The sequence below is a fragment of the Williamsia deligens genome, from assembly GCF_024171765.1.
GTDB classification, from domain to species: domain Bacteria; phylum Actinomycetota; class Actinomycetes; order Mycobacteriales; family Mycobacteriaceae; genus Williamsia_A; species Williamsia_A deligens.
In genome coordinates this window covers 1-162,622 of sequence record NZ_JAMTCI010000004.1, presented here as the reverse complement: position 1 = coordinate 162,622, position 162,622 = coordinate 1, and the positions used below count along the sequence as shown (strand labels likewise).

149 protein-coding genes, 1 tRNA gene, 3 rRNA genes, 1 pseudogene and 2 riboswitches are annotated in these 162,622 nt (G+C 69.4%); of the genes and pseudogenes, 89 read left to right on the top strand and 65 right to left on the bottom strand.

Features of this window, described 5'->3' with window-relative positions:
- Nucleotides 1-161: 161 nt before the first annotated feature.
- From LX14_RS19585 to LX14_RS19570, 4 genes are all read left to right on the top strand, one after another.
- Nucleotides 162-1,673, top strand: a 16S ribosomal RNA gene (locus tag LX14_RS19585).
- Nucleotides 1,674-2,018: 345 nt separating this feature from the next.
- Nucleotides 2,019-5,151: ribosomal RNA gene (locus LX14_RS19580) — 23S ribosomal RNA — on the top strand.
- Nucleotides 5,152-5,273: 122 nt separating this feature from the next.
- Nucleotides 5,274-5,390 (top strand): 5S ribosomal RNA (gene rrf / locus LX14_RS19575).
- The 16S, 23S and 5S rRNA genes sit together here, the layout of an rRNA operon.
- 89 nt (nt 5,391-5,479) lie before the next feature.
- Nucleotides 5,480-5,830 carry a nitroreductase/quinone reductase family protein gene (locus LX14_RS19570; RefSeq protein WP_253649050.1) on the top strand — a complete coding sequence of 117 codons (351 nt, stop codon included), beginning with the start codon at nt 5,480-5,482 and terminating at the stop codon, nt 5,828-5,830.
- A 16-nt stretch (nt 5,831-5,846) separates the two neighbouring features.
- On the opposite strand, the gene LX14_RS19565 is transcribed toward LX14_RS19570, so the two are convergent.
- Nucleotides 5,847-7,700, bottom strand: coding sequence for a flavin-containing monooxygenase (locus tag LX14_RS19565; RefSeq protein ID WP_253649049.1), 1,854 nt, complete (start codon nt 7,698-7,700; stop codon nt 5,847-5,849).
- Nucleotides 7,701-7,831: 131 nt separating this feature from the next.
- On the opposite strand from LX14_RS19565, the gene LX14_RS19560 reads away from it, so the two are divergent.
- Entirely contained in the window at nt 7,832-9,118 is a 1,287-nt protein-coding gene (locus LX14_RS19560; RefSeq protein WP_253649048.1) for a GAF domain-containing protein, read from the top strand.
- A gap of 22 nt (nt 9,119-9,140) precedes the next feature.
- Here LX14_RS19560 and LX14_RS19555 read toward each other — a convergent pair whose 3' ends face one another.
- Together LX14_RS19555 and LX14_RS19550 are read right to left on the bottom strand one after the other, a co-directional pair.
- Nucleotides 9,141-9,572, bottom strand: a complete 432-nt coding sequence (locus LX14_RS19555) for a hypothetical protein (protein WP_253649047.1) — start codon at nt 9,570-9,572, stop codon at nt 9,141-9,143.
- A complete protein-coding gene (locus LX14_RS19550) occupies nt 9,569-10,696 on the bottom strand; it encodes a molybdopterin-dependent oxidoreductase (RefSeq protein WP_372505468.1) in 1,128 nt (375 codons plus the stop codon). Before LX14_RS19550 ends, LX14_RS19555 begins: the two co-directional genes overlap by 4 nt.
- Nucleotides 10,697-10,927: 231 nt before the next feature.
- Here LX14_RS19550 and LX14_RS19545 point away from each other — a divergent pair, with 231 nt between their 5' ends.
- The 17 genes from LX14_RS19545 to LX14_RS19465 all read left to right on the top strand — a co-directional run bounded on the left by LX14_RS19545 (nt 10,928) and on the right by LX14_RS19465 (nt 28,547).
- Entirely contained in the window at nt 10,928-13,066 is a 2,139-nt protein-coding gene (locus LX14_RS19545; RefSeq protein WP_253649045.1) for an HAD-IIA family hydrolase, read from the top strand.
- The gene (locus LX14_RS19540; protein WP_253649044.1) at nt 13,063-13,332 is read left to right on the top strand and encodes a hypothetical protein; all 270 of its coding nucleotides are present in this window, start codon (nt 13,063-13,065) and stop codon (nt 13,330-13,332) included. Before LX14_RS19545 ends, LX14_RS19540 begins: the two co-directional genes overlap by 4 nt.
- A gap of 23 nt (nt 13,333-13,355) precedes the next feature.
- Nucleotides 13,356-14,207, top strand: a complete 852-nt coding sequence (locus LX14_RS19535; RefSeq protein WP_253649043.1) for a TlyA family RNA methyltransferase — start codon at nt 13,356-13,358, stop codon at nt 14,205-14,207.
- Nucleotides 14,204-15,169: an NAD kinase gene (locus tag LX14_RS19530; RefSeq protein ID WP_308214142.1), complete on the top strand. Its 966-nt coding sequence runs from the start codon at nt 14,204-14,206 to the stop codon at nt 15,167-15,169. Before LX14_RS19535 ends, LX14_RS19530 begins: the two co-directional genes overlap by 4 nt.
- Nucleotide 15,170: 1 nt before the next feature.
- Nucleotides 15,171-16,937, top strand: a complete 1,767-nt coding sequence (recN, locus tag LX14_RS19525) for a DNA repair protein RecN (protein ID WP_253649042.1) — start codon at nt 15,171-15,173, stop codon at nt 16,935-16,937.
- A gap of 95 nt (nt 16,938-17,032) precedes the next feature.
- Nucleotides 17,033-18,220, top strand: a complete 1,188-nt coding sequence (steA, locus tag LX14_RS19520; RefSeq protein WP_253649041.1) for a putative cytokinetic ring protein SteA — start codon at nt 17,033-17,035, stop codon at nt 18,218-18,220.
- A 3-nt stretch (nt 18,221-18,223) separates the two neighbouring features.
- Nucleotides 18,224-19,135 (top strand): copper transporter, encoded by a 912-nt coding sequence (locus LX14_RS19515; RefSeq protein WP_253649040.1) that lies wholly within the window; start codon nt 18,224-18,226, stop codon nt 19,133-19,135.
- 126 nt (nt 19,136-19,261) lie between these two features.
- Nucleotides 19,262-21,025 (top strand): CTP synthase, encoded by a 1,764-nt coding sequence (pyrG, locus tag LX14_RS19510; RefSeq protein WP_253649039.1) that lies wholly within the window; start codon nt 19,262-19,264, stop codon nt 21,023-21,025.
- Nucleotides 21,022-21,648, top strand: a complete 627-nt coding sequence (locus LX14_RS19505) for an NUDIX domain-containing protein (protein WP_253649038.1) — start codon at nt 21,022-21,024, stop codon at nt 21,646-21,648. Before pyrG ends, LX14_RS19505 begins: the two co-directional genes overlap by 4 nt.
- 14 nt (nt 21,649-21,662) lie before the next feature.
- Nucleotides 21,663-22,610 carry a site-specific tyrosine recombinase XerD gene (gene xerD, locus LX14_RS19500; protein ID WP_253649064.1) on the top strand — a complete coding sequence of 316 codons (948 nt, stop codon included), beginning with the start codon at nt 21,663-21,665 and terminating at the stop codon, nt 22,608-22,610.
- Between the two features lie 183 nt (nt 22,611-22,793).
- Complete coding sequence (locus tag LX14_RS19495) at nt 22,794-23,696, top strand: ParA family protein (RefSeq protein WP_253649063.1); 903 nt, start codon at nt 22,794-22,796, stop codon at nt 23,694-23,696.
- Nucleotides 23,693-24,544, top strand: coding sequence for a segregation and condensation protein A (locus LX14_RS19490; RefSeq protein ID WP_372505466.1), 852 nt, complete (start codon nt 23,693-23,695; stop codon nt 24,542-24,544). Before LX14_RS19495 ends, LX14_RS19490 begins: the two co-directional genes overlap by 4 nt.
- The gene (scpB, locus tag LX14_RS19485) at nt 24,541-25,281 is read left to right on the top strand and encodes an SMC-Scp complex subunit ScpB (RefSeq protein ID WP_253649037.1); all 741 of its coding nucleotides are present in this window, start codon (nt 24,541-24,543) and stop codon (nt 25,279-25,281) included. Before LX14_RS19490 ends, scpB begins: the two co-directional genes overlap by 4 nt.
- A 24-nt stretch (nt 25,282-25,305) precedes the next feature.
- Nucleotides 25,306-26,271: a pseudouridine synthase gene (locus LX14_RS19480; RefSeq protein ID WP_253649036.1), complete on the top strand. Its 966-nt coding sequence runs from the start codon at nt 25,306-25,308 to the stop codon at nt 26,269-26,271.
- Nucleotides 26,268-26,975 carry a (d)CMP kinase gene (cmk, locus tag LX14_RS19475; protein ID WP_253649035.1) on the top strand — a complete coding sequence of 236 codons (708 nt, stop codon included), beginning with the start codon at nt 26,268-26,270 and terminating at the stop codon, nt 26,973-26,975. Before LX14_RS19480 ends, cmk begins: the two co-directional genes overlap by 4 nt.
- On the top strand, nt 26,972-28,402 hold the full coding sequence (gene der, locus LX14_RS19470; protein ID WP_253649034.1) for a ribosome biogenesis GTPase Der: 1,431 nt from the start codon (nt 26,972-26,974) through the stop codon (nt 28,400-28,402). The genes cmk and der overlap by 4 nt, the downstream gene beginning before the upstream one ends.
- A gap of 71 nt (nt 28,403-28,473) precedes the next feature.
- Nucleotides 28,474-28,547, top strand: a tRNA-Pro gene (locus tag LX14_RS19465).
- A gap of 6 nt (nt 28,548-28,553) precedes the next feature.
- Here LX14_RS19465 and LX14_RS19460 read toward each other — a convergent pair.
- Entirely contained in the window at nt 28,554-28,883 is a 330-nt protein-coding gene (locus LX14_RS19460) for a hypothetical protein (RefSeq protein ID WP_253649033.1), read from the bottom strand.
- Between the two features lie 601 nt (nt 28,884-29,484).
- Entirely contained in the window at nt 29,485-30,297 is an 813-nt protein-coding gene (locus LX14_RS19455; RefSeq protein WP_253649032.1) for a DUF1684 domain-containing protein, read from the bottom strand.
- 193 nt (nt 30,298-30,490) lie between these two features.
- Between LX14_RS19455 and LX14_RS19450 the strand changes: the two genes are divergently transcribed.
- From LX14_RS19450 to LX14_RS19425, 6 genes are all read left to right on the top strand, one after another.
- Nucleotides 30,491-31,771 carry a PQQ-dependent sugar dehydrogenase gene (locus LX14_RS19450; protein ID WP_253649031.1) on the top strand — a complete coding sequence of 427 codons (1,281 nt, stop codon included), beginning with the start codon at nt 30,491-30,493 and terminating at the stop codon, nt 31,769-31,771.
- 80 nt (nt 31,772-31,851) lie between these two features.
- On the top strand, nt 31,852-32,133 hold the full coding sequence (locus LX14_RS19445; protein ID WP_253649030.1) for a hypothetical protein: 282 nt from the start codon (nt 31,852-31,854) through the stop codon (nt 32,131-32,133).
- 67 nt (nt 32,134-32,200) lie between these two features.
- On the top strand, nt 32,201-33,004 hold the full coding sequence (locus tag LX14_RS19440; RefSeq protein WP_253649029.1) for a bestrophin-like domain: 804 nt from the start codon (nt 32,201-32,203) through the stop codon (nt 33,002-33,004).
- Nucleotides 33,001-33,885, top strand: coding sequence for an SDR family oxidoreductase (locus LX14_RS19435; protein ID WP_308214141.1), 885 nt, complete (start codon nt 33,001-33,003; stop codon nt 33,883-33,885). Before LX14_RS19440 ends, LX14_RS19435 begins: the two co-directional genes overlap by 4 nt.
- The gene (locus LX14_RS19430) at nt 33,882-34,778 is read left to right on the top strand and encodes a DMT family transporter (protein ID WP_253649028.1); all 897 of its coding nucleotides are present in this window, start codon (nt 33,882-33,884) and stop codon (nt 34,776-34,778) included. The genes LX14_RS19435 and LX14_RS19430 overlap by 4 nt, the downstream gene beginning before the upstream one ends.
- Before the next feature lie 86 nt (nt 34,779-34,864).
- Complete coding sequence (locus tag LX14_RS19425; RefSeq protein WP_253649027.1) at nt 34,865-36,370, top strand: flavin-containing monooxygenase; 1,506 nt, start codon at nt 34,865-34,867, stop codon at nt 36,368-36,370.
- On the opposite strand, the gene LX14_RS19420 is transcribed toward LX14_RS19425, so the two are convergent.
- Nucleotides 36,343-37,800, bottom strand: coding sequence for an amino acid permease (locus LX14_RS19420; protein ID WP_253649026.1), 1,458 nt, complete (start codon nt 37,798-37,800; stop codon nt 36,343-36,345). The two genes, LX14_RS19425 and LX14_RS19420, sit on opposite strands and share 28 nt — an antisense overlap.
- Before the next feature lie 126 nt (nt 37,801-37,926).
- Between LX14_RS19420 and LX14_RS19415 the strand changes: the two genes are divergently transcribed.
- The gene (locus LX14_RS19415) at nt 37,927-38,172 is read left to right on the top strand and encodes a hypothetical protein (RefSeq protein WP_253649025.1); all 246 of its coding nucleotides are present in this window, start codon (nt 37,927-37,929) and stop codon (nt 38,170-38,172) included.
- A 13-nt stretch (nt 38,173-38,185) separates the two neighbouring features.
- On the opposite strand, the gene LX14_RS19410 is transcribed toward LX14_RS19415, so the two are convergent.
- Nucleotides 38,186-39,004, bottom strand: a complete 819-nt coding sequence (locus LX14_RS19410; protein ID WP_253649024.1) for an Fpg/Nei family DNA glycosylase — start codon at nt 39,002-39,004, stop codon at nt 38,186-38,188.
- Nucleotides 39,005-39,166: 162 nt separating this feature from the next.
- Here LX14_RS19410 and LX14_RS19405 point away from each other — a divergent pair, with 162 nt between their 5' ends.
- The gene (locus tag LX14_RS19405) at nt 39,167-40,849 is read left to right on the top strand and encodes an alpha/beta hydrolase (protein WP_253649023.1); all 1,683 of its coding nucleotides are present in this window, start codon (nt 39,167-39,169) and stop codon (nt 40,847-40,849) included.
- Between the two features lie 70 nt (nt 40,850-40,919).
- Here the strand turns inward: LX14_RS19405 and LX14_RS19400 are convergent, their stop codons facing one another.
- Nucleotides 40,920-41,600 carry a DedA family protein gene (locus LX14_RS19400; protein ID WP_253649022.1) on the bottom strand — a complete coding sequence of 227 codons (681 nt, stop codon included), beginning with the start codon at nt 41,598-41,600 and terminating at the stop codon, nt 40,920-40,922.
- A gap of 71 nt (nt 41,601-41,671) precedes the next feature.
- Complete coding sequence (locus tag LX14_RS19395; protein ID WP_253649021.1) at nt 41,672-43,039, bottom strand: ABC1 kinase family protein; 1,368 nt, start codon at nt 43,037-43,039, stop codon at nt 41,672-41,674.
- 192 nt (nt 43,040-43,231) lie between these two features.
- On the opposite strand from LX14_RS19395, the gene LX14_RS19390 reads away from it, so the two are divergent.
- Entirely contained in the window at nt 43,232-43,537 is a 306-nt protein-coding gene (locus LX14_RS19390; RefSeq protein ID WP_253649020.1) for a hypothetical protein, read from the top strand.
- A gap of 26 nt (nt 43,538-43,563) precedes the next feature.
- Nucleotides 43,564-45,978, top strand: coding sequence for a Tex family protein (locus LX14_RS19385; RefSeq protein WP_372505464.1), 2,415 nt, complete (start codon nt 43,564-43,566; stop codon nt 45,976-45,978).
- 1 nt (nt 45,979) lies between these two features.
- Here the strand turns inward: LX14_RS19385 and LX14_RS19380 are convergent, their stop codons facing one another.
- Nucleotides 45,980-46,588, bottom strand: a complete 609-nt coding sequence (locus tag LX14_RS19380; RefSeq protein ID WP_253649019.1) for a TetR/AcrR family transcriptional regulator — start codon at nt 46,586-46,588, stop codon at nt 45,980-45,982.
- A gap of 74 nt (nt 46,589-46,662) precedes the next feature.
- On the opposite strand from LX14_RS19380, the gene LX14_RS19375 reads away from it, so the two are divergent.
- Both LX14_RS19375 and LX14_RS19370 read left to right on the top strand, forming a co-directional pair.
- Nucleotides 46,663-47,508 carry an alpha/beta fold hydrolase gene (locus LX14_RS19375; protein WP_253649018.1) on the top strand — a complete coding sequence of 282 codons (846 nt, stop codon included), beginning with the start codon at nt 46,663-46,665 and terminating at the stop codon, nt 47,506-47,508.
- Nucleotides 47,509-47,529: 21 nt separating this feature from the next.
- Nucleotides 47,530-48,555, top strand: a complete 1,026-nt coding sequence (locus LX14_RS19370) for an LLM class flavin-dependent oxidoreductase (protein ID WP_253649017.1) — start codon at nt 47,530-47,532, stop codon at nt 48,553-48,555.
- On the opposite strand, the gene LX14_RS19365 is transcribed toward LX14_RS19370, so the two are convergent.
- The 3 genes from LX14_RS19365 to LX14_RS19355 are packed head-to-tail and all read right to left on the bottom strand — an operon-like array spanning nt 48,556 to nt 51,379.
- Nucleotides 48,556-49,536 carry an ABC transporter substrate-binding protein gene (locus LX14_RS19365; protein ID WP_253649059.1) on the bottom strand — a complete coding sequence of 327 codons (981 nt, stop codon included), beginning with the start codon at nt 49,534-49,536 and terminating at the stop codon, nt 48,556-48,558. It abuts the gene before it with no gap.
- Between the two features lie 47 nt (nt 49,537-49,583).
- A complete protein-coding gene (locus tag LX14_RS19360; protein WP_253649016.1) occupies nt 49,584-50,363 on the bottom strand; it encodes an ABC transporter ATP-binding protein in 780 nt (259 codons plus the stop codon).
- Nucleotides 50,360-51,379 carry a FecCD family ABC transporter permease gene (locus tag LX14_RS19355; RefSeq protein WP_253649015.1) on the bottom strand — a complete coding sequence of 340 codons (1,020 nt, stop codon included), beginning with the start codon at nt 51,377-51,379 and terminating at the stop codon, nt 50,360-50,362. Before LX14_RS19355 ends, LX14_RS19360 begins: the two co-directional genes overlap by 4 nt.
- 147 nt (nt 51,380-51,526) lie before the next feature.
- Nucleotides 51,527-51,732: riboswitch (cobalamin riboswitch) on the bottom strand.
- 83 nt (nt 51,733-51,815) lie between these two features.
- On the opposite strand from LX14_RS19355, the gene LX14_RS19350 reads away from it, so the two are divergent.
- The 3 genes from LX14_RS19350 to LX14_RS21025 all read left to right on the top strand — a co-directional run bounded on the left by LX14_RS19350 (nt 51,816) and on the right by LX14_RS21025 (nt 55,706).
- Nucleotides 51,816-53,564 (top strand): DUF3556 domain-containing protein, encoded by a 1,749-nt coding sequence (locus tag LX14_RS19350; protein ID WP_253649014.1) that lies wholly within the window; start codon nt 51,816-51,818, stop codon nt 53,562-53,564.
- A 21-nt stretch (nt 53,565-53,585) separates the two neighbouring features.
- On the top strand, nt 53,586-55,130 hold the full coding sequence (locus tag LX14_RS19345; RefSeq protein ID WP_253649013.1) for a carboxylesterase/lipase family protein: 1,545 nt from the start codon (nt 53,586-53,588) through the stop codon (nt 55,128-55,130).
- A gap of 102 nt (nt 55,131-55,232) precedes the next feature.
- A complete protein-coding gene (locus LX14_RS21025) occupies nt 55,233-55,706 on the top strand; it encodes an OsmC family protein (RefSeq protein ID WP_253649012.1) in 474 nt (157 codons plus the stop codon).
- Between the two features lie 19 nt (nt 55,707-55,725).
- Here LX14_RS21025 and LX14_RS19335 read toward each other — a convergent pair whose 3' ends face one another.
- Both LX14_RS19335 and LX14_RS19330 read right to left on the bottom strand, forming a co-directional pair.
- Entirely contained in the window at nt 55,726-56,550 is an 825-nt protein-coding gene (locus LX14_RS19335; RefSeq protein ID WP_253649011.1) for an SDR family oxidoreductase, read from the bottom strand.
- 29 nt (nt 56,551-56,579) lie between these two features.
- Nucleotides 56,580-56,951: a PIN domain-containing protein gene (locus LX14_RS19330; RefSeq protein WP_253649058.1), complete on the bottom strand. Its 372-nt coding sequence runs from the start codon at nt 56,949-56,951 to the stop codon at nt 56,580-56,582.
- Nucleotides 56,952-57,091: 140 nt separating this feature from the next.
- On the opposite strand from LX14_RS19330, the gene LX14_RS19325 reads away from it, so the two are divergent.
- The 4 genes from LX14_RS19325 to LX14_RS19310 are packed head-to-tail and all read left to right on the top strand — an operon-like array spanning nt 57,092 to nt 60,598.
- Nucleotides 57,092-58,063, top strand: coding sequence for an aldo/keto reductase (locus LX14_RS19325; protein ID WP_253649010.1), 972 nt, complete (start codon nt 57,092-57,094; stop codon nt 58,061-58,063).
- Nucleotides 58,064-58,090: 27 nt separating this feature from the next.
- Nucleotides 58,091-59,098, top strand: a complete 1,008-nt coding sequence (locus tag LX14_RS19320) for an alcohol dehydrogenase catalytic domain-containing protein (RefSeq protein WP_253649009.1) — start codon at nt 58,091-58,093, stop codon at nt 59,096-59,098.
- A gap of 23 nt (nt 59,099-59,121) precedes the next feature.
- On the top strand, nt 59,122-59,427 hold the full coding sequence (locus tag LX14_RS19315) for an antibiotic biosynthesis monooxygenase family protein (protein WP_253649008.1): 306 nt from the start codon (nt 59,122-59,124) through the stop codon (nt 59,425-59,427).
- Between the two features lie 13 nt (nt 59,428-59,440).
- Nucleotides 59,441-60,598, top strand: a complete 1,158-nt coding sequence (locus LX14_RS19310) for an endonuclease/exonuclease/phosphatase family protein (protein WP_253649007.1) — start codon at nt 59,441-59,443, stop codon at nt 60,596-60,598.
- Nucleotides 60,599-60,606: 8 nt separating this feature from the next.
- Here the strand turns inward: LX14_RS19310 and LX14_RS19305 are convergent, their stop codons facing one another.
- Nucleotides 60,607-61,035: a VOC family protein gene (locus LX14_RS19305; RefSeq protein WP_253649057.1), complete on the bottom strand. Its 429-nt coding sequence runs from the start codon at nt 61,033-61,035 to the stop codon at nt 60,607-60,609.
- 44 nt (nt 61,036-61,079) lie between these two features.
- Here LX14_RS19305 and LX14_RS19300 point away from each other — a divergent pair, with 44 nt between their 5' ends.
- From LX14_RS19300 to gcvP, 11 genes are all read left to right on the top strand, one after another.
- Nucleotides 61,080-61,649 (top strand): mismatch-specific DNA-glycosylase, encoded by a 570-nt coding sequence (locus LX14_RS19300; protein WP_253649006.1) that lies wholly within the window; start codon nt 61,080-61,082, stop codon nt 61,647-61,649.
- Nucleotides 61,650-61,666: 17 nt separating this feature from the next.
- On the top strand, nt 61,667-62,221 hold the full coding sequence (locus tag LX14_RS19295) for a DUF1990 domain-containing protein (protein WP_253649005.1): 555 nt from the start codon (nt 61,667-61,669) through the stop codon (nt 62,219-62,221).
- A gap of 43 nt (nt 62,222-62,264) precedes the next feature.
- A complete protein-coding gene (locus LX14_RS19290) occupies nt 62,265-63,188 on the top strand; it encodes an alpha/beta hydrolase (protein WP_253649004.1) in 924 nt (307 codons plus the stop codon).
- A gap of 120 nt (nt 63,189-63,308) precedes the next feature.
- Nucleotides 63,309-65,738: an accessory Sec system translocase SecA2 gene (gene secA2, locus LX14_RS19285; RefSeq protein ID WP_253649056.1), complete on the top strand. Its 2,430-nt coding sequence runs from the start codon at nt 63,309-63,311 to the stop codon at nt 65,736-65,738.
- A gap of 63 nt (nt 65,739-65,801) precedes the next feature.
- The gene (locus LX14_RS19280) at nt 65,802-66,419 is read left to right on the top strand and encodes a CDP-alcohol phosphatidyltransferase family protein (protein WP_253649003.1); all 618 of its coding nucleotides are present in this window, start codon (nt 65,802-65,804) and stop codon (nt 66,417-66,419) included.
- A gap of 10 nt (nt 66,420-66,429) precedes the next feature.
- Nucleotides 66,430-66,834 (top strand): glycine cleavage system protein GcvH, encoded by a 405-nt coding sequence (gcvH, locus tag LX14_RS19275; RefSeq protein WP_253649002.1) that lies wholly within the window; start codon nt 66,430-66,432, stop codon nt 66,832-66,834.
- Between the two features lie 211 nt (nt 66,835-67,045).
- The gene (gene garA / locus LX14_RS19270; RefSeq protein ID WP_253649001.1) at nt 67,046-67,504 is read left to right on the top strand and encodes a glycogen accumulation regulator GarA; all 459 of its coding nucleotides are present in this window, start codon (nt 67,046-67,048) and stop codon (nt 67,502-67,504) included.
- Between the two features lie 81 nt (nt 67,505-67,585).
- Complete coding sequence (gene ftsR, locus LX14_RS19265) at nt 67,586-68,269, top strand: transcriptional regulator FtsR (protein ID WP_253649000.1); 684 nt, start codon at nt 67,586-67,588, stop codon at nt 68,267-68,269.
- A gap of 150 nt (nt 68,270-68,419) precedes the next feature.
- Complete coding sequence (locus LX14_RS19260; RefSeq protein WP_253648999.1) at nt 68,420-68,920, top strand: bifunctional nuclease family protein; 501 nt, start codon at nt 68,420-68,422, stop codon at nt 68,918-68,920.
- 241 nt (nt 68,921-69,161) lie between these two features.
- Nucleotides 69,162-69,800, top strand: a complete 639-nt coding sequence (locus tag LX14_RS19255; protein WP_372505461.1) for a MerR family transcriptional regulator — start codon at nt 69,162-69,164, stop codon at nt 69,798-69,800.
- A 14-nt stretch (nt 69,801-69,814) separates the two neighbouring features.
- Nucleotides 69,815-69,915: riboswitch (glycine riboswitch) on the top strand.
- 165 nt (nt 69,916-70,080) lie between these two features.
- On the top strand, nt 70,081-72,939 hold the full coding sequence (gcvP, locus tag LX14_RS19250; RefSeq protein WP_253648998.1) for an aminomethyl-transferring glycine dehydrogenase: 2,859 nt from the start codon (nt 70,081-70,083) through the stop codon (nt 72,937-72,939).
- 9 nt (nt 72,940-72,948) lie between these two features.
- Here the strand turns inward: gcvP and LX14_RS19245 are convergent, their stop codons facing one another.
- The 9 genes from LX14_RS19245 to LX14_RS19205 all read right to left on the bottom strand — a co-directional run bounded on the left by LX14_RS19245 (nt 72,949) and on the right by LX14_RS19205 (nt 84,201).
- The gene (locus tag LX14_RS19245) at nt 72,949-74,118 is read right to left on the bottom strand and encodes a type 2 periplasmic-binding domain-containing protein (protein ID WP_253648997.1); all 1,170 of its coding nucleotides are present in this window, start codon (nt 74,116-74,118) and stop codon (nt 72,949-72,951) included.
- Between the two features lie 10 nt (nt 74,119-74,128).
- Nucleotides 74,129-76,327, bottom strand: coding sequence for a malate synthase G (locus tag LX14_RS19240; RefSeq protein WP_253648996.1), 2,199 nt, complete (start codon nt 76,325-76,327; stop codon nt 74,129-74,131).
- Between the two features lie 37 nt (nt 76,328-76,364).
- Complete coding sequence (locus LX14_RS19235; protein WP_253648995.1) at nt 76,365-77,276, bottom strand: 3-methyladenine DNA glycosylase; 912 nt, start codon at nt 77,274-77,276, stop codon at nt 76,365-76,367.
- Complete coding sequence (locus LX14_RS19230) at nt 77,273-78,349, bottom strand: hemolysin family protein (protein WP_253648994.1); 1,077 nt, start codon at nt 78,347-78,349, stop codon at nt 77,273-77,275. The genes LX14_RS19235 and LX14_RS19230 overlap by 4 nt, the downstream gene beginning before the upstream one ends.
- Nucleotides 78,346-79,752, bottom strand: coding sequence for a hemolysin family protein (locus tag LX14_RS19225; RefSeq protein ID WP_253648993.1), 1,407 nt, complete (start codon nt 79,750-79,752; stop codon nt 78,346-78,348). The genes LX14_RS19230 and LX14_RS19225 overlap by 4 nt, the downstream gene beginning before the upstream one ends.
- A 2-nt stretch (nt 79,753-79,754) precedes the next feature.
- A complete protein-coding gene (gene guaB1, locus LX14_RS19220; protein ID WP_253648992.1) occupies nt 79,755-81,194 on the bottom strand; it encodes a GMP reductase in 1,440 nt (479 codons plus the stop codon).
- A gap of 9 nt (nt 81,195-81,203) precedes the next feature.
- A complete protein-coding gene (gene gnd / locus LX14_RS19215) occupies nt 81,204-82,667 on the bottom strand; it encodes an NADP-dependent phosphogluconate dehydrogenase (RefSeq protein WP_253648991.1) in 1,464 nt (487 codons plus the stop codon).
- Nucleotides 82,668-82,728: 61 nt separating this feature from the next.
- Nucleotides 82,729-83,676 carry a M56 family metallopeptidase gene (locus LX14_RS19210; protein WP_253648990.1) on the bottom strand — a complete coding sequence of 316 codons (948 nt, stop codon included), beginning with the start codon at nt 83,674-83,676 and terminating at the stop codon, nt 82,729-82,731.
- A gap of 135 nt (nt 83,677-83,811) precedes the next feature.
- Nucleotides 83,812-84,201, bottom strand: a complete 390-nt coding sequence (locus tag LX14_RS19205; protein WP_253648989.1) for a BlaI/MecI/CopY family transcriptional regulator — start codon at nt 84,199-84,201, stop codon at nt 83,812-83,814.
- Nucleotides 84,202-84,469: 268 nt separating this feature from the next.
- Between LX14_RS19205 and LX14_RS19200 the strand changes: the two genes are divergently transcribed.
- The 7 genes from LX14_RS19200 to LX14_RS19170 all read left to right on the top strand — a co-directional run bounded on the left by LX14_RS19200 (nt 84,470) and on the right by LX14_RS19170 (nt 89,404).
- Nucleotides 84,470-84,886: a PaaI family thioesterase gene (locus LX14_RS19200; protein ID WP_253648988.1), complete on the top strand. Its 417-nt coding sequence runs from the start codon at nt 84,470-84,472 to the stop codon at nt 84,884-84,886.
- 96 nt (nt 84,887-84,982) lie between these two features.
- Nucleotides 84,983-85,285, top strand: coding sequence for an urease subunit gamma (locus tag LX14_RS19195; protein ID WP_253648987.1), 303 nt, complete (start codon nt 84,983-84,985; stop codon nt 85,283-85,285).
- Nucleotides 85,282-85,593 (top strand): urease subunit beta, encoded by a 312-nt coding sequence (locus LX14_RS19190; protein ID WP_253648986.1) that lies wholly within the window; start codon nt 85,282-85,284, stop codon nt 85,591-85,593. The genes LX14_RS19195 and LX14_RS19190 overlap by 4 nt, the downstream gene beginning before the upstream one ends.
- A complete protein-coding gene (locus LX14_RS19185) occupies nt 85,590-87,311 on the top strand; it encodes an urease subunit alpha (RefSeq protein ID WP_253648985.1) in 1,722 nt (573 codons plus the stop codon). Before LX14_RS19190 ends, LX14_RS19185 begins: the two co-directional genes overlap by 4 nt.
- Nucleotides 87,312-87,357: 46 nt before the next feature.
- Entirely contained in the window at nt 87,358-87,978 is a 621-nt protein-coding gene (locus LX14_RS19180; RefSeq protein WP_253649054.1) for an urease accessory protein UreF, read from the top strand.
- A 61-nt stretch (nt 87,979-88,039) separates the two neighbouring features.
- Nucleotides 88,040-88,726, top strand: a complete 687-nt coding sequence (gene ureG, locus LX14_RS19175; RefSeq protein WP_253648984.1) for an urease accessory protein UreG — start codon at nt 88,040-88,042, stop codon at nt 88,724-88,726.
- Between the two features lie 3 nt (nt 88,727-88,729).
- Entirely contained in the window at nt 88,730-89,404 is a 675-nt protein-coding gene (locus tag LX14_RS19170; protein WP_301283950.1) for an urease accessory protein UreD, read from the top strand.
- Here the strand turns inward: LX14_RS19170 and LX14_RS19165 are convergent, their stop codons facing one another.
- The 3 genes from LX14_RS19165 to LX14_RS19155 form a co-directional block, all read right to left on the bottom strand.
- The gene (locus LX14_RS19165; RefSeq protein WP_253648982.1) at nt 89,405-90,904 is read right to left on the bottom strand and encodes an NAD(P)/FAD-dependent oxidoreductase; all 1,500 of its coding nucleotides are present in this window, start codon (nt 90,902-90,904) and stop codon (nt 89,405-89,407) included.
- A gap of 159 nt (nt 90,905-91,063) precedes the next feature.
- Nucleotides 91,064-91,654 carry a GNAT family N-acetyltransferase gene (locus LX14_RS19160; RefSeq protein WP_308214143.1) on the bottom strand — a complete coding sequence of 197 codons (591 nt, stop codon included), beginning with the start codon at nt 91,652-91,654 and terminating at the stop codon, nt 91,064-91,066.
- Between the two features lie 170 nt (nt 91,655-91,824).
- Nucleotides 91,825-93,168 (bottom strand): TIGR01777 family oxidoreductase, encoded by a 1,344-nt coding sequence (locus LX14_RS19155; protein WP_253648980.1) that lies wholly within the window; start codon nt 93,166-93,168, stop codon nt 91,825-91,827.
- Nucleotides 93,169-93,316: 148 nt separating this feature from the next.
- On the opposite strand from LX14_RS19155, the gene LX14_RS19150 reads away from it, so the two are divergent.
- The 7 genes from LX14_RS19150 to recD are packed head-to-tail and all read left to right on the top strand — an operon-like array spanning nt 93,317 to nt 105,642.
- Nucleotides 93,317-94,636, top strand: a complete 1,320-nt coding sequence (locus LX14_RS19150; protein WP_253649053.1) for an NAD(P)/FAD-dependent oxidoreductase — start codon at nt 93,317-93,319, stop codon at nt 94,634-94,636.
- Nucleotides 94,630-95,403: a DUF1365 domain-containing protein gene (locus LX14_RS19145; protein ID WP_253648979.1), complete on the top strand. Its 774-nt coding sequence runs from the start codon at nt 94,630-94,632 to the stop codon at nt 95,401-95,403. The genes LX14_RS19150 and LX14_RS19145 overlap by 7 nt, the downstream gene beginning before the upstream one ends.
- Entirely contained in the window at nt 95,400-96,644 is a 1,245-nt protein-coding gene (locus tag LX14_RS19140; RefSeq protein WP_253648978.1) for an SAM-dependent methyltransferase, read from the top strand. Before LX14_RS19145 ends, LX14_RS19140 begins: the two co-directional genes overlap by 4 nt.
- A 51-nt stretch (nt 96,645-96,695) precedes the next feature.
- Complete coding sequence (locus tag LX14_RS19135) at nt 96,696-97,160, top strand: acyl-CoA thioesterase (RefSeq protein ID WP_253648977.1); 465 nt, start codon at nt 96,696-96,698, stop codon at nt 97,158-97,160.
- Between the two features lie 3 nt (nt 97,161-97,163).
- Nucleotides 97,164-100,469, top strand: coding sequence for an exodeoxyribonuclease V subunit gamma (gene recC / locus LX14_RS19130; protein ID WP_253648976.1), 3,306 nt, complete (start codon nt 97,164-97,166; stop codon nt 100,467-100,469).
- Entirely contained in the window at nt 100,466-103,819 is a 3,354-nt protein-coding gene (locus LX14_RS19125) for a UvrD-helicase domain-containing protein (RefSeq protein WP_253648975.1), read from the top strand. Before recC ends, LX14_RS19125 begins: the two co-directional genes overlap by 4 nt.
- The gene (recD, locus tag LX14_RS19120) at nt 103,816-105,642 is read left to right on the top strand and encodes an exodeoxyribonuclease V subunit alpha (protein WP_253648974.1); all 1,827 of its coding nucleotides are present in this window, start codon (nt 103,816-103,818) and stop codon (nt 105,640-105,642) included. The genes LX14_RS19125 and recD overlap by 4 nt, the downstream gene beginning before the upstream one ends.
- A gap of 3 nt (nt 105,643-105,645) precedes the next feature.
- On the opposite strand, the gene LX14_RS19115 is transcribed toward recD, so the two are convergent.
- Together LX14_RS19115 and gad are read right to left on the bottom strand one after the other, a co-directional pair.
- Nucleotides 105,646-106,407, bottom strand: coding sequence for a PIG-L family deacetylase (locus tag LX14_RS19115; RefSeq protein ID WP_253648973.1), 762 nt, complete (start codon nt 106,405-106,407; stop codon nt 105,646-105,648).
- A 77-nt stretch (nt 106,408-106,484) separates the two neighbouring features.
- Nucleotides 106,485-107,828 (bottom strand): glutamate decarboxylase, encoded by a 1,344-nt coding sequence (gene gad, locus LX14_RS19110; protein ID WP_301283961.1) that lies wholly within the window; start codon nt 107,826-107,828, stop codon nt 106,485-106,487.
- Between the two features lie 349 nt (nt 107,829-108,177).
- Between gad and htpG the strand changes: the two genes are divergently transcribed.
- Together htpG and LX14_RS19100 are read left to right on the top strand one after the other, a co-directional pair.
- Nucleotides 108,178-110,097 (top strand): molecular chaperone HtpG, encoded by a 1,920-nt coding sequence (gene htpG, locus LX14_RS19105; protein ID WP_372505467.1) that lies wholly within the window; start codon nt 108,178-108,180, stop codon nt 110,095-110,097.
- 73 nt (nt 110,098-110,170) lie between these two features.
- On the top strand, nt 110,171-111,448 hold the full coding sequence (locus LX14_RS19100; RefSeq protein WP_253649051.1) for an ammonium transporter: 1,278 nt from the start codon (nt 110,171-110,173) through the stop codon (nt 111,446-111,448).
- A 132-nt stretch (nt 111,449-111,580) separates the two neighbouring features.
- On the opposite strand, the gene LX14_RS20790 is transcribed toward LX14_RS19100, so the two are convergent.
- On the bottom strand, nt 111,581-111,712 hold the full coding sequence (locus tag LX14_RS20790; RefSeq protein WP_301283949.1) for a hypothetical protein: 132 nt from the start codon (nt 111,710-111,712) through the stop codon (nt 111,581-111,583).
- A 54-nt stretch (nt 111,713-111,766) separates the two neighbouring features.
- Between LX14_RS20790 and LX14_RS19095 the strand changes: the two genes are divergently transcribed.
- Nucleotides 111,767-112,474, top strand: coding sequence for an MspA family porin (locus LX14_RS19095; RefSeq protein ID WP_253648971.1), 708 nt, complete (start codon nt 111,767-111,769; stop codon nt 112,472-112,474).
- A gap of 37 nt (nt 112,475-112,511) precedes the next feature.
- On the top strand, nt 112,512-113,186 hold the full coding sequence (locus LX14_RS19090) for an MspA family porin (RefSeq protein WP_253648970.1): 675 nt from the start codon (nt 112,512-112,514) through the stop codon (nt 113,184-113,186).
- A gap of 54 nt (nt 113,187-113,240) precedes the next feature.
- Here the strand turns inward: LX14_RS19090 and LX14_RS19085 are convergent, their stop codons facing one another.
- A complete protein-coding gene (locus LX14_RS19085) occupies nt 113,241-114,302 on the bottom strand; it encodes a YncE family protein (RefSeq protein WP_253648969.1) in 1,062 nt (353 codons plus the stop codon).
- Between the two features lie 59 nt (nt 114,303-114,361).
- On the opposite strand from LX14_RS19085, the gene LX14_RS19080 reads away from it, so the two are divergent.
- Entirely contained in the window at nt 114,362-114,781 is a 420-nt protein-coding gene (locus LX14_RS19080; protein WP_253648968.1) for a VOC family protein, read from the top strand.
- Nucleotides 114,782-114,832: 51 nt separating this feature from the next.
- Here the strand turns inward: LX14_RS19080 and LX14_RS19075 are convergent, their stop codons facing one another.
- Both LX14_RS19075 and LX14_RS19070 read right to left on the bottom strand, forming a co-directional pair.
- On the bottom strand, nt 114,833-115,942 hold the full coding sequence (locus LX14_RS19075) for an FAD-dependent oxidoreductase (RefSeq protein ID WP_253648967.1): 1,110 nt from the start codon (nt 115,940-115,942) through the stop codon (nt 114,833-114,835).
- Nucleotides 115,939-116,823 carry a DUF1295 domain-containing protein gene (locus LX14_RS19070; protein WP_253648966.1) on the bottom strand — a complete coding sequence of 295 codons (885 nt, stop codon included), beginning with the start codon at nt 116,821-116,823 and terminating at the stop codon, nt 115,939-115,941. The genes LX14_RS19075 and LX14_RS19070 overlap by 4 nt, the downstream gene beginning before the upstream one ends.
- 100 nt (nt 116,824-116,923) lie before the next feature.
- On the opposite strand from LX14_RS19070, the gene LX14_RS19065 reads away from it, so the two are divergent.
- Nucleotides 116,924-117,670: an acetoacetate decarboxylase family protein gene (locus LX14_RS19065; protein ID WP_253648965.1), complete on the top strand. Its 747-nt coding sequence runs from the start codon at nt 116,924-116,926 to the stop codon at nt 117,668-117,670.
- Between the two features lie 10 nt (nt 117,671-117,680).
- Nucleotides 117,681-120,047 (top strand): ATP-binding cassette domain-containing protein, encoded by a 2,367-nt coding sequence (locus LX14_RS19060; RefSeq protein WP_253648964.1) that lies wholly within the window; start codon nt 117,681-117,683, stop codon nt 120,045-120,047.
- Here LX14_RS19060 and LX14_RS19055 read toward each other — a convergent pair.
- On the bottom strand, nt 120,032-120,628 hold the full coding sequence (locus LX14_RS19055; protein WP_253648963.1) for a helix-turn-helix domain-containing protein: 597 nt from the start codon (nt 120,626-120,628) through the stop codon (nt 120,032-120,034). The two genes, LX14_RS19060 and LX14_RS19055, sit on opposite strands and share 16 nt — an antisense overlap.
- A 102-nt stretch (nt 120,629-120,730) precedes the next feature.
- Here LX14_RS19055 and LX14_RS19050 point away from each other — a divergent pair, with 102 nt between their 5' ends.
- Nucleotides 120,731-121,681 (top strand): NAD(P)/FAD-dependent oxidoreductase, encoded by a 951-nt coding sequence (locus LX14_RS19050; protein ID WP_253648962.1) that lies wholly within the window; start codon nt 120,731-120,733, stop codon nt 121,679-121,681.
- Here the strand turns inward: LX14_RS19050 and LX14_RS19045 are convergent.
- Genes LX14_RS19045 through LX14_RS19030 form a run of 4 tightly spaced genes read right to left on the bottom strand, consistent with a single transcriptional unit; the run spans nt 121,674 to nt 127,423 of the window.
- Nucleotides 121,674-123,998, bottom strand: a complete 2,325-nt coding sequence (locus tag LX14_RS19045; protein WP_253648961.1) for a thiamine pyrophosphate-binding protein — start codon at nt 123,996-123,998, stop codon at nt 121,674-121,676. The genes LX14_RS19050 and LX14_RS19045 overlap by 8 nt on opposite strands.
- Nucleotides 123,979-125,826 (bottom strand): FAD-dependent monooxygenase, encoded by a 1,848-nt coding sequence (locus LX14_RS19040; RefSeq protein ID WP_253648960.1) that lies wholly within the window; start codon nt 125,824-125,826, stop codon nt 123,979-123,981. Before LX14_RS19040 ends, LX14_RS19045 begins: the two co-directional genes overlap by 20 nt.
- On the bottom strand, nt 125,823-126,449 hold the full coding sequence (locus tag LX14_RS19035) for a VOC family protein (protein WP_253648959.1): 627 nt from the start codon (nt 126,447-126,449) through the stop codon (nt 125,823-125,825). Before LX14_RS19035 ends, LX14_RS19040 begins: the two co-directional genes overlap by 4 nt.
- Entirely contained in the window at nt 126,446-127,423 is a 978-nt protein-coding gene (locus LX14_RS19030) for a fumarylacetoacetate hydrolase family protein (protein ID WP_253648958.1), read from the bottom strand. The genes LX14_RS19035 and LX14_RS19030 overlap by 4 nt, the downstream gene beginning before the upstream one ends.
- Before the next feature lie 117 nt (nt 127,424-127,540).
- Between LX14_RS19030 and LX14_RS19025 the strand changes: the two genes are divergently transcribed.
- Complete coding sequence (locus LX14_RS19025) at nt 127,541-128,221, top strand: TetR/AcrR family transcriptional regulator (RefSeq protein WP_253648957.1); 681 nt, start codon at nt 127,541-127,543, stop codon at nt 128,219-128,221.
- Between the two features lie 30 nt (nt 128,222-128,251).
- On the opposite strand, the gene LX14_RS19020 is transcribed toward LX14_RS19025, so the two are convergent.
- Both LX14_RS19020 and LX14_RS19015 read right to left on the bottom strand, forming a co-directional pair.
- The gene (locus LX14_RS19020; RefSeq protein WP_253648956.1) at nt 128,252-128,716 is read right to left on the bottom strand and encodes a DUF3237 domain-containing protein; all 465 of its coding nucleotides are present in this window, start codon (nt 128,714-128,716) and stop codon (nt 128,252-128,254) included.
- Nucleotides 128,716-129,243, bottom strand: a complete 528-nt coding sequence (locus tag LX14_RS19015; protein WP_253648955.1) for a phenolic acid decarboxylase — start codon at nt 129,241-129,243, stop codon at nt 128,716-128,718. The genes LX14_RS19020 and LX14_RS19015 overlap by 1 nt, the downstream gene beginning before the upstream one ends.
- A 43-nt stretch (nt 129,244-129,286) precedes the next feature.
- On the opposite strand from LX14_RS19015, the gene LX14_RS19010 reads away from it, so the two are divergent.
- The 3 genes from LX14_RS19010 (at nt 129,287) to LX14_RS19000 (ending at nt 132,321) form a co-directional block, all read left to right on the top strand.
- Complete coding sequence (locus tag LX14_RS19010) at nt 129,287-129,763, top strand: MarR family winged helix-turn-helix transcriptional regulator (RefSeq protein WP_253648954.1); 477 nt, start codon at nt 129,287-129,289, stop codon at nt 129,761-129,763.
- 91 nt (nt 129,764-129,854) lie between these two features.
- Nucleotides 129,855-131,453: a carboxylesterase/lipase family protein gene (locus LX14_RS19005; RefSeq protein ID WP_253648953.1), complete on the top strand. Its 1,599-nt coding sequence runs from the start codon at nt 129,855-129,857 to the stop codon at nt 131,451-131,453.
- 73 nt (nt 131,454-131,526) lie between these two features.
- On the top strand, nt 131,527-132,321 hold the full coding sequence (locus LX14_RS19000; RefSeq protein WP_253648952.1) for an SDR family NAD(P)-dependent oxidoreductase: 795 nt from the start codon (nt 131,527-131,529) through the stop codon (nt 132,319-132,321).
- A gap of 2 nt (nt 132,322-132,323) precedes the next feature.
- On the opposite strand, the gene LX14_RS18995 is transcribed toward LX14_RS19000, so the two are convergent.
- The 5 genes from LX14_RS18995 to LX14_RS18975 are packed head-to-tail and all read right to left on the bottom strand — an operon-like array spanning nt 132,324 to nt 137,275.
- Nucleotides 132,324-133,103 (bottom strand): sulfite exporter TauE/SafE family protein, encoded by a 780-nt coding sequence (locus LX14_RS18995; protein WP_253648951.1) that lies wholly within the window; start codon nt 133,101-133,103, stop codon nt 132,324-132,326.
- A 10-nt stretch (nt 133,104-133,113) separates the two neighbouring features.
- Nucleotides 133,114-134,562, bottom strand: a complete 1,449-nt coding sequence (locus LX14_RS18990; protein ID WP_253648950.1) for an MFS transporter — start codon at nt 134,560-134,562, stop codon at nt 133,114-133,116.
- A gap of 33 nt (nt 134,563-134,595) precedes the next feature.
- Nucleotides 134,596-134,955 carry a UBP-type zinc finger domain-containing protein gene (locus LX14_RS18985; RefSeq protein WP_253648949.1) on the bottom strand — a complete coding sequence of 120 codons (360 nt, stop codon included), beginning with the start codon at nt 134,953-134,955 and terminating at the stop codon, nt 134,596-134,598.
- A gap of 53 nt (nt 134,956-135,008) precedes the next feature.
- A complete protein-coding gene (locus tag LX14_RS18980) occupies nt 135,009-136,382 on the bottom strand; it encodes an APC family permease (protein WP_253648948.1) in 1,374 nt (457 codons plus the stop codon).
- 59 nt (nt 136,383-136,441) lie between these two features.
- On the bottom strand, nt 136,442-137,275 hold the full coding sequence (locus tag LX14_RS18975) for a helix-turn-helix transcriptional regulator (RefSeq protein WP_253648947.1): 834 nt from the start codon (nt 137,273-137,275) through the stop codon (nt 136,442-136,444).
- Between the two features lie 173 nt (nt 137,276-137,448).
- On the opposite strand from LX14_RS18975, the gene LX14_RS18970 reads away from it, so the two are divergent.
- Together LX14_RS18970 and LX14_RS18965 are read left to right on the top strand one after the other, a co-directional pair.
- Complete coding sequence (locus LX14_RS18970) at nt 137,449-138,399, top strand: SDR family oxidoreductase (RefSeq protein WP_253648946.1); 951 nt, start codon at nt 137,449-137,451, stop codon at nt 138,397-138,399.
- Nucleotides 138,400-138,644: 245 nt separating this feature from the next.
- Nucleotides 138,645-138,932, top strand: coding sequence for a hypothetical protein (locus LX14_RS18965; RefSeq protein ID WP_253648945.1), 288 nt, complete (start codon nt 138,645-138,647; stop codon nt 138,930-138,932).
- 99 nt (nt 138,933-139,031) lie between these two features.
- Here the strand turns inward: LX14_RS18965 and LX14_RS18960 are convergent, their stop codons facing one another.
- Complete coding sequence (locus LX14_RS18960) at nt 139,032-139,601, bottom strand: hypothetical protein (RefSeq protein WP_253648944.1); 570 nt, start codon at nt 139,599-139,601, stop codon at nt 139,032-139,034.
- Nucleotides 139,602-139,725: 124 nt separating this feature from the next.
- On the opposite strand from LX14_RS18960, the gene LX14_RS18955 reads away from it, so the two are divergent.
- The 4 genes from LX14_RS18955 to LX14_RS18940 are packed head-to-tail and all read left to right on the top strand — an operon-like array spanning nt 139,726 to nt 142,986.
- The gene (locus LX14_RS18955) at nt 139,726-140,679 is read left to right on the top strand and encodes a tripartite tricarboxylate transporter substrate-binding protein (RefSeq protein WP_253648943.1); all 954 of its coding nucleotides are present in this window, start codon (nt 139,726-139,728) and stop codon (nt 140,677-140,679) included.
- Nucleotides 140,680-140,733: 54 nt separating this feature from the next.
- Nucleotides 140,734-141,249, top strand: a complete 516-nt coding sequence (locus LX14_RS18950) for a flavin reductase family protein (protein WP_253648942.1) — start codon at nt 140,734-140,736, stop codon at nt 141,247-141,249.
- Nucleotides 141,250-141,308: 59 nt separating this feature from the next.
- A complete protein-coding gene (locus LX14_RS18945) occupies nt 141,309-142,502 on the top strand; it encodes an acyl-CoA dehydrogenase family protein (RefSeq protein WP_253648941.1) in 1,194 nt (397 codons plus the stop codon).
- Between the two features lie 49 nt (nt 142,503-142,551).
- Nucleotides 142,552-142,986: a type II toxin-antitoxin system Rv0910 family toxin gene (locus LX14_RS18940; protein ID WP_253648940.1), complete on the top strand. Its 435-nt coding sequence runs from the start codon at nt 142,552-142,554 to the stop codon at nt 142,984-142,986.
- A gap of 18 nt (nt 142,987-143,004) precedes the next feature.
- Here the strand turns inward: LX14_RS18940 and LX14_RS18935 are convergent, their stop codons facing one another.
- From LX14_RS18935 to LX14_RS18920, 4 genes are all read right to left on the bottom strand, one after another.
- On the bottom strand, nt 143,005-143,652 hold the full coding sequence (locus LX14_RS18935; protein WP_253648939.1) for a TetR/AcrR family transcriptional regulator: 648 nt from the start codon (nt 143,650-143,652) through the stop codon (nt 143,005-143,007).
- Between the two features lie 58 nt (nt 143,653-143,710).
- A complete protein-coding gene (locus LX14_RS18930) occupies nt 143,711-144,469 on the bottom strand; it encodes a 1-acyl-sn-glycerol-3-phosphate acyltransferase (RefSeq protein WP_253648938.1) in 759 nt (252 codons plus the stop codon).
- A gap of 125 nt (nt 144,470-144,594) precedes the next feature.
- Entirely contained in the window at nt 144,595-145,560 is a 966-nt protein-coding gene (locus LX14_RS18925; RefSeq protein WP_253648937.1) for an arsenic resistance protein, read from the bottom strand.
- Between the two features lie 22 nt (nt 145,561-145,582).
- Nucleotides 145,583-145,981, bottom strand: coding sequence for a winged helix-turn-helix transcriptional regulator (locus LX14_RS18920; protein ID WP_253648936.1), 399 nt, complete (start codon nt 145,979-145,981; stop codon nt 145,583-145,585).
- Between the two features lie 179 nt (nt 145,982-146,160).
- Here LX14_RS18920 and LX14_RS18915 point away from each other — a divergent pair, with 179 nt between their 5' ends.
- Nucleotides 146,161-146,523, top strand: a complete 363-nt coding sequence (locus LX14_RS18915) for a hypothetical protein (RefSeq protein WP_253648935.1) — start codon at nt 146,161-146,163, stop codon at nt 146,521-146,523.
- 1 nt (nt 146,524) lies between these two features.
- Here the strand turns inward: LX14_RS18915 and abmR are convergent, their stop codons facing one another.
- From abmR to LX14_RS18895, 4 genes are all read right to left on the bottom strand, one after another.
- Entirely contained in the window at nt 146,525-147,079 is a 555-nt protein-coding gene (gene abmR, locus LX14_RS18910; protein ID WP_253648934.1) for an ATP-binding transcription factor AbmR, read from the bottom strand.
- A 129-nt stretch (nt 147,080-147,208) separates the two neighbouring features.
- Nucleotides 147,209-148,033 carry a DUF4436 family protein gene (locus LX14_RS18905; protein WP_253648933.1) on the bottom strand — a complete coding sequence of 275 codons (825 nt, stop codon included), beginning with the start codon at nt 148,031-148,033 and terminating at the stop codon, nt 147,209-147,211.
- 301 nt (nt 148,034-148,334) lie between these two features.
- On the bottom strand, nt 148,335-148,709 hold the full coding sequence (locus LX14_RS18900) for a hypothetical protein (RefSeq protein WP_253648932.1): 375 nt from the start codon (nt 148,707-148,709) through the stop codon (nt 148,335-148,337).
- 46 nt (nt 148,710-148,755) lie between these two features.
- The gene (locus tag LX14_RS18895) at nt 148,756-149,133 is read right to left on the bottom strand and encodes a DUF11 domain-containing protein (protein ID WP_253648931.1); all 378 of its coding nucleotides are present in this window, start codon (nt 149,131-149,133) and stop codon (nt 148,756-148,758) included.
- Nucleotides 149,134-149,331: 198 nt separating this feature from the next.
- Here LX14_RS18895 and LX14_RS18890 point away from each other — a divergent pair, with 198 nt between their 5' ends.
- The gene (locus LX14_RS18890; protein WP_253648930.1) at nt 149,332-149,823 is read left to right on the top strand and encodes a DinB family protein; all 492 of its coding nucleotides are present in this window, start codon (nt 149,332-149,334) and stop codon (nt 149,821-149,823) included.
- 186 nt (nt 149,824-150,009) lie between these two features.
- On the opposite strand, the gene LX14_RS18885 is transcribed toward LX14_RS18890, so the two are convergent.
- Entirely contained in the window at nt 150,010-150,768 is a 759-nt protein-coding gene (locus LX14_RS18885; protein WP_253648929.1) for a hypothetical protein, read from the bottom strand.
- Nucleotides 150,769-150,852: 84 nt separating this feature from the next.
- Nucleotides 150,853-151,230: a hypothetical protein gene (locus tag LX14_RS18880; RefSeq protein WP_253648928.1), complete on the bottom strand. Its 378-nt coding sequence runs from the start codon at nt 151,228-151,230 to the stop codon at nt 150,853-150,855.
- A gap of 7 nt (nt 151,231-151,237) precedes the next feature.
- On the opposite strand from LX14_RS18880, the gene LX14_RS18875 reads away from it, so the two are divergent.
- Nucleotides 151,238-151,729: a hypothetical protein gene (locus LX14_RS18875; protein WP_253648927.1), complete on the top strand. Its 492-nt coding sequence runs from the start codon at nt 151,238-151,240 to the stop codon at nt 151,727-151,729.
- Between the two features lie 164 nt (nt 151,730-151,893).
- On the opposite strand, the gene LX14_RS18870 is transcribed toward LX14_RS18875, so the two are convergent.
- Together LX14_RS18870 and LX14_RS18865 are read right to left on the bottom strand one after the other, a co-directional pair.
- Nucleotides 151,894-152,559: a LysE family translocator gene (locus LX14_RS18870; RefSeq protein WP_253648926.1), complete on the bottom strand. Its 666-nt coding sequence runs from the start codon at nt 152,557-152,559 to the stop codon at nt 151,894-151,896.
- Between the two features lie 155 nt (nt 152,560-152,714).
- Nucleotides 152,715-153,368, bottom strand: coding sequence for an HD domain-containing protein (locus LX14_RS18865; RefSeq protein ID WP_253648925.1), 654 nt, complete (start codon nt 153,366-153,368; stop codon nt 152,715-152,717).
- Between the two features lie 111 nt (nt 153,369-153,479).
- Here LX14_RS18865 and LX14_RS18860 point away from each other — a divergent pair.
- Nucleotides 153,480-154,471 (top strand): annotated as a pseudogene (locus tag LX14_RS18860) (GlxA family transcriptional regulator).
- A 109-nt stretch (nt 154,472-154,580) separates the two neighbouring features.
- Here the strand turns inward: LX14_RS18860 and LX14_RS18855 are convergent.
- The 3 genes from LX14_RS18855 to LX14_RS18845 form a co-directional block, all read right to left on the bottom strand.
- Nucleotides 154,581-155,033: a hypothetical protein gene (locus tag LX14_RS18855; protein WP_253648924.1), complete on the bottom strand. Its 453-nt coding sequence runs from the start codon at nt 155,031-155,033 to the stop codon at nt 154,581-154,583.
- 598 nt (nt 155,034-155,631) lie between these two features.
- Entirely contained in the window at nt 155,632-156,210 is a 579-nt protein-coding gene (locus tag LX14_RS18850) for a hypothetical protein (protein ID WP_253648923.1), read from the bottom strand.
- A 146-nt stretch (nt 156,211-156,356) separates the two neighbouring features.
- Nucleotides 156,357-156,956, bottom strand: a complete 600-nt coding sequence (locus LX14_RS18845; RefSeq protein ID WP_253648922.1) for a hypothetical protein — start codon at nt 156,954-156,956, stop codon at nt 156,357-156,359.
- Between the two features lie 930 nt (nt 156,957-157,886).
- Between LX14_RS18845 and LX14_RS18840 the strand changes: the two genes are divergently transcribed.
- Nucleotides 157,887-158,513, top strand: a complete 627-nt coding sequence (locus tag LX14_RS18840; protein WP_253648921.1) for a hypothetical protein — start codon at nt 157,887-157,889, stop codon at nt 158,511-158,513.
- Nucleotides 158,514-158,648: 135 nt separating this feature from the next.
- Here the strand turns inward: LX14_RS18840 and LX14_RS18835 are convergent, their stop codons facing one another.
- From LX14_RS18835 to LX14_RS18825, 3 genes are all read right to left on the bottom strand, one after another.
- Complete coding sequence (locus LX14_RS18835) at nt 158,649-159,686, bottom strand: DNA-3-methyladenine glycosylase family protein (protein WP_253648920.1); 1,038 nt, start codon at nt 159,684-159,686, stop codon at nt 158,649-158,651.
- Nucleotides 159,679-161,136, bottom strand: coding sequence for a class-II fumarase/aspartase family protein (locus LX14_RS18830; protein ID WP_253648919.1), 1,458 nt, complete (start codon nt 161,134-161,136; stop codon nt 159,679-159,681). The genes LX14_RS18835 and LX14_RS18830 overlap by 8 nt, the downstream gene beginning before the upstream one ends.
- 14 nt (nt 161,137-161,150) lie before the next feature.
- Nucleotides 161,151-162,622, bottom strand: a 1,472-nt coding sequence (locus LX14_RS18825; RefSeq protein ID WP_253648918.1) for an FAD/NAD(P)-binding protein, incomplete at its 5' end; no start/stop codon positions are given.

Below are 162,622 nucleotides of genomic sequence, written 5' to 3'. Positions count from 1 at the left end.
GGATGTGTGTTCTTTGAGAACTCGATAGTGTGTTGACATTTTTGTTGGTGAGTTTTGTTTGCCTGCATCATTCGTCAGTGGTGGTGTGGGTTTGTTTTTTGGATTGTTTGGTCAGGTTTTGCTTTCCTGATTGTGTTGAAACTGTTTGGTTTCAGTGTTTTTTCATGGAGAGTTTGATCCTGGCTCAGGACGAACGCTGGCGGCGTGCTTAACACATGCAAGTCGAACGGAAAGGCCCTTCGGGGTACTCGAGTGGCGAACGGGTGAGTAACACGTGGGTGATCTGCCTCGTACTCTGGGATAAGCCTGGGAAACTGGGTCTAATACTGGATATGACCTTCCCTCGCATGGGGGTTGGTGGAAAGTTTTTCGGTACGAGATGGGCCCGCGGCCTATCAGCTTGTTGGTGGGGTAATGGCCTACCAAGGCGACGACGGGTAGCCGGCCTGAGAGGGCGACCGGCCACACTGGGACTGAGACACGGCCCAGACTCCTACGGGAGGCAGCAGTGGGGAATATTGCACAATGGGCGGAAGCCTGATGCAGCGACGCCGCGTGAGGGATGACGGCCTTCGGGTTGTAAACCTCTTTCACCAGGGGCGAACTTAGGACGGTACCTGGAGAAGAAGCACCGGCCAACTACGTGCCAGCAGCCGCGGTAATACGTAGGGTGCGAGCGTTGTCCGGAATTACTGGGCGTAAAGAGCTCGTAGGCGGTTTGTCGCGTCGTTCGTGAAAACTTGATGCTTAACATCAAGCGTGCGGGCGATACGGGCAGACTTGAGTACTACAGGGGAGACTGGAATTCCTGGTGTAGCGGTGAAATGCGCAGATATCAGGAGGAACACCGGTGGCGAAGGCGGGTCTCTGGGTAGTAACTGACGCTGAGGAGCGAAAGCGTGGGGAGCGAACAGGATTAGATACCCTGGTAGTCCACGCCGTAAACGGTGGGTACTAGGTGTGGGTTCCTTTCACGGGATCCGTGCCGTAGCTAACGCATTAAGTACCCCGCCTGGGGAGTACGGCCGCAAGGCTAAAACTCAAAGGAATTGACGGGGGCCCGCACAAGCGGCGGAGCATGTGGATTAATTCGATGCAACGCGAAGAACCTTACCTGGGTTTGACATACACCAGAAAGCTGTAGAGATACAGCCCCCCTTGTGGTTGGTGTACAGGTGGTGCATGGCTGTCGTCAGCTCGTGTCGTGAGATGTTGGGTTAAGTCCCGCAACGAGCGCAACCCTTGTCCTGTATTGCCAGCGGGTTATGCCGGGGACTTGCAGGAGACTGCCGGGGTCAACTCGGAGGAAGGTGGGGATGACGTCAAGTCATCATGCCCCTTATGTCCAGGGCTTCACACATGCTACAATGGCCGGTACAGAGGGCTGCGATACCGTGAGGTGGAGCGAATCCCTTAAAGCCGGTCTCAGTTCGGATCGGGGTCTGCAACTCGACCCCGTGAAGTCGGAGTCGCTAGTAATCGCAGATCAGCAACGCTGCGGTGAATACGTTCCCGGGCCTTGTACACACCGCCCGTCACGTCATGAAAGTCGGTAACACCCGAAGCCGGTGGCCTAACCCTTGTGGAGGGAGCCGTCGAAGGTGGGATCGGCGATTGGGACGAAGTCGTAACAAGGTAGCCGTACCGGAAGGTGCGGCTGGATCACCTCCTTTCTAAGGAGAACACAACAGCTCAGGCTCACACCGTTCGTGTGTGGGGTGGGTGTGTTCATCTGTGAGCGCCAACAAGCCGTGTGCCGTGCCGGCCCCGTTGTGGGGTGGGTGTGGTGGTTCCGCATCATCGTGAGGTGGTGTGGGTGTCGATGCACTATCGGGTCCTGAGAGAACACACTGTGTGTGGTTTCTCGGTAGTCCATCATCGCGCAGCCCGGTAAGAACCTGGGGCGCGCTGGCTCGGTGAGAGTCGGTGGCCTGTGTGGGTTTGGGTGTGTGGGTGGTGGGTGTGTGTTGTTTGAGAATTGCACAGTGGATGCGAGCATCTTTATTTAGTGTTTGTTGTTGTAAGTGTGTAAGGGCGTTCGGTGGATGCCTTGGTACCAGGAGCCGATGAAGGACGTGGTAGGCCGCGATAGTCCTCGGGGAGTTGTCAAACGAGCTGTGATCCGAGGGTGTCCGAATGGGGAAACCCAGCACGAGTCATGTCGTGTTACCCACCTGTGAATGTATAGCGGGTGTGGAGGGAACGTGGGGAAGTGAAACATCTCAGTACCCACAGGAAGAGAAAACAATAGTGATTCCGTGAGTAGTGGCGAGCGAAAGCGGAGGAGGCCAAACCATGCGCATGTGATACCCGGCAGGGGTTGTGTGTGTGGGGTTGTGGGGTCTGGTTTTCCCAATACTGCCGTGTTGGGTGCGAGTGAGAAAACTGCATGCTAGGTGAACTGGCCTGGAATGGTCGACCGTAGACGGTGAGAGTCCGGTAGTCGAAAGTGTGTGGTCTCGTGTGCCAGGTGCCCAAGTAGCAGCGGGCCCGTGAAATCTGCTGTGAATCTGCCGGGACCACCCGGTAAGCCTGAATACTTCCTGGTGACCGATAGCGGACAAGTACCGTGAGGGAAAGGTGAAAAGTACCCCGGGAGGGGAGTGAAATAGTACCTGAAACCGAGCGCTTACAATCCGTCAGAGCCTGCGCCCGTGAGGGGTGGGTGATGGCGTGCCTTTTGAAGAATGAGCCTGCGAGTTAGTGGCACGTCGCGAGGTTAACCCGTGTGGGGTAGCCGTAGCGAAAGCGAGTCTGAACAGGGCGGTTCAGTGGCGTGTTCTAGACCCGAAGCGGAGTGATCTACCCATGGCCAGGGTGAAGCGTCGGTAAGACGACGTGGAGGCCCGAACCCACTTCAGTTGAAAATGGAGGGGATGAGTTGTGGGTAGGGGTGAAAGGCCAATCAAACTCCGTGATAGCTGGTTCTCCCCGAAATGCATTTAGGTGCAGCGTCGCATGTTTCTCACCGGAGGTAGAGCTACTGGATGGCCGATGGGCCCTACAAGGTTACTGACGTCAGCCAAACTCCGAATGCCGGTGAGTGAGAGTGCGGCAGTGAGACTGCGGGCGATAAGGTTCGTAGTCGAGAGGGAAACAGCCCAGATCGCCGGCTAAGGCCCCTAAGCGTGTACTAAGTGGAAAAGGATGTGGGGTCGCGAAGACAACCAGGAGGTTGGCTTAGAAGCAGCCACCCTTGAAAGAGTGCGTAATAGCTCACTGGTCAAGTGATCCTGCGCCGACAATGTAGCGGGGCTCAAGTACACCGCCGAAGCCGCGGCACTCACACAAGACATCCACGGTCTCCTGCGGGGGGTCGTGTAGTGGTGTGGGTGGGTAGGGGAGCGTCCTGCATCCGTGGAAGCGTCGGAGTGATCCAGGCGTGGAGGGTGTGGGAGTGAGAATGCAGGCATGAGTAGCGAAAGAAGAGTGAGAAACTCTTCCGCCGGATGACCAAGGGTTCCTGGGCCAGGCTAATCCGCCCAGGGTGAGTCGGGACCTAAGGCGAGGCCGACAGGCGTAGTCGATGGACAACGGGTTGATATTCCCGTACCCGTGTTCGTAGCGTCCATGCTGAATCACATGTACTAACCATCCAAAACCATCGAGAAGACCTTCGGGTCTCGAGTGTGGGGCTGCATGGGACCTTGTGTGGTAGTAGGCAAGCGATGGGGTGACGCAGGAAGGTAGTGGGGCCAGTCAGTGGTTGTACTGGTGTAAGCCTGTAGGGCGAGACATAGGCAAATCCGTGTCTCATTCAGCCTGAGAGGTGATGCGTAGCCGATTGAGGCGAATTCCATGATCCTATGCTGCCGAGAAAAGCCTCTAGCGAGTTGGAACACGGCCCGTACCCCAAACCAACACAGGTGGTCAGGTAGAGAATACTAAGGCGATCGAGATAACTGTGGTTAAGGAACTCGGCAAAATACCCCCGTAACTTCGGGAGAAGGGGGGCCTCTGCTGGTGACCCATGTACGTGGTGAGCTGGTGGGGGTCGCAGAGACCAGAGAGAAGCGACTGTTTACTAAAAACACAGGTCCGTGCGAAGTCGTAAGACGATGTATACGGACTGACGCCTGCCCGGTGCTGGAAGGTTAAGAGGACCGGTTAATCACTTCGGTGGTGAAGCTGAGAATTTAAGCCCCAGTAAACGGCGGTGGTAACTATAACCATCCTAAGGTAGCGAAATTCCTTGTCGGGTAAGTTCCGACCTGCACGAATGGCGTAACGACTTCTCTGCTGTCTCAACCACAGACTCGGCGAAATTGCAGTACGAGTAAAGATGCTCGTTACGCGCGGCAGGACGAAAAGACCCCGGGACCTTCACTATAGTTTGGTATTGGTGTTCGGTTCGGTTTGTGTAGGATAGGTGGGAGACTGTGAAGCTCGCACGCCAGTGTGGGTGGAGTCGTTGTTGAAATACCACTCTGATCGTATTGGATACCTCAACCTCGGACCATGATCTGGTTCAGGGACAGTGCCTGATGGGTAGTTTAACTGGGGCGGTTGCCTCCCAAAATGTAACGGAGGCGCCCAAAGGTTCCCTCAGCCTGGTTGGCAATCAGGTGTTGAGTGCAAGTGCACAAGGGAGCTTGACTGTGAGACGGACATGTCGAGCAGGGACGAAAGTCGGGACTAGTGATCCGGCACCGGCAAGTGGAAGCGGTGTCGCTCAACGGATAAAAGGTACCCCGGGGATAACAGGCTGATCTTCCCCAAGAGTCCATATCGACGGGATGGTTTGGCACCTCGATGTCGGCTCGTCGCATCCTGGGGCTGGAGTAGGTCCCAAGGGTTGGGCTGTTCGCCCATTAAAGCGGCACGCGAGCTGGGTTTAGAACGTCGTGAGACAGTTCGGTCTCTATCCGCCGCGCGCGTAAGAAACTTGAGGAAACCTGTCCCTAGTACGAGAGGACCGGGACGGACGAACCTCTGGTGTGCCAGTTGTTCCACCAGGAGCACCGCTGGTTAGCTACGTTCGGAAGGGATAACCGCTGAAAGCATCTAAGCGGGAAGCCTGTTCCAAGATGAGGTTTCTCACCACCATTGCGTGGTTAAGGCCCCCCACAGACCATGGGGTTGATAGGCCAGAACTGGAAGCCCAGTAATGGGTGCAGGTGACTGGTACTAATCGGCCGAGGACTTACACAACAGGTAACACTCGATAGAGCGTGTTTCGCATCCACTGTGCAATATCTGAAACAACACACAACCCTTGACAAAGGATTGTGACCAACCCGCTGGCATGGGGGTTGGTGATGGTTTCACAGAGTTACGGCGGCCATAGCGGAGGGGAAACGCCCGGCCCCATTCCGAACCCGGAAGCTAAGCCCTCCAGCGCCGATGGTACTGCACCTTAACAAGTGTGGGAGAGTAGGACACCGCCGAACACAACATCCCGACAAGGCCTCTGAACTCCGGTTCAGGGGCCTTGTCGCATGTCTGGGGTATGTGTTCGCCGGCGCGTACGATCCGCGGCATGACCCTGTTCCAGCGTGTGGCCAACGGCGCCAACAAGGCGGTCTTCCCGCTCCTGCGTGTCCCCGGACTCGCCGGCCTGCTCGGCAAGTCGATGGTCGTCCTCGAGTACACGGGCCGGAAGTCCGGTCGGACGATCCGGCTTCCCGTCAACTACCGCCAGAAGGGCGACACGGTCACCGTCACGGTGGCCGCGCCCGGTCAGAAGTCGTGGTGGAAGAACTTCTCCGGTGACGGCGCACCCATCACCGTCGAGTACCCGGGCGGTGGCCGTCGCGACGGGCACGCGACCACCCGCACCAACGACAAAGGATGGCGCCAGGTCGTCATCGACCTGGCGCCATCCGTCTGAGCTCTGGCCCGAGACCTCAGCTGAGGTGGTGGACCTCCTGTAGTCCGTACACCGGGGTGGGGATCCCCTCGTACCGTGCCTTCAACTGCAGGGCGAGATACAGGGAGTAGTGCCGCGACTGGTGCAGGTTGCCGCCGTGGAACCACAGGTTCTCCTGCTGCGTCGGCTTCCACATGTTGCGCTGCTCGCCTTCCCAGGGACCCGGGTCCTTGGTGGTGTCCGAACCGAGGCCCCACACCTTGCCGACCTTGTCGGCGACGTCCTGACCGATGAGGTCGGCGGCCCAGCCGTTCATGGAGCCGTACCCGGTCGCGTACACGACGAGGTCCGCAGGGAGCTCGGTCCCGTCGGACAGCACGACGGTGTCCTCGGTGAGACGGTCGACCTGACCGTGGGCGAGCTTGATGGTGCCGTCGGCGACGAGCTCCGCGGCGCCGACGTCGATGTAGTAGCCCGAGCCCCGTCGCAGGTACTTCATGAACAGCCCGGAGCCGTCGTCTCCCCAGTCGTGACGGAAGCCTGCGGCCTCGAGCCGGTCGTAGAAGTCCCGGTCCCGTTCCCGGATCGCGTCGTAGATGGGTATCTGGAACTCGTGCATGATCCGATAGGGCAGCGATGCGAAGGTGAGGTCGGCCTTCTCCGTCGTCATCCCGCCGGCGACGGCCCGCTCTGAGTACAGGTCACCCAGACCGAGATCCATCAGCGATTCCGACTTGACGATGTGCGTCGACGACCGCTGCACCATCGTCACGTCCGCGCCGTTCTCCACGAGCGCCTTGCAGATGTCGTGGGCGGAGTTGTTCGACCCGATCACCACGGCCTTCTTGCCGACGTAGGCGTCCGGCCCGGGGTGCGCGCTCGAATGGTGCTGGTCGCCGCGGAAGACGTCCATCCCCGGGAAGTCCGGGATCATCGGCTTCCCGGACATCCCCGTCGCCAGCACCAGATGCTCCGGGCGCAGGGTGATGCGTTCGCCGTCGCGGTCGATCTCGACCGTCCACCGCTTCTCGTCCTCGTCGAACTCGGCGGAGAGACAGGTGGTCGAGCCCCAGAAGGGGACCTCCATGACGCGCGTGTAGAACTCCAGCCAGTCACCGATCTTGTCCTTCGGCGCGAACACCGGCCAGTTCTCCGGGAACGGCAGATACGGCAGGTGGTCGTACCAGACGGGGTCGTGCAGACACAGCGACTTGTACCGTCCGCGCCACTGGTCGCCCGGCCGTTCGTGGCTGTCGACGACGATGGCGGGCACGCCGAGCTGTCGTAGCCGCGCGCCGAGCGCGATGCCACCCTGGCCACCGCCGATCACCAGCGTGTACGGCTGCACCGTGCGGCCCAGCTCGCGCTCCTCGGCCTCGCGACGCTCCGCCCACGACCGTGGGTCGTCGGACTGGCCGTGCACCGCGCCCATCACGCGACGTGTGCCCTGCGGCTCCTCGTGACCGGTCAGCTCACGCAACGACGTCAGCAGAGTCCACGCGCGGTCCTGACCGTCGTCGTCCCGGCGGATACGCAGGTGACCTTTCCCCGTCCCCACAGCGGTGCGGAACTCGATGAACGCCGAGACGACGCCGCCGTCCTCGGTCGCGGGCTCCAGGGTCGCGAAGCCGGACGGGTCGGTGTCGTCGAGGCGTGCGGTGAGCATGTCGCCGATCGCGTCCCGGCCCTCCGACGTCCGCAGGTTCCAGGTGAACGCGACGAGGTCCCGCCAGAAGCTGTCGACCGCGAACAGTTCGGTCGCGCAGGCGATGTCGCGGGCCGACAGCGCGGCCTCGAAACGGGCCAGCCAGGCGTCCATCCGTGCCTGCGGTGCGTCCGGGCTCTCCGTCCCTGATGTGTCGGCGAGTGCCGGGTCCAACGTCTGCGTCATCGTGCTCCTCCGTCATCGGCGTGTGATGCAGAGCACACGCCCTGCGGGCCACGACCGGCAACCGTTGCGACGCGTTGCAACGCTCCGGTTCGTTGCCTCGATCATGTGACCGGGAGCACACTGGTCGGACCATGTCGACCGCACCCGAACCCGCGATCCTCGCGGGCGACGACCCCCGCCACCATGCGGAGGTCCTGTCGGCGGTCTACGACGCCCGGATGTCCGGCACACGGGCTCCGGCGCGACCGCGCACGGTGATCGACGAGTCGTGGCGCCGCCTTCTCGCCGACGGCGCGGATCCCGACCGCATGGCACGGGCGACGCCTGAGCCCACCGTGATGGATCTCGACCATGCGCGGCGTGCCTCCGGTCTCGACGACGTCGTCGAGGAGGTCACCGCCGGGCTCGACGCCGTCACCACCGACGGCGACAACATCGTGGTGGTGGCCGACCGGACGGGCCGCGTGCTGTGGCGCAGCGGTGCGCCCACGGTGCTGTCGCGCGCGGACCGCCTCGGGTTCGTCGAGGGTGCGAGCTGGGCCGAGGACAGCGTCGGCACCAACGCGATCGGCACCGCGCTCGTCGCCGGTTCCGCCGTCCAGGTGTTCTCGGCCGAACACTTCACACGCACCCATCACACATGGACGTGCACCGGCGCCCCCATCCGCGATGCGCGGACCGGCGACGTGCTGGGGGTCGTCGACGTCAGCGGCCCGGCCGCGACGATCCACCCGACGACGCTCGCGCTCGTCGACGCCGTGGCACGCCTGGCCGAGTCACGCCTGCGCGAGCTCCACCGCCGCAGCCTCGATCGTCTGCGCACGGTCGCAGCGCCGATGCTGGCCCGGATGGCCGGGCGGGCGGTCGCCGTCGACAACCACGGGTGGGTGGCCGCGGTGGACGGCGTCGACTCCGGCACGCGGTTGTCGCTGCCGCAGGACGTCGGACCCGGGCGGGTGCTGCTCCCCGGACTCGGGTCGTGCGATCTGGACCCGCTCCCGGGTGGGTGGCTCGTGCGACCGGCCGAGGTCGACGCGACACCGGCGCAGGTCGCGACCCGCCTCGTGGTGGATCTGTGCGCCGAGCAGGCGCCGTCGGTACGGGTGGTGGGTCCGGTGGGCAGCTGGACCCAGACGGTCTCGCCGCGGCACGCCGAGATCCTCTACCTGCTGTCGCTGCACCATCCCGAGGGTCGCGCGGCGACCGACCTGGCCGCGGACCTCTTCGGCGATCCGTCCCGGCTCGTGACCGTGCGTGCGGAGATGTCGCGGCTGCGTCGGCAGCTCCCGGGCCTGATCGCGGGCAGCCCCTACCGCTTCATCGGCGGGCTCGACATCGAGGTGTCGGTGCCGCCCGACCCGACGCGCCTGCTGCCGCGGTCCACCGCGCCGGCCGTGCGCCGGGCCCGGATGGCCTGACCGGGTTCTCTGACCCGACAGGTCAGGCGTCGACCGGCCGAGTGCGAACGGAGCGGTGGTTGCGGACGGCGACCAGGCCGGCGAGGACCCAGATCACGACGAGTGCGAGGGCCAGTCCCAGCCCGTACGGCCTGTCGAGGATGGTGCCGTTCATCGGCCGCTCCCCGGACGGACGCGGGGCCAGCACGGGCAGCGAGATCAGCACCATCACCAGGGTCGCGGCCGTGGCCACCAGCACCGGGGCCCACACGGTCGACGGCAGCAGGCGTGATCCGGCGTGGCCGAGGATCGAGTAGACGGGCGCGAGGATCCCGTCGTGCACCAGCAGGCCGGCCGCGGCCCAGATCAGGATCGACAGCTGATCGCGGGTGGTCATGTCGGTGATGAGGGTGATCCCGTAGACGCCCATCGCCACCCCGACGAGGACGAGGACGACGCGGACCGCGGCTGTCACAGGACCTCGATCCGGGTGAGCCACTTGGTCTGCAGGACCCCGGGGCGGTTCGGGGCGATCAGACGGCAGGGGTAGCCGTGGTCAAGGTCGAGTTCGTCACCGTTGAGGCGCAAGGCGATCAGGGTGTCGTCGGCATCGACGAAGTTCGCCGGGAGCTGTGACACCCCGTACAGGCCGCGTTCCAGCGAGATCATGCGGGTGTCGGATCCGCCCCGGTGCCCGACGGTCGCGAGCAGGTCCCGCAGGCGCACCCCGGTCCACGTGGCCGACGCGCTCCACCCCTCGACGCAGGCGATGGGCAGGTCCCGCGTGGTCTGCGGCATGGCGCGGAGTGCGTCGAGGGTCACTGGGGTCTCGCGACCGGCGGCCGCCACCGTCAACCGGTAGTCCGCGGACCGCACGCCGTCGGTGATCCCGGCCTGCGAGGCCGTGCGGTTCACCGGAAGGCCCTGCGGTCCGTCGCCGGAGCGTGGTGCGAGGAAGGAGACCCACCGGGCGTACGGCAGCGACTGTCCGACGACGGCCACCGCGGCGAGGCCGGACAGCGCCCACGTGCTGCGCAGGACCGTCCGTCGGGTGAGGACACCCTTGTGCTCGGGTGTCGGGGTCGGATCGGGCGCATCGCCGCCGGCGGGGAGGGGGTCGGGTGCGTCGACGGGTTCGCCGAGGGCCGCGCGGATGATCGGCAGTTTCACCGCGATGTGCACCAGGACGGCGCCGATCACGATCCATGCCATCGCGTAGTGCGTGGTCGTGAAGAAGAACTTCCAGGGGTACCACTGCGCGGTGTTCATCAGGCCGGTGAACACCTGGAAGATCGCGGCGACGACGAGGACCGTGATCGACGCGCGCTCGATGAGGCGGACCGGGGAGCCGATCCTGGGCCGCGCGAACAGCTTCGGGTAGACCGTGCCCAGTTTGACCAGCAGCAGTGGGATCGCGGCGACGCCCGTCGTGACATGAAGGCCCTGGGTGAACCGATAGAGCCACACCGGCCGCGTGGGCCAGGCGAACCATCCCGGCGGGTGCTGGATCCAATGGCTCAGCAATCCGGTGACGAAGCAGATCGCGAAACACACGCCGAGAGCGACGCCCACCCGGGCGGTGACCCGCGCTCCGCGCACGGGTGTGTCGGTCCTGTCGTCGAGTCCGACCGACTCGAGGACACGGTCGACGCGGTCGGCGGCACTCACCCGGAAAGCGTACGTCCGGTGCATGGCCGGAGGTGACGCTCGGCGACGTTATGCTGTCGGCGCGAACTTCACAGGGGTGTGTCCGAGCAGGGTGCCGGACGAGTCCACGCGCGTGCGTGGGTGTCCGTGTGGTGTGACCGTCTCGCCAGGAAGAGGACAACCATGACCGATCGTGACGACCGCCGCGGCCCGCATCGCCGGCCCGAGCGCACCCGCTCCGACCGCCCCGGCACCGATCGGCCCCGCCCCGACAGGTCGCGGTCCGATCGCCCCGGGTTCGATTCCCGCTCGTCGGACCGGCGGGGGACCGTCCGCCGGGACGAGCCCGCCTTGCCCGACGACGTCACGCCCCAGGATCTCGACGGCGAGGTGCGTCGCGATCTCAAGACCCTCGACCGGCACAACGCCGACGCTGTCGCGCGGCACCTGGTGATGGTCTCGCGTCTGCTCGAGGAGGATCCGGCCGCCGCCCTGCTGCACGCCCGGGCCGCCCGGGGTCGCGCGGGACGCATCGCCGTGGTCCGCGAGACCGCGGGCATCGCCGCCTACAACGCGGGCGAATGGGCGGAGGCACTGTCGGAACTGCGTGCTGCGCGCCGGATGTCGGGGAGCACCGTGCTGCTGCCGCTGATGGCCGACTGCGAACGCGGTCTCGGCCATCCCGAGCGCGCCATCGACATCGCCCGCAGCGAGGAGGCGCGCGCCCTGACCGGCGACGAGGCCACGGAGATGAAGATCGTCGAGTCCGGAGCGCGGATCGACCTGGGGCAGGCGGACAAGGCGGTCGTGTCGCTGCAGTCGGCCGATCTCGATCCCGCGCAACGTGGCACCGGCCCGGCCCGGCTGTTCTACGCCTACGCGACCGCCCTGCACGCGGCCGGCCGCGACGACGACGCCGTCACCTGGTTCATGAACGCCGCTGCCGCGGACGACGAGGATGTCACCGACGCCGAACTGCGCCTGATGGAGATCACCGATCCCGAGCAGTTCGCCGAGATGTACGGCGAAGACGAGCCCGCCGACGAGCCCGCTGCGGTGGACTCGGTCGACGAGGTCGTCGCAGCGTCCGCGCCGGTCGCCGAGCCCGAACCGGCCGCCGAGCCTGCTGCCGCGCCGGCGCAGGTGGAGGCCGAGCCCTCCGCCCCCGCCGAGCCCAGCACCTCCCCCGAGCCGGAGACCACCGACGACGCAGCACCGATGGAGACGTCCGGGCCGATCGAGACGACCGAGACGTCGCAGCCCGTCGGTGACGCCGGAGCACCAGCGGTCGCGGAGAGCGCGCTGATCGCCGGATACGACGCGGTCTTCGCCGATCTCGACGGCACGCTGTTCGCCGGGAGCGCACCCGTCGACAACGCCCGGGAGACGCTCGAGGCGCTGTCGGTGCCGGTCTGGTACGTCACCAACAACGCCAGTCGGCGACCCGCCGAGGTCGCCGCGCACCTGGAGGATCTCGGTTTCGCGGCAGGTCCCGACCGCGTCGTCACCAGCGCGCAGACGGCGGCCCGCCTCCTCGCCGAGCGCGTCGAGCCGGGATCGCGAGCCCTCGTGGTCGGTACCGACGGTCTCGTGCAGGAGATCCGCGAGGCGGGCATCGCGACCACCCGCAGTGCGGACGACCGTCCCGTCGCCGTGGTGCAGGGCCACAATCCCGAGACCGGGTGGGCGCAGCTGTCCGAGGCGGCCCTGGCGATCCGGGCCGGCGCACTGTGGATCGCGTGCAACGTCGACGCGACGCTGCCCTCGGAGCGTGGCCTGCTCGTCGGGAACGGCTCGATGGTCGCCGCGGTCGCATCCGCGACGGGCGCCGAGCCGATCGTCGCGGGCAAGCCCGCGGCACCCCACATGCACGACGTCCTGTCGCGCAGCGGCGCGTCGCACCCGATCGTCGTGGGCGACCGCCTCGACACCGACATCGCCGGCGCGGTGGCCGTCGGACTCGACAGCCTCCTCGTCCTGACCGGTGTCAGCACCCTCGCCGACGCGATGTGCGCCGACGAGGACTCCCGGCCGACCCACGTCGCAGCGGATCTGAGCGGCCTGCTCCTCGACGCCGAGGTCGCCGCGGTCGGCGCCGACGACTCGTGGGACATCAGCATCGACGGCACCACCGTCCGCATCAGCGCGACCGACGGCGCCGATGCCGCCGCGTTGCCGGGCGCACTGCTCGCCGCCGCGTGGGCCGGCGATGTGCTGGCCGGGGTCGCGCCGGGTGACCTGACCGTGGTGGCGTCCGACGACGCGTCCGCCGCCGCGGCGCGGCGCCACGGGCTGGCGTTGGATACCGTGGCCGGGTCATGACCTCCCCGTCGCCCGCGCAGATGCCCGGCTCGCGTCCCGTGCCCGGTGCCGATGTGTCCGGGGCGGACGCGGTCGAGCCCGCCGAGGTCACCGCGCAGATCCGTGAGATCACCGACCAGATCGACGCGATCGTCGGCGACCGGTCGCAGGACCTCGACGACGACGCCGACGGCACCGACATCGCCGCCCTCGAGGCGACCGCGGACCTGGTCGACCGTGCCCACGGCGTCCTCACCTCGGCCCTGGATCGCCTCGACCGTGTCTGACCGGTGACCGTGGGACACCGCTGATGGCGCCGCGTGCACGGCTCGACGCCGAACTGGTCCGGCGTGGGCTGGCCCGGTCGCGCGAGCAGGCGCAGGCCCTCATCGCCGAGGGCGTCGTCAGCGTCAACGGCGCCGCCGCGACCAAGGCGGCCACCAACGTCGGGCGGGACACCCCGATCCTCGTGACCGTCGACGACGGTGACGACTGGGCGTCGCGGGGTGCCCACAAGCTGATCGGCGCCCTCGACGAGTTCGCGGGATCCGGTCTGACCGTCGAGGGTCGACGGTGTCTGGACGCGGGCGCATCGACGGGTGGCTTCACCGACGTGCTGCTGCGACGCGGCGCCCGACAGGTGGTGGCCGCCGATGTCGGCTACGGCCAACTGGTCTGGCGTCTGCGCACCGACGACCGGGTGGATGTGCGGGACCGTGTGAACGTCCGCCATCTCGACGCCGCGGCGATCGACGGGCCGGTGGACCTCGTCGTCGCCGATCTGTCGTTCATCTCGTTGCGGCTGGTGCTCCCGGCGTTCGCCGCGTGCGTCGCGCCGGGGGGCGACGTTGTCCCGATGGTCAAGCCGCAGTTCGAGGTGGGCAAGGACCGCGTCGGCTCCGGCGGGGTGGTGCGCGACCCCGAGTTGCGGGCGCAGGCGGTCACCGATGTCGCCACGGCCGCGGCGGGGGTGGGGCTGCGCACACTCGGGGTGGTGGCCAGCCCGCTGCCGGGGCCGTCGGGAAATGTTGAATACTTCTTGTGGCTCCGCCGTGACGGCGGATCCCCCCACGACGACGCCGGTCCCGTACGCGCCGTCGACTCTCTCTCCGACGCCACCCGGGCGGCGATCATCTCCGCGATCGAGAAGGGACCCCAGTGACCGAGGTTTCCGGCGCCCGCGAGTTCATGGTGGTCGCGCACACCGGTCGCGAGATCGTCACCGACACGATCGCCGCGATCACCCGCCACTGCGTCGCCGCCGGAATCGGACTGCGTGTGGTCGAACACGACATCAGCGGGGGGTACCACGGTGGTCGGTGGATCGGCCCTACCGCCCACCCCGTCGACCCCGCCGAACTGCGCAACATGGGCGCCGACGTCTCGGTGACCGTCGGGGACAGGGAGTCGGCGGCGGGCTGTGAGGTGGTGGTGGTCCTCGGCGGCGACGGCACCTTCCTGCGTGCGGCCGAACTCGCCTATCCCGCAGGGGTTCCCGTCCTGGGCATCAACCTCGGCCACATCGGCTTCCTGGCCGAGGCCGAGGCCAACCGCATCGACGAGGTGATGGCGCAGCTCGTGTCCGGCGACTATGTCGTCGAGGAGCGGATGACCCTCGACGTCACCATCGTCGACGACGGCACGGTCATCGGTCACAGCTGGGCGGTCAACGAGGCATCCATCCAGAACCCCACCAACCAGGGCGTGCTGGAGATGGTGACCGAGGTCGACGGCAGGCCGGTCGCGTCGTACGGCGCCGACGGCATCCTCGTCTCGACCCCCACCGGGTCGACCGCGTACGCGTTCTCCGCGGGCGGTCCGGTCATGTGGCCGGACCTCGAGGCGATCCTCGTGGTGCCGTCGAACGCGCACGCATTGTTCACCCGCCCCCTGGTGACAAGTCCCGAATCCGTCATCGCCATCGAGGTGGAACGGTCACGGCAGCATGCCATCGTGTCGTGTGACGGCCGCCGGACCCTCGAGGTCCCGGCCGGCGCCCGCGTCGAGGTGGTGCGGGGCGCGCAGCCGCTGCGGTGGGTCCGGATCGACTCCGACCCGTTCGCCGACCGGCTGGTCACCAAGTTCGATCTGCCCGTGACCGGGTGGCGGGGGAGGCAGGTGTGACGTGCTGGAGGAACTGACGATCACCGGTCTCGGCGTGATCGAGAGCGCCGCGGCCGAGTTCGGGGACGGGTTCACGGTCCTGACCGGTGAGACCGGTGCGGGCAAGACCATGGTCGTGACGAGCCTGCACCTGCTGTCCGGTGCCCGCGCCGACGGCGGCCGCGTGCGCGCGGGCGCCGACCGGGCGATCGTCGAGGGACGGTTCCGCGTCGACAACGCACCCGCCGACGTCGGAGAGGTGCTCGAGTCGACCGGAGCCCAACTCGACGACGACGACACGGTCATCGCGGCTCGGTCGGTGTCGTCGGAAGGGCGGTCGCGGGCGCACCTCGGCGGCCGGTCGGTGCCGGTGGGCACGCTCGGCGGGTTCACCACCGGACTGCTCACCATCCACGGCCAGAACGACCAGCTCCGACTGGTCCGCCCCGATCACCAGCGTGAAGCTCTCGACCGGTTCGGCGGCAAATCCGTCGCCAAGGCGCGCGCCGCCTACGACACCGCCCGCGCCCGCTGGGTGGCCGCCGTCGACCTGCTGGAGGAACGACGGGCGAACTCGCGGGAGCGCGCGCAGGAGGCCGACCGCCTCCGGTACGCCCTCGACGAGATCGACGCCGTCGGTCCCACCCCGGGCGAGGACACCGAGCTCGCCGCACTCGTGACGCGACTGGGCGACCTCGAGGCGGTGCGCTCGGCCGCCGCGGCGGCGCACGGATCCATCACCGGTGAGGCCGGTCCCGACGACGCCGGCGACCCCGACGCGCCCGCCGTCCTCGATCTGCTCGGCCACGTGCGATCACACCTGTCGTCGACCTCGGAGTCGACGCTGCAGGGACTGCTGCCCCGCGTCGAGGAGGCGCTGTCGGTGGTGGGGGACATCGCCGAGGAGCTCACTGGCTTCCTCCAGGGACTGCCCGCCGACGCCAGTGAACTCGAGAAGGTGCTGGCCCGGCAGGCGGAGCTGAAGAACCTGGTGCGCAAGTACGCACCCGACATCGACGGGGTCATCGCCTGGCGCGACGAGGCCCGCGCCCGGCTCGCGGCGATCGACGACTCGTCGGTCTCGATGGAGGCGCTGGAGACGGACGCCCGCGCGGCCACCGACGTCCTGCGTGCCGCCGCCGAGACGCTCACCGCGGCGCGCACGAAGGCCGCCGGGACGCTGGGGACGAAGGTCTCGGCCGAGCTGAAGGGTCTGGCGATGGCCGGCGCGACCCTGGCCGTCACGGTGTCGCCGGACGAGGCCGGCGAGAACGACACCCGCGCCCTCGACGTGGGCGGCCGTCGCTGCCACGCGGGGTCCTCGGGTGTGGACCGCGTCGAGTTCACCCTCGCCGCGCACTCGGCCGCGCCGGCGATGCCGATCGCGCGGTCGGCCTCCGGCGGCGAGCTGTCGCGCGTGATGCTGGCACTCGAGGTGGTGCTCGCAGGACCCGGTGGCGGCTCGACCATGGTCTTCGACGAGGTCGACGCCGGCGTCGGTGGTCGTGCCGCGGTCGAGATCGGCCGCCGGCTCGCCTCGCTCGCCCGCAACCACCAGGTCATCGTCGTCACGCACCTGCCGCAGGTCGCGGCCTTCGCCGATCACCACATCGTCATCGGCAAGACCACCGGCAAGTCGTCGGTCACCAGCTCGGTCACCACGCTGGACCGGGATGCCCGCGTCGCCGAGTTGGCGCGCATGCTCGCGGGTCTCGGTGACTCCGACACCGGCCGCGCGCACGCCGAGGAGCTGCTCGACACCGCGGAGCGGGAGAAGGCGACCGCCTGACCTGTCGGAGCCGTGTGTTACTCGTGTGACAAAAGTTTCTCGAGTTACGGCGTGGCGCCGATGTGACGCATGGTGACACCGTCACCATGGTCGTCATGAAGATGCCTGCCCTTCTCTCGCGCACCGCCGACACCCTTCCCGGCGTCATCGGGATCGCCCGGATCGACAAGAACACGTCCCGGCTGCTCGAGCGGGTCGGCCCGGGCGACATCGTCGTCCTCGACGAGCAGGATCTCGACCGCATCACCGCCGACGCGTTGGTCGCCGCGGACGTCACCGCCGTGGTGAACGCCTCGCCGTCGATCACCGGTCGGTACCCGAACCTCGGCCCGGAGGTGCTGGTCGCCTCCGGCATCACCCTCATCGACGACGTGGGCCCGGAGGTGTTCCGTCGCATCAAGGACGGCGCCAAGGTCCGGCTCGACGAGGGCGACGTCTACGTCGGCACCAACAAGCTCGCGCGCGGCACCGAGCTCGGCGAGCGTGAGGTCGCGCGGCTGATGATCGAGGCCAAGTCCGGTCTCGTCGATCACCTCGAGGCGTTCTCCGGCAACACGATCGAGTTCATCCGCAGCGAGTCGCCGCTGCTCATCGACGGCGTGGGTGTGCCCGACGTCGACGTCGAGATCTCCGGGCGTCACGTCGTCGTGGTGGGCGACGGGACCGATCACGAGATCGACCTCAAGCGCATCAAGCCGTTCATCAAGGAGTACGCGCCGATCCTCGTCGGCGTCGACGGCGGCGCGGACACGCTCATGCGTGCCGGCTACCGCCCCGACCTGATCGTCGGCGATCCCGAGCTCATGCGGTCGGCGACGCTGAAGTCCGGCGCGCAGGTCGTCCTCCCGGCCGACCCGGACGGTCACGCGATCGGCCTCGAGCGCATCCAGGATCTCGGTGTGGGGGCCATGACCTTCCCTGCCGTGGGTTCGCCCACCGACCTCGCGCTGCTCCTCGTCGACCACCACGGCGCGTCACTGGTGGTCACGGTCGGCGCCTCGGCGTCGCTGGAAGACTTCTTCGACCGCAGCCGTCGCGAGTCGAACCCCTCGACCTTCCTCACCCGGCTCAAGGTCGGGCACAAGCTCGTCGACGCGAAAGCCGTTGCGACGCTGTACCGCAGCCGCGTGTCCGGCGCTGCTGTGGCGCTGCTGGTGCTCGCCGCGCTGGCCGCGATCATCGTCGCGGTGGTCATGTCGAACACCGGCACCGAGATCGTCGACTGGGCCGTCGCCGAGTGGGACCGCGGGTACGCCTGGGCCCGGGAACTCTGGAACCGATAGCCGGTGATCTCCCTGCGACAGCACGCGATCTCGCTGGTCGCGGTGTTCCTGGCGCTCGCGGTTGGTGTGGCGTTGGGGTCGGGATTCGTCTCCGACCGCATCCACGACGGTGGTGACTCGGGCTCGTCGTCGTTGCGGTCGCAGAACGACGGGCTCAGCGCGCAGGTCAACGCCGCGGACTCGTTCAACTCCGCCATCGCGCCCCGACTGCTGCGTGGGCTGCTGGCCGACCGGAGCGTCGTGGTGGTGACGGTGCCCGGCACCGCCGACGCCGACGTCAGCGCGGTCAAGCAGATCCTCAACCAGGCCGGCGCCGGCTTCTCCGGGCAGATCGGTCTCACCGACGATCTCGTCGGCGACACCTCGGCGCAGAAGCTCACCACGATCGTCGACCAGGCGATCCCCGCCGGCGCCACGCTGCGTCCGGAGCTGACCGACTCCGGTGGACGTGTGGGTGACCTGCTCGGTGCACTGCTGCTCCGCAAGGTCGACGCGCCCGCGTCGGTGAACCCCGGGGACGTGACCGCCGGGCTGCAGGCGTTGCGCGAGGGCGGATACATCTCCTACGTCGACGGCTCGGTGCAACCGGGCCAGCTCGCCGTGGTCGTCACCGGCGGGGAACTGCCCGCCGACTCCGGTGCCCGGGGACAGCTCGTCGCGCGGTTCGCGGCGGCGTTCGGCGCTCGTGGGACCGGTGCGGTGCTGTCCGGGCGCACGGGATCGGCCGAAGGCGGATCCCCGGTCGCGGTCGTCCGCTCCGACGGATCGCTGTCGAAGACGGTCTCGACCGTCGACGACGTGGACACCTCGGCGGGCCGCATCGCGACCGCCCTGGCACTCGCCGAGGCGCAGCGTGGCCGGACCGGCGCCTACGGAGTCGGTCCCGGCGCGAGCGCGGTGGTCCCGGCCACCTGATCGCCGTCGCCGGTCGGCTCGACGCGCCCCGCGTCGTGACTGGAGCCCGACCGGCGCCCGGGGTGTTACGGTTGAGTCCCGTAGGCGAGTGGGTTTCCGTCCCGCTCCGGCCAATCGGGAGAAGCGTTGCGACCACTGCGTCATGCTCATTCGGGCACCAAGCACATCTTCGTCACCGGGGGTGTCGCGTCATCACTCGGCAAGGGCCTGACAGCGTCCAGCCTCGGGCAGTTGCTCACCGCGCGCGGACTGCGCGTGACGATGCAGAAGCTCGACCCCTATCTCAACGTCGACCCCGGGACGATGAACCCGTTCCAGCACGGTGAGGTGTTCGTCACCGAGGACGGTGCCGAGACCGATCTCGACGTGGGGCACTACGAGCGATTCCTCGACCGCGATCTGTCGCAGAGCGCGAATGTGACCACGGGACAGGTGTATTCGACCGTGATCGCCAAGGAGCGCCGCGGCGAGTACCTCGGCGACACCGTGCAGGTGATCCCGCACATCACCGACGAGATCAAGAACCGGGTGCTCGCGATGCGCAGCCCCGGCGCCGACGGGCACGATCCCGACGTCGTCATCACCGAGATCGGCGGCACCGTCGGCGACATCGAGTCGCAGCCCTTCATCGAGGCCGCCCGCCAGATCCGTCACGACGTCGGCCGCGACAACGTCCTGTTCCTGCACGTCTCGCTGGTCCCGTACCTCGCGCCGTCGGGGGAGCTGAAGACCAAGCCCACGCAGCACTCCGTGGCCGCGTTGCGCAACATCGGCATCCAGCCCGACGCGCTCATCCTGCGCTGCGACCGCGACGTCCCCGAGCCGCTCAAGGACAAGATCGCGTTGATGTGCGACGTCGAGATCGACGGCGTCATCTCGTGCCCCGACGCGCCGTCGATCTACGACATCCCCAAGGTGCTGCACCGCGAACAGCTCGACGCGTTCGTGGTCCGCAAGCTCAACCTGCCGTTCCGCGACGTCGACTGGACCGTGTGGGGTGACCTGTTGCACCGGGTGCACGAGCCCCGCGAGACCGTGACCGTGGCACTGGTCGGCAAGTACGTCGACCTCCCCGACGCCTATCTCTCGGTGACCGAGGCGATCCGCGCCGGCGGGTTCGCGCAGCGGGCCAAGACCGAGATCCGCTGGGTCCAGTCCGACGAGTGCGCCACCGAGTCCGGGGCCGCCGCACACCTCGGCGACGTGGACGCGATCCTCATCCCCGGCGGGTTCGGCATCCGCGGCATCGAGGGCAAGGTCGGCGCCATCCGCTACGCGCGCCACCGCGGGATCCCGCTGCTCGGGCTGTGCCTGGGGCTGCAGTGCATCGTCATCGAGGCCGCCCGCGAGGCAGGTCTGACCGACGCGAGTTCGTCGGAGTTCGACCCGGAGACCGAACACCCCGTCATCTCCACGATGGCCGATCAGGAGCAGGCCGTCGCCGGTGAGGCCGACCTCGGCGGGACCATGCGTCTCGGCGCCTATCCGGCTGTGCTGGAACGCGGGTCGATCGTCGCCAACGCCTACGGCACCACCGAGGTGTCCGAGCGCCACCGACACCGGTTCGAGGTCAACAACGCCTACCGCGACACCATCGCGAGCACCGGTCTGAAGTTCAGCGGCACCTCCCCGGACGGCCATCTCGTCGAGTTCGTCGAGTACCCCCGCGACATCCACCCGTTCCTCGTCGCCACGCAGGCGCACCCGGAACTCAAGAGCCGTCCCACGCGGCCGCATCCGCTGTTCGCTGCGTTCGTCCTCGCGGCGCTGAAGTACAAGGCCGCGGAACGGCTGCCGGTGAACATCCACGGCGACGCCGAGGACGAGGCCGACGACGCCACCGCGTCACCGGCAAGCGCCGTGGCCGGCGTCGCCGAAGCAGGCGCATGACCGACGGCCCGCACGACTACCGCGTCGTCGACTCCCGCACCGTCTACGACGGCGCGATCCTGGCGCTGCGGGTCGACGAGGTCACGATGCCCGGCGGCGGGACGGCGAAGCGGGAGATCGTCGAACACCACGGTGCCGTCGCCATCGTCGCCGTCGACAACTGGGGCCGCATCGCGACCGTGACGCAGTACCGCCACGCGGTGCAGCGTCCACTGCGCGAACTGCCGGCCGGGCTGATGGACTCCGGCGGCGACGAGACCCCGGTGCAGGCGGCGGCCCGCGAGCTCGTCGAGGAGGTCGGCGTCGAGGCCGAGTCGTGGCACTCGCTGGTCGACGTGGCCAGCTCGCCCGGTTTCACCGACGAGGCGCTGCGGGTGTTCCTCGCCCAGGACCTCACGTCCGTCGACCGGCCCGAGGCCCACGACGAGGAGGCCGACATGGAGATCGAGTGGGTCGCCCTCGACGACGCGGTCGCCATGGTGTTCAGCGGCGAGATCGTGAACGTGACCAGCGTCAGCGGGATCCTCGCCTACGCGCACGCGCTCTCCGCCGAGATCGAGCTGCGGCGCCCCGACGCGCCGTGGGCCGACCAACCCACCGCGCTCGACCGTCGTCACGGGTGACCGCTGACCCGCCGATGACGTCGGCGTCGGCCACCGCCGTGCTCGGGGATCAGATCCGTCGCTACCTCGACCACCTCGCCGTCGAGCGGGGTGCGGCGGCCAACACCCTGAGCTCCTACGGTCGCGACCTGGAGCGGTACAGCCGCTACCTCACCTCGCGGGGCATCATGAGCCTCGCCGAGGTCGCCGAGGAAGACGTCCGTGAGTACCTCGTCGCGTTGCGCACCGGCGATCCTGCGCGCGACGAACCGGCCCTGGCAGACAGCTCCGTCGCCCGGACCCTCGTCGCGGCCCGCGGGCTGCACAAGTTCGCCGCCGCCGAGGGCATCACCGCCACCGACGTCGCGCACGGTGTCCGCCCGCCGAAACCGGCGCGGCGGCTGCCGAAGTCGCTCCCTGTCGACCAGGTGATCGCCATCCTGGAGGCGGCAGGCGGCGGCGCGGCGTCCGACACCCCGCGCAGCCTGCGGGACCGTGCCCTCGTGGAACTGCTCTACAGCTGCGGCGCTCGGATCTCCGAGGCCGTCGCGCTCGACATCGACGACATCACCGCTGAATCGGGGGCGGTGCTGCTCCGCGGCAAGGGCGGACGCGAACGCATCGTCCCGGTCGGCGGGCCCGCTCTCGATGCCCTCGACGCCTACCTGGTGCGCGGACGCCCGTCACTGATCAGTCGGTACAACCCGGCGCTGTTCCTGAACGCCCGCGGCGGGCGGTTGTCCCGACAGAGCGCGTGGCAGGTACTCGCCGACGCCGCCGAACGAGCGGGGTTGCAGACGGCGGTGTCGCCGCACACGCTGCGCCACAGCTTCGCCACCCACCTGCTCGACGGCGGCGCGGACGTCCGCGTCGTGCAGGAACTCCTCGGCCACGCCTCGGTGACCACGACGCAGGTGTACACGCTGGTCACGGTGTCGGCGATGCGCGAGGTGTACGCGACCGCGCATCCACGCGCCCGGTGAGCGGGCCGTCACGGCGATGCGCCACGGCCTCGCACCGCCCACGCACTAGGCTGTGATGGCATCCGACCCGCCCTCGTCGACAGGAGCAGCCCCATCGTGACGACACCCCCGCCGCAGGCCCCGGGTGCGTCCGCAGCTGCTCAGCCGGGGGTCGAGTCCCACACCGGCCAGTACCACCTGACGATCACCGCGCCGTCGCGCGAGCCCGCCCAGGCCGACACCGGCCCGGCGGCGTCCACGGCGGAGCTCGGTCCGACCGGGAGGGTGAATCGCCCGGTACCGGAGCCGACCCCGCTCGATCGGCACGGCCCGGCCGTCGTCATCGCCGTGTGCAACCAGAAGGGTGGCGTCGGCAAGACGACGTCGACCATCAATCTCGGTGCCTCGCTGGCCGAGTGCGGTCGCCGCGTGCTCCTCGTCGACCTCGACCCGCAGGGCGCGCTCTCCGCGGGCCTCGGTGTGCCGCACCACGAACTCGACCTGACGGTCCACAACCTGTTGGTGCCGCCGCAGGTGTCGGTCGACGACGTGCTGATGAGCACCCGCGTCGACGGCCTCGACCTGTTGCCGTCGAACATCGACCTGTCGGCCGCCGAGATCCAGCTCGTCAACGAGGTGGGTCGCGAACACACGCTCGCCCGGGCGTTGCACCCGGTGCTGGACCGCTACGACTACGTCCTCATCGACTGCCAGCCGTCGCTGGGTCTGCTGACGGTCAACGCGCTCGCCTGCGCCGACACGGTCCTGATCCCGATGGAGTGCGAGTACTTCTCCCTGCGTGGGCTCGCGTTGCTCACCGACACCATCGACAAGGTGCGCGATCGCCTCAACCCCCGTCTCACGCTGGGCGGGATCCTCATGACCATGTTCGACGCGCGCACCCTGCACTCGCGCGAGGTCATGGCGCGGGTCGTCGAGGTGTTCGGGGACCGCGTGTACGACACCGTCATCAACCGCACGGTGCGGTTCCCGGAGACGAGCGTGGCGGGGGAGCCCATCACGTCCTGGGCGCCGAAGTCGGGCGGCGCCACCGCCTACCGGGCGCTCGCGCGAGAGGTGATCCACCGCACCGGCAAGTCCTCGTGACGGTCACCGACGACTCGGCGACCACAGCCGCCGCGGAGACCGCACCCGAGATCGATCCCTCGGTGTTCACCGTCTCCCTGACGAACTTCTCGGGACCGTTCGACCTCCTGCTCGACCTCATCAGCCAGCGGCGCCTCGACGTCACCGAGGTCGCGCTGCACGCCGTCACCGACGACTTCATCTCGTACACCAAGAACCTCGGCGCGGCCGCCGACCTCGATCAGATCACCCAGTTCCTCGTCGTCGCGGCCACGCTGCTGGACCTCAAGGCCGCACGGTTGCTGCCCCGGGGTGAGGTCGAGGACGACGACGACCTCGCGCTGCTGGAGGCGCGGGACCTGCTGTTCGCGCGGCTGCTGCAGTACCGGGCCTACAAGCAGGTCGCTGCGTTGTTCGCCGAGCTCGAAGCGTCCGCGCTGCAACGGTATCCCCGTGCCGTTGCACTGGAGCCGCGCTACGAGGAACTGCTGCCGGAGGTCGCCCTCGGCGTCGACGCCTGGCAGTTCGCCCACGTCGCCGCCGCCGCGCTCGCCCCGAAACCCGTTCCGCAGGTCGGGTTGTCGCACCTGCACGATGTCGACGCCGTCTCGGTCCCCGAGCAGGTGACGCGGGTCGGGGACATCCTCCGACAGGCCGGCACCGACCGCTGGGTCGACTTCGGGACGCTGGCGTCGGAGTGTGCGTCTGGACTCGAGGTGGTCGCGCGGTTCCTGGCGCTGCTGGAGCTGTTCCGACAGCGAGCGATCGACTTCGAGCAGAGCGAGGCGCTGGGCATCCTGCACATCCGGTGGTCGGGGGACCGGGACACCGGCGAGATCGACACCACCGACGCGGAGGACTACGGATGACCGACGAGCAGTCGCAGTCCGCGACGACCGACGACGTCGAGAAGGACCAGGGGCCCGACGGCCTGTTCGAGCAGCCGGTCGTCGACGCCGACGAGATCCACGACCCCCTCGCCGACGACGAACTGCGCTCGGCGTTGGAAGCGATCCTGCTGGTGGTCGACTCGCCGGTCAGCGTGGGGGCTCTCGCGTCGGCGATCGGGGAACCGCAGCAGCGGATCCACGACACCGTGACGGCCCTCGCCGCCGAGCTCGACGACCGCGCGAGCGGGATGGACCTGCGCTACGCCGGCGACGGGTGGCGCTTCTACACACGCCAGCAGTTCGCGCCCTACGTCGAGAAACTCCTGCTCGACGGCGCGCGGTCCAAGCTGACCCGCGCGGCCCTGGAGACGCTGGCCGTCATCGCCTACCGCCAGCCCGTCACCCGGGGTCGCGTCAGCGCGGTCCGCGGCGTCAACGTCGACGGGGTCATGCGCACCCTCCTCGCCCGCGGACTCATCACAGAAGCAGGGACCGATCCCGACGGCGGCGGTATCCGCTACGCCACGACGGAGCTGTTCCTCGAACGCCTGGGTCTGGCGTCTCTGGGTGATCTGCCCGACATCGCCCCGCTGTTGCCCGACGTCGACGTCATCGACGACATCGGCGACGAGCTCGCGGCCGATCCCAGATTCGCCAAGATCGGTGCTCAGCGGGCAGACTCGACCATTGACCTCGAGCGCTCTGACACCGACTGACGCTCCAGAATCGAGATTGGCACCATGACACCCGCTAGCCGAGATGGCAGACCGGACCGCTCCAAGAAGCCGCGCACCGACGCAGGCTCGCAGCAACGGTCGACGAAGAAGCCCCACCGCAAAGGTGGCGCACCCACGGGCGGCGGACGCCGCCGCAGCACACCGAACGCCGATCGCGGCGCGGTGCGTCTGAACAACGCGAAGCCCGCGGCCATCCAGAACGTCACCCCCGAGGGCGATGGCGCGCAGTACGTCGCCGACGGCGTCCGGCTGCAGAAGGTGCTCGCTCAGGCCGGCGTCGCCTCCCGCCGCGGTGCCGAGGAGCTGATCGCGGCCGGCCGCGTCGACGTCGACGGCGAGATCGTCACCGAGCAGGGCCTGCGCATCGACCCCGCGACCGCTGTGGTGCGCGTCGACGGCGCGCGCGTGGTCATGGACGAGACCATGCAGTACCTCGCGCTGAACAAGCCGAAGGGCTGGCAGTCGACCATGTCCGACGACCACGGTCGCCCCTGCGTCGGCGACGTCGTCGCCGAGCGGGTCATGGCCGGTCAGCGACTGTTCCATGTCGGCCGTCTCGACGCCGACACCGACGGTCTGCTGCTGCTCACCAACGACGGCGAGCTCGCGCACCGTCTGATGCACCCGTCGTTCGAGGTGCCCAAGACCTACCTCGCGACGGTCAAGGGTCTCCCGCCCCGCGGCCTCGGGCGCACCCTCAAGGCAGGCGTGGAACTCGACGACGGCCCCGTCTCCATCGACGGCTTCACGGTGATGGAGATCGGCGACGGGCAGACGCTGGTCCGCATCGTCCTGCACGAGGGTCGCAAGCGCATCGTTCGTCGACTGATGGACCACGTCGGCCACCCCGTGCTCGAGCTGTCGCGTACGTCGATCGGCGCGGTGCACCTGGGCAATCAGCGTCCTGGCAGCCTGCGGGTGCTCGGGCGCGACGAGATCGGCGCGCTGTACAAGGCGGTGGGGATGTGACCGGCCCGACCGCGTCCGGCGCTGATCAGGGCCGCATCGTCGCGATCGACGGCCCCGCCGGCACCGGCAAGTCGAGCGTGTCGCGTCGTCTCGCCGAGCGCGTCGGCGCCCGCTACCTCGACACCGGTGCGATGTATCGGGTCGCCACACTGGTCGCGCTGCGGTCAGGTGTGGACCTCGACGACCCCTCGGCGATCGCAGCTGCCGTCGACGGTATCGACCTGTCCCTGAGCGACGACCCGGCCTCGCACACGGTGTTTCTCGCCGGTGAGGACGTCTCGGCGGAGATCCGCACGGACCGCGTGAACGACGCCGTGTCCGCGGTCTCGGCTGTCGCCGCGGTCCGCACGATCATGGTGGACAAGCAGCGCGCCCTCGCCGACGGTGAGTTCGCCGTCGTGGAGGGCCGCGACATCGGCACCGTCGTGTTCCCGCGGGCCGGGTGCAAGATCTTCCTCACCGCGACCGCGGCGGCCCGCGCGGAACGGCGCCACGCGCAGAACCTGTCGCAGGGTCGCGAGAGCGATCTGACGTCGGTGCTCGCCGCCGTCGAGCGACGAGACCATCTGGACTCGACGCGGGCCGTCTCACCGCTGCGTGCGGCCGACGACGCGATCGAGGTGGACACCAGCGACATCGGCATCGACGACGTCATCGACCGTCTGGCCGAACTGGTGCACGAGCGGATCGGAGTGCAGGCATGAGCGATCAGGCAGATCTCGACATCGGCATCGTCGACGGCGTGTGGTCGGATGAATCCGATTGGCAGCTCGGCGATCCCGTCGACGGTGAGGGCGGTGAGGGCGGCGAACTCGCCATGCCCACCGTCGCCATCGTCGGACGCCCCAACGTCGGTAAGTCGACGTTGGTCAACCGCATCCTCGGTCGACGCGAAGCCGTCGTCGAGGACGTCCCCGGCGTCACCCGGGACCGTGTGTCCTATCCCGCGACGTGGAACGGCCGTCGATTCCTGGTGCAGGACACCGGCGGTTGGGAGCCCGACGCGAAGGGTATGGGACAGTCCATCGCCCGTCAGGCCGAGCATGCGATGAAGACCGCCGACGCGGTGGTCCTGGTGGTCGACGTGACCGTCGGTGCCACCGCGACCGACGAGGCCGTCGCGCGGGTGCTCCGTCGCTCGGAGGCGCCGGTCCTGTTGGCCGCCAACAAGACCGACTCCGAGCGGCTCGAGGCCGAGGCGGCGTCGCTGTGGTCGCTGGGTCTGGGTGAGCCGCGCACCGTCTCCGCCGCGCACGGCAGGGGAGCGGGCGATCTGCTCGACGCGATCCTCGACGTGCTGCCCGAGACATCGCGGGAGACCGACGCTGTCGGCGGACCGCGTCGTGTCGCGCTCGTCGGCAAGCCGAACGTGGGCAAGAGCTCGCTGCTGAACAAGGTCACCAACTCCGACCGCGCCGTCGTCGACAACGTCGCCGGCACCACCGTCGACCCCGTTGACGAGCTGGTGGAGCTCGGCGGCAAGGTGTGGAACTTCGTCGACACCGCCGGTCTGCGCAAGAAGGTGAACACGGCCAGCGGGCACGAGTACTACGCGTCGCTGCGCACCCGCGCTGCCATCGACGCCGCCGAGGTGGCCGTGCTGTTGATCGACGCGTCTCAGCCCATCACCGAGCAGGACCAGCGGGTGTTGAGCATGGTGATCGAGGCGGGCCGGGCGCTCGTCATCGCGTTCAACAAGTGGGATCTGGTCGACGAGGACCGCCGCTACACGCTCGACAAGGAGATCGACCGCGACCTGGCCCGCGTGCCATGGGCGCAGCGCCTGAACATCTCCGCGGCGACGGGCCGATCGGTGCAGAAGCTGGTGCCGCACCTCGAGACCGCCCTGGACTCGTGGGACCGGCGCATCTCCACCGGACAGCTCAACCAGTGGCTCAAGGAGGTCATCGCCGCGACGCCTCCGCCGGTGCGTGGTGGACGTCAGCCGAGGGTCATGTTCGCGACGCAGGCCGCGACCCGTCCTCCGACGTTCGTGCTGTTCACGACCGGTTTCCTCGAGGCCGGTTACCGCCGGTTCCTCGAGCGTCGGCTGCGTGAGCAGTTCGGCTTCGACGGCTCCCCGGTGCGCATCAACGTGCGTGTGCGGGAGAAGCGCCAGCAGCGTCGCTGAGGGCGTGAGGCGATTGGCTCGCGGACGTGACCGTCGGCTAGGCTTATCGTCGCTGCTCCGCGGAGCGGCAACGGGCTGTGGCGCAGTTTGGTAGCGCACTTGACTGGGGGTCAAGTGGTCGCAGGTTCAAATCCTGTCAGCCCGACACATCTCATCCGACGACATCCCGGATGTCGCGAATTCCCGCCAGCACTTCTTCTGGGGCGGACAGCGGGTGACCCCACCAGGCCAGTTGCCGCAGATACGCGGCCGCCGACTCGTTCTGGCCGTGTTCCCAACTGATGTTCGTCAGACGCCATTCGAAGGCGCACAGCACCATCGCCAGGGCTGCAGTCGATGCATCGCCCCCGAAGAAGTGCACGACCTCCCACCCGGCGAGCGTGGTGGCGTGCCCACCGTGGGGAATGGCGAACACCTCAGCGGTCAACGCGAGACTTGCTGGGCAGAGGCTGCGGTACAGGAGATGCATCGCGTTCGCCACGAACTCCTCCGCGCCGGGTAGGCGCGGGCCGCCCGGGACGAGACGGTGCCGCAACCACTCTCGCCGTCGCTGCGCTCCAGCCCGGTCAGCGGCACGGAGATCGCTCAGCTGTCTCCACGTCGGTACATCGGGAGCGCCGTGGCGAGTGAGGCGTCGGTCGAGCCGCCTGCTGTCGCGCGACCGAGATCGGTTCATGTCTGCCAATGCATGCGGTCGAGCGCCGGGGAGGTACGCGACGTACACGTCGATGCCGATCGGTGATGCCAGGGTCGACAGCGGCACAGCGACACGTGAGGGTGTGCAGATGGTGGTGGCGCCACCCACGTGGGTGCAATAGATGAGACCGAGGGTCTCGGTGGACGTCATCCTGCCGTTCATCAGACGCACAGCCCAACCGACATCGCCGGCGACACTCGCCACGAAGCTCGAGGCGACGTCGGTCAGAAGGTCGTCGATCGTAGCGCCGGGCGGGTAGTCCCAGAACTCCTCGTGGCTCTCGACGTCATCGCCCATCGCAACCGACTCACGGTCCATCCGAACCGTGATCACCTCTGGGCGATTGGACCGCATGGATCGAAGGGTAACCACGACCGGGCTGATGTCACCCGCGTCCGTATGGCGTCTTCTCGCCCGCCTCGACGGCGAAGGGCAGGTGGTTGCCGGCCGGGGGGAGCGGGCAGGTCGCGAAATCGATGAAGGCGCAGGGCAGATTGACCGCCCGGTTGAAGTCGAGGACCACCCCGCCACCGTTGCGGACAATGTCGTCGGATGCCTCGACCGCGAGAGTCCGGTTGGCGGCGTAGGTGGTCACGCCCGACGTCTCGTCGGTGAACAGGACGCTCAGACCGCCGTCCTTGCCGTTGAACGCAGTCAGGCGGTGTTCGGTGCCGTCACGCTCGATGACCAACACCCCTGGCGAGACGTACACGTGCGCAAGGCCTTCTGCGACCGCACCGACGGTGACGGACTCGGGCTCGGGGAACGGCTCGAATCGAGCGTCGATCACCCACGCCGGATCGGCGGGATAGGCGGGAACGCCACGGAAGTCACGAAAAGTGGGAGCGGAGTCATCGTGGACGCGGATCAGGTAGCCGTCGCCGCGACGTGCGATCTCGATGTGATGCCCGTCCACCTCGATGACCTCGCCCGGACCCGTGGGGTGCAGGTCGAAGTCGCGCGGCGAGAAGGTCTCGCCATCACCCGGCGCGAGGTGCGCAACCGAACCCTCGTACCACCAGGAGCCTGGCAGACCGCCGAACCGACCAGGCTCGGTGTCGAGCCACTCCAGACGGTTGATCGACAACCACCCGCCGGGTGCGCCGAGCGCCTGTTCGCGGGCGTCGTGCCACTTCTCCCACTCGGCAGCGAAGTCGTTGACCGCGGCGTTGCCGCCTGTCGTGATGGTCGTGCTCATGGCGATCTCCTCATCGTGTGTTCATCACGATGAACACCCGCCGAGCCCGGAAGATTGCGTTGGCGTCGTGGCGAACGAAAACGTTGACGAACGCCCCGGAGCACGGGGTGGCTCACCATCCTGGCCGTGGCCCGGATCCCGACCTACCGTCGAGGGAGTGATCCGTGGATGTCATGTCAGGTTCGCGTCGCTCATGGCGGCGGTGTGTGCCGGTCTCGTCGCCTGCTCGTCGGGTAGCGGGACGACGACGGCGCCGACAGCATCGACCCTGCCGGCCGGTCTCGGCGCTGATCAGCTGGTCAGGACCACGCTGACCGCCGCGACGGGAGTCGACGCAGGAGCGGCGTCGGGGAAGTCGTTGAACATCCCGAAGGGGTGGACCGCACAGGTGTGGGCGGACGTGCCCGATGCGCGGATGGCGGTGTGGACTCCGGACGGTCGGCTGATCGTCTCGACTGGCAAGGCCGGAACCCTGGCCATCGTCACCCCGGGACGTGGGGGCGAGGGCCCGCGGGTGGCGCAGCTGGCCGGGGGACTGCAGAGTCCGCAGGGCGTGGCCATGACCCGACAGGCCGGCCGCGACGTCCTCGTGGTCGGCGAGGACTCGCGCATCACCACGTGGACCTACGCCGACGGCGCCCTCTCGGATCGCCGCGTGGTCGTCGACGACCTCCCCACCGGCGGTCACGGCAGCAAGATGGTGGCCGTCGACGGCGACCGGATCGTCTACAACGTCGGATCGTCGGCGAACCGCAGCGTCGCCGACCGCACCGCGACCCCGGTACGGGCGACCATCGCGCAGACCGGGATCGACGGCTCCGGCACCACGACGCTCGCGGTCGGAGTGCGCAACGGCGAGGGTCTGTCGGTCGCACCCGACGGCACCGTGTTCACCGCGATCAACGAGGACGACAACCAGCCCTATCCGTTCCACGACGGCGGGCGATTCGGCACCACGGTCCGGTCGTACGTCAACGACCACCCGAACGACCAGGTCTCGCGCATCACCCCCGGCACCGACATGGGGTGGCCGTTGTGTGTGCCGGACTCCCGCGGCAAGCCGGACATGCTCGATCTGGGTTACGTGAACGACCCGGAGTTCAACGCCGACGGCAAAGCTCTGGACTGCTCGCGGATCGGCACCACGATGCTCGGCCTGCCGGCGCACAGCGCCCCCGTCGGGTTCGTCTTCACCCGCGGCTCACGGCTTCCCACCACACTGGCCGACGGTGCGCTCGTCACCGCGCACGGCTCCTGGAACCGGGAACCGCCGCGTGAGCCCTACGTCGCCTACACGCCGTGGACCGACGCGACGCGATCGCTCGGCCCGCTCCGACTGGTCGCGACCGGGTTCCAGGACGCCGACGGGTCCCGGTGGGGGAGAAGCGTGGACGCCGTCCCCGGCCCGGACGGATCGCTCTACGTCACCGACGACGTCGCGGGACTGGTCTACCGGCTCACGCCACCGTCCTGACGCTTGCGCTGTCGTCACCTGGGCATGATGATGGCGTACCCGACGAGACATCCGTACGGCGTTGCTGGAGGAGGCAGACCATGGTGACCGGGTTCGCGATCCTCGGCCTCGTGGCGATCGGTGTCGCGCTCGTGGCGAAGAACGATGACCGGATCAAGCCGGGGGAGAGGGCTCCTCGCACCGGACGAGCCGGGATCACACCCGTCTTCCGAAGGTCGTCGCACCCGGGCATCAACGGCAGTTCCATCGGCTTCCTCGGTGTCGGTGGATTCGACGGCCACAACTCGGGTGGGTTCGACAGTGGTTCGTGCGGCTCCGGCGACGGCGGATCCGGCGGTGGGGACGGCGGGGGAAGCTGCTGACGACGTACTGACGTCGATTCTGCGCGTTGGGCGTTCGGTGTCGGGGTCGCCCATCTAGAGTCCACACGTGCTGGTCTGGCTGATCCCGTTCATCATCCTCGCTGTCGTCATCACCGCGGTCACCGCGAAACTGATCGTCCGGACCCGAGCCCCGGAGGGTGGCTGGTTCACCGACCTCACCCGCAGCGCCGGCTCCCTGACCCTCATCGGGACGATGTTCGCGGTCATGCTCGCGTTCGTGATCCTGTTCGCGCTGCAGAGTTTCCAGCGGGCACGCGAGGGCTCCAGCATCGAGGGCGTGGCCGTGACCGAGATGAACTCGGTCGCGAAGATCCTTCCCGAACCCGCCGGCGACCGGTTGCGTGGTGACCTGATCTGTTACGGCCGATCCGTCGTGCACGACGAGTGGCCGGCGATGCGCGACGACCGCGTCAGCGGACGCACCGAGGCCTGGGTCGACCGCCTCAACAGCGACTTCGCATCGACGTCACCGACCGATGCGAAGCAGGAAGCCGCGTTCAGCCAGTGGCTCGACCAGGAGGCGCAACGCCGGGACGGCCGTCGCGAACGTCTCGCGGAGGCGTCACCCACGCTGCCCGCGCCACTGTGGATCGCCCTCGGGGTCGGTGCCGGCGTGACGCTGACATACATGGTGGTGCAGGCGGATCCGCGCGAACACAAGCTGATCCAGGCCCTGCCGATCGCCTGCGTCTCCGCGCTCGTCACCGCCGGCCTGCTGCTCGTCTTCTTCCTCGACAACCCGTACGCAGGAGACCACGGCAGCGTCTCGCCCGCCGAGATGTCCCGGACCCTCGAGCGGATCGACACCGGTGTGCAGGCCCCGTGCACCCCGGTCGGCCTGCCACTGTGACCTCCGCGCGCATCCGTCGGCAGCTCCGACTTGCCGGGATGCGCCCGTTGCCCCACATCCGATCCGGCCGGACGACGGTCGACCTCCGCGGGAAACGGATCCTGCTGACCGGGGCGTCCTCGGGGATCGGCGCTTCGGCCGCGGTCAGACTGGCAGGCGAGGGTGCGACCGTGATCGCCGTGGCGCGCGATGAGCGCCGACTCGGCGAGGTCGTCGGTCGCATCACCGCATCCGGGGGTGATGCCGTCGCGATGTCCGCCGACCTCGCCGACCTCGAGCAGATCGACGCGCTCGTCGAGCAGGTCGGCCGCGTGGACATCCTCATCAACAACGCGGCCCGATCCATCCGGCGGCCGCTGATCGACTCCCTCGACCGGTGGCACGACGTCGAGCGGATCACCGCCCTGAACTATCTGGCCCCGCTCCGGCTCATCCGCGGCGTGGCGCCCGGGATGCTCGACCGCGGCGACGGACACATCATCAACGTCGCGACGTGGCGCGTCCTGCCGGAGGCGTCGCCGAAGTTCGCCCCGTACAACGCGTCCAAGGCGGCGCTGAGTGCCGTCAGTCGCGTGATCGACACCGAGTGGGGAGCGTCAGGGGTGCATGCGACGACGATCTACTACCCGCTGGTGGCCACCCCGATGATCGCTCCGACCCGCGCCTACGACGGGCTGGCCGCGCTCACCGCCGACGAGGCGGCCGCGTGGATGGTGCGCGCCGCCCGCCACCGGCCGATCCGGATCGCACCCCGCAAGGCACTGGCGCTGCGCGCACTCGATCTCGTCGCTCCCGGCGTCGTGAACGGGATCCTCGAACGGGAGACGGCCCGGGTCGACGCCGGCGCCGCAACCGTTGCGACCCACGCCGTGGAGCCGTGACGGGTGCCGCGGCGGGCCGCCGCCCCGAGAACCTGCCGCTGGGAGCAGCTCTGACGACAGCAGCGTTCTTCTGCGTCGCGACCGTCGGCGCGCTGGCGAAGGTGTCCGGGCAGTACACCTCGACCGGGGTCCTGCTGCTGTGTCAGAACTTCGTCGGTCTGCTGGTCCTCGTGCCGATGGCCGTCCGCGGTGGCCTGCCGTTCGTGCGCACCCACCGGATCAGCCTGCACCTGCTGCGTGCCGCGACCGGCACCGCCTGCTGGTACGGGCTCTTCTACGCCATCACCCAGATCCCACTCGCGAACGCCACACTGCTCACCTACAGCGCACCGCTGTGGATGCCGTTCATCGCGTGGGCCTTGACGCGACAACGGGTCTCGCGCCCGACGTGGATCGGGGCGACCGTCGGCTTCGTCGGCGTACTCCTCGTCCTGCAGCCGCAGAGCGCGGGTTTCGGCGTCGGCGAACTGTCCGCGCTGATCGCCGCGCTCATGCTCGCTGTCGCGATGATGTCGGTGCGGTGGTTGGGCGCCACCGAGCCCATCGCCCGGGTGCTCTTCTACTACTTCCTGCTCTCGACGCTGCTGGCGATCCCGTTCGCGCTCGTCGACCTCGAGGCCCCACCCGCCCGAGCGTGGCCGTGGTTGATCGCGCTGGGCGTCGCCCAGATCGCGTCGCAGGCGCTGATCGTCGTCGCCTACCGGTACGCGCCGGCCGAGAAGGTCGGTCCCTGCATCTACTCGGTGATCGTGTTCGCGGCCCTGTTCGACTGGCTCGTCTGGGATCACCCGCCGTCGCTGATGACCTACGCGGGCATGGCGCTCGTCGTCTGCGGCGGGGTGATCGCGGTCCGTATGCGCGTCCGCCCGCCGCGGGCCGTGGTCGACGCCTGACGACGCGACGGGTCCCGAGGTTCGGAGGACGACAGCGCTCGTCGGGTTCAGGCCCGACGGCGGGCGTGATGTGCCACAGTTCGTCGATGGACGAGAGGGTCGCAGTCATCGGTGCGGGCCCGGGAGGCCTGGTCAGCGCCCGCTGGCTGCTGTCGCAGGGGTTCGACGTCACGATCTTCGAGTCGGGTCCGACCCTCGGCGGTCAATGGGCGGGCAGGTCCGGGACGAGCGGCGTCTGGCCGGCGATGCACACCAACACCAGCCGCATCCTGACGTCGTTCAGCGACCTCGATCACGAGAGCGACGTCGTCTTCCCGTCCAATCGCGACGTCCTCGCCTACCTGCACCGGTATGCGAAGGCGTTCGATCTGACCGACCGCATTCGGCTTCACACGCGGATCGACCTCGTCGACCGTGAGGACGGCGCGTGGCGGGTCGAGCACTCCGGCGGCGTGGAGATGTTCGACCGAGTCGTCATCGCGACCGGACGGTTCCGGGCGCCGGTCATCCCGCCGGTCCCCGGCCTCGCGTCGTTCACCGGCGACGGCGGTGCGTCGTCGACCTTCGAGTACCGCGGCGCGGGCGAGTACACGGGCAAGCGGGTGCTCGTCGCGGGATGTGCCGTCAGTGCCCTCGAGATCGCGGCCGAACTCGCCCACACCGGCGCATCCCGGGTGGTGCTGACCCAACGGCGCCAGCGGTACGTCCTGCCGAAGTTCGCCGCCGGCGTCCCGTCGGACCACCGGATCTTCACGCGCTTCGGTGCGCTCGCGAACGCAGTCCTCCCGCCCGCCGAGATCGACCGGCAACTCCGGGAGATCGTCGTGGAGGCCGGTGGCAGCCCCGAGCAGTACGGCGCACCCGCGGCCGACCCGTCCCTGTTCCGCGCCGGCGTCACCCTGAACCAGACCTACCTCCCGCTCGTGGCCGAGGGGCGGATCGCGGTGCGCCCGTGGATGCGGTCCGTGACCGGCGACGAGGTGACCTTCGACGACGGCAGCCGCGAACAGGTCGACGCGATCCTGTTCGGTACCGGGTTCGAGGTCAGCCTCCCGTGTCTGAGCGATGAGGTGCGTGCTGTGCTCGACATCGACGCCGCCCACATCGACGCCGACCGGCACACCTTCCATCCGGACCTCCCCGGGCTCGCGCTGGTCGGGATGTGGGATCAGTCCGGTGGCTATTTCGTGCCGCTGGAACTGCAGGCGCGATGGGTCGCCTACGCGTGGGGTGGGACGATCCCGATGCCCGCCGACACCGAACTCCGGGAGTCGGTGACCGCGTACCGATCCCGACGCGGGCAGTCGCAGAAGACCCGGATGAACCTCGCCGCGGTGACCTTCGCGCGCGCCGCCGGCGTCGAGCCGGACGTCGAGGACTGGCCGGAGCTGCGCCGCGCGCTGCTGTTCGGCCCGTTGGCGCCCAGCTGTTTCCGTCTCGACGGCCCCGATGCACTCCCCGACGCGGCCGCGCGGTTCGCGCGGGACGCCGCGGCGTTCGGCGCCGTCGCCGACCCCGACCTGACGCCGCGCGAGCAGGAGTACTGGTCGATGGTGCAGGCCGCTCAGGACCCTGTCGCCGCCGGCGGCTGAGCGGCGAGGGCGGAGCGGCGGAACACGAGCATCGAGGCCAGGTACAGGGCGCCGAGCGCGATCAACCCGACCACGATGACCGTGGAGGTCGTGGTTCCCGGCGCCACCAGGATGACGACGGCCGCGATCGTCCACACCAGGGCCAGCACAGCCACGGCCGTGTCGAAGCGACCGAGGCTGAACGCACCCTCGGTGTGGCTCAGGCGCTTTCGCACCGCGAGGTACAGCACCACGATGAAGCCGTAGGTGATCGCCGGGAACAGCGTTCCGGCCGTGATCAACTCGATCAGCGCGTCGCCCGGCAGGACGATCATGGTGATCACGCCGATGGTCAGGGGGAGCACCGTCGCCCCGATCGGCGTCTTCGTCGTCGCGTTCACCCGCCGCAGCACGCGATGCCCGGGGAAGCGGCCGTCGCGCGACATCGCGAACACCATGCGCGCACAGGACGTCATGGTCACCAGGCCGCCACCGAAGAAGGCGACCGCGACGCACACGAGCAGGATGCGTTCCATCGGTGACCCCAGTTGCGTGCGCAGGATGTCGGCGACAGGGGACCCCGATTTGCTCACCCGGTCGACGTCGTCGATCGCGACGGTCAACGCGATGAGGAACAGCATCCCCAGGATGCCCGCCGCCACAACGGAACCGACGATCGCCCGAGGCACCGTCCGGTGCGGTGTCCGCGCCTCCTCGGCCATGTTCGCGGCGGAGTCGAACCCGACCAGGGTGGCGAGGCCGACGATAATCGTCGCCATGATCCCGCCGCCGAACGCCCAGTAGTCACCGGACCCCGCGGTCACTCCGCGGGAGGTGAGGTTGCCGACCGACCCGTCCCCGGTGACCGCGACCGCGACGAGCAGCCCGACGACCAACACGACGACGATCGCGACCTCCACCCCGACCGCCACGGAGTTGACCATCCCGACGATCCGCGTCGAACCGATCGCGAGACCCGCCTGGACGAGCAGGATCACGACGGTGAGGACGCGGGCGGTCGTCTCGTCGGGCGCGATGCCGAGCAACGGCATCAGGCATTGACTGGCCATCGCGTTGTCGATGGCCATCAGCCCGGTGATGAGGTAGCAGAAGGTGAGCCAGCCGAAGATCCAGCCGATGCGCGGGTTCGCCAGGCGTGACGCCCACTGGTAGGACGAGCCACTCAGCGGGATCCGAGCCGCGAACTGGGCGACCACGAGTGCGACGAGAAGCTGTCCCGCGAACGCCACGGGCCACGTCCAGATGCCCACCGGGCCACCGCTGGTGAGCAGGTTGTCGTAGGTCGCGAAGATGCCGACAGCGACCGAGATGAAGGCGAACGAGACGGCGAACACCTGGAACGAGCCGAGGGTCCGACGGAGCTCGGGGGTGTATCCGTACGCGGCCGGGGAGTCGTTCACCCCGGTCGACGGCGGGCGCAGATCGTCCACAGTGGTCCCTTCGCCCGCGCGATCGATGGCTCATTGTTCATCGGCCGACCGTCGGTGGTCGCCGATTCGTCGTTCTGGGTCGGTTCCCCGCGTTTGCGGCGCGACATCGGCGGGTACACACCCGTCGTGGTGACCGCAGACGACATCCGGGCCCTGGTCGAGAGCGACCTCGCCGACCCGCAACTCATCCTCGAGCAGGGACGTGTCCAGGTGATCTCGGGCAAGAACCTCGACGACGATCCCTCGGCGATCGTGATCGGCACACGCGCGGAGATCTACGAGGCCCATCAGGTGGCCGACCCGCCGCACGACGATCAGCTCGAGACGATCGCGGCCCTCTTCGACACCCGCGCGAGCGAGCTCGGCGCCTGATTCTTCTCGGGAACTAGGACTGCTCCGCGGAGCACCACCAGGTGGTCCGCCCGCCGACGGTTCCGCGCTTCATCGGGGCTCCGCACCGGGGGCAGTGCGAATCCGCATTGCGGAACGGGATGATTTCTCCGGTGTGCACTCCGCCCTTTCGAATAGCGAATCTTGTGCACTTTCGTAAAACTCGACGAAGTTCATCGACATCGTCGACGGACAAAGAATTCGATCGTCGTGACGGCGACAGACTCGTCTGCCACAGAACCTCGTCGGCCAACAGATTGCCGATACCCGCTATCGCGTTCTGGTCGAGCAGTCGCGCCTTGAGTGGCGCCCTGCTCGCAGAAATCATGCTGCGGAACTCGTCGCGCGTGATCTCGGCCGCGTCCGGTCCGAGGGCGTCGATGTCGGGTTCGAGGCGCACCCGCCCGAGCCGTCGCTTGTCGAACAGTCGCAACTGACCGCCGTCGTCGAACGTCATCGAGAAGCGCGTCCACTCGGGTTTGTCCTTCGCGCGCACGCCGATTCGCGCGTTGCCTCCGCCGTAGTCCGACGAGTCCTCGCCCTCGGGAGCGGTCACGATGACCCGTCCGCCCATCCCGAGGTGGATGCCCAGTGTCGGTCCGGCGGAGCCGTCGGCGGTCTCGGTCTCGCACCACATCGCCTTGCCGCGACGATGGGCCTCGGTCAGCCGCCCGCCGACGAGGGCGTCCCTGATCTCGCCGGGACGATGGGGGCGGCATTCGTATTCGTCGCCGTCGTCGATGTCGACAATGGTGCGTGCCAGTGCTTTCTCGACGACCTGACGCGCGTTCTCGACCTCGGGTAGCTCGGGCATTCTTCCGGTGTACCGGCTCGATCAGCAGAGTGCGAGGTGCTTGATCGAGGCCCGTGTAGTCCGAACGGGCGTGTTTGTCGATCACTAGTCGACTCTTCGTCGTCGCTCGATGTATGTTCTCCGTGGGTCGGGTCACATTTTTTCTTGGGGGAAGGTTTTCCGGTGGGGAACAATCATGGGCGCCATCGCGCCGACATCACGACGGACGACAGCACGCAGGCGTCCACGACGAGTTCGTCGAAGCGGCGCGCGCGGATGCTGCTCGCCACGTCGGGCGTGACCGCGGCTGCTGTCGCGTTCGGCGTCGCCGGCCCCGCGCTCGCGGTGAACCCGACGCAGCTCCGCGACGGCTGCAAGTGGGCGAGCACCTCCGACGAGTCGCGGGCCATCCAGACCTGCACCTACTACTCCAACGCGCTCGGGCGCGACGTGAACATCCAGATCCGTGCCTCCGACCAGGAGGCGGGCGGCACCGAGCAGGGCGTCTACTTCCTCGACGGCATCGGCGCCACCAACGAGCGGAACACCTGGGCCAACCCGGATGTGGGCGAGGTGGAGGCGTTCAGCAAGGGAGTCAACCTCGTGCTCCCCGCCGGTGGCGCGGGTGAGTGGGGCACCGACTGGCAGGGCGACAAGGTCCAGAACGGTGTGACCACGAAGGGCCCTCAGTGGGACAAGTTCCTCGGTGAGGAGCTGCCGGACTACCTGAAGACGAACTTCGACGTCCAGAAGAACAACAACGCCATCGTCGGCGTGTCGATGACCGGTGGACCCGCGATCATCGCCGCACTGAACAACCCGACGGTGTTCGCGGTGGCCCGGTCGTTCTCGGGCTTCTACCAGACCGACAATGCCGGTGGCTACCAGGCGATCCCGTACATCCAGAGCACCTACACGGGCATCACCAACGGCGGCACCGGCATGTGGGGCACCCCCGGCCAGCCCGGGAACACCTGGGCCGCGAACGACGTCAGCAAGCGCATCGCCGAGGCCAAGGCCAACGGCCAGACCATCATCATCTCGGTCGGCAACGGTGTCCCGCCGCTGAAGACGGTCCTCGCTCTCGCCGCCTCGCAGGGCATCGCCGGCATCATCACGCTGCCGGTCACCATCGCGACCGGTGTGGCCATCGAGATGGGCTCCCTGGTCTCGACCATGATCCTCAACGCGCAGGCCGTCGCGCAGGGCATCCCGGTGCGCTTCCACTACAACTTCGGCAGCCACGACTTCTACTCGTGGTCGCAGACCGCCCCGCAGGACGCGGCCGAGATCGAGGCGGCGCTCAAGGCCGCGCAGGCCAAGACGAACGCCGCGGCAGCGGCGGGGATCTCGGGTCCGTCGTCCACCGCGAACGCGGCGAACACCACTCTCGCGACGCAGGTCTCGCTGGTCCAGGCCGCGGACGGCACGTCGTCGGTGACCGTGCCGTCGAAGGTCGCCATCGGGTCGGCGTCGGCAACGCAGCAGGAGACCGCTGCGTCGTCCACCGGCACGTCCGCGACGGGTTCGACGGCGACCGGCACGACATCGACGGGGACGACGCCGCCGGCGACCGAGACCTCGACGCCGCCGAGCACGTCGACCACCACCGGTGGTTCGATCACGTCGACCGCACCGTCGACGTCGAGCGCCCCGTCCACGACGACCCCGTCGTCGTCGACGGGATCCTCCGCGGGTTCGTCCACCCCGGAGTCGTCGTCGCCGAGCACGTCGACCGCAACCGAGCCGACGTCGACCGACACCACGTCGACCGGCACCCCGTCGACCGGCACCACGGCGAAGGACACGACGACGGGTGGCAGCGCCACCACCGCTCCGGTCACCAAGGCCGACGCGGCCGCGTAACACCCACCGCAGCACAGCAGACGGCCCCCGGCATCACGCCGGGGGCTGTCTGTCGTCGGTGCGCGGGTGCTCAGATGTCGGTCGATACCACCGCATCCGCTGCGGCGTCCTCACGCTGATGGCGTCGCCTGCGCACGATCAGCGTCGCGACCGCGGCGGCGATGACTGCGTACACGACGTAGTCGAAGTAGCCGAGATAGTCGTGGAAGCGCTCGTGTTGGGTCCCCAGAGCCGCACCGGCGCCGAGCAACAACCCGTTCCAGAGGAACGACCCGACGAGCGTCAGGGCGCTGAACACCAGCAGGTTCATCGCGGCGGCACCGGCGGGCAGCGAGATGATCGACCGCACACCGGGGATCATCCGGCCGAGGAACACCGACCAGGTGCCGAAGCGACGGAACCAGTCGGCGCCGCGCTCGGCGTCACGCCGACTCACCACCCGCGTCCACACCGCGGCGTCGACGGTGCGGTCCAGCCCGACGAAGCGTCCCAGGACGTACAGCACCACGGCGCCCACCCACGCGCCGACGGTGCTCCAGAGGACGAGGCCCGCGAGCGACAGCGCGCCGGTGTGGCTGAGGTACCCGGCGAACGGGAGGATCACCTCACTGGGGATGGGCGGGAACACGGTCTCCAGGAAGACGAGGAAGCCGATCCCCACGCTCCCGAAACGTTCCAACACGTCTGCGGCGAACCCGGTGATGCCGGTGAACCCATGGTCGTCGGTGGCTGCGATCGTCAGCGCGGTCACGCGGGCGACCTCCTGTGGTCGATGACGGCCGGGTTGCCGCCGCCTCCATCATCCAGATCCCGGCGAACCGGTCAGCGCGGTGTGGTGTCCTCGGTGAGCATCGCCGACATGAACGTGAACAGCTCACGATCGGTGAGCGCCCGCCAGTTCGGGGCCAGGAGCTTCATGTACTTCTCCACGTACAGCAGCTGCTTGCCCACGAGTACGAGCTCACGGGGGAGACGGAGATCATAGGCGCGGGCCAGGTCGGCCAGCTGTTTGCCGAGGTCGGTGTACGACATGCTGCCCAACCCCTTGCCGGCGGTGGGGGCGACGAAGCGGCGCATGTCCTTCGCCCCGTCGCGCGTACCGCCCGGCTTCTTCACCGCACCGAGGGTGAACAGCGCGCGGCCGGCCGACTCGTAGTCGTTGCGGAGGAACAAGTCGCCCACGAGGCGGCGCATGATGCGTCGGGTCCTCAGGTCGAAGCGACCGACGATGCCGAAGTCGAGGAGGACGAGACGGCCGTCTGCGTCGACGAGGACGTTGCCGGCGTGGAGGTCGCCGTGGAACACGCCACCGTGGAACGCGGACTCGAGGAACGACAGCAGGAGTGTGCGGACGAGGGCAGTGCCGTCGTGACCCGCCTTGCGGACGGCCTTGACGTCGTCGATCCGGACCGCGTCGACGTATTCCATCGTGAGGACGGCAGCGGTGGTGAACTCGCGGTGGACGCGGGGGACACGCACGCGATCGGCGAGATCGGTGCCGGCCAGACCGGCCACGAAGTCCTCCATCGCGGCGGCCTCGTTGCGGAAGTCGACCTCCGCGTCCAGTCCGGCGGCGAAGTCGTCGACGACGTCGCGCGCCGACAACATCCGGCCGTACTCGGACAGCTCCGCGAGGCGGGCGAGGTGTTCCAGGATCTGCACGTCGGCGGCCAGTCGGGGTGCGATGCCGGGGCGCTGTACCTTCACCACGACGCGCTCTCCGGAGTGCAGGGTCGCGGTGTGGACCTGGGCGATCGAGGCCGAAGCGATCGGCGTCGTGTCGAACTCGGCGAACACCTGCGACGGCGGGGCACCGAGTTCCCGGGTGAGCACGGCCTCGATCGCATCACCGGGGGCCGGTGCCACGCGGTCGAGCAGGGACTCGAACTCGCGGGAGAGCACCGGGGTGAACACACCCGGGCTCGACGCGATCAGCTGTCCGAGCTTGACGTAGGTGGGGCCGAGGCGCTCGAAGACATCGCGCACCTGGCGGGCGGCGAGCGGGGCGAGGGGCTTGCCCGGCCGGATGCCGACGGCGAACTCGGCGCCACCGCGGGCGACCTGGAACGCGGTGACGCCCATGCGCTTGGCCTCCGACAGCGGTGAGACATGCGGGAGCCGGGCGAAGACGCCGTCTGCGGCGTCGACATGTGCGGCGATGGGCGCGTTCTCGTCGTCAGCTGAGGTCATGGTCTCGGTTGTCTGCGTCGTCATGGCGTGAGGTCCAGGGTCGGGGACAGGGTCGGTACCGTGGATCATCGTGAGCCGCACCACACGATGCAGTACGGGGCACTGTGCGAGGGTGCCGTTCCGCGATGTCACAGTCAACGTGGGACAGGCGTTCTGTGACGAATTACCACTCGTCGGGGCCCGGTCGCCGCGATGACCGAACCCGAACGGACCGCCGACGGCCACCACATCGTCGTCAAGGGCCGCAAGTGGCGCGCCACCGATCCGGCGATCCCCGAGGACCGCAACGCGGAGCTCCGGTCGATCCTGATGGCGTGGCGGCGCGCGGTGCGTGACACCGACGGATCGCGTGCCGCGCGCGCCGGTGTCCAGGCGGCCAAGGTGGCGCTCGGGGAGCGCGGCACCCCGTGGTGGGAGCAGTCGCCGGACGAACGCCGGGAACGGTGGGAGACCCACGTCCCGCGGCCCGGGGACGCCGACGCGCCTGCCGGGGAGTGACCGAGCCCGTCGGTAGGGTCCCGCGGGTGACTGCGAGCCCCTCCACCAGAACCGTGACCGTGACCGACGCCGGCACCACCCTCCCGTCGGTGACCGCCCGCATCGCCGCCGAGCTGTCGGTCCGCGACAGCCAGGTCGCCGCCGCGGTGCGACTGCTCGACGAAGGCAACACGGTCCCGTTCGTGGCCCGCTACCGCAAGGAGGTCACGGGCAGCCTCGACGACGCAGAGCTGCGGGCGCTCGAGGAGCGGCTCGGCTACCTGCGTGAACTCGACGAACGCCGGGCGGCGGTCATCGCCTCGATCGACGACCAGGGCAAGCTGACCGACACGCTGCGGGCGGCGCTCCTCGCCGCGGACACCAAGTCCCGCGTCGAGGACATCTACCTGCCGTACAAGCCCAAGCGCCGGACGAAGGCGCAGATCGCCGGCGAGGCGGGCCTCGAGCCCCTCGCGCTCCGACTCCTCGCCGACCCCTCTCTGCGACCCGAGGTGGTCGCGGCCGAGTACGTCACCGACGGTGTCGCGGACGCGGCATCAGCACTCGAGGGCGCGCGCCACATCGTCGTCGGACGTGCCGCGGAGGATGCCGACCTCGTCGGGGCCGTCCGCGAACGGTTCTGGGCCGAGGGTCTCGTCCGGACCGCCACACGGTCCGAGCAGGTCGCCGCGACCCCGGCGGCACAGAAGTTCCGGGACTACTTCGACTTCTCCGAGCCGCTCGCGTCGATGCCGTCGCACCGGGTGCTCGCCGTGCTGCGCGGCGAGAAGGAGGACGTGCTCTCGCTGACGTTCGACGGCGGTGACGACGAGCCATATCTGGCGATGGTCGCGCGATCGCTCGGCGTCGACCTCTCCCACCCGGGACCCGCGACACCATGGCTCGCGGGTTCCGTGCGATGGGCGTGGAAGATCAAACTGACCATCGGCGCGGAGACCGACGCCCGGCTGCGTCTGCGCCGGCGCGCCGAGGAGGACGCCGTCGCCGTCTTCGCCACCAACCTGAAAGACCTGCTGCTCGCGGCGCCCGCGGGCAACCGCGCAACCCTCGGGCTCGACCCCGGCTTCCGCACCGGTGTGAAGGTGGCCGTCGTCGACGGGACCGGCAAGGTGCTCGACACCTGTGCCGTCTTCCCGCATCAGCCGCAGAAGCAGTGGGACACCGCCAAGGCGACGCTCGGCGCGCTCGTCGCCCGGCACGGCGTCGACCTCATCGCGATCGGGAACGGCACGGCCTCCCGGGAGACCGACGCGCTCGCTGCCGAACTCGTCTCCGACATCCGTGCGTCCGGCGCCACCGCGCCGGCGAAGGCCGTGGTGAGCGAGGCCGGGGCGTCGGTGTACTCGGCGTCGGAGTACGCGAGTCGCGAACTGCCCGACCTGGATGTGTCGCTGCGCGGGGCGGTGTCGATCGCCCGTCGGTTGCAGGACCCGCTCGCGGAGCTGGTGAAGATCGACCCCAAGTCCATCGGCGTCGGGCAGTACCAGCACGATGTGAACCCGATCACGTTGGCGCGCAGTCTCGATGCGGTGGTCGAGGATGCGGTGAACGCCGTCGGGGTCGACCTCAACACCGCCTCGGTCCCGCTGCTGTCGCGGGTCTCGGGCGTGACGCCGACGCTGGCCGAGGCCATCGTGGGCCACCGCGACGCCCGCGGTCGCTTCAGCAGTCGCTCCGACCTGCTCGACGTCCCGCGGTTGGGTCCCAAGGCGTTCGAGCAGTGCGCGGGCTTCCTGCGGATCAGCGACGGTGCGGACCCCCTCGACGCGTCGGGTGTGCATCCCGAGGCGTACCCGGTGGTCCGCCGGATCCTCGATCGCGCCGGCGGGACGCTGGCTGAGCTGATCGGTAACACCGGTGCACTGCGAGGTCTGCGTCCGGCCGATTTCGCCGACGAGCGTTTCGGCGTCCCGACGGTGACCGACATCCTGTCCGAGCTGGAGAAGCCCGGCCGGGACCCCCGACCGGCGTTCGAGACCGCCACCTTCGCCGCCGGGGTCGAGAAGGTCGGCGACCTCCGGCCCGGGATGGTGCTCGAGGGCGTCGTCACCAACGTCGCGGCGTTCGGCGCGTTCGTCGACGTCGGGGTCCATCAGGACGGGCTCGTCCACGTCTCGGCGATGTCCGATCGCTATGTGTCCGACCCCCATGAGGTGGTCCGCTCCGGACAGGTCGTGCGCGTCAAGATCCTCGAGGTCGACGTGGACCGGCAACGGATCGCGTTGACCCTGCGACTGAACGACGAGGTCGGCGCGACGAAGCCCACCGGTGGGGGGCGAGCGTCGTCGGGGCCTCGGCGGCCGGATGCCGCAGCCGGCAAGAAGGGGACCAAGCCCGGCACCCCGCGGGGACCCCGTCGGGGGGATCGGCCCCGTCAGGACTCGTCGTCGCAGAGCGGCTCGATGGCACAGGCGCTGCGCGACGCCGGGTTCGGACGCTGACCTAGTCGTCGGTGATCGCGTGCCCCGTCTGCACGGCGAACCACTCCTGCCAACGCGCGGAGGTCCATCCGCGCCCGTCGACGAGCATCAGGTAGGTGCGGCGCGACGCGAGAACCCACAGGGCGTCCACCAGCTCGTCGTCCGGTGTCGAGGACAGGATGAGCGAGACCGCGTGACGCACCTCCTCCCATCGATTCTGCTCACGCACTCGCAGCCGGGCTGCCGCCTCGGCGTCGGTGACCGCGGCCTGATCGAGCACGTTCTGGATGCGCGCCGAGCGCTCGTGCGCACCCCGCAGCCAAGACGACCCTGCGGTGATGCGTGCGTCAAGAGTCCCGTGGCCCATCGCGCGATAGTCGTCGAGAGCACGCACGGCGCCGCCCTGCCCTGCGGTCAGTGCGAGGTCGATGCACGCGTCGAGGAGATCGAGCTTGCCGGCGAACTGCTGATAGACCGTCTGCCGCGCGATCCCCGCGGCGGTGGCGACGTCGGCCATGGTCGTCGCTGACCAACCACGCGCACAGAACATCTCGGTCGCCGTCGTCACCAGCCGGCGCCTGGTCGCCTCCGCGCGCTCGGCGCGGACCGTCGACGTGTACTCGCGTGCCACGTCTCGAGTCTAGACAGAATTGGGTAGACTCTGTGTAATGTCAATATCGGCGAGACCCCCGCCGAGGAGATGCCATGTCCAGTTCGTTCGTCGACACCGAGCTCGGCCGTCTCCACATCGAGACGCGGGAGAGGAGCGGGGATTCGGGTGTGCCGGTCGTGCTCTGGCACAGCATGTTCGTCGATTCCGCCAGCTGGGGTCGCCTTGTCCCTCACCTGGTCGGGCGGGATCTGGTCCTCGTCGACGCGCCCTCGTCGGGTGACAGTGAGCCCCTGCGCGACGCGGCGGACATCGCGGCATGCGCCCGCGCGGCAGGGGCGGTCGTCGAGGCGGTCCGACAACGGTCGGGCGCCGACCGTGTCGACTGGGTGGGGACGGCCTGGGGTGGCCACGTCGGCATGGACCTCGCCGCGACCAGGCCGGATCTCCTCCGCAGCCTCGTCGCGATCAGTGCCCCGACCTTCCCGGTCCCGCCGGCACTGCGGGCCAGGGTGCGCCTGCTGCTCCCGCTCTACCGGCTGATCGGACCTCGGGGGCCCGTGCGCTCGGCGATCATCGAGACCTTGTTCACCGATCACACCCGGCGGAGCGACCCGGAAGCAGTCGCTCTGCTCGACGACTCGCTCAGGAGGTCCGGCCGCTCGATGATCACCGCGGTCCGCACCGCCATCCTGAACCGGACCGATCTGCTCCCCGCTGCGCGGCAGATCGCCTGTCCGACGTTGCTGGTCGCCACCGACGACCGAGGTGAGTGGACCGGCGTGCAGGCGCAGGGTGCCGCCGATGTGATGCACGACGCCCGGGTGGTCACTATCGGCGGCGCGCGCGTGATCCCCGCACTCGAACAGCCCGTCGCGACGGCCGGTGCGATCATGGCGTTCTGGGCCGAGGTGGCCGGGAGGGTGTCGCCGTCGACCTGACGGCGGGGAGGAGTGCCGACCATGCCGGTCGCAGGACAGCCACTACGGAAGCTGGGCTTCCTGACCATCGGACGGTTCGACGGCGACGATCCGCGGGAGGGGCACCTCGAGACCATCCGGACCATCGAGCGGGCCGAACAGCTCGGGTTCGACAGCGTCTGGCTGCGATGCCGGCACCTGCAGTACGGGATCTCGTCGCCGGTGGCGATCATGGCGGCGGCCGCGATGAGGACCAGCCGCATCGAACTGGGCACCGCGGTCATCCCCCTCGGGCTCGAGAACCCGATGCGCCTCGCCGAGGACCTCGCCACCGTCGACCTCCTGTCGGACGGTCGGGTCAATCCCGGTGTGTCCGTGGGCACCCCGATGCGCTACGACGACTACAAGCACACGCTGTACCCCGACACGCACGATGTCGAGGACTTCTCCAAGGAACGGGTACTGCGCCTGATGCGGTGCCTGCGCGGCGAGCCCGCCTCGGACTTCGAGGGCACCGTGGGCATCGAGAACTTCTCGCGCCGAGTGCAACCGCACGCCCCGGGGCTGGCCGACCGGGTCTGGTACGGCGGTGGGTTGTCGTCGGCGATCTGGGCGGGTGAGCAGGGGCTGAACTACCTGACCTCGTCGGTCGTCACCACCGAGGGCAGTGACTCCACGGACTTCGCGACCATCCAGGGCGAGCAGATCGCCGCCTATCGCGCCCACCACCCCGCCCCGCAGCGCGCGCGGGTGTCGCAGGGGCTGGTGGTGATCCCGACCGATTCGGCCACGCCCGACCAGGTGCGCAAGTACCGCGAGTACGCCGACACCCGCCTCCCACGGACACGCGAACCCCAGGGACCCCGCCGGATGCTGTTCGCCCCGGACCTCGTCGGCACGTCCGACGAGCTCGCCGAGACCTTGTGGTCACACGCCGGGTTCCAGGGCGCCGACGAGGTCGCCTTCGCGCTGCCGTTCTCGTTCGACGAGGCCGACTACGCGCAGATCATCGAGGACCTGGCCACGCGACTCGGTCCCGCTCTCGGTTGGAGCCCCCGACACCGGTGATCAGAACCCCTTGCCGCGCAGGTACGCGGCGAGTGCGGTGACCGTCGCCGGGTTGCGCGGACTCTCGACCAGGGCGGCGTAGGGATACACGACGTAGTTGCCCTCACGGACAGCGGTGGTGCCCGCCATGAGCGGCTGTGCGCGCAACGCGTCGATCTTGGCCTGCGCGGTGTTCCCGGCGCCCGCTCCGTAGTCGACGATGACGATCACCTGTGGATCTGCGCGTGCCGCGGCTTCCCACGACACCGTGGTCCACGAGTCGTCGAGTCCGTGGAAGATGTTGCTGCCGCCGGCCTTCTCGATGATGTCGTCGGGCCCTGCGGTTCCCCCGGCCGTGAACGGTGACGGGTCGGCGCTGTCGAAGACGAACACCCTCGCCCGGCGATCCGACGCGGGCGCCTGCGCCGATGCGCGGGCGACCTCGGCGCGGTAGCCGCGCACGAGCTCCGCGGCCCGGTCGCGTACACCGAACACCGAGCCGAGATTGGTCAGGTCGTCGTACAGCGCCTCGAGGGGACGCACGATGCCCCGTCGTGTCGAACCGGGTTGGCGACACGCCTCGGTGAGCTGATACGGCGTCGCGCCGATGCTCCGGATCCAGTCGGGCGTCACGCCCGTCGACTCCTTGAACCCGTAGTTCCACCCGGCGAAGACGAAGTCGGGGTCAGCGGCCTGGATCGTCTCGCGGGTGAACGCGGTGCCCAACGAACGGACCCGCGCGAAGTCGTCGCGCCACGGCGACGACGCGATGTCGCGCTCCTTGCCCTCGTAGGTCGTGTACCCGGCCATGCGGTCGGTGAGACCGAGGGCGAACAGCATCTCCGTGATGCCGGTGTCGTTGGTGACAGCTCGGGTGGGTGTGGTCGGGATCGTGAGCGGCGCACGGCAGTTGCTGACGGTGACCGGACTCGCGGACTCCGACGCGGCGGGGGCGTCCTGCACGCGGGCTCCGCACCCGGCCGCGCCGAGCGTCATCACCATCACCACGACCAGGGTCCGGATGCGTGTCGTCCCGGTGTCTGTGGGTGTCACTTCTCTCCTTCGTCGACGATGATCTGGGGGACCCCGAGACGGGGGTGGCTGACGACGTGGCAGTCGATGCCGAACCACCGGCGCACCGTCTCGACGGTGAGCACCTCGGCCGGCGAGCCGCTCGTCACGATGTGGCCGTCGGCGACGACGGCGAGATCGGTGCAGAACTGCGCGGCCACGTTCAGGTCGTGCAGGGCAGCGAGCACTGTCACGCCGCGGGCCTGCGCGGCGCGCAACACCGCGAACTGGTGTGCCACGTCGAGGTGGTTGGTGGGCTCGTCGAGGACGAGCACCGGCGTCTCCTGCGCGAGGGCTCGCGCGATGACCACGCGTTGGGCCTCCCCGCCGGACAGTTCGCCGAACCGTCGGTCGAGAAGGTGGCGCACACCGGCATCGGCGACCGCGCGGTCGCAGGCCGCCTCGTCCGCGGCCGACAACGATCGCAGCAGACGTGTGTGCGGCAGGCGGCCGGTCCTGATCACCTCGCGCACGGTGACGTCGAGGAACATCGACGTCGACTGCGTGAGTGCGGCGACGCGCAGTGCGTTGTCCCGCAACGAGATGCCGGTGACGTCGACACCGTCGAGGGACACGACGCCGCTGTCGGGGTGCAGAGCGCGGAACAGACACCGCAACACGGTCGACTTGCCGCTCCCGTTGCGTCCGATCAGCCCGACGAACCGACCGGCACCGACGTCGAGGCGCAGCGAGCGCAGTATCTCCGCGCCCCCCAGGGAGACGGCCACGTCCTCGTAGCGGACATCAGCGCCTGTCACACCGCGACCGTTCGCAGTCTGCGCATCATCAACGCGACGAACACGGGGACGCCGACCGCAGCCGTGACCGCGCCGATCGGCAGCTCGTGGGGAGGGACCACGGTGCGGGCGACGATGTCGGCCAGCACGAGGAACACCGCACCGAGGACCGGGGTGAGCAGGAGTACGCGCCGATGATCCGAGCCGACGAGCAGGCGGGCGACGTGGGGGAGGACGAGTCCGACGAAACCGATGGCGCCGCAGACGGACACGATCACCCCGACGACAGCCGCCGCGCCGAGGAACAGTGCCAGTCGGAAACGTCCCGCGTGCACGCCCAGGCTGGCTGCGACGTCGTCTCCCATGGCCAGGGCGTCCAGGTGACGGGCACCGACGAGCGCAGCTGCCGACCCCGCGACAGCCACAGCCCCGACGAGCCACACCGAATGCCAGTCGGCGGCTGCGAGGCTGCCCAGCAGCCAGAACATCACGCTGCGGGCGGCGTCGCCCGCGGGGGCGAGGCAGACCAGCACGGTCGTGATCGCCGAGAAGCCGTATCCCAGCGCGGTTCCCATCAACACCAGACGCAGCGGCTCCAGGCCCGACGGCGTCCGCGCGAGCATCAACACGAGCGCCGTCGCGACGACCGCACCGAGGAACGCCGCGGACGGCAGTGCGTAGATGCCCAGCCCGCCGAGCGCACCGAAGAGGACGACAGTCGTCGCGCCCACCGACGCACCCGAGGAGATGCCCAGCACGTACGGGTCGGCGAGCGCGTTGCGCACCACCGCCTGCACCACGACGCCCGCCACACCGAGCCCGGCACCCGCAGCAGCGCCGGTCAGGACACGGGGCAGTCGGGAGTCGACGACGATGCGGAAGTCGGGGAGCGCATCCCGGGGGACGGACCCGCCGACGGTCTGCGCCCACAGGTACCCGAGCGCATCGGGAACGGGGACCGACACACTCCCGACGACGATGCCGAGCAGCGCGACGGCGACCAGGATCACGACGCCGACGATCAGCAGCGCGGCCATGCGGCGTCTGCCGATGTGCACCCGGGGCCTCTTCCCGTCGTGCGTGGGCGACGACGGGTGCAGACGGCCAGGGGCGCCCCAGGGCTGTGCCGCACCGGCCATGTCCCACGGGACCGATGAGCGGTCGCGCCATCTCCGGCGCGGCCGACGTCGGCAGGTCTTCGGACTCCCGGGCGCGACGCCTCGGACGAGGCGCCTCCTACCTGCGACTGCTTCCCGGCTTCCGCCAGTGCTCTTCTGTCGCGTCGTTCCCGATCACCGCTGCGGGGCAGTTCCGGTCTCGCACCGGATTCCCTCTTGCCGCACCCGCGAGGCCACGCCGCAGGCGGCGTGACGCCGGGGTGCACCGACATCGCGGCAGACGGTACACGCAGCCGTCGCATCCACCGACGAAGTCGTCACCAAGCGAGCGCTTGGTTGCTACCGTGTTGTGTCCATGGGCTTCATCACGCAGGACACCCCCGACGTCGACTTCGAGCGGTGGAGCAGGGGCACGCGTGCGGAGAAGCTCCGCCCGATGGCGGTGCACTGGGCGGAGGTCGGCTTCGGCACGCCCGTCGTGCTGCACCTGTTCTACGTCGCCAAGATCGCCGTCTACATCGTGGTGGCCTGGACTGTCGCCACCGTGACGCCGGGCGTCGCCGGCATCACCGACATCGCCGGGTCCTACGCCGAACCGATCGTCTTCCAGAAGGTCGTGCTCTTCACGATGCTGTTCGAGGTCGTCGGCCTCGGCTGCGGGTTCGGGCCGCTGAACAACCGGTTCTTCCCGCCGATGGGGTCGATCCTCTACTGGCTGCGGCCACGGACCATCCGCCAGCCACCGTGGCCGGGACGAGTGCCGCTCACCCGGGGCGACGAACGCGGGGTCGTCGACGTCGCCGTGTACGGCGCGCTGCTGGTGATGCTCGTGGTCGCCCTCGTCAGCGGCGGCACCGGACCGGTCCCCGCCCTGGACACGACGGTCGGCCTGCTCCCGCTCTGGCAGATCGGGAGCATCCTGGGCCTGCTCGCGGTCATCGGTCTGCGGGACAAGACGGTGTTCCTCGCCGCGCGCGGCGAGGTGTACGGCGCATTCGCTGTCGCGTTCCTGTTCGCCGCACCCGACGCCGTCGTCGCCGCGAAGCTGATCTTCGTCGTGATCTGGATCGGCGCGGCGACATCGAAGCTGAACAAACACTTCCCGTTCGTGATCGCCACCATGATGTCGAACAACCCGATCATCCGGACCCGCCGCCTCAAGCAGTCGTTCTTCGAGAACTTCCCCGACGACCTGCGCCCCGGACGCCGCGCGCGGTGGATCGCCCACGCCAGCACGGTGATCGAGATGTGCGTCGGGCTGGTCCTGTTCGCATCCGACGGCGGGCCGCTCACCTGGGTGGCCGCGACGATCCTGCTGCTGTTCCACTTCGCGATCCTGTCGGCGATACCCATGGGCGTCCCGCTGGAGTGGAACGTCTTCATGATGTTCGGCGTCCTCGCGCTCTTCGTCGGCCACGCCGGCGTCGGGCTCGGTGACATCGAGAACCCGGGGTGGGTGATCGCTCTCGTGGTCGTGTCGGCAGGGGTGGTCGTGCTGGGCAACCTCCGCCCCGACATGGTCTCGTTCCTGCCCGGCATGCGCTACTACGCCGGCAACTGGGACACCGGGCTGTGGTGCATCACCCCGGCGGCGTCGGCGAGACTCGAGGCGGGGATCGTCTCGATCGCGGCGTTGCCGGCCTCCCAGCTCGAGCGGGTCTACGGCGGGCTCGAGGGCGCACAGATCGCGATGTACAAGGGATACGCGTTCCGCGCCTTCAACTCCCACGGTCGGGCGCTGTTCACCCTGGCGCACCGCGCCATGGCCGGCAGGGACGAATCCGAGTACGTCCTCACCGACGGTGAGCGGATCTGCAGCATGGCGATGGGGTGGAACTTCGGCGACGGCCATCTGTCGAACGAGCAGTTGATCGCGGCGCTGCAGCGCCGATGCGCATTCGAGCCGGGGGAGGTCCGCGTCGTGCTGCTCGAGGCGCAGCCGATCCATCGGCAGCGCCAGCGGTACCGACTGGTGGACGCGGCGACGGGTGAGTTCGAACGGGGCGAGGTCCGCGTGGCCGACCTGGTGACCCGACAGCCGTGGGAGGACGACATCCCCGTCACCGTGACCTGGGAGAGGGGAGCGGCCGAACAGCAGGCGTGAGCCATCGGGGAGGATGTCGACGTGAGTTCTCTCGACGTCGTCACCGCCCACGGCCCCGTCCGCGGCTCGGTCGATCCCGGCACCGGCATCCGGCGGTGGAAGGGGATCCCGTTCGCGGCGCCACCCGTCGGTGAGTTGCGGTGGCGCGCCCCGCAGCCCCCGCAGGCGTGGTCCGAGGTCCGCGACTCCACCCGCTTCGGTCACGCCGCACCGCAACCACGGTTCCCCATGTTCGACCTCGGGGAGGGCGTCACCGTCTCCGAGGACTGCCTGGTGCTCAACGTCGCGGCACCACCGTCGGCGACCCCGGACCATCTCCGGCCCGTGATGGTGTGGATCCACGGCGGGGCGTACATCGTCGGGTCCGCGACGCAGCCGCTCTACGACGGTGCGCGCCTGGTCCTCGACGGCGACGTCGTGCTCGTGACCGTCAACCACCGGCTGGGGCCGTTCGGGTTCCTCGAACTCGGGGCGTTCGCCGACGACGACAACCGGTTCGACAGCAACCTCGCACTGCGCGACGTCATCGCCGCCCTGGAGTGGGTGCGGGACTCGATCGCGGCCTTCGGTGGCGATCCCGACTCGGTCACCGTCTTCGGCGAGTCGGCCGGCGGCGGGATGGTCACCACGCTGATGACCGTCCCCTCCGCCCGAGGACTCTTCCACCGCGCCATCGCCCAGAGCTCGCCCGCCACGTCGATCTACGACGCCGAGCGCGCGCGCATCGTCGCCGAGCAGTTCATGCACGAACTCGGCGTGGGCCCCGCCGTGATCGGTCGGCTCCGCGACCTGCCGGTGCGCACGCTGCTCGAGGCGTCGGCCGAACTGTTCGACGCGGTGCCGACGACGAGTCCCGGGCGTCTGGCCTTCGCGCCCGTCGTGGACGGCGACCTCGTCCCCGAGTACCCCGTCGACGCGTTCCGCGCGGGACGGGCGACGCCGGTCCCGTTGCTGATCGGGACGAACAAGCACGAGGCCGCACTGTTCCGGCTGATCCGGTCACCGATCATCCCGATCAAGTCCGACGCGATCCGCGCGATGTTCTCCCAGATCGCCGTCGAGCGACCGGAGCTGGTGATCCCGGCCGAGCAGGACGTGATGACCGCCTATGCGCGCGTCCGCGACAGATCCCGCGGTCTCGCCGTCGCCCGCGACCTGGCGTTCCGGATGCCGACGGTCTGGCTCGCCGAGGGCCACAGCACCGTCGCGCCGGTCTACCTCTACCGCTGGGACTGGGCGTCTCCGCTGCTCAAGGCCCTGGGTATCGGGGCGACGCACGCCACCGAACTCGGATACGTGTTCGGTGGGGTGCGGTCGGCGCGGCGCAGCGTCGAGTTCATCCTGGGCGGCCACCGCGCCGCTCGTCGGATGTCCCGACGGGTCCAGCGTCGATGGACGTCGTTCGCCGCGACGGGACGACCGACGGGGGACCATGCCGACCCGGTGTGGCCGCCGTACGACACGACCTCGCGCGCGGTGTTGGTGATCGACGAGCACGACCGTGTCGACGACGTCGACGTCGCACTGCGGTCGGCCTGGGGGGACGAACCGCTCAGCTTCCGCTGATGTTCCCGACAGGCGACATCCGACGACCGTGATCGCAACCGTTGCCGCATGCGTGCCGGACAGGTGTGATGGGGTGTTCTGTCCGCCGACTCGGAGGTTTCCGTGACCAGCACCATCCGCACATCCGTCGTCCCGTTCGTCGTCGAGGCGAGCGGGTCGGGGGTCGCCCAGCATCTCGTCGCCCAGGGCGACAACAAGCACGAGTTCGACACCGACGCCTACCCGGCCTTCGGTGGCAAGGACGCAGCCCCCAGCCCACTGCTGTACGCGCTGGGCGCGCTGACCTCGTGCAACCAGGTCACCGCCTCGATCGTCGCCAAGGATCTCGGCATCACCCTGGGCGAGTTCACGTTCCGGATCCAGGGCGACCTGGACACCGCGGTGTTCGTCACCGGCGCCGAGGGCAACGCGAACTTCGACAAGGTCAGCGTCGAGGTCACGGTGCAGACCGACGCCGACGAGGAGAAGTTCTCCACCTTCGTCTCCGAGGTCGAGCGTCGCTGCCCGGTCAGCCAGCTCTACATCCGCTCGGGACTGGAGTTCGCCAGCAACTGGACCCGCGCCGACCTGGCCTGAGTCCCGCGACGGAGGGTGGTCAGCCCTGCGCCTCCACGGCGACGGGCTGCCACTCCTCCCAGGTCGCCAGGCGCTTCTCGTAGTCGGCCTTGGCGATCGCGAGGGGTGCCTCGCCGAAGAAGACCCGCAGCGGGGGCTGTTCGGCGTCGACGACCTTGAGGATCGCGCGTCCCGACGCGGCGGGGTCGCCCTGGGCGGAGGTGCGCTGGGCGCGTGCCTTGTCGGCGGCCTCGTGGGCGTCGGCGTAGGCGTCCAGCGGTGCGGCGCGCTTGGCCGACGACCCACCCCAGTCGGTCGAGAACCCGCCCGGCTCGATCAGCGTGACGTGGATGCCGAACGACTCGACCTCCTGCGCCAGCGACTGTGAGAAGCCCTCCAGCGCCCACTTGCTCGCGTGGTACAGCCCGACGTTCTGGAAGGCGCTGATGCCGCCGATCGACGACACCTGAACGATGTGGCCCGACCGCTGCTCGCGCAGGTACGGCAACGCGGCCTGCGTCACCCACAACGCACCGAAGACGTTCGTCTCGATCTGGTCGCGGGCCTCGGACTCGCTGACCTCCTCGACGAATCCGAACAGGCCGTAGCCGGCGTTGTTCACCACGACGTCGAGACGACCGAAGTGGTCGTGGGCGCGAGCGACGGCGGCGAAGTCGGCGTCGCGGTCGGTGACGTCGAGCTGGATCGGGAGGATCGCGTCGCCGTACCTCTCGACGAGATCGTCGAGCGCAGACGTGTCGCGCGCCGTGGCCGCGACCTTGTCGCCCCGATCGAGCGCGGCGGTCGCCCACTCGCGACCGAAACCGCGGGATGTGCCGGTGATGAACCAGATCTTCTCAGCCATGTCCGAGGACAACGGCGGTGTCCGGTTCCCTAATCCCGGATCGCCCGGGGCCCGACCACCCGCGCACCGAGCTCGACCACCCGACGACGCAGCTCGCGATCGGCCGTCACCACCACGCACAGTGCGTCGGTCACGAGATCGGACACCACCGCCACGATCGTGTCGTCCCCGGATCCCGCGGACTCGACGACCTCGACGGTGTCGGTGCGCTCGACCCCGCGGGCGGCGCCCTCGACGACCATGACCACGCGGGCGGGTCCGGAACCGTCGACGCCGTCGGTCGCGAGTCCCGCGATCCCGTCGCGGAGACGTTCGGTGGCGCCGCGTCGGTCCCGCCACCAGCCGTCGGGGCGTGACCCCACGACGTTCGCCGCGTCGACGACGATCACCGTCTCCGTCATGGCGGTGAGTATGTCCGACGGTCGCCGCGGGACCGACGGGTCGTCGTCGTCGTGCCCGGCGGCGGGCATGTCCGGTTCGTGCCCGCCCCGCGACGGATGGTTACCGTCGGATGCGACGTCGTCGAACATGAGGAGTCGGTGTGGAGTACGTGAACGTGGGTCGCAGCGGGCTGAAGGTGTCGCGGATCTGCCTGGGCTGCATGAGTTTCGGCGAACCCGACCGCGGGACGCACGAGTGGACGCTGCCGGAGGAGGAGTCGCGCACGATCATCCGGCATGCGCTGGAGCAGGGCATCACGTTCCTCGACACCGCGAACGTCTACTCCGCGGGGTCCAGTGAGGAGATCGTCGGGCGCGCGATCCGGGACTTCGCCGACCGCGAGGACGTGGTGATCGCGACCAAGGTCTACAACAACGGCCGACCCCACCCCAACGAGCGCGGGTCGTCACGTAAAGCGATCATGACCGAGATCGAGGGCAGCCTGCGCCGCCTCGGCACCGACTACGTCGACCTGTACCAGATCCACCGCTGGGATCCCGAGACGCCGATCGAGGAGACCATCGAGGCACTGCACGACGTCGTGAAGGCGGGCAAGGCGCGCTACATCGGGGCGTCGTCGATGTTCGCGTGGCAGTTCTCCAAGTCGCTGTACACCTCGGAGCTGCACGGCTGGAGCAAGTTCATCTCGATGCAGGACCACTACAACCTCCTCTACCGCGAGGAGGAGCGGGAGATGCACCCGCTGTGCGCAGATCAGGGCGTCGGCGTCATCCCGTGGAGCCCTCTCGCCCGCGGTCGGCTCACCCGTGACTGGGACGCGCAGACGACACGCAGCCAGACCGACCAGTTCGGCTCCACGCTGTACGACGAGGGCGACAAGGCCACCGTGGACGCCGTGTCGGACCTGGCCGAGAGGCGTGGCCTGCCCCGGGCGCAGGTGGCTCTCGCGTGGATGCTGCACAAGCCCGTCGTCACCGCACCGATCATCGGAGCGGGCAGGATCTCCCATGTCGACGACGCCGTCGCGGCCCTGGACGTCTCGCTCACCGACGACGAGATCGCCACGCTCGAGGCGCATTACGCCCCGCGTCCGATCGTCGGCTTCTCCTGAGAGATCGCGTCGGGCACGCTGTCCTGCATGAGGGCGGTTGTCTACGAACGGTTCGGCGGACCGATCGACCTGCGTGAGGTGCCGTCCCCGGTGTGCCCCGACGACGGCGTCGTCGTCGCGGTCGCGGCGACCGGACTGTGCCGGTCGGACTGGCACGGATGGCAGGGCCACGATCCCGACATCCCACTGCCGAACATCCCCGGACACGAACTCGTCGGGACGGTGGTGGAGGTGGGCGCCGGGGTGACGCGCTGGTCGCCCGGGGATCGGGTCACCGCACCGTTCGTCTGTGCCTGCGGGACCTGTCCGACCTGTCTCCGCGGCGACCACCAGGTGTGCGAGCGGCAGGAGCAGCCCGGCTTCACCCACGCCGGCTCGTTCGCCGACCTCGTGGCCCTGCGCCACGCCGACGTCAACCTCGTCGCCGTCCCCGACGTCATCTCCGACGAGGCGGCGGCCGCACTGGGATGCCGCTTCGCGACCGCCTACCGCGCGGTGACCGCGGTGGGAGAGGTGCGCGACGGGGAACGGGTCGCGGTACACGGATGCGGGGGAGTGGGTCTGGCCGCGGTCATGATCGCCGCGTCGCGCGGTGCCACCGTGATCGGTGTCGACCCGTCCGATCGCAGCCGGGCGATGGCGCGGGAGATGGGTGCCGCCGAGGTGGCGGACTCCGCGGACGGTCTGCGCGACATCGACTGTTCTCTCGACGCGTTCGGCTCCCCGGCCACGATGCGGGCCTCCATCGCCACCCTGCGACCGCGTGGCCGCCACGTCCAGGTCGGCCTGCTCGGCGCCGACACCGACCCCGCCGTGCCGATGGGCGCGGTGGTCGCCCGCGAACTGCGGCTCCTCGGCAGTCACGGGATGGCGGCCCACGAGTACCCCGCGATGCTCGACGACATCGCCCGCGGCGCGATCGATCCCCGACCGCTCCTGCGTGACGTGATCGGACTCGACGACGCCCCGTCCCGCCTCGCCGAACTCGGCGCACCCGGCGCCGGGGCGGGCGGTGTCACCGTCATCCGTCTCTGACCGGGACAGGCATACTCGGCGCCATGATCCGCAATGTCGTGATGGGGCGGCTGCGCGCCCCCGAGGACGAGTCCGCCTCCGCCGACGACCGCGCCCGACTGCAAGCGGCCCTGGCCGGGATCGCCGCACTCGACCTCCCCGGGTGTCTGGCCAACCACACCGGACTCGACGCCGGACTGCGGGACGGCGGCTGGGACTTCGCGATCACCAACGACTGGGCGACCGTCGAGGACTACCGCGCCTACGACGTCGACGCCGAGCACAACGTGTACCGCGCCGAGGTCGTCGCGGTGGCCGAGCAGGTCGCCCGCGTGCAGTTCGAGATCTGACCGGATCCCGGCCATGGCCCTCACGGTCGAACCGCATGTCCACACCGCCCGCCGCGTTCCGATCGCCCGGGGCGCCGCACTGCCACCGATCCCCGCGCCCCGTCACCGGTCAGGCCTCGTGGAGACGGTGGGGACCACCATCCGGGACCGCGGATGGTGGGTCGCGCCGGGCGCGCTGGCGGGGGCCGGCATAGGGTCCACGTGGTCACGGCCGCGAGTGGGTGCGGCGACCGGCGCGGTGGCGGCCGGTGTCGCAGCGACCTCGGTCGCGGCGATCGGCCCGCGGACGCCGGTGGCGCGTGTCCGACCGGCTGCCGACCCCGAGGTGCGCTCCGCCGAACGTCTGCGCGTCGTCGAGTTCAACGTCCACGGCGGCATGGGTGGGTCCGGGGAGTTCTTCGCGACCCCGGCCAAGCTCGACCGCCTCGCCCAGGCCATCGCCGATCTCGACCCCGACATCGTGCTGCTGCAGGAGCTGGACCGGTTCGCGCTGCGGTCCACGTTGAGCGACACCATGCGCGCGCTCGCGCGCAGGCTGCACCCGACAGGCGCGGTGATGACGGTCAACGCCGAGAAGATCTACGGCCGTCAGGAGGGCCCCGGCATCCTCACCTTCCACGGGATCGTCCTCACCGACGCGCGCAACCTGCGTGTCGGCGACGCGTTCGGCGACGACTGGGCGCGTCGCGCGCGGTCGGCCCTCGCTGCGTGGGCGGACGCGGCGGGCAGCCGGTGGGGGCTACGGCGGCGATGGTTCCCGACGACGACCGAGCACCAACCCCGTGGGGCGACCGACGCGATGGCGCTCACGCCGGGCGGGACCGCGGTGCGGATCGTGTCCGGACACTTCAGCTCCCCGCACGACGGGGTCGACGAGGTCGCGCGGCAGGTGGCCCCCGTGCTGGACAGCGTCCGGCTCTGGCCCGGCCCGACGATCGTCGGAGCGGACTTCAACACCCAGCGGGGATCGCGCGAGTACGAGGCCGAGACCCGGTTCGCCGCGACGGTGGGCTTGCGCGATGTCGGGGCGGGCACCCGGTCGACCAGCGACCGCGTCCTCGCCTCGGAGCACTTCTCGGTGCACGAGGCCGTCGTGGTCGACCGCCCCGAGGGCGCCCGCGCGGTCAGCGACCACTCGCCGGTCGTGATCGACCTCGACCTGCGGCCGTGACCGACCGCTCAGCCCAGGTGGACGGTGCCGTCGGCGTCGACCGAGAAACCCGGGTTGTGGGCGACCTCCCACACGACACCGTTCGGGTCGCGCACGATCGCGTGGAAGATGCCGCCGAACGCGCCGTCCTCCGGGGGCGTGACCACGGTGCCGCCGAACCCTGCCATCCGGTCGACGACGGTGTGCACGTCGTCGCGGCTGTCGACGTTGTGCGCGATCGTCGTCCCGCCGATCGCGGTCGCGGTGGCGCCCGCGACGTCGGCGGCGAACTTCTCCGCCTGGAAGAGGCCCAGGACGAACCCGCCGGCCACCTGGAAGAAGACGATCTCGCCGGCCACGTCGAGCAGCGGTTCCCACCCGAGCCCGTCGATGTAGAACCGTCGCGCCGCGTCGAGGTCGGCGGTGGCGAAGGTGAGGAAGTGGGCACGGCGCGCGATCGGGTCCTCGCTCATGGTGACGACCCTAGGTGGGGGTGAGCCGGATGGGGTTCACCCGGGAACAACTCGCGGCCCACCGGGGCGCGATCGTCGACGACCTCGTCGACGACAGGTGCCGCCTGCTGTTCGTGGGGATCAACCCGAGCCTGTGGACCGCGGCGACCGGCGCGCACTTCGCGCGCCCCGGCAACCGCTTCTATCCGGCGCTGTACCGCGCGGGTCTCGTCGACCGCGTGATCGACGCCTCGGCGGGGATGACGCCCACCGACCGTGCGGCGCTCCTCGACGCGGGGATCGGCATCACGAACGTGGTCGCCCGCGCGACCGCACGGGCCGACGAACTCGACGACACCGAACTCCGCGACGGGGCCGTCGCTCTCGAGGCCAGGGTGGCCGCGATCGCCCCCCGAGTCGTCGCCGTGGCCGGTGTCACCGCCTATCGGACGGGCTTCGGCCGACGACGGGCCGTGGTGGGGGAGCAGCCGGAGCGACTCGCGGGCGCGCAGCTCTGGGTGGTGCCGAACCCGAGCGGACTCAACGCCCACGAGACCGCCGACACCCTCGCCGCGCACTATCGGGCGGCCGGTCTCGCCGCCGGGATCGTCACGCGCTGACCGCGATACGGTGGGTCATGGCCACACCGCGTGCGTCCCGACTCGAGCCCGCGCGCGCCGCCGAACTCGCCGTGGCGCCCCTGACCTACGACGAGGTCGGGGCGACGCTCGCCGAGCTCCCGGCCGGGTACCACCACCTGCACCACGACGGCGTCGTCGGGCGGGGACGGCCGCGGTTCACCGACTGTGTGGCCGCGGTCCTGGGCTGGCAGGTGCAACTGCGTGCCGGGACCCGGGTGGCGGCATCCGACGATCCTCTGCGGGATGGGTCCGTCGCCGACGTGACCATCGGTCTGGGCCCCCTCGGACTGCGGGCGCCGGTGCGCGTCGTGCGGGTCGTCGACGAGCCGCGTCGTGCCGGCTTCGTCTACGGCACGCTGCCGGGTCATCCCGAGCGGGGCGAGGAGGCGTTCCTCGTGCATCTCGACGACGACGACACGGTCCGGCTCGCGATCACGGCGTTCTCCCGTCCCGCATCCCTGATCACCCGGGTCGGTGGGCCGATCGCCCGCCTCGGTCAGAACGTGATGGCGCGCCGCTACATCGCCGGCATCGCGGGCCTGGACTCCTAGGTCCCCGGACCCCCCGGGTGTGGCCCACGACATAATCACTCGCATGACCCCCTCTCCCGAGCCCTACCCCCGCGAGGACATCGGCTTCGAGTCGGGTGACGCCCGATGCGTCGGCTGGCTCTACCGGGCGGACACGGCCGGGGACGCCGCATCGTCGGACCGCCGACCGATCGTGGTGCTCGGCCACGGGCTCGGAGCGGTCAAGGAGATGCGACTCGACGCCTACGCCGAACGTTTCGTCGACGCCGGCTACCACGCCCTGGCGTTCGACTACCGCCACTTCGGGGCCAGCGGCGGAGAACCCCGCCAGCTGCTGGACGTGGACCGTCAGCGAGCGGACTGGCACGCGGCGATCGCCTACGCACGCTCGCTGCCGGATGTCGACCCCGACCGGGTCATCGTCTTCGGGTCCTCGTTCGGCGGCGGGCACGTCCTCGCCATCGCCGCACAGGACCCGCGCATCGCGGCGGTCATCGCCCAGTGCCCGTTCACCGACGGCATCGCCTCGGCGCGCGCGAGCATGGGGTCCTCGTCGCTGGCGGTGATGGGACGGGCGCTGGCCGACACCATCGCGGCGGCACGCGGCAAACCGCGGGTGATGGTCGCCCTCGCCGGCCGTCCGGGCGAGACCGCCCTGATGAACTCCCACGACGCACTCGACGGCTACCTCGCGCTGGTGCCGCCGGGGATGTCGTTCCCCGACGAGGTCGCCGCCGCGGTGGCGCTGCGGATCCCGCGTGAACGCCCCGGCAGGGCGGCCCGGGCGGTGACCACCCCGGTGCTGTTCGCGGTGTGCGACACCGACACCGTCGCGCCCGCGGCGGCGACGGTGGCGCACGCGGAGAAGATGGCGAACGCCGTCGTCAAGCGCTACCCGGTCGGCCACTTCGACATCTATCTGGGCGACGCATTCGAGACCGCCGTGGCCGACTACGTGGACTTTCTCGACGAGGTGGTCCCGGCGTGAGCGGTCTCCGCGCGGCCGGCTGAGTCGTCACGGAGAAGTACCCGTCCCCGCGTACCGTGGGGGCGTCGTCGGCGCGGGGCGGGCAGGATCCCGCGCACGGAACGAGGAGTGATCGAGTACGTGGGCAAGCTCTCGAACAGAATGTGGCGTGTCCTGGGGGCGCAGTCGTCGCGCAACCAGTCGAAGTCGGTCGCGCTGATCGGGAAGGCGGCCGACCACGACGAGTGGGCGGCGGGTCTGGCCGACGAGGACTTCGCCGCGGAGGCCGAGAAGCTGGAGATCGGCGACCCCGCCGGCCCCGATCGCGCGAAGTTCATCGCGCTGGTCCGCGAGGGCGCCCACCGTTCGCTCGACATGCGTCCGTTCGACGTGCAGCTGCAGGGCGCGCTGCGGCTCCTCGAGGCCGACATCGTCGAGATGGCCACCGGTGAGGGCAAGACCCTCTCGGGTGCCGTCGCGGCGATCGGATACGTCCTGCTCGGCCGACGGGTCCACGTCATCTCCGTCAACGACTACCTCGCGACGCGGGACGCCGCCTGGATGAAGCCCCTCTTCGACCTGTTCGACATCACCTCGGGATCGGTGTCAGAGTCCTCGACGCGGGAGGAGCGTCGCGCCGCATACGCCGCCGACATCACCTACGCATCGGTGAACGAGGTCGGCTTCGACGTCCTGCGCGACCAGCTGGTCACCCGCGAGGAGAACCTGGTGTCCCCGACGCCGGACGTGGCGATCATCGACGAGGCCGACTCGGTCCTGGTCGACGAGGCCCTGGTGCCGCTCATCCTCGCCGGTGCGACCACCGGCGAGGTGCCCGACAAGGTCATCCACGACACGGTCGCCAAGCTGCGCAAGAACCACTACGAGATCGACACCGAGGGCCGCAACGTCTTCCTCACCGAGGAGGGTGCCGAGTTCGTCGAGGCCGAGCTCGGTGACATCGACCTGTACTCCGAGGAGCACGTCGGCACCACGCTGGTGCACGTCAACATCGCGATGCACGCGCACATCCTCGTCGAGCGCGACGTGCACTACATCGTCCGCGACGGCGGCGTGCACCTCATCAACTCCTCGCGTGGTCGCGTCGCCCAGCTCCAGCGCTGGCCCGACGGCCTCCAGGCGGCCGTCGAGATGAAAGAGGGCCTCGCGCAGACCGATTCGGGCGAGGTCATCGACACCATGACCGTGCAGGCGCTGATCGGCCGCTATCCCACCGTGTGCGGGATGACCGGTACGGCCCTCGCCGCCGGCGAACAGTTCCGGCAGTTCTACGACCTGGCCGTGTCGCAGATCCCGTCGAACACCGACAACATCCGCATCGACGAGCCCGACCGCGTCTACGACAGCAAGCACAACAAGGCCGAGGCCGTCGTGCAGTACGTCAAGGAGGTCCACGAGACCGGGCAGCCGGTGCTCATCGGCACCCACGACGTCGCCGAGTCCGAGGAGCTCGCCTACCTGCTCGAGCGGGCGGGCGTGTCCACCGTGGTGCTCAACGCGAAGAACGACGCGGAGGAGGCGGCGATCATCGCCGAGGCCGGTGCGCTGGACGCGGTGACCGTGTCCACGCAGATGGCCGGTCGTGGCACCGACATCAAGCTCGGCGGCAGCCGCGGCGAGAAGGACGGGAAGTCCACCGGCGCCCGTGACCAGATCGTCGAACTCGGCGGGCTGTGTGTGGTCGGCACCGGTCGCCACGACACCGAACGCCTCGACAACCAGCTGCGCGGTCGCGCGGGCCGTCAGGGGGATCCGGGTCGCTCGGTGTTCTTCTCCAGCTTGCAGGACCCGGTGGTCACCAAGAACCTGTCCTTCAAGCGCGATCCCGAGTCCGAGAACGAGGACGGGTCCATGGGGGACAAGGGCGTCGAGCTCATCGAGCAGGCGCAGCGTGTCGCCGAGGGCATCATGCTCGAGCTCCACGCCAACACCTGGCGCTACAACAAGCTCGTCAACCAGCAGCGCGAGATCGTCGTGAAGCGGCGCATGGAGGTGCTGACCACCGAGATCGCCCTCGAGGAGTTGGAGAAGAGCGAGCCCGAGCGCTACGCCGAGCTGACGGGCACCGCGACGGCCGCGGCGAAGGCGTCCCCGGACACGGCCGACAGCGCCTCGTCCGACGACGACAGCGCACCGTCGGAGGAGGCCACCACCTCCACCGTCGCCGTCGCGACCGAGCCGGTGCCGCGCGAGGTCCTGGTGCAGGCGGCGCGGGAGATCGCGCTCTACCACCTCGATCGCGCATGGGCCGATCACCTCGCCTTCGTCGCCGACGTCCGCGCGAGCATCCACCTGCGCTCCATCGGGCGGCAGAGCCCCCTCGACGAGTTCCACAAGCTCATCCTCGACGCGTTCGCGTCGCTGCCGGGTGACGCGGTGGACAAGGCGCGCACCACGTTCCGCGAGGCCACGATCACCGCGGACGGCGTCGACCTCGACGGTGCCGACCTGCGGCGCTCCACCACGACGTGGACGTACATGGTGCACGACAACCCGTTCGCGTCCGGCGGCGCCAAGACGCTGCAGGGCATCATCGGCGTCTTCCGCTGACGACCGGCCCCGGGGCTTACCGCTGTCGGCGTCGTCGCGTCTTCGATGTGACAGGCTGACCCGATGGACCCCGACGGCTCCACCAGCGCACCCCGATCGGCCGAGCCGGTCATGACCGACCGGATCGTGACCGTCCCGAACGCACTGAGTCTGATGCGACTGGTCCTGGTCCCGGTCTTCGTGTGGCTGTTGGTGTTCGAGCACGCCTACGGGTGGTCGTTCGTGCTCCTGCTGGTGTCGGGTGCGTCCGACTGGGCCGACGGGAAGCTCGCCCGGCTGTTGGATCAGTCGTCGTCGCTGGGCGCTCTCCTGGACCCCGCGGCCGATCGTCTCTACATGATCGTCATCCCGATCTGCCTGGGTCTGCGGGACATCGTGCCCTGGTGGATCATCGGGATCCTCCTCGGCCGAGACCTGTTGTTGCTGCTCGCGGTGCCGATCCTGCGCACCCGCGGACTGACGGCCCTGCCGACCACCTACGTCGGCAAGGCGGCGACGTTCTCCCTCATGTACGGCTTCCCGTTCGTGCTCGGGGGACAGATCGACAACGTGCTCGGCGACGTCCTGCACCCCATCGGCTGGGCGTTCCTCATCTGGGGCGCGGGGATGTACGTGTGGTCGTTCGCGCAGTACTGGTGGCAGGTGGCGCTCGTGGTCCGACAGGTGCCACGGGCACGATAGGGTTCACGGCGTGAGCGAGATCGATGTCCCCGAAAACCTGCGGTACACCGTCGAACACGAGTGGATCGAGCAGGTCGCCCCGGGTCGGGTCCGGGTAGGGATCACCGCGTACGCCCAGGATCAACTGGGTGACGTCGTGTTCGTGCAGCTGCCCGCCGTGGACGACGAGGTCACCGCGGGGGAGTCGTTCGCCGAGGTCGAGTCGACCAAGAGCGTCTCCGACATCTACGGCCCGTTGGCCGGTTCGGTGGCCGCGGCCAACGACGCCCTCGACGGCACACCCGAGCTGGTGAACTCCTCGCCCTACGGCGACGGCTGGCTCATCGAGATCGACGTCGCCGACGGCACGGATCTCGACGCGGTCCTCGCCGACCTGCTCGACGCGGACGCCTACCGCAAGGTGATCGACAGCTGATGTGCTGACCGCCCGGCAGGGTACGGTCACATGGGCAGAGCGGACCCCGGTGGACCCTCGCGCACGCCGTCCCCGACGGCGGCGTGTGTCCCCGCCGGCCACCGCCGGGGACACCATGTGGCGGACATCCGCGATCGACGTCGTCACCGTCGATCGCACACGCGCGACCTGCCCCCCGAGGGGGCACGACAGACTCGAGAAGGAGTGGTTGGTGAGCGACAACGAGAAGGACTACGACGCGCCCGTGGAGACGACGTCGGTCTTCCGCGCCGATTTCATCAAGGAACTCGACGCGACCGCCGGGACGACGACCGACACCGCCGAGGCCGCTGTCGAGCGCCTGTCGCCCGGAACCGCGCTGCTGGTGGTGAAGCGGGGACCGAATGCGGGATCCCGCTTCCTCCTCGACCAGACGACCACGTCCGCGGGTCGTCATCCCGACAGCGACATCTTCCTCGACGACGTGACCGTGAGCCGGCGTCACGCCGAGTTCCGTCTCGCCGAGAGCGAGTTCCAGGTGGTCGACGTGGGCAGCCTGAACGGCACCTACGTCAACCGCGAACCGGTCGACTCGGCCGTGCTGGCCAACGGTGACGAGGTCCAGATCGGCAAGTTCCGTCTGGTCTTCCTCAGCGGGCCCTCCGGCGACGGATCGTCGGCGGCCGGGTAACGGCCGGTGACCGCGCCATCAACGGGTGGCGGGGCCGACCGTCCGGAGTCGCGCGCGAGGTCGGGTCCGCAGGAGGGGTCGATGTCCATCGGCGCCGTCCTGGACCGACTCCGGCCGGACTTCCCGGACGTCACCATCTCCAAGATCCGCTTCCTCGAGGCGGAAGGGCTCATCACCCCCGAACGGTCCCCGTCGGGATACCGCCGGTTCACCTCCGACGACTGTGAGCGGTTGCGATTCGTCCTCACCGCACAGCGCGACAGGTATCTGCCGCTGAAGGTGATCAAGGATCAGCTCGACTCGATCGACCGCGGTGAGCGCGTCGACCCGGGTACGCCGCGCCTGCTGTCCTCGGCACGGTCGTGGGTCGCGCCGGCCATGGACTTCGAGAGCTCCGGTGGACGCGTGTCACGGGAGTCCCTCGTCGAGCGGACCGGCGCAGACGGTGCGTTCGTGGCCGAACTGCTCTCGGCCGGCCTGCTGACCGCCGGACCCGGCGGCTTCTTCGACGAGGACGCCGTCCGTCTCGTCGAGGCGGCCGCGGCACTGGCCGACTACGGACTCGAGGCGCGGCACCTGCGCGCCTTCAAGGTGTCCGCGGACCGCGAGGCGGGCCTGGTCGCCCAGATCGCCAACCCCATCGCGAAGAGCAAGGGTGCGGGCGCCCGCGACCGTGCCGAGGAGCTCACCCGGGAGGTCGCGGCCCTGACCGTGACGCTGCACACCCAGCTGGTGAAAGCCGCTGTGCGCGACGCCCTCGACTGACCCGTCGGCCCCTTCTCGACGCCGAGTCCCACCGCAGCGCGGGGTGTAGCGTCGATCGTGACCGGCCGGTGTGGTGTCCTCACTCCGCCGGTCGGTGTCGTACATCAGGTCGCCGGGCCATGAGGCGACCCCCGTCAGGTGGGAGTGACCATGGGAGAGATGCACGTCGTCGGGATCCGCGTGGAACCCCCGCAGGGTCAGCCCGTGTTGCTCCTCCGCGAGGTGGACGGCGACCGCTACCTGCCGATCTGGATCGGCCAGAGCGAGGCCGCGTCGATCGCGCTGAAGCAGAAGGGTGTCGAGCCGCCCCGTCCGCTCACGCACGATCTGATCGTCAACCTCGTGACGGCCTTCGGCCAGGAACTGGTCGAGGTGCGCATCGTCGACATGCAGGAGGGCACCTTCTACGCCGAGATGATCTTCACCGGCGAGGTCCGTGTCTCCGCGCGACCGTCGGATGCCGTCGCGGTCGCGATGCGCGCCGAGGTCCCGATCATCGCCGAGGAGGGCGTGCTCACCGAGGCCGGCCTGATCATCCCCGACGAGGAGTCCGCGGACTCCGAGGAGGTCAAGGAGGACGAGGTGGAGAAGTTCAAGGAGTTCCTCGACACCATCTCGCCCGACGACTTCAAGGCATCAGGCGGGGCTTGATCACGGAAGCGTCTCCCCGGGGTCACGGTTCACCCTGTACCTCAGATCGAGGGTTCTGACGCGGGCGAGTCGCGTTGATCGGCCCGGTCGGTGCCCATACCGTCGACCTCGATTCCCGCGAAACGCGGGACGCCACCCAGGGTCGGGTCACAGGGGTACCCTGAGTTGCATCGATGGTGTTCTGCCATCCGGCCACTCAGACACACCGAGCGACCGACCCCAGCATCTCCAGGAGCACGCCGTGGGCGACGAGCCACACACGCAGGGCCCCGACTCCGGCGACGTCGTCGCCCCGCCCCGGCCGGACGCGCTGCAGCGGCCGCAGCAGGGCACCCTGGACGACATCGCCCCGGGGGTGTTCCCCAATGACACCGTCCCCGACGAACTCGTCGGCTACCGGGTGCCCAGCGCCTGCCAGATCGCCGGGATCACCTACCGTCAGCTCGACTACTGGGCCCGAACCTCCCTGGTCGTGCCGTCCATCCGCGGTGCGGCGGGCAGCGGCAGCCAGCGCCTGTACTCATTCAAGGACATCCTGGTCCTGAAGATCGTGAAGCGACTGCTGGACACCGGCATCTCGCTGCAGAACATCCGCGTCGCCGTCGACCACCTGCGCCAGCGCGGCGTGGAGGACCTGGCGCGCATCACCCTCTTCTCCGACGGCACCACGGTCTACGAGTGCACGTCGGCCGAAGAGGTCGTCGACCTCCTGCAGGGTGGTCAGGGCGTGTTCGGGATCGCCGTGGCCGGCGCGATGCGGGAACTGTCGGGCACGATCGCCGACTTCCCGGGTGAACGGGCCGACGGCGCGGTCAGCGAGACCGCCCCCGAGGACGAGCTCGCCGCCCGCCGGAAGACCCGCGCACGTCGCACGGGGTAAACTCGCCCCTACGTCGCAGCGGCATGGGAGAGCGTCCCGACCCGATCGGTCGAGACCGCCGAAGGAGCAACACCTCTCCGTCAATCTCTCAGGCACCCAGGACCGTGTCGCCCCCCGACGTCTCTGGAAAGTGACGACGCCCCGCGTCGTCCGCCCACGGTGAAAGGCCGCTCTCCGCGGCTCAATCTCTCAGGCGCCCGTCTCGACCGGGCAGGACAGAGGGGGAGGACCAGCTGGTGTCCGGCGTCGCCGTCGGCCACACCCAGGGGAGGTCCCACCCGTGTCCGAGCAGTTCAGTTCCGACGTCTTCGCCGATCGCCACATCGGTCCCGACGCGCATGACCTCGACCGCATCCTGAGCGCTCTGGGTGTCGACACCCTCGAGGATCTCGCGACCCGGGTGGTGCCGTCGTCGATCGCCGACGCCGCGGACGCCACCGGGCTCGAGTCCCTGCCCCCCGCGGCCACCGAGGTGGAGGCGCTCGCCGAGCTCGCCGCACTGACGTCGCAGAACACCGCAGCGGTGTCGATGATCGGCCTCGGCTACCACGGCACCCACACCCCGGCCGTCCTGCGCCGCTCGATCATCGAGAACCCCGCCTGGTACACCGCGTACACGCCCTACCAGCCCGAGATCAGCCAGGGACGCCTCGAGGCGCTCCTCAACTTCCAGACGATGGTCTCCGACCTGACCGGCATGGACGTCGCCAACGCGTCCATGCTCGACGAGGGCACCGCCGCCGCCGAGGCCATGACGCTCCTGCGGCGGGCCACCAAGAACAAGTCCCCGCGGTTCGTCGTCGACTCCGACGTCTTCCCGCAGACCCTCGCGGTGATCGAGACGCGCGCGGAGCCGCTGGGGATCGAGGTGGTGCGCACCGATCTCACCGAGGGCCTGCCCGACGGTGACTTCTTCGGCGTCCTGACCCAGGTCCCGGGCGCATCGGGTCGCGTCGTGGACCTCGCACCGATCATCGCCGCCGCCCACGAGCGGGACGCGCTCGTCGCGGTCGGCGCCGACCTGCTGGCGCTCACCCTGATCACCCCGCCCGGTGAGCAGGGCGCGGACACCTGCTTCGGAACCACCCAGCGCTTCGGCGTCCCGATGGGCTACGGGGGCCCCCACGCCGGGTATCTCGCGGTGCGCACCGCACATGCACGTCAGCTGCCGGGCCGGCTCGTCGGTGTGTCCAAGGACGCCGACGGCAACCTCGCGTACCGCCTGTCGCTGCAGACCCGTGAACAGCACATCCGCCGCGAGAAGGCGACCAGCAACATCTGCACCGCACAGGTGCTCCTCGCCGTGCTCGCCGCGATGTACGCGAGCTACCACGGGCCCGACGGCCTCACCGCGATCGCCCGGCGCGCGCACGCCCACGCCGCCGGCATCGCTGCACGACTGGGCGACGGTGGTGTCGAGATCGTCCACGACACCTTTTTCGACACCGTGCTCGCACGGGTGCCCGGTCGCGCGGACGAGATCATCGAGGCGGCCAAGCGGGACGCGGGGATCAACCTGCGCCGTGTCGACGCCGACCACGTCGGGATCGCGTGCGACGAGACCACCACCGCCGAGCACGTCGCGGGAGTCCTCGCCGCCTTCGGGGTCGAGGGTGCCGCGGGATCCGACAGCGGTGTTCCCGCACCCGGTCCCGAGCGCACCACCGAATTCCTGACGCACCCGGCGTTCCACCGCTACCGCACCGAGACGTCGATGCTGCGCTACCTGCGTCGCCTGTCCGACAAGGACATCGCGCTCGACCGCAGCATGATCCCGCTGGGCTCGTGCACCATGAAGCTCAACGCCGCCGCCGAGATGGAGCCGATCACCTGGCCCGGCATCGCGAACCTGCACCCGTTCGCGCCGGCCGAGGACACCGTCGGCATGCGGACCATGATCGAGCGTCTCGAGCACTGGCTCGCCGACATCACCGGCTACGACCGGATCAGCCTGCAGCCCAACGCCGGTTCGCAGGGGGAGTACGCCGGTCTGCTGGCGATCCGCAAGTACCACCTCAGCCGTGGGGACGAGAACCGCGACATCTGCCTCATCCCGTCGAGCGCGCACGGCACCAACGCCGCGTCGGCCGTGATGGCCGGGATGCGCGTCGTGGTGGTCGCGTGCCGCGCCAACGGCGACGTGGACACCGCGGACCTCAAGGAGAAGATCGCCACCCACGCCGAGTCGCTGGCGGCGATCATGATCACCTACCCGTCCACCCACGGGGTGTTCGAGCACGAGGTGGCCGAGATCTGCGGTGCCGTGCACGACGCCGGCGGCCAGGTCTACGTCGACGGCGCGAACCTGAACGCGCTCGTCGGCGTGGCCCGGCCCGGCAAGTTCGGTGGCGACGTCAGCCACCTGAACCTGCACAAGACGTTCTGCATCCCGCACGGCGGCGGGGGACCGGGCGTCGGCCCGATCGGTGTCCGGGAACACCTCGCGGACTTCCTGCCCGGCCATCCGCTGGAGGACGCGCTGCCGGGGTCGATGACGATCTCCGCCGCGCCCTACGGGTCGGCGTCGATCCTGCCGATCACCTACGCCTACATCCGCATGATGGGTGCACAGGGACTGCGTCGGGCGACGCTCACCGCCATCGCGTCGGCCAACTACATCGCCCGGCGTCTCGCCGACCACTTCCCGGTGCTGTACACCGGCGAGAACGGGTGGGTCGCCCACGAATGCATCTTGGACCTGCGTCCGATCACCAAGACGACGGGCGTCACCGTCGACGATGTCGCGAAGCGGTTGGCGGACTACGGGTTCCACGCGCCGACGATGAGCTTCCCGGTCAGCGGGACCCTCATGGTGGAGCCGACCGAGAGCGAGAACCTCGACGAGATCGACGCCTTCTGCGAGGCGATGGTGTCGATCAAGGGCGAGATCGACCAGGTCGCCGACGGCACGTTCACCGTCGACGACAACCCGCTGCGCGGGGCTCCGCACACCTCGGAGTGCCTGGTGTCGGAGTGGGAGCACCCCTACACCCGCGAGCAGGCGGCGTTCCCGAACGGCCGCCCGTCGGCGGGTGCACGGGACAAGGTGTGGCCGTCGGTCCGTCGCATCGACGGCGTCTACGGCGACCGCAACCTGGTGTGCAGCTGCCCGCCGATCAGCGCGTTCAGCGAGGCCTGAACCGCAGGATCAGCGGGCGGAGTAGACCTGCCGCGCGATCTCGGCCACGGCGGCCGGGTCGCCGGCGGGCATCGGGGTGTCGATCGCGGGGAAGGTGACCGCGCCGGTCGGTGCGGCCTGCTCGGCCGCACCGCGGAACCCGAGCCGGGTCAGTGACCGCAGCTGGTCGGGCATCCGCGCGAAGCGGAAGAACGCCGTGACCGTCTCCGCGGCCGCGGCGGACACCTCCGGTCCGGTGAGGTCGACGACGGGATGGTCGGCCGAGGGTGTCGCGCCTGTCGGGACGAGCTCGACCACGGACGGGGATCCCGACCGTGTCGCCGCATACAGCGCCTGCTCGGTGATCGGTACCGCGTGTACCGGTGCGCGGGCCGGATCGGTGCCTGCCACGGACGGCAGCGTCCGGGTGGCGCTGCCGTCGGTCGATGTCGGCGCGGACGACTTCAGCGCACCGACGGTCGAGGTGACCTGTGCGGAGCGGGCGTCGTCGACGGTGAGCCCTGCGGTGCCGACCCGACTCACCTCCGTGGCGACGGCCTGCGCGGCGAGCACCGTGGCGTCGGTCTGCGGACCCGCCGGCATCGCCAAGCGCAGCGATCCCCACCCGGTGAGCCCGAACCGGCTCAACGAGTTGTCGTCGCGTGCCAGCGTGGCCAGGTCGATCCACGACAGCTTCCCGGCGGCCGCCCGCGCCAGCTCGGGTGCCACGGCGAGGACGACGGGGGACGACACCAGCGACTCGGGGTCACCGTCGACGACGGACGACCGCGCCGTGAGGAGTTGCGCGCTCCACACCGACGACGCCGGGACCCACGCGGCCGGGTAGGCGCCCATCGACGCGGTGTCCCAGGTGCCGGTCAGGCCGTCGAGGGTCGTCTTCGGGTCGACCGGACGGACCGAGACGGTGATGCACCTGTCGCGGACGACGGGTCTCGTCGCGTTGTAGGCGGCGGCGATCGCGGACAGCGGCTCGGCGATGTCGGCGTCGGCGACGACCGACACGGTCTCGGGCCCCTCGACGCACGATCGCGCCGCCTGCCCCGCATCGTCTCGGAGACTGCGTCCGAGGAGTATCCAGACCACGACCAGCACCGCGACGATCACGATCGCGAGCACCGACAGCGTCAGCCCCCGGCTGACGCCGCGGCGTCGCGATGTGTCCGTGCGGTGCCGGGCCATGTCCTACATCTCAGGCGTTGGCGGCCTTGTACTCCCGGCGGCGCCGATGCAGGATCGGCTCGGTGTAACCGCTGGGCTGCGAGGTACCCGACAGGATCAGCTCCCTGGCCGCCTGGAAGGCGATGCTGGAGTCGAAGTCCGGCGCCATGGGGCGGTAGGACTTGTCGCCCGAGTTCTGCTCGTCGACGACCGCGGCCATCCGCTGCAGCGACTCGACGACCTGGTCCTCGGTGATGATCCCGTGGCGGACCCAGTTCGCCAGCAGCTGACTCGAGATCCGCAGCGTCGCACGGTCCTCCATGAGCGCGACGTCGTGGATGTCGGGCACCTTCGAGCACCCGACGCCCTGATCGATCCAGCGGACGACGTAGCCCAGGATCGACTGGCAGTTGTTGTCGAGCTCCTGCTTGCGCTCCTCGTCGGACCAGTTGGTGTCCGTGGCGAGCGGGATCTGCAGGATGTCGTCGACGGGGGCAGGGTCGCGCTTGGCGATCTCGCCCTGACGCTCGAACACGTCGACCTGGTGGTAGTGCAGGGCGTGCAGCGTCGCGGCCGTCGGGGACGGGACCCACGCGGTGGTCGCACCCGACTTGGGGTGACCGATCTTCTGCTCGATCATGTCGGCCATGAGGTCGGGCATGGCCCACATGCCCTTGCCGATCTGCGCGTGGTGCGCGAGGCCGGCGTGCAGGCCGATGTCGACGTTCGAGTCCTCGTAGGCCTTGATCCAGGTCTGCGACTTCATCTCCGCCTTGCGGATGACGGCGCCGGCCTCCATCGAGGTGTGGATCTCGTCGCCGGTGCGGTCGAGGAAGCCGGTGTTGATGAACACGACCCGATCCGCCGCGGCCTTGATGCAGGCCTTGAGGTTCACCGTGGTGCGGCGCTCCTCGTCCATGATGCCGACCTTGATCGTGTTCGCGGGCAGGCCGAGGAGCTCCTCGACCCGACCGAACAGCTCGACGGTGAACGCGACTTCGTCGGGCCCGTGCATCTTCGGCTTGACGATGTAGATCGACCCCGTGCGCGAGTTCTGCAGGCCGACTGGCGTGACACCAGGCCCGCTCGCTTCGCTCCCGGCGCCGCTCATCCCGTGGATGCCGATCAGCGAGGTGAAGACGGCGTCGAGGATGCCCTCGGGCACCTCGGCACCGTCGGCGGTGACGATCGCGTCGTTGGTCATCAGGTGACCGACGTTGCGGACGAAGAGCAGTGACCGGCCCGGCAGCGTCAGTTCGCCACCCTGCGGTGTGCTGTAGACGCGGTCGGGGTTCAGGGTCCGGGTGAAGGTCTTGCCGCCCTTGCTGACCTCCTCGGCCAGATCGCCCTTGTTCAGTCCCAGCCAGTTGCGGTACCCGAGCACCTTGTCGTCGGCGTCGACGGCGGCGACCGAGTCCTCGAAGTCCATGATCGTGGTGATCGCGGACTCGACGAGCACGTCCTTGATGCCCGCCGGGTCGGTCGACCCGATCGGGGAGTCGGCGTCGACCTGGACCTCGAGGTGCAGGCCGTTGTGGCGCAGCAGGATCCCGGTGGGGGTCCCGGCGTCGCCGAGGTATCCGACGAACGCGGACGGGTCGGCGAGCGACGTGGACCCGGACGACGTGGTGATCGCGAGCGTCGATCCGTCGACGGCGAGCCCGGTGACGTCGGCCCACTTCGCGTCCTCCAGCGGGACGGCCCCGTCGAGGAAGTCCTTGGCGTAGGCGATGACCTTGTCGCCGCGGACCTTGTTGTAGGACGTGCCCTTCTCGGCACCGTCCGACTCGGGGATGACGTCGGTGCCGTAGAGCGCGTCGTACAGCGATCCCCAGCGGGCGTTGGAGGCGTTCAGCGCGAAGCGGGCGTTGAGCACGGGCACGACGAGCTGCGGGCCCGCGGTGCTGGTGATCTCGGTGTCGACACCGCTGGTGGCGATCTGGAAGTCCTCGGGCACCGGGACGAGGTAGCCGATCTCCTGCAGGAACGCCTTGTAGGCGCCCGGGTCGATCTCGCTGTTCTGGTGGTGCCAGTCGTCGATCTTGGCCTGCAGGTCGTCGCGGACGCCGAGCAGCTCCCGGTTTCGGGGCGCGAGGTCGGTGATGATGCGGCCCACGCCGTCCCAGAACGCGTCGGCGTCGACACCGGTGCCGGGGAGGGCCTCGGAGGTGATGAAGTCGTGCAGGACGCCGGCGACCTGCACTCCGCCGACGGTGACGCGTTCGCTCATGTCTCCTCTTTCGTTCGTTTCGATCCGGGCACTGATCCTACTCAGCGGTAGGAAACGAGCTGCCCACGGTGGCCGTCAGCAGCAGGGAGTCGCACCGATCGAGCAGCGCGGCACGGATCCCCGACGCACGTTCGGCCAGTTCGCGCTGGCGGGCGACGTACTCCGCCCGCCCACGCGCGGTCTCCACGGCGATCGCGGCGAACCCCAGATCGCCCAGGTCGTAGGGGCTCGCCCGCATGTCGAGCTCGCGCAGCGCGAAGGCGAGGTCGAGCGCATCGATCACCACCGCCGACCCGACCAGCACCTCGAGTTTGGCCGCCCACTTGTAGAGGTCCATGCCCGCGTGCATGCAGCCGGGCTGCTCGGTGGCGACCTGACGTGCCCGCGACAGCGGTTGTGCGTTGCGATCGGCCGCGCCACCGGTGAAGAACCGGAACGCGTCGAAGTGGGTGCAGCGGAGTCCGCGCTCCTCGACCACGGCATCGGTCTGGGCCGGCGTCAGTCGCAGCGGCGTGCCGTGCCGGCGACCGTCGGGTTCGCGGTAGACCATGGCCCACTCGTGCAGACCGAAGCAGTTCAGGCGGGCGGACCGCCCGGCCGTCGCGCGCAGGAGCGCCGCGACGTACTCGACGGTCGGCCGTCGGGCCTCGAGGTGATCGGGGTCGACGACGATCGCGTCCCCGTCGAGCAGGTAGTGCGGCCGGTCGACGTGCGGGGGACGCCCGGACAGCGCGACACCGTGTCCGGGGTGCCACCGTCGCAGGCGGGCGGGTCTGTGGTTGTAGTAGCGGAAGAGGAACCCCCACACGGGGTGCTCGGTGCCGTCCGGCAGGCGCCGCGGGTGGTCGTCGAGGAGGGCATCGACGCGTGCGGCATGGGCCGTCTGGGCGGCCGACCACTCGTCGACGCCCATCGTGCGGGCGACGACGGCGGTGGGCGCGGTGGTCATATCCGGTGGGTCTCGTCGCGGACGGTGCCGACGAACTCCTCCACGAGGTCCTCGAGCGCCACCACACCGGTCGTCCGGCCGTTGCTGTCGACGACGGTGCCCAGGTGGGCGCTCGTGCGTCGCAGCGCCGCGGTCGCCTCGTCGAGGGAAGTGTCCCCGGAGATCACCGGCAGCGGTCGGATGGTGTCGGCGCCGATGACGGTGTCCGGGCCGACGCTGTCGTCGAGGATCTCGTCGAGCACGTCCTTGAGGTGCAGGTAACCGGTGTAGGTGCCGTCGGCGCCACGCACCGGGAAGCGGGAGAACCCCGTCTCGGAGACCGCGCGTTCGATCGAGCCGAGGGTCGGACCGGACCGACCCGTGACGGGATCGGCCGCGGCGCGCACGCTGCGCAGGTCCGACAGCGGGATCGCCACCTCGGACACCGTGCGCGCGGAGTTCCGCAACGCGCGGCTCAACCTGTCGTGCTCCTCGGCGTCGAGCAGGCCCTCCTCCCGCGACTCGCCGATCATCTCGGCCAGTTCACCCGCGGAGACCGTCGCGTCCAGCTCGTCGCGGGGCTGGATGCGCAGCACGCGCAACGACAGGTTCGCGGCCAGGTTGTAGAACGCGATGAAGGGTTTCGCCAGCCGGATCCAGGCCAGGTGCACCGGGACGAGCAGCATGGCCGACCGTTCGGGACCGGCCAGGGCGATGTTCTTGGGCACCATCTCACCGAGCAGGATGTGCAGCGCGACGACCAGGATCAGCGCGATGGCGAAGCCGATGGGGTGCAGCAGTGCCTCCGGGACCCCGAGCAGGTCCATCGGCGCCTCGATGAGATGGGCGACGGCCGGCTCGCCGACGCGACCCAGCAGGATCGAACACACGGTGATGCCCAGCTGCGCGCCGGCCAGCATCAACGACAGGTCCTGACCCGCGCGGATGACGGTGCGCGCCCGGCGTTTGCCCTGGTCGACCAGCGTCTCCAGACGGTCGCGCCGCGCCGAGATAAGGGAGAACTCCGCGGCCACGAAGAACGCGTTGCCGGCGAGCAGCAGCACCGCCAGGAGGACACCCACCCCGTCGCTCATGCGTCGACCTCCCCGTCCGCATCGGTGTCGGGGAGCGCGTCGGGGTCGATGGCGGAGATGGCCACCGCGTCGACCCGCCGACCGTCCATCCGCACGACCCGTGCCCGCCATCGCGGCTCCACCGGCACCGGGTCGGGTCCGGCGTCGTCCTCGCCCTCGTGACGCTCGGGGAGGGGGACCACGTCACCCTCCGCGGCGATCCGCCCCAGCAGGGCGACCACGAGTCCACCGAGGGTGTCGTAGTCACCGTCGGGGGCGTGGTACCCGGTCGCCGCGGCGAGTTCGTCGATGCGCAGCAGCCCCGAACAGATCCACCCGTCGTCGGATCGCTGCACGTCGGCCTGCTCGTCGTCGTGCTCGTCGGTCACGTCGCCGACGATCTCCTCGATCAGGTCCTCGGTGGTCACGATCCCCGCGGTGCCCCCGTACTCGTCGATGACGACGGCCACCTGCATCCCGTCGCCGCGGATGCGCGCCATGAGCGTGTCCCCGTCGAGGCTGTCGGGGACGACGGGTACCGCGCGGGCGATGTCGCCGAGGGACGTCGTCTGACGGGCCGACACCGGCAGGGTGAACGCCTGTTTGATGTGGACGAACCCGCGGATGTTGTCGAGGTCGCCGTCGACGACGACGGGGAACCGGGAGAAGCCGGTCTGCGACGCGGCGACGATGAGATCGCGGACGTCGGCGGTCTCGTCGAGGGCCTCGACGGTGGACCGCGGGGTCATCAGTTCCTCGGCGGTCCGCTCGCCGAACCGCAGCGATCGCCCGACCAGGATGGCCGTGCTCTGGTCGAGCGACCCCTCCCGCGCGGAGTTGCGCACGAGCGAGCCCAGTTCCTCGGGCGACCGTGCCGAGCGCAACTCCTCGGCGGGCTCGATGCCCAGGCGGCGCACCACCCAGTTCGCGGTCCCGTTGGTGCCGCGGATGGCCCACGAGAAGATCGACGAGAACGCCACCATCGGTCCGGCGGTCGCCCGCGCGGTGGGCAGAGGCCGTGCGATGGCCGCGTTCTTCGGGATCAGCTCACCGAGGACCATCGACAACGACGTCGCCACGACGAGCGCGGCGACGATCGACAGCACGTCGGTGAGGTCGTCACCGACACCGGCGGCCTCGAGTGCGGGACCGAACAGCTGGGCCAGGACGGGCTCGGCGATGTACCCGGTGACCAGCGTGGTGATGGTGATGCCGAGCTGTGCACCCGACAGCTGGAACGACAGCGTGCGGTGTGCCCGGGCGACCTGTCGCGCCCGTCGGTCGTCGCGGTTGTGGAGATCGGAGTCGACGGTGGACCGCTCGAGCGCGGTGAGGGAGAACTCCGCCGCGACGAACAGCGCCGTGCCCAGCGTGAGGGCGATGAAGCCCGCGAGGCTGCCGACGATGATCAGTGTCTGCGTCATCGTCACCACCCGGTCGGCAGCGGGCGCCCCTCGGCGAATCCGGCCGCCGACTGCACCCCCAGGACGACGCGCTCGTGGAGCTCGTCGAGGGTGCGGGCGCCCACGTAGGTGGCGGTGCTGCGCACACCGGAGCAGATGTGGTCGAGGAGGTCCTCGACCCCGGGACGAGTCGGGTCGAGCAGGATGCGTGAGCTCGAGATGCCCTCCTCGAACAGGCCCTTGCGCGCCCTGTCGAAGCCGCTGTCGCCGGCGGTGCGCGCGGCGACCGCCCGCTTCGACGCCATCCCGAAGCTCTCCTTGTAGGCGCGGCCCGTCGTGTCGTGGTGCAGGTCCCCCGGCGACTCGTGGGTGCCGGCGAACCAGGACCCGATCATGACGTTCGACGCACCCGCGGCCAGGGCCAGCGCGACGTCGCGGGGATGACGGACGCCGCCGTCGGCCCAGACGTGCGCGCCACGGGCTCGGGCGACCGCCGCACACTCGGCGATGGCGGAGAACTGGGGTCGACCGACGCCGGTCATCATGCGCGTGGTGCACATGGCACCGGGTCCGACGCCCACCTTGATGATGGTCGCGCCCGCGTCGAGGAGATCGGTGGTGCCCTGCGCGGACACCACGTTTCCCGCCGCGATCGGCAGACCCAGATCGGCGCCCGCCACGGCCCGCACGGCGGCGATCATCTTCTCCTGATGGCCGTGGGCGGTGTCGACGACGAGCAGGTCGGCACCGGCGCGGGCGAGCGCCGCGGCCTTGCCGGCCACGTCGCCGTTGATGCCGATCGCCGCCGCCACCCGCAGCCGCCCGTGACCGTCGGTGTTGGGCGTGTAGATGCCCGCGCGGACCGCGCCGGTTCGCGTGAGCACGCCGACCATCGTGCCGTCGGGTGCGGTGAGCACCGCCAGACCCAGGTGCTGGTCGGAGAGGGCGTCGAAGACCTTGCGGGGATCGGTGTCGATCGGGAGCGTGACGATCGCGGGATCGAGGATGTCCGACAGCCGGGCGAAGCGGTCGACGCCGGTGCACGCCGCCTCGGTCACCACGCCCAGCGCGCGGCCCTCGCCGTCGACGACGACGACCGCCCCGTGTGACCGCTTGGGCATCAACGCGAGGGCGTCGGAGACGGCGTCGTCCGGCCCGAGGGTGACCGGTGTGTCGGCGACGAGATCGCGGCTCTTGACCGTCGCGATGGACTCCGCCGCCGCCGCGGCCGGCAGGTCCTGCGGCAGGACGACGATCCCGCCCCGACGGGCCACCGTCTCCGCCATCCGCTTGCCCGCCACGGCCGTCATGTTCGCGACGACGATCGGGATGGTGGCGCCGGAGCCGTCGGTGGTGGTCAGGTCGACGTCGAACCGGGAGGCGACGTCGCTGCGCCCGGGCACGACGAAGACGTCGTCATAGGTGAGGTCGGTGGTGACCTGGTGTCCGTCGAGGAATCGCACGGCGGTGTCTCAGGCCTCCACCTCGGAGCGGTCCTCGCTCCACAGTGTGTGGAACGTGCCCTCCTTGTCGACGCGCTGGTAGGTGTGTGCGCCGAAGAAGTCGCGCAGACCCTGGGTGAGGGCGGCGGGCAGACGCTCGGACCGGAGACCGTCGTAGTACGACAGCGACGACGCGAAGGCCGGCACCGGGATGCCCAGCCCCGCCGCGGTGGTGACGACGCGTCGCCAGCTCTCCACGCCCTCCTCGACGGCGTCGCGGAAGTACGGCGCCAGCAGCAGGCTCTTCAGGTCCGGGTCCTCGTCGTAGGCGTCGCGGATGCGGTTGAGGAACTGTGCGCGGATGATGCAGCCGCCGCGCCAGATGGTGGCCATGGCACCGGGGTGCAGGTCCCAGCCGTACTCCTCGCTGCCCGCGGCGATCTGGTCGAATCCCTGCGCGTAGGCGATGACCTTCGAGGCGTACAGCGCCGCGCGGACGTCGGAGACGAACGACTCGGTGTCGGTGGGCTTCTCGCCGATCGTGCCGGCCTTGAGTCCGGTAGCCGCCGCGCGCTGCTCCAGCTCGCTGGACAGTGCGCGGGCGAACACGGCCTCACCGATCCCGGTGACGGGGACACCGAGGTCGAGGGCGGACTTCACGGTCCAGCGTCCGGTGCCCTTCTGGCCGGCGGCGTCGACGATGACGTCGACCAGCGGCTTGCCGGTCTCGGCGTCGGTCTGCGACAGGACCTCGGCGGTGATCTCGACGAGGTAGCTCTCCAGGTCGCCCGAGTTCCAGTCGCGGAAGACGTCCGCGATCTGCTCCACCGACAGCCCCAGCGCGCGACGCAGCAGGTCGTAGGCCTCGCCGATGAGCTGCATGTCGGCGTACTCGATGCCGTTGTGCACCATCTTCACGAAATGGCCGGAGCCGTCGGGACCGATGTGCGTGCAGCAGGGTTCACCGTCGACGTGTGCGGAGATGGACTCCAGCAGGGGTCCGAGCGAGTCGTAGGCCTCCTTCGGCCCACCCGGCATGATCGACGGACCCTCGAGCGCCCCGACCTCGCCGCCGGAGATGCCGGCGCCGACGAAGTTCAGGTTGCGCTCGCTCATCTCCTTCTCGCGGCGGATCGTGTCGGTGTAGAGCGAGTTGCCGCCGTCGATGATGACGTCGCCGTCCTCCATGAGGTCGGCCAGTTCGTGGATCACGGCGTCGGTCGGATCGCCGGCCTTGACCATGATCAGCACCCGTCGCGGCTTCTCCAGCGCGGCGACGAACTCCTCCATCGTCTCGGTCCGCACGAAATCGCCGTCGTCGCCGTGCTTCTCGAGCAGAGCATCCGTCTTCGCCGTGGTGCGGTTGTGGAGGGCGACCGTGTGCCCGTGGCGGGCGAGGTTGCGGGCGATGTTCGACCCCATGACGGCCAGGCCGGTGACGCCGATCTGTGCGCGCGCGGTGGTCGTGGAGTCGCCGGGGGAGCTCTGTGTCATGACCCCAGCCTATGACCTGAACACGCCGGGCAGTACGCGAGGACGTCGTTGGTCGTCGCGGTCACGCCGTGACGAGACGGGTCAGCTCCGTCAGCCAGGGGATGGCGACCGCCAGCGTCGGCAGGACGAGGATGCCCGCGGCGGCCGCGTAGGCCGCGACAGACGGCCACCGCGCCGGGCTGTCGCGGGTCAGGCGACGCACGCGGGTGAGGGTGGTCGGCCCGCCCACGGCGAGCGCGCCGCGCGGCGCGACGGAGTCCGCGCAGGCCACCAGGGCACGTCCGAGCGGTGTGGGGCCGGTCGCGCGGACGGCGTGATCGTCGGCGAGGACCTCGACGAGGAGCTGCACGGCCCCGAGCGCCGAGCGACTGCGGATGAACCGGGGGAACGCGTTGTGCACGGCGATGAACGCCTCGAGCACGAGGTCGTGGCGAGCGCGCAGGTGGGCTCGCTCATGGGTGATGACCGCCTCGAGTTCGTCGTGCGACAACCGGGCGATCACGCCCTCGCTGAGGACCACGCGCTGCCGCAGGCCGGGCAGGCAGTAGGCGATGGGCTGCTCGACGGCCAGCATGCGGACGTCGCGGGCTCGCAGCGCACCGTCGCAGTCGCGGCGGTCGAGGCGGTCCAGCAGATCGATGAGGGTGCGGTGCGCGGCACGGCGCGCCCGCGTCCGGACGCCCACGCGCACCACCGTGTACATCAGGCGGGCGCCGATGAAGAGCGTGAGCAGGAAGACGCCGACGTACACCGACCACAGCACGATCCCGAGCGAGTTGATCTCGTCGAGGGGGTTGGTGGTCGGTCGACCGTCGGGGCCGGGGACCAGCAGGTTCGCCGCGATGGCCAGTCCACAGCTGAACGCGGACAACACGGCCGCCACGGCGATCGCCTGCCAGAGGGCCATCGCCGCACGCGGGGCGTGCAGGGGCCAGGAGGCTCGCGACAGGCGTTCGGCGACGGGTCCCGCCAGGACCACGGCCATCAGCCCGAACAGCGCGGCGGTCATCGGGCGTCCTCACTGCGGTGTCGACGTCGTCCGGTCGGTGCCGGACGAGGGGTCAGATCAACTCGACCCTGCTTGTCGAGCACGTCCCACGATACCCGCCGGACCGTCACGGATCGGCGATCGTGGAGGTCGAGATCAGGAGCGGTCGGAGTCCCCACGGGCCGCTTCCAGCTCGTCGAGTGCGCGGCGGAGCGCCGCCGCCTCGTCGGCGCCGACGCGTCCGACGAAGGACACCAGGGCAGCGTGGCGGGATGTCGACTCGTCGGCCTCGCTGAGGGCGTCGACCATGAGGCTGGCGACGAGGTCCTCGCGCGGGTGCGTGGGGGAGTACTGGTGGGCGCGGTCGTCGCGGATCTGGGTGACGAGGTTCTTCTTGGCCAGGCGCTGCAGCACCGTCATCACGGTGGTGTAGGCCAGATCCCGGTCATGGGAGAGCGCGGCGTGCACCTGTCGCACGGTCAGCGGGGTGTCGCTGGACCACAGGTTGTCCATGACCGCACGCTCGAGGTCGCCCAATCCGCTCATCCTCTTGACTCTACCGACCGGACGTGCGCGTCGCGCTCCGCCCATCCGTACAGGTTGTCCGACATCACGGACCGAGCCGCCTGTGTCCGGGAACCGCTTGACCATGTTGGTAAGGATAGCCTACCTTCATCATCACGTCGGACCGCGCGAGCGTCCTGAGGGCTGCAGAGACCCCCGGTCCACGCCACGACAGGCCCCGCGCCACCCGGCGCGGGGCCTGTCGCTGTCTCGCGGGTGGACGGACCGGGAGGGTGGCTAGTCTTCGACCATGAGTGATGCGATCGACGACAGCCTCATCGGTGCCGGCCTCGACGGCGAGCTGGGTTTCCGGTACGACGTGGTCAGCGGTGACGGTTCCCGCGCTTCGTTCACCGTCGCACCCGGCCACCACCAGCCGTTCGGCATCGTCCACGGCGGCGTGCACTGTGCGCTGGTCGAGAGCCTCGCGAGCATGTCGGCCGCGCAGTGGCTGGCAGACCAGGGACTGCCGCCCCGCGTCGTCGGGGTGAACAACTCCACCGACTTCCTGCGCGCCGTCAGCGAGGGGGAGGTCACCGGCCAGGCCGTCCCGATCCACCGGGGCCGTTCCCAGCAGCTCTGGCAGGTCGACATCACCGACGGCGACGGCCGACTCATCGCGCAGGGCCGTGTCCGTCTGCAGAACCTGGACCAGCCCGCGCGCTGACACCTCCACGGCGGGGGCGTTCGCCGCGACGGGGTGCGGGGGTGCGTGGCACGATGTCGACACCCGGCGGGCCCGTCGGCGGGCAGGAGGGGCGCGATGCAGCTGACGCCGCATGAGCAGGAACGGCTGATGATCTCCTACGCAGCCGAACTCGCGCGTCGTCGACAGGGTCGCGGCCTCCGGCTGAACCACCCCGAGGCGATCGCGGTCATCACCGACCACGTCCTCGAGGGCGCCCGCGACGGCCGGTCGGTGGCCGAACTGATGACGAGCGGCCGCGAGGTCCTCGCCCGTGACGACGTGATGGACGGGGTGCCCGAGATGATCCACGACGTCCAGGTGGAGGCCACCTTCCCCGACGGGACCAAGCTCGTCACCGTCCACGAGCCGATCTCGTGATCCCCGGCGAGATCCTCTGCGCGGCCGGGGACATCGAGATCAACGCGGGGGCGGACGTCCTCGAGATGGCGGTGGTCAACGGTGGCGACCGGCCCGTCCAGGTGGGCAGTCACTACCACTTCCCCCAGGCGAACGCCGCCCTCCGGTTCGACCGCGAGGCCGCCCACGGACGTCGCCTCGACATCCCGGCGGGTACCGCGGTGCGGTTCGAGCCGGGCATCGAGATGACCGTCGCCCTGGTCCCGATCGCCGGCGCCCGCATCGTCCCGGGACTCTCGCTCGACGCGCCCGGGGCTCTGGACCGATGAGCTCGCTGGGTCGCGACCGGTACGCGCAACTGTTCGGGCCTACGGTGGGTGACCGGATCCGTCTGGCCGACACCGACCTCCTCATCGAGATCACCGAGGACCGCTGCGGCGGACCGGGTCTCGCCGGCGAGGAGGCCGTCTTCGGTGGCGGGAAGGTCATCCGTGAGTCGATGGGCCAGTCGCGTGCATCGCGCGCCGACGGCACCCCGGACACGGTCATCACCGGCGTCGTCGTCCTCGACCACTGGGGGATCGTCAAGGCGGACCTGGGGATCCGGGACGGACGCATCGTCGCTCTCGGCAAGGCCGGGAACCCCGACACCATGGACGGCGTCCACCCGAATCTCGTCATCGGGCCGAACACCGAGATCATCGCCGGGAACGGCAAGATCGTCACCGCCGGTGCGATCGACTGCCACGTCCACTTCATCTGCCCGCAGATCATGGACGAGGCGTTGAGCAACGGTGTCACCACACTCATCGGTGGCGGCACGGGCCCGGCCGAGGGGAGCAAGGCCACGACGGTCACCCCCGGCGCCTGGCATCTCGCCTCCATGATCGCGGCGACCGACCACTGGCCGTTGAACATCGCGTTGCTCGGCAAGGGGAACACCACCGGAGCCGACGCCATGTACGAGCAGATCCGCGCGGGCGCATCGGGTTTCAAGGTGCACGAGGACTGGGGGAGCACCCCCGCCGCGATCGACGCCTGCCTGCGCGTCGCCGACGAGACCGGGGTGCAGGTGGCGCTGCACTCCGACACCCTCAACGAGGCGGGATACGTCGAACAGACACTGGCCGCGATCGGTGGTCGAGGGATCCACGCCTACCACACGGAAGGCGCCGGCGGCGGGCACGCACCCGACATCATCACCGTCGCGAGCCACCCCAACGTGCTGCCGAGTTCGACCAACCCGACACGGCCGCACACCGTCAACACCCTCGACGAGCACCTCGACATGCTGATGGTGTGTCACCACCTCAACCCCAGCGTCCCCGAGGATCTCGCGTTCGCCGAGAGCCGTATCCGACCGTCGACGATCGCCGCCGAGGACCTGCTGCACGACATGGGCGCCATCTCGATGATCGGTTCGGACGCGCAGGCGATGGGACGCATCGGTGAGGTGGTCCTGCGCACCTGGCAGACCGCCCACGTCATGAAGAACCGGCGCGGCAGCCTGCCCGGTGACTCCGCCGCCGACAACAACCGCGCTCGGCGGTACGTCGCGAAGTACACGATCTGCCCGGCTGTCGCCCACGGTCTCGACCACGAGATCGGCTCGGTGGAGGTGGGCAAACTCGCCGACCTCGTGCTGTGGGACCCGGCGTTCTTCGGCGTCCGCCCGCACGTGGTGGTCAAGGGTGGTGCCATCGCCTGGGCCGCGATGGGTGACGCGAACGCCTCCATCCCGACCCCGCAACCGGTCCTCAACAGGCCGATGTTCGGGGCGGCGCCCCCCGTCGCCGCGGCGACGTCGCTGACCTTCGTCGCGCAGCAGGCCCTCGACGACGGACTCGCCGAGCGGCTCGGCGTCCGGCGCCGCCTCGCTGCGGTGAGAACCGTCCGGTCGGTCGGCAAGGCCGACATGCCCCTCAACGACGCGACCCCGGAGATCGTCGTCGACCCCGACACCTTCACCGTGCGCATCGACGGGGAGGTCTGGACCGAGCAGCCGGCGGCCAGTCTGCCCATGGCCCAACGCTATTTCCTGTTCTGACGTGCCCGCCACGACGCCGTCCGCGCACCCCGCCGGAACCCTCGCGATGCTGCTGACCCTCGCCGACTCACGGTTGCCGGTCGGGGGCCACGTGCACTCCGGCGGGGTCGAGCAGGCGATCGCCGACCGTCTCGTCGTCGACGCCGCCGGTCTCGAGGTCTATCTGCGACGACGGGTCGCCACCGGCGCGCTGGTCGCCGCGTCCGTCGCCGCCGCGGTGGCCGATGGTCGACTGCATCCCGCTGCGGCGCAGTGCGAAACCGACGCCCGCACCCCGTCGTCGGCGGCGCGGGCCGCGTCGTACGCCCAGGGTCGCGGGATGCTGCGTCTGGCCCGCCGGCGCTGGCACGGTCACGATTTCGCCGATCACCTGCCGCGAACCCATCTGCCCGTCATCGCCGGCACGGTCGGTGGGCTGTGCGGGATGTCCGGACACGACGTCGCGGTGGTGCACGTCTACACCGCCATGACCGGCTCGGCGACAGCCGGTCAACGACTCCTCGCCCTCGACCCGGCCGACGTCACGATGATCACCATGGACCTGGCGCCGCTGTGCGAGAGCGTGGCCGCAGCCGCCGCGTCCGAGCTCGCCGACCTCTCGGACCCGATCTACGACGTCCTCGCCGAACGTCACGAACGTCGCGACATGCCCCTCTTCGCGTCGTGATCCCCACGACCGCAACCCATCACGAGCACACCGCGGTGTGCAGACGAGGACGGTGCCCCCAGTGCCCCCGCATCTGATCGACGGCCAGCCCCACTCCCACGCCCCCGACCGCCCGCGCCGTGCCCGTCAGCCGGGGGAGGCGTTGCGCGTCGGCATCGGCGGGCCGGTCGGATCCGGGAAGACGGCGCTGGTGGCGGCGCTGTGCCGTCAGCTCCGCGAGGAGCTGTCGGTGGCCGTGCTGACCAACGACATCTACACGACGGAGGACGCGGACTTCCTGCGTCGCAACGCCGTCCTGCCCGACGAGCGCATCACCGCGGTGCAGACGGGTGGTTGCCCGCACACCGCCATCCGGGACGACATCACCGCGAACCTCGACGCCATCGACGACCTGGTCGCCGAGAACCCGCCGTTGGACCTGATCCTCGTCGAGTCCGGGGGTGACAACCTGACCGCGACCTTCTCCACCGGCCTGATCGACGTCCAGATCTTCGTGATCGACGTCGCCGGCGGTGACAAGGTGCCCCGCAAGGGTGGTCCGGGGGTCACCTTCTCCGACCTGCTGGTCGTGAACAAGACCGACCTCGCGCCGATGGTGGGTGCGGACCTGTCGGTGATGGAGCGGGACGCCGCCGCCGTGCGCGGGGATCGCCCGACCGCCCTGATCTCGTTGACCGACGATCCCGCCGCCACGACGGTGGTGGCCTGGGTGCGCGACCGTCTCGCCGAGGTCCAGACCCCGGCGTAGCGGATGCGCACGCAGGTACATGTGGTCGGACGAGCCGGTCGCGCGCCGTGGTCCCACGCCGTCGGCGGTCTGGCGGTCCGCCGGACAGGTGTCGACACGCTCTTGCTCGTGTCCACGGCCGCGACGCCGCTGGGGGGTGACCACATCGACATCCGCGTCGAGCTGGAGCCCGGCGTGCGGCTGTGCATCGGCTCCGTCGCCGCGACGATCGCCCTCCCGTCGCGTCACGACCCCTACTCGGCCGCGACCTGGACGCTGACCGTCGCCGACGACGCCGAGCTGCACGTGGTCCCGCAACCCACCGTGGTCGCCGCGGCGGCCACACACGAGACCACGACGACGCTCACCGCGGCCGGATCGTCGGTCGTGCGGGTCGAGGAACGCGTACAGCTCGGGAGATACGGCGAGGCCGGTGGGTCGTGGTCCGGGAGGCTCGTCGTCGACGTCGACGGGGTCCCGGCGCTCCGCCACCGACTCGACCTGGGCGACGATGCGGTCGCCGGGGCCGGTCACCGGGCCCTGCTGAGCTCCCTGCAGCACCCCGACACCCGCGACGGCGCGGTCGCGCCGACGGCGATGGCGACCCGGATGGCGCTGGCGGCCGGCGCCGGGCTCACCACCGCGCTCGGGAGGACGGTCGCCGACGCCGAGCGGGCGGCGGCGACCATCCCGTCCTGATCAGCCCGAGGCGCGGGCGGTGTCCTTCGCATCGGTGTTCGCATCGGCGTCGGTGGTCGAGTCGACGTCGACGCCCGGCGTGGTCGGCTCGGGGTCGGGCTCGGCGATCGCCGGGATGGGCGGCTCGCCGTCGAGCTTGTTCTCCGACTCCAGGTGCTGCAGGTGGTCCATCGCGGTGCGGGCGTACACCTGCTGCTCGGTGACGGTCAGCTGCGAGCGGCCCCAGGTGCTGAACGCGACGGCCCAGTCGATGATCGTCGAGAGGCGGCTGCGGAAGCCGACGATGTACACCAGGTGCAGCGCCAGCCACCCCATCCAGGCGAAGAAGCCCTCGGTCTCGAAACGCTTCTGCGTGAACGGGATCGGGACACTCATCACGGCGCTGAACCGTGACACCGTCGCCATCGAGCCCTTGTCCTTGTACTTGAACGGCGTGCGCTGGTCCGGTGACTGCCCCTTGAGGCCTGCGACGATCGCGTCGGCCGCATAACGACCGCCCTGGATGGCGCCCTGGGCCTGACCCGGCACGTTCTCGACCGACATCATGTCGCCGACGACGAACACCTCGGGGTGATCGGCGATCGACAGGTCGGGGTTGACCTTGACCCGGCCGGCGCGGTCGAGCTCGACCCCGGTCTGCTCGGAGAGCTGCTTGCCGAGGGGGCTCGCCGCGACACCGGCGGACCACACCTTGCACTGCGACTCGATGCGGCGGGTGGTGCCGTCCTTCTCCTTGACGGTCAGACCGTCGTAGTCGAGGTCGACGACCATCGCGTTGAGCTGGATCTCGACACCGAGCTTCTCGAGCCGGTGTGCCGCCTTGGTGCCGAGGTTCTCACCCATCGGCGGCAGCACCGCGGGCGCGGCGTCGAGGAGGATGACCCGGGCCTGGGTGGGGTCGATGTTGCGGAACGTGTCCTTGAGCGTCTTGTCCGACATCTCCGCGATCTGCCCGGCGAGCTCGACGCCGGTCGGTCCGGCGCCGACGACGACGAACGTCAGCAGCCGGGCGCGCTCGTCGGGGTCGTCGGAGAGCTCGGCCTGCTCGAAGGCACCGAGGATCCGACCGCGGAGTTCCAGCGCGTCGTCGATGGTCTTCATGCCGGGCGCGAACTCGGCGAAGTGGTCGTTGCCGAAGTAGGACTGTGCGGCACCCGCGGCGATGATCAGGCTGTCGTACGGGGTCTCGGTCATGCGGGTCAGCAGCCGCGACGTGACGACCTTGCGCTCGACGTCGATCGTCTCGACGTCGCCGAGGAGCACGGTCGCGTTCTTCTGGCGACGCAGCACCTGACGGGTCGCCGGGGCGATCTCGCCCTCGCTGACGATGCCCGTCGCGACCTGGTAGAGCATCGGCTGGAACAGGTGGTGGGTGGTGCGGGCGATCAACGTCACCTCGACGTCGGCCTTGCGCAGTCGCTGCGCGCCGAACAGGCCGCCGAATCCGGACCCGATGATCACCACGCGATGCGGGCGCCGTGCCTCGGTGGAAGCGTTCATGCGGTGCTCCTGTCAAACAATCGCTGGTGGCAGCCGGGCGGTCCTGGTGTCGTGACGGGCTGTGATGTCACGACGTCGACGGTGCCGTCCGCTCTGGGGTCAACGGTAGTCAATGGGAGGGCGGCCCATGCGCCGAGCCCACAGACCGGCCGGGGTGTCTCAGGCGATCAGGTGCGCGTGTCGGGACCGGCGCGGTGCCCGGGCGGGGTCCCCGGCCTCCCAATCCGCGCGGAGGATCTCGTACTCGACCTCGCCGCGCTCGTATCCGTCGATCGCCCGGTCGTCGGTCTGGTGCAGGGCGGCGAGCCGCATGCCCGCCTTCTCCATGACCCGCCGGGACGCGGCGTTGACGGCCATGGTGCCGGCGAAGACGCGCGCGGTGGGGCCGTTCTCGAACGCGTGCCGGACGACGGCCACCGACCCGTCGGTCCCGTACCCGAGGCCCCAAGCGGTCCGCCGGAGTCGGTAGGCGAGCTCGAGTTCGGGCACTGCGCTGTGCCGCGGCGACCGCAGGGCGAACCACCCGACGAAGGTTCCGGTGCGACGTTCATGGGCCATCCACATCCCGGCCCCCTGGCGGGCGGCGAACGCCGCGAGCGCCCGGGGGACCACCCAGTCGGCGATGGTCTCGACGGGCGTGGGGGCCCCACCGGAGACGTAGCGCATCACCTCGGGGTCACCGTCCAGCTCGACGAGGGTCCCGACGTCGGCCTTGGTCACCGGTCGCAGGACGAGGTGCGGGGTGTCGATGAGGATGGCGCACCTCCCGCCCGGCGACGGGGCGACCGCCCGCCGGACGCCCGTGAAGTGCGTTCATCCTAAGGGGGCGAGGGCGTGGGAGACACGCCTTGTCGGTCGTGTCGCACGACCTCCGGGCGTCGGCCTTTCCGCGCCCGACGTCCGTGGGGCGACGCCGTCGATCAGTGACCGAGCTGGTGACGCAGCACGGGCTCCAGGGTGGGCATGCGGAACGTGTGACCGAGGTCGGTCAGGACCCCGGGGACGACCCGCTGGTCGGCCAGGGCCAGTGAGCGGGCGCCGGTGCGGGTGAGCAGGAGCTCGGGTGCGATCGCGGGGACGGGCAGCACCGTGGGCCGGTGCAGGACGTGCCCCAGGGTGGCGGTGAACTCGCTGTTGCGCACGGGGTTCGGGGCCACGGCGTTCACCGGACCGTCGAGCCGGTCGTCGAGGGCCGCGCGGTAGAAGACGTCGCACACGTCGTCGACGCCGATCCAGGACAGCCACTGTCGGCCGTTGCCCAGGCGACCACCGAGGCCGGCGGTGAACAGCGGACGCAGCAGCGCGAGCATCCCGCCGTCGGCGGCCTGCACCACACCGGTCCGGATGACGGGGACCCGGACGCCGGCCTCACGGGCGGGGCCGGTCGCGTCCTCCCAGTCGCGGACGATGTCGGCCACGACGCCGTCGCCGGGCGGGCTGGTCTCGGTCAGTTCCTCGTCGCCGCGGACGTCGCCGTAGTAGCCGATCGCCGACCCGGCCACCACGACCGACGGCCCCCGGCCGCTCGCATGGGCGTCGGCCACGACCTCGCAGAGCAGGCGGGTAGGTCCGACGCGGCTGTCGCGGACCGCGGCGACGTGGCCGTCGGTGAACCGGCCGGCGATCGACGCCCCGGCCAGGTGCACCAGCACGTCGAGACCGTCGAGCAGGTCGGAGTCGGGGGCATCGGGATCCCAGCGGCGCTCGTCGGGACCCGAGGGGTCGCGTCGGACCAGCGAGACCACCTGGTGTCCGCCGGTGGTCATCAGCGCGGCCAGGGACCGACCGATGGTCCCCGAGGCTCCCGTGATGCCGATGACCAGCGGGTCCGGCGCGAGCTCGCGTGCCCACGCCTGGGTGGTCATGTCGTCGGCCAGCTGGCGGTGGCGGTAGTCGAACATCGACGACAACGCGAACCCGGGGACCCGTGTCTCGACGTGGTCGATGATGCGGGTGTGGTCGGCGTCGACCGCCTCGAACCGGTGGGTGTGCGTCCAGGGTGTGACGAGGCGCAGCGGCAGGTTGGTCAGCTTGTCGACGAACTGGTGCGGCGGGTGGTAGCCGGACGGGAGGTGGGACGCCACCCACTCCATGCCGCCGGGCAGCGCGAGGACCGCGCGGCCGTCGCGGATCGACGTCGCCTCCGACTTCAGCCCGATCGGGGACCCGGGCGGTGTCAGGCGGCGGAACGCGCCCGGACGTTCGTGCCAGGCGAACACGTCGTCGATGGCGCCGGGGACGACCGAGGTGCGGGAGATGCTCACGCGTTCCACAGTAGGCGTGGAGGGTCCGGACCCGGGTGAACAGCGTCACGCCCATCCGTGGGTCGGCAGGCTCCGAACAAGGGAGGTCACGCGTGCCGATACTGTGCGAGACCGTTCCGCCTATCCGGGCGACCCGGCACGCGAGACGATGTGGAAGGCGAGGAACGCGGTGATCACCGAGAACACGGTGCGACGCGATACGACGGTGGCTGTCGTCGGGTCGGGCGTCTCCGGACTCACGGCCGCGCACGTGCTGCGGTCCACCCACCACGTCACGCTGTTCGAGGCCGACACGCGACTCGGTGGCCACGCGCACACCCATCAGGTCCCCGGGCCCGACGGCGACATCGCGGTCGACACCGGGTTCATCGTCCACAACGAAGAGACGTACCCGCTGCTGCGTCGACTGTTCGACGAGCTCGGTGTGGCCACCCAGCCCACCGAGATGAGCATGAGCATCCGCGATCCCCGGGGCGGTCTCGAGTACGCCGGCGGACGGGGCGCGGGCGGGATCCTCGCCCAGCCGTGGCGCCTGGCCGATCCCCGGTTCGTCGGGATGCTCGTGCAGATCAAGCAATTCCATCGCGCCGCGGCCCGATTCCTCGACGAGTCCGACGACACCGACCTGACCACCTTCGGCGACTTCCTCGCCGGCCACCGGTTCGGGACCTTCTTCCGGCGTCACTACGCCGTCCCCCTGGTGTCCTGCGTGTGGTCGTCGGGCACGGGCAGTGCTCTGGACTATCCCGCCCGCTACCTCTTCGCTTTCCTGCGCAACCACGGGATGCTGTCGGTGACCGGTTCGCCGCAGTGGTTCACCGTGACCGGCGGCTCGAACGAGTACGTCCGCCGTGTCGCCGCCGGCCTCGACGAGGTCCGCACCGGGTGCCCGGTCACCCGTGTCAGTCGTACCGACCCTGACGCCGCGGGCGGCGTGCTCGTCACCGACGCGCACGGGGCGACCCAGCGCTTCGACAAGGTCGTGATCGCCACGCACCCGGACCAGGCTCTCGGGATGCTCGCCGATCCCGACGCGGACGAGAAGGCGGTCCTGTCGGCGTTCCGCTACTCACCCAATCAGGCCGTACTGCACACGGATACCACGATGCTGCCGCGCAGTCCCCGCGCCCGTGCGTCGTGGAACTACCTCGTGCCCACGGACGCCCCCGGCGTCGACAGCCCGCCTGTGGTGACCTACTGGATGAACCGCCTGCAGGACCTCCCGGGCGACACCGACTACCTGGTGACCCTCAACGCCACCGATCGCATCGACCCGGCCTCGATCATCGCGGTGATGGACTACGCCCACCCGCTGTACACACCCGCCGCCGTCGCCGCGCAGACCGCCCTGCCCGAGATCGGTTCGGACGTCACCGCTTTCGCCGGCGCCTATCACGGGTGGGGGTTCCACGAGGACGGGTGTCGTTCGGGGGTGGCCGCCGCAGCCCGTCTCGGTGTCCGATGGTGACCGCGTCCACGGCCGTGACGATCCCCGACCTGCCGGCGGTGGTGATCGGCGAGGTCGGCCATGCCCGGACCGAGCCCGTCGCGCACCGGTTCCGTCACCGCGCCTACCAGTGGCTCGTCGACCTCGACGCGCCTGTCGAGATGCCGCGTCTCCTCCGGCCGTTCGCCCGTTTCCGTGCCGCCGACCACCTCGGTGGGCGGGGCGGGGGACCGGAGGCGATCCGCGCCGACGTGGAGCGGTTCGCCGCAGCGCAGGGCGTCGACCTCCCGCGCGGCTCGCGCATCCTGATGCTCGCCAACGCCCGGGTCCTCGGTTACGTCTTCGACCCGCTCAGCGTGTTCTGGTGCCTGGGTCCCGACGGGGACGTCGTGTGCCTCGTGGCGGAGGTGCACAACACCTACGGCGAACGAACCGCCTACCTCCTGCATCCCGATCGGGACGGCCGCGCCCGCACCGACAAGACCTTCTACGTGTCCCCGTTCAACGACGTCTCCGGCAGCTACCGGATGCGCTTCGGCATGGACCGCGACCGGGTCGAGGTCACCATCACCCTCGAGCGGCCGGGACAGGCGCCGTTCCATGCGGTGTTCGGCGGGACACCGCGCCGCGCGACGCCGGCGCGGGTCCTCGCGACCGTGCTCACCATGCCCCTCATGCCCCAGCGCGCCCGCGCGCTCATCACCGTGCACGGCGTCTGGCTGTGGTTGCGGCGGTTGCCGATCGTCCCCCGACCCGAACACGTACCCACCCAGGAGGTCCAGAGATGACCGGACACGCCGATCCGTTCACCGCCCGCCGCCCGATCGTGGCCGGCACCTTCGTCAAGGTGCCCATCGCGCGCATGCTCATGGACTACGCCATCGGCAAGGCGCCCGTGCGGGTGCGGTTCCCCGACGGCACGGTGCGCGGGGCGGGTGGCCCGGACAGCGAGATGCTGGAGATCGTCCGCCCGAGGGCCTTCTACGACCGCATCAGCCACCACCCGAAGATCGGTCTCGGCGAGGCCTACATGGCCGGTGACTGGCGGGCTGCCCCGGGCAGCGACCTCGGCGCGGCCCTCACACCGTTCGCCGAGCGGATGACATCACTGGTACCGGAGCCGCTCTGGAAGCTCCGCGCGATCGTCGACCGTCGGATCCCGGCCGCCACCGAGAACTCGCGTGAGGGGTCCCGCCGGAACATCGGTGCCCACTACGACCTCAGCAACGACATGTTCGCGTCCTTCCTCGACCCGACGATGTCCTACAGCGCAGCGAAGTTCGACGAGTCGCAGGACTTCGCCCGGCAGGACCTCGAGGCGGCGCAGCTCCGCAAGATCGACGCCGTCCTCGACATGGCCCACGTCGGGCACGAGACGCGTCTGCTGGAGATCGGCAGCGGGTGGGGTGCCCTCGCCATCCGTGCCGCCCAGCGGGGCGCGCGGGTCACGACCGTCACCCTCTCGACCGAACAACTCGCGCTGGCCCGCACCCGCATCGCCGAGGCCGGTCTCACCGACCGCATCGACATCCGCCTGCAGGACTACCGCGACGTCACCGGCGAGTTCGACGCCATCGTCAGCGTCGAGATGATCGAGGCCGTCGGCGAGGAGTACTGGCCCACCTACTTCTCCGCACTCGACACGCTGCTCGCCCCCGGCGGCACGGTGGCGATCCAGGCGATCCTCATGTCGCACAGCAGGATGCGCGCCACCCGCCGCTCGTTCGGGTGGATCCAGAAGTACATCTTCCCCGGCGGACTCATCCCGTCACTGGAGGCCATCGACGAGACGCTCGCGGCCCACACGGACCTCGTCCGCACCGACCGCAGCGAGCTCGGCGCGCACTACGCCGAGACGCTGCGTCGGTGGCGTCACCGGTTCATCGAGTCCTGGGAGACCGGCGGCGCCGACCGCACCGGTTTCGACGAGACGTTCCGACGGATGTGGGAGTACTACCTCGCCTACTGCGAGGCGGGCTTCGCCTCCGGGTACCTCCAGGTCAGTCAGCTGCAGTTCCGCCGCCGCTGACCCCGAACGTCCGCCGACCGGGTCGTCGGAGGCCGTCGATAGTGTGTCCGCATGTCCAGTGATGTCGCGACCGTGTCCCTGCAGCTGCGGTGGGGCGACATGGACGGCAACAACCACGTCAACAACGTGATGATCACGCGGTTGTTCGAGGAGTCGCGGGTGCGCGCATCCCGCACGCTCCTGGCGAGCGATCCGGCCGGCAGCGACGGCCGCGAGCTGCTCGAGGGTGGGCTCGTCGTGGTGCGACAGGAGGTCGAGTACCTCGCCACCATGCCGTACACCGAGGACGACGTCACCTGCTCGGTCTGGCTCAGTCGGGTCGGGCGCACGTCGTTCGACTTCTCGGCGCGCCTCGTCGGGGTCGACGGCACCGCGTACGCACAGGCCGAGACGACACTGGTCCGCGTGGACGACTCCGGCCGCCCGTCTGCGCTCCCGGACGCCGTCGTCGCCACCATGACCGGTCGCACACGGGAGCCCCTGGCGTTGCGCAGCCGCTCGGGCCTCCGGGCCTGACCCGTGCTGACGCTGCACCGGTCGCCTCGCACCGACGTCCTCGCGGATGCGCTCGGGTCGATCCTGCTGCAGCCGTCGGGCGACCCGTTCACCCCCGAGGTCGTCGCGGTGCCGGCGAAGGGTGTCGAGCGATGGCTCGCCCAGCGTCTCGCGCAGACCCTGGGGGCCACCCCCGGCAGCGGTGACGGGGTGGCCGCGAACATCGACTTCCGATCGGCGGCGGACCTCGTCGACGGGATCCTCGCGGCCGTGCGCGGTCATCGCATGCCCGACGACCCCTGGGCCACCGCGCGCGTCCGCTGGCACCTCGTCGACGTGCTCGACGAGTGCGCGTCCCTGCCGGAGTGCGCGGTCCTGGCCCGGCACCTCGGTGTGGGGGAGGGGCACGTCGACGCCCACCGTGCCGGCCGTCGATGGACCACCGCCGACCACCTCGCCCGTCTCTTCCGCTCGTATGCGGCGTCCCGGCCCGCGATGGCCGGCGCGTGGACCCGCGGTGACGACCACGACGGCATCGTCGCGCCCGACTCCGCGACCCGGCGGATCGACGACGACCTCCGCTGGCAGCCGGTGGTGTGGCGTGCCCTGCGCGACCGGATCGGTGTCCCGTCGCCCGCCGAGATGCTCGACGACCTGTGCGGGCGCATCCGCGCCGAACCCACCGTGCTCGACCTGCCCGAGCGCCTGTCGCTGTTCGGGCCCACCCGGCTGACGACCCAGCAGCTGGCGGTGCTCTCGGCCGTCGCCGCCCACCGCGACGTCCACGTCTTCCTCCCGCACCCGTCCGACGACCTCTGGCGATCGGAGGCCGGTTCCGACACGGTCCGCCGGAGCTCGCTGCGACGGGCCGTCTCGCCACACCCGTTGCCGGCCAGCCTGTCCCGCGAGGTGCGCGAGACACGCCACCGGCTCGCGCCTGTCGTCGACGCCGATGTGCACCACCCCCTGACCGCGCCGAGACCGGACACGCTGCTGGGCCGTCTGCAGTCGGGGATCGAGGCGAACGAGGCACCGGTGTCGGGATCCGCGTCCGCCGACGGCACCGTGACCGTGCACGCCTGTCACGGTCCCGCCCGTCAGGTCGAGGTCGCCCGCGACGTGATCGTGCGGATGTTCGCCGAGGACCCCACGCTCACCCCGCGCGACGTCATCGTCATGTGCCCGGACATCGAGCTGTTCGCGCCGCTCGTCGCGGCGTCGTTCGGTCAGGACGCCACCACCCATCCCGCCCACCAGCTCCGGGTCCGACTGGCCGATCGGGGGCTCGCCGCGACCAATGCCGTCCTCGACACCGTGGTCGCCGTCGTCGGACTGGCGGGCGGGCGCATCACCGCCGGGGACATCGCGGATCTGGCCGCGCGCGAGCCGGTGTCGCGCCGGTTCGGCTTCGACGACGACGCCCTCGACCGCATCGACGACTGGCTCGAACGGGGCGGTGTGCGATGGGGGCTCGGTCCGTCGCAACGCGCGGCGTTCGGACTGGAAGGCTTCCCCCAGAACACGATGGAGACCGGTGTCGACCGCCTCGCCCTGGGCGTGGCCGCCGACGAGATGGACGGATGGATCGACCGGGCCCTGCCACTGTCGGACATCGAGAGCACCGACGTGGACCTCGTGGGCCGCTTCATCGACTTCGTCGATCGCCTCGAGAGGTGCGTCGACGACCTGTCCGGCGTGCACACCGCGGTCGAGTGGCGGGACGCGGTGGCGCGCGTCGTCACCGATCTCACCGAGAGCGATCGCGCGCAGGCGTGGCAGACCGCCCGGGCGATCGCCGAGATCGACACCGCGTTCGACCACGCGGGCACCCTCACCCTGCGCCGGGCGGACGTCACCGCCCTGCTCGACGACATGGTCGCCGCACGTCCGACCCGCGCCAACTTCCGCACCGGCGAACTCACCGTGTGTTCGATGGTCCCCATGCGGTCGGTGCCGCACCGGGCCGTCGTCCTCCTCGGCCTCGACGACGACACCTATCCGCGCGCCACCCGGGCCGACGGCGACGACGTGCTGGGGCGCGATCCCGTGGTGGGGGAACGTGATCCGCGCGCCGAGGACCGACAGCTGCTCCTGGACACGATCATGTCCGCGACCGACCGGCTGGCGGTGTGCTTCACCGGGACCGACCCCGTGTCGGGACTGCGTCGGCCACCGTCGGTGCCGGTGAGCGAGGTCGTCGACACCCTGGTCACGCTCGTGGGTGCGGACGGCCCCGACGCGATCGTCCGACGCCACCCACTGCACGCCTTCGACCCCGCGTCGTTCACCGTCGACGGCGGAGACCTCGATCCCGCTGCGCCCCGGCCCTTCTCCTACGACACCGTCGCGCTCGCCGGCGCCCGCGCGCTGACGGGCCCGTCGGAGGGGACACTCACCTTCGACCGCACCCCGATCCCGCTGCCCGCCGACGTCCGCGGCGCAGACGTCGACCTCACCGACCTCATCGCGTTCCTCGAACACCCGACCCGCGGCTTCCTGCGGCAGCGTCTGCACACCGGTGTCCCCGAGGCCGACGACGTCCTGCCCGACACCATGTCGGCGGACCTCGACTCGCTGGACCGGTGGGGGATCGGCGAACGCATCCTGTCCCGCCGCCTCGACGGCGTCGACCTCGCGACCCTGCGCAACATCGAGATCCGTCGGGGGATGCTGCCGCCCTTCGCGTTCGGCCGCCGTGCCCTCGACGACATCGTCGACCTCGTGGACCGGATCGTGGCCGCGGCCGGGCCGGAGGCGCAGGCCCCGCGCGTCACGGTCGACGTCGATGTCGCTCTCCCCGACGGCCGTCGGCTCACGGGCACCGTCGACTCGCTGCGCCCCGGCGACGGCGGACTGCGGGCGGTGACCGCGTCCTTCTCGCGCCTGTCGGCGAAGCGACGCATCGCCGCGTGGGCCACCGTGCTCGCGGCGGCCGCGTCCGTCCCCGAGGTCATCGGTGCGCGCACCGTCGGCCGCGGACGCGGCAGTCGGATCAGCGTCGCCGACCTCGCGGTCCCCGACGATCCCGCGGCGTTGCTGGCCGATCTCGTCGCCCTGCGGGACCGCGGACTGACCGAGCCGTTGCCCGCGCCCGTCGCCGCGACCGCGGTCTACGCCGAACGTCGTGGGTCCGGTGCCGACCACGACACCGCGATCGAGGCCGCCCGCGCCGAGTACCAGAGCCGGTACGGGGAGCACACCGACCGGTTCGAGCAGTACGTGTTCCCCGGCGGTTTCGACGAGATCGCCACCGCGGACGCCGATCTGCGTGACATCGCCGCCCGCATCTGGCAACCGCTGACCGCCCACGAGACGACGACGGTCCGATGACCCGGCGCACCGCCCCCGACGACACCCGTCCCTTCACCCTCGCCGACTCGCTCCCCACGGGCACGACGGTGCTCGAGGCCTCCGCGGGGACGGGCAAGACGCACGCCATCGTCGCCCTGGCGGCCCGCTACATCGCCGAGGGCGTACCGGTCGAGTCGTTGCTCCTCGTGACCTTCAGCCGCATGGCCACCGCCGAACTCCGGGAGCGCACCCGCGAGCGTCTGCGGTCCCTCGCAGCAGGTCTCGCCGATCCCTCTGCCTCCGACGACGACCTGGTGGCCGTCGTCGCCGCCGCTCCCGACGACGAGCTCGACCGCCGTCGGGAGCGGATCGCGGCCGCCCTCTCCGACTTCGATGCGGCCACCGTGAGCACCACCCACACCTTCTGCTCGCGGATGCTCGACGCGCTCGGCATCGCAGGCGACCGGGAGGAGGGACTCACCCTGGTCGAGGAGGTCGACGACCTCGTCGACGAGGTCGCGGGCGACGTCCACCTGAAGTGGTTCGCGACCACACCGCCGCCGTTCTCGTCCGACGTCGCACGCACCATCGCGCGCGCCGGGGTCCGCCAGTCCGCGGCACGCGTCCTCCCCGACGACGCCGACGAGGGCACCGAGGAGGCGGTGCGGGCCCGGTTCGTGTCCGTCGTGCGTCGAGAGGTGCAGCGACGCAAACGGATGGCGCGGATCCGTGACCACGACGAGCTGCAGTCGCTCCTGCGCGACGTGGTGTGCGACCCGGTGCACGGCGAGGCCGCCTGCGCGCGTATCCGCGACCACTTCCGTGCCGTTCTCGTCGACGAGTTCCAGGACACCGACCCCGTCCAGTGGGAGATCCTGCGGCGCTGCTTCCACGGACACGTCGCGTTGACCCTCGTCGGCGACCCGAAGCAGTCGATCTACAAGTTCCGCGGCGCCGAGGTGCTGGCCTATCTCGAGGCCTCACGGGTCGCCGACCAGAACCGTCGGCTGACCACCAACTGGCGCACCGACGCCGACCTCGTGACCGCCCTCGACCACCTGTACGGCGGTGCCGAACTCGGACACCCGGACATCGTCGTGCGGGGTGTCGAGGCACGACATCAGGCCTCACGGATCGACGGCGTGCAGCCTCTGCGCCTGAAGGTGCTGCGCCGCACCGGACACGGGCCCATGAAGTCGGACCTGCCCGCGCTCGACGCACTGCGGTCGTCGGTGGTGCGCGACGTCGCCGACGACATCGCGGCGCTGCTCGCCGATCCGCCCGTCCTGTCCACCCCGCAGGGGGAGCGGCCGGTCCGACCGTCGGACATCGCCGTCCTCGTCCGCACACGCAAGGTGATCGAGCCGCTGCAGGCGGCACTGCGCGCCCACGGTGTCGCATCTGTCGTGGGTGCCGGTGTCAGCGTCTTCACCACCGACGCCGCCCGCGACTGGTTCCACCTCATCCGTGCGCTGGAACAGCCCACCCGGGCCGATCGAGTCGCACTCGCCGCCCTCACACCGTTGCTCGGGTGGTCGCCCGCCGAGGTCGCGGCGTCCGACGGCCCGCCCGTGGACGCGGCCGACCTCGTCGTCGACCTCGCCGAGACGGTGGAGCGGTCCGGGTTCGCGGCGATGGTCGAGCGGCTCACCCTGCGCCGAGGCCTCTACGCCCGGGTGCTCTCGACCCACGACGGTGAGCGCGCGATGACCGACCACCTGCACCTCGCGTCGCTCTGCCACCGTCACATGGTGACCGAGCGCGCCGGTCTGGCCGGGCTGTCCCGGTGGTTCTCCGAACGGCTGGAGGACCCCGCGGTCGGGGACCAGGCGGAGCAGAGTCGTCGGCTGGACCGCGACGCGCACGCGGTGACGATCATGACCGTGCACGGCAGCAAGGGTCTGGAGTTCCCGATCGTCCACGTCCCGTTCGGCTGGGACGCGGCGAGGATGCCCAAGCCGCAGACGCTGGAGTTCCACGACGAGCAGAACCGTCGGGTCCTGGACGTCGGCGGACCGGACGCACCCGGGTACGCCCGTCGGCAGGCCGAGGCCGACGCCGAGGACTTCGGCGAGGAGCTGCGCCTGTTCTACGTGGCCGTCACCCGGGCCCGCTCCGCGGTGACCCTGTGGTGGGCACCGGGATCGTCGGCGAGACGCTCACCCCTGCACCGTCTGCTGTTCGCGCGTCCCGGCGCCCGCGCCACCGGACCCGACCCGGCACCGTCGTCGGCGATCCCCGCCGACGCCGAGGTGATGGACCACCTGAGCACCTGGGCGGCCGGGGCGCCTGTGCCGATCACCGTGTCGCACGCCGGATCCGATGCCGCCGACACCGTCGTCGCCGACGACACCACCGCCGACGGTCCGCCGACGTTGTGTGCCGCGCACCTCGACCGCACCATCGACGCCGGCTGGCGCCGCACGTCGTACACCGCACTCGTCGCGGCAGCGCACGACCGTCCCTCGGCACCGGGTGTGGCCACCGAGCCCGATCCGCTGACCGTCGACGACGAACCGTCCGAGGAGACGACGGACGCCGCCGACGCCGCATCCACGACGCCCGAGACGGACGACGACACAGGGGATCTCGTCCTCCGGTCGCCGATGAACGGGCTGCCGTTCGGTGCGGCGTTCGGGACCCTGGTCCACACGGTCCTCGAAGACGTCGACACCGACGCCGACGACCTGCGCGCCGAGGTCCTCCGCATCACGGCGCCCGCAGTCGCGGCGTCCGGGCTCGACGCCGACCTCGACCGCCTCGTCGATGCCCTCCTCGCCGTCCTCGACACCCCGCTGCACCTCCCCGAGACCGGCACCCCGGGCGTGCGACTCGCCGACATCCCCATGCGACGTCGCCTCGCCGAGGTCGACTTCGAGTTCCCCCTCGCCGCCGGCAGCGGAGCCGTCGCGGCGATCGCGGACCTGATGGACCGCCACCTGCCACAGGACGATCCGATGCGGGCCTACGCACCGGTGCTGCGCGAGCTCGGCGACCCCGAACTGCGCGGGTACCTCACCGGCAGCATCGACGGGGTGCTCGGCGTCCCCGTCGGATCCGCGGTCAGATACCTCGTCGTCGACTACAAGACGAACCGCGTGGGCCCGGGCGATCTGTCCGCGCTCGACTACCACGCGGAGGCGATGACCGCCGAGATGATCCGTTCGCACTATCCCCTCCAGGCGATGCTCTACGCCGTCGCGCTGTACCGCTATCTGCGGTGGCGTCTGTCCGATGCGGACGCGCAGGATCACCTCGGCCCGATCCTGTACCTGTTCGTGCGCGGGATGGCGGGTGCGCAGACGCCGCCGGGTGTCGGGGTGGTGCGGTGGGATCTGCCGGGCACCCTCGTGGTGGCGCTGTCCGATCTGCTCGGGGGGCGGTCGTGACGACCGCCGGGACCCCCGCCGTCGACTCCGGCGTGAGCCTCGTCGCGACATTCCGCGACGCCGGCGTCCTCGGCGTCGCCGACGCGCAGGTCGCGCACCGTCTGGTCCGCCTCGTCGGTGGTGTCGACGCGACGCTCGAGCTGGTGGTCGCGCTGACGGTCCGTGCACTGCGCGCCGGATCGGTCTGCGTGGACCTCGCCCGCCTGCCCGACATCCCACCGGATCGGGACGCCCCCGACGATGTCGACATCGCGGCCCTCCCATGGCCCGACCCCGACAGCACCGTCGACGCATTGCGCACCTCGCCGCTGGTGACGCCGGAACCCGGGACCCTCGCGCCGCTCCGGATGGTGCGGACCGGCGACGGCGACGTCCTGCTCTACCTCGACAAGTACCACCGCCAGGAGTCCCGGGTCCGCGAGGTGCTCGCCGCCCGCGCCGCCGACCCACCGACGGTCGACGAAACCGCGGTCGAGGAGCATCTGCGTCGACTGTTCCCCGAGAGCGACGGCGAAGGCCCCGATCTGCAGGCCCTGGCTGCCCGCGCCGCGGCCACGCACCGGACGACCGTCCTCGCCGGCGGCCCGGGAACCGGCAAGACACACACCATCGCCCGGATCGTCGCCCTCCTCGAACAGATCGAGGGCCCCGGACTGCGCGTGGGTCTCTGCGCCCCGACCGGCCGTGCGGCGGCGGCCCTGCAGGCCGCGGTGAGCGCGCAGCCGGACCTGGCACTGCCGCCGGTGCGCGCGGTGACCATCAACCGCCTGCTCGGCCCGCTGCCCGGGGGCCGACGCTTCCGCCACACGGCGGCACACCGACTGCCCTACGACGTGGTGATCGTCGACGAGGCGTCGATGGTGTCGCTCACGATGATGTTCCACCTGCTCGACGCGCTCCGACCCGCGACCAGGTTGATCCTCGTCGGCGACCCCGACCAGCTGGCCTCCGTCGACGCCGGGGCCGTCCTGGCCGACCTCGTGCACGGCGTCACCGGCGACCCCGCGTCGTCCGACGACACGAGGGCACCCATCGGGCAGTCGGGCGCGATGGTCGCGCTCCGTCGCCGTCGCCGGTTCGGCAGCACCATCGGTGCCCTCGCCGACGCCGTGCGGGCCGGCGACGCCGACGAGGTGATCGCCCGTGTCGACGCCGCAGCGGCAGCACCCGACACCCCGCCCATCCGACTCGTCTCGGAGAAGGGCCCACAGTCGGACGACGTCCTCACGGCGACCACCGCCTGGGTGCACTCCCTCACCGAGGCCGCGCAGGCGGGGGACGCAGCCGACGCCCTGGCCGCGTTGACCGCCCACCGGGTGCTCTGCGCCCACCGTCGCGGACCGGCGGGCGTCGCGCGGTGGGCCGCCCTGGTGACGGCCGCGGCCGGCGTCGACGACAACCCGTCCCGCCCGTGGTTCCCCGGCCGCCCCGTGCTCGTCACCGAGACCGACCGCCGCACAGGCCTGTTCAACGGGGATGCCGGGGTCGTGGTCCGGATCGAGGGGGAGGTGGCCGTGGCGTTCCCCGGTGTCGACGCGCACGATCCCCCGCGCCTGATCCGGCCGCAGGGCCTGCGGGGGGTGGTGTCGGCCTACGCCACGACGATCCACCGCAGCCAGGGGAGCCAGTACCGCGGTGTCACCGTCGTCATCCCGCCGGCCCGGTCCGCTCTGCTCACCCGGGAACTGCTCTACACCGCGATCACCCGGGCCACCGACGACGTCACCCTCGTCGGGGAGCCAGGTGACCTGCGCGCCGGGGTGGAACGCGCGGTGTTGCGCGCCAGTGGATTGCGGTCCGCGGCGACGTCCACGAGGGCGTGAGGGTCAGTCCGTCGGCAGCAGCGGACTGCCCCCGGGTGTGAGGTCGCGGCGCAGATAGAACTCGGCGCGCAGCAGGCGACGGCGCGTCGGTTCGTCGAGGGCGAGCAGCGCCTTGAGTGCCGTGCTGCGATCCATCTCGCTGCGGTGCTCCATGATCGCCGACCACTTCCGGTCCACCCACGCGGTCACGTCGACCTCCAGGTCGATCGCGTCGTCAGGTGTCCCCGCCGGCGCCGCGTCGGGGTCGGCGGAACCGATCCGGAACCGGATGGCGGACATCGTCGAGACCGGGACGGTCGTCAGGTAGGCCGAGTCGACCTGCCATGCGGGCCCGTGCTGGGGGTACATCGGTGTGCACGCCGCGGCATCGATCGCGGCCAGCGCGAGTCGGTTGGTGTGGACGTGGTCGGGATGTCCGTAGACGCCGTAGGCGTCGTAGGTCACCAGGACCTCGGGACGCACGCGGCGGATGTGCGCGACGATCCGCGCGATCGCCACGTCGACATCTGCGGCACACAGGGGGTCGGCGCCCGGTGCGCTGTCGGGGAATCCGCCGTCGGCGTAGCCGAGTGCGTCCGCCGGCCCTGCCCCCAGGGTCGCGAGCGCCCGCTGAAGTTCCGTGTGGCGCTTGGTGCCCTCGGCCCAGGTGCAGGTGATCACCGACACCGCGACACCCGCGTCGACGAGGCGTGCGATGGTGCCCCCGGTCCACAGGGACTCGTCGTCGGGATGAGCGTGGACGAACAGCACGGACGTCGGGGACACGGTCCTCCTCTGTGCGGATGGGCTGCACCCACACTAGGTGCCCGCGGACCGGCCCTTGACGACCGGCGGGGGCCCACTCAGTGGTGGAAGTGCTCGCGCCGGGGTGGATGTCCGTCGCGGTGGATGGTGCGCAACCCGTCGACCACCGTGCGCAGGTTGTCGGCGAGATGCCGCGCCATGTCCCCCGAGAAGCCCTCACGGACGACGACCCGCAACACCGCGACGTCGGTCGCGTCGTCGGGCATCGTGTACGCGGGTACCTGCCAGCCGTAGGTCGACAACCCCCGGGACACGTCGAAGACGGTGAACCCGACGTCGTCCGCCGTGGTGAAGGTGAGCACCGGGATGCCGCTGCCGTCGGTCACCACCTCGAACTCGTCCATCGTCGCGATCTCCCGGGACAGCCACTGGGCGGTGTCGGACAGGGCCTGCATGATCTCGGTGTACCCGGCGCGGCCCAGACGCAGGAAGTTGTAGTACTGCCCGATCACCTGGTTGCCCGGCCGGGAGAAGTTCAGCGTGAAGGTCGGCATGTCGCCGCCGAGGTAGTTCACGTGGAACACCAGGTCCGAGGGGAGGTCCTCGGGCGTGCGCCAGACGGCGAAGCCGATCCCGGGGTACGTGAGCCCGTACTTGTGACCGCTGGCGTTGATGGACTTCACCCGCGGGAGCCGGAAGTCCCACTGCAGCTCGGGGTCGAGGAACGGCACGACGAACCCTCCACTGGCCGCGTCGACGTGGACGGGGACGTCCGGGCCACCCGACGCGGCGACCTCGTCGAGGGCGGCGACGATCTCCGCGACGGGTTCCAGCTCGCCGGTGAAGGTGGTGCCCAGGATCGCGACGACGCCGATCGTGTTGTCGTCCACGGCGTCGGTGACCTGCTCGGGGGTGATGACGTAGCGGCCCTTCTCGACGGGCAGGTACCGGGCCTCGACGTCGAAGTAGCGACAGAACTTCTCCCACACCACCTGCACGTTCGACCCGAGGACGAGATTCGGTGTGCCCGTGCGCTCACCACCGGCCCGCCACCGCCACTTCAGCGCCAGCCCGGCGAGCATCACGGCCTCACTGGACCCGATGGTCGATACGCCGGTGGCGCTCGACGGATCCGACGGGTCGAGATCGGGGGCGTTGAACAGGGCGGCGACCATCGACACGCACCGCGACTCGATCGCGGACGTCGCCGGGTACTCGTCCTTGTCGATCATGTTCTTGTCGAAGGTCTGGGCCATCAACCGTTCGGCCTGGGGATCCATCCACGTCGTGACGAAGGTGGCCAGGTTCATCCTCGACGCCCCGTCGAACATCATCTCGTCGTGGATGAAGCGGTAGGCCGCGTCGGGGTCCATCGAGTTCTCGGGCAGGCGCAGCGCCGGGATCCGCTCACGGGAGAGGCGGCCGGTGTACGCCGGGGCCAGGTGGGTGTTCGCGTCGTCGTCGGTAAGAGATCCGGACGTATCGGTCACAGCGGTTCCTTCGGTGTCGGTGCCGGTCACGGGCCCGCGCAGCGGACGTCCGCGATCTTCTCGTCACCGGCTTACACGACGGTGGTGGGTGCGCGGGGCCGGTCCAGGTGGGGTCGGGCGAATCGGTAACATCCCCGTGCCGGAGAAGTCACCGGCCGGACACCTGCGCCACACGGTGTCCGAGACGATCGACCAGTACGGCCGGTCCCCACCGGCCGAGGTGACACAGGAGACCGCAGTCGTGAACGCGCCCGCCGAAGAACGCGAATTCCAGGCCGAGACCCGTCAGCTCCTGGACCTGATGGTCCACTCGGTCTACTCGAACAAGGACAGCTTCCTGCGTGAGCTGGTGTCGAACGCATCCGACGCGCTCGACAAGCTCCGCCTGGCCGCCTACCAGGACAAGGACCTCGAGGCGGACACCTCCGACCTGCACATCACGATCAGCCGTGACACCGAGAACCGCCGGTTGACCATCTCCGACAACGGGATCGGCATGTCGCGCGACGACGTCGTCGGGCTGATCGGCACCCTGGCGCGCTCCGGCACCGCCGAACTGCGCGCCCGCCTGACCGAGGCGAAGGACGCCGCCGCGTCGTCGGATCTGATCGGGCAGTTCGGCATCGGCTTCTACTCGACGTTCATGGTCGCCGACACCGTCACGCTGGTGACCCGCAAGGCGGGGGAGTCCGAGGGCACACGCTGGCGGTCCTCGGGTGAGGGCACCTACACGATCGAGACCGTCGACGACGCGCCCCAGGGCACCTCGGTCACGCTCGACCTCAAGCCCGTCGACACCGACGACCACCTGTACGACTACGTCTCGGACGCCAAGATCCGCGAACTGGTGACGCGGTACTCCGACTTCATCGCGTGGCCGATCCGGATGGACGTCGAGCGGACCGAGAAGGTGGAGGCTGTCGACACGGAGTCCGGCGAGGGCGACGAGGACGCCGAGCCGACCGAGCGGACCGTCGTGGAGACGCAGACGTTGAACTCCATGAAGGCGTTGTGGGCCCGCCCGAAGGACGAGGTCGACGCCGAGGAGTACACCCAGTTCTACCGTCACGTCAGCCACGCGTGGGACGAGCCGCTGGAGACGATCTCGCTGCGCGCCGAGGGGACCTTCGAGTACCAGGCGCTGCTGTTCATCCCGTCGCAGGCGCCGTTCGACCTGTTCATGCGGGAGCGGTCCCACGGCATCCACCTGTACGTCAAGCGCGTCTTCATCATGGACGACTGCGAGGAGCTCATCCCCGAGTACCTGCGGTTCGTCAAGGGTGTCGTCGACGCGGCGGACCTGTCGCTCAACGTGTCCCGCGAGATCCTGCAGCAGGACCGTCAGATCCGTGCCATCCGTCGTCGACTCACCAAGAAGGTGCTGTCGACGATCAAGGACATCCGCACACAGCGCCCCGACGACTACACGACGTTCTGGACGCAGTTCGGTCGGGCGGTGAAGGAGGGGCTCATCGCCGACGCCGACAACCGCGAGGCCATCCTCGCGATCTCGGCGTTCGACTCCACCCACGACCCGGAGGCGACCACCTCGCTCGAGGACTACGTCGCGCGGATGAAGCCCAACCAGTCCGAGATCTACTACATCACCGGCGAGTCGCGGTCAGCGATGGAGAACTCGCCGCACATGGAGGCGTTCCGTGCGCGCGGCATCGAGGTGCTGCTCCTCGGTGATCCCGTCGACGAGGTGTGGACCGGCAACGTCACCGACTTCCAGGGCAAGCCCCTGCGGTCGATCGCGAAGGGCGAGGTCGACCTCGACGACGACGAGGGCAAGACCCAGGAGGAGAAGGACTCGGCGGACAAGGAGCGCGCGGAACGGGAGGAGCAGTTCGCCGACCTCACCGCGTGGCTCACCGAGACCCTGTCCGACCACGTGTCGCAGACGCGTCTGTCCACGCGACTGACGGACTCGCCCGCATGCCTCGTGGGCGACACCTTCAGTTTCTCCCCGCAACTCGAGAAGCTCTACCGGGCCTCGGGGCAGTTCATCCCGCCGTCGAAGCGGATCCTCGAGCTCAACCCGGACCATCCCCTCGTCACGACGCTGCGTGATGCGGTGGGGGAGAAGAAGGACGACGCGTCCCTGGCCGACACCGCCCGCCTGCTGTACGGCACCGCGGTCATCGCCGAGGGCGGCGAACTCGACGATCCCGCGCAGTTCGCGAAGCTCCTCGCCGCGCGCCTGACGGCCACGGTCTGATCGCGGCGGGGGAACGACGGACGTGGGGTACCCGCTGCTCGGAGCGCCGGACGCTGCCAACACCGCATGGGTGATGACGAGCGCCGCACTGGTTCTCGTGATGACGCCCGCGCTGGCGTTCTTCTACGGCGGGATGGTGCGCGCCAAGTCGGTCCTGAACATGATGATGATGTGCCTGTCGGCCGTCGGCGTCGTGTGGGTGCTGTGGGTGGTGTTCGGCTACTCCCTGGCGTTCGGTGACGACATCGGCGGGGTCATCGGCGACCCGACCGACTTCGCGGGCCTGCGAGGCCTCGTCACCGGGACCTACCTCGCGACGAATGGTGCGACGGTGTCGATCCCGCTCGTCGGCACCATCCCCGCGGTGGTGTTCGTGATGTTCCAGGCCGGCTTCGCGATGGTCACCGTCGCGCTCATCGCCGGTGCCGTCGCCGACCGGATGAAGTACACGGCGTGGCTGGTGTTCGCGGCGTTGTGGGCGACGTTCGTCTACTTCCCCGTGGCGCACTGGGTCTTCGCTCTCGACGGGTTGGCCTCGCAGCACGGCGGGTGGATCGCGAACCATCTCAAGGCGATCGACTTCGCCGGTGGTACCGCCGTCGAGGTCAACTCGGGCGCCTCGGCGCTCGCCCTGGCCATCATCGTCGGCAGGCGGCGTGGGTGGCCGCGTGATCCCATGCGCCCGCACAACCTGCCCGCCGTGATGCTCGGCGCCGGCCTGCTGTGGCTCGGGTGGTTCGGTTTCAACGCCGGCTCCGCGCTCGCCGCCGACGGCACCGCGGCTGTCGCCCTGATCAACACCATGGGCGCCGGCGCGGTCTCCCTGCTGAGCTGGCTGGTGGTCGAGAAGGCCCGCCACGGCAAGCCCACCTCGTTCGGCGCGGCGTCCGGCGTGGTCGCCGGACTGGTCGCCATCACACCGTCCTGCTCGTCCGTGACGCCCATCGGTGCCATCGCCATCGGCATCGTGGCCGGCGCGGTCAGCTCCCTCGCGATCGAGCTGAAATATCGGCTCGGATACGACGACTCGCTCGACGTCGTCGGTGTGCACCTCGTAGCCGGTGTCGTCGGAACCGTGATGATCGGTCTCGTCGCGAGCGCCTCGGCGCCGGCCGGCGTCGACGGCCTCTTCTACGGCGGCGGCGTCGACCAGCTGTGGCGGCAGATCGTCGCGGTGCTCGCCGTCGGGCTGTACGCGACCCTCGCCACGGCGATCATCGCGACCGTCCTCAAGCGGACCATCGGCGTCCGCGCCGACCCCCAGGACGAACTCGACGGCATCGACGACGCCGAGCACGCCGAGACGGCCTACGACATGCTCACGTCCCGCGGCGGGCGACGCGAACTCTAGTACGTGTGTCCGATTTCTCGGACCGTGTGGGAACGTCGCGATGAACAGCGGATGGCCGATCAGTGGTCTCAAATCCTCAGCGACGCTTACGGTTACGGTTTGACCGGTTTCGTGACCGGAATCTCGGCCCGTTCACGGGAAACCGGCGGTCATGTCACCGAAACACCGGACGTCGTTCACCGGGTGTTCGCCTGACTCGATGACGATTCTGCCGATCGACACCAGCACGGCGAGCCCCGAGGCCGCGCTGTCGGTTCCGTTCATGTCACGAACTCACGCCCCGTCTCGGGGCGCACCGAGTATCCGAAAGAGGATCAGATGAGCAAGAACTCCACCGCGCTCCGGCGAGCAGCCTCGCTGGGGACGATGGCCGTGATCGGCGCGACGGCCGTCGGTCTCGTGTCGCAGGGCGCGGCCAACGCCGACACCTTCGTCAAGCTGCCCAACGGCGCCATCCGCGGTGACGACGGCATCGTCCTCGCCCGCAGCAACGAGACCGCCCAGATCTCGCCGTCGCTCGCCGCGAACGGCATCGGTCGGACCGCGTGGGTCTCCGCTGACATCACCCTGTCCGCCCCGAACCTGCAGGCCAAGAAGGCCGGCCCGAACCGTGGCGCCCAGAGCGAGAGCAGCTCCACCTCCGGCACTCTCGGGACGAACTCGACCGAGACCAACGGTGCCGCGGCCACCCTGTCGACCGGCTACATCGTCGGCTGCCAGGTCGCGGTCGGGAACCTGACGCTCGGCGGCGGCCTGTCGGTCAACAACATCGGCGCGGCCCTGCCCACCGCCACCCTCAACGGGTCGTTCTCGCTCCCGCTGACGCCCGGCGCGGTGTCCTTCGTGGTCGTCAACTCGAAGAACATCGAGAAGAAGGGCACCTACTACATCTCCTACGACCGCGCACAGCTGCAGGTCCAGGGCTGCGGCGGGTACGCGCAGGCCCGGTCGTTCTCCGTGGTCGAGACCACGGGTGAGGACCAGCAGAAGGTCACCCTGTACGGCAAGCCGTTCTCCATCGGCTGACCCCACCATCCACGAACCGCAGAGACACAAGGAAACGATGAACATGTCCCACAAGGTTTCTCGCCGCGCACTCGGGGTCGCCGGCACCAGCGCAGCCCTCGCGGCGACCGCCGCGCTGCTGGCACAGGGCTCGGCCAACGCCGACGTCTTCGTCAAGCTGCCCGACCAGGCCCAGAGCACCACCCTCCAGGACGGCACCAAGGTGTCGATCACCCGCACGGGTGAGACGGCGGTCGTGGCACCGTCGCTGGGCGGCACCCCACTGCACCGCGCCGCGCAGGTCTCCGCGCGGTACCAGGTGACCTCCAGCAAGAAGGCGAAGATCCGCATCCAGGCCGGGTACATCGTCGGTTGCCAGGTCAACATCTCGAGCGTGTCGGGCGGCGGCACCGGCGCCACCACCGAGAACCTCGCCGGCACCAGCAGCGCCACCGGCAGCGGCGCGAACACGTCGCTCGTCCTCGGACCGGGGCAGGCGACGCAGTACTACATCAACCAGGTGGAGAAGGCCGACGACTTCGGCGCACAGCAGTACACCAACAACGTCGACTACGAGGGCACCAAGCTCAAGCTCAGCTACACCGGCTCTCAGCTGCAGCTGACCGGCTGCGCCGGGTACGCCCAGGCCCGCTCGATCGCGGTCGTGCGCGTGCGCACCTCCAACGTCGACAAGCAGGTCACGTTCTACGGACGCCCCTTCAGCATCGGCTGAGGCGACCCCGATCACCGCGATGCCCCCGGCGTTCTCGCCGGGGGCATCGTCGTGTCAGCGGGGCAGCAGGTTCGCGGAGATGAACTGCAGGGAGCTGGCGCCGCCGGGGGCGCTGCCGGTCACCAGCACGGTCCCCGTCGTCGGGTCCGCGGCGACCGAATTGGGTTGTTGCACGGTTGGAACCGTCCCACGGACGCGGGGGCGGGCCGGATCGCTCATGTCGATCACCTGCAGCGTGTTGGTGGCCGTGGACGTGACGAACAGGGTCTTCGTGGCGGCCTGGTAGGCCAACCCGTAGGGCTTGCCGGCAGTGGGTATCCGGGCGACGTCGACGACCTGGGGGGTGATCCGCTCGACGAGGACGGCGCCGCCGTCGGTGTCGGCGAACGCGACGAGTCCGTCGGAGAGCGCCTGCGCATGGGTGAGTCGGACGCCGATGCGTTTGGTCGCCACCTCCGTGCGCGTGGTGCCGTCGTAGACGAAGACCCCGTTGCCCTGGACGTCGGCCATCGCCGCGTATCGGCCGACCGCGGCGACGCCGCCGGGTTGTGGGGGGCCGGCCGGCAGTGACGCGACCACCCGACCGTCCTTGATGAACAGGGCACCGCCACCGTGTTCGTTGGTACCCACGTAGGTGCCGTCGGACGTGAGGACGACGTCGTGCGGGAGGTTGCCGACGTTGCGCGCGATCGGTCCGAACTGTCCGTCGAACGTCATCGTGGTGACGATGTCGGCCGTCTCCAGCGGCAGGATCACGGGCCCGTCCGGTGTCGCCAGTTCGAGATGGCGGGGCGCGCCCTGGGTGGGGACGGTGCGGATGACCGCCTGCCGGGCCACGTCCACCAACGCGATCCCGTCGGGTCGACGGACGCCGACGGCGGCGATCCCGGCGGTGCCGACCTGCACGCCCTCGGGCTCGTTGCCCACGGCCACGATGGTCCCGACGGGCCGGGTGGTCGGTGCCGGGGCCACCGCGGGCTCGGCCGCGACCGGTGTCGACGAGGTGCCCGCCGAGCCCGATCCCGATCCGTCCCCGTCGCCGCATGCCGACACCAGGCCGAGGCACAGCAGCAGGGCGAGGGAATGAACTGCCGTCGATCGTGTCTTGGAACCCATGACCCCAGTGTGCCCGGCTCACCGACGAGCCGAGCGCCATCCAACTGCAAGGAGCGATTGTGACCATCGCAGCAACGGCTTTCCACCACGTGCGGATCACGGTGCGCGACATCGCCGCGTCGCGGAAGTTCTACGACGACGTGTTCGGGTTCGATGTCGCCTACGAACTGCCCGACGACGCGGATCAGGACACCCAGGACCAGCTCTGGTTCCTCTTCGGCGGGGTGATCTACCAGTTCCCGGGTGGTCTGTTCGGCCTGCGGCCCGTCGGGGACGACGCGTTCGACGAGGACCGGACCGGACTGGATCACGTGAGCTTCTCGGTCGACAGCTACTCGGCACTCGAGGACGCGGTCGCCACCCTCGACCGACTGGGTGTCGAGCACGGCGAGATCAAGGACGCCGGCGGCATCTCGATCCTCGAGTTCCGCGATCCCGACAACATCGCACTGGAGCTCACAGGTCCGGCCAAGAGCTGACCCCAGGGCACACCGACATCCTGACCCCGACCGTCCGCCGGACGGTCGGGGTCAGTCGCGTATGCCGCCGTAGATCCCGCGGGACACCACCCAGGGGCGCAGGACGCGGTCGTGCGCCCATCGGGGGATGCGGATGCCGTGGCCGGTGGGGGTGAAGATCTCCAGTCCGTCGTCCTGGGGACCCAGCACGGATCCCCACCGCGTCGAGCGCGGGCGGTAGCGGCGCAGACGACGACCGGCCAGGTCGGCGCGGACGTTGCGGGCGACCAGCCGGTCGGCACGATTGCGCGCCGACCCCCGCAGCACGTCGGTGGCGGCCACGTCGCCGACCGCGAACACATGGGGCATGCCCGGCACGCGGAGGTGCTCGTCGACGCGGACGAAACCCGCCGGGTCGAGAATCTCGTCGGGGAGCCATCCGGTGTGCGGTGTCGCGCGACCGATCGCCCACACGACGGCATCGGCGGCGACGGGATCCTGACCCGTCGACCACTCGACGACGCCGGGCCCGATGTCGGCGCGGTCCGCGCCCATCGGCACGACCGCCCGATGTCCGGGGTGCAGGCTCACGCCGAGATCGACGAGGCGGGTCCGCACCGTCGACCATGTCCGCACGTGATGGCCGACGAGGGCTCGCTCGCCCGGGAACCACAGTCCCACCGTCGCGGTGGGTGTCCGTGCGGCGATCCCGGCCGCGGCGGCGACGGCGGCCGCACCGCCACCGACGACCGCGATGGTCCGCGCGGCACCGATCGTCTCGTGGTGCGCACGCAACCGCCGGTCCACCTCGTCGGCGTCGGCCACGTCCGGTGACCGCCAGAAGCCGTTCGTGACACCGGTGGCGATCACCAGCGCGTCCCACGATCGGGTGGTCCGTCCACCGTCGGCGGCGGTGACGGCCACCGTCCTGTCGCGGGCGTCGACGGAATCGACGGTGCCGTGCACGATCTCGACGCCGTCGAGCCTCCGGAAGCGGTCGTAGGGAACCCAGTAGTCGCGCGACCACCGCAGGGGGTCGCTCAGACGCAGGCCGAGTTCCTGGCCGCTGACCAGTCCGGGCGACGGTCCGACCCCGACGACGTCGACGTGGGGGGCGAGATGCATCGCGGTGAGCACCCCGACGTCGCCCATGCCCGCGACGACGACGGTCGGGCGGCTCACCGCGACGCGGCGGACCGTGGTGGGCGGGGGACGAACCGCGGAACCCGCTCGATCACCTCGGCGTACGTCGGCCGCGAGGCGAGGCTGCGCTCCTCCATCATCGGGATGCTGGCACCGAGGAACATGGCGAGCATCGCGCCGGCGCCGATCCAGGACCACCACGCGTCGGCCGGTGCAGCGGCGGCCCCGAGCAGATAGAGGCCCAGCCAGAACCCGAACTCGCCGAAGTAGTTGGGGTGACGCGACCACGCCCACAGTCCGCGATCCATCGCCTGGCCCGGCTCCTTGACGGCCACGAACCGTCGCATCTGATGATCGGCCGCCCACTCGAGGGCGATCGCCGCGAGCGTCACGATCGCCGCGAGCACCACCAACCACGGCAGGTCGACAGGGCGTCGGGTGACGGCGAGGTACAGGGGGATCGAGCCCAGGAACACCTGCACCGTGGGGATCAGGTGGATCGCCACGAGGTCGGCCGCGAACCCCCACCGTCCGGCCCGCTCCCGCAGCATCGGGTACCGCCAGTCCTCATGGTGCAGACCCGGGAACCCGATCGCCCAGTTGGCGGTCAACCGCACCGCCCAGATCATCACGACGACCACCGTCGCCCAGGCCGCGGCGTCGGCGATCCCGGCGTCGGAGCGCCACCACCAGTACACGGCGAGCAGCGGCGGGACCACACTCCAGTACGCGTCGTAGAAGCTCGAGTTGTGGTGCACACGGCTCGCGAGGAACACGACCAGCGTCGCGAGGACGTCGGCGATTCCCGCGTCCCACAGAGCCGACGACGTCCGCGGACCGAGCCCCAGCCACAGCACCGCGACCGCGAGCGCCAGCACGTATGCGGCGACGACCCGGACGAACGATGCGCGCCTGCTCATGAGGCGATGGTGCCCCATTCGAGACCGCCGGTATCGCAATTCGCCGCACCGGGACCACCCGTCGTGTTTGTCTGGTCCGCGACGAGAGGTGGACACGACCATGACAGCGCGAGCCGAGACGTACACGGTCCTGGGGCGGGAGGTGGCGTCGCCGGTCGAGATCCGGCACGCGACGGCGTTCACGGCGATGGTCTCGGTCTCGGCCGAGGCCGTCGCGACGCTGCTCGAGCCGACGGGGTTGAGCGCCATGACCTGGCGTCCGGGCCGTGCACTGTGCGCGATCGTGTTCGTCGACTACGTCGACGGTGACCTGGGCCCGTACAACGAGTTCGGTGTCTGTTTCCTGGTGCACCACCACCGACCCGGCGCGGGGGCGAGCGGGATGCGCGCACTGCTGCGTGGCGAGGTGTGCGCCTACATCCACCGGCTCCCGGTCGACGGTGACTTCACCCTCGCGGCGGGGCGCGAGATCTGGGGGTTCCCGAAGACCCTCGCCGACTTCGACTGCCGCCACCGATCCGTGCGACCCCACGGCAGCGTGCGCGCCGACGGCCGCGAGATCGTCGACCTCCGACTGGGGCGGGGTCTGTCGGTGCCGGACTCGTCCTCGTCGACGACCCTGACCGCCTACTCCCACCTCGACTCCACCCTGCGCGCGACGCCGTGGACGATGCGTGCCGCCTCGGTCCGGACGCGACCGGGTGGCGCACGCATCTCGCTGGGGGACCATCCCATCGCCGACGAACTCCGTGGACTCGACATCGGGACGACCCTCATGTCGTCCTCCATCGGCCACCTGTCGATGACGTTCGGCGACGCCGAGGTGGTCCACCCCGACGCCCGTTAGGGTTCCTCGCATGACCACCGCGGGAACACATGTCGCCGACGCGCACGATCTGATCCGCGTACGCGGTGCACGCGTGAACAACCTGCGCGACGTCGATCTCGACCTGCCCAAGCGTCGACTGACCGTGTTCACCGGTGTGTCCGGCTCCGGCAAGAGCTCCCTCGTCTTCGGCACCATCGCCGCCGAGTCCCAACGGATGATCAACGAGACCTACAGCGCCTTCGTGCAGGGCTTCATGCCCACGCTCGCCCGTCCCGACGTCGACCTCCTCGAGAACCTGACGACGGCGATCATCGTCGACCAGGAACGCATGGGCGCGAACGTCCGGTCCACCGTCGGCACCGCGACCGACGCCAACGCGATGTTGCGCATCCTCTTCAGCAGGCTCGGGACCCCGTACATCGGTTCGCAGCAGGCGTTCTCGTTCAACGTCGCATCGGTGAGCGGTGCCGGCGCCGTGACCGTCGAGAAGGCCGGGCGCACCGTGAAGCAGCGGGCGTCGTTCGAGGTCACCGGCGGGATGTGCCCGCGGTGCGAGGGTCGGGGTGCTGTGTCCGACTTCGACCTCACCGCGCTCTACGACGACTCGAAGTCCCTCTCGGAGGGCGCACTGACGATCCCCGGCTACACGATGGACGGCTGGTACGGCCGCATCTTCCGGGGCTGCGGGTTCTTCGACGCGGACACGCCGATCGCGCAGTTCACCAAGCGTGAGCTCGACGCGTTGCTCTACAAGGAACCGACGCGCATCAAGGTCGAGGGCATCAACGTCACCTACGAGGGGCTGATCCCCAAGATCCAGAAGTCCATGCTCAGCAAGGACCGCGAGGCGATGCAGCCGCACATCCGGGCGTTCGTCGACCGGGCGATCACCTTCGACACCTGCCCGGACTGCGACGGGACCCGGCTGTCCGCGCTCGCCCGGTCCTCGCTGATCCGTGGCAAGAGCATCGCCGACGTCTGTGCTCTGCAGATCAGTGACCTCGCCGACTGGGTCGCCGCGCTCGACGAACCGTCGGTGGCGCCGTTGCTCACCGCGCTGCGGCAGACCCTCGACTCGTTCGTCGAGATCGGGCTGGGCTACCTGTCGCTCGATCGCCCCGCCGGCACGCTGTCCGGCGGAGAGGCGCAGCGCACCAAGCTGATCCGCCATCTCGGGTCGTCGTTGACCGACATCACCTACGTGTTCGACGAACCCACCATCGGCCTCCACCCGCACGACATCGCCCGGATGAACGACCTGCTGATCGCGTTGCGCGACAAGGGGAACACCGTCCTGGTGGTGGAGCACAAGCCCGAGGCCATCGCCATCGCCGACCATGTCGTCGACCTCGGACCCGGCGCGGGCACCGAGGGCGGGACGATCACCTTCACCGGTTCGGTCGAGGAGTTGCGTGCGAGTGACACCGTCACCGGTCGCCACCTCGACGACCGGTCGAGCGTGAAGCCCACCGTCCGCACGCCCACCGGCAGCCTGCAGGTCCGGGGTGCGACCACCCACAACCTCCGGGACGTCGACGTGGACATCCCACTCGGTGTCCTCGTCGTCGTCACCGGTGTTGCGGGGTCAGGCAAGAGTTCTCTGGTCACCGGTTCCGTCGCGCGCCGGGACGGCGTGGTCACGATCGACCAGGCCGCCATCAAAGGGTCCCGCCGCAGCAACCCGGCGACGTACACCGGCCTGCTCGAGCCGATCCGCAAGGCGTTCGCGAAGGCCAACGGCGTGAAACCCGCGCTGTTCTCGCCCAACTCCGAGGGTGCGTGCCCGGCCTGCAACGGTGCCGGGGTCGTCTACTCCGACCTGGCGATCATGGCGGGCATCGCGACCACGTGCGAGGTCTGCGAGGGACGACGGTTCCTCGCGGAGGTCCTCGAGTTGACACTGAACGGCCGTGACATCAGCGAGGTGTTGTCGATGTCGGTCGCGCAGGCGGGTGAGTTCTTCGCGGCCGCGGAGTCGAAGGTCCCCGCGGCACAGAAGATCCTCGCGAGGCTCGACGACGTGGGCCTGGCCTATCTGCGGTTGGGGCAGCCACTGACGACGCTGTCGGGGGGAGAACGTCAGCGGCTCAAACTCGCGTCACAGATGGGCGCCACGGGCGACGTCTACGTCCTCGACGAGCCCACGACCGGGCTGCACCTCGCCGACGTGGAGCAGCTCCTCGGTCTGCTCGACCGGCTCGTCGACGCCGGCCGCAGCGTGATCGTCATCGAGCACCACCAGGCCGTGATGGCACATGCGGACTGGATCATCGATCTCGGGCCCGGTGCCGGACACGACGGTGGGCGCGTCGTGTTCGAGGGGACACCCGGCGATCTCGTCGCCGCACGCTCCACGCTGACCGGGGAACACCTCGCGGCCTACGTCGGCGTCTGACGCCCCGGCGGCGCGGCACGCAGGTGGGCGCGCTCGCCCTGTTTGCCGAACAGGCTGAGGAACTCGACCGCCCGGCCGTCGGCGGTGCCGAACCAGTGGGGGAGTCGGGTGTCGAACTCGGCGGCCTCGCCGGCGGTCAGGACGACGTCGTGCTCGCCGAGGACGAGGCGCAACCGGCCGTCGAGGACGTAAAGCCACTCGTACCCGGTGTGGGTGCGGGGCGACGGTTCGACGCCGGGGTCGGACGGGTCGAGGACGATCTTGAACGCCTGGATGCCACCCGGCCGGCGGGTCAACGGCAGGACGGTCCGATCACCGGCGCGGGTCGCGCGCAACGCGACCCGCGGATCCCCGGTGAACGGTGCGTCGACGAGCTCGTCGAGGGTCACGCCGTACACGCGCGCCAGCGGGAGCAGCAGTTCGAGGCTCGCGCGCCGACCGCCGGACTCCAGTCGGGACAGCGTGCTGCGCGAGATCCCGGTCTGCGTCGACACCTCCTCGAGCGTGAGGTCACGGTGCTGACGGAGTTCGCGCAGGCGGGGACCCGCCGCGGCGATGGCCTGGTCGGTCTCGTGGTCCATGGTCGCGAGTGTGCCATAACCGGGAAGATGTTTGCTGAAAGCGACGTTTGTCGCTGATGATCGTGAACAGACCGCGGTGGTCGGGCGACGGACAGGAGTGACATGAACGGGTACGACGCAGATGTCGTGGTGATCGGCGGTGGGGCCGCCGGGCTCAACGGCGCTCTCATGCTGGTGCGGTCGCGGCGGCAGGTGATCGTCGTCGACGCCGGGGAACCGCGCAATGCCCCGGCGCACGGCGTGCACGGACTGCTCGGCCGGGAGGGCATGCCCCCGGCGGAGTTGCTGGCCGCGGGTCGCTCCGAGGTGCAGGGCTACGGCGGTGCGGTGGTGCAGGACCGGGTCACCTCCCTGCGGCGGGACGATGCGTCCGCACTCGTCGTCACGTTGCGCGGTGGGCGGGTGCTGCGTGCGCGCCGCGTGCTCATCGCGACGGGTCTCGTCGACGTCCTCCCGCCGATCCCCGGGATGGCCGACCTCTGGGGTGTCGACGTCCTGCACTGTCCCTACTGTCACGGGTGGGAGGTGCGCGACACGGCGATCGGTGTGCTTGCGACCGGCCCCGCCTCGCCGCATCACGGGCTGTTGTTCCGACAGCTGTCGGACGACATCGTCTACTTCACGAACGGGATGTCGCTGCCGGCGGACCTCGCGGAGCAGTTCGCCGCGCTCGACGTGACCGTCGTCGACGGCGTCGTGACCGCGCTCGACACCCGGGACGGGCGGCTCACCGGCGTCCGCCTCGACGACGGGTCGCTGGTGGCCCGCACCGCCCTCGCGGTCGCCACGACACTCCAGGCCCGCGTCGACTTCGCCCGCGACATCGGTCTGGTACCTGTCGAGCACTCGATGGGCGTCGGTCATCACATCCCCGCGGGGCCCACCGGCCAGACGGACACCGCGGGGGTGTGGGTGGCGGGCAACGTGACCGATCTGATGGCCCAGGTCGGCGCGTCCGCGGCGCAGGGAGCGCTGGCCGGGGCGCACATCAACGCCGACCTCGTCGCCGAGGACGCCCGCCGTGCCGTGCAGGCTCGGGCCGCCGTCAGCTGACGGCGTCGAGGGTCGCGCGGATGATGCTGTCGGTGTCGATCCCGTGGTGTCGGTACGTGTCGTCGAGGGCGCCGGCCTGTCCGAAACTCGCGACCCCCAGGGCCTTCAGGGGGACCCGGTTGATCGTCGCGAGGAACGCGAGGGTGTGCGGGTGCCCGTCCAGGACGGTCACCATGGGTGCCGCGCGGTCGGCGGGGAACACGCTGTCGAGGATCCAGGTGGGGGAGTCGTGCCGACCGTCGCGGGCCTGCAGTGCCGCGAACAGCAACCCGGGGCTGGTCACGCAGACGACGTCCACGTCGATCCCCATGTCCGCCAGTCGATCCGCGGCGCGGATCGCCTCGGTCGCCATCGCCCCCATCGTCACCAGGGTCGCGGCGGGGATGTCGGCCGATCGCAGGACGTACGCGCCGGCGACGACCTGACGGCGTCGTCGCTCACGGGCGGCCGGGTCCGCGGGGATGTCGGCCAGATGCTGTTCGACGGGTCGCGTGGACAGGCGCAGGTACGCCGAACGGCCGTCGGGACGTCCGAGGTGGGCCAGGCAGTCCAACAGGATCCACTGCACCTCGATCGCGAAGGCCGGTTCGTAGGTGATGCAGCCCGGCTGCTCGAGACCGACCGACGGTGTCGTGACCGACTGGTGTGCACCGCCTTCGGATGCCAGGCTGACCCCCGACGGGGTGCCGACGAGGATGGACTGGCCACCGGCGTAGACGCCGAACGACCACGGCTCGAGAGCGCGCTCGACGAACGGGTCGTACAGGACCCCGATCGGCAGCAACGGCTGGCCCCAGCGACTCCAGGTGGCCCCGAGTTCGGCGAGCAGTCCGACCAGGTTGGTCTCGGCGATGCCGAGCTCCATGTGCTGTCCGGTCGGCCGTTCGCGCCAGTGCATGATCGTCTCGGCGTCGTCGGCGAACCAGTCCTGTCGTTCCGCGGCCGACCACACCCCGACCTTGTTCAGCCACCCGGCGAGGTTCGTCGTCGAACTGACGTCCGGACTGACGGTCACCACCCGTTCGGCGATCTCCGGTGCCTCCCGGGACAGGTCGAGCAGGACGCGGCCCAGGGCGGCCTGGGTGGTGGAGGTGGCCGACGGCGTCCGGTCGACGTCGCGGGGCACCTCGAGGCGCGGGAGCGGCGGCACGGGCGGTCGTTCGAGACGCCGTGCCGTGTCCGTGCAGATCCGACCCTCGGAGGAGTCGGGATCGAATCGTCGCCAGGGGTTCTCGGTGTCCTCATCGAGCGTCGTCGCCAGGTCCGCGAACTGCTCGATGCTCAACAGCGACGAGTGGTTCTGCGGATGTCCCTGGATCGGCAGGCCGAAGCCCTTCACCGTGTAGGCCAGGATCACCGTCGGGCGGTGGTCGTCGATGCGCGCGTAGGCGTCCCGCAGGGCGTCGATGTCGTGGCCACCGAGATTGGAGACCGCGGACACGAGAGACGCGTCGTCGAGATCGGCGACGACCGCCGCGATCCGATCGGCGTCGGGGCCCTCGCCCGGTAGGCGGGTGCGGACCTCGTCGGCCGAGCATCGCAGCAGCCGTTGGTATTCGGGGTTGGGCATGTCGAGGATCCGCCGGCGCAGCGCGTCGCCACCCTCGCGGGCGAACAGGGTCTCCAACGTGCGTCCGAATGCGACGGTGAGGACCTGCCACCCCGCGGCGGAGAACATGTCCTCCAGTCGCCGGGCGGCGATGTTCGGGACCACCCGGTCCAGCGACTGACGGTTCATGTCGACGATCCACACGATCTCGCCGAGGTCGGCGACGGACGGGTCGAGGATCGCCTCCCACACCGCGCCCTCGTCGAGTTCGGCGTCCCCGACGAGCGAGTACTGCCGTCCCGTGCCGGTGGTCCCGAAGGTGGTGTCGACGTAGCGCCGGGCGATCGCCCCCCACAGGGGCGCCGTGGCGCCGATGCCGACCGAGCCGGTCGAGTAGTCGACGCGGTCGGGATCCTTGGTCCGGCTCGGATAGGACTGCAGACCGCCGTACTCGCGCAGCGTCGGCAGCCACCGCTCGTCGAGGTCACCGAGCAGGAAGTTGATCGCGTGCAGGACCGGCGAGGCGTGGGGCTTCACCGACACCCGGTCACCCGCCTGCAGCTGCCCGAACCACAGCGAGGTCATGATGTGCACCATCGAGGCGCACGAGGCCTGATGCCCGCCGACCTTCAACCCGCTGGGGTTCGGTCGAACCCGGTTGGCGTGGTGGATCATCGCCGTCGACGTCCAGAGGACGCGGTCGGCGATCGCGTCCAGCGCGACGCGGTCGGGAGTGGTCACGGCGGTGTCAGGAGCGCTGGTGGTCATGGCGGATGCCCTCCGGTCGGTCGTGCCCGTGGGCCGTCGCGGTGGTCACCAGCGGCGCCCAGCGCGTCTCGAGCAGTGCGACGAGCGACGCCGAGGAATCCTCCGCGGCGTCCTCGGAGCACCAGATGATGTGGCCGTCGCAACGGACGGCGACGGCACCTCCACGCGCTGTTCCCAGTATGCGGGCAGCAGCGTCGGGGTCCGCGCAGATCGCGGTCAGGTCGACGACGGACAGCCGCATGCCCGCCGGGACGCGCTCGCCGAGTCGCGTCTGCCAGTCGAGGGGAGTGGACGTGACGAGGGTGATCGTCGTCGGGTCCGGGTCGACCATCTGCAGCAGTGACGTCCGGTTGTCGCCGACGGCCACGGGTAGATGGGGGAGCCGACCACCGACGCGTACGGCCGGTACGTATTCGACGACGTCGTCCGGGGAGGTCTCCTCCGTCCGTCGATCACCCCCGTCGATCAGCGGACCGCCGTAGCGGTAGCCGAACTCCAGTCCGGTCGAGACGAAGTGGGGCAGCTGCGACGGGATGGCCTCGGCGGCGCGCGCCCGGACACGCCGTGCACGTGCGGAGTCCCGCCCCAGGATCGCCGTCCGCGACAGCCCGCCGCGGACCACGCCCTCGGACAGCCGGGCCGCGAGCGGGTCCGGCAACCACGTCAACGGCGCCCGTCCCATCGCGGTGGTGGCGCGGTGGAGCATCGAGTTCGTCGCACCGAAGTGTCGTGTCACCTCGTCGAGGTGGAAGTGGTTGCGGACACTGTGCTCGGCGAATCGTTCGACGACGGGTCGGCGTTCGATCTCGTAGGTGTCCAGCAGCGCGTCGTCGGCGCCGTGGTTCAGCACGGCGTCGATCTTCCAGGCCACGTTGTGTGCGTCCTGCACGCCGCTGTTCAACCCGTAGCCCCCGGTGTGCGGGAATCGGTGGGCCGCATCGCCGATGAACAGCACCCGGTCCTTGCGGAACTCCGATGCCGTCTGCGACGTCATCATCCAGGTCCCGGTCGAGACCATCTCATAGGTGTTGTCCGCGCCCAGGACAGCGGGCAGCGTCTGCGACCAGTAGCGCTCGGGGTCGGCCGCCATCGGCTGCTGCGGGTGCAGGTAGGTGCCCATCAGGATGTAGTGGTCGTCGGCGTGTGCGATGAGCACGCCGGCGAAGCGCGGCTGGTAGATCCACGTGAGCAGGGGACGCTCGGCGGGGTGCAGGTCGGGGGATCGGAAGAACGCGCTGCCCATCCGGGCCAGGACCGGTCCGGTGAGGGTGACCCCGACCGCGTCGCGTAGGGCGCTGTTCGCCCCGTCGGCCGCGACCACGTACGGCGCGGACACATCGCCGGTGTCGGTGTGCACGGTGGCGCCGGTGCCGTCCTGCGTCAGTCCGGTCACCCTTGTCCCGCGACGGAAGTCGACGAGGGGCTCGTCGTCGATTCGACGCCAGAGCGCGGGCATCAGCAGATGCTGTCCGACGTGTGAGATCAGGTGGTCGCTGTGGGACCGGACCCGCTCGAGTTGCTCGGGTTCGGACAACAGGTCGATCTCGCCGAACGCCGGTGCGCCGACGGTGGAGCACCACCGGATGAGGTTGACGTCCTCGATCGGCGGCGACATGGCCGCGATCTCCTCCGCGAGCCCGGAACCGATCTCGCGCCAGATCTCCAGCGACCGGGCGTTGATGACGTGAGCCGCGGGATGTGCGAGCGGATCGCGGCGTCGGTCGAGGACCGTGGAGGCAATCCCTCGTGACGCCAGCAGCAGGGCGAGCGTGGCACCCGAGGCGCCTGCCCCGCAGATGACGACCGGGACCTGACTCCTCGTGCTCACAGTGTCCGGAAGGTGATGGCCCGCTTGTTGACACGGGGCTTCGTGCCGGGGCGCACGCCCGCGTGGCGATGCGTCAGCGCCTCGGGGCGCTCACCGGCGCGGATGCGCTCCAACAGGTACGCCGGGTCGATCGTCACGCCGATCGGGTTGTCGGCGAACTCCGTGCTGTCGAAGAACGCCGCGGTCTCCTCCGGGGTGGGGAAGTTCTCCACCTGGAACTCGAGCCGGGTGCCGTCGGGGTCCTCGTAGTAGAGCGAGGTGGTCGGGCCGTGGTTGATGGACCAGACCGGATGGATGCCGCGTGCGGCGAGTCGCTCGTGGTTGAGCAGCAGCCTCTCCAGCGACGAGTACGTGAAGGCGAGGTGGTCGACCCCGAGCACCTTCCGCTTCAGCTTCGCCAACGGGAAGAGGCGGCGGACGATGGACGGGATCTTCACCAGGGCGAGACGATGACTCTCCTCGTCCCACGTGAGGAAGGCGATCTGACCGTCCTCGTGGACGACGCGGGCGCCGAAGACCGTCCGGTACCAGTCGATCATCTCCGTCGCCCGGGGCGTCTTGATGACGTAGTGGGCCAGGATGTCCGGTGCGAGGGCGGTGTCGCTGGGTGCGGGTGTGGTCATCGGGATGCTCCGTCCGTTGCGGTGTCGGCGACGATGGGCGTGCGCTGTTCACCCAGGTCGAGGGAACCGTCGGGAGTCCTGATGGATGCGCTGACGGTGTCGCCGGGCCGTAGGAACGGCCCGGAGGTGTTGCGCTTGATGAACAGCTGCCACATCACGTGTTCCGGCAGGATCGCGGTGGCGAGCCGGCGGACCAGGGCCGGTGGCGACTTCGCGGCGGTGCCGTGTGGGGTCCCGGTCAGCACGACGTCGCCGGGGGAGAGGTTGCAGAACGTGCTCAACTCCGACAGCGACTCCGCGGGGCGGTAGAGCAGGTTGGCGGTGGAGTCGGTCTGGCGCAGTTCGCCGTTCACGCGCAGTTCCAGCGTCAGGTCGTCGAGCAGGGCGTAGTCCGCCTCGTCGAGGACGAGCAGTTCGGGTCCGAGCGGACAGAACCCGCGGTAGCTCTTGCCTTTCAGGTACTGACCCTGCGGCAGTTGGACGTCACGGGCGGAGAGGTCGTTGCCGATGGTCACCGCGGCCACGTACCGCGGCAGGTCTGCGTCGGTGATGGTCACCGGCCCGTCGATCGTCGTCCCGATCACGAGACCGAGCTCGATCTCATGATCGAGCAATTGGACGTGCCGTGGCCGGGTGACGGGATCGTAGGGCCCCGTCACGGACGCGTCGGTCTTGTCGAAGAACAGGTTGAACGCCCGGTTGTCGGGGTCCATCCCGGACTCGATCGCGTGCTGTCGGTAGTTCGCGCCCTGGCACATGACCCGGCACGGGACGGTGATGGGGGAGATCACGTCGACCTCGGACAGTGTGTGCGTCGCCGGGCGCTCGGCGGCGGACTGCCAGTCGGCGCGGCCGCTCTCGAGCAGCGCGCCGGTCGTCGGGTAGTCGTCGGTGAGGGCGACGACGTCGTCCCCGACCACGGTGCCCCAATACGTCGAACCCTCGACGACGTAGCGGATCAATCTGGTCGCCATCGACCCTCCTCTGTTGTGAGATCCCCGTCACCGCACGGTACGGGTTCGCTGAACGTCAGTCAACGAACGACGGTCGACGGCGTGATGCCCGGTGCGCGGTCTCGTAGGATCGGCTGCGTGCCACGGTCCGAGGACGGCTCGAGCGACGCCGCGACGTCGATGACGCGCGCCGAGCAGAAGGCCGCGACGCGCGAGCGTCTCCTCACAGCCGCTGCGGAGTTGTTCGCCGAGCGGGAGTTCGGGGAGGTCACCGTCGCGGACATCTCCGCGCGAGCGGGAGTGGCGCACGGCCTGTTGTTCCACCATTTCGGCTCCAAGCAGGGCCTGTACCGGGCTGTCCTCGACGGGGTCGTCGCGGAGATGGACTCGGCGTTCGTCGCGGGAGTGGTCGACGAGCCGGGTGACGCCATCCGGGCGGGGCTGCGTGCCCACCTGCGATACATCGCCGAGCACCCCGCGCTGGCGACGAGACTGATCGAGGGCGGCCGGTCGCAGGACGCCGACGTCCGCGGCGCATCGCAGGCGGGTCGCGACCGCGTGCTGACCGCACTGGTCGAGAACCTCGGTGTCGCGCCGGACGATGTCACCGTCGACCTGATCGGTCGGACGATCGTCGCGGCGGTGGACGAGGCCTCGATCCGGTGGGTCCGGTCAGGGTGCGCACTCGCGGTCGACGACATGGTGACGTGGCTGGTCGAGGTGGGTTCGGCCGCGGTCCGCGCTGCGGCGGTGCTCGACCCGCGGCTCGACGTCGACGCCGCGGTGGCGCGGCTGGGCGGGGCGCCGCAGCACAGGTGACGGGCTCGCCCGTTCGTGGGGCGCGGCGGGTCAGATGACGGCGAAGACGTCGACCTCGACGACATCAGGATGTCGCAGGGCGGTCGCGACGAACACGGTCCGGGCGAGCCAGGTCCAGTCGGGGTGATCCGACAGCAGCACCGGGACGGTGCGGAAGTGGACCCGCTCGGCAGGAACGGGGTCGCCGCGCAGCAGTGCCGCCGTGTCCTCGGGTGAGGCGACGCGCACGCCGCGGTTGCGCACCGCGACGACTGCCCCGTCGTCGGTGTCGATCAGGTACTCGGCGTCGAGGTCCATCAGGTCGGGGGCCCGCAGGGTCTGCATGTCGGCGCCGGCGGGCCGGATGACGCCGTTCACCGACGGGCCGGCCGCACGTCCGCCCACGATGGGCACGACCCGACGGTGCCCCGACGGCAGATCACCCAGGTCGACGGGAGGGGCGACCTCGACCGTGAGCCGCGTGGTGAACCGCAGTCGGGGCGGGGTCGGTGGCATCAGTTCGTGCGGTCGGCGAACCCGTCCGGCAGGTCGCCCGGCGCCACGGAGATGACCGTCTCGTCGTCGACGCCGACATGCTCGAACAACGTGATGTGGGCGAACTCGGGTACCACGAAGATCGGGTAGGTCGGGCCCGCGTCGCGGAACGTCCGCATCTCGTCGAGGTGCTCGTTCTGGAACAGGACGGTCTTCGACCCGTCGTCCTCCACCCACTTGGGGAAGAAGATGGTGCCGTGCAGCCGACGCCTGCCCGGGAGCACGGTGACGACGACGGAGGTGCCGGTCGGCTCGTTCCAGGAGACCTTGTAGACGTCGTCGTCGAGGGCGACCAGGTCGACCTCCTGGTCCTTGACCCACCTGCCACCCACCATGCCGCTGTGGATGCGATAGTCGATCGTCGTCGCGTTCTTCACGTACATCTCGTACTGCCATCCGTTGGCGTAGGTGTAGATGAAACGGTGGCCGACGATGCCGTCGAGGTCCTGGGGAGGTACGGGTTCGGAGACCGAGGTGGTGATCGACATGCAATTAATTTTGCCACAAAACTATTAGCAGGGGTAGGTAGCGATGGCGATGTCGGACGACGCGACGCGGCTGGGGCAGATGACGGGTCCGCTGCGCCGTGCGGTCCTGCGCGCGGTGCGTCTCGCCGCCGATCTGCCGGACCTGCCCGAGGCGCAGATCGAGGTCCTGCGGGTGCTCGTCACCGAGTCGACCGTCACCTCGAGCGCTCTGGCCGATCGTCTGGGGTTGGCGCGACCCACCGCCAGCAACCTCGTCACCACGATGGTGCGTCACGGACTGCTGGCGCGTGAGCCCGTCGACGGGGACCTGCGTCGTGTGGCGATCCGGGCCACACCGCATGCGCGAGATCTGCTGCGCCGATACGACAGGACCAGTCGCACGCTGCTCGCCGACGCCCTCACCCGGATGGATCCGGCAGCACGGGAGGCGATCGTCGTCGCCCTGCCGGCATTCGAGCAGTTGACCTCCGTGCTGACGGAGATGGCGTCGCCGACTGTGCGGGATCACTCCGCGTCCTGATCGACGTCCCGCGTCATCTGGTTTTGTCACAAAATCATCACTCACCGGCGTCGACTGCGCTAGGACTGGTGCGTCGACGAAAGGGGTTGTGATGACGATTATCTCGATGCGGCGCGCGTGGATCGTGATGAGCGCCGCCGCCCTCATGGTTCTCGGTCTCGGTGTCTGCCCACCTGCCGCGGACGCCGCACCCGGTGCGATCCGCGTCGCCGGGGGATCGGTGAGCGGGTTCGAGCGGGACGGCGTCACCACCTACCTCGGTGTGCCGTTCGCATCGACTGCCCGCTTCGCCCCACCGGGGCCGGCGCGGCCGTGGTCGGGGGTTCGGTCGGCCACCCAGCACGGTCCGCAATGTCCCCAGGCCCTGCCGACGCCGGGGTTCAGCATCCCGTCGTCGGTGCCGATCCCGAGTCCCACGAGCGAGGACTGCCTCTCGGTGGACCTGTACGTACCGCACAACGCGGCCGGCCGGGATCTGCCGGTGATGGTCTACCTGTACGGCGGAGCCTTCGTCCTCGGGTCGAACGCGCAGTACGACGCGCCGGCCGAGATCGCCCGCAGCGGCGACGTCATCGTGGCCGTGCCGAACTATCGGGTCGGGCCGTTCGGCTTCCTCGCCCTCCCGGAGCTGGCGGCCCAGAACGGCGGCGTGTCCGGCACGCTGGGGATCGCCGACCAGCAGGCCGCACTCCGGTGGGTCCGCGACGACATCGGCGCGTTCGGCGGCAACCCGCGCGACGTGACGATCTTCGGTGAGTCGGCCGGCGGGATGAGTGTGTGCCTGCAGCTCGCGGCACCCGGCTCCCGCGGACTGTTCCGTCGCGCGATCGTCGAGAGCGGTGGGTGCGCGCGCAGTCCGCTCGTACCGCCGTCGCAGGCGGAAGGGGTGCGTCGCTCGGAGGCCTATGCGGCACAGGTCGGTTGTCGTGATCCGCGTACACGTCTGTCGTGTCTGCGGCGACTGCCGATCGATCGACTGCTCGACTCGCCCACGACGAGGTTCGACGGCGCGGCCGTGACGTGGACGCCGTTCCTCGACGGGACGGTCCTGACGCAGACTCCCGAGGATGCACTCCGAGGTGGTGCTGCGCGCGGGATGCCGCTCATCGTGGGGAGCAACGCGAACGAGGGTGCGCTGTTCGTGCTGCTCTTCGACTACGTCAGCCGACAGCGACTCGTCACCGAGGCCTCGTATCGGCGGACCGTCGAGGAGCTGTACCCCGGTCGCGCCGGCCGGATCCTGGCCGCGTACCCGTCTTCTCGATACGGCTCACCCGCCCGGGCGTTGACCGCCGTCTACACCGACTCGTTGTTCGCGTGCCCCGCGCAGACCACCGTCGCCGCTGCGACACAGGGCGGAGCCCGTGTGTTCCAGTACCGGTTCACGGTCGCACCGGTCGGCGACAACCCGGTGCTCCCGGGTGCGTTCCACGCCGCCGAGATCCCCTACCTGTTCAACCGCCTCGGTGGGGTGCCGATCCCGTGGACGGGCGCATCGGCCGCGTTCGCGGCGCAGATCAAGCGACAGTGGTCGACCTTCGCCCGCACGGGGTCACCGAACGGCCCAGCCCTTCCCCGGTGGGCACCGTGGTCGTCGTCGGATCAGCGGTACCTGTCGATGGCCATCCCGGGATCCACCATGCGAGAGGGGTTCTCGTCGCTGCACGCCTGTCGGCTGTGGTCGGACTGATCGGCGCGGGAAGGCTGCCGGTCGCAACGGTGTTGACCGTGGGTCACGGATCCACGCACCACGAGGAGGAACGATGCAGATCGACCTGGCCGGGAAGACCGCTCTCGTCACGGGATCGACGCAGGGGATCGGTTCCGCGATCGCGACGGGTCTGGCCCGTGCGGGAGCGCGGGTCGCCGTCAACGGTCGCAGCGAGGACTCGGTCTCCCGGGCGATCAGCGCGATCGCGGCAGAGGTGGTCGGCGCCGATCTCGTCGCCGCCCCGGGCGACCTGTCGACGCAGCAGGGGGCGGACGAGGTCCGCGCCGTACTGCCCGACGTCGACATCCTGGTCAACAACCTCGGCATCTTCGGGGCCACCGACGCCCTCGACATCTCCGACGACGAGTGGCGTCGATACTTCGAGGTCAACGTCCTCGCCGCAGCGCGACTCATCCGCGCGTATCTGCCCGGCATGAAGCAGCGAGGACACGGTCGCATCCTGTCGATCGCGAGCGACTCGGCGATCGTCATCCCCCGGGAGATGATCCACTACGGCATGTCGAAGACGGCCCTGCTGGCGGTCTCCCGGGGCTTCGCCAAGGACGCGGCGGGCACCGGGGTCACGGTGAACTCGGTGATCGCCGGACCGACGCACACCGGTGGTGTCGAGGACTTCGTGTACCAACTCGTCGACAAGGACCTGCCGTGGGACGAGGCGCAGCGCGAGTTCATGCGACTGCACCGGCCACAGTCGTTGCTGCAGAGGCTGATCGAACCGGACGAGATCGCGAACATGGTCGTCTACCTGAGTTCCGAGTTCGCGTCGGCCACCACCGGCGGCGCAGTGCGTGTCGACGGGGGATATGTCGACTCGATACTCCCGTGACGTCACGCCAGCAGGCGCCACAACCCGATCAGGCCGATCACGACGATCAGCGCACGCAACGCCGTGGGTGAGAGCCGCCGGCCGTATCGCGCGCCGATCGATCCACCCAGGAGCGAACCGACGGCGATGAGACCCGCGGCGGCCCAGCTGATCCGGTCGAACGCGACGACGGTGAACGCGACCGCGGCCACCACGTTGACGACGAGGGACAGGACGTTCTTCGCGGCGTTCATCCGCTGCATCGACTCGGGCAGGATCACACCCATGGCGGCCATGAGCAGGATCCCCTGCGCGGCGGTGAAGTAGCCGCCGTAGATCCCGACGGCGAACGTCGCGATCGTGAGCACCGTGAGGCGCGCACGGGTGATCCGGTCGACGGCGTGACCGCCGGCCTCGGAGCGTGCACGGACCCACCTCTGGATCCGTGGTTGCACCACGAGAAGGATCAGCGCGGCGACGAGCAGGACCGGCACGACCGCCGCGAACACCGAGGGCGGTAGGTGCAGCAACAGCCAGGCGCCGATCAGCGCGCCGACGAACGACGCGGGCGCCTGCCACGCGAGTCGGTGGCCCTGTCCCCGCAGTTCCCCGCGGTACCCCCACGTCCCGGACACGCCCCCCGCCACCAGGCCGATCGAGTTCGACATCGTCGCGATCTGTGGCGGATAACCGAACGCGACCAGGGTCGGGAACGTCACCAGCGTGCCCGATCCGACCACCGCGTTGATGGCACCGGCGGCGAATCCGGCGACGAGGATGACGACGACTTCGACGGCGGACACCCGCCCGACGCTACGTGCCGACGGGGGAGGGGTCCGGCATGCCCGCCGCGTCGACGTCCTGCCCGATCGGTTCCCACCGGATCAGGGCCAGAGCGACCAATGCCACCAGGGGTGCGACCACGATCGCGCCGATCGTGAACCGTTGTCCGTGCGCCGCGGTCAGGACGGGGAAGGCGTACGCACCGATGATGCCGCCGACGCGGGTGACCGCCTGCGTGTAGCCGCCCGCGGTCCCGCGGACGTCGGTCGGGTAGGACAACGTGCCCATCGCTGTCCCGGCGTACCCGGGGCCGAGATTGTGCAGGAAGTAGAACGCCGCGATCAACACCGCCGCGAACCCCGACGCGAGGACCCCGTAGAGACCGGCGATGAGTCCGAGAGCGGTTGCGGTGCCCACGAAACCGATCATCGCGATGACCCTGATCCCGGTCGTCTGGACCACCCGCGTGCAGGCGTAGGCGCCGATCGCGCCGACGGCGTTGACCGCCGCCGACACCGCCAACACCGCGGCGAGGTGGTTGGTCCCGAACAGCTGCGTGAGGATCGTGGGCGTGTACAGCGAGATGGCGTAGAACTCGACGGCCTGGGTGACGACGAGGACGCTCACCAGCAGTGTCCGCCGCCCGAACGGGGACCGGAACAGTGCGATCACGTCGCCCGGTCGTGTCGGTCGCGGCTTGGGTGCGCTGTCGGCGTCGTCGGTGACGACGAGATCTATGGCGTCGACGTCGTACGTGGTGCGCAGGATGTCGACCGATTCGCCGACCGAGCCGTGCCGGGCGACCCACATCGGGCTCTCGATCGACGCGAAGTACCGGAGTCCGAGGACGATCAGGGCAGGCACCGCACCCAGGCCGATCGCCCACCGCCACAGACCCTGGTCGACACCGAGTGCGTGGATCCCCAGCGCCACGGTGAACACGATCGCCGAGGCGCCCGTGGACATGACCTGCGCGAAGTTGACGTTGCGGCCCTTGGTGGCCAGGGCGCTCACCTCGGCGATGAACGCCAGCGCGACGGGGACGTCCAGGCCGACGCCGATGCCCATGAGGAAGCGGAAGGCCACGAAGCTCTCGACGTTCGGCGCCAGACCGGCTGCGGCGGCGGCGAACACGAGCAGGACGAGGTCGAGGATCATCATGCGGTAGCGGCCGACGCGGTCGGTGAGCCAACCGCCGACGAGACCGCCGATGAGTGCGCCGACGAGGACCGCGGCGCTGACGAACGGGAGGCTGTCGAGCCCCCAGTTGCCGGTTCCGAGGTCGAAGTCCTGCCGGATCTGCTGCGCCCCGAGCCCGAAGCTGCCGAGATCCCACCCGTCGACGAAGATGCTCCCCAGCGCGACGGCCAGCATCAGGCGCGGCCGACGCGGCCGGAGCCGACTCGAGTTCACCAACCCGATGACGTCGTCGGGCGACGAGATCGTGATGGTCGTGCGCGCATCGGACGTCGATGTCATCCGAGCACTCTACGACCCGGGGTCAGGCGACGGTCACCCTCGGCGATGACGGAGCAGGATCTCCTGCCAGTCGTCCGGGACGCGGTCGCCCGGGCCCGGGGTCGACTGGTCCGACGGGTGTTCGTGGGGCGGAGCCAGTGTCGGCCCGGCCAGCATCTCGTCCGTCGCGTAGCTGTAGAACCAGTCCTCACCGGGTTCGAAGCTCTGCACGACGGGATGTCCGGTCTGTCGTGCGTGCTTCGTGGCGTGTGTTCCCAGGGAGTCGTCGCAGCAACCGACGTGCCCGCACTGCGCGCACCGTCGGAGGTGGAACCACCAGCTGCCCTCGGCGTCGCAGTCGACACACCCCGTGCCGCTGGGTGGCCGGGACGGATCGATACCGGTGTCGCTCATCTGACCTCCGAGGCTCGGTGCGTTCCCTGCGAGCCTGACACATCGCACGGTCGTCACGCCGCCGGTGAGACCGTTTCGTCGACGACATCTCGTGTCCCACCGAACAGCCGGGTCAGGGCGTACAGCGCGATCCCGACCAGCAGCATCACCCCGGCCCGCAGCCACGTCGACGCGCTCTGCTGCGTCAGCAGCACCACACAGGTGCCCAGCGCGAGTATCGGGACGACGGTCGGCGTCCGGAAGTGGTCGCCGTCGTGACCGCGGTCGCGCCGCAGGACGAGGACCGCGAGGTTGGTGCTGATGAACACCACGAGCAGCAGGAGGACCACGGTCTCGGCGAGCGCGGCGACCGTGCCGGTGGCCGCCAGGATCATCGCGACCGCGGTGGTGGCGACGATGGCCACCCACGGCGTCCTCCGCCGGGGCAGGACCCGGGCGAGTGCTGACGGGAGGAGCCCGTCGCGGGACATCCCGAAGGTGAGCCGTGAGGCCATGATCATCGTCAACAGCGCCCCGTTGGCGACCGCGACGAGCGCGATGATCGAGAACAGGCGCGGCGGGACACCGACATCGGCGATGGACACGACCTCGAGCAGCGGGCCCGACGATGCAGCCAGACGGTCCGTCGGCGCCACCACGGACACCGCGAGCCCGACCAGGACGTAGACCAGGCCGGCGGTGAGGAGCGCGCCGAAGAGGGCCCTGGGGTAGACCCGTCGGACGTCCCGGACCTCCTCGGCGATGTTGGCCGACGTCTCGAACCCGACGAACGAGTAGAAGGCGAGCAGCGCGGCGCCGAGCACCGCCAGTGCCGGTGTGGTGCTCGAGTCGAACTGGAGGACGCGTCCGGCGTCGCCGTCACCGCGGCCGAGGACCACGCCCGCGAGGACCACGACGAGAACCAACCCGGACACCTCGACGATGGTCATCACGACGTTGGCGCGCAACGACTCCTGGATCCCGCGGGCGTTGAGGAGACCGACCACGAGCAGGAACACCAGCGCGGCCGGCGTCGCGGGGACGTCGAGGATCGCGGTCAGGTAGTCCCCGGCGAACGCGAGAGCCAGCCCGGCGGCACTCGTCACGCCGGCGGCGAGCATGCAGAAGCCGACCAGGAACGACACGATTGGCGCCCGGTACGCCCGGCGGGCGAACACCGCGGCCCCGCCGGCGCGCGGGTACTTGGTGACCAGCTCGGCGTAGGACGCGGCGGTGAGCAGCGCCATGACCAGGGCCAGGAGCATCGGCACCCACACCGCGCCGCCGACGTCGCCGGCGATCTCGCCGACCAGGGCGTAGATCCCGGCCCCGAGGACGTCGCCGAGGATGAACACGAACAGCAGCGGCGCCGTGATCGCGCGACGGAGGGGTGTGCTCGCGTCCTGTGCACGGGCGCCGTCGTCGTCACGCGTCTTCTCCACGGTCATGCCGGGGGAGATACCCAGTCCGTGGCCGGATCAATCCGCGACGGGACCGTCGGCCGCGCTCAGCGCGCCGGAGCGAGCGCGGACAACATCTGCAGCATGTCGTGGGACCGTGACCCGGGGACCGCGGTGTAGACGAGCAGCATGTGGGATTGCACCGGGTCCAGCAGTGTCTGACACGCGAGTTCGAGCGGACCGAGGTCGGGGTGGACGAGGTGCTTCACCTCGCGGGGCCGGACGCCCACCTCGTGGCTGTCCCACGCCCGGCGGAACTCGGCGCTCTCGGCGAGCAACAGGTCGGCGAGTTCCGCGCCGCGGGAGGGGCGGCCCCGCAGCGTGATGTTCTCGCGGAGGCCCGAGGCGAACATCCGGCACAGGAAGTCGTGTTCGGACTCGGCGTAGAGCGCTCGCGTCGCCGGGTCGGTGAACCACCGGTACCCGAGACTGCGTGCGGGACCGGTGAACCGGGTGGTGTCGCCGGTGAGCGCGACACCCAGCGGACTCTGCCGCAGCGTCTCGCCGAGTTCGGTCACGATCTCCGCCGGGGTGTCGTCGAGACGGTCGAGGATCCTCAGCAGACCCGGGCTGATGTGGTCCCCGGACGCCACCGGCGCGGGCGGCCGGTGGCCTGCCAACCGGAACAGGTGGTCACGCTCGACCAGCGACAGGTGCATCCCCTGCGCGATCGCCGCGATCATCTGTTCCGAGGGCGACGGGCCGGTGGCGCGCTCCAGGCGCGCGTAGTAGTCCGTCGACATGTGACAGAGACCGGCGACCTCCTCGCGACGCAGTCCACCCGTCCGTCGGCGCGGCCCGCGCGGCAGTCCCACGTCCTCCGGTTGCAGAGCCTCGCGCCGCCGGCGCAGGAAGTCGGCCAGTCCGTTGCGGTCGATCACGGTCGGATGCCCTCGATGCGCATGGTCCAGTTCTAGTGCTCCGACGTTGGATGAGCCACGCCTTGACGATCCACCCCTCGGCGCAGCCCCTCGGTGAGGTGGACCGTCAGGTCCTGGATGCGTCGCGGGAGCGGGGCCACGGTGGTGGCAGCGACAGCATCGAAGGAGCAGACATGGCACGAACGATCGACATCACCATCGCAGACCTCCACGGCCGCCGAGCCGTCGTGACCGGCGCCAGCGACGGGATCGGACTGCACATCGCCACACGGTTGGTCAGGGCCGGGGCGGAGGTCGTCCTGCCCGTCCGCAACACCGCCAAAGGTCAGGCGGCGCTCGACGCCATCCGTGCCGATCACCCGGTTGCCGCAGTGTCCCTGCGGCATCTGGACCTCTCGTCCCTCGCGTCGGTCGCCGACCTGACAGCCGAGCTGCGTGGGGAGGGACGGCCGATCCACATCCTGGTGAACAACGCGGGGCTGATGACGCCGCCGGAGCGGCAGGTCACCGCCGACGGTCACGAGGTCCAGCTCGGCACGAACCACCTCGGCCACGTCGCGCTCGTCGCCGGCCTGATGGAACAGCTGCGGGCGGGTCGTGCGCGCGTGGTGTCACAGATCAGCGTCGCGGCGAACCGCGGGGCGATCAACTGGGACGACCTCGCCTGGGAGCGGGGCTACGACGGGATGGGGGCCTACAGCCAGTCGAAGATCGCGCTCGGCCTGTTCGGGGTCGAGCTCGGACGCCGCAGCGAGCAGTACGGATGGGGACTGACGAGCGTCCTCGCCCACCCGGGTGTCGCACCGACGAGCCTGCTCGCCGCGCGACCCGAGGTGGGCCGCGTCGACGACACGCGGTCGGTCCGCGTGATCCGATGGCTGTCCGCGCGCGGTCTGATCGTGGGGACGGCCGAGACCGCGGCCCTGCCGGCGCTCCTCGCCGCGACGACACCCGATGCAGTCAGCGGAACCCTCTACGGGCCCGGGGGACTCGGTCGTCTCGGCGGAGCGCCCGCGACGCAATCGCTGTACTCACGTCTGCGCTCGCCGGAGGACGCCCGCCGGGTCTGGGACCTCTCGCAGGATCTCGCCGGTGTGGCGTTCCCGACCGCGGCCGTCGGCTGAGCGGTCACGGTCGACGCGCGTCGACGAATTGTCGCGATCAGACCTGTCCTTGCGGAAATACCTGGTGAGGCGCAGTGTTGAACATGTGGTCCAGATCACATGTCCAGGAGGTTGGCGTCATGGCAGTCAGCATGAGTTTTCAGGCACCGCACCTACATCACCGGGCTCCGTTGAGCCCGGCGCGGATGCGACGCGCCAGGTTGCGACGGGCGATGCTGTGGGGACAGGTCGGTTGGACGGCGTTCATGATCGGATCCGCGGCGCTCGCGTTGGGTCTGGCCGGGCTCGCCACGGGCCTCACCGTCGCGGGAATCATCAGCCTGGCCGTGTGGGTCCTCGCGTACGGCGTGGTGATCTACTCGATCCGTGCCCGGGCGATGGCCAAGGGCGACCGCACGCTGCAGGAGCACATCGCGCGGGTCAAGCGGCAGCGCTACCGCCGTACCTACCCGGCAGCGACGGCATCCGCCTCGTCGGACCATCGCGGTGACTACCGTCCGCCGGTGTCGTTGCTGACGCCCAGCGGCGACTGACCCTCGCCGTCTGCGGGTCGTGAGCCGTACCGGGAACCGTGCTCGCTGCTCGACCCCGGCGCAGACCGAGCGATCCGCCGTGACGGTTCCCGGTCCGGATCAGGCCGTGATGGTCGCGGCGCCGGGCAGTCCGAAGCCGGCCAAGGCGCCGCCCATCGCGATCAGTCCGCGCCCGGTCGTGATCCGTGCGGGTGTCGACGTCAGCGCCGACACGCTGACGGTTCCGGTCGCTCCGGTGGACAGGTTGATCCACGCGACGCTCGCCGGCGCCTCGATGGGTCCGCCCGTGCACGAACGCCGGGCAACGTATGCAGGAGTGCAGTAGGGCCCGAGAGACAGGTCCAGGACGCCGGGGGCGACGCGAGCGACATGAATGGTCTCCTGCCCGAACGGAAACGGGTCGGAGAAGAACAACCACTGCGATGGGATGTCGACGGAGACAGAGGGTGCGGCGCTGACTGGAGTCGCAGCGGCATGGCCGACCCCGAGAGTCGACGCGGTCATCGCGACTGTTGCTGCGATCGTCGTCATGGCTGTGGTCAGCGCGTAGTGAGTTCTCATGGTCACGACCTCCATTGTGCTGTGCATTTGTACGACATTGTGGAAATCGTCCCCTCGTGGCCGCTCGTTACCGGCGCTTTGTGCTTGTCGCGGAATCGACGACGGCATGGGCGGATATCAGCGCGGTGCTTTCCCCGATTCGCCCGTGACGGATGACGCGTGCCTGTTGGATGGGGGAACCATCTGGGAGGAATCGATGAGGATGTCAGCGGCCTTCGCTGCGATTGCGGTCGTGGGCACTCTCGTGGCGGGATGCGGCACTTCTGATCCCGCCGGCCCCGACTCGAGCGGTTCCTCGCCGGCCACCTATCCGACCGGTCCCGTGACGATGTACGCCGGGGCGGGACCGGGCAGTGGCTTCGACCTGACGATCCGAGCCGTGGCCGATGCACTCCGGACCGACAAGATCGTGACCGTGCCCCTGCCCGTACAGAATCGGCCCGGTGGAGCCGGGGCTGATCTGCTCGCCGGCATGGTGCGCGACCACCGGGGGGCCGACGACCGGATCGCCGTGACGTCGCTGTCGATGATGCTCAACCAGCTGCAGGGGCGGTCGCAGTACGGCTACACCGACGTGACCATGATCGCGCGCCTGATGACCGAGTACTTCGTCGTCGTCACCGGCCCGGACTCTCCGATGCGCGGGTTGCGGGACGTCATGTTCCGGATCGCCACGGCTCCCGACCAGGTGCGTGTGGGTGCCGCGGCCGACGACCGCGCGCCGTTCGATCTGCTGGTCTCCGCGGCGGGTGGACGACCCTCCGCGGTGCGCTATGTCGACGTCGAAGGCGGCGCCGCTCAGACCGCTGCGCTGCGGGACGGCACCGTCGATGTCGCGATCGGTGGCGTCAGTGAGTTCGCCGACGGACTTCGCGACAAGGTACTGCGTGGGCTCGGTGTGTTGGCGGACAACCGGATCCCGGGCGTCGACGTGGCCACGGCGCGCGAACAGGGACTCGACGTGAAGCTGGCCAACTGGCGGGGGATCTATGGTCCACCCGACATGCCCTCGGCCGCCGTGGATTTCTGGCGCGGCGCGCTCGCCACGATGGTGCGCACACCGACGTGGACGGCGACGGCCCAGCGGAGCCGGTTCACGACCACGTTCATGACCGGCGGCGAACTGCAGAGGTTCCTCGCCACAACACAATCCGAGGTGAAGGCCGCTCTCGCCGCAGAACGCTGACGCTGCCACCAGAAATTCGTTGACATTGAGTCAACCAAAAATTATGGTGGTGTGATGAACGCAACCGCGACCACGGACGGTCGGGACGCCGCGCCCGTTCCGCCCGGGCTCGTCCTCCGTAAAGCCTTCGCGTGCCTGCCCAGTGGGGTCGCCGCGATCTGCGCCGACATCGATCCCCACCCGACGGGCATGCTGGTCAGCTCGCTGACCTCGGTGTCTCTCGATCCGCCTCTGCTGTCTTTCTGTGTGCAGAACGGCTCGCGGACCTGGGCCGGGCTGAAGGACGCGCCGCGCATCGGCGTGAGCTTCCTCGGCGACTCCCACGGGGAGGTGTGCGCACAGTTCGCGGCCGCGGCGCCAGAGCGCTTGCGCGGCGTCGGCACGGTGACCTCGGACGGCGGAGCTGTTCTGCTCGAAGGTGCGGCAGCCACCTTCACGTGTTCGCTGCACGACGAGTTCAGCGCCGGTGACCACTCGATCGTCGTCCTGCGGATCGAGGCTTTCGATGTCGTACCGGACGTCGCGCCGCTGGTGTTCCACGGATCGCGGTACCGGCGACTGGCCGGTTGACCCCTGCGCCGGACCCACGGCGCGCCGATCATCATCATTTCCCTCGACAGGAGAAACCCATGACCTCGACGATGTCGCCCGCCACCACGACCGAGGAAGTCCTCGCGCGCGTGTCGGATCTGTTGCCCCTCATCCGCGAACACTCGGTCGAGAACGAGAAGAACCGGCGTGTGGATCCCGAGGTCATCGAAGCACTCCGGGAGGCCGGGGCATTCCGCCTGGCCGCACCCCGTCGTCACGGCGGCCTGGAGGCAGGACTCGAGGCGATGCTGACACTCTCGGCGCTCATCGCGGAGGCAGACGGTGGGACATCGTGGGTCGTCACCCTGTCCAACATCCAGGCGTGGTCGACCTGCATGTACCCCGCAGAGACCGTGGACGAGATCTACTCCGCCGGCCCGGACCGGGTGCTGTGCGGCGTCGTCTCACCCGGCGGTACGGCGCGCAAGGTCGAGGGCGGATACCGCGTGACCGGCAAGTGGCCCTACGCATCCGCGAGCCTGCACGCCGAGTGGATGGGCGGTGGCGTGTGGGTCGTCGACGAGGACGGTGACGAGGAGGACCAGGCGATGGTCCTGCTCCCCAGGGCGGACGTCCGCGTGGACGACACCTGGTATGTGGCCGGGATGCGCGCCTCGGGGAGCAACACCATCGTGGCCGAGGACGTGTTCGTTCCCGACTCGCGCCTCATCTCCATGCTGCCCGTGATCTCCGGCACCTACATGCAGGACCATCCCGACTCCGCCTTCTACCGTTCGGCGTTCGGCCCCATGCTGGTCCTCGTCCTCGTGGGCCCGCAGCTCGGTCTCGGTCGGGCGGCGCTCGACCTGGCGGTCAGGAAGGCGTCGACGAAAGCCCTGGCGTACACGAACATCGAGCGCCAGGAAGATTCTGTGGCGTTTCAGATGCTCGTCGCCGAAGCGGCCACGAAGATCGACACCGCGCACCTGCACGCGTACCGCGCGGCACAGGACGTGCAGCGGTACGCCGAGGAGAACGTCTACCCCGACATCGCGGCGAGGGCTCGTATGCGGGCCGACTCGGCGGTCGCGCTCAAGAGTGTGAACAGTGCGCTCAACACCCTGCTCGACGCCTCGGGGGCCGGCAGCTTCGCCGAGGTGAATGCGCTCCAGCGCATCTGGCGTGATTCCAATGTCGCTGCCCGGCACGCGGTCATGCTGCCGCAGGTGTCCATGGAGACCTACGGCAAGGCGCTCCTCGGCCGGCGAGATCAGATCACCGCGATCGTCTGACGGTGTCGCACCCGGATACATCCCACCCGACCCACCCACAGGAGTCCTCGTGCCCGAGATAACCACCAGCAGAACGCTTCAGGCGTCACAGGAGAAGGCGTGGTCGGTCATATCCGATACGAGCAGGTTCGCCGAGTGGAACACCCTGCACACGTCGTGGGGTGCCGAGCCGCCCACGGAGTTGGCGGTCGGTGTCGGCGTGATCGAGACGGTCACCATCAAAGGGGTGGTGGACACCATCGACTTCACCACCACCGCATACGACGCACCACGATTCGTCCAGCTCGAGGGCTCGGGGAGCATGGGGTCGACCGTGCAACTCGACTTCACCGTCGATCCCGAGGGTGATTCGGCCTGTACGGCCACACTGCACGTGATCTTCTCGAGCTCGATCCTGTTCGGCCCGCTCGGGAAGATCATCGAGAAGGCGTTCCGCAAGCAACTCGACAAGTCCCTCGAGAAGCTCGACGGTCTGGTCGGATAGGCGAATTGCCGGCCCACGTCACCCGAACACGGAGATCGCGTCCTCCAGGTCGAGGTCGGGGTCGAGGACATTCGCGGTCCTGATGCACGCGATGATCAGTGACTCCATCCAATGGACGAGATGGTCGGCGTCGAATGCATCGGTGTCATCGAGCCACTGCACGATCGCCTCGTCGATCGCGCTGATGGTGGCCCGGCCCACCAGACGGAGAGCTGGTGCGGTCGGGTCGATCTCGGCGACGGCCGCGAAGGCCTCGAGTGCATTCCACCGCGCGGTCTCGTACACCTCCCATGCTTCGGGGTCCGCGCCTCGACCGCCGAGCACGAGCCGCAGAGCCAGGCCCCGGTGGTCGCGCAGGTAGTCCAGGTGCCGGCGCAGCGCCGCCCTCACCAATTCGGCCGGGGTGGAACCGCTCTCGAAGACGAACGCGGCTCCCAGCTGGGTCGCCGTCGTCCGCACGGCGGCGAGGTAGATCCCCCGCTTGTTGCCGAAGTAGTGGAACAACAGTCCGTGGGCGACCTCCGCCCGCGCTGCGATGTCGGCGACGTTGACCTGGTCGTAGTCGCTCTCGGAGAAGACCTCGATGGCCACCTCGATCAGGCGGCGCTTGGTCTCTGCCGCCTGCGCCGCGCGTTTCGTGGGCTTGGCGGGGGTGTCGGGGGCCAACCGTTTTCTCCTTAGTCGGGTCGGGACCGGGCTGATCGCGGCGAGGTCGCCGGTGACGTCACCCGAGCAGGGGAGTCCGTGACCTCGTCATGGTCTCGAGTTCATCATCCATGGCCCGGTGGACGCGAGCTGCGAAGGTGTCGACGGATTCGTCGTCGTGCGGCCTCATGGCGGGCAGGACGGTGGTGACGATCTTCGAGGGGAGTGGCACATAGGGCAGCAGCCCCACGAGGCCGACGTTGAGACCCCAGGGGACCGACAACGACGTCGGTACCGACTTCATCCGGAGCAGCTTGTCGAGACGGGTGAGTCGTGCGAGACGTGTTCCCTGGTTCAGGACGAGCAGTGACTCTCCTGCACCCGCGGTGACGACCGGGACGATCGGGACACCCGCGTCCATGGCGACCCGGGCGAACCCTGTCCGACCGGCGAACAGCACCTTGTTGCGGTCGCTCCACTTCTTGAAACCGTCGATGTCGCCGCCGGGGAAGACGAGCACATGACTTTCCGCGGCCAGCGCGTCCACCGCTGCGTGGTGGTTGGCGGGCGTGGCATCGAACTTCTCGGCCACACGGCCCAGCTTGAGAGTCCAGGCGATCTGGTGGGTCAGGATCGTCACCCTGCGTCGATCACCGAGGTGATCGTAGACGGAGGCGAATGCGAGAACGTTCAGATCGAAGACTCCACCGAATCCGTGATTCGCGACGAACAGCACTGGGCCGTCGGGCATCTCGTCCGGCAGGTGGGACTCCATCCGGTGATACAGGCGGGCGATGGCGACGGTCAGGCCGACGATGCGTCTCGGCAGTTCATCCATTCCGCGACTGTAAACTCGGACTGGAACAGGTATTGCAGCAACCGTCAATAAATTGACTTCGAGTCAAGAGGCCGACCGTGCGCGGGTGCGCCAGATGACCGGGATGTCCCGGGCGGATCGTCCTGTCAGGGTGGTCCCGGCACCAACCGCGGAACGTATCGGACGTAGAGCACCATGCCGATCAGTTCGACCAGCGTCTGGGTCACCACCACCACGGCGGCCAGGCTCAGTGCCGGGGGCAGCGCCAGGGCAAGGGGGAGGACGACCAACGAGTTGCGGGTCGCTCCGGAGAACACCAACGCGCGGGTCGCCGGCACGTCCTGACGGAACACCTTCCCGGCGCCGACACCCAGTATCGCCATCACGATCAGGTACACGGCGAAGACGGCTGCGGCACCGGCCAATTCGTCCACACGGTTTCGGACCGCGTCGATCTGGGATGCCACGACGACCGCGAGGGTCACCATCATCACCGGCACCATCGCCGCAGTCATCGCGTCCATGATGTGCTCGCCCACGCGACGACGGCGCGCCACCCACTGTGTTGCGGCGGCCAGCGCCAGCGGGACGACGATGAGCAGAACGAACGCCTCGACGAACGGGGCGATGTCGATGATCGACACCGTCCTCGCGCCGACGAACAACCACAGCCACAACGGCAACAGAGCGATCTGCAGCGCCATCACCAGCGGTGCCCCGGCGAGCAGACGTTCCGATGCTGCGCCGGCGAGGCCGCTGAAGACGATGACGTAGTCGATGCACGGGGCGAGCAGCACCAGCACCGCGCCGATCAGGACTGCCTCGTTCCCGGCGATGAAGCGGGTCAGCGCGTACACGACGATCGGGACGGCGACGAAGTTCAGGACGACCATCGCGGTGGTGAATCGAACGTCCCGCAGTGATTTGCCGATGTCGGCGAAGGGGACCGCGAGGAACGTCGCGTACAGCAGCACGATCAGGACCGGGTTGATGGCGTGCTCGAACGTCGGTGCCGACGCTGGGGCGGCAAGGCCGACCACAGCTCCGACGGCCAGAGCGATGAGATAGAGACCTATCTGGTGCGCTTCCCACCAGCGCAGGACAGCAGCCATGCCCGAAGACTAGGGGTTCGAGTCAGGTGGGAGGGACGGGCGACGTTGCGGTCACTGCGGGGGGCGCCGTGACCGGCGTCATCCATTCGAGGGCCCACGAATTCAGGTCGAGCAACACGGCGCCGAGTGCCCGCCCCTTGGCCGTGAGCCTGTACTCCACTCGAACCGGGCGCTCCGAGTGCACGACCCGACCGACCAGCTCGGCGGCTTCGAGTTCCTTGAGGCGCAGCGACAACGTGCTCTCCGTGAGACCGGGAATCGCAGACGCCAAGGCGCCGAAACGCAGGGGATCGGGGATGAGCGCCCGGAGAACCTCGCCGGCCCATCTCTTCCCCACAACGCCCATCGCAGCTGCGAAGTATGGGCAATACGGATCGAGGTGTCCGGCCGTGGCCACTGAGGCCCCGTCAGAGTCAGACATGGGAGAAGGCTACGCTCGGGCTAGCTACTTGTAAAACAATAGCAACTAGTGTTTTGCTAGCTATGCACACCCCGCCGGGGTCCAAACATTTCCTGCCACCACCACCTCGTCCGACGAAAGCGAGTCCTCGCATGTCCGTGAGCTCAGGAACCCCATCACGAACAGTTGTTGCGCCCTCCGTGTGGCTGACACTGCTCACCACCGGCCGATTCCTCGTGGCGATGAGCCACCTCGTGACCCCGGGGGCGGTGGCCAAGGTGTTCGGGATGCAGCTGCGCGGAACGCCGGCGGTGGCTTACGGCCGGATGTTCGCGATCCGCAACGCCGCTCTGGGGCTGGGACTTCTCCGCCTGGACAGCGTCACCGACCCGCGTGCCTTCTTGAAGCTGAATGTCGTCATGGACTCGGTCGATGCGGTGGCTTTCATTGCGTCCGGTGTCCGCCAAGACCTCGGCATCAGGACCAGTGTCCTGTCGACAGGTGTCGCGGTCTCAGCTGTCGTGGGCGGCCTCGGCGCACTACTCGCTCGACCGAACGACTGACTCAGATCTGCGGGCCCTGGGCTCGCAGGGTGTCCACGGAGTCCATGGCCTCCCGCAGTTCGGTGAGCCAGGCCTCGGTGTGTTCGCCGACCAACTTGACCGACCACGCCACCGCGTCGGCGCGCGAGCGCGCGACCCCCGCGTCGACGAGGGTGTCGAGGACCTGCCGTTCGGACTGACGAAGACGCGTCATCACCGGAACGGCAAGGTGGGTGAACATGATTCGGTGACCACCGATGCGCACACCCCAGGACACCGTGCGCCCGTAGCGCGCCTGCGCCTCGTCGGCGATGGTCATCCGCTGCGTTCGTGTGTCCTCCCGGAACCGTGACGCTCGACCCTGGGCGGCTGCGGTGCCGTCACCGTCGGCGTCGGGAGCGGTCAACGTTCCGACGACGGTGATCTCGTCGCGATCGACGACGACCTCGGGGGAGCCGTCGAACCAGTCGTCGGGCAGGCGGCCGACGAACCATGCCGAGGCGTCGCTCGCGTCGGGGAGTTCGGCCTGTTGCCACCCGCCGCGGCGTCCTCCGCCGCGACTTCCTTGCTTCGTCATGTCTGCTCCTTCGTTGCGTGATTACATGATTACATGCTTACAGAACGTGAAGCACCTGATTCGCTGCGAGCGGAATCGCGCGGTCCTACCCCGGAGGTCTACCCATCTCAAAGAAGCTCTGGGAGTTCGTCACTGTCCGTGTTTCCACCACGCGGTGATGTAGAGGGTGAGCGCGACGGTGAGGCCGACGACAACCCAGAGGACGACGGTGTAGTCGACCCAGGAGCCGATGGGTGGGTTTCCGGGGAACAGGTTGCGCAGGGGGATGACGGCGAAGAGCATCACGGCGAACCAGGTGACGATGGGTGGCAGGAATTGCTTGCGCCGGCGCAGGGTACTGATCGCGACGAACAAGGTCAGGGTGGGCAGTACGAGCAACACGACGCACAGGGCGAGGGCGAACCCGATGACTGCCGGGGTGCGGGCCGCGCTGATGGTGATGGCGTTGCCGGTGGCGCTGCTGTCGACGTCGTGTTGGTGGACGGCCCAGGAGGTCATCAAGTTGGTGACGACGACTTCGGCCGGCACGACACTGCCGTCGGAGGTGACGCGCACTTGCAGGCCGGTGGCGTTGTAGGTGTCGAACGGCCACCGGTGGATGTCACCGTCGATGTAGAGCGTCAGCGGGCGCGATCCTGCGCGTGTACCGGCGGGGAAGGTCATGGTGTCGGTGGAGGCGGCGGGGGTGACGCTGACCGTCATGGCCCGGTCCAGTCGGCCATCGCTGTCGAGATGGTCCTTCCCGGGGTATACCGAGACGCGGGTGTCGAGGGAGTAGGTGTCGCCGTCGAGGCCATCCAGGTCGAGGTAGACCAGTACGCCGTTGGCGGAAGGTTGCCGGGTGTCGGTGGTGGACGGGTCGCCGCCGCTGGTGGCGTAGGCGGTCACCACGGCGCCGTAGATGACGACGACCAGCGCAACGAGGGCCATCGTCGTGACTCGAGCTCTGGTCATGGCGCCCGCCTGTGATGTCGCGTGTCTCGAGTGACTTGTCGCCCTGTTTCTAATGCGTGGTCAAAGATATATCCCGGAGTTCGTCGCCAGTGGGGATTGCTTTCTGCCCGCGGTGGTAACCGTGTGGACCGGGAGTCATGGGGATTGTGGGGCGAGTTGCACCGGCAAGTTGCTACAGGTCGGCGACGGGCAGATCGAAAGGAACTGTCAACGAGGGCTGTTCCGCACCGGATCGACCGACATAGGCCGACGAAACCCGTGGTCGACGACTCTGAGAAGTCGGGATCCCCCGGGGATCACTTCACAGATGGAGCAGGAAGACGTTGTTGAGGGGGTTGGGATCTCGGCTCGCCCCCGACACGTAGAGGAAGTCCGGGTGATAGCTGGCCTGGCCACCGCACGAGGTGAAGCTGGTGGAGGTCGATTGCCCGGCTGCGAGCGTCCCCAGCTGCCGGTAATAGCCCTTCTCGATCGGGTACGCGGGGGAGAGGAGCACCTCGACCGTGTCGGGGCCATTGTTCGTCACCCCGAGGGTGCAATCCTGGCCGGCCACTGTCGGGAGTCGATACACCGCGAGATCCGCGACAAGTGGGGCGGCGGACGCCGTGGAGATCCCTGCGGTGAGCCCAGTGGCGACCGCAAGGGCTGCGCATGCCGTAGCCACGATCCTGCTCATCGATGCTCCTCTGATGGCGTGCTGGTTCTTGTCGGTCGGCGGTGCGTCACAGCGGAGGGTTCACCTGGGCGCCGTTGTTGCCGTAGTCGGGGTCGAACGTCGTCGAGACGGCGTACTCGAATTTCGGCGCACCGTCGTTGCGGAAACAGATCTGTAGCGAGGACTTCGTCTGCCCGGGCGCGATGTCGCCCAGTGAGCGCAGTCCGAACGGCGGCGCGTACACGGCGACCGATCGGGCGGTCTCCGGACCGTTGTTGGTCACGTTCAGCCCGCAGGAGAAGGAGACCTTGTTCGAGACCGCGACGAGGTCGGCGCCGACGCCGCCCGCTGACCCTGTCGGAGCGGCTGCCGCCACCCCCGCCGATGTCGCGACCGCCGCTGCGGCCGCGGTAGCGAAGGCCAATGCTCGTGCTGTGCTGTGCATCTCTGCTCCTGGAGTCGACCCCGACCGTATACCGTGCATTCGTACGATAAGGCGACGCGATGGTTGTCGCAACCCCGCCGCTGGGGGTCGGACGAGGCGGTGATCGCGCGTTCGGCGGCCAACTCTTCGTCCCGCCATGGCAAACGATTCGGAGTTCGTGACGCTGTTCGCGAATCGATGGCCAGTAGCCTCCTGGCAATGATGGATGCACAGGTCTCGGGTGTCCTCGACGCAAATCGCGCCGCCCTGATCTCCTCGGTGGCCCGCTTGACCGACACGCAGAGCCGGTCTCGCCTGGTGCCGTCACTGACCACCCCGATCGCTCTTGTGAAGCATTGTGCTGCGGCCGAGAGGGTCTGGTTTCAGCGGACCGTCGCTGGTCTCCCCGAGGCCGACTGCGATGGGTATGCGGTCGGCGACGAACAGGGCTGGCTAATAGACCCTGATCAATCGCTCGGCGATGTCATCGCGGAATTCGAAGCGGCGGCCGACCGATCTCGACTCATCGCGCAGACGCCCGATCCGACAGACCGATTCGTTCACTACCGTCGTGGTGAGGTGACCTTTCACTGGATAGGCCTGCACATGATCGAAGAGCTGGCCCGGCACGCCGGCCACGCGGACATTCTTGTCGAGCAGATACTCGCAAGCGCTGCCGTCGACGAAGGGCAACAGCCACAGTCGACGTGAGCCGGTTCGGTGCGCTGTCTGGCGAGACGGGTATCAGCGGGGGTGGCCGCCGCGGGTGACTCTAGTGGCGGTGTGTCAGTCGGTACGCGGCATACAGCGTCGTGGTGATGAGTAGTGCGCTGAGGATCCCGATGACGGGAAACCACAGTCCGATCGGCGCCCATTCGCGGTCCCAGTGGCTGTCGGTCAGGGGAGTCGTGACCGATCCCGCAGCGGATGACCTGTCGTTGATGCGCACGAGGACGGACGGGCGACTTCGTGCGTCAGCATGAGGGCGGCGACGACGACCCCGGTCGCCGGCAACAGGAGCAAGCCGGGCCACCACCGCGGTCCTGCAACGACATCCACCGTGTCGAAGGTGAACATGAAGCCCTTGCTGCCGGGTGTGGTGGTGGGCGGGTTGTCGATCACCACGAGGCGGCGGGTGGCGTATCGCCATCCCAGCGCCCCGGCAAAGCCGACCGTCGATCCGACCAGGGCAACGATGCCCATGAGGGCGCGGACGGTGATCTTCACCCCGAGAAAGCTATCGGCAGCGGGAACTTTTTGCCCGGGCGGCTGCATCCGATGAACCAGCCCGCGTCGTGACGTCGTGGGCCTCGATGCGAGAAAGGAAATGACCATGAATGGTTCACACCGCCTGAGGGTGGGTGGCGTCGGCGCCATCACTGCTGCCGCGGTCTTCGTAGGTGTCCTGCAGGGCAGCGTGGGTGTTGCTGGTGTCGCGGAGGCGAAGCCGGGCAGTTCCGCGTCCGGGTCCAGCAGCCACAGCAACCGCGGACCGAACAAGGCCACACCCCAGAAGACGACCGGCAGCTCGTCGCGGAGCAGCGGCAACCGCGGGTCGAACCAGTCAACCTCGCAGAACACGACTGGTCGTTCGTCATCGCAGTACCAGCAGAACCGCGGACCGAACAAGACCACGCCCGGCGACACCGCGTTCAACGACGACCACCCTCGCAGCGGAGCCGAACCCGACCGGGGCGCCCACAAGGTTCGCCCCGGCGATGTCTCGCCGTCCCCGCGGGCTCAGTCGAACGGTGGCCACGCGGACTTCCGCGAGAAGCCCAGCGGCACAACGTCGAATGCACGGCAGTCCGGCAGTGGCAGCCCGTCGAGCTCGGGAGCTGACGGAAGCACGAATGCCTCACCCCACGCCAGGTCCGAGCCGGGGAGCGCGTCGTCATCGATCCCTGACACACGCGCCCACAACCCCACCGCCGCAACACCGTCGTCGACCCCGTCCCAGCGAGTGACTCCCCAACCGGACGCGAGGACCCAGGACCCCGGCCCCGCAGGGATGCCTGTCCGAATCGGAAGCACGGCCGACGGCGCGAACGTGCCCGGGTCCTCCATCATCAGCTGCGACAACGGATGCATGACTTCGTCCGATCGGTCGTACGGCACGACAAGAGTGTTCACCCCGGATCAGGTCACCCCCGACCACAATCCGCTCACCTCGACCGTCGACATCAGCGAGGCCAACAGCGACTCACGCAGCGGCTTCTGGAACGTGAGCACCGGCAACCCGATGGGCGGTGGCACCGGAATCCCGGTTCCCGACCTTTCCGGACCGAACACCGGTGTCGGCGCCGGCGGGAATGTCAGCAAGCCCGGTAAGGGTGGTGGCGTGGTCGAGGCCAAGCTCACCGACGAGGTCGAGCTGCGCGTCGCTCGAGCCGTGCCTGCGGGGTCCTATCCGGTGCAGACCCAGTTCGGCCCCGGCACCGCGGTCAACTATCGGTATGAGTACGAGAAGCGCACCATCAGAGGTGGCACGCTCGCGGGTATCGGCCCATCCTTCCGATCCGATTGGTCACCCGTGACCCGCGCTGAAGTGGACAACTACCTTCACAGCGGCGTCCACCTACCGAGAATGGTCCAGCCGCACCGGATCACGCCCTAGTACGTCGACAGGGCGCTGACGGCGAAGAGGGGCGCCGGGGACACCCCACTCGATCGATGACTGGATCACACCCGACAGCCTGGGCACGGCTGCTTGTCGATCTGGCGCATCAGGCGTCCTCGGCGTCCCTCTTTCGTCGACCCCCCGACGCGTGGGTGGTTCGTTCAACGGTGGCTGACTGCGAGCCGCAGGCCCAGGGCCAGGAGAACAGTGCCGGTGGCGGCCTCGAGTCGGCGGCGCACGACTGAGCGTCGGAACCATTCGCCGGCGCGATTCACCCCGAGCGCGAGTGCGATGTAGAGCGAGCTCTCGACTGCGACCTGAACGACGCCGAGGGTCGCGGCCGTTCGGAACAGCGGCATCGTGTGAGGCACGAATTGCGGGTACAACGCGAGCAGGAAGATCGCCGCTTTGGGGTTGGCCATCTGGACCGTGAACCCTTCGGCGACTGCGCGGATCACCTGCGACGCGCCGAAGCTCGGAGGAGACATGGGGGATACGGGCGACGCAACGGAGTGCAGCGTCGTGGGCTCAGAACGCAGACGCCACCACGACATGAACGCGCGTAGGGCCAACCAGGTCAGGACGATCGTGCCGACGATCTTGAGGACGACAAAGCCGACCTCCGACGCGGCGACGACTGCCAGGCCCGATGCCACCAACAGGACCCAGGTGTAGAGCCCGAGGCCGGTGCCAGTCAGAGTGGCGAGCCCATGGCGCAGACCGCGCACCGCCGTGCGCTGCACGATCAGAGCGAACGCCGGACCCGGGGTCGCTGTGACCACCACGACCGCGAGCACAAAGGCGGGCAGCAGTTCGACCAGGTCCATGGCCAGTTTCTAGCACCGGTGTCGGCGGCCCGCAGCCTGGTTGTCAGCCACATACCTGGTCAGGGTGCTGAGTGTTCCCGGAGGGTCGACATCGGGCTGTCGGCGACGTCTCGGATGAGCCCTGGGATTGCGAAAGCCGGTGCTGGTTGCGCTTCTTACTCGGGCCAGCTGTTGGCCAGGATGATGTCGACGAAATCTTCGCGAACGAAGGACGGGTCGTAGTGGGCCAGGACATCGGCGTTGACGGTCCCGAAGGTGCTGCCGGGGCGCTTCTCCACGCCCTCGGTGAAGGCGTGCAGAATCCGTCGCTTGAAGTCGGGACGCGGGTGTGCGGCGGTCACCGCGTCGAGCTCCTCCTGCGAGAGGTCGCTGCGCCCGATGCCCAGGACGTCGGTCTCGACGCCAGCTGTCACCAGGGCGGTCTCCGGGTCCAGGAATTCGGGCACGCCGGGAGTGGTGTGTAGTGCGATGCCCAGCCACACCTTGCGGGCGGCGAACTCGTCTGCACCGTGCTCGAGCAGGAAATCCCGTGCGGCGTTCGCTCCGTCGACCTCGAATCGCAGTGCCGACTGGCTCCGAAAGGGCTCTGTGAGCCCGAGGTCATGGAACATGGCGCCGACGTAGAGCAGTTCGAGGTCCACATCGATGTTGCGACGCCGCCCCTGGAGAGCGCCGAACAGGAACACTCGTACCGAGTGGTCGAAGAGAAGGTCGTCTTCGCGCTCGCGGATGAACTCGGTTGTGGCGCGGACGATCGGTGAGTCGGGCACATCGATGCCCGCGACGGTGGCCGTGCGTGACGTCGCCATGGGTGAATCTCTCTGTAGTCGGCCGGTTGTGACTCAAGTCTGGGATCTGTCGGTCCGACCGTGCCATGGCTGATCCGCCGCCTTTCCCTCAGATTGAGACATACTCGATCGATGAGCGGAGCAGCCATCGATCGCGATGTCGTGGTCGTGGTCTTCGACGGGGGGTCAAACTGTTGGATGCAGTCGGCCCGAGTGAGGTCTTCGCCGAGGCGAACCGGTTCGGAGCGCGGTACCGCCTACGCTTCGCGTCACTCGGCGGGCGCGCGGTGATGACATCGCTGGGCACGCCGTTCGCCGTCACCGACGCACTCGAATCGCTCTCCGACGTCGACACGGTCATCGTCGCCGGCGGTGACGACCTGGTGGGACGTCCGATCGACCCTCGCCTGGTCGCTGCGGTCGACACCATGGCCCGTCACACGAGACGGCTCGCATCCATCTGCACGGGAGCGTTCATCCTTGCCCACGCCGGTCTGTTGTCCGGGCGCCGCGCCACCACGCATTGGCGGCACACCCGCCTGTTGGGCAACGCGTTCCCGGACGTGCAGGTGGAACCGGACTCGATCTTTGTCTGCGACGGCAATGTCTTCACCTCCGCCGGGGTATCCGCGGGGATCGACCTCGCGTTGGCGCTGGTGGAGTCCGACCACGGGAGTGGTGTGGTGCGGGACGTGGCGCGGTCGCTGGTGGTGTATGTGAAACGCGCCGGAGGACAGTCCCAGTTCTCGGTCCTCGTCGACGCCCAACCGCCACCACAATCGCCGCTCAGGCTCGTGGCGGATGCCATCACCGCGGATCCCGCCGGCGACCACAGCGTGACGGCCATGGCGTCCCACGCGTCGCTGAGCCCGCGTCAGTTGACCCGGCTGTTCCGCGCCGAGATGGACACCACCCCAGCACGTTTCGTGGAGAACGTTCGCGTGGACGTGGCGCGGTCGGCACTCGTCGCCGGTTACAGCGTCGCCGACAGCGCCCGACGCGCAGGATTCGGTAGCGCCGAGACCTTCCGACGCGCGTTCGTTGCGAATGTCGGCGTCACACCGAAGGCCTACCGCGAGCGCTTTCGGAGCACGGCAGTTCCGGGTTTCGCGATACCGCAGTGAGTACGACTGACGTGGTCACCGGCTGCAGAGGTTTCGAACGAGGCATGCGATTCGGCCTCTGACGACTCTGCCGGAGAGCCAGTAGTTTCTGCTCTCAGCCAGGTACCGGTCATGGACCTCCGGCGAGCAGTTGCAGTAGCGGGGTGGGGGCGGTTCGGATGGTGGTGAAGAGCGCAATGTTCAGGCGTCGGCAGCCGTCGAGTTCGATGGTGAGGTTGGCGCCGCCGGATCCGTCTGGCCGAAAGAGCTGAGCACCTGCGATTTCGGTGGCATAACGGCCGCACGGTGGGGCAGTCGGGGTCGCGGTGGAGTCGTGCAGAAGTTGTGTACTTGCTTCGGGGGAGAGGCGAGTGCTGCCAATGGGTTCGGCGTCTGGACCGTTCGTCGCGCCGGTCAGTCGGTATCGACAGATGGTGGTGGCGGTTACGGACTGGTCAGGCAGCGCGATCGTCGGGCGTCGGGTGACCGGCTTGGCGGCGCTGTCGAGACGCTTTGTGGGCCTGCCGAGCTCGCGGGTGAAGCTGCCGGTGCACGCCTGAGGTGTAGGTGTGGGCAGGGTCATCACTGTGCGGCGCCCCGTTTCGTGTAGTGCTTCGAGTGGGCGGAGGCTCGTCCTGGACGCCACAGGACTCTGTCGGCCAGCGCACCCGCGCCGCGCCGGCGGGGGAGAGGAACCACAGCGCTGCTGGGGCGTTGGGGCTCTCGGCGCACTCTACGAAAGTGCCTTCTCGGGCGCGTTCAGACGGCCGATTCAGGGCCTGGACAACAGCGGCGATATCACCGGTCAATGCGACCTCGTCGATTGTTGCCGAGCCGGTCGCGGGTTGACCGACTTCGCAGCGCATCAGGCCGGTCGGGGTGAACCCGCCTGGTATCGACCCTTCCCCTGCCGGGGCTGGCCCGCGGGGGAGGAATCAGTGAGGCGGGCGACGATGTCGGGAAGAACGCATGACGGCGCGGCAGCGATCTCGGAGGGATCGGGGCGGAACGACTCGGTGGCAATTCTGTTGCTGTTCGGGTCACGCACAGAGAGGCGGAAGTTGTCGCACTGAGTGACGGTTGCGAGCAGCACGCAGGCGGCGGCGAACGCCAGAAACCAGGGCCGCATCGCGGCCATCCGTTCACGTACGGGTACTCCACGCGCGAATTGCACTTGAGCCTCAGCTTGCCCGCGGCTGTGGGGGCGATGAAGGTGGCGGGTATTCGCGGCCGGGCGGGGGTGGCGGCGGAAAGGTCAGCGTTGGTGTCGAGTTCGGAGAGGGAACGACGAACTGGTTCTGGGGGTTCGAGCGCACGGCGGCCGCGGTCGTGGACAGCGGTGTCGATTCCGAGTCATCGGCCTCGGTCTCGGTGATCGCGGGATGACCGTCCTCGGAAACCACGGTGTACCAGTTCAGGGAATCGAGGTAGCGCGTGTAGAAGAGGTACCACTGACCGATTCGCAGTGGTCGGTCGCCGTTGATGGAGGTGTACGCCCCGTCGGTGATGCCACCTTGTTGATTGAGTGTCAGCGACGACGGGACCGTTCCCTTCAGCGACACCGCGGCGGTCACTCTGAACTGCGTCTCAGGTAGAGCGCCGAGCGCCTTGGCCCCCAACGCCGACTCCACCCGGCCCGAAAAGATGTTTGTGGAAATCGCGACCAAGTTCGTGAGGATCGAGGTATCGGCCACGGAGCTCACATCCACCACGCGGGTCGTCGACGCCGAGCCTGTCGGTGAGATCCCGTTGTCGACCATGGTTTGCCCGCACGCAGCAGTTAGCGCAACCAGGCACCCGGCAGCACCTGCCTCGACGAAGGCTCTCACTCGCTTCACACGGCGTAGCCGGCCCGCTGGCTCGGAGTGATACCCAAAACCAATCTTTCGTAGCGTGATCGCCATTCTCAGCGCACCCCGGCGTCGGCTGACGGTGGTTGTGTGGAGGGTGATTGCGTTGGCTGCAGGGTGAGTGTGGTGTTGCTGAGCACGGGTGGGCAGTACCCGCTGAGGGTGACCACTGCGGACCCGCCGTCGGGGTAGACAAAGTTGTATCGCATTACATGCCTCGGGAGGTTGTCCAGATCTGGGCAGCTCATGCCGGGGTTCAGTTTCGTGGCGGTGGCGAACGTCGTGACCAGCGTTGCCAGGGCCGTCCCGGTGTAGGTGGTGGATGGGCCGAAGCGCTCGGAGTGATGCCCAGACGGCGCGATCTCGTACCCGCAGTCGACCGCATAGCGGGGTCCGTCGGGGACCAGCTTTCCCGGGGCGGTGTGGGTCGGCGTGGGCCAGTCGGGACTGTCCACGGTCTCGGGGCAGGTCCAGGTTGCGGCGGACGTCTGAGTGAGTGCCACGCTCCCCGAGGACTCGGCCGACAGATCGGTGGCTTGCCCGCTGCACCCGGTGGCCCCGAGGACCCCGACGAACGTCGCCGCGGCGAACAGATGCCGCGACCGGCGATTGGCGCGCTTCACCAGCGTCCACGCGTCGCGCACCGGGACCGGCACTACGGCACGTCGCCGTGAGGTCGAGCTGGACTTACCCCAACGGCGGTGACTCCTGTTTCTGGACACCGCTGGCCGAGGTTTCATAGTCATCAGATGACATCGTGTGTGCGGCTGGGGCCATAACTGATGTCCTCTGATCGGTTGACCATCGTGGGCCTCGAACCGGATGCGCGGACAACGCCGGCAACTGTCGGCCTCTCGGCGATCGAACCCAAGCTGTTTCCAACTGGGGGGTTCGTGGAATTCGGGAAAGTTCGCAGAGCGTGCTGTGCGACGCTGTCGAGTTAACCGGTCTCGCCCGTTAATTTGTCACAGTGACGTATTGTCGGATGGAGCGTGGCTAGGTGGGGGCGAGTTCTATTGTCGCCGAATCCCGTTCGAGGTCCTCGCGCTGGTTTGTAGATGCCGACCCAGTCGGCCATCAAACGTGGCGCTGAAGTGGGTCCCGTCCAAGTTCGACACAGCCCTCACTGGCCAACCGTGGCTGTCCACCCGTGCGAAGTTCATGGCGAGCGGCTCACCGAGCGGTCTAGACGCCCGGCAGCATGTCTGCAACGTGACAGACGCAGGTCACCCCAGCGCCGATAAGATACATTATGTCAGGTAGTGGGCGAAAACGTCTGCGCTCCTGGGTTCTCGGCCCGTGCGGTAGCCGTTGCGCACCCAGATCGGCAGCTCGAAAGACTCTCAGGGGCTTACGAACGCTCTCGTCGAGGTCGAACGGGATCCCAGCCCGCTGCGCCATGTGCCAGTCAATATTCCACGGGCTGTCGTACAACATCATCCGGGCTACCGCGCGATCCTCGTCGTCCGACTGATACGCGTCCTCACACAGCTGGCACAAGGCCCATTGAGCGCTAAGCGTGTACCCCTTGCCGTACTTCCGATAGTGATTCTTCTCTGGGTCTAGGCAGCCGCGGCCGCGCACCAATGCTCGACGCGATCCTCGAACTCGAGCAGTCACAGCTAGCGGTGATGGCAGCCATCATCGAGCTTGAGATTTCCGAAGCAAACGCCGCCGCGTGGGCACCCCCCGATACCGCACTCATATATGCGCATAACGTCTTTGGTGTCGACCGCGGCGCAGCTCTCGACGCGCTGCCCACTCTCCTCGACGACAATCTGATTGAGACAGTCCAGTCTGGGCCGCGGCAGAACGCAGACCCGAACGTGCCCGTCACACTACGCAACGATCCGGACGATGAGTGCCGCATCGTGCTGTACGGCCGCATCCAGGAAGCACTCGGCAAGACAGTGGTCCCGCAAATCACCGGTCGTGTGGTCCGAGAGCAGTACGAGAAGCTCCGCCTGGAATCGACAATAGTCATCACAGAACCCGGCGCTCCGATATCGTCCGACTCGTCGAGATGGCAGATCAGTTCCCCTACAACCGGATCGATATTCGGACTCGGTCGGTGTGTCCGATGTTGGGGCTGCGAATTGACTACGGCGGTCACCCCATCAGCATGTCGGCCATCTTCAACAGTGCAGCTGATCGAGAGCTTGCCAAAAACGAAGCGCTTGAGGTCGATTCACACGCCTACGGGCGGCGCGTGACCACAACGTCGGTCTTCAGGACCAGTCGACAACCGTCCCCTCCTGGCGTTGCTGCGGGCGGTGTATTTCGCCACTGGCCGATCCGTCGAAGCTACACACGACGGAAAAAGATGGATGCGAGACCCGGGTCCACCTCTATCGATAGTCGAGTACGCCCAACGCAGGGTCACTCTCATGGACATCCTGCGCAACCGAGTCAGCGACCTGGAACGGTCGGTTTACGCCCTTGACGAGCCACGCGGGTACGCCGTCGCTCACGCCGATGATGACGCCTACTGGTTCGTAGAGCTCTCGGCGGTGCGCGTCTACGGCTGCACTCTGCGCGAAAACGCTGGCCGGGCCCCAGTACCTCGTATGTGCGCGTGCTCGGGGTTCGAGGGGGTCGTCTAGGCCGTAGAGCCACCCAATGGCGCGGCGGACAAGAAGATCCCCGGCCACGACACGATCGCGGTCGAACGTTCGGATGGCCAGCCATTCCGCGCTCCACTGGCCGATGCCTGGAACGACGCGCAGACATGCGATGACTTCATCGGTGCCCAGCGCGCCCAGGGACTCTCGGCCGAGTTCACCATCGAGGATCAATCGCGCGAGCGTGATGAGGGTGGTTGCTTTGGCTGCGCTGCAGCCGAATACGCGCATGTCGTCGGCCGTCGTGGTCGCGAGGTGACGGGCGGAGACTACGCCAGCCTGATGGGTTCCGACGGCCACGATGGTGCCGAACCGTTCAACGAGTTCGCGGCGTAGCCGCAGGGCTAGGCGGCCGTGGACCTGCTGGGCGGTAACGATTCTGGCGGCGGCGTGCAGCAGGTCGGGTGTACGCAACAGTGCCATCGATCGGTAGTGACCCAGGGCGGCGTTCACCTGGCTGTCGGCGGCACACAGCTGCTCGAGCTCGCCGTTCGGCAGACGAAACTGAGCAGTAGCCAGACCCCGCACGTCGTGCGCGCTCAGTGGGCGACCCGCTGCGGCAGTCGCGCGCACGTGGGTGCGGTGGCGGTCGGCGCGGAGATCGAGGGCGAGCGCTACCAGGCCCTCGTGCAGTGGGTCGGGTGTGGTGCGCACCAGGGTGGTGCCGTCCCACCGGTCGAGTAGGTCGTCGCCGTGCTGGGTGTGCCCGTCGAGGCAGGTGGTGAGGTCGGCGTCGACGGTGAAGTTGGTGGTGCGTTCATGCACGCGCTGCGACCGCGCCGTCGTGCTCGGTAACGGAGGCCTGGGTGGCAATCTGATGTGCTGCGGACGAGTTCGCGAACAGCTCGAGTGCACGGTCGACTATGAATGGTGCTGCGCCGAGATAGTGGGTGGGGTCGAGGAGTTCGCGGAGCTGGGTGTCCGACCATGCGTCACGCAGGTCTGGGGTAGCGAGGATTTCGTGGTCGAGGGAGGTGCGGTTGCGTTGGGCGGCGAAGGCGGCGCGGGTGAGGAGTTCCTTGGTGGTCTTCTTGCCCAGGTGGGTGGCCAGCGCCGCGGAGAGGCGTTCGGTGACGATCTGTCCACCAGTCATTTCGAGGTTGCGGGCCATCTGGTCAGGATCGGTTTCGAGGCCCGCGGTCAGTTCTGCAGCGGTCGCGGTCGCGCCCCCGGCCAGCCGCAGGGCGCAGCGTAGTGAGTCCCATTCGGCGTGCCAGGCGCCTGCGGGGCGTTCGTCTTCGGCGACCATCGAGGTGAACAGCACTGCGGTGTGCGAGGGGATCTGTGTGGCGGCGGCGCGGATCAAGGCGCTCATGGCGGGGTTGCGTTTCTGCGGCATGGTCGAGGACGCGCCGCGGCCAGGGGCAGCGGGTTCGCGGACTTCGGCGACCTCGGTTCTGGCCAGGGAGATGACGTCGACGGCGATCTTGCCCAGCGCGCCGGCGGTGACGTTGAGTGCGGCAGCGATATCGGCCAGCGGTGTGCGGGTGGTGTGCCAGGGCATCGGTGCTGGGCGCAGTTCGACGGCGTCGGCGTAGTGGTTGGTCAGGTGGACCCACAGGGTGTCGTGGTTGTAGTCGGTGGCGGGTGACTGATCGGCCGCCTGGAGGTAGGAGGCCAGGGTGCCGGCGGCGCCGCCCAGTTGGACCGGCAACGATTCGCGGACCCGTATGCAGCGGGTGCGGGCGTGGAGCACTCCGGCGAGCCAGGTGGCGCATTTAGCGCCGAAGGTGGTGGGCACGGCGTGCATGGCCAGGGTGCGGGCGGCGGCGGGGGTGGTGCGGTGTGCTCGGGCGAGCTGGGCCAGGGAGCGGGCGGTGTCGGTGAGGTCCTCGACGATGAGCTGCAGTGCGCGCGAGGCGATCAGCATCGCTGCGGTATCGAGGATGTCCTGGCTCGTGGCGCCGCGGTGGACGTAGTTGGCGCTGTCGGCGTCGATGGCAGCCACGGCGGTGGTGAGTTCGTCGACGAACGCCACGACAGGGTTGGCGGCACCTTGGGCGGCCACGGCGATGCGGCCGAGGTCGAAGTGGTGTGCGCGGGCGCCGGTTTCGATGTCGATGCGGGCCGCGGTCGGGATGATGCCGAGTTGCGCTTGCGCTGCGGCGAGGCCGATCTCGGCCTCGAGCATCGCGTCGAGCCAGGCGGAGTCGCTGGTGAGCAGCGCGATGGGGCGCCCGGCGTAGATGGGGTTGAGGATGGTGTTCTCAGTCATGGGTGGAGTCCTTGTCAGGCGGCGACCGTGCTACGACGGGTGCCGAAGGTGAGGATGGACCGGGCGATGGCGTCGGCGTCGGCGAGGGTGACGGAGTTGACGCCGGGCCGCGGGCCTGCGGCGGTCACCCAGCGCACGGATTCGGTGGGCACGCCGAGCGCGAAGCGACGGGGATGTGGTGTGCCGGTCGCGGAGATGATGGCGTGGTTGGCTTCGGCGACGTCGAGGCCGCCGGTCTCGTAGGTGCTGCCGTCGGGATTGGTCAGAATGTAGGGCCGCGCGTCGCCGCGGGCGAGGAGGCGTTGCAGCAGAACGTCGCTCGTGCGCCGGATGTCGGGTTCGGGTAGTCGGGCGTCGAGCAGGCTGGTGGCGTGCACGGTGCTGCCGGGCACTTCGCTGGAGGATGCGGTGAAGCCGCCGTCGGGGTCTGGGGTGAACGTTGCTCGTGGCCCGATGAGGGTGACGACGCCGACGCGGATCAGTGCGATGAGTTCGTCGATCTTGTGGGCGGGTGGGCCGATGGATAGGAACGCGTTGGAGGGGGTGTACCAGCGGTCGAGGTGTTCGCGGTAGGAGTCGCCGGTGATGCCGGCGTGGTCGACGATGAGGCGGACCTCGTTGCGCAGGTCGCGCAGCACGTCGAGCGCCGCTTTCACTGCGCCACGCACGTTGCCTTGGCGGGCCAAGGTCACGTCGCGGCACAGGTAGGAAACGACCCACTCCCGGTAGTCGGCGGGGGTCGAGAAGTGGCGGCCGCCGGCAGGGTCGAGCAGGCCGGTCCAGCTCCAGTGCAGGTGGGGTTCGATGTTGTAGTCCGCCAGAATGCGGTGGCGTTCGTCGGGGTCGGTGGCGAGGTAGCGGGCTTGTAGTTCGCTGATGGTGTTCGGACTCAACCGGTTCTGGACGAGCAGCCCGTAGTACACCGACTCGACTTCGGCCGCGATCAGCGGCCACACGTCGCGGCGGAAATCCACGTCGTGGCGCTGCCGGGCCCGCTCGCGCAGGGCGTCGATGACGTCGGGGGTGAGCAGCCGGGGTGTGTGTCTGCCCTCGACGCCTTTCTGGTTGTGGCCGCGGGAGTGGTAGGGAACGCCGCGTCGGGATCCGGCGTAGATGTGGGGCTCGTTACCGGAGGGGACGTAGCGCGGACCGGCGGGAGTGCTGGTCATCGCTCCCCCGCGTCCGATGGTCAGCAGCGTCATGTAGTCGAAGAACGTCAGTCCCAGTCCCCGGATCAGCAGTGGTTCGCCCGCTGCGATGCGCGACAGGTCGGCGTCGGCGGCGTTCTGCGGCGGCAGGTACGTCGACCCGGTCGCCGCCGCGTGGGCGGTGAGGGCGCTGATCTGGGCGTCGGTGGAGCGTTCGAGTGCGAGGTGGCCCTGGGTGAGGACGACGGCGTCGAGGTCGGTGAGCTGACGGCCGCTGTCGAGGGCGACGCATTGGCGCCCACCGGTGCCGTCGGTGACGTCGGTAGCCCAGGCGTGGT

Coding starts and splice junctions, on each gene's coding strand:
- LX14_RS19570 (WP_253649050.1), top strand. CDS start 5,480: ATGACCCTGTTCCAGCGTGTGGCCAACGGCGCCAACAAGGCGGTCTTC.
- LX14_RS19565 (WP_253649049.1), bottom strand. CDS start 7,700: ATGACGCAGACGTTGGACCCGGCACTCGCCGACACATCAGGGACGGAG.
- LX14_RS19560 (WP_253649048.1), top strand. CDS start 7,832: ATGTCGACCGCACCCGAACCCGCGATCCTCGCGGGCGACGACCCCCGC.
- LX14_RS19545 (WP_253649045.1), top strand. CDS start 10,928: ATGACCGATCGTGACGACCGCCGCGGCCCGCATCGCCGGCCCGAGCGC.
- LX14_RS19540 (WP_253649044.1), top strand. CDS start 13,063: ATGACCTCCCCGTCGCCCGCGCAGATGCCCGGCTCGCGTCCCGTGCCC.
- LX14_RS19535 (WP_253649043.1), top strand. CDS start 13,356: ATGGCGCCGCGTGCACGGCTCGACGCCGAACTGGTCCGGCGTGGGCTG.
- steA (WP_253649041.1), top strand. CDS start 17,033: ATGAAGATGCCTGCCCTTCTCTCGCGCACCGCCGACACCCTTCCCGGC.
- LX14_RS19505 (WP_253649038.1), top strand. CDS start 21,022: ATGACCGACGGCCCGCACGACTACCGCGTCGTCGACTCCCGCACCGTC.
- xerD (WP_253649064.1), top strand. CDS start 21,663: ATGACGTCGGCGTCGGCCACCGCCGTGCTCGGGGATCAGATCCGTCGC.
- scpB (WP_253649037.1), top strand. CDS start 24,541: ATGACCGACGAGCAGTCGCAGTCCGCGACGACCGACGACGTCGAGAAG.
- LX14_RS19480 (WP_253649036.1), top strand. CDS start 25,306: ATGACACCCGCTAGCCGAGATGGCAGACCGGACCGCTCCAAGAAGCCG.
- der (WP_253649034.1), top strand. CDS start 26,972: ATGAGCGATCAGGCAGATCTCGACATCGGCATCGTCGACGGCGTGTGG.
- LX14_RS19455 (WP_253649032.1), bottom strand. CDS start 30,297: ATGAGCACGACCATCACGACAGGCGGCAACGCCGCGGTCAACGACTTC.
- LX14_RS19450 (WP_253649031.1), top strand. CDS start 30,491: ATGGCGGCGGTGTGTGCCGGTCTCGTCGCCTGCTCGTCGGGTAGCGGG.
- LX14_RS19445 (WP_253649030.1), top strand. CDS start 31,852: ATGGTGACCGGGTTCGCGATCCTCGGCCTCGTGGCGATCGGTGTCGCG.
- LX14_RS19425 (WP_253649027.1), top strand. CDS start 34,865: ATGGACGAGAGGGTCGCAGTCATCGGTGCGGGCCCGGGAGGCCTGGTC.
- LX14_RS19410 (WP_253649024.1), bottom strand. CDS start 39,004: ATGCCCGAGCTACCCGAGGTCGAGAACGCGCGTCAGGTCGTCGAGAAA.
- LX14_RS19395 (WP_253649021.1), bottom strand. CDS start 43,039: ATGACCTCAGCTGACGACGAGAACGCGCCCATCGCCGCACATGTCGAC.
- LX14_RS19390 (WP_253649020.1), top strand. CDS start 43,232: ATGACCGAACCCGAACGGACCGCCGACGGCCACCACATCGTCGTCAAG.
- LX14_RS19375 (WP_253649018.1), top strand. CDS start 46,663: ATGTCCAGTTCGTTCGTCGACACCGAGCTCGGCCGTCTCCACATCGAG.
- LX14_RS19370 (WP_253649017.1), top strand. CDS start 47,530: ATGCCGGTCGCAGGACAGCCACTACGGAAGCTGGGCTTCCTGACCATC.
- LX14_RS19365 (WP_253649059.1), bottom strand. CDS start 49,536: ATGGTGATGACGCTCGGCGCGGCCGGGTGCGGAGCCCGCGTGCAGGAC.
- LX14_RS19355 (WP_253649015.1), bottom strand. CDS start 51,379: ATGGCCGCGCTGCTGATCGTCGGCGTCGTGATCCTGGTCGCCGTCGCG.
- LX14_RS19350 (WP_253649014.1), top strand. CDS start 51,816: ATGGGCTTCATCACGCAGGACACCCCCGACGTCGACTTCGAGCGGTGG.
- LX14_RS19335 (WP_253649011.1), bottom strand. CDS start 56,550: ATGGCTGAGAAGATCTGGTTCATCACCGGCACATCCCGCGGTTTCGGT.
- LX14_RS19330 (WP_253649058.1), bottom strand. CDS start 56,951: ATGACGGAGACGGTGATCGTCGTCGACGCGGCGAACGTCGTGGGGTCA.
- LX14_RS19320 (WP_253649009.1), top strand. CDS start 58,091: ATGAGGGCGGTTGTCTACGAACGGTTCGGCGGACCGATCGACCTGCGT.
- LX14_RS19315 (WP_253649008.1), top strand. CDS start 59,122: ATGATCCGCAATGTCGTGATGGGGCGGCTGCGCGCCCCCGAGGACGAG.
- LX14_RS19310 (WP_253649007.1), top strand. CDS start 59,441: ATGGCCCTCACGGTCGAACCGCATGTCCACACCGCCCGCCGCGTTCCG.
- LX14_RS19300 (WP_253649006.1), top strand. CDS start 61,080: ATGGGGTTCACCCGGGAACAACTCGCGGCCCACCGGGGCGCGATCGTC.
- LX14_RS19295 (WP_253649005.1), top strand. CDS start 61,667: ATGGCCACACCGCGTGCGTCCCGACTCGAGCCCGCGCGCGCCGCCGAA.
- LX14_RS19290 (WP_253649004.1), top strand. CDS start 62,265: ATGACCCCCTCTCCCGAGCCCTACCCCCGCGAGGACATCGGCTTCGAG.
- LX14_RS19280 (WP_253649003.1), top strand. CDS start 65,802: ATGGACCCCGACGGCTCCACCAGCGCACCCCGATCGGCCGAGCCGGTC.
- ftsR (WP_253649000.1), top strand. CDS start 67,586: ATGTCCATCGGCGCCGTCCTGGACCGACTCCGGCCGGACTTCCCGGAC.
- LX14_RS19260 (WP_253648999.1), top strand. CDS start 68,420: ATGGGAGAGATGCACGTCGTCGGGATCCGCGTGGAACCCCCGCAGGGT.
- LX14_RS19245 (WP_253648997.1), bottom strand. CDS start 74,118: ATGGCCCGGCACCGCACGGACACATCGCGACGCCGCGGCGTCAGCCGG.
- LX14_RS19240 (WP_253648996.1), bottom strand. CDS start 76,327: ATGAGCGAACGCGTCACCGTCGGCGGAGTGCAGGTCGCCGGCGTCCTG.
- LX14_RS19235 (WP_253648995.1), bottom strand. CDS start 77,276: ATGACCACCGCGCCCACCGCCGTCGTCGCCCGCACGATGGGCGTCGAC.
- LX14_RS19230 (WP_253648994.1), bottom strand. CDS start 78,349: ATGAGCGACGGGGTGGGTGTCCTCCTGGCGGTGCTGCTGCTCGCCGGC.
- LX14_RS19225 (WP_253648993.1), bottom strand. CDS start 79,752: ATGACGCAGACACTGATCATCGTCGGCAGCCTCGCGGGCTTCATCGCC.
- gnd (WP_253648991.1), bottom strand. CDS start 82,667: ATGACACAGAGCTCCCCCGGCGACTCCACGACCACCGCGCGCGCACAG.
- LX14_RS19210 (WP_253648990.1), bottom strand. CDS start 83,676: ATGACCGCCGCGCTGTTCGGGCTGATGGCCGTGGTCCTGGCGGGACCC.
- LX14_RS19205 (WP_253648989.1), bottom strand. CDS start 84,201: ATGAGCGGATTGGGCGACCTCGAGCGTGCGGTCATGGACAACCTGTGG.
- LX14_RS19200 (WP_253648988.1), top strand. CDS start 84,470: ATGAGTGATGCGATCGACGACAGCCTCATCGGTGCCGGCCTCGACGGC.
- LX14_RS19195 (WP_253648987.1), top strand. CDS start 84,983: ATGCAGCTGACGCCGCATGAGCAGGAACGGCTGATGATCTCCTACGCA.
- LX14_RS19185 (WP_253648985.1), top strand. CDS start 85,590: ATGAGCTCGCTGGGTCGCGACCGGTACGCGCAACTGTTCGGGCCTACG.
- LX14_RS19180 (WP_253649054.1), top strand. CDS start 87,358: ATGCTGCTGACCCTCGCCGACTCACGGTTGCCGGTCGGGGGCCACGTG.
- LX14_RS19170 (WP_301283950.1), top strand. CDS start 88,730: ATGCGCACGCAGGTACATGTGGTCGGACGAGCCGGTCGCGCGCCGTGG.
- LX14_RS19165 (WP_253648982.1), bottom strand. CDS start 90,904: ATGAACGCTTCCACCGAGGCACGGCGCCCGCATCGCGTGGTGATCATC.
- LX14_RS19150 (WP_253649053.1), top strand. CDS start 93,317: ATGTGGAAGGCGAGGAACGCGGTGATCACCGAGAACACGGTGCGACGC.
- LX14_RS19145 (WP_253648979.1), top strand. CDS start 94,630: ATGGTGACCGCGTCCACGGCCGTGACGATCCCCGACCTGCCGGCGGTG.
- LX14_RS19140 (WP_253648978.1), top strand. CDS start 95,400: ATGACCGGACACGCCGATCCGTTCACCGCCCGCCGCCCGATCGTGGCC.
- LX14_RS19135 (WP_253648977.1), top strand. CDS start 96,696: ATGTCCAGTGATGTCGCGACCGTGTCCCTGCAGCTGCGGTGGGGCGAC.
- LX14_RS19125 (WP_253648975.1), top strand. CDS start 100,466: ATGACCCGGCGCACCGCCCCCGACGACACCCGTCCCTTCACCCTCGCC.
- htpG (WP_372505467.1), top strand. CDS start 108,178: ATGGTCCACTCGGTCTACTCGAACAAGGACAGCTTCCTGCGTGAGCTG.
- LX14_RS19100 (WP_253649051.1), top strand. CDS start 110,171: ATGACGAGCGCCGCACTGGTTCTCGTGATGACGCCCGCGCTGGCGTTC.
- LX14_RS20790 (WP_301283949.1), bottom strand. CDS start 111,712: ATGAACGGAACCGACAGCGCGGCCTCGGGGCTCGCCGTGCTGGTGTCG.
- LX14_RS19095 (WP_253648971.1), top strand. CDS start 111,767: ATGAGCAAGAACTCCACCGCGCTCCGGCGAGCAGCCTCGCTGGGGACG.
- LX14_RS19090 (WP_253648970.1), top strand. CDS start 112,512: ATGAACATGTCCCACAAGGTTTCTCGCCGCGCACTCGGGGTCGCCGGC.
- LX14_RS19085 (WP_253648969.1), bottom strand. CDS start 114,302: ATGGGTTCCAAGACACGATCGACGGCAGTTCATTCCCTCGCCCTGCTG.
- LX14_RS19070 (WP_253648966.1), bottom strand. CDS start 116,823: ATGAGCAGGCGCGCATCGTTCGTCCGGGTCGTCGCCGCATACGTGCTG.
- LX14_RS19065 (WP_253648965.1), top strand. CDS start 116,924: ATGACAGCGCGAGCCGAGACGTACACGGTCCTGGGGCGGGAGGTGGCG.
- LX14_RS19060 (WP_253648964.1), top strand. CDS start 117,681: ATGACCACCGCGGGAACACATGTCGCCGACGCGCACGATCTGATCCGC.
- LX14_RS19055 (WP_253648963.1), bottom strand. CDS start 120,628: ATGGACCACGAGACCGACCAGGCCATCGCCGCGGCGGGTCCCCGCCTG.
- LX14_RS19050 (WP_253648962.1), top strand. CDS start 120,731: ATGAACGGGTACGACGCAGATGTCGTGGTGATCGGCGGTGGGGCCGCC.
- LX14_RS19045 (WP_253648961.1), bottom strand. CDS start 123,998: ATGACCACCAGCGCTCCTGACACCGCCGTGACCACTCCCGACCGCGTC.
- LX14_RS19035 (WP_253648959.1), bottom strand. CDS start 126,449: ATGACCACACCCGCACCCAGCGACACCGCCCTCGCACCGGACATCCTG.
- LX14_RS19030 (WP_253648958.1), bottom strand. CDS start 127,423: ATGGCGACCAGATTGATCCGCTACGTCGTCGAGGGTTCGACGTATTGG.
- LX14_RS19020 (WP_253648956.1), bottom strand. CDS start 128,716: ATGCCACCGACCCCGCCCCGACTGCGGTTCACCACGCGGCTCACGGTC.
- LX14_RS19015 (WP_253648955.1), bottom strand. CDS start 129,243: ATGTCGATCACCACCTCGGTCTCCGAACCCGTACCTCCCCAGGACCTC.
- LX14_RS19010 (WP_253648954.1), top strand. CDS start 129,287: ATGGCGATGTCGGACGACGCGACGCGGCTGGGGCAGATGACGGGTCCG.
- LX14_RS19005 (WP_253648953.1), top strand. CDS start 129,855: ATGACGATTATCTCGATGCGGCGCGCGTGGATCGTGATGAGCGCCGCC.
- LX14_RS19000 (WP_253648952.1), top strand. CDS start 131,527: ATGCAGATCGACCTGGCCGGGAAGACCGCTCTCGTCACGGGATCGACG.
- LX14_RS18990 (WP_253648950.1), bottom strand. CDS start 134,562: ATGACATCGACGTCCGATGCGCGCACGACCATCACGATCTCGTCGCCC.
- LX14_RS18985 (WP_253648949.1), bottom strand. CDS start 134,955: ATGAGCGACACCGGTATCGATCCGTCCCGGCCACCCAGCGGCACGGGG.
- LX14_RS18980 (WP_253648948.1), bottom strand. CDS start 136,382: ATGACCGTGGAGAAGACGCGTGACGACGACGGCGCCCGTGCACAGGAC.
- LX14_RS18970 (WP_253648946.1), top strand. CDS start 137,449: ATGGCACGAACGATCGACATCACCATCGCAGACCTCCACGGCCGCCGA.
- LX14_RS18965 (WP_253648945.1), top strand. CDS start 138,645: ATGATCGGATCCGCGGCGCTCGCGTTGGGTCTGGCCGGGCTCGCCACG.
- LX14_RS18960 (WP_253648944.1), bottom strand. CDS start 139,601: ATGCCGTCGTCGATTCCGCGACAAGCACAAAGCGCCGGTAACGAGCGG.
- LX14_RS18950 (WP_253648942.1), top strand. CDS start 140,734: ATGAACGCAACCGCGACCACGGACGGTCGGGACGCCGCGCCCGTTCCG.
- LX14_RS18945 (WP_253648941.1), top strand. CDS start 141,309: ATGACCTCGACGATGTCGCCCGCCACCACGACCGAGGAAGTCCTCGCG.
- LX14_RS18930 (WP_253648938.1), bottom strand. CDS start 144,469: ATGGATGAACTGCCGAGACGCATCGTCGGCCTGACCGTCGCCATCGCC.
- LX14_RS18925 (WP_253648937.1), bottom strand. CDS start 145,560: ATGGCTGCTGTCCTGCGCTGGTGGGAAGCGCACCAGATAGGTCTCTAT.
- LX14_RS18920 (WP_253648936.1), bottom strand. CDS start 145,981: ATGTCTGACTCTGACGGGGCCTCAGTGGCCACGGCCGGACACCTCGAT.
- abmR (WP_253648934.1), bottom strand. CDS start 147,079: ATGACGAAGCAAGGAAGTCGCGGCGGAGGACGCCGCGGCGGGTGGCAA.
- LX14_RS18905 (WP_253648933.1), bottom strand. CDS start 148,033: ATGACCAGAGCTCGAGTCACGACGATGGCCCTCGTTGCGCTGGTCGTC.
- LX14_RS18900 (WP_253648932.1), bottom strand. CDS start 148,709: ATGAGCAGGATCGTGGCTACGGCATGCGCAGCCCTTGCGGTCGCCACT.
- LX14_RS18895 (WP_253648931.1), bottom strand. CDS start 149,133: ATGCACAGCACAGCACGAGCATTGGCCTTCGCTACCGCGGCCGCAGCG.
- LX14_RS18890 (WP_253648930.1), top strand. CDS start 149,332: ATGATGGATGCACAGGTCTCGGGTGTCCTCGACGCAAATCGCGCCGCC.
- LX14_RS18870 (WP_253648926.1), bottom strand. CDS start 152,559: ATGGACCTGGTCGAACTGCTGCCCGCCTTTGTGCTCGCGGTCGTGGTG.
- LX14_RS18865 (WP_253648925.1), bottom strand. CDS start 153,368: ATGGCGACGTCACGCACGGCCACCGTCGCGGGCATCGATGTGCCCGAC.
- LX14_RS18855 (WP_253648924.1), bottom strand. CDS start 155,033: ATGACCCTGCCCACACCTACACCTCAGGCGTGCACCGGCAGCTTCACC.
- LX14_RS18850 (WP_253648923.1), bottom strand. CDS start 156,210: ATGGTCGACAACGGGATCTCACCGACAGGCTCGGCGTCGACGACCCGC.
- LX14_RS18840 (WP_253648921.1), top strand. CDS start 157,887: ATGCTCGACGCGATCCTCGAACTCGAGCAGTCACAGCTAGCGGTGATG.
- LX14_RS18830 (WP_253648919.1), bottom strand. CDS start 161,136: ATGACTGAGAACACCATCCTCAACCCCATCTACGCCGGGCGCCCCATC.